203 protein-coding genes, 6 tRNA genes, 1 pseudogene and 2 riboswitches (2 of these 212 only partly in view) are annotated in these 228,823 nt (G+C 69.6%); of the genes and pseudogenes, 94 read left to right on the forward strand and 116 right to left on the reverse strand.

What is annotated here, in order from left to right:
* The 3 genes in view from LQ757_RS14215 to LQ757_RS14225 are tightly spaced (each overlapping or abutting the next) and all read left to right on the forward strand, a layout consistent with a single transcriptional unit that may run on beyond the window.
* On the forward strand, window positions 1–797 hold the 3' portion of the coding sequence (locus LQ757_RS14215) for a hydroxyacid dehydrogenase (RefSeq protein WP_231047902.1). The gene continues 196 nt to the left of window position 1, outside the view; only the last 797 of its 993 coding nucleotides appear in the window; its start codon lies beyond the left edge, outside the window; the stop codon is at window positions 795–797.
* A complete protein-coding gene (locus LQ757_RS14220) occupies window positions 797–1,522 on the forward strand; it encodes a ThuA domain-containing protein (RefSeq protein WP_231047903.1) in 726 nt (241 codons plus the stop codon). Before LQ757_RS14215 ends, LQ757_RS14220 begins: the two co-directional genes overlap by 1 nt.
* Complete coding sequence (locus LQ757_RS14225) at window positions 1,519–3,027, forward strand: hypothetical protein (protein WP_231047904.1); 1,509 nt, start codon at window positions 1,519–1,521, stop codon at window positions 3,025–3,027. The genes LQ757_RS14220 and LQ757_RS14225 overlap by 4 nt, the downstream gene beginning before the upstream one ends.
* 65 nt (window positions 3,028–3,092) lie before the next feature.
* On the opposite strand, the gene LQ757_RS14230 is transcribed toward LQ757_RS14225, so the two are convergent.
* From LQ757_RS14230 to thiE, 4 genes are all read right to left on the reverse strand, one after another.
* Window positions 3,093–5,114 (reverse strand): right-handed parallel beta-helix repeat-containing protein, encoded by a 2,022-nt coding sequence (locus LQ757_RS14230; RefSeq protein WP_231047905.1) that lies wholly within the window; start codon window positions 5,112–5,114, stop codon window positions 3,093–3,095.
* A gap of 288 nt (window positions 5,115–5,402) precedes the next feature.
* Window positions 5,403–6,605: a ThiF family adenylyltransferase gene (locus LQ757_RS14235; RefSeq protein ID WP_231047906.1), complete on the reverse strand. Its 1,203-nt coding sequence runs from the start codon at window positions 6,603–6,605 to the stop codon at window positions 5,403–5,405.
* A complete protein-coding gene (gene thiD / locus LQ757_RS14240) occupies window positions 6,602–7,522 on the reverse strand; it encodes a bifunctional hydroxymethylpyrimidine kinase/phosphomethylpyrimidine kinase (RefSeq protein WP_231047907.1) in 921 nt (306 codons plus the stop codon). Before thiD ends, LQ757_RS14235 begins: the two co-directional genes overlap by 4 nt.
* The gene (gene thiE / locus LQ757_RS14245) at window positions 7,522–8,202 is read right to left on the reverse strand and encodes a thiamine phosphate synthase (RefSeq protein WP_231047908.1); all 681 of its coding nucleotides are present in this window, start codon (window positions 8,200–8,202) and stop codon (window positions 7,522–7,524) included. The genes thiD and thiE overlap by 1 nt, the downstream gene beginning before the upstream one ends.
* Window positions 8,193–8,295, reverse strand: a riboswitch (TPP riboswitch). (Overlaps the previous gene by 10 nt.)
* Before the next feature lie 86 nt (window positions 8,296–8,381).
* A riboswitch (TPP riboswitch) is annotated at window positions 8,382–8,490 on the forward strand.
* Between thiE and thiO the strand changes: the two genes are divergently transcribed.
* The 7 genes from thiO (at window position 8,490) to LQ757_RS14280 (ending at window position 14,628) form a co-directional block, all read left to right on the forward strand.
* On the forward strand, window positions 8,490–9,566 hold the full coding sequence (gene thiO, locus LQ757_RS14250; protein ID WP_231047909.1) for a glycine oxidase ThiO: 1,077 nt from the start codon (window positions 8,490–8,492) through the stop codon (window positions 9,564–9,566). Its footprint overlaps the riboswitch before it by 1 nt.
* The gene (gene thiS / locus LQ757_RS14255) at window positions 9,563–9,754 is read left to right on the forward strand and encodes a sulfur carrier protein ThiS (protein ID WP_231047910.1); all 192 of its coding nucleotides are present in this window, start codon (window positions 9,563–9,565) and stop codon (window positions 9,752–9,754) included. Before thiO ends, thiS begins: the two co-directional genes overlap by 4 nt.
* Window positions 9,751–10,512, forward strand: coding sequence for a thiazole synthase (locus tag LQ757_RS14260; protein WP_231047911.1), 762 nt, complete (start codon window positions 9,751–9,753; stop codon window positions 10,510–10,512). Before thiS ends, LQ757_RS14260 begins: the two co-directional genes overlap by 4 nt.
* A 26-nt stretch (window positions 10,513–10,538) precedes the next feature.
* A complete protein-coding gene (locus LQ757_RS14265) occupies window positions 10,539–11,126 on the forward strand; it encodes a thiamine phosphate synthase (protein WP_231047912.1) in 588 nt (195 codons plus the stop codon).
* Between the two features lie 67 nt (window positions 11,127–11,193).
* Entirely contained in the window at window positions 11,194–12,870 is a 1,677-nt protein-coding gene (gene thiC, locus LQ757_RS14270) for a phosphomethylpyrimidine synthase ThiC (protein WP_304504439.1), read from the forward strand.
* A 37-nt stretch (window positions 12,871–12,907) separates the two neighbouring features.
* Complete coding sequence (locus LQ757_RS14275) at window positions 12,908–13,984, forward strand: helix-turn-helix domain-containing protein (RefSeq protein WP_231047914.1); 1,077 nt, start codon at window positions 12,908–12,910, stop codon at window positions 13,982–13,984.
* Window positions 13,985–14,046: 62 nt separating this feature from the next.
* A complete protein-coding gene (locus LQ757_RS14280) occupies window positions 14,047–14,628 on the forward strand; it encodes a dihydrofolate reductase family protein (RefSeq protein WP_231047915.1) in 582 nt (193 codons plus the stop codon).
* A gap of 119 nt (window positions 14,629–14,747) precedes the next feature.
* Here the strand turns inward: LQ757_RS14280 and LQ757_RS14285 are convergent.
* The 6 genes from LQ757_RS14285 to LQ757_RS14310 form a co-directional block, all read right to left on the reverse strand.
* Window positions 14,748–14,821: transfer RNA gene (locus LQ757_RS14285), tRNA-Met, on the reverse strand.
* Between the two features lie 37 nt (window positions 14,822–14,858).
* Window positions 14,859–14,930, reverse strand: a tRNA-Thr gene (locus tag LQ757_RS14290).
* Between the two features lie 80 nt (window positions 14,931–15,010).
* The gene (locus LQ757_RS14295; RefSeq protein WP_231047916.1) at window positions 15,011–16,897 is read right to left on the reverse strand and encodes a glycoside hydrolase family 13 protein; all 1,887 of its coding nucleotides are present in this window, start codon (window positions 16,895–16,897) and stop codon (window positions 15,011–15,013) included.
* Between the two features lie 119 nt (window positions 16,898–17,016).
* A complete protein-coding gene (locus tag LQ757_RS14300; RefSeq protein WP_231048192.1) occupies window positions 17,017–17,940 on the reverse strand; it encodes a sugar ABC transporter permease in 924 nt (307 codons plus the stop codon).
* Between the two features lie 65 nt (window positions 17,941–18,005).
* The gene (locus LQ757_RS14305; protein WP_231047917.1) at window positions 18,006–19,634 is read right to left on the reverse strand and encodes an ABC transporter permease subunit; all 1,629 of its coding nucleotides are present in this window, start codon (window positions 19,632–19,634) and stop codon (window positions 18,006–18,008) included.
* 78 nt (window positions 19,635–19,712) lie between these two features.
* Window positions 19,713–20,945 (reverse strand): sugar ABC transporter substrate-binding protein, encoded by a 1,233-nt coding sequence (locus LQ757_RS14310; protein WP_231047918.1) that lies wholly within the window; start codon window positions 20,943–20,945, stop codon window positions 19,713–19,715.
* Between the two features lie 226 nt (window positions 20,946–21,171).
* Between LQ757_RS14310 and LQ757_RS14315 the strand changes: the two genes are divergently transcribed.
* Complete coding sequence (locus LQ757_RS14315; protein ID WP_372459659.1) at window positions 21,172–22,932, forward strand: glycoside hydrolase family 13 protein; 1,761 nt, start codon at window positions 21,172–21,174, stop codon at window positions 22,930–22,932.
* 86 nt (window positions 22,933–23,018) lie between these two features.
* Here the strand turns inward: LQ757_RS14315 and LQ757_RS19445 are convergent, their stop codons facing one another.
* Window positions 23,019–24,038, reverse strand: a complete 1,020-nt coding sequence (locus tag LQ757_RS19445; RefSeq protein WP_231047920.1) for a DUF559 domain-containing protein — start codon at window positions 24,036–24,038, stop codon at window positions 23,019–23,021.
* 350 nt (window positions 24,039–24,388) lie between these two features.
* Between LQ757_RS19445 and LQ757_RS14325 the strand changes: the two genes are divergently transcribed.
* Window positions 24,389–24,670, forward strand: coding sequence for a hypothetical protein (locus LQ757_RS14325; protein ID WP_231047921.1), 282 nt, complete (start codon window positions 24,389–24,391; stop codon window positions 24,668–24,670).
* A 269-nt stretch (window positions 24,671–24,939) separates the two neighbouring features.
* On the opposite strand, the gene LQ757_RS14330 is transcribed toward LQ757_RS14325, so the two are convergent.
* Window positions 24,940–25,614: a M23 family metallopeptidase gene (locus LQ757_RS14330; protein WP_231047922.1), complete on the reverse strand. Its 675-nt coding sequence runs from the start codon at window positions 25,612–25,614 to the stop codon at window positions 24,940–24,942.
* Window positions 25,615–27,544: 1,930 nt separating this feature from the next.
* The gene (locus tag LQ757_RS14335) at window positions 27,545–28,375 is read right to left on the reverse strand and encodes an inositol monophosphatase family protein (RefSeq protein ID WP_231047923.1); all 831 of its coding nucleotides are present in this window, start codon (window positions 28,373–28,375) and stop codon (window positions 27,545–27,547) included.
* A gap of 324 nt (window positions 28,376–28,699) precedes the next feature.
* Between LQ757_RS14335 and LQ757_RS14340 the strand changes: the two genes are divergently transcribed.
* From LQ757_RS14340 to LQ757_RS14360, 5 genes are all read left to right on the forward strand, one after another.
* On the forward strand, window positions 28,700–29,905 hold the full coding sequence (locus LQ757_RS14340; protein ID WP_231047924.1) for a tyrosine-type recombinase/integrase: 1,206 nt from the start codon (window positions 28,700–28,702) through the stop codon (window positions 29,903–29,905).
* A gap of 227 nt (window positions 29,906–30,132) precedes the next feature.
* A complete protein-coding gene (locus tag LQ757_RS14345) occupies window positions 30,133–30,309 on the forward strand; it encodes a helix-turn-helix domain-containing protein (protein ID WP_231047925.1) in 177 nt (58 codons plus the stop codon).
* 2 nt (window positions 30,310–30,311) lie between these two features.
* A complete protein-coding gene (locus LQ757_RS14350; RefSeq protein ID WP_231047926.1) occupies window positions 30,312–31,148 on the forward strand; it encodes a helix-turn-helix domain-containing protein in 837 nt (278 codons plus the stop codon).
* Window positions 31,145–31,459 carry a hypothetical protein gene (locus LQ757_RS14355; protein ID WP_231047927.1) on the forward strand — a complete coding sequence of 105 codons (315 nt, stop codon included), beginning with the start codon at window positions 31,145–31,147 and terminating at the stop codon, window positions 31,457–31,459. The genes LQ757_RS14350 and LQ757_RS14355 overlap by 4 nt, the downstream gene beginning before the upstream one ends.
* A complete protein-coding gene (locus LQ757_RS14360; RefSeq protein WP_231047928.1) occupies window positions 31,456–32,031 on the forward strand; it encodes a hypothetical protein in 576 nt (191 codons plus the stop codon). Before LQ757_RS14355 ends, LQ757_RS14360 begins: the two co-directional genes overlap by 4 nt.
* Window positions 32,032–32,177: 146 nt before the next feature.
* Here LQ757_RS14360 and LQ757_RS14365 read toward each other — a convergent pair whose 3' ends face one another.
* From LQ757_RS14365 to LQ757_RS14385, 5 genes are all read right to left on the reverse strand, one after another.
* A complete protein-coding gene (locus LQ757_RS14365) occupies window positions 32,178–35,165 on the reverse strand; it encodes an Eco57I restriction-modification methylase domain-containing protein (RefSeq protein WP_231047929.1) in 2,988 nt (995 codons plus the stop codon).
* 301 nt (window positions 35,166–35,466) lie between these two features.
* Complete coding sequence (locus tag LQ757_RS14370; RefSeq protein WP_231047930.1) at window positions 35,467–35,964, reverse strand: hypothetical protein; 498 nt, start codon at window positions 35,962–35,964, stop codon at window positions 35,467–35,469.
* 356 nt (window positions 35,965–36,320) lie between these two features.
* A tRNA-Tyr gene (locus LQ757_RS14375) sits at window positions 36,321–36,402 on the reverse strand.
* Window positions 36,403–36,602: 200 nt separating this feature from the next.
* Window positions 36,603–37,325, reverse strand: coding sequence for a PH domain-containing protein (locus LQ757_RS14380; RefSeq protein ID WP_231047931.1), 723 nt, complete (start codon window positions 37,323–37,325; stop codon window positions 36,603–36,605).
* A gap of 21 nt (window positions 37,326–37,346) precedes the next feature.
* Window positions 37,347–37,511: a hypothetical protein gene (locus LQ757_RS14385; protein ID WP_231047932.1), complete on the reverse strand. Its 165-nt coding sequence runs from the start codon at window positions 37,509–37,511 to the stop codon at window positions 37,347–37,349.
* Between the two features lie 217 nt (window positions 37,512–37,728).
* Between LQ757_RS14385 and LQ757_RS14390 the strand changes: the two genes are divergently transcribed.
* The 4 genes from LQ757_RS14390 to LQ757_RS14405 all read left to right on the forward strand — a co-directional run bounded on the left by LQ757_RS14390 (window position 37,729) and on the right by LQ757_RS14405 (window position 40,513).
* A complete protein-coding gene (locus LQ757_RS14390; RefSeq protein ID WP_231047933.1) occupies window positions 37,729–38,748 on the forward strand; it encodes a LacI family DNA-binding transcriptional regulator in 1,020 nt (339 codons plus the stop codon).
* 63 nt (window positions 38,749–38,811) lie between these two features.
* Window positions 38,812–39,300 (forward strand): YajQ family cyclic di-GMP-binding protein, encoded by a 489-nt coding sequence (locus LQ757_RS14395; RefSeq protein WP_231047934.1) that lies wholly within the window; start codon window positions 38,812–38,814, stop codon window positions 39,298–39,300.
* A gap of 122 nt (window positions 39,301–39,422) precedes the next feature.
* Window positions 39,423–40,103, forward strand: a complete 681-nt coding sequence (locus LQ757_RS14400; protein ID WP_231047935.1) for a nucleotidyltransferase domain-containing protein — start codon at window positions 39,423–39,425, stop codon at window positions 40,101–40,103.
* Window positions 40,100–40,513, forward strand: coding sequence for a hypothetical protein (locus tag LQ757_RS14405; protein ID WP_231047936.1), 414 nt, complete (start codon window positions 40,100–40,102; stop codon window positions 40,511–40,513). The genes LQ757_RS14400 and LQ757_RS14405 overlap by 4 nt, the downstream gene beginning before the upstream one ends.
* A gap of 27 nt (window positions 40,514–40,540) precedes the next feature.
* Here the strand turns inward: LQ757_RS14405 and LQ757_RS14410 are convergent, their stop codons facing one another.
* Window positions 40,541–41,572, reverse strand: coding sequence for an alpha/beta hydrolase (locus LQ757_RS14410; RefSeq protein ID WP_231047937.1), 1,032 nt, complete (start codon window positions 41,570–41,572; stop codon window positions 40,541–40,543).
* 90 nt (window positions 41,573–41,662) lie between these two features.
* Here LQ757_RS14410 and LQ757_RS14415 point away from each other — a divergent pair, with 90 nt between their 5' ends.
* The gene (locus LQ757_RS14415; RefSeq protein WP_231047938.1) at window positions 41,663–42,049 is read left to right on the forward strand and encodes a hypothetical protein; all 387 of its coding nucleotides are present in this window, start codon (window positions 41,663–41,665) and stop codon (window positions 42,047–42,049) included.
* Window positions 42,040–42,852 carry an HTTM domain-containing protein gene (locus LQ757_RS14420; RefSeq protein ID WP_255681412.1) on the forward strand — a complete coding sequence of 271 codons (813 nt, stop codon included), beginning with the start codon at window positions 42,040–42,042 and terminating at the stop codon, window positions 42,850–42,852. Before LQ757_RS14415 ends, LQ757_RS14420 begins: the two co-directional genes overlap by 10 nt.
* Window positions 42,853–42,875: 23 nt before the next feature.
* Here the strand turns inward: LQ757_RS14420 and LQ757_RS14425 are convergent, their stop codons facing one another.
* The 12 genes from LQ757_RS14425 to LQ757_RS14480 form a co-directional block, all read right to left on the reverse strand.
* A complete protein-coding gene (locus LQ757_RS14425) occupies window positions 42,876–43,751 on the reverse strand; it encodes a type II secretion system F family protein (protein WP_231047940.1) in 876 nt (291 codons plus the stop codon).
* Window position 43,752: 1 nt separating this feature from the next.
* Window positions 43,753–44,709, reverse strand: coding sequence for a type II secretion system F family protein (locus LQ757_RS14430; RefSeq protein WP_231047941.1), 957 nt, complete (start codon window positions 44,707–44,709; stop codon window positions 43,753–43,755).
* Complete coding sequence (locus tag LQ757_RS14435; protein WP_231047942.1) at window positions 44,706–46,178, reverse strand: TadA family conjugal transfer-associated ATPase; 1,473 nt, start codon at window positions 46,176–46,178, stop codon at window positions 44,706–44,708. The genes LQ757_RS14430 and LQ757_RS14435 overlap by 4 nt, the downstream gene beginning before the upstream one ends.
* The gene (locus LQ757_RS14440; protein ID WP_231047943.1) at window positions 46,165–47,436 is read right to left on the reverse strand and encodes a CpaE/TadZ family protein; all 1,272 of its coding nucleotides are present in this window, start codon (window positions 47,434–47,436) and stop codon (window positions 46,165–46,167) included. Before LQ757_RS14440 ends, LQ757_RS14435 begins: the two co-directional genes overlap by 14 nt.
* A gap of 68 nt (window positions 47,437–47,504) precedes the next feature.
* Window positions 47,505–48,251, reverse strand: a complete 747-nt coding sequence (gene cpaB / locus LQ757_RS14445; RefSeq protein ID WP_231047944.1) for a Flp pilus assembly protein CpaB — start codon at window positions 48,249–48,251, stop codon at window positions 47,505–47,507.
* A gap of 37 nt (window positions 48,252–48,288) precedes the next feature.
* A complete protein-coding gene (locus LQ757_RS14450; RefSeq protein WP_231047945.1) occupies window positions 48,289–49,320 on the reverse strand; it encodes a pilus assembly protein TadG-related protein in 1,032 nt (343 codons plus the stop codon).
* Window positions 49,308–49,694, reverse strand: a complete 387-nt coding sequence (locus LQ757_RS14455) for a TadE/TadG family type IV pilus assembly protein (protein ID WP_231047946.1) — start codon at window positions 49,692–49,694, stop codon at window positions 49,308–49,310. The genes LQ757_RS14450 and LQ757_RS14455 overlap by 13 nt, the downstream gene beginning before the upstream one ends.
* A 72-nt stretch (window positions 49,695–49,766) precedes the next feature.
* Window positions 49,767–49,985 (reverse strand): Flp family type IVb pilin, encoded by a 219-nt coding sequence (locus tag LQ757_RS14460; RefSeq protein WP_231047947.1) that lies wholly within the window; start codon window positions 49,983–49,985, stop codon window positions 49,767–49,769.
* Between the two features lie 295 nt (window positions 49,986–50,280).
* Window positions 50,281–50,937, reverse strand: a complete 657-nt coding sequence (locus tag LQ757_RS14465; RefSeq protein WP_231047948.1) for a prepilin peptidase — start codon at window positions 50,935–50,937, stop codon at window positions 50,281–50,283.
* A gap of 163 nt (window positions 50,938–51,100) precedes the next feature.
* Complete coding sequence (locus tag LQ757_RS14470; RefSeq protein WP_231047949.1) at window positions 51,101–52,480, reverse strand: FAD-dependent oxidoreductase; 1,380 nt, start codon at window positions 52,478–52,480, stop codon at window positions 51,101–51,103.
* A gap of 22 nt (window positions 52,481–52,502) precedes the next feature.
* Window positions 52,503–53,630, reverse strand: a complete 1,128-nt coding sequence (locus LQ757_RS14475) for a polyprenyl synthetase family protein (protein WP_231047950.1) — start codon at window positions 53,628–53,630, stop codon at window positions 52,503–52,505.
* Window positions 53,631–53,731: 101 nt separating this feature from the next.
* Window positions 53,732–54,445, reverse strand: a complete 714-nt coding sequence (locus LQ757_RS14480) for a class I SAM-dependent methyltransferase (RefSeq protein ID WP_231047951.1) — start codon at window positions 54,443–54,445, stop codon at window positions 53,732–53,734.
* Between the two features lie 99 nt (window positions 54,446–54,544).
* Between LQ757_RS14480 and LQ757_RS14485 the strand changes: the two genes are divergently transcribed.
* Both LQ757_RS14485 and LQ757_RS14490 read left to right on the forward strand, forming a co-directional pair.
* The gene (locus LQ757_RS14485; RefSeq protein WP_231047952.1) at window positions 54,545–54,829 is read left to right on the forward strand and encodes a DUF427 domain-containing protein; all 285 of its coding nucleotides are present in this window, start codon (window positions 54,545–54,547) and stop codon (window positions 54,827–54,829) included.
* A gap of 227 nt (window positions 54,830–55,056) precedes the next feature.
* Window positions 55,057–56,376, forward strand: coding sequence for an isochorismate synthase (locus LQ757_RS14490; protein WP_231047953.1), 1,320 nt, complete (start codon window positions 55,057–55,059; stop codon window positions 56,374–56,376).
* A gap of 138 nt (window positions 56,377–56,514) precedes the next feature.
* Here LQ757_RS14490 and LQ757_RS14495 read toward each other — a convergent pair whose 3' ends face one another.
* The 3 genes from LQ757_RS14495 to LQ757_RS14505 form a co-directional block, all read right to left on the reverse strand.
* On the reverse strand, window positions 56,515–57,372 hold the full coding sequence (locus LQ757_RS14495) for a polyphosphate kinase 2 family protein (RefSeq protein ID WP_231047954.1): 858 nt from the start codon (window positions 57,370–57,372) through the stop codon (window positions 56,515–56,517).
* 462 nt (window positions 57,373–57,834) lie between these two features.
* Window positions 57,835–59,751 (reverse strand): 2-succinyl-5-enolpyruvyl-6-hydroxy-3-cyclohexene-1-carboxylic-acid synthase, encoded by a 1,917-nt coding sequence (gene menD, locus LQ757_RS14500; protein ID WP_231047955.1) that lies wholly within the window; start codon window positions 59,749–59,751, stop codon window positions 57,835–57,837.
* A complete protein-coding gene (locus LQ757_RS14505; RefSeq protein WP_231047956.1) occupies window positions 59,744–60,184 on the reverse strand; it encodes a PLDc N-terminal domain-containing protein in 441 nt (146 codons plus the stop codon). Before LQ757_RS14505 ends, menD begins: the two co-directional genes overlap by 8 nt.
* A gap of 73 nt (window positions 60,185–60,257) precedes the next feature.
* Here LQ757_RS14505 and LQ757_RS14510 point away from each other — a divergent pair, with 73 nt between their 5' ends.
* Window positions 60,258–60,551 carry a DUF4229 domain-containing protein gene (locus tag LQ757_RS14510; protein WP_231047957.1) on the forward strand — a complete coding sequence of 98 codons (294 nt, stop codon included), beginning with the start codon at window positions 60,258–60,260 and terminating at the stop codon, window positions 60,549–60,551.
* A 43-nt stretch (window positions 60,552–60,594) separates the two neighbouring features.
* Here the strand turns inward: LQ757_RS14510 and LQ757_RS14515 are convergent, their stop codons facing one another.
* Together LQ757_RS14515 and LQ757_RS14520 are read right to left on the reverse strand one after the other, a co-directional pair.
* The gene (locus tag LQ757_RS14515) at window positions 60,595–61,593 is read right to left on the reverse strand and encodes a 1,4-dihydroxy-2-naphthoate polyprenyltransferase (protein WP_231047958.1); all 999 of its coding nucleotides are present in this window, start codon (window positions 61,591–61,593) and stop codon (window positions 60,595–60,597) included.
* 114 nt (window positions 61,594–61,707) lie between these two features.
* Window positions 61,708–62,154 carry a MarR family winged helix-turn-helix transcriptional regulator gene (locus LQ757_RS14520; protein ID WP_231047959.1) on the reverse strand — a complete coding sequence of 149 codons (447 nt, stop codon included), beginning with the start codon at window positions 62,152–62,154 and terminating at the stop codon, window positions 61,708–61,710.
* Window positions 62,155–62,250: 96 nt separating this feature from the next.
* Between LQ757_RS14520 and LQ757_RS14525 the strand changes: the two genes are divergently transcribed.
* The gene (locus tag LQ757_RS14525) at window positions 62,251–63,744 is read left to right on the forward strand and encodes an MFS transporter (RefSeq protein WP_231047960.1); all 1,494 of its coding nucleotides are present in this window, start codon (window positions 62,251–62,253) and stop codon (window positions 63,742–63,744) included.
* A gap of 108 nt (window positions 63,745–63,852) precedes the next feature.
* Here LQ757_RS14525 and LQ757_RS14530 read toward each other — a convergent pair whose 3' ends face one another.
* Both LQ757_RS14530 and LQ757_RS14535 read right to left on the reverse strand, forming a co-directional pair.
* Window positions 63,853–65,136 (reverse strand): AMP-binding protein, encoded by a 1,284-nt coding sequence (locus LQ757_RS14530; protein WP_231047961.1) that lies wholly within the window; start codon window positions 65,134–65,136, stop codon window positions 63,853–63,855.
* A 19-nt stretch (window positions 65,137–65,155) separates the two neighbouring features.
* Complete coding sequence (locus LQ757_RS14535) at window positions 65,156–66,145, reverse strand: 1,4-dihydroxy-2-naphthoyl-CoA synthase (protein WP_231047962.1); 990 nt, start codon at window positions 66,143–66,145, stop codon at window positions 65,156–65,158.
* A gap of 110 nt (window positions 66,146–66,255) precedes the next feature.
* Here LQ757_RS14535 and LQ757_RS14540 point away from each other — a divergent pair, with 110 nt between their 5' ends.
* Together LQ757_RS14540 and LQ757_RS14545 are read left to right on the forward strand one after the other, a co-directional pair.
* A complete protein-coding gene (locus tag LQ757_RS14540; protein ID WP_231047963.1) occupies window positions 66,256–67,302 on the forward strand; it encodes an o-succinylbenzoate synthase in 1,047 nt (348 codons plus the stop codon).
* Window positions 67,303–67,495: 193 nt separating this feature from the next.
* Window positions 67,496–67,915, forward strand: a complete 420-nt coding sequence (locus LQ757_RS14545; RefSeq protein WP_231047964.1) for a hypothetical protein — start codon at window positions 67,496–67,498, stop codon at window positions 67,913–67,915.
* A 124-nt stretch (window positions 67,916–68,039) separates the two neighbouring features.
* On the opposite strand, the gene pulA is transcribed toward LQ757_RS14545, so the two are convergent.
* The 10 genes from pulA to LQ757_RS14595 form a co-directional block, all read right to left on the reverse strand.
* Window positions 68,040–74,141 (reverse strand): pullulanase-type alpha-1,6-glucosidase, encoded by a 6,102-nt coding sequence (pulA, locus tag LQ757_RS14550; RefSeq protein ID WP_231047965.1) that lies wholly within the window; start codon window positions 74,139–74,141, stop codon window positions 68,040–68,042.
* 195 nt (window positions 74,142–74,336) lie between these two features.
* Window positions 74,337–75,581, reverse strand: coding sequence for a ZIP family metal transporter (locus LQ757_RS19450; protein ID WP_231047966.1), 1,245 nt, complete (start codon window positions 75,579–75,581; stop codon window positions 74,337–74,339).
* The gene (locus LQ757_RS14560) at window positions 75,578–76,651 is read right to left on the reverse strand and encodes a multicopper oxidase domain-containing protein (protein WP_231047967.1); all 1,074 of its coding nucleotides are present in this window, start codon (window positions 76,649–76,651) and stop codon (window positions 75,578–75,580) included. Before LQ757_RS14560 ends, LQ757_RS19450 begins: the two co-directional genes overlap by 4 nt.
* A gap of 83 nt (window positions 76,652–76,734) precedes the next feature.
* Window positions 76,735–76,965 (reverse strand): hypothetical protein, encoded by a 231-nt coding sequence (locus tag LQ757_RS14565; RefSeq protein WP_231047968.1) that lies wholly within the window; start codon window positions 76,963–76,965, stop codon window positions 76,735–76,737.
* Between the two features lie 188 nt (window positions 76,966–77,153).
* Window positions 77,154–79,745: an ATP-binding protein gene (locus LQ757_RS14570; RefSeq protein ID WP_231047969.1), complete on the reverse strand. Its 2,592-nt coding sequence runs from the start codon at window positions 79,743–79,745 to the stop codon at window positions 77,154–77,156.
* A 170-nt stretch (window positions 79,746–79,915) separates the two neighbouring features.
* On the reverse strand, window positions 79,916–80,926 hold the full coding sequence (ccsB, locus tag LQ757_RS14575; RefSeq protein WP_231047970.1) for a c-type cytochrome biogenesis protein CcsB: 1,011 nt from the start codon (window positions 80,924–80,926) through the stop codon (window positions 79,916–79,918).
* A 104-nt stretch (window positions 80,927–81,030) separates the two neighbouring features.
* On the reverse strand, window positions 81,031–82,746 hold the full coding sequence (gene resB / locus LQ757_RS14580) for a cytochrome c biogenesis protein ResB (RefSeq protein WP_231047971.1): 1,716 nt from the start codon (window positions 82,744–82,746) through the stop codon (window positions 81,031–81,033).
* Window positions 82,730–83,485, reverse strand: coding sequence for a cytochrome c biogenesis CcdA family protein (locus LQ757_RS14585; RefSeq protein WP_231047972.1), 756 nt, complete (start codon window positions 83,483–83,485; stop codon window positions 82,730–82,732). Before LQ757_RS14585 ends, resB begins: the two co-directional genes overlap by 17 nt.
* A 1-nt stretch (window position 83,486) precedes the next feature.
* Window positions 83,487–84,149 (reverse strand): TlpA family protein disulfide reductase, encoded by a 663-nt coding sequence (locus LQ757_RS14590; RefSeq protein WP_255681416.1) that lies wholly within the window; start codon window positions 84,147–84,149, stop codon window positions 83,487–83,489.
* A complete protein-coding gene (locus LQ757_RS14595) occupies window positions 84,149–84,814 on the reverse strand; it encodes a histidine phosphatase family protein (protein ID WP_231047974.1) in 666 nt (221 codons plus the stop codon). Before LQ757_RS14595 ends, LQ757_RS14590 begins: the two co-directional genes overlap by 1 nt.
* 218 nt (window positions 84,815–85,032) lie before the next feature.
* On the opposite strand from LQ757_RS14595, the gene aspS reads away from it, so the two are divergent.
* Window positions 85,033–86,376 carry an aspartate--tRNA(Asn) ligase gene (gene aspS, locus LQ757_RS14600; protein WP_231047975.1) on the forward strand — a complete coding sequence of 448 codons (1,344 nt, stop codon included), beginning with the start codon at window positions 85,033–85,035 and terminating at the stop codon, window positions 86,374–86,376.
* Between the two features lie 163 nt (window positions 86,377–86,539).
* Here the strand turns inward: aspS and LQ757_RS14605 are convergent, their stop codons facing one another.
* A complete protein-coding gene (locus LQ757_RS14605; RefSeq protein ID WP_231047976.1) occupies window positions 86,540–87,457 on the reverse strand; it encodes a putative endonuclease domain-containing protein in 918 nt (305 codons plus the stop codon).
* Between the two features lie 319 nt (window positions 87,458–87,776).
* On the opposite strand from LQ757_RS14605, the gene LQ757_RS14610 reads away from it, so the two are divergent.
* Window positions 87,777–88,676: a formylglycine-generating enzyme family protein gene (locus tag LQ757_RS14610; protein WP_231048193.1), complete on the forward strand. Its 900-nt coding sequence runs from the start codon at window positions 87,777–87,779 to the stop codon at window positions 88,674–88,676.
* 15 nt (window positions 88,677–88,691) lie between these two features.
* Here the strand turns inward: LQ757_RS14610 and LQ757_RS14615 are convergent, their stop codons facing one another.
* Both LQ757_RS14615 and LQ757_RS14620 read right to left on the reverse strand, forming a co-directional pair.
* Window positions 88,692–88,958, reverse strand: a complete 267-nt coding sequence (locus LQ757_RS14615; protein WP_231047977.1) for a glutaredoxin family protein — start codon at window positions 88,956–88,958, stop codon at window positions 88,692–88,694.
* Between the two features lie 86 nt (window positions 88,959–89,044).
* Window positions 89,045–89,143: a 30S ribosomal protein bS22 gene (locus LQ757_RS14620; RefSeq protein WP_003792170.1), complete on the reverse strand. Its 99-nt coding sequence runs from the start codon at window positions 89,141–89,143 to the stop codon at window positions 89,045–89,047.
* 119 nt (window positions 89,144–89,262) lie between these two features.
* Here LQ757_RS14620 and LQ757_RS14625 point away from each other — a divergent pair, with 119 nt between their 5' ends.
* Both LQ757_RS14625 and LQ757_RS14630 read left to right on the forward strand, forming a co-directional pair.
* A complete protein-coding gene (locus LQ757_RS14625; RefSeq protein WP_231047978.1) occupies window positions 89,263–89,772 on the forward strand; it encodes a GNAT family N-acetyltransferase in 510 nt (169 codons plus the stop codon).
* A 239-nt stretch (window positions 89,773–90,011) separates the two neighbouring features.
* Window positions 90,012–90,494, forward strand: coding sequence for an anthrone oxygenase family protein (locus LQ757_RS14630; protein ID WP_231047979.1), 483 nt, complete (start codon window positions 90,012–90,014; stop codon window positions 90,492–90,494).
* Between the two features lie 53 nt (window positions 90,495–90,547).
* Here LQ757_RS14630 and LQ757_RS14635 read toward each other — a convergent pair whose 3' ends face one another.
* Window positions 90,548–90,994, reverse strand: coding sequence for an ArsR/SmtB family transcription factor (locus LQ757_RS14635; protein ID WP_231047980.1), 447 nt, complete (start codon window positions 90,992–90,994; stop codon window positions 90,548–90,550).
* A 71-nt stretch (window positions 90,995–91,065) separates the two neighbouring features.
* Here LQ757_RS14635 and LQ757_RS14640 point away from each other — a divergent pair, with 71 nt between their 5' ends.
* The gene (locus LQ757_RS14640; protein WP_231047981.1) at window positions 91,066–92,508 is read left to right on the forward strand and encodes a TrkH family potassium uptake protein; all 1,443 of its coding nucleotides are present in this window, start codon (window positions 91,066–91,068) and stop codon (window positions 92,506–92,508) included.
* The gene (locus LQ757_RS14645) at window positions 92,501–93,169 is read left to right on the forward strand and encodes a potassium channel family protein (RefSeq protein WP_231047982.1); all 669 of its coding nucleotides are present in this window, start codon (window positions 92,501–92,503) and stop codon (window positions 93,167–93,169) included. The genes LQ757_RS14640 and LQ757_RS14645 overlap by 8 nt, the downstream gene beginning before the upstream one ends.
* Before the next feature lie 8 nt (window positions 93,170–93,177).
* Here the strand turns inward: LQ757_RS14645 and LQ757_RS14650 are convergent, their stop codons facing one another.
* Window positions 93,178–93,591, reverse strand: coding sequence for a DUF1761 domain-containing protein (locus tag LQ757_RS14650; protein ID WP_231047983.1), 414 nt, complete (start codon window positions 93,589–93,591; stop codon window positions 93,178–93,180).
* 67 nt (window positions 93,592–93,658) lie between these two features.
* On the opposite strand from LQ757_RS14650, the gene LQ757_RS14655 reads away from it, so the two are divergent.
* The 4 genes from LQ757_RS14655 (at window position 93,659) to LQ757_RS14670 (ending at window position 97,638) form a co-directional block, all read left to right on the forward strand.
* Complete coding sequence (locus tag LQ757_RS14655; RefSeq protein WP_231047984.1) at window positions 93,659–94,516, forward strand: AraC family transcriptional regulator; 858 nt, start codon at window positions 93,659–93,661, stop codon at window positions 94,514–94,516.
* Window positions 94,517–94,606: 90 nt separating this feature from the next.
* A complete protein-coding gene (locus LQ757_RS14660; RefSeq protein ID WP_231047985.1) occupies window positions 94,607–95,539 on the forward strand; it encodes an ABC transporter ATP-binding protein in 933 nt (310 codons plus the stop codon).
* Window positions 95,536–97,158: an ABC transporter permease gene (locus LQ757_RS14665; protein ID WP_231047986.1), complete on the forward strand. Its 1,623-nt coding sequence runs from the start codon at window positions 95,536–95,538 to the stop codon at window positions 97,156–97,158. Before LQ757_RS14660 ends, LQ757_RS14665 begins: the two co-directional genes overlap by 4 nt.
* Window positions 97,159–97,170: 12 nt before the next feature.
* On the forward strand, window positions 97,171–97,638 hold the full coding sequence (locus LQ757_RS14670; RefSeq protein WP_231047987.1) for a GbsR/MarR family transcriptional regulator: 468 nt from the start codon (window positions 97,171–97,173) through the stop codon (window positions 97,636–97,638).
* A gap of 23 nt (window positions 97,639–97,661) precedes the next feature.
* On the opposite strand, the gene LQ757_RS14675 is transcribed toward LQ757_RS14670, so the two are convergent.
* Entirely contained in the window at window positions 97,662–98,057 is a 396-nt protein-coding gene (locus tag LQ757_RS14675) for a hypothetical protein (RefSeq protein WP_231047988.1), read from the reverse strand.
* Between the two features lie 312 nt (window positions 98,058–98,369).
* Here LQ757_RS14675 and LQ757_RS14680 point away from each other — a divergent pair, with 312 nt between their 5' ends.
* From LQ757_RS14680 to LQ757_RS14705, 6 genes are all read left to right on the forward strand, one after another.
* Window positions 98,370–98,459, forward strand: a complete 90-nt coding sequence (locus LQ757_RS14680) for a potassium-transporting ATPase subunit F (RefSeq protein WP_231047989.1) — start codon at window positions 98,370–98,372, stop codon at window positions 98,457–98,459.
* Entirely contained in the window at window positions 98,459–100,132 is a 1,674-nt protein-coding gene (kdpA, locus tag LQ757_RS14685; protein WP_231047990.1) for a potassium-transporting ATPase subunit KdpA, read from the forward strand. Before LQ757_RS14680 ends, kdpA begins: the two co-directional genes overlap by 1 nt.
* Before the next feature lie 51 nt (window positions 100,133–100,183).
* Complete coding sequence (gene kdpB / locus LQ757_RS14690; RefSeq protein ID WP_304504441.1) at window positions 100,184–102,301, forward strand: potassium-transporting ATPase subunit KdpB; 2,118 nt, start codon at window positions 100,184–100,186, stop codon at window positions 102,299–102,301.
* 115 nt (window positions 102,302–102,416) lie between these two features.
* Window positions 102,417–103,025: a potassium-transporting ATPase subunit KdpC gene (gene kdpC / locus LQ757_RS14695; protein WP_231047991.1), complete on the forward strand. Its 609-nt coding sequence runs from the start codon at window positions 102,417–102,419 to the stop codon at window positions 103,023–103,025.
* Between the two features lie 4 nt (window positions 103,026–103,029).
* A complete protein-coding gene (locus tag LQ757_RS14700; RefSeq protein WP_231047992.1) occupies window positions 103,030–105,525 on the forward strand; it encodes a DUF4118 domain-containing protein in 2,496 nt (831 codons plus the stop codon).
* Entirely contained in the window at window positions 105,522–106,208 is a 687-nt protein-coding gene (locus LQ757_RS14705) for a response regulator (RefSeq protein WP_231047993.1), read from the forward strand. Before LQ757_RS14700 ends, LQ757_RS14705 begins: the two co-directional genes overlap by 4 nt.
* An 83-nt stretch (window positions 106,209–106,291) precedes the next feature.
* Here the strand turns inward: LQ757_RS14705 and LQ757_RS14710 are convergent, their stop codons facing one another.
* Window positions 106,292–108,199 (reverse strand): NAD(P)-binding protein, encoded by a 1,908-nt coding sequence (locus LQ757_RS14710; protein ID WP_231047994.1) that lies wholly within the window; start codon window positions 108,197–108,199, stop codon window positions 106,292–106,294.
* 256 nt (window positions 108,200–108,455) lie between these two features.
* Between LQ757_RS14710 and rlmC the strand changes: the two genes are divergently transcribed.
* Complete coding sequence (rlmC, locus tag LQ757_RS14715) at window positions 108,456–109,604, forward strand: 23S rRNA (uracil(747)-C(5))-methyltransferase RlmC (protein WP_231047995.1); 1,149 nt, start codon at window positions 108,456–108,458, stop codon at window positions 109,602–109,604.
* 34 nt (window positions 109,605–109,638) lie between these two features.
* On the opposite strand, the gene LQ757_RS19235 is transcribed toward rlmC, so the two are convergent.
* Window positions 109,639–109,761: a hypothetical protein gene (locus LQ757_RS19235; RefSeq protein WP_255681419.1), complete on the reverse strand. Its 123-nt coding sequence runs from the start codon at window positions 109,759–109,761 to the stop codon at window positions 109,639–109,641.
* A 171-nt stretch (window positions 109,762–109,932) separates the two neighbouring features.
* Here LQ757_RS19235 and LQ757_RS14720 point away from each other — a divergent pair, with 171 nt between their 5' ends.
* On the forward strand, window positions 109,933–110,169 hold the full coding sequence (locus tag LQ757_RS14720; RefSeq protein ID WP_231047996.1) for a hypothetical protein: 237 nt from the start codon (window positions 109,933–109,935) through the stop codon (window positions 110,167–110,169).
* A gap of 119 nt (window positions 110,170–110,288) precedes the next feature.
* Here LQ757_RS14720 and proC read toward each other — a convergent pair whose 3' ends face one another.
* Entirely contained in the window at window positions 110,289–111,140 is an 852-nt protein-coding gene (proC, locus tag LQ757_RS14725) for a pyrroline-5-carboxylate reductase (RefSeq protein ID WP_231047997.1), read from the reverse strand.
* Window positions 111,141–111,222: 82 nt separating this feature from the next.
* On the opposite strand from proC, the gene LQ757_RS14730 reads away from it, so the two are divergent.
* Together LQ757_RS14730 and LQ757_RS14735 are read left to right on the forward strand one after the other, a co-directional pair.
* On the forward strand, window positions 111,223–112,185 hold the full coding sequence (locus LQ757_RS14730; protein WP_231047998.1) for a cation diffusion facilitator family transporter: 963 nt from the start codon (window positions 111,223–111,225) through the stop codon (window positions 112,183–112,185).
* Window positions 112,182–112,949 carry a glutamine amidotransferase-related protein gene (locus tag LQ757_RS14735; protein WP_231047999.1) on the forward strand — a complete coding sequence of 256 codons (768 nt, stop codon included), beginning with the start codon at window positions 112,182–112,184 and terminating at the stop codon, window positions 112,947–112,949. The genes LQ757_RS14730 and LQ757_RS14735 overlap by 4 nt, the downstream gene beginning before the upstream one ends.
* Before the next feature lie 86 nt (window positions 112,950–113,035).
* Here LQ757_RS14735 and LQ757_RS14740 read toward each other — a convergent pair whose 3' ends face one another.
* Entirely contained in the window at window positions 113,036–113,821 is a 786-nt protein-coding gene (locus LQ757_RS14740; protein WP_231048000.1) for an SDR family NAD(P)-dependent oxidoreductase, read from the reverse strand.
* 114 nt (window positions 113,822–113,935) lie between these two features.
* Between LQ757_RS14740 and LQ757_RS14745 the strand changes: the two genes are divergently transcribed.
* Window positions 113,936–114,607, forward strand: a complete 672-nt coding sequence (locus LQ757_RS14745) for a TetR/AcrR family transcriptional regulator (protein WP_231048001.1) — start codon at window positions 113,936–113,938, stop codon at window positions 114,605–114,607.
* Window positions 114,608–114,613: 6 nt separating this feature from the next.
* Here LQ757_RS14745 and tadA read toward each other — a convergent pair whose 3' ends face one another.
* Entirely contained in the window at window positions 114,614–115,105 is a 492-nt protein-coding gene (tadA, locus tag LQ757_RS14750; protein ID WP_231048195.1) for a tRNA adenosine(34) deaminase TadA, read from the reverse strand.
* Between the two features lie 56 nt (window positions 115,106–115,161).
* Here tadA and upp point away from each other — a divergent pair, with 56 nt between their 5' ends.
* From upp to LQ757_RS14770, 4 genes are all read left to right on the forward strand, one after another.
* Window positions 115,162–115,794 carry a uracil phosphoribosyltransferase gene (gene upp / locus LQ757_RS14755; protein WP_231048002.1) on the forward strand — a complete coding sequence of 211 codons (633 nt, stop codon included), beginning with the start codon at window positions 115,162–115,164 and terminating at the stop codon, window positions 115,792–115,794.
* Window positions 115,795–116,351: 557 nt separating this feature from the next.
* Window positions 116,352–117,152: a winged helix-turn-helix domain-containing protein gene (locus LQ757_RS14760; RefSeq protein WP_231048003.1), complete on the forward strand. Its 801-nt coding sequence runs from the start codon at window positions 116,352–116,354 to the stop codon at window positions 117,150–117,152.
* Window positions 117,153–117,411: 259 nt separating this feature from the next.
* Window positions 117,412–117,906, forward strand: a complete 495-nt coding sequence (locus LQ757_RS14765) for a MarR family winged helix-turn-helix transcriptional regulator (RefSeq protein WP_231048004.1) — start codon at window positions 117,412–117,414, stop codon at window positions 117,904–117,906.
* 127 nt (window positions 117,907–118,033) lie between these two features.
* Window positions 118,034–118,330, forward strand: a complete 297-nt coding sequence (locus tag LQ757_RS14770) for a hypothetical protein (RefSeq protein ID WP_231048005.1) — start codon at window positions 118,034–118,036, stop codon at window positions 118,328–118,330.
* Window positions 118,331–118,338: 8 nt separating this feature from the next.
* Here the strand turns inward: LQ757_RS14770 and LQ757_RS14775 are convergent, their stop codons facing one another.
* Genes LQ757_RS14775 through LQ757_RS14785 form a run of 3 tightly spaced genes read right to left on the reverse strand, consistent with a single transcriptional unit; the run spans window position 118,339 to window position 119,698 of the window.
* Window positions 118,339–118,650: a thioredoxin family protein gene (locus LQ757_RS14775; RefSeq protein WP_231048006.1), complete on the reverse strand. Its 312-nt coding sequence runs from the start codon at window positions 118,648–118,650 to the stop codon at window positions 118,339–118,341.
* Window positions 118,647–119,363 (reverse strand): cation efflux transmembrane domain-containing protein, encoded by a 717-nt coding sequence (locus LQ757_RS14780; protein ID WP_231048007.1) that lies wholly within the window; start codon window positions 119,361–119,363, stop codon window positions 118,647–118,649. Before LQ757_RS14780 ends, LQ757_RS14775 begins: the two co-directional genes overlap by 4 nt.
* Window positions 119,363–119,698 carry an ArsR/SmtB family transcription factor gene (locus tag LQ757_RS14785; protein ID WP_231048008.1) on the reverse strand — a complete coding sequence of 112 codons (336 nt, stop codon included), beginning with the start codon at window positions 119,696–119,698 and terminating at the stop codon, window positions 119,363–119,365. Before LQ757_RS14785 ends, LQ757_RS14780 begins: the two co-directional genes overlap by 1 nt.
* A gap of 155 nt (window positions 119,699–119,853) precedes the next feature.
* Between LQ757_RS14785 and LQ757_RS14790 the strand changes: the two genes are divergently transcribed.
* Complete coding sequence (locus tag LQ757_RS14790; protein WP_231048009.1) at window positions 119,854–121,347, forward strand: hypothetical protein; 1,494 nt, start codon at window positions 119,854–119,856, stop codon at window positions 121,345–121,347.
* Between the two features lie 792 nt (window positions 121,348–122,139).
* Here the strand turns inward: LQ757_RS14790 and LQ757_RS19455 are convergent.
* The 3 genes from LQ757_RS19455 to LQ757_RS14810 all read right to left on the reverse strand — a co-directional run bounded on the left by LQ757_RS19455 (window position 122,140) and on the right by LQ757_RS14810 (window position 124,270).
* Window positions 122,140–122,358: a GNAT family N-acetyltransferase gene (locus tag LQ757_RS19455; protein ID WP_308195636.1), complete on the reverse strand. Its 219-nt coding sequence runs from the start codon at window positions 122,356–122,358 to the stop codon at window positions 122,140–122,142.
* Entirely contained in the window at window positions 122,273–123,919 is a 1,647-nt protein-coding gene (locus LQ757_RS19460; RefSeq protein WP_308195637.1) for a hypothetical protein, read from the reverse strand. Before LQ757_RS19460 ends, LQ757_RS19455 begins: the two co-directional genes overlap by 86 nt.
* 278 nt (window positions 123,920–124,197) lie before the next feature.
* Window positions 124,198–124,270 (reverse strand) — tRNA-Arg (locus tag LQ757_RS14810).
* Window positions 124,271–124,611: 341 nt separating this feature from the next.
* Between LQ757_RS14810 and LQ757_RS14815 the strand changes: the two genes are divergently transcribed.
* Window positions 124,612–125,562: a hypothetical protein gene (locus tag LQ757_RS14815; RefSeq protein WP_231048013.1), complete on the forward strand. Its 951-nt coding sequence runs from the start codon at window positions 124,612–124,614 to the stop codon at window positions 125,560–125,562.
* Between the two features lie 212 nt (window positions 125,563–125,774).
* Here LQ757_RS14815 and LQ757_RS14820 read toward each other — a convergent pair whose 3' ends face one another.
* Window positions 125,775–126,173, reverse strand: a complete 399-nt coding sequence (locus LQ757_RS14820) for an MmcQ/YjbR family DNA-binding protein (RefSeq protein ID WP_231048014.1) — start codon at window positions 126,171–126,173, stop codon at window positions 125,775–125,777.
* Window positions 126,174–126,293: 120 nt separating this feature from the next.
* Here LQ757_RS14820 and LQ757_RS14825 point away from each other — a divergent pair, with 120 nt between their 5' ends.
* On the forward strand, window positions 126,294–126,617 hold the full coding sequence (locus LQ757_RS14825; protein WP_231048015.1) for a DUF7882 family protein: 324 nt from the start codon (window positions 126,294–126,296) through the stop codon (window positions 126,615–126,617).
* A 58-nt stretch (window positions 126,618–126,675) separates the two neighbouring features.
* On the opposite strand, the gene LQ757_RS14830 is transcribed toward LQ757_RS14825, so the two are convergent.
* On the reverse strand, window positions 126,676–126,882 hold the full coding sequence (locus tag LQ757_RS14830) for a hypothetical protein (protein WP_231048016.1): 207 nt from the start codon (window positions 126,880–126,882) through the stop codon (window positions 126,676–126,678).
* 29 nt (window positions 126,883–126,911) lie between these two features.
* Window positions 126,912–127,322, reverse strand: coding sequence for a DUF7882 family protein (locus LQ757_RS14835; protein ID WP_231048017.1), 411 nt, complete (start codon window positions 127,320–127,322; stop codon window positions 126,912–126,914).
* A 340-nt stretch (window positions 127,323–127,662) separates the two neighbouring features.
* On the opposite strand from LQ757_RS14835, the gene LQ757_RS14840 reads away from it, so the two are divergent.
* Genes LQ757_RS14840 through LQ757_RS14850 form a run of 3 tightly spaced genes read left to right on the forward strand, consistent with a single transcriptional unit; the run spans window position 127,663 to window position 129,835 of the window.
* Window positions 127,663–128,547 carry an SDR family oxidoreductase gene (locus LQ757_RS14840; protein ID WP_231048018.1) on the forward strand — a complete coding sequence of 295 codons (885 nt, stop codon included), beginning with the start codon at window positions 127,663–127,665 and terminating at the stop codon, window positions 128,545–128,547.
* Window positions 128,548–128,584: 37 nt separating this feature from the next.
* Window positions 128,585–128,854, forward strand: coding sequence for a DUF7218 family protein (locus LQ757_RS14845; protein WP_231048019.1), 270 nt, complete (start codon window positions 128,585–128,587; stop codon window positions 128,852–128,854).
* Window positions 128,855–128,860: 6 nt separating this feature from the next.
* The gene (locus LQ757_RS14850) at window positions 128,861–129,835 is read left to right on the forward strand and encodes a DNA topoisomerase IB (protein WP_231048020.1); all 975 of its coding nucleotides are present in this window, start codon (window positions 128,861–128,863) and stop codon (window positions 129,833–129,835) included.
* A gap of 98 nt (window positions 129,836–129,933) precedes the next feature.
* On the opposite strand, the gene LQ757_RS14855 is transcribed toward LQ757_RS14850, so the two are convergent.
* Window positions 129,934–132,420, reverse strand: a complete 2,487-nt coding sequence (locus LQ757_RS14855; protein WP_231048021.1) for an ATP-dependent DNA ligase — start codon at window positions 132,418–132,420, stop codon at window positions 129,934–129,936.
* A gap of 181 nt (window positions 132,421–132,601) precedes the next feature.
* Here LQ757_RS14855 and ku point away from each other — a divergent pair, with 181 nt between their 5' ends.
* Complete coding sequence (ku, locus tag LQ757_RS14860) at window positions 132,602–133,513, forward strand: non-homologous end joining protein Ku (protein ID WP_231048022.1); 912 nt, start codon at window positions 132,602–132,604, stop codon at window positions 133,511–133,513.
* Window positions 133,514–133,654: 141 nt separating this feature from the next.
* On the opposite strand, the gene LQ757_RS14865 is transcribed toward ku, so the two are convergent.
* The 9 genes from LQ757_RS14865 to serS all read right to left on the reverse strand — a co-directional run bounded on the left by LQ757_RS14865 (window position 133,655) and on the right by serS (window position 143,000).
* Window positions 133,655–135,865, reverse strand: a complete 2,211-nt coding sequence (locus LQ757_RS14865; RefSeq protein WP_231048023.1) for a cell wall-binding repeat-containing protein — start codon at window positions 135,863–135,865, stop codon at window positions 133,655–133,657.
* Window positions 135,866–136,147: 282 nt separating this feature from the next.
* Window positions 136,148–136,516 (reverse strand): hypothetical protein, encoded by a 369-nt coding sequence (locus LQ757_RS14870; protein WP_231048024.1) that lies wholly within the window; start codon window positions 136,514–136,516, stop codon window positions 136,148–136,150.
* Window positions 136,517–136,689: 173 nt separating this feature from the next.
* Complete coding sequence (locus tag LQ757_RS14875; protein ID WP_231048025.1) at window positions 136,690–137,271, reverse strand: polysaccharide deacetylase family protein; 582 nt, start codon at window positions 137,269–137,271, stop codon at window positions 136,690–136,692.
* Window positions 137,272–137,680: 409 nt separating this feature from the next.
* Window positions 137,681–137,769 (reverse strand) — tRNA-Ser (locus LQ757_RS14880).
* A gap of 80 nt (window positions 137,770–137,849) precedes the next feature.
* Window positions 137,850–139,145, reverse strand: a complete 1,296-nt coding sequence (locus LQ757_RS14885; protein WP_231048026.1) for an LCP family protein — start codon at window positions 139,143–139,145, stop codon at window positions 137,850–137,852.
* A 52-nt stretch (window positions 139,146–139,197) separates the two neighbouring features.
* A tRNA-Ser gene (locus LQ757_RS14890) sits at window positions 139,198–139,282 on the reverse strand.
* A gap of 146 nt (window positions 139,283–139,428) precedes the next feature.
* Window positions 139,429–140,763: an LCP family protein gene (locus LQ757_RS14895; protein WP_231048027.1), complete on the reverse strand. Its 1,335-nt coding sequence runs from the start codon at window positions 140,761–140,763 to the stop codon at window positions 139,429–139,431.
* A gap of 66 nt (window positions 140,764–140,829) precedes the next feature.
* A complete protein-coding gene (locus LQ757_RS14900) occupies window positions 140,830–141,735 on the reverse strand; it encodes an HAD family hydrolase (protein WP_231048028.1) in 906 nt (301 codons plus the stop codon).
* Window positions 141,732–143,000, reverse strand: coding sequence for a serine--tRNA ligase (serS, locus tag LQ757_RS14905; protein WP_231048029.1), 1,269 nt, complete (start codon window positions 142,998–143,000; stop codon window positions 141,732–141,734). Before serS ends, LQ757_RS14900 begins: the two co-directional genes overlap by 4 nt.
* Window positions 143,001–143,071: 71 nt before the next feature.
* Here serS and LQ757_RS14910 point away from each other — a divergent pair, with 71 nt between their 5' ends.
* The gene (locus LQ757_RS14910) at window positions 143,072–144,082 is read left to right on the forward strand and encodes a diacylglycerol/lipid kinase family protein (RefSeq protein ID WP_231048030.1); all 1,011 of its coding nucleotides are present in this window, start codon (window positions 143,072–143,074) and stop codon (window positions 144,080–144,082) included.
* 12 nt (window positions 144,083–144,094) lie between these two features.
* Here LQ757_RS14910 and LQ757_RS14915 read toward each other — a convergent pair whose 3' ends face one another.
* Together LQ757_RS14915 and pheA are read right to left on the reverse strand one after the other, a co-directional pair.
* Window positions 144,095–145,036, reverse strand: a complete 942-nt coding sequence (locus LQ757_RS14915) for a hypothetical protein (RefSeq protein ID WP_231048031.1) — start codon at window positions 145,034–145,036, stop codon at window positions 144,095–144,097.
* A gap of 38 nt (window positions 145,037–145,074) precedes the next feature.
* Complete coding sequence (gene pheA / locus LQ757_RS14920) at window positions 145,075–146,034, reverse strand: prephenate dehydratase (RefSeq protein ID WP_231048032.1); 960 nt, start codon at window positions 146,032–146,034, stop codon at window positions 145,075–145,077.
* 124 nt (window positions 146,035–146,158) lie between these two features.
* Between pheA and LQ757_RS14925 the strand changes: the two genes are divergently transcribed.
* The 6 genes from LQ757_RS14925 (at window position 146,159) to LQ757_RS14950 (ending at window position 153,863) form a co-directional block, all read left to right on the forward strand.
* Window positions 146,159–147,451, forward strand: coding sequence for a DUF445 domain-containing protein (locus LQ757_RS14925; protein ID WP_443591717.1), 1,293 nt, complete (start codon window positions 146,159–146,161; stop codon window positions 147,449–147,451).
* A gap of 14 nt (window positions 147,452–147,465) precedes the next feature.
* Window positions 147,466–149,076 carry an HD domain-containing phosphohydrolase gene (locus LQ757_RS14930; RefSeq protein ID WP_231048034.1) on the forward strand — a complete coding sequence of 537 codons (1,611 nt, stop codon included), beginning with the start codon at window positions 147,466–147,468 and terminating at the stop codon, window positions 149,074–149,076.
* Window positions 149,077–149,144: 68 nt separating this feature from the next.
* On the forward strand, window positions 149,145–150,536 hold the full coding sequence (locus tag LQ757_RS14935; RefSeq protein ID WP_231048035.1) for an FAD-binding oxidoreductase: 1,392 nt from the start codon (window positions 149,145–149,147) through the stop codon (window positions 150,534–150,536).
* Window positions 150,537–150,633: 97 nt separating this feature from the next.
* Window positions 150,634–152,262 (forward strand): phosphoglucomutase (alpha-D-glucose-1,6-bisphosphate-dependent), encoded by a 1,629-nt coding sequence (pgm, locus tag LQ757_RS14940; protein ID WP_231048036.1) that lies wholly within the window; start codon window positions 150,634–150,636, stop codon window positions 152,260–152,262.
* A gap of 231 nt (window positions 152,263–152,493) precedes the next feature.
* Window positions 152,494–152,844 carry a GntR family transcriptional regulator gene (locus LQ757_RS14945; protein WP_231048037.1) on the forward strand — a complete coding sequence of 117 codons (351 nt, stop codon included), beginning with the start codon at window positions 152,494–152,496 and terminating at the stop codon, window positions 152,842–152,844.
* Window positions 152,841–153,863, forward strand: a complete 1,023-nt coding sequence (locus LQ757_RS14950; protein ID WP_231048038.1) for a DUF1648 domain-containing protein — start codon at window positions 152,841–152,843, stop codon at window positions 153,861–153,863. Before LQ757_RS14945 ends, LQ757_RS14950 begins: the two co-directional genes overlap by 4 nt.
* 28 nt (window positions 153,864–153,891) lie before the next feature.
* Here LQ757_RS14950 and LQ757_RS14955 read toward each other — a convergent pair whose 3' ends face one another.
* The 4 genes from LQ757_RS14955 to LQ757_RS14970 form a co-directional block, all read right to left on the reverse strand.
* The gene (locus LQ757_RS14955; RefSeq protein WP_231048039.1) at window positions 153,892–154,416 is read right to left on the reverse strand and encodes a hypothetical protein; all 525 of its coding nucleotides are present in this window, start codon (window positions 154,414–154,416) and stop codon (window positions 153,892–153,894) included.
* 100 nt (window positions 154,417–154,516) lie between these two features.
* On the reverse strand, window positions 154,517–155,893 hold the full coding sequence (locus LQ757_RS14960) for an MFS transporter (RefSeq protein ID WP_231048040.1): 1,377 nt from the start codon (window positions 155,891–155,893) through the stop codon (window positions 154,517–154,519).
* Window positions 155,886–156,674: a M15 family metallopeptidase gene (locus LQ757_RS14965; RefSeq protein ID WP_231048041.1), complete on the reverse strand. Its 789-nt coding sequence runs from the start codon at window positions 156,672–156,674 to the stop codon at window positions 155,886–155,888. Before LQ757_RS14965 ends, LQ757_RS14960 begins: the two co-directional genes overlap by 8 nt.
* Window positions 156,671–157,402, reverse strand: coding sequence for an amidase domain-containing protein (locus LQ757_RS14970; protein ID WP_231048042.1), 732 nt, complete (start codon window positions 157,400–157,402; stop codon window positions 156,671–156,673). Before LQ757_RS14970 ends, LQ757_RS14965 begins: the two co-directional genes overlap by 4 nt.
* 215 nt (window positions 157,403–157,617) lie before the next feature.
* Between LQ757_RS14970 and LQ757_RS14975 the strand changes: the two genes are divergently transcribed.
* From LQ757_RS14975 to LQ757_RS14995, 5 genes are all read left to right on the forward strand, one after another.
* A complete protein-coding gene (locus tag LQ757_RS14975; RefSeq protein ID WP_231048043.1) occupies window positions 157,618–158,925 on the forward strand; it encodes an ABC transporter substrate-binding protein in 1,308 nt (435 codons plus the stop codon).
* Window positions 158,926–159,052: 127 nt separating this feature from the next.
* On the forward strand, window positions 159,053–160,093 hold the full coding sequence (locus LQ757_RS14980) for a carbohydrate ABC transporter permease (protein WP_231048044.1): 1,041 nt from the start codon (window positions 159,053–159,055) through the stop codon (window positions 160,091–160,093).
* Window positions 160,090–161,046 carry a carbohydrate ABC transporter permease gene (locus LQ757_RS14985; protein WP_231048045.1) on the forward strand — a complete coding sequence of 319 codons (957 nt, stop codon included), beginning with the start codon at window positions 160,090–160,092 and terminating at the stop codon, window positions 161,044–161,046. Before LQ757_RS14980 ends, LQ757_RS14985 begins: the two co-directional genes overlap by 4 nt.
* Window positions 161,043–162,518 (forward strand): GH1 family beta-glucosidase, encoded by a 1,476-nt coding sequence (locus LQ757_RS14990; RefSeq protein WP_231048046.1) that lies wholly within the window; start codon window positions 161,043–161,045, stop codon window positions 162,516–162,518. Before LQ757_RS14985 ends, LQ757_RS14990 begins: the two co-directional genes overlap by 4 nt.
* A gap of 40 nt (window positions 162,519–162,558) precedes the next feature.
* Window positions 162,559–163,578, forward strand: coding sequence for a LacI family DNA-binding transcriptional regulator (locus LQ757_RS14995; protein WP_231048047.1), 1,020 nt, complete (start codon window positions 162,559–162,561; stop codon window positions 163,576–163,578).
* Between the two features lie 167 nt (window positions 163,579–163,745).
* Here the strand turns inward: LQ757_RS14995 and LQ757_RS15000 are convergent, their stop codons facing one another.
* The 3 genes from LQ757_RS15000 to LQ757_RS15010 all read right to left on the reverse strand — a co-directional run bounded on the left by LQ757_RS15000 (window position 163,746) and on the right by LQ757_RS15010 (window position 167,118).
* Window positions 163,746–165,701 carry a discoidin domain-containing protein gene (locus LQ757_RS15000; protein ID WP_231048048.1) on the reverse strand — a complete coding sequence of 652 codons (1,956 nt, stop codon included), beginning with the start codon at window positions 165,699–165,701 and terminating at the stop codon, window positions 163,746–163,748.
* A gap of 98 nt (window positions 165,702–165,799) precedes the next feature.
* On the reverse strand, window positions 165,800–166,729 hold the full coding sequence (locus LQ757_RS15005) for an LLM class F420-dependent oxidoreductase (RefSeq protein ID WP_231048049.1): 930 nt from the start codon (window positions 166,727–166,729) through the stop codon (window positions 165,800–165,802).
* Between the two features lie 191 nt (window positions 166,730–166,920).
* On the reverse strand, window positions 166,921–167,118 hold the full coding sequence (locus LQ757_RS15010; protein ID WP_231048050.1) for a CsbD family protein: 198 nt from the start codon (window positions 167,116–167,118) through the stop codon (window positions 166,921–166,923).
* Window positions 167,119–167,339: 221 nt separating this feature from the next.
* Here LQ757_RS15010 and LQ757_RS15015 point away from each other — a divergent pair, with 221 nt between their 5' ends.
* Window positions 167,340–168,347, forward strand: a complete 1,008-nt coding sequence (locus LQ757_RS15015) for an acyltransferase family protein (protein ID WP_231048051.1) — start codon at window positions 167,340–167,342, stop codon at window positions 168,345–168,347.
* Here LQ757_RS15015 and LQ757_RS15020 read toward each other — a convergent pair.
* The 4 genes from LQ757_RS15020 to LQ757_RS15035 form a co-directional block, all read right to left on the reverse strand.
* A complete protein-coding gene (locus LQ757_RS15020) occupies window positions 168,334–169,239 on the reverse strand; it encodes a DNA-methyltransferase (protein ID WP_231048052.1) in 906 nt (301 codons plus the stop codon). The two genes, LQ757_RS15015 and LQ757_RS15020, sit on opposite strands and share 14 nt — an antisense overlap.
* Before the next feature lie 112 nt (window positions 169,240–169,351).
* Window positions 169,352–169,669, reverse strand: coding sequence for a hypothetical protein (locus LQ757_RS15025; protein ID WP_231048053.1), 318 nt, complete (start codon window positions 169,667–169,669; stop codon window positions 169,352–169,354).
* A gap of 77 nt (window positions 169,670–169,746) precedes the next feature.
* On the reverse strand, window positions 169,747–171,465 hold the full coding sequence (locus tag LQ757_RS15030) for an amidohydrolase (RefSeq protein WP_231048054.1): 1,719 nt from the start codon (window positions 171,463–171,465) through the stop codon (window positions 169,747–169,749).
* Window positions 171,462–172,889, reverse strand: a complete 1,428-nt coding sequence (locus LQ757_RS15035; protein WP_231048055.1) for an APC family permease — start codon at window positions 172,887–172,889, stop codon at window positions 171,462–171,464. Before LQ757_RS15035 ends, LQ757_RS15030 begins: the two co-directional genes overlap by 4 nt.
* A 108-nt stretch (window positions 172,890–172,997) precedes the next feature.
* Between LQ757_RS15035 and LQ757_RS15040 the strand changes: the two genes are divergently transcribed.
* Window positions 172,998–173,603 carry a TetR/AcrR family transcriptional regulator gene (locus tag LQ757_RS15040; protein ID WP_231048056.1) on the forward strand — a complete coding sequence of 202 codons (606 nt, stop codon included), beginning with the start codon at window positions 172,998–173,000 and terminating at the stop codon, window positions 173,601–173,603.
* Between the two features lie 20 nt (window positions 173,604–173,623).
* Here the strand turns inward: LQ757_RS15040 and LQ757_RS15045 are convergent, their stop codons facing one another.
* On the reverse strand, window positions 173,624–174,550 hold the full coding sequence (locus tag LQ757_RS15045; RefSeq protein ID WP_231048057.1) for an NAD(P)-binding domain-containing protein: 927 nt from the start codon (window positions 174,548–174,550) through the stop codon (window positions 173,624–173,626).
* Window positions 174,551–174,587: 37 nt separating this feature from the next.
* Window positions 174,588–174,749 (reverse strand): annotated as a pseudogene (locus LQ757_RS19545) (NAD(P)-binding protein); the annotation flags it as partial.
* Window positions 174,750–174,822: 73 nt separating this feature from the next.
* On the opposite strand from LQ757_RS19545, the gene LQ757_RS15050 reads away from it, so the two are divergent.
* Complete coding sequence (locus tag LQ757_RS15050; RefSeq protein ID WP_231048058.1) at window positions 174,823–175,464, forward strand: TetR/AcrR family transcriptional regulator; 642 nt, start codon at window positions 174,823–174,825, stop codon at window positions 175,462–175,464.
* Between the two features lie 88 nt (window positions 175,465–175,552).
* Here LQ757_RS15050 and lplAB read toward each other — a convergent pair whose 3' ends face one another.
* From lplAB to LQ757_RS15065, 3 genes are read right to left on the reverse strand one after another with little or no spacing between them, the layout of a single operon-like run.
* On the reverse strand, window positions 175,553–176,602 hold the full coding sequence (lplAB, locus tag LQ757_RS15055) for a lipoate-protein ligase LplAB (protein ID WP_231048059.1): 1,050 nt from the start codon (window positions 176,600–176,602) through the stop codon (window positions 175,553–175,555).
* Window positions 176,603–176,612: 10 nt separating this feature from the next.
* Window positions 176,613–177,266 (reverse strand): hypothetical protein, encoded by a 654-nt coding sequence (locus tag LQ757_RS15060; RefSeq protein ID WP_231048060.1) that lies wholly within the window; start codon window positions 177,264–177,266, stop codon window positions 176,613–176,615.
* Window positions 177,263–177,922: a TetR/AcrR family transcriptional regulator gene (locus LQ757_RS15065; protein WP_231048061.1), complete on the reverse strand. Its 660-nt coding sequence runs from the start codon at window positions 177,920–177,922 to the stop codon at window positions 177,263–177,265. The genes LQ757_RS15060 and LQ757_RS15065 overlap by 4 nt, the downstream gene beginning before the upstream one ends.
* A 119-nt stretch (window positions 177,923–178,041) precedes the next feature.
* Between LQ757_RS15065 and LQ757_RS15070 the strand changes: the two genes are divergently transcribed.
* Window positions 178,042–178,683 (forward strand): histidine phosphatase family protein, encoded by a 642-nt coding sequence (locus LQ757_RS15070; protein ID WP_231048062.1) that lies wholly within the window; start codon window positions 178,042–178,044, stop codon window positions 178,681–178,683.
* Window positions 178,684–178,685: 2 nt separating this feature from the next.
* Here the strand turns inward: LQ757_RS15070 and LQ757_RS15075 are convergent, their stop codons facing one another.
* Window positions 178,686–179,534, reverse strand: a complete 849-nt coding sequence (locus LQ757_RS15075; RefSeq protein ID WP_231048063.1) for an alpha/beta fold hydrolase — start codon at window positions 179,532–179,534, stop codon at window positions 178,686–178,688.
* 320 nt (window positions 179,535–179,854) lie between these two features.
* Here LQ757_RS15075 and LQ757_RS15080 point away from each other — a divergent pair, with 320 nt between their 5' ends.
* Complete coding sequence (locus LQ757_RS15080; protein ID WP_231048064.1) at window positions 179,855–183,580, forward strand: NPCBM/NEW2 domain-containing protein; 3,726 nt, start codon at window positions 179,855–179,857, stop codon at window positions 183,578–183,580.
* Window positions 183,581–183,656: 76 nt separating this feature from the next.
* On the opposite strand, the gene LQ757_RS15085 is transcribed toward LQ757_RS15080, so the two are convergent.
* The 4 genes from LQ757_RS15085 to LQ757_RS15095 all read right to left on the reverse strand — a co-directional run bounded on the left by LQ757_RS15085 (window position 183,657) and on the right by LQ757_RS15095 (window position 188,095).
* Entirely contained in the window at window positions 183,657–185,291 is a 1,635-nt protein-coding gene (locus LQ757_RS15085) for a fucose isomerase (RefSeq protein ID WP_231048065.1), read from the reverse strand.
* Window positions 185,288–185,416, reverse strand: coding sequence for a hypothetical protein (locus LQ757_RS19240; RefSeq protein WP_255681444.1), 129 nt, complete (start codon window positions 185,414–185,416; stop codon window positions 185,288–185,290). Before LQ757_RS19240 ends, LQ757_RS15085 begins: the two co-directional genes overlap by 4 nt.
* Window positions 185,413–186,915 carry an FGGY-family carbohydrate kinase gene (locus LQ757_RS15090; protein ID WP_308195638.1) on the reverse strand — a complete coding sequence of 501 codons (1,503 nt, stop codon included), beginning with the start codon at window positions 186,913–186,915 and terminating at the stop codon, window positions 185,413–185,415. The genes LQ757_RS19240 and LQ757_RS15090 overlap by 4 nt, the downstream gene beginning before the upstream one ends.
* A 196-nt stretch (window positions 186,916–187,111) precedes the next feature.
* The gene (locus LQ757_RS15095) at window positions 187,112–188,095 is read right to left on the reverse strand and encodes a LacI family DNA-binding transcriptional regulator (protein WP_231048066.1); all 984 of its coding nucleotides are present in this window, start codon (window positions 188,093–188,095) and stop codon (window positions 187,112–187,114) included.
* A 119-nt stretch (window positions 188,096–188,214) separates the two neighbouring features.
* On the opposite strand from LQ757_RS15095, the gene LQ757_RS15100 reads away from it, so the two are divergent.
* Window positions 188,215–189,348: a glycoside hydrolase family 172 protein gene (locus tag LQ757_RS15100; protein WP_231048067.1), complete on the forward strand. Its 1,134-nt coding sequence runs from the start codon at window positions 188,215–188,217 to the stop codon at window positions 189,346–189,348.
* A 58-nt stretch (window positions 189,349–189,406) separates the two neighbouring features.
* Here the strand turns inward: LQ757_RS15100 and LQ757_RS15105 are convergent, their stop codons facing one another.
* From LQ757_RS15105 to LQ757_RS15130, 6 genes are all read right to left on the reverse strand, one after another.
* Window positions 189,407–191,893 carry a GH116 family glycosyl-hydrolase gene (locus LQ757_RS15105; RefSeq protein WP_231048068.1) on the reverse strand — a complete coding sequence of 829 codons (2,487 nt, stop codon included), beginning with the start codon at window positions 191,891–191,893 and terminating at the stop codon, window positions 189,407–189,409.
* A complete protein-coding gene (locus LQ757_RS15110) occupies window positions 191,890–192,639 on the reverse strand; it encodes a hypothetical protein (RefSeq protein ID WP_231048069.1) in 750 nt (249 codons plus the stop codon). Before LQ757_RS15110 ends, LQ757_RS15105 begins: the two co-directional genes overlap by 4 nt.
* Window positions 192,636–193,541 carry a carbohydrate ABC transporter permease gene (locus tag LQ757_RS15115; protein ID WP_231048070.1) on the reverse strand — a complete coding sequence of 302 codons (906 nt, stop codon included), beginning with the start codon at window positions 193,539–193,541 and terminating at the stop codon, window positions 192,636–192,638. The genes LQ757_RS15110 and LQ757_RS15115 overlap by 4 nt, the downstream gene beginning before the upstream one ends.
* The gene (locus tag LQ757_RS15120) at window positions 193,538–194,458 is read right to left on the reverse strand and encodes a carbohydrate ABC transporter permease (RefSeq protein ID WP_231048071.1); all 921 of its coding nucleotides are present in this window, start codon (window positions 194,456–194,458) and stop codon (window positions 193,538–193,540) included. Before LQ757_RS15120 ends, LQ757_RS15115 begins: the two co-directional genes overlap by 4 nt.
* Entirely contained in the window at window positions 194,451–195,767 is a 1,317-nt protein-coding gene (locus LQ757_RS15125; protein WP_231048072.1) for an ABC transporter substrate-binding protein, read from the reverse strand. Before LQ757_RS15125 ends, LQ757_RS15120 begins: the two co-directional genes overlap by 8 nt.
* 188 nt (window positions 195,768–195,955) lie before the next feature.
* A complete protein-coding gene (locus LQ757_RS15130) occupies window positions 195,956–197,080 on the reverse strand; it encodes a glycoside hydrolase family 183 protein (protein ID WP_231048073.1) in 1,125 nt (374 codons plus the stop codon).
* A gap of 196 nt (window positions 197,081–197,276) precedes the next feature.
* On the opposite strand from LQ757_RS15130, the gene LQ757_RS15135 reads away from it, so the two are divergent.
* Both LQ757_RS15135 and LQ757_RS15140 read left to right on the forward strand, forming a co-directional pair.
* A complete protein-coding gene (locus tag LQ757_RS15135) occupies window positions 197,277–197,699 on the forward strand; it encodes a MarR family winged helix-turn-helix transcriptional regulator (RefSeq protein WP_231048074.1) in 423 nt (140 codons plus the stop codon).
* A 5-nt stretch (window positions 197,700–197,704) separates the two neighbouring features.
* Window positions 197,705–199,222, forward strand: coding sequence for an MFS transporter (locus LQ757_RS15140; protein WP_231048075.1), 1,518 nt, complete (start codon window positions 197,705–197,707; stop codon window positions 199,220–199,222).
* Window positions 199,223–199,320: 98 nt separating this feature from the next.
* Here the strand turns inward: LQ757_RS15140 and gdhA are convergent, their stop codons facing one another.
* The gene (gene gdhA / locus LQ757_RS15145) at window positions 199,321–200,682 is read right to left on the reverse strand and encodes an NADP-specific glutamate dehydrogenase (RefSeq protein WP_231048076.1); all 1,362 of its coding nucleotides are present in this window, start codon (window positions 200,680–200,682) and stop codon (window positions 199,321–199,323) included.
* A gap of 342 nt (window positions 200,683–201,024) precedes the next feature.
* On the opposite strand from gdhA, the gene LQ757_RS15150 reads away from it, so the two are divergent.
* A complete protein-coding gene (locus LQ757_RS15150; protein WP_231048077.1) occupies window positions 201,025–202,071 on the forward strand; it encodes a LacI family DNA-binding transcriptional regulator in 1,047 nt (348 codons plus the stop codon).
* A gap of 20 nt (window positions 202,072–202,091) precedes the next feature.
* Here LQ757_RS15150 and LQ757_RS15155 read toward each other — a convergent pair whose 3' ends face one another.
* Both LQ757_RS15155 and LQ757_RS15160 read right to left on the reverse strand, forming a co-directional pair.
* A complete protein-coding gene (locus tag LQ757_RS15155; RefSeq protein WP_231048078.1) occupies window positions 202,092–203,144 on the reverse strand; it encodes a LacI family DNA-binding transcriptional regulator in 1,053 nt (350 codons plus the stop codon).
* 223 nt (window positions 203,145–203,367) lie between these two features.
* Window positions 203,368–206,373, reverse strand: coding sequence for a glycosyl hydrolase (locus tag LQ757_RS15160; RefSeq protein WP_231048079.1), 3,006 nt, complete (start codon window positions 206,371–206,373; stop codon window positions 203,368–203,370).
* Window positions 206,374–206,592: 219 nt separating this feature from the next.
* Between LQ757_RS15160 and LQ757_RS15165 the strand changes: the two genes are divergently transcribed.
* From LQ757_RS15165 to LQ757_RS15200, 8 genes are all read left to right on the forward strand, one after another.
* On the forward strand, window positions 206,593–208,119 hold the full coding sequence (locus LQ757_RS15165) for a sugar ABC transporter ATP-binding protein (protein WP_231048080.1): 1,527 nt from the start codon (window positions 206,593–206,595) through the stop codon (window positions 208,117–208,119).
* Window positions 208,116–209,138 carry an ABC transporter permease gene (locus tag LQ757_RS15170; RefSeq protein WP_231048081.1) on the forward strand — a complete coding sequence of 341 codons (1,023 nt, stop codon included), beginning with the start codon at window positions 208,116–208,118 and terminating at the stop codon, window positions 209,136–209,138. Before LQ757_RS15165 ends, LQ757_RS15170 begins: the two co-directional genes overlap by 4 nt.
* Window positions 209,135–210,190, forward strand: a complete 1,056-nt coding sequence (locus LQ757_RS15175; RefSeq protein ID WP_231048082.1) for an ABC transporter permease — start codon at window positions 209,135–209,137, stop codon at window positions 210,188–210,190. Before LQ757_RS15170 ends, LQ757_RS15175 begins: the two co-directional genes overlap by 4 nt.
* Before the next feature lie 62 nt (window positions 210,191–210,252).
* Window positions 210,253–211,296, forward strand: coding sequence for a rhamnose ABC transporter substrate-binding protein (rhaS, locus tag LQ757_RS15180; protein WP_231048083.1), 1,044 nt, complete (start codon window positions 210,253–210,255; stop codon window positions 211,294–211,296).
* A 92-nt stretch (window positions 211,297–211,388) separates the two neighbouring features.
* Window positions 211,389–211,796: an L-rhamnose mutarotase gene (locus LQ757_RS15185; protein WP_231048084.1), complete on the forward strand. Its 408-nt coding sequence runs from the start codon at window positions 211,389–211,391 to the stop codon at window positions 211,794–211,796.
* Complete coding sequence (gene rhaI / locus LQ757_RS15190; protein WP_231048085.1) at window positions 211,793–212,959, forward strand: L-rhamnose isomerase; 1,167 nt, start codon at window positions 211,793–211,795, stop codon at window positions 212,957–212,959. The genes LQ757_RS15185 and rhaI overlap by 4 nt, the downstream gene beginning before the upstream one ends.
* Before the next feature lie 2 nt (window positions 212,960–212,961).
* Window positions 212,962–214,998 (forward strand): bifunctional aldolase/short-chain dehydrogenase, encoded by a 2,037-nt coding sequence (locus LQ757_RS15195; RefSeq protein WP_231048086.1) that lies wholly within the window; start codon window positions 212,962–212,964, stop codon window positions 214,996–214,998.
* Window positions 214,995–216,536 (forward strand): rhamnulokinase, encoded by a 1,542-nt coding sequence (locus tag LQ757_RS15200; protein WP_231048087.1) that lies wholly within the window; start codon window positions 214,995–214,997, stop codon window positions 216,534–216,536. Before LQ757_RS15195 ends, LQ757_RS15200 begins: the two co-directional genes overlap by 4 nt.
* 22 nt (window positions 216,537–216,558) lie before the next feature.
* On the opposite strand, the gene LQ757_RS15205 is transcribed toward LQ757_RS15200, so the two are convergent.
* The 5 genes from LQ757_RS15205 to LQ757_RS15225 all read right to left on the reverse strand — a co-directional run bounded on the left by LQ757_RS15205 (window position 216,559) and on the right by LQ757_RS15225 (window position 224,337).
* Window positions 216,559–217,905, reverse strand: coding sequence for an FAD-binding oxidoreductase (locus tag LQ757_RS15205; RefSeq protein ID WP_231048088.1), 1,347 nt, complete (start codon window positions 217,903–217,905; stop codon window positions 216,559–216,561).
* A 92-nt stretch (window positions 217,906–217,997) separates the two neighbouring features.
* Complete coding sequence (locus LQ757_RS19465) at window positions 217,998–218,981, reverse strand: helix-turn-helix transcriptional regulator (protein ID WP_231048089.1); 984 nt, start codon at window positions 218,979–218,981, stop codon at window positions 217,998–218,000.
* Window positions 218,918–219,529, reverse strand: coding sequence for a hypothetical protein (locus tag LQ757_RS15215; RefSeq protein ID WP_231048090.1), 612 nt, complete (start codon window positions 219,527–219,529; stop codon window positions 218,918–218,920). The genes LQ757_RS19465 and LQ757_RS15215 overlap by 64 nt, the downstream gene beginning before the upstream one ends.
* Window positions 219,530–219,603: 74 nt before the next feature.
* Window positions 219,604–223,554, reverse strand: coding sequence for a metallophosphoesterase (locus LQ757_RS15220; RefSeq protein WP_231048091.1), 3,951 nt, complete (start codon window positions 223,552–223,554; stop codon window positions 219,604–219,606).
* 267 nt (window positions 223,555–223,821) lie between these two features.
* Window positions 223,822–224,337: a pyridoxamine 5'-phosphate oxidase family protein gene (locus LQ757_RS15225; protein WP_231048092.1), complete on the reverse strand. Its 516-nt coding sequence runs from the start codon at window positions 224,335–224,337 to the stop codon at window positions 223,822–223,824.
* A 110-nt stretch (window positions 224,338–224,447) separates the two neighbouring features.
* Here LQ757_RS15225 and LQ757_RS15230 point away from each other — a divergent pair, with 110 nt between their 5' ends.
* Genes LQ757_RS15230 through LQ757_RS15240 form a run of 3 tightly spaced genes read left to right on the forward strand, consistent with a single transcriptional unit; the run spans window position 224,448 to window position 227,196 of the window.
* Entirely contained in the window at window positions 224,448–225,113 is a 666-nt protein-coding gene (locus LQ757_RS15230) for a TetR/AcrR family transcriptional regulator (RefSeq protein WP_231048093.1), read from the forward strand.
* 46 nt (window positions 225,114–225,159) lie between these two features.
* The gene (locus LQ757_RS15235; protein ID WP_231048094.1) at window positions 225,160–226,101 is read left to right on the forward strand and encodes a 2-hydroxyacid dehydrogenase; all 942 of its coding nucleotides are present in this window, start codon (window positions 225,160–225,162) and stop codon (window positions 226,099–226,101) included.
* A gap of 57 nt (window positions 226,102–226,158) precedes the next feature.
* A complete protein-coding gene (locus LQ757_RS15240; RefSeq protein ID WP_231048095.1) occupies window positions 226,159–227,196 on the forward strand; it encodes an NYN domain-containing protein in 1,038 nt (345 codons plus the stop codon).
* Between the two features lie 7 nt (window positions 227,197–227,203).
* On the opposite strand, the gene LQ757_RS15245 is transcribed toward LQ757_RS15240, so the two are convergent.
* A complete protein-coding gene (locus LQ757_RS15245) occupies window positions 227,204–227,713 on the reverse strand; it encodes a DUF1707 SHOCT-like domain-containing protein (protein ID WP_231048096.1) in 510 nt (169 codons plus the stop codon).
* Window positions 227,714–227,849: 136 nt separating this feature from the next.
* Between LQ757_RS15245 and LQ757_RS15250 the strand changes: the two genes are divergently transcribed.
* Window positions 227,850–228,823 carry the 5' portion of an NAD(P)-dependent alcohol dehydrogenase gene (locus tag LQ757_RS15250; protein WP_231048097.1) on the forward strand. It continues 61 nt past the right edge of the window, so 974 of the gene's 1,035 nt are visible here — the first part of the coding sequence; its start codon is at window positions 227,850–227,852; its stop codon lies beyond the right edge, outside the window.

Genomic DNA, 228,823 nt, shown 5'->3' on the forward strand with positions numbered 1-228,823 from the left:
CCGTCGAGGATGCTCCCGCACTGCGTGCGCTCGTCTACCTCGGCGGCGTCGCCGTCACCTGCCTCGACACCCCCGAGCGCTGGGCAGAGCGCGGCCTCCTCGCGGCGAACGCGCGCACCGTCAATGCGATCCCCGTGGCCGAGTACGCCCTCGCGATGATCCTGCTCGCAGGCAAGGACGCCTTCGCGGTGGAGCACCGGTACCGCGAGCAGCGCGCCCTGCCCGACCGGGAGCACGAACTGACCGGCATCGGCAACTACCGCCGCACGGTCGGCGTCGTCGGCCTCTCGCAGATCGCGCAGGTGCTGATCGAGCTGTTGAAGCCCTTCGACCTCGACATCGTCGCCTTCAGCCCGTCGCTGACGCCCGCCCGGGCCGAAGGACTCGGTGTGCGCATGGCCTCGCTCGACGAGGTGATGGCGACGAGCGACGTCGTCTCGCTCCACCAGGCGGTCACACCCGCGACGATCGGGCAGATCGATGCACGGCTGCTCGCCTCGATGCGCGACGGCGCGACACTGCTCAACACCGCCCGTGGTGCGGTCGTCGACCAGGACGCACTCGTCCGCGAGCTGCGGACCGGCCGGATCCGCGCCATCCTCGACGTCACCGAGCCCGAGCCGCTGCCGCGCGACCACGAGCTCTGGAGCCTGCCGAACGTGACCTTGACCCCGCACCTCGCCGGCTCGATCGGCACCGAACTGCATCGCATGGGGGCCAACGCGGTGGCCGAGGTGCGACGATTCGTCGAGGGAGCGCCGTTCGAGTACCCCGAGCAGATCGGAGGACGACGCTGATGGCGTCGCACGCGACCGAACGAGCGGGCCGAGCGAGCCGCCCACGCAGCGCCCTCGTCGTCCGCGGCGGCTGGGAGGGCCACGACCCAGTCGGCTGCACCGAGCTCTTCATCCCACATCTCGAAACGCAGGGGTTCGCGGTCGAGATCAGCCACGACCTCGCCGTCTACGACGACGACGAACGCCTCGCCGCGACGGACCTCGTCGTGCACAGTTGGTCGGGTGGCGCGCTCACCGCGGCGCAGGAGTCCAACCTCGTCTCCGCAGTTCGCGGCGGCACCGGGTTCGCGGGCTGGCACGGTGGCATCATCGGCACCAACGTCGCGAACGCCGCCTACCTCCGCATGGTCGGCGGCCGCTTCCTGTTCCACCCCGAGGGATTCCAGGACTACACGGTCCGCATCGAGGCGGAGCCCGAGCGCGACGGGGAGATCGTCGCCGGGCTCGAGGACTTCGCGGTGCACACCGAGCAGTACTGGGTGCTCTCCGACTCGCACAACACCGTACTCGCGAGCACCGTCTTCGACGTCGAACCCGGTGGGGAGTGGGGCGAGCCGGCCGCCATGCCCGTGACCTGGACCCGCCGATGGGGTGCCGGGCGGGTCTTCGTCTGCACCCTCGGACACCGCGTGGGCGATCTGACGCAGCTCCCGACGAACACCATGATCCAGCGCGGCCTGCTCTGGGCCGCGCGCGCCCGACCGATCCGAGAGGCCCGCCAGTGAACCCCGCCGAAGCCGCAGCCCCCGATGCACTTCCTGCTCACCGCACCGACGCACCGGCGCCTTCGGCGCCCCGCCGCCCCGACGTCGCGGCACTCGCCCGCTGGATGCGCACCTGGGTCGGCGAGGGCGGCGAGATCCGCGGATTCCACAACCACAGCGTGTGGGGCACGAACCCGGCGACGTTCCTCGACTTCACGAGCGGGCACCAGGCGTTCTCGGCACCCGCGACCGCGGCGTTCGGCGAGGCGCTCGGTCGCCGCTACGACGAGCGGGGACTCGAACTCTGGCGTCGGCTCATGCTCTTCCAGGCCCGAACGGTGCAGCCCGACGGCCAGTACGCGCACATCGGCTTCCAGGTCGGCGAATCCGCGACGTCCGGGCTCATCCACAACATGGTCGGAAGCCTCGGACTGCTCGAGGGGCTGCGGCATGCCGGCCGGTACCTGTCCGATGACGAGCGCGGCGAGGTGCTCGCGGCGGTTCGGGCGAACCTCGACGCCTGCGTGGTCTACGGCGGCGGGCGTCCCGGGCCGGACGGCACCTGCAACCAGGAGTACGCCCGCGTCTGGGTCAAGCTCCTCTACACCGAGCTGTCCGGCGACGAGAGCTACGCCGACGAGATTCCCGAAGACCTCGATGCGCTCATCGCCCTGCACCATGTGCGCGGGGTTCCCGACGACGACAGCGTCGGCACGTTCCGTGTCGCCGCCGACCGCCTCCGCGGGGGCATCCTCGAGCCGGCCGAGTATTACGGCCTCATGGTCGTCCCCCTCGTGCTCGCGGCACGACGCTACGGCCGCCCGGATCTCCTCGAGGAGGCCCGCGCGATCTGCCGCCACGTCGCCCGCTCGGCGTGGACGGACGATCGCGGCGAGACCCGCTACCACCGGTACTGGTATCTCATGGGCGACCGTGCCCTGCTCTCGACGACGCCGATGCTCATCGCGGGCATGGGCCTGAGCCTCCGTGGGATCGCGGAGGTGCTCGCCGAGGGCGAGGACGCAGAGCTCTCGGCCTTCGTGGATCGCTGCCTCGGCACCTACGCCGCGTACCAGACACCGGCGGGTTACTTCGCGTCTGCCACCGGCTGGCACAACGAGGCGGATGTCGCGCCGAGCACAGCGTGGCACTCTCACGACCTCATGTTCCTGATGCACTGGTCGCCGACCGATGAACAGTTCTGGGATCACGTGTTCGCGGCATCCGACCGCCAGTCGGTGCTGCTCTCGGACCGTGCCTACTGGGTCGAGGACGACGTGCACTGGTGCATCCTCAGCCCGCTGACCGCGGGCGACCTGAGCCTCTATGGCCGGAAGGACCGCGACACCTTCGCGAGGTCGTTCTTCTCGTGGACCGATCGCGAGCCCCTGCCTGCAGACCTTGCCTATCCCGATGCGCCGACCTTCTTCGCGGCGGACGACGGTCTGTACCGGGTCGACGACCCTGCTCGCGATGTCGATGTCAGCTCGATCGGCACGGTGCCGTATCGGGGACGGATCACGTAGTCACGCATGCAACGACTGCGGCCCGCCGGGATCCCGGCGGGCCGCAGCCTTTCGTGCTCTGGAGGTCAGCGCCGCGCGCCGGCCTCCGCCATCACCCGCTTGGCCTCGTCGGGCCACTCCTCGCGGGGAACCCCGTTGAGGTCGACCTCGTCGGTCCAGTAGGTGCGGTACTCGGGGAACCGCACGTACCGCTCGCGCCCGCCCGTCCACCAGTTGCTCGTGAACTGGAGGTCGAGGGTGTTGAAGATCTCGGGACCCTTCGTGTCGGCGTTCACGTAGATGTACCGACTCGAATCGAGGATCACGTTCTCGCGCACCTCGATGTACCGCGACCCCTGGTCGATCAGCATGCCGAAGGTCTCACGGCTGTCGTAGATGTAGTTGCGCTCGATCACCGTGCCGGGACCCGACGACAGGGTGTAGATGCTGCCGCCGTCGTGCATCTCGTTCTTCGTGTCGTAGATGAGGTTGTACGCCACGTGGTTGTCGCGGAACGTGGTGGGGGTGTCGTAGACGGGCTGGTACTCGAACAGTCCTGCGTCCTTGTAGTACTGGTTGCCACCCGGGTCGTTGATGCCCCAGCCCCAGCCGATGTCGATGCCGTCGTACGGCAGGTCGGTCAGCGTGTTGTGGGAGATCTCTGCGCGCGTGACGTACGTCGAGAGGATCCCGGCGCTGTCGCGGTAGCTCTGTCCGACACGGGTGATCGTGTTGTCGACGATGGTGATGTCCTTCACGGTCATGCGCTCGTCGCTCGGGTGGTGCGCGTCGGGCTGCACGCCGCCGACGACGATGCCCGAGCCGCCGAGGTCGGCGAACTCGTTGCCGAGCACGTCGATATCGGATGCCCCGTAGCCGACGCCGGTGGCGTGAGCGTTCGGGTCCATGCCGATGCCGAGGCCCACCGAGCCGAGTTGGTCGAACCGGTTGCCCTGGAAGGTGACGTGGTCGGCCGCGGACACCTGCACCGCGGCAGGGATCTGCCACCATTCGTTGCGGGTCTGCTCGAACTCGGGGCATCCGTCCTGACAGGTCGTCAGGTAGTCGGCCGGCGGGGTGTATTCGCCGACGATGTGCGCGCCGCTCTGCTGGTCGGCGTAGCCCCACTTCGAGCTCGGCCGCAGCCAGGTGGTGTGCGCGAACTCGATACCCTCGAAGGACAGCCCCGTGACCGGCCGGTCGTAGGTGCCGCCCACCTCGACGAGCGTCTCGAGCTCGGGGAGGCGCACGTCGACACCGTCCATGGTCGCGCCGTCGGCGGCCTTGTAGAAGACCTTGCCGGCGGGCGAGTCGAGGTACCACTCGTCGGCGTTCGCGAAGAACTCGTAGGCGTTCACGAGGTAGAGCGCCCCGCGGTTGTACGGCGACTTCAGCGTGTCGTAGCCGAAGTTGTTGTTCTCCCACGCGGGCTGCACCATGTTGATGTCGCTGCCGACGATCGAGTCGACCGGCGAGATGCGGTCCGTGAACGAGCCCATGCTCACGAGCTCGAGGTCGGCGTGGTTGCCGAGCGCGCCGAGGTCGCCGAAGCGGTCGTCGTTCAGCGTGATGCCGGTCTCGGTCCAGGTGAGGTGCGCGCGGTCCCGCTTGTCGGCACCAAGCAGGAGCTTCGTCTTCTCGGCGGGCTGCCCGTCGACGTAGAGCTGTCGAGACTCGGTCCCCGGTGCGACGTCGGCCACCCAGATGTTCTGGTCAGGATCGTGCAGCGTCCACCCGGTCAGGGCGTGGCCGCCCGAGAGCACGGCTTGCTCACCAGGGGCGCTCGCCCACGTGACGGTGTGGCCGTTCGCCCCGCCGTCCTTCGCGTCGAAGCGCAGGGGGGCGTCGAGCTCGTACGTGCCTCCGTCGAGGAGCACGCGCACGTCACGTGAAGCCGCCTTGTTCTTGACGACGCTCTGCGCAGCGTGGATCGAGGGAACGACGATGTCGCCCGCGGGGGCACCTGCTTTGCCATGTGGTGCGACGACCACGGTCAGCGTCGGATTCGGGCTGGCGACCGCCGGCTGCCCGATCGCGACGACTCCGGCGGCCACGAGCGTCAGGGCGGCAACCGCCCCGGTCGCGCGATGACGAGTGAGTATCTTCATTGATTTGCTCTCCATACATTAGTCGAATGACGTAACACCTTTAACGTATTGAGAGGGTTGGGGTTCGTCAACCGCGTATTCTTGGCGCGCTTCCGCAACTCTGGGAAGTTCAGCCACGTCAGAGGTTTGATGACCTTGGCTTTCTGGTGCGAACGGATCCTCGGGTGGTGGACCCACTGGGTTCACGGACGTGACCCTTGAGCGTGGACGCACTGGCTCTCTGCGCCCGGCGACGGGCGACCGGCGACGGGCGCCGGCCGACCGGCGCCGGCCGACGGGCGATTCAGCTCAGCGGTGCACGAAATCGGGGGCGACCCCCGAGAAGGCAGCGATGCCGCCGGCGAGGTACACCACGTCGGAATGCCCGAGTGCGCGAAGTGTCCGCGCGGCTCGTCGAGAGCGCGGATCCTGTTCGCAGTAGACGACGATCGGCACGTCGCCGGGCTTCGGCCCGCCGCCCGACGCGACCTCCCCGAGCGGGAAGAGTTCGCTCCCGCGAATGCGGCGGCGCTCCGCCTCGGCGGGTTCGCGCACGTCGACGAGGCGCAGCGGCGCGCCGCCGCGCAGGCGCGCCAGCAGTTCGGCGGCCGTGACCGGTCGAGCGGATGCCTCGGCAGCGATGCCGTCGGGTTCGCCCGCGCTCGACGGGTCGATGCCGCAGAAGATCTCGTAGTCGATGAGGCTCGTGATCTCAGGGGCATCCGCGATCGCCTCGTAGGAGATCTCCGGGGTGCGGCCGGTCAGCGCATCGAGGGTCAGGACACGACCGAGCAAGAGCTCGCCGACGCCGGTGATGACCTTCACGACTTCGGTCGCCATGAGTGCGCCGACGGTCGCGCACACGCTCGGCAGCACCCCGCCCAGCTCGCAGGAGGGCACCTCGCCGGGTGCGGACGGCACGGGGAACAGGTCGCGGTAGGTCGGGCCATGCGGGTGCCACGCGACCCCGACCTGGCCGTGGTAGCGGAGGATCGCGCCCCAGACGAGGGGCGTGCCGGCGAGCACCGCCGCGTCGTTCGTGAGATACCGGGTGGGGAAGTTGTCGCTCCCGTCGACGATCAGGTCGTATCCGGCGAGAATGCCCCGGATACTCGCCGCGGTGAGCCGCTCGCCGTGGCGCACCACGAGGCAGGCCGGGTCGATCGCCGCGACGGTCTCGGCGAGGGAGTCGACCTTCGACCGGCCGATGTCGGCGACGCCGTGGCTCACCTGGCGGTGCAGATTCGACAGCTCCACGGTGTCGTCGTCGGCGATGCCGATGGTGCCGACGCCCGAACCCGCGAGGTACGGCACGAGCGCGCTGCCGAGCCCGCCTGCGCCCACTACGAGCACCCTCGCCGCAGCGAGGCGGCGCTGGGCGAGCTCGCCGAAGCCGGGGAGCATGAGCTGCCGGCTGAACCGCGCGATGCGGTCGGGTGCGAGCTGCGGCCCGGGTTCGACGAGGGGGACGGGACGCCGCGATCCGCTCCGCGCGGCGTACGGCGTGTTCATGCGGACATCCTTCGCCGCGCACCACTCAGCCCGCCGCCGCCGGCGACCGGCCCCGCGACGGCGTCGTCGGCAGTCGGAGCGGTGCGAACGCCCCCGCGCGCCCACAGACCCGCGAAGTGACTGATCGGGCCGTTGCCGGCCCCGACCTCGAGCGACTCGCCGCCCGCGAGGGACTCCCGGAGCCAGGCCCGCGCCTCGGCCACCGCGGGCTCCCACTCGCCGAACTCCGCGCGCAGGGAGGCGATCGCCGACGAGAGCGAACATCCGGTGCCGTGCGTCGCGGTGGTCTGGATGCGGGCGCCGGGGAACTCGACGATGCGCGATCCGCGGGCATCGACGAGGGCATCCGGCGAGCTCGCGCCGCCGAGGTGCCCGCCCTTCGCAAGCACCAGTACGCCGTACTCCGCCGAGACCCGTTCGGCCTGCACGAGGGCGTCAGCCCAGGTGTCGGCACGAGGCTCGCGGGCGATCACGGCGATCTCGTTCAGGTTCGGCGTGATGAGGTGCACTGCCGGGATCAGCTCTCGAAGCGCCGTTTCCGCATCCGCGTCGAGCAGTCGGTCACCGCTCGTCGCGATCATCACGGGATCGAGTACGACTACGGGCGGCCGGGCACGGCCGAGCCATCTGGCGACGGTGCGGATGATCTCGGCGTCCGCGAGCATGCCGATCTTCACCGCATCGATCGCGACGTCGTCGCTCACCGCGTCGAGCTGCGCGCCGAGGAATGCGGCCGGCGGCACATGAACGCTGCGCACGCCTCGCGTGTTCTGCGCGACGAGGGCGGTGACCACCGCCATGCCGTAGCCGCCCACGGCGGCGATCGACTTCAGGTCGGCCTGGATCCCCGCACCGCCTGAGGGGTCGGTGCCGGCGATGCTGAGCACGCGAGGTGCGCGCCGGCTCGCGACATCCATCACCCGCTCCGCCACGCTGCCGCGAACCGCGCCGCCGCACCGCGCGGATCGGTCGCCCCGCAGACGGCCGACACGACCGCCACTCCTGCGGCTCTCGCCTTGCGGAGCGCAGGCACATCGGCGTGCGTGATCCCGCCGATCGCCACGCACGGCAGCTCCGCGGCGGCCGCGATTCGGGCGAACCCGGCGACGCCGATCACCGGCGCGTGGTCGGGCTTCGTCGAAGTCGCGCGGATGACACCCACGCCGAGGTAGTCGACCGTGCCGCGCGGCATCCGTCGTACCGCGGCGAGGTGGGGCTCGCTGGAGGCGGTGAGCCCGACGATCGCCTCGGGCCCGAGACGATCGCGGGCGACCGAGACCGCGGCATCACCCTGACCGAGGTGCACGCCGTCGACCGGTAGCCCATACGCCCGCGCGGCGAGCGCGATATCGAGCCGGTCGTTCACGAGCAGCGCAGCGCGGCCGTCGACCACGCTCGACAGCCGCTCCAGCTGCCTCAGGAACGCCGAGGCATCCGCGGTCTTGTCCCGAAGCTGCACGACGCTCACCCCGCCGTCGATCGCGTCGGCCACCACGGACTCCACCCCGCGCGCACCGCAGCGCACGGCATCCGTGACGAGGTAGACCGAGAGGTGGAGTGCGGTGCGGGCCGGGGCGGCAGTCAGGCGATCGCGCATTGCGACATCCCTTCGCTAGTACGAACTAGATCAGGTTCAACGGGTGTGATCTCAGCCGGGCGTCTGGTGGGCGCGGCACCCCGTGTCATTCCGAGCGAGCCTAGCGGACCTCGCAGTTCTGTCAACGCGAGCTGCCGGCCGCGGTTCGCCGGCGAGCCGCATGCGCTATGGTCGGTCTCACCAACCCACACGGGAGTCCGCGGCAGCGGGCTGAGATGGAGCTGTTCCGCTCCGACCGTCGAACCTGATCCGGATCATGCCGGCGAAGGAAGTGAGGAACGATTCCTGTGCTGTCGCGCGTCAAGATCCTCGGTGCCGGGATCATCGGGCTCGCCTGCGCCGACGAGCTCGTGCGCCGTGGCCATCGCGTGACCCTCGTGGATCCTGCGCCCGGCTCGGGCGCTTCGCACGCCGCAGCCGGGATGCTCAGCCCGGCCGGCGAGCTCTGGCATGGCGAGAGCGAGCTGTTCGTGTTCGGTGCGCGCAGCGCCGCGCTCTGGCCCGACTTCGCAGCCCGCCTCGATGTGCCGCTCCGCGAGGAGGGCACCCTGCTCGCGGCGCTCGATCACGGCGACCTCCAGCAGGTTCTGCGGCAGGCCGAACTGCTCGCCTCCCACGACGTCACGGCGGAGCAGCTCGCACGCGATGAGCTGCTCGCACTCGAACCAGGGCTCTCCGACCGGGTCGTGGGCGGCGCCCGCCTGCCCGACCGCAGCGTCGACCCGCGCGTCGTCGTCGCGGCGCTGCGCAGGCGACTGGCGTCGCGAGTCGAGGTCGTCGAGGCGGCGGGTGATCTCGACGGGCTCGACCGCCGAGCAGACCACGACGTCACGATCGTCGCGACCGGCGCCCTATTGCCGGCCCCCTTCGACCGGTTGGTGCGCCCGGTCCGCGGCGAGATCGTACGCGTTCGCAGCAGCGACCCTCCGCGGCACACCATTCGGGGGTGGGCGCACGGCGAGCAGGTGTATGCGGTGCCGCGCACCGCCCGAGCGGGAGTCGCCGAGGTCGTGGTGGGTGCGACGTCGGAGGAGCACAATGGGCCGCCGGTCGCGACGGTGGGCGGCGTGAGCCGGCTGCTCGATTCCGCGCGTCGGCTCATCCCCGGCCTCGACCGGGCCGAGTTCGCGGAGGCGATCGCCCGCGACCGGCCGGGCACGCCCGACAACCTGCCGCTCGTCGGCGCCACCGACCTCGAGGGCGTCATCCTCGCTGCCGGACATTTCCGGCACGGCGTGCTGCTCGCGCCGCTCACGGCACAGCTGGTCGCCGACCAGGTCGAATCCGGGCACGTCGAGCCCGCGCTCGATCCTCGGCGATTCGCCCGATCTGACCTGACCTCTCTTGAAAGGACCACCGCATGACCATCACGCTCAACGGCGAACCGGCCGCGATCCCGCCGGGCGGCACCGTCGCCGACTTCGTGCCGGCCGCATCGAACGGGATCGCGGTCGCGCTGAACGGCGTCGTGGTCCCGCGTCATCGACACGCCGACACTCGGCTGCGCGACGGCGACGAGGTCGAGATCGTGACGGCGGTGCAGGGCGGATGAGTCTCGTCATCGCCGGTGAGGTGCTCTCCTCCCGCCTGTTCCTCGGCACGGGAGGGCTGCCGCGCCCGGCGCTCCTCGAACCGGTCATCGATGCCGCGGAGCCGGGCCTCGTCACCGTGTCATTGCGCCGCGCCTCGGGCACGGCCCCCGGCGGCCTCCTGGACACGCTGCGTCGCCGCGAGATGCGGATCCTGCCCAACACGGCCGGATGCCTCTCCGCGCGCGAGGCCGTGCTGACTGCCGAGCTCGCCCGCGAGGCGCTCGGCACGAACTGGGTGAAACTCGAGGTCATCGGCGACGAGACGAGCCTGCTGCCCGATGCCGTCGGGCTGCTCGACGCCGCTGAAACCCTGGTGCGAGAAGGTTTCGTGGTGCTCCCGTACACGACCGACGACCCGGTGCTCGCCCGCCGCCTGATCGACGTCGGGTGCGCGGCGGTGATGCCGTTGGGCTCGCCGATCGGATCCGGCCTCGGGGTGCTCAATCCGCACGCCATCGAAGCGGTTCGTGCCGCGGTGGCCGTGCCCGTCGTGCTCGACGCCGGTGTCGGCACCGCGAGCGATGCCGCGCTGGCCATGGAGCTGGGCTGCGACGCGGTGCTCGCCGCGACCGCCATCACCCGCGCGGACGATCCTGTGGCGATGGCGACCGCGCTGCGACTCGGCGTCGAGGCCGGTCGCGCCGCTCGCGCGGCCGGGCGGATCCCGCGCAGAGCGACGGCGCGGGCCTCATCGCCGATGACCGGGCTGATCGCGTGAGCACTGCCCCTCATACGCCGCCCGCGATGCCCAGACTGCTGATCCTCACCGACCGAGTACAGTTGCCTCCCGGTCGCTCGTTGTTCGCGACGCTGCAAGCCTGCACCGAGGCGGGTGCGACGACGGTGGTGATCCGCGAGCTCGACCTTCCGTACCCCCGGCGTGCCGCGCTCGCGAGACGCCTCGCGGACCTGCCCGGACTGACGGTGATCGCTTCGCGCGCGCCGTTCCCCGGCGCGGTCGCCGTCCACCTGCCGAGCGCGGCAGCAGGCACGAGCACCGGCATCGACCGGCTCCCGCTCGGTGCCGAATCGTGGTTCGGCCGCTCATGCCATACGCCCGACGAAGTCGGCCGCGCGGCATCCGAGGGCGCCGCCTACGCCACCCTCTCGCCGTTCGCCGCGACGGCGAGCAAACCGGGCTACGGGCCGCCACTGGATCCGACCGCCTTCGCCGGACACGACGTCCCGGTGTACGCCCTCGGCGGGATCCACGCGGGCAATGCGGCCTCGGCCCGTCGAGCGGGCGCCTACGGCGTCGCGGTGATGGGAGCCCTGATGCGCGCGGAGCATCCCGGCCGCCTCGTCGGCAGCCTGCTCGAAGCGGTGCGGTGAGCACCGCGCCCGCACCTCGCCGCGCCCTCACCGATCTCACGTCCATCCAACAGCAAGGAGCATGATCATGACCGTTCACGACGCCCACACCCGCGTGCTCGTCGAAGGCCCGCGCCCGGACATCCGAGTGCCGCTCACCCGCGTCGCGCTGACCAACGGCGAAACGTTCGACCGCTACTGCACGGAAGGGCCCGGCGGCGATCCGGAAGTCGGACTCCCCCGGCTCCGCACCGACTGGATCACCGAGCGCGGCGACGTCGAGGCCTACGACGGTCGCGAGACGCAGCTGCTCGACAACGGCCGCTCGGCCCTGCGCCGCGGCGCCGCCCAGGACGAGTGGCGCGGTGACAAGGTCCGGCCGCTCCGCGGAACCGGAACGGTCACCCAGATGCACTATGCGCGTCGCGGCATCGTCACGCCCGAGATGGAGTTCGTCGCCCTTCGCGAGAACTGCGACGTCGAGTTGGTGCGCAGCGAGGTGGCCGCCGGACGCGCGATCATCCCCGTCAACGTCAACCACCCCGAGGTCGAGCCGATGATCATCGGCAAGCGATTCCTCGTGAAGATCAACGCGAATATCGGCAACAGCGCCGTCACCAGCTCCATTAGGGAGGAGGTCGACAAGCTGACCTGGGCGGTAACCTGGGGCGCCGACACCGTCATGGACCTCTCCACAGGCGACGACATCCACACCACCCGCGAGTGGATCGTTCGCAACTCGCCGGTGCCGATCGGCACCGTCCCGATCTACCAAGCGCTCGAGAAGGTCAACGGCCAAGCCGAGAAGCTCACCTGGGAGGTGTTCCGCGACACCGTCATCGAGCAATGCGAGCAGGGGGTGGACTACATGACCATCCACGCCGGCGTGCTGTTGCGGTACGTGCCGCTGACCGCGAACCGGGTCACCGGCATCGTCTCGCGCGGTGGGTCGATCATGGCCGGCTGGTGCCTGGCGCACCACGAGGAGAACTTCCTCTACACCCACTTCGATGAGCTCTGCGAGATCTTCGCCCGCTACGACGTCGCGTTCAGCCTCGGCGACGGCCTGCGGCCCGGCTCGACCGCGGACGCGAACGACGAGGCGCAGTTCGCCGAGCTGAAGACCCTCGCCGAGCTGACGAAGCGTGCATGGAAGCACGACGTGCAGGTGATGGTCGAGGGCCCTGGTCATGTGCCGCTCAACCTGGTCGAGGAGAACGTCGTACTGCAGCAGGACTGGTGCGACGGCGCACCGTTCTACACGCTCGGCCCGCTGGCGACCGACATCGCGCCCGGGTACGACCACATCACCAGCGCGATCGGCGCGGCCACGATCGCCATGCACGGCACGGCGATGCTCTGCTACGTCACGCCGAAGGAGCACCTCGGTCTGCCCAACCGTGATGACGTGAAGACCGGCGTGATCACCTACAAGCTCGCTGCCCACGCCGCCGACGTCGCCAAGGGGCACCCGGGTGCCCGCGCCTGGGACGACGCCCTCAGCAAGGCTCGCTTCGAGTTCCGCTGGCGCGACCAGTTCTCGCTGTCGCTCGACCCGCACACCGCAGAGGCGTTCCACGACGAGACCCTGCCGGCCGAGAACGCCAAGACCGCGCATTTCTGCTCGATGTGCGGCCCGAAGTTCTGTTCCATGCGGATCAGCCAGGACGTGCGCGATCGCTTCGGCGGCACACCCGAGGCGGGCATGAAGGAGAAGAGCGCCGAGTTCGTGCGACTCGGCGCCACGGTCTACATCGCCCCCTGACCCGCGGACCCCGAGCGGGCACGAGGAGCATCAGCAGATGACGCTCGTCACCGTTCGGTACGTCGCGGGCGCAGACCTGGATTCCATCTGCCGCACGTCGAGCGCGGTCGTTCCTCAGGACGCCGCTGCTTCCGCTGCCTTCTTCAGGTCGGCGGTGAACTGCTCGAAGCTCACGTCGAACGGCGGGATCATCCGGGCGAAGACGAGGAGTAGGTCGACTCCTTCAGCGACAGGTGAACACCATCGAGGGCGGGCCGTCGGCGATGATGTCAGTGTGGAGTATGTGTCCAGGGTGCCCGGTCCGCCGTTGGACGGGCTGATCGGCGACCTCTACTACCTGGAGGGCGCTCCGCCGTACTCCCGGCTGATGCTGCCGGCGGCGCCCGCGCCTCTGCTCATCGTCAACCTGGGGGCGCCGTTCCTCATCCGCGCAGGCGCCGACGTAGAAGCCGTGGAATACGCCGATGGCTGCGCGGTCACCACGCCCACCCGTGCGTGGGAGTTCGGCTACCCGACCCCGACGCGGTCCGTGGGCGTCCACTTCATGCCGTGGGGGCTGGCACCGTTCCTTCCGATGCCGGCGGCCGAGTTGTGCGACCGACCGGCGACGGTGGAGCAGATCTGGGGCCGGCCCGCTGTCGCTGAGTTGCGACGCCGACTGACCTTGGCGGACGCACCGCACGAAATGCTGATGTTGCTCGAGGAGGAACTGGTGCGACGGCTGCGCGCGATCAACGGCCTGGACATCGTCCGCCACATGAGCAGCGCCATCGCGGAGACCGGCGGAGCGGTGCCGATCAGCGACGTCGGCGGGGCAGCCCACGCCAGCAGCACGTACTTGGCGAAGCGGTTCAAGGAGATCATCGGCGTCACACCGAAGCGGCTGGCGCGCAGCTACCGATTCACCGCCACCGTGTTGGCGATCAACGTAGCCGCACCTATCGACTGGGGCGACGTTGCCGCTGCCGCAGGCTACTTCGACCAAGCTCACTTCGTCCACGAATTCCGGGAGTTCACCGGGCTCACGCCGACGCGGTATGTCGAAGTCCGGCGACGCTTTCTCCGCGAACATCCCGACCACGCGCTGGATGGCTGGCCGCTGCCGGCCGATTGATTTCTTACAAGAGCGACCACTCACGACACACGAGACTTGGGACTCCAACAGAGGAGGAACTCATGGGGAAAGTGGTCATGAATGCGTCGGTCTCGGTGGATGGCTTCATTGCGGCTGAGAACGACGATCCCGGCCCGCTGTTCGAATGGTTGGTCAGCGGTGACGTGCCGTTGGACGACAGCGGCGTACTGAACGTGTCGCAAGCGTCCTACGACCACATCCGGCCGTACTGGGACGAGATCGGGGTGACAATCGCCGGTCGCCACGTCTTCGACCTCACGGACGGCTGGGACGGGAAGCCTCCGAGCGGGATCGACCACGTGGTCGTCGTGACACACCGGCCGGCGCCCGAGGGCTGGGACTCCAACGCAGCGTTTCACTTCGTCGACGGTATCGAGGCGGCCGTGGCCAAGGCGAGGGAGCTCGCGGGTGGCCGCACTGTCGAGGTTGCTGCTGGCGACGTCGGCGGCCAGGTGCTCGCCGCAGGTTTGGTCGACGAGGTACGCATGGACGTCGCACCTGTCGTGCTCGGGTCCGGCAAGCGCTACTTCGGCTCCGTCGACTCGCAGCACGTGCTGGAAGACCCGGACGTAGTCGTTCAGGGCGACCGGGTGCTTCACCTACGGTATCGGGTGCGCCGTTGACCGATCTGAGTGGGTACGCGAAAAGTCCACCATGACGGTGACACGAGATGGGGCCCGCGACTCGTTGAACGAGAACGAGTTCATCGGCGGCAGAAATCCCTGACTAACCAAGCCTTTTGTAGCGAGGGCGGGACTCGAACCCGCGACACCACGATTATGAGCCGTGTGCTCTAACCACCTGAGCTACCCCGCCGGGAAGGTTCTTCGAGCATACGCCCCTACCGAACCAGAGCCCCGAGTCAGGATTGAACTGACGACCCCTTCCTTACCATGGAAGTGCTCTACCACTGAGCTATCGGGGCGTGTGCCGCAATTGGCAACCGTACGAGGATATCACCTCGCAAGGGGTGCTTCGAACCATGCCGAGCCACCGTCGGGTGGGTCACCAGGCGGGCGCCGCGACGCCCGGCAAGGTCCAGACCGCGAACGTCGCTCCGGTCGCCGAGAGCGTCACGAGGCCATCGGATGTCGCGAGCCCCGCATCGCCGAACATCGCGGTCGCGGCATCCGATCGCAACAGGGCACCCGGCTCCAACGACAGCGCTGCCGACTCGAACGACAGCGTCGACGCCGCGCGCGCGGCGAAGACGAGCAGGGTCTCGTCCGCCGATTCCCGCACGAAGGCGACCGCATCGTCGTCGACCGCGAGCCAGCGGATGCCACCGGTCGCGAGCACCGGATGCGCCCGCCGAAGCGCGACGAGCGCACGATAGGCGTCCAGCACCGGCGCGACATCCGCCGAGCCCTCGCTCCCCCACGGGATCGGCGTGCGCGACGCCTCGCCGTCGACGCCCGTGAGCCCGAACTCATCGCCCGCCCACACGACCGGGATGCCCGGCAGCGTCACCGCGAGCCCGAACGCGACCGGCACAGTGCCGGGCAGGGCAGAGGTCGCGAACCGCGGGGTGTCGTGCGTGTCGAGCGCGTTCATGGTCGCGATGCGGGTGCGCCAGGGGAATCCGGCGGCGAAGCGGTGGTGCGCCGCGACGAACTCGCCACCCGTGAACGTCGGCACCTGCGCGAGCGCGAATCCGATGCCGCCGCCGGCCGGGCTGCCCGGCTGCGCCAGCCAGCTCCACAGCGGCCTCGTGAACGGCGTGTACGTCATCGCGCCGTGCCACGCGTCGCCCTGGAAGTCGCTCGCCGCATCGTTCGTCGACTCGCCCAGCAGGATCGTGTCGGGATTCACCTCGAGCATCGTCGCGCGGATCGTGCGCCGCACCTGCTCGTTGAGGTCTTCGTCGCCGAGCCGCCCGGTCATGTTCGCGACGTCGATGCGCCACCCGTCGAGGTTGAACGGCGGCGCGAGGAACCGGGCCACGACCGATTCGGCGCCCTCGATGAAGCGGCGGCGCAGCTCAGGCGACTTCCAGTCGAACTTCGGCAGGCTCGGCACGCCCAACCACGACTCGTACGTGCCGTCGTCGTGCAGGTAGTAGAAGGCCCGCTCAGGCGCGGCCGGGTCGGCCTGCGCCGCACGGAACCACTCGTGCGCGTCGCCCGAGTGGTTCGACGTGAGGTCTCCGATGACGCGGATGCCCCGTGCGTGAGCCGCCTCGACGAGCCGGACCAGCGCGTCGTCGCCGCCGAGCAGGGGGTCGACGTGGTCGAAGGTCGACGCGTCGTAGCGGTGGTTCGACCGCGCCGGGAAGAACGGGGTGAGATAGAGCAGGTTCACGCCGAGCGACTCGAGATGGTCGAGGTGCTCGCGCACCCCGTCGAGGTCACCGCCGTAGAGCTGCGCCGAGCGGGCCGGCGGCACGAGGTCGACCGGGTCGCTCCACTCGGCGGGGATCGCCCAGTCGGGCGTCGGGCGCCCGTCGGCGCCGGGCCCGGTGGACGCTGCCGCCTTCGCGAACCGGTCGGGGAACACCTGGTACAGCACGCTCGACGCGGCCCACTCGGGCGCCTGCGCGTGCGCGACGAGCTTGAAGTCGTCGTGATCACGCACCTCGACGCTCGACAGCCCGGCCTGGTTCAGCCAGTGCTGGCGACCGTCGTCGCCGACGAGCAGCCAGCGGTACCCGTGCACGGGGTTCTCGACCTCGACCGCGGCCTCCCACCACTGCCAGCCGTCGGCCGATGCCACGACCGACGCCTCGTCGAACCGCGGCTCGCGGTTCGGGTTCGACCGCGTGCCGACCCACCGCAGCGGCCCGAACGCGTCGGGCACGCGCAGCCGCACCCGCACGACCTCGCCGAGCGCGGGCGCCTGAGTCGAGACGTGCAGGGGCGATCCGTCGTGGTGCGGGTTCAGTCGCTCAGGCATGGTTCGAACCTTTCAGACGCAGGTTTCGGGAAGGTTGACTCGCGCTGAGACATCCGATTCGCCCGCAATCGCAGCTGCCGGCGACGCGACGCCCGACCGACGACCGACCGACGCCCGCCCTACTTGACTGCGCCGGCCGTGAGGCCGCCGACGATGTACTTCTGCAGCCAGAGGAACAGGGCCACCACCGGCAGTGCCGCCATCACCGCGCCGGCTGAGAACGCGCTCCAGTCGGCGTATCGCGGATTCGACACGAGCTTCGTGAGGCCGACCGCGAGCGTCTGCTTGTCGGTGTCGATGAGGATCACGGATGCCACGGCGAACTCGTTCACCGTGAAGATGAACGAGATCAGGGCCACGACCGCGAGGATCGGCGCCGCGAGCCGCAGGATGATCGTGAAGAAGATGCGCGCGTGCCCGGCGCCGTCGATCTTCGCGGCCTCGTCGATCGACGCGGGGATCGTGTTGAAGAAGCCGTACATCAGGAACGTGTTCACCCCGAGCGCGCCGCCGAGGTACACCATGATCAGGCCGATGTGCGTGTTGAGGCCGATCGCCGGGAACCAGTCGCTGATCGCCGACATCAGCAGGAAGATCGCGACGACCGCGAGCATCTGCGGGAACATCTGCACCACGACGATCGTGACCAGCCCCACACGGCGGCCGGCGAAGCGCATGCGCGAGAAGGAGTACGCCGCGAGCGCGCCGAGGAACACCGTCGCGACAGCGGTCACGCTCGCGATCAGGATCGTGTTGCCGAACCACTGGGGGAACGGCACCTGCGGGTCGGTGAGGATGCGCACGTAGCTGTCGAGCCCGATCTTCGAGAACAACGCGTTCGAGCCGGTCAGGGTGCCCTGCGGGTTCAGCGACGACGAGACCACGAAGACGATCGGGAACAGCGCGAACACGACCATCACGATGCCGACGATGTGGCGCCACCCGGTGGCCCGGAACCAGCGGGCGAAGTTGAACGGTCGCTTCGAGCGGACGCCCCGAGGGTGCGCCGCACGCTCTGCCTCGGCGTCGAGCGCCGTCGCCATGATCTCGCCCGACGCACGGTCGGCCTCGACCCAGGAGTAGTGCTCCTTGGTGCCCTTCTTGGCCATCAGTTCAGCTCCTCGAGGGTCTTGGTGCGACGGAAGGCGATGATCGAGATCACCGCGATGACGATGAAGATGATGATCGAGTAAGCACTCGCGAGACCGTAGTCACGGGTCTGCCCGGTGAAGGCGACCTTGTAGACCATCGTGATCAGGATGTCGGTGAACCCGACCGGGATCGGCGCGTTCGCGTCGCGCGGGCCGCCGTCGGTGAGCATGTAGATCACGTTGAAGTTGTTGAAGTTGAACGCGAACGATGCGATGAGCAGCGGTGCGACAGTGACGAGCAGCAGCGGCAGCTTGATGAGCCGGAAGATCGCCCACGGCTTCGCACCGTCGACCGTCGCCGCCTCCTGGATGTCGTCGGGGATCGACTGCAGCGCCCCCATGCAGACGAGGAACATGTAGGGGAATCCGAGCCACAGGTTCACGATGAGCACCGAGACCTTCGCCATCCACGGGTCGGTCAGCCACGGTATGGATGCCCCGCCGAAGATGACCTGGTTGATGAACCCGAAGCTCTCGTTCATCATGCCCGCCCAGATGAGCGCTGACAGGAACGACGGGATCGCGTACGGCAGGATCATCGCGACCCGGTAGTACTTGCGGCCCCGCATGCGCATGTCGTTGAACACGATCGCGAGGAAGAGGCCGAGGAAGAACGTCGATCCGACCGAGATCAGGGCGAACGCGAAGGTCCACAGCGTCACGTACACGAGCGGCTGCAACAGCCGCGCGTCGGTGACGGCGCGCACGAAGTTGTCGAATCCGACGGTGATCTGCCAGCCGGGGAGCAGTTCCTCGCCGTCTGCCGAGGTGAAGGCCCCGGTGCCGATGTCGGTGTACACGGTGCCGGTCGTGACATCCGTCATCGTGCCCGCGGCCTCGTCGTACTCGACCGTCGAAGTGTACTGATACGCGCTCGAGCCGTCGGGCGTGCGCAGCGCGCCCTCGTTGGGGTCATCCGAGACGGGGACGGCGAGATCGGTGATCTCGTCGGTGCGAGCGAGCACCTCCCCGAACTGCAGCGTCGTCCATCCGTCGACCGCGACGGCCTTGCCGCCGTCGAACTCGGCGTCGACCTGCTGCAGCGGCTGCTCGTTCGTACCGATGAGGGCGTCGCCGTCGGGGTCGGTGACGAGCAGCCCGAGGGTGCCGAACTGGTCGACGACGGTCACCGGGTACGTCGGCGAGTCCTCGACGCGCTGCAGCGACGAGGCCATGAGCGACGACACCGCCTGCTCCTTGGTGCCGTTGTGGCCGGTGCCGTAGTTGGTGAAGGCGATGTACCCGGTGTAGACGAGCGTGAACACCTGGAACACCACGAGGAAGATGATGCCGGGCGTCAGGTACTTGGCCGGCAGCTTGCGGCGCGAGAAGTAGATCCAGTTCACCGCGACGGCGACGACGGCGACGATCGCCGCGATCAGCCACTGATCGGCGGTGACGAGGATGAAGAGCGCGAAGAGCGCGATCGCGTCGACGATGCCGAGCGCGAGCAGCTTGACGAGGAGCACCATGATGCCCCCGGATGCCGCGTCGGCGATGCCTGCGGCCTGCCGCTGCCGCTTCGTGGGTTTCGGTGCCGTGCCCGAGGTGTCGGGCGTGACCTCTTCGTCAACCGTGGTCGTCATGCTGCTTGCTCTTCCCGTCGAACGTGAGGGCTCCGGGTCGGACGCCGTTGCGACATCCGACCCGGAGCATCTCGGTCGTTACTTGCTGATCGCAGCCTGCACGTCGCTGGTCAGCTTCTGCCAGGTGGCGACGGGGTCGGCCCCGTTGATCACCCCGGCCTCGGCGATGCCCCAGTACTGCCACACCGAACCCATGGCCGGGATCGCGGGCATCGGCACGGCCTCGGCGCCGACGGCGGCGAAGCCCTCGATGATCGGGTCGCTCGACGCGGTCTCGGCAGCGGCCGAGAGCGCCGGGAGGATGTTGCCCGCCTCGAAGAGCTCGAGCTGCACGTCCTCGGTGCCGATGTAGTTCACGAGGAAGTCGTTCGCGGCGACCTTGTTCGCGGACTCCGACGAGACGAAGAAGCCCTTGACGCCGGCGAACGGCGAAGCAGCCTCACCGGTCGGGCTCGGCACGGTGTCGATCGCGACGTTGACGCCGCCGTCGATCGCGGCGCCGACGTTCCACGGGCCGGTCAGCCAGAAGGCGGCGGTGCCGTCGAGGAAGGCCTGCTTGGCGATGTCACCGTCGATGTCGGTGTTGAAGTTGCCGGTGCCGTTCTTGCCCTGCGCGCCGAGCCAGGTGGCGAACTCCTCGCCGCCGGCGTTGCCGAGCTGCAGGTCGGTGGGGTCGTAGCCCTCGTCGTTCGTGCCGAACACGGGTGCGCCGAACGCCGTCTGGAACGGGTAGAGGTGGTAGGGGTTGCCCTCGGCGCCCTGCTCGACCACGAACGGGTGGTCGAGGCCGGCGGCCTTGCCCTTGGCGATCATGTCGTCGAAGCTCGTGGCGGCCTCGGGGACGAGGTCGGCGTTGCGCAGCACGGCGATGTTCTCGACCGCGTACGGAAGCATGTAGGTGGTGCCTTCATAGGTCGACGCGTCGATCGCGACCGGGAGGTAGTCGGCGGCGGAGTCGCCGAGCTCGATCGGCGCGACGACGCCGTTCGTCGAGAGCTCGCCGAGCCAGTCGTGGGCACCCATCGTGATGTCGGGGCCCTTGCCGGTCGGCACCTGCTGGATGAAGTCGTCCTTGATGTCGGCGTTGTCCTTGCCGACGAGCTCGACCTCGACGCCCTTCTCTTCGGAGTAGGCGTCGGCCGCTGCCTGCAGCGCGTCGACGCGCTCCGCGTCGACCCAGACCGTGAGCGTGCCGCCCGCAGCCTCGGCCTGGTTGTTGTCGCCCGATCCGGTCGAGCAGCCCGCGAGGCCGAGCGTCGCGACGACCGCCGCCGCGCCCACCGCGAGCAGGCTCTTCTTGTTCACCCTCATTGGTGTGTGCCCTTCGTGTGCGTGAGTCCGGCACCTTCGCCTGGTGGAGGAGCTGTATTCCCCGTTCCGCCGGGCGGAACCACTGCACCGTGACCGAAAGGCCGCTCTTTCGTGTGGAGTGCTCGCGATCTGCAAGCGATTACAGGTATACCTTGACGACGTCGCATTACCAAACCGGGATCCCCCGATCGATACCGGTTCGTGACCATCTGTAGTCACACTCGGTATGCAAGCGTTTCCATCTCTTGTTCAGATGTCGTACAGTTTCCGCATGACTTCCGAATGGTGGCGCACCGCCGCGATCTACCAGATCTACCCCCGGTCGTTCGCCGACGCGAACGGCGACGGCATGGGCGACCTCGCCGGCATCACGTCGCGTCTGGGCGACCTGCACGACCTCGGCGTCGACGCCATCTGGCTGTCGCCGTTCTACACCTCGCCCCAGCGCGACGCGGGCTACGACGTCGCCGACTACTGCGATGTCGACCCCCGCTTCGGCACCCTGGCAGATTTCGACGCCATGGTCGCCGAGGCTCACGCGCGCGACATCCGCGTCATCGTCGACCTCGTGCCCAACCACTCGAGCGACCAGCACGTCTGGTTCCAGGCCGCCCTCGAAGCCGCGCCGGGCAGCGCCGAGCGTGCGCGCTACCTGTTCCGCGACGGGCGCGGCGCCAGCGGAGAACTGGCCCCCAACAACTGGGAATCGGTCTTCGGCGGCCCCGCCTGGACCCGCGTCACCGAGGCCGACGGCGCCCCCGGGCAGTGGTACCTGCACCTCTTCGACAGCACACAGCCCGACTTCGACTGGACGAATGAAGAGGTCCGCGAGGAGTTCCGGCGCATCCTGCGCTTCTGGCTCGACCGCGGCGTCGACGGGTTCCGCGTCGATGTCGCCCACGGCATGATCAAGGCCGACGGCCTGCCCGACTATACGCCGCCCGCCGACGGCGGCAGCATGGGCGGGGCCGGCGGCGTGACGGCCGATGGTCATGACACGGTCGGCGCCGATGCGACCGGCGTTGCGCTCGAGCCCGAGATCAGCGACGAGGCCGGCGACGGCGCCCCCTACTGGGCGCAAGACGGTGTGCACGAGATCTACCGCGACTGGCGCGCGCTGCTCGACGAGTACCCCGGCGAGCGCATCCTCGCCGCCGAGGCGTGGGTCGACCCGCTCAGCCGCGTCGCGAAGTGGGTGCGGCCCGACGAGATGCACCAGGCGTTCAACTTCGCCTACCTCGAGACCCCGTGGAACGCCGCCGCGCTGCGTACCGTCATCGACGCCTCCCTCGATGCGTTCGGAGCCGTCGGCGCCCCGTCGACGTGGGTGCTCTCGAACCACGACGTCGTACGCCACGCGACCCGCCTCTCGGTGACCGAGGCCAACCCCCAGGGCCACGGCCTCGGCCCCCGGTCGGCCGGGCTGCCGCAGTACGAACCGGGCCTGCGTCGTGCCCGCGCCGCGACGGCGCTCATGCTCGCGCTGCCCGGATCGGCCTACATCTACCAGGGTGAGGAGCTCGGGCTCCCCGAGGTCATCCACCTGCCCGACGAAGCGCGGCAGGACCCCACCTGGTTCCGCACCGCAGGCGAGCGATACGGGCGAGACGGATGTCGCGTGCCGCTGCCATGGGAGAGTACTGCTCCTTCGTACGGGTTCGGTCCCTCGGATGCCTCGTGGTTGCCGCAGCCCGCACAGTGGGCCGAGCTCGCGCGCGACCAGCAGCGCGGTGTCGCCGGCTCGACGCTCGAGCTGTACCGCGACGCGCTCGCGCAGCGGCGTGAGCACGGCCTCGCCTCGGGGTCGCTCGAATGGCTGCCCGGATACGCGGCCGAGGTCGTCGCGTTCCGCAACGGTGACGTCGTCGTCGTCGCGAACACCGGTTCCACGGCGGTCGAGTTGCCCGCCGGCGGCGTGCTGCTCACGAGCGAGACCCTCGCCGACCGCACGCTGGCGCCCGACACCACCGCCTGGCTCCGCGCGTAGCCCGTCCTTGTCGCGACATCCGCTCGCCCTTCACACAACGCAGGATGAGCGCCGCACCACCCCGCTCACCGACGGTCGGCGACCCCTCATCCTGCGTTGGGGCCGAGCAGTACTCCGAGCGGCACATCGAGCCGGTCTTCATGCTCGTATTTCGGCATCGGCACAGAGGGAGCCGGCGATGACTGGGCGCGATACCCCCAGCGATGTTCGCCGCGAGCGACGAGGGCGCGCAGACCCGCCGCCGAAGTATCCCACTCGTCCATGACCATGCGGTAGCTGAGCCTCAGCACGAGGTAACCGCGCATCGCAAGCTCGAAGTCGCGCCGCCGATCGCTCTCGAATTCGGCCCCTGTGTGGAACTTCGACCCGTCGATCTCGATCACCAACCGGTCGCCGACGAGGAGGTCGACCCGGCCGACACCATCGATCTCGACCTGTGCGCGATGCGCGATGTTGTGTCTGCGAAGGAAGAGGCGCACCCGCGACTCGATGCCCGACTCGGAGAGAGCCGAAGCCCGATCCACCAGCGCCCGCCGCGAGGGCAGCGCGAGCTCGCGCATCCGCGCGAGCCCCGGAGCCGTGAGCTGACCCGAAGCGAGTGCCGAGTCGATCGTCGCGATCGCATGCTCGGCCGGGGCGCATGACAGCATCTCGGCCAGCGCGATCGGCAGCGGGTCACGGGCGCTGTTGAGCGGAGGGTCGGAGCGATAGTGAACGCAGACTCCGTCTGCAGCTCGGTCGAGACGCGATGACACCACGGCACCCGGCGGCGTTCCGCGCTGGGGCGGCGTTACATCGGGCGAACGCAATCGCGAGGCGGTGCGGGCGACCCGCACGTGGAGCAGCGGGTCGGAATGCATCCAGAGCCCATGAAGGCGAGCTGCGGATGCCCCAGTCAGCACCCCACCCACTCGCACCGCCCGAAGGACCTCGCGGGGTGCGTCGGGCACCGCATACCAGCCCCGCCGCACCCGCGTGATCGCGTGGTCGGCGAAGGCCGCCACGACTGCAGCACGATCGATGCCCGCGGCCTCGAGCTGCCGCACCGAACGGGCGCCGCCGTTCGCGCGGACGTGGCGGGCAACCTGCAACGCTGACCAGTTCACGGCTCGATTCTGACCGCGATTCGGCTCGTGGGGCGGGGTGCAGGCTCACCTGTGGATAACCAGCCGGCCGCCGCCAGGGTGACGCGCCTCCCCGCCAGCTCTCTGGCGCGCCCGTGCGCAACGCAGGACGACAGCCCCGGCGCCGCACACTGAGCGAGTCCCCGTTCGCGCATCCTGCGCTGAGCAACGCCCCGCCGGGTCCACGACGAGATCGGCAGACACCCGACTCGGACAACGCAGGACCACAGCACAGGCGGCGCCCGCAGATCGGTTCCCCGCTTCCTCATCCTGCATTGTTGATGTCGCGACCGGGTCTGCGCTGGCCGAGCCGCCTGTACTACCGTGATCGCATGCGTCGCGAACGAGCAGCCGGAGCGCTCGCGCTCATGGCGTCGCTTGCCCTGTGCGGATGCAGCGCACCCGCGTGCGACGCCCCGTCGCCCACCTCGATCGCGGTGACCTCGACCAAGTCCGGCATCGCGTCGGTGCAGTGCTGGTCCGGTTGCGCGCCGAACGCGCGAGAACTCGAGCCGGCTGACGAGGGCGAATGGATGGCGCTGCTCGGCGAATCTCGTCCGACCTCGGTCACCCTCGCCGCACGCGACGAGTCGGGCGGGCTGCTATTCGCCTAGCGCTTCCAACTCGAGTGGACCGAATGCTCGGCCATGCCCCGCCCAGCGTCGCTCGAACTCCTCCAGCCCGAGGGCGGCGCGGCGGACTGACGCGGCAAGGAGTGCTCAGCTCACGAGTTTGGACGTATCCTCCCGTCACCGCGTTCTCGAGCGCAATTCTCCTCAGTTGCAGATGGCGGCGCCGATGAGGGCGGAACGGGCGGCTGACCACGCGCCTCAGCTGAACGTCGCGCGCGCTCGCACCCTGCGAGCCGCCGGCCCACCCCGATCTAGTTCGTGTTGGCGTACAGCCACTCGAGCGGGTCGACCTTGGTGCCGTCCATGCCGCCGACGCGGATCTCGAAGTGCAGGTGCGGGCCGGTCGACATGCCGGTCGAGCCGGTGGTGCCGAGCACGTCGGCGACCTCGACGGTGTCGCCCTCCTCGAAGCGGCGCGAGCCGTACTCCATGTGCGCGTAGACGCTCGTGATGAGTTCGCCGTCGATGACGTGGTCGATCATGACGACGACGCCGAGCGAGCCGCCCTCGTCGGTCGAGTTCACGACGGTGCCGTCGGCGATCGCCTGGATCTCGGCGCCGAGGCCCGGGTTGAAGTCCTGGCCGCCGTGGTCGCTCGAACACCCGGCGCAGTCGCGGTACCCGAACTGGTCGCCGACGTGCACGCCGACGGCGAACGGCCACTGGATGGTGCCGGCCGGGTTGTTGATGAAGTCGGTGTCGGCGCGGATGCCGGCGGCCTCGGCGTACTCCTGCACGGTCTGCGATTCGTAGCCCTCGGACTGCACGGTCTGCGTCGCGAGCACACCGCCCGAGATCACGACGCGCTGCCCGTCTTGGCCCTGCATCGTCGCCTGCTCGAGCGCCATGGCCTGCACGTCGGCAGGTGTCAGCAGCGAGAGCGAGGGCACGGATGTCGCGACCGCGAGCAGCGCCGCGAAGCTCATGGCGATCATGCTCGCGAGGGCGCGCGCGCTGCGGCGCCGACCCTGGGGAGGGCGAGTCGACGACGGGCGAACGGCCGAAAGGCGAGCGGATGTCGCGCCTCGGCCACCGGGCACGGAGTCCGTGCTACGGCTCGCCACGCCGGTCGCACGGCGCGCGGTCGTCGCAGGTGACGGTTGGAGCCGACGCGAGGAACGGCTCGATGCGTTCGAGCCGGCCCGTGACGTCGGAGCGGCCGCGTCGCTCTGCAGCGACGAAGCGAACAGATCGAGGTCGTCGACAGCGGCGGTACGGCTCGACGGAATCGGCCCCGTGGCGGCCGCAGCGATCGCGGCGGCGAAGTCGTTGGAGGCAGCTGAAGCAGGCGCGGTCGGCACGGGCGGCGCCGCGGTCGGCACAGCCGGGGCCGTGGTCGGCACGGCCTGGTTCCCGATCGGCACAGCCGGGGATGCGGTCGGCACAGCTCGAGTCGCGCCCCTCGAAGTCGCTGCACTCGATGCAGCCGCAGCCGAGGCGGAAGCCGTCGCGGCAGAAGCGGACGCGGCAGCCGAAGCAGTCGCAGCGGACGCTGCGGCACTCGAGCCGGAAGCAGCGGTGGCGGATGCCACGGCGTCGGCCGCAGCTCCTCCGGCCACAGCCGAAGTGGCCCCAGCCGCAACGGCCTTCGCCCCCCGCATCAGCGACTTCGGCGAGGCCTTGGTCGGCTTCGACTTCTTGGCCTTCTTGTCTTTCTTCGAAGCCCGATCCGCGCGCGCCGAGCGACCGCTGCGGCCGCGCCCCGTCTCGGGCTCGTCATCGTCGACGGTGAGGTCGGCGAACAGGGCGTCGAAGCCGCCGATGCCGGTGTCGGCACGGGGACGTGCCTCATCGGCGCGAGACACAGCGAAGGCCGAGTCGCGATCACGCCGTGGGGCGGTCGACTCGGCCTTGGGAAGTGCGGGGGGTGTTTCGGAGGACTGGTGGGTGAAGACGGGTGTCGCCGGTGTCGGCCTCACGGCGCGAGGCGGTTCGGAAGGCCGCCAGTCGGCGGGCTGCGCGCCGGCCGGCCTCACTTCGGCGACGGGTTCTGTCGCGCGCCTGGCGCGGCGTTCAACCGGCTCGGGCGCCGCCTGCGCGAAACCGAAGAGCTCATCGAAGCTCGGCTGCGAGTGGCCGGAGGGGGCGGTGGATGCGGGGGCAGGGACATCCGGAATCGCTGCGACCGCAGGCCCGGCGGCCGCAGGCCGGACCGCGGGCGCAACCGCCGCACTCCGGACCGCGGGCTCAAGCGTCTGCTGAACAGCGGGCGCAACCGCCGCAGGCCGGACCGCGAACTCGGCGGCAGGGGGCCCAGCCATAGGTTGCACGGCCGCCGGCCAGGCCGCAGGCTCGACCACCGGGGGCCGGGCCGCGAACTCGATCGTCGCCGGCTGGGCCGGGAACTCCACTCCCCGCGGCTGCGCCGGACGGTCGACCCCACGCGGTCGCATCGCGAGCCCACCCGCGTCGACCCCGGGCGCCGCGGGCGTGCGCGGCGCATCAGCGGCCTCACGGGCACGCAGCTCACGACGGGTCAGGGGACGCTCGGGCCGCAGATCAGCCTGAGTGCCTGGCGTGGAACCGTCGGGCACGAGGGGGGACTCGAGCACGTATTGGGGCTTTCGGCGTGGGGGACGGGATGGGACTTCGGGGAGATGCTCATCCCGGCCTACGCCGAGATAACGGATTGGTAAAGCGTAACCGGTCTCGAACGCGAATGCCACGCGCGAATGAGGTTTTCGTCGCGGTTGCCGCGACTGACCGGCGGTTTCATCTGCGACACGCCGAGCGGCCGCGCTCGCGCGACACGCCAACTCAGGAGATTCGTCGCGATGTCGCGCTCCCAGCAGGGATCGCGCCCATTTTCCTAGGTTGGACGGCCCCCGCCGGCCTGAACTGCGGGCAGGCGCTCCCTCACGCCCCGGCGGCCTCGAGCGCCGCCGCAAGTTCGTCGTACAGCCCCGGCGCGGCCGCGATGAACAGGTCGGAGCCCTCGCGCCCGCCACCCCGCCCGCCGACCTGCGCCCCGGCTTCGCGCGCGATGACGGCGCCGGCCGCGTGATCCCACGGGTTCAGCCCGCGCTCGTAGACCGCATCGAGGCGTCCGGCGGCGAGCATGCAGATGTCGAGCGCGGCCGAGCCGATGCGGCGGATGTCGCGCACCTGCGGCAGCATGTCGAGCAGCACCTGCGCCTGCTCGCGTCGCACGTCCGATGAGTAGCCGAACCCCGTGCCGACGAGCGCCCGGCCGAGTGGCACACCCGTGTTGACCTGCAGTCGCTCGTCGCCGAGCCATGCCCCGCCGCCGGCGCTCGCGGTGAACACCTCTCCCGTCGTCGGGTTGACGACCACACCGGCGAGTCCTTGCCAGCTGCCCGGGTCGGGCGCCCCGGCGACGACGGCGACGCTGACGGTCCAGGCGGGCACCCCGTAGAGGAAGTTCACCGTGCCGTCGATGGGGTCGACCACCCAGCTGACCCCGCTCGTGCCCACGCGCGAGTCGTGCTCCTCGCCCACGATGCCGTCGTCGGGGCGCGCCGCGAGGATGCGCTCGCGGATCAGCGCCTCGGTGTCGCGGTCCGTCGCGGTGACGATGTCGGTCGGCGTCGACTTGGTCGCGGCGACCTCGACACCGCTTCCGCCGGCACGTCGCGCCGCGAGCGCGAACTCCCCCGCTTCGACGGCGATGCCCCTCGCGAGGTCGAGCAAGGCTGCAGGGTCGACGGATGCCTCGTGCTGGGTCATCCCCTCACGCTACGCCCTGCCGCGGACCGCGCCGGCGAACGCTCGCCGAACGCCTCGCGAACCGCCGCTCGGAAAGCACGAATGCCCCGGCTGACCGGGGCATTCTCGTGTGGCGAGTGAGGGATTCGAACCCCCGAAGTCGTAGACAGCTGATTTACAGTCAGGATTCGAGACGGATTGCCCGTCCAACTTGTTCCCACGTCTTACCACTCATTCCCTTGATATCTCAGGGATGTCGCGAGGCTGACATCTGATTGTGTAGGGTCGTCTCCAAACGATTCTGATCTACGGATTGCCCGTAGATTGCCCGAAAGGTAGCCAGCCATGACGACCGAGACGAAACGCAAGTACAAGAGCAACCCCGAGAGCTGGGGCCGGGTCCGCCAGCGCCCGAGCGGTCGGTGGCAGGCGTCCTACAAGGGTCCGGACGGAAAGGTGCACAACGCCCCGCACACGTTCGACGCCAAAGTGGACGCCCAGGCATTCAATGCGGCGCGGCGCGTCGACATCCAGCGCGGCGTGTGGAAGAGCCCCGCCACGCTCGCGGCAGAGGCAGAGGCAGAATCGAAGCGGGCGGATGCCGAGCGATTCGGCGCATACGCCGCGACGTGGGTTGAGCAGCGGGTCAGCGGAAAGGGCCAACCGCTCCGCCCGAAGACGCGAGCCGAGTACGTGCGCCAGCTCGACAAGGGCTTGCACGTGTTCACGAATGACCGGCTGGCCGAGATTACGCCCGCCCGCGTTCGCGCGTGGCACAACGAGCGCGCCAAGACCGCGAAGACCGCTGCGGGCGCAGAGGCGCGCCTACTGCGGGCAATCCTCAATACCGCTGTCGTCGACGGCATCATTGTTCGCAACCCGGTACCGGCGAACCTGACGCGCAGCATGACGGGGAGAGGGCACCGCCCGCCTACGATGGATGAGCTTGCCGTCATTCTCGACACGATGCCCGAAAGCCTGCGGCTGGCCGTTCTGCTGGCCGCGTACGGCGGGCTGCGGTTCGGAGAGTGGCGCGCATTGCGTCGCTCCGACATCGCGGTTGCGGGCGGGCGCGTGGCCGTCAGCGTGACGCGCGCCGCGCAGCACATCAACGGGCACGGCTGGCACGTCGGCGCGCCCAAGTCCGATGAGGGCGTGCGGGTCGTGACCCTGCCGTCTGCGCTGACTGCCGATGTCGAGACGCACCTGTCCGAGCACGTCGGCCCGTTCCCCGAGTCGCTGGTGTTCGCGCCGACCGGGCGCACGCAGTTCCTGACCGACAGCGCATGGAACCGCGCATGGAACACAGCCCGCGACGCGGCGGGCATCCGTGATCAGGGGGTACGTGAGCACGACCTACGCCACTTCGCTGGGAGCATGTTCACCCAGTCCGGCGCGACCATGGCAGAAGCGATGAAGCTGCTGGGGCACTCGACGATGGTTGCCGCAATGGCGTACCAACACGCCGCAGCCGACCGCATGACCGAGCTTGCCGACCGCATGCCGTTGCCGCCCGCCGCACCTAAGCGTGTCGCCCGCATCGGCAACTGACTACCCGCGACGACGCCCCCGCCCCCGTGAAAGGGAGCGGGGGCGTCGTGCTGCGCGGCACGTTTCCTGAGAGACCGCCTAGAAGAGTTCCACGGTTTTGCACAATCTTGCACTGTCTTACACAGTCCTAAACAATCCCGGATCAGAGGGGTGATTTCGTGTCCCAACTAGTTGCTAATGTCCCCATCCAGCCCGAACAAGGGACATCAAACCAGAACGGAGACGGCATGACCCGCGACGAGAAAATTACGATCGCAACGGCGGCGGCACTTACCGACGTCAGCACCGAGACAGTCCGCAACTGGATCAGCCGGGGTTACCTTCCGGCGGTGCGGCTCGGGCCGCGCCTTATCAGAATCCGGCGCGCCGATCTCGACAATCTCGGCAAGTCCCTGACTCACTGAAGGTGAACGAGTCGACGCGTGATCTCACACGGTGGGCGCTCGCGATCGACCCGCCCGCTTCGCATGGCACGGGCCAGCATGCGATCGGGCGCGTGCTCGTGGCGCTCGTGCAGTACGCCAACGCATCCGGCGTCGCGTGGCCCTCAGTCGCCACGCTCGCGGCCGACGTGGGCGGTCTGCATCCGTGGGACGTGCAGAACGCGCTTGCCGCGCTCGAAGGGGCGGGCATCATCGAGCCGGCCGAGCCGAAGCGCCCGGGCCGCACGACCCGGTGGCGCGTCGGAGCCAGCACGCCGACAGGTACCGACCTCACGGGCAACCTCACGGGCAACCTCACGGGCAACCTCACGGGCAACCTCACGGGATATCCCAGTGCGAAGAAGAAGGAGAAGAAGAAGGAGAACCCCCCTACCCCCCGCAACGATCCGCCCGCGACGCCCCGGGCCGAGCATCGGGGGGAGGGAAACGATGAAGAAGAGACGCGCCCCGGCAACGTCGACCGTCACGGGCACGCGCAACACCGGCACGAGCCGAACGCGATATCGAAGCTCTCCCGGCTCGTCACCGAGTGGAAGGTTCCGCTCCCGGTCGAAGAACTGCTCTCGGACGCGTACCGGCTCGGAGAGGGTCACCCGTGGCCCGGCGCATGCATCATCGACCGGCGCGCGGCCCGCTCGCTCGACGGGGCGCACGATCCAGCACGAGTGCTCCGGGCGCGTCTCCGCACCTCAGCAACGCCCGATGAGCGCGGGCTCATCGACGCCGAGCGCGACGCCGAGTCCCGAGCACGACCGCGAGCAACCATGACCGCCACCACCTCGAACGGAAACACACCATGACATCGAACACCCGTACCGCACCGCCAGGGACGCCGACCGCCGCCGTCGTGTCGATCCTCGACCGGGCCGTGCACGTCGCCTGCCCGCTGTGCGGCGACCAGCACAGGCACAGCCGCGACGACAGCGGGCGCGGCGGCTCGCAGTGGCGCGCCGCAGCGTGCGACCTCCACGCGCCCGTTGCGCCGTCGATCCGAGCGCGGGGGTACAGGTTCAAGATCGACGCCCCGAACGACGCTCACAGCGGCACACAGGGCCGCATGACCACCACCACCACCACCACCACCACCACCACCACGAAAGGCACACGATGACCACCACGAACGCGCAGAACATCTACGACGACGCCGCGAACGTCGCGAACGGCATTCACGACGAGTTCGGCTATGAAGAGCGCGCGATCCTGAATGAGCCGTATCTCACCGTCGACGGCCAGCGGGTCAAGATCACCGACGCATGGGAGCGCGCGCGGGACAAGCTCACCCGCACCCGAGAAGACCGCGACGCGAAGATCGGCGCGCGCGCCGTGCAGCTCGAACGCCAGCTCTACGGACTCCCGAGAGGATCAGCCACCCTCAACCCCGGACTCGTCGCCACGAGCCGCGACGCCGACGACCGCGCCGCGAAGATCGACGACCCCCGCGAAGCGGCCCGCGTCATCGAGCACGCGGCCCGTACCGGCGATGCGATCCTCGCGCGTGCAGTCGCCCTCCACGCCGTCACTCACGGCTGGCTCGACGCCGCAGCGCTGTACTTCAACGAGCGCCCAGCCGACGCCGCAGCCGTCAACGAGCTGGCAGCGATCAACACCATGCAGAACGACCCGACGCGCTACCTCACAGAGAGCATGCTCTACACGATCCAGAAGCCCGCCGCGGTCCGGTAGCACCCGGCGCACGACACAAGACACGGCCCGCCGCACGTCTCGCCCAGAGGCGCGCGGCGGGCCGCTTCTACGTTGAGAGCCGAACCGCAAACCTCTAGTGACTCGGCCCAATCGAGTTGAAAGCCGCCGCCCAACGGGCGCGGCGATCAGTCTGACACGAGCGCTGCCACCTCGCGTTTGACATGGGCAAGTTGCCCTTCGTCAACACCGTAGTAGTCATTCACTACGCGGCCGATCCGCACATCGACCACATCACGCTTCGTCCCAATCGGGAGTGAAGACCTAGTTGCCCAGAGCTGGCCAAGCCGATCCCAAGTCTCACTCTCTGCATCCGCATGCGGGAGCTTAATCGGTGCGTGAGCAATGTAGGGCTTGGAGAACTTGTGGTAGTTGCCTTGGTAGACGGGGCTATGAGCGATGATGTAGGTCGAAATCAGGGGACTGTTGAGGACCGCGAGAAGCGCATCCGCGTTCATATCCGCAGGCAGGTCGATGCTAGTTACTCCGGCCGTCCCCGTGGGGAACAGTCGGCCATCGCCTAATGCGAAGTTGGATCGGCCGCTCAAGCTCGGGGTGAGCAGGTGTCGGCCGCCAAAGGTGGAGGGGGCGGCCAGGTACATCAGCCCCCACCACTGTCCCGTCAATTGCTCGGCCGACTTCTTGAACCAGCGCCGCGAGCGCAACGCCTTCTCGTTGGCGTGCAGGTACGCCTCAAGCCAGGGTGCCTGCGACAGGTCGGAAGCGTTGATCACTCGATAAGCGCCGTTCACCTCCTGGTACGGGAAGACGATCACCTTCTTCGAGGCGGCCATCGACCCGTCCCTGATGTCTTGCCCGCGTACGATATCGCGGATGTAGGCGGACTCGATTTTCAACTCCTCCGCCTTGGCACGATCGAGAATCATGATGGGGTCGCTCCCGGTTTGAACGCCATTCCCGAAGCCAGCCGCGACATCCTCAAGCGCCGTTCCCTGCGATCGAAGGTGTTCCCAGAGCGCATGAGCCTCCGGGGAGGAGAGATCCCATGACGCGGAACCTAGACGGTCCCGGGGAACCGCCCAGTCCTGTACCACCGCCATGCGTTCTGTTGCGCGGCTGAAGCGAATCGGTTCGGGCCTTGCTCGAGCCTGCTTAGCCAAGATCAAGATTTGCGAGTAATTCGCTGCTTCGTCGAACAGGCGGGCTGCCTGGAAGTCGACGATTTCTTCCAACAGCGGCTTGTCCGTAAGCGTCTTTCTGAGTCGGGTGGCGGCCCGCGTCGTGTACATCTTGTTCGGCACAACGAATCCGAGACGGCCGCCGTCTCGGAGCAGGTGAATGCCGCGTTCGATGAACAAGTAGTAGAGGTCCGCCTTTCCGTCGTAGGTTTCATAGTCGGACTTCAGATAGCCGAGTGCCCGCGGCTCAATCTCGTATCCGGCCATGAGCCAGGGCGGATTGCCGACAACGGCCGTGAAGTCCCCGCCAAGTTCGGTCCAGTCGAATGGATTCAAGCGAACGCGTTCGGGATTGTGGACGTCGGCCAGTTCGTCATCCGTGAGAATTTCGTTGTCGACGAGGCTATTGCCGCACATGACGTTCCGGTCCAGATCTGGCAGGATCCGAGCCTTGAACCCCGGCAATGGAGCAGCAGCGTCGGAAGCCTCATGATCCTCCATAAACGTCAAGAGCAAGCTGAGCTTGGCCACTTCGACAGCCTGTGCATCGATGTCGACTCCGAAGATGTGATCGACCAGGATGCGGCGTCGTTCTCCGGTGCTAAGCGCGAACTCGCCCAGAGAGTTCTTTTCCAAACGGGGAGGCCGACTCTGCAGCCACTTCTGGGGTTCAAGAAGATATTGGTGAAGGTGCCAGTCAAGCAAGGAGCGATAGGCGTGAACCAAGAAGCTGCCAGAGCCGCAGGCGGGGTCAACAACGCGTAGGCCAGCGTTGCGCGCGGTGGGACGGATGTCATCGGGTGTCTTGTCCACGAGGAGGGGGCGCAGGGTGCGCTCCAGCACCTCGGTGGACAACCACTCCGGGGTATAAAAGACTCCGCCTGCCTTGCGGACTTCCGGCTTCAGCTCAAGCGCAACTTTTCCGCCAGCTCGCGTGATCCTCCAAGAAAGGAAGGTCTCGTACGCCTTGCCGAGAACATCGACCGGCATAACGCCGAAAGCGTAAGGCGACTCCGGAGGATAGAAGCGCATGACTGTCCTGCGGATGACTTCGTCGTCGATCGTCAGGCTCAGCGTCAGCTCGTCAGGTCGCACGCGGCCCTTCTCGTCATCGAAGTGGAAGAGCCCCGAGTTGTACCGTGCATCTGCGTCGCGGTAGACCTGCGTGAGAGCTTTCATTGGGTCTTTGGATGCTGCCGCGTCGCGAAGGGTTCCGTAGGGCTCGATGGACCTGTCCTCACAGAAGCGCAAGAAGATGATCCGATCGAGCGTGAGCTGGATTGCATTCAGCAGCTGTGCGTCCGTCAGCGATGGGTTCTTGTCTGCCACGTGAGCCAGAAGCTCACCCCGGGTGACTTCCAGATCACGGAGGAAGACTCGATCGATGCGCTCGGCCCCACGCCTTCCTGGAGCCTCAGCGATGAACGCATCCAGAGATCCGCTGGCGACCGCATCGCGGCTGATGAGGTTGTAGAGCTCCTCCCACCGCTCTTCGTACTCGTCAATGGAGAAGTAGAGCAGTCGTGCCTTCGTGGCCTGATCGTCTTCGAAAGGGCGAACTCGGGCGTCGTAAACGGCGATCTCTCGAAAATTCGTCAGTACGACGAGCGGGAGCTGAGCTGACCATCCATACCGGCGAGCCTGATAGGCCGGTTCCTTCTGGTTCTTCAGCCAGACGGCGGGCTTCTTTGCCTCGACGAACATCTTTCGCTGTCCGGCCACTCTCAGCACGTAGTCGGGCGCGCGCTTGTGGCCCTCCACATCCTGGTTTGGCTCCACCACCACGTCTTTGAATCGCTCGGGAAGCCCCGCGCCGTTCGCCACGTCCCATCCGAGAGATCCGAGAAGGGCGTCGATGAACTCGACCCGTGCGGAGGCCTCCTTGTAGCTCACCGCCTTGAGTTCGGTCTGCCGCTCACGGTAGTTCTCGATCCGCTCAAGCAAAGCGGCAGGAATCAGGCGGGGTTCGTCGTACATCTGTGTAGTACCGCTTTCCCTTGGTGACAGTCCCCTCACGATAGCGAGGTCCGAAGCCGTCTGGGGTGCCTTGGCGAACGACTCGAAAACCCGTACGTTCTGGCAGCCGCTATACGCGTAGCGGGGCGGCTGGGAGGGGGAGGGGTGGGGCGGTGCCCCCTCCGGTGTTCAGGCGCGCCCCAGTCGCGTGCGTGCACGATGGGTGGGCGTCGAAATGCGGCAGGGTCGGGCCGAACGGGTCAACGCTGTGCGCTCGCCTGACGCGTCGTGAGTGGGCGACGACGCCCCTTCAGGGCTCGGATCATCGACCGCACTTCTCGGCGATGTAGAGCACGAACTTCTCGGGCGTGACATCGCGCGTCGTCTTGGCGGCGACCTCGCCTGCACTCAGGAGGTACGAGTCGGTCATCACGCAGTACTGGTCGGTAAGTGTCTTGTAGGACTCGTCAGCGAACAGCACGCCGAACGTGACATCGAGCGCGAGTCGAGCCGGGTCGTCGGCGGCGAGTCGCGTCGGGGCGGGTGCAGTGGTCGGCATCGGGGCGGGCGTGGGCGTCGGGGTCGCTGCGCTCAGGTACACGGCGACTTCGGGGATCTCGACATCGGTGATCGCGACCTCCTCGCCGTCCGCGAAGTGGGATTCGTAACTCGCGCGGTACTTGTCGCGCCATGTGACGCACGCGTTCGATGCGTCGAATGCGCTCGCGGTCAGGTGATCGATCGAATGTATGCAGACGTTCAGGACGTCGTCCTCGGTGAGCGGTTCGGGCGTCAGCAGGGCACGAGCAGCGGGATCCATCTCAGTGGCGGCGGTCGGCGTTGCATCGATGCTGCGGCTCGCGGCAAACGAGATGAGGATGGCAACGCCAACCAATGCGACCGCTGCGAGTGCAGACCACCAAACCCAATTCGGCGCTCGCGTGATCATCGTTCTCCGTTCGTCGTCGTCCGCCGCAGCTTAGCGTGGCTAAGAAACGCGTTTCGGGACGGGTATGCACCGGAGATCAAGGGTGGCCGGTGCCAAACAGTGCCGCGAATTTTGACTCCGGATTGCCCGTAGATTGCCCGATCAACAGGCAGGCAGTTCACCGCACGCAAGCAAAAAGGCCCGGGCATCCCCGTTTCTGGGGATTCACCGGGCCTTTTTTAGGCGTGTGGCGAGTGAGGGATTCGAACCCCCGAAGTCGTAGACAGCTGATTTACAGTCAGATCCCTTTGGCCGCTTGGGTAACTCGCCATCGCACCCGACCGAGTTCTGCACACAACCGGGGGCCTGTCAAGAATACCCGCCGGGTGGCGTGTCGAGAAATCGAGGCGGCGAGCGGATGTCCCGCGCCCGTTCACGCCCCTTCACCGCGCCCGCGCGAGGTCGGTGAACGGCCGGCGCGGCTCACGTTCGTGTCCCGGGCGGGCGTCGCGGTGCCGGCGTCGCACCCCTCAGCCGAGGGGCTGGGTGTCGCCCGACTTCGGATCCCACGCGGGGTTGTCGGTGCTCACGCTCCAGGCGCTTGTGTCGACAGGAGGGGTCTCAGCGTGGAGCGTGTTGATGGGCGCGGTGTCGGTGCGCACCGTGCCGGCGCTGCCGATGCTGAAGGGGCTCCCGTCACCGCGACCCGAGTCGGCGTTGACGTAGTCGCGCGTTGCCGAGCGCATGCCGCCCCGAAGGCCCGATCGCTGGATGACCCGCTGAATGGTGAGGCCGCGCTCGTTGGGCTTTCCGACGAACTTGATCTCACGAAGGCCCTGGTCTTGCGCGGCCGACTCGAAGATGAAATGACCGTAGCCGAAGATCCGTCCGACGAACGGGCGCTTCACCGAGATGTCGAGGATTCGGGTGATGGGCATGGTGGCGATGTGCTGCGAGAGGATGCCGTGCACGCGGAACACGCGCATGTTCGTGATGACGAAGCGGTCCATCTGCGCCTGCAGGATGCGCCAGATGCCCCGCAACGCGAGCCACAGTGCGGCGACGACCGGCAGCCAGTAGAGCTGCGACGGCATCACGAAGATGAGCAGCAGCACCGGCAACGCGAGCAGCAGCTCGAGCACGGGCGTGACGATCGCCGCCCAGTGCTTGGCGACTTCGTCGATGACGACCTCACCCTCGTCGGCGATGAGGTACCGCTCGACGTGCGGATCGAAGAAGCCGCGACGCGTCATGGTGCGAACCTGCCGAGCCGGCTATGACGCCAGCGAGGTGAAGAACTGGCCGACCGACTGCACTCCGCCCCACACGGCGCCGACGGCACCTTGCACGGCATTGGCGGCATCTTCGGGACGGGTGACCATGTAGAAGAACGCGAACACCACGACCAGCGCGATGACGATGCGTTTGACCCACTTCACGCGTGTTGCTCCCTTCTCATACAGCCGCTCGCCGGCCAACGCCCCCAGAAATGCAGACCTCGCCATGTCTACCCCACGACAGGGGGTACGGCAACGCGCCACCCCGAAGAGCTCGAGATGCGAATGCTGCGTGATCGGCCTGATTACTGGGCAGACGATAGGATGCCCCTGACTCGGCAGCGCCGGGAAGACTCGGCTGTGCCGGGAACGAGGAGTCATGGCCGGCATCGAAGAGGTGGCGAAGCTCGCGGGAGTGTCGACCGCGACGGTGTCGCGCGCGCTCAGCGGACGGGGTCACGTGTCTCCCGCGTCGAAGGCGAAGGTCGAAGAGGCGGCCGCCCGGCTCGGCTACGTGGTGTCGTCGAACGCGTCCTCCCTGGCATCCGGCCGCACGCGCAACATCGGCGTGGTGATCCCCTTCCTCAACCGCTGGTTCTTCTCATCGGTGCTCGAGGGGGCGCAGCGCGCCCTGCTGCGCCGCGGCTACGACCTCACCCTGTACAACCTGTCGGGCGACGGCAACGAGCGGTCGAGCGTGTTCGAGCACTTCCTGCTGCGACAGCGCGTCGACGCCGTGATCGCCGTGTCGCTCGAGCTCACCGAGCACGAGGTCGCACGGCTGCACGACCTCGGCAAGCCGCTCGTCGGCGTCGGCGGGCCGATCCCCGACGTGCCCACCCTCACCATCGACGACGCCGCCGTCGCGCGGCTCGCGACCGAGCACCTTATCGGCCTCGGCCACCGGCGCATCGCGCACATCGGCGGCGACCTCGAGTTCGACCTGGACTTCCACCTGCCGACGAACCGCCGCATCGGATACGAAGATGCCTTGCGCGACGCGGGCATCGAGGCCGATCCCCGACTGTTCGCCCCCGCCGACTTCACGATCCGGGGCGGGTACCAGGCGGCGAAGCAGCTGCTGGGCGCACCTCACGGTCGCCCGACGGCGATCTTCGCGGCATCCGATGAGATGGCCATCGGGTCGATCCTCGCCGCACGCGACCTCGGACTCGTCGTGCCGCGCGACGTCTCGATCGTCGGCATCGACGACCACGACCTCAGCGACTTCTTCGGCCTCACGACCGTGGCGCAGTTTCCGCGCCTGCAGGGCGAGATGGCGGTCGACGTGCTCATGGAGCGGCTCGAGCCGAGCACGCCCGACGCGCCGGCGCCCGCCGCCACTCCCCTGCCCTACGAGTTGCGCGTGCGCTCGTCGACGGCGATCCCGCCGGTCTGAGCCTCGGCAGCCCGGCATGCGAGCGACTCGGCGCCGCGACATCCGCTCGGTAAACTGGCGCGCATGGCAGATGCAACGTTCGACATCGTGAGCAAGGTCGACAAGATGGAGGCCGACAACGCGGTCAACCAGGCGCGCAAAGAGGTCGAGCAGCGCTACGACTTCAAGAACGTGGGTGCGTCGGTCGAGTGGAGCGGCGAGAAGGTGCTGCTCAAGGCGCAGACCGAGGAGCGCGTGAAGGCGGTGCTCGAGGTCGTCGAGTCGAAGTTCATCAAGCGCGGCATCACGCTGCGCGCGCTCGACACGGGTGAGCCGTATGCGTCGGGCAAGGAGTTCCGCATCGAGATCGGCCTGAAGAACGGCATCGACAGCGAGAACGCGAAGAAGATCTCGAAGATCATCCGCGACGAGGCGCCCAAGAGCGTGAAGAGCCAGATCCAGGGCGACGAGTTGCGCGTCTCGTCGAAGAGCCGCGACGACCTGCAGGCGACGATGGCGCTGCTCAAGGGCAAGGACCTCGACGTCGCGCTGCAGTTCACGAACTTCCGGTAGGCGCCGGGCGTTCCGCGTGCCCGTCCCCTCGATCGCAGGGTCACCGATCTGCTCGGGATGCAAATCCTCGCCTGAGGAGCGACGCACGAGCTTCGCCAAGCTTCGCCCTCGAATCGGCAACCTTGGTTTACGACTGTGTACGATGGTTTACGACCGTGTACACTGGTTTACGACCAAGTGTTGGAGCCTTCATGGACCTTCGGGAGCCCTTGGCATCGCTGATGTCGCCAGTCGAAGCGGCGAGCCTCCGCGTGCTCGCCCGCAGTTCCACCGAGTTCACCGGCCGGCAGGTGGCGAATCTGGCAACCACTGGAACCGCCGCAGGCATACGGAAGGCGCTCCTCCGCCTCGGCTCCACCGGCCTCGTGAACGTTCGGGCGGAACCGCACGCCACCTACTACTCGGCGAACGCCGGGCACGTGTTGTGGCCGGTGGTCGAGCAGGCACTGAGCATTCGCCAGGTCGTCGAACAGCGGATGGTCGACGCAGCGCGTGAGATTGCACGACCAGGGATGACCATCGCGGTGTTCGGATCGTACGCTCGAGACGAAGCCGGTCCCGAGTCGGATATCGACTTCGTGTTCGTGTTCCCACCCCAACTCTCCGAGCGGGAACGCGACGACCTGATAACCGAGTACACGCACCGCGTGACGCAATGGACCGGGAATGCGACATCCGTCTACGACACGACACCGGAAGACATCCAGCGGTTGGTCGACGCACAGGACCCGATCATCGACAGCTGGCTCCGCGACGCACGCACCCTTGCGGGCCCTGGCTTGAACGAACTGGTGAGCCGATGACCCCGGCCGAAGGCCGTACGCGATCGATCGACAAGGCCGGAATCAAGGTGCGCGCCGACGACGCACGGAGCCTCGTCACTGCGGCGCACATGTTCGTCGAGTCTGACGAGACGGCCGACTGGAAGACCGCCGGCGCGAATGCCGTGCACGCCGGTATCGCTGCAGCCGATGCCATCTGCGGCCATGTGCTCGGGTACCACTCACGGAGCCAAGATCACAGGACCGCCGTCGATGTGCTACGCCGAGCCACCCAGCCGGACACCGGACCGGCGAACGATCTGGGGCGACTGATCAACGAGAAGGACCAGTTCGACTACGGCTCCCAACGTGTCACGCAGGCCAGTGCCCGAGACACCATCAAGCGAGCCGAACGGTTGCTCGCGGTGATGCACGGAAAGCTCCGCAGCTGACGAAGCCCCACGACAGCGGCGACGCGATCAGCGCCCGCGCGGGGCGTAGCCGCGCAGCCAGTGGGCCACGGCTTCGTAGGCGGCTGACCGGGCGGGCTCGCGCGACAGGAACACGTCGTGCAGCGCACCGTCGATACGCGCCACGGCGACGGTTGGGCCGAGCTTCAGGGCCCGCTGCGCGATGTCGTCGACGACGAGCACGATGTCGCTCGAGAGCATCGCGTCGTCCCACCGGGGTTGCAGCGTCGACCGCGCCGAGAGCAGCGTGAGCACAGGAGCGCCGACATCGATGCCCGCGGCGACCTTCGCGTGGCCGGCGAGAATGCCCGTGAGCCACGCCGGATGCACCGCGAACCCCCGGTCGGGCCGCCACTCGTGCGAGTACTCCCACTCGCCGTCGAGTTCGCGCGCGATCGACCGCGCATAGAACCCGAGGTCGACGTTGGGCAGCGGCCCCATCGGGTTCACGCGAGCACCCCAGCTCATCACCGGCGCGAGCGCCTCACGCGCAACGCGACTGCCCTGGAACTCGAGCCAGGGACTGTTCAACACGAGCCCCGCGACGCGCCCATGATTGCGGGCGGCCCACAGGCTGAGCGTCAGCCCTCCCGTGGAGTGCCCGAGCAAGAGGAGGGGTCGGGGGCGCGAGCCCGGGACATCCGTCACCGCGTGACCCATCTGCGCGAGCGCCGCCTCGATATCGGCGTCGTACGTGGCAAGGTCGGTGACATAGCCGGGAGTCTGCCCGGGACGCAGGCTGCGCCCGTACTTGCGCAGGTCGAGCGCGAAGAAGCGGGCGCCCGCGTTCGACCAGAACTCGGCGAGCGGACGGTTGAAGAAATAGTCGTTCCATCCGTGCACGAAGAGCACGTCGACATCGGATGCCGCTCCCCGCGCCTCCCAGAACCACCGCCTGCGGCGGGGTGTGTGGCGGACGAGGGTGGCGACGACCTCGCCCTCGTCGTCGGTGCCGAGCGGGAGCGTCAGCTGCTCGAACCCGTCGCCGAGGACGTCGGGGTGCCACTGGTCGGGTTGCTCTGAACCGTCGAACTCGGCCACGGCACCTCCCCCAGGCTCGTGACGTCAGCCTAGCGATCCCCCACGAACGAGGGCGTTGGCCGACGCTGGAACTGCCCGTAACGTATCGGTGTGCAGGCGCGACCCGAAGGTGCCGGCGCGTTGGACGCGCTTCACATTACCGACGCCCGCAAAAGTCGGCGGGGCCTGATCGGCACCATCGCCGTGCTCGTGGTCATAGTCCTGCAGATCGCGATACCGCTGGTCGCCCTGCTGCAGCCGCCGCCGCAGAAGTTCGGGTTCCAGATGTACTCCGGGCTGGGCGGAGTCACCGCCACCGTCGTCGACGGCGATGGGGCGGAGCGGTCCGTGACCGACTTCGACCAACTCGTGGCCAAATATCGACCTGACACGGACTGGTTGCCACTGCTTCCCGAGGCGATCTGCGACTCGGATGCCGACGCGGCAGAAGTCCGCGTCGAGCAGTCGGGCCGGGTTCGGAGCATCGAATGCGGCTGACCGAGATTCGCACCGATCCGCGCCCGGTGGCAGTAGCTCGTATCGGCATCGGCATCGCTTCGGTCTTCAACGCCATCGAAGCCTTCGAGATCCTGCAGCGGGTGTCGACGGGGAAGCTCGCGGTGCCCGTGTTCGCCGGCATCCCGGTCCCATCTGTGCAGTGGCTCGTAGCGGGTCTGGTGCTGGCGGTCGTCGCCGGGATCGCCGTGACATTCGGTTGGATGACGGCACCGGCTGCCGCGGTATCCGTCGCACTCAGCGCGACGGTGCTGCTCATGGACCAGCAGGTGTACAGCAGCCACCGATGGCTCGCGACCCTGCTTCTCGCTTACTTGGTGTTCGCGCAGTCGGGGACGGCATGGTCGGTGCGACCGGATCGCACACGAACGTCGGTGATCTGGTGGCCGCAGCTGCTCATGATGAGCCAGCTGTCGGTGCTCTACGTGTTCTCGGCGCTCAGCAAGATGAATCTCACATTCATCTCGGGTGTGCCGCTCTCGGGCTGGGTGTGGTTGGACCTGCCGTGGCAGGTCTACTTCGTCGCCTCGGTCATAACGGTGGTGGTCGAGCTCGTGATCGGCGTCGGCCTCTGGTTCCGCGCGAGCCGCCGTGTCGCCGTCGTGTTCGGACTCGGATTGCACCTCTCCATCGTCACGCTCATGAACAACGAGACGCCCGCCCTCATCGCGTTCGCGATCACGTGCGTGTCGCTGTATCCGCTCTTCATCGCTCGGCCCGAACTGCGGACACCACGCGATGGCACGGTCGGGCCGTCTGCAGCCGGGACCGCTGCGCGCCTCTGAACGCGAAATCGTTCGGAGCCTGCTCAGCGGGCGAACTGGTCGATGATGCCGATCACCGCGGGTGTCAGGATCACGATGAACATCGCGGGGAGGAGACAGAAGATGAGCGGGAAGATGATCTTCACCGTCACCTTCTGCGCCTGTTCCTCGGCACGTTGACGGCGCTTCGTTCGCATCTCGCCCGCCTGCACGCGCAGCACCTCGCCGATCGCGACGCCATATGCATCGGCCTGCACGATCGCTCGAATGAATCGTCGGAGATCCTCGGAGCTCGTGCGTTTGTCCAGCTCTTCGAACGACTCGCGCCTCGTGCGTCCGATACTCATGTCCTGAAGTACTCGAATGAGTTCCTCTGCCAGCGGACCTTCACCGCCGCGGGCGGCCTTCGCCATCGCCGAGTCGAACCCGAGGCCGGCTTCGACCGCGATCGTCATCTGGTCGAGCGTGTCGGGCAGTGCGTACAGGATTGCCTGCTGCCGTTCGTGCGCGCGGCTGTTGATCATGATGTCGGGCGCGAAGAAGAGGAGGACCACGGCCGCGACGGCGAGCACGACCTTGAACGGCTGAGGTCCGCCGTTTAACACGAAAAGCAATCCGAACACGGTCGCGACGGTCGCGAGGACGACTTTCCACGTCACGATGCTCGTGATCGTCCAGCCCGACGGCCGGCCGGCATAGACGATCTGCTTCTCGAGCCAGCCGACGTATCCCTTCGGCGCGGCGGAGGCTAGCGACTCACCCAGCGACACGCGTTCCTGGGTGGCCCCGCGTACAAACTGCACCTCGTCCGCGGGTGACGACGCGGGCTTGCGGCTCGGAAAGAGCAGGAATACGAAGAGCCCGAGTGCGATGGCGGTCACACCAGCTGCCATGTAGCCGAACAGCGAAGAGGCCTCCATGTCAGAACTTCACTCTCACGGTGAACGCGATCCAGATGGACCCCAGTATCAGGAGCAGCAGGGCGACGATGAGCGCCACGATGCCGATGATGTTCGAGAAGAAGACCGCGATGTAGTCGGGGCGAATGACCGCGAAGAAGAGGAAAAGCGCGATCGGCAACACCACGAGAATGATGCCCGAAAGGCGGCCCTCGGCGCTGAGCGAAGCCACCTGCCGCCTGACTTGGTTCCGCTCGCGGATGGTCTTGCCAACCTGGTCGAGCACCTCCGCGAGATTGCCACCCGTCTCGGCATTGATGCCGATCGCCTGGGCGACCCAGTCGAAGTCCTTGCTCTGCATGCGATCTGCGGTGGTGGCAAGGGCCTCGGGGAGCGGACGACCGAGTCGCGACTCGTTCACCGCACGCGCGAGTTCCTCGCTCATGGGTGCCGCCGAGTCGCCGGCCACCGCTCCGAGTGCCACGCTGAGCCCGTGCCCGGCGCGCAGGGTTCCGGCCACCAGTTGCACCGTATCGTCGATCTGATCGGCGAACTTCGCTCGGCGGCGCGACGTGCGGACGATCAGCAGGATCTTGGCGACCACGGGGGTGAGGATCGCGAAGACGAGGCCCCAGACGATCGACGTTCCGTTTGCGAGACCGAGTACGACACCGAGCAGCGCGAACACGCTCGCGAAGGAGGCGACGAGCACGAGGTACTGCGACGGCGACGACTTGACGCCTGCGAGCTCGAGCTCTTCGGCGCCGAAGAGCCGGGCGCGGCGTTTGGAGGTGGCGGACTCGATGACCGCCGTGGTCTGCTCGGTCACCCGCGTCAGCAACGAGACGTGCTCCGCGCCCGGCGCGACGCGTCGCTCGCGAGCAACACGAGGCGGCGATGGTGCGACCGTGAAGAACACCAGGACCAGTGCGGCCAGCAGACAGATCGTCAGGCCGGTGACGAGCACCACCGGGTTCATCGAATCTCTCCGAGCATCTCGCGGTAGTCGGGAACGAACAGCGATGCCGGCAATCCGATGCCGTGGTCGGCGATGCGCTCGGCGAAACGTGGGCGAACGCCGGTCGGCTCGATTCGACCGAGCACCCGACCTTCGGCGTCGAAGCCGGCTTTGTGGTCGAACGTGAAGGCGTCCTGCAGGGTGACGATATCCCCTTCCATGCCGTGCACCTCAGTGATGTGGGTGACACGTCGCACGCCGTCCTTGTGACGAGTGATCTGCACGATGATGTCGATGGCTGAAGCGATCTGCTCGCGGATGGCGCGGAGCGGAAGCTCCATGCCCGCCATCAATACGAGCGTCTCCATACGCGCGACCGCGTCGCGTGGGGAGTTCGCGTGGAGCGTCGAGATCGACCCCTCGTGACCGGTGTTCATCGCCTGCAGCATGTCGAGACTCTCGGCGCCGCGAACCTCGCCGACGACGATGCGGTCGGGTCGCATGCGGAGGGAGTTGCGCACGAGGTCGCGGATCGTGATCTCACCACGGCCCTCTATGTTCGACGGCCGTGCCTCGAGTCGTACCACGTGCTGCTGCTGCAGCTGCAGCTCGACCGCGTCCTCGATCGTGATGATGCGCTCGTCGCTCGGAATGAAAGCCGACAGCACGTTGAGCAGCGTGGTCTTGCCGGTACCGGTGCCGCCGGAAACGAGGATGTTCATCTTCGCCTGGACGGCTGCGTCGAGCACTGCTGCGACTTCGGGCGTCAGCGTGCCGAACCTGATCAGGTCCTCGCTCGTGTACGGGGTACCCGCGAACTTCCGGATCGTGAGCGACGAGCCGTTCACCGCGAGGGGCGGGATGATCGCGTTGACGCGGGACCCGTCTTCGAGTCGCGCGTCGACGAGCGGCGATGACTCGTCGATGCGACGCCCGACGCGCGCGACGATCCGCTCGATCACCCGGCGCAGTTGGGCCTCCCCTGTGAACCGGTGCGGCGTCTCGGTCAGCCGACCGTTTCGCTCGACATAGAGCTGATCGAAGCGGTTGACCATGATCTCGCTCACGCTCGGGTCCTCGAGCAGCGGCTCGAGCGGCCCATAGCCGAGCACGTCCGCGCCAATGTCGTCGATGAGTCGGTTTCGCTCGGCCGTCGAGAGCGCGAGCTGCTCGCCGGCGACGATCTCCGCAAGCTCGGCGCGTGCCAGTTGATGCAGCTGGTCCTCGGTGAGCGACGAGTCGTTGAGCCGCGTGCCGATGCGGGCGAACAGTTCCTCAGCGGCCTTCTCCTTCACCGCAGCCAATGGATCGACCGTGGGAGCGGTCCTCGCCTTCGCCGCGACCGCGGGCTGGAACAGGGGCTCGTCGGCCGCCGACCCGGCAGTCGCTGCGTCGGTCGCTTCGATCAGCCGCGTGACCGGGGGCTCGACCGCTGTGAGCGTGGCGGAGTCCGGATTCCGAACCGAGTTCAGTCGATCATTGAGGTTCATCGGATCCCCGCTTTCTCTGGATCTTTCGACGCTTGGGGAAGGCGTCGGGCGCGATCCTCATCACGACCGACCGGATGGCCTTCGCCGCCGGGTCGCGCACATCGTCGTGGATGAGTGGGACACCGCGATTGCTCGCGAGCAGTACGGCGGACGATCGCGGCACATCCACGTCGATGGGCGCGCCGATGATGTTCTCGGCATCGCGAACGGTGAGCCCGCTGAGGCGGTCGGTCTGGTTGAGCACCACGTGCCGGTTTCCGGGCATCAGGCCGATCCTCGTGAGCAGATCGAACTCGGTACGCATTGCCCGCAAACTCGGCACACTCATGTTGGAGACGAACACGGCGTCGGTCACGTGCTCGAGCACCACGAGGGTGTGCTCGCCGAGGCCAGGAGTGGTGTCGACGACCACGTAGCGGAATGATCCGCGCAGCCGCTCGATCAGCTGACCGAGCGCCTGGGTCGGGATGGCGTCGCCGAGTTCGGGCGACGGTGCACCTGCCACGACGAAGAAGCCATCGGCGTGATGCGTGAGCGCCGTCTTGAGCACGATCTCATCTGAGGCCGCATCGGCGACGGCATCGACGATCGTGCGCTCGGGCTCGAGGCCGAGCGCGGTGGCGATGTCGCCGAACTGCAGGTCGGCATCGATGAGGACGACCGAGTTCGGGGCGACCTCGGCGAGGCCGGTGGCGAGGTTGATCGCCAGCGTCGTCTTGCCTTGACCGCCCTTGGGTGCCACCACCGCGATCGCTTCGGTCGGCACGCCGGCGGCGAGGGGAGGGAACTCCCAGACCTCCACCGGCGCGGCTTGCGTAAGGGGATCGAACGCTTCGCCCTCGATAGGCATCGCCTCGAGCTCGACGGGTGGCGCCTCACGCGCGACCAACGCGGCGAGCGTGGCATCGGTAACCCCGGCCGGCGGCCGGACATCGAAGTGGTGCGCCTCTGCCCGTCCGTTCTCGATGAGCCAGGTCGCAAGCCGTTCAAGCAACTCGAGGATCGTCTCGTCGGACGCGTTCGGGCTCAGCACCGCGTGCGGAGAGATCTCGTCGACCCATTCCTCGAGATCCGAGCGTTGCTCTCGAACGACGATCAGCCCGACGTCGGGGTTCAGCTCAGCCAGCGCTTCGACGAGTTCGTGCGTTTCCTCGTAGTTCAGCAGTGGCCCGAGCAATGCGATCCTCGGCGATGAGTCGAAGCGCCCGACCACCGTCTCGGCGCCGAAGGTGAGGAACTCGCCGGTCACGATGTTCACACTCGTTTCGAGCAGAGCCCGAACACGCGATTCGAACTCGACGGAACGACTGACGAGCAGGTAGGGAGTCACTGCCGCACGTTGCTCTCGTTCGTGATCACCGAACCCGAGGTGTCGGTCGCCTCGTTCTGCAGCGTGACCCACACGCCGTATGCACCGGCGTTCTTGTCGACGTGCTCGAGCGCCCAGACGAGGCGCTCGACGTCGTGCGTGCCGAGTGCCACGGTGAACATGAGCGTGTTCCCCGACTGCTGCGCGCTTTCTTCGCTGGCGCTGCTGGCCGTCGTGCCGATCGTCACGTTCGTCACCAGCACGCGATTGAACTCGAATCGGGTGTCGAGCACCTGATTGGGCGCCGGGTTTGGGGCAGTCACCACGATACCGACCGTGCTCCCGGCTTTCACGAGGCCCCCGGCCATGCGCTGCACCGGCAACGCGAAGCTGACCTGTTGCATGCCTTCAGGCACCGGAACGTCGCCGCGAGCGGCCAGCTCGAGCGGGTCGATGAATCGAGCCTCGAGCAACTGCTCGCCCGGAAGCAGGTCTGCGTCGGCGACCAGCCCAGCGAGGTCCTCGAGGTTCGTGACGGTGCCCTCGGCGACGTTTCGCGCAGGGACGCTGTCGACCTTCACGTACTCCGCGACTCCGTCTCCTGCGGTGCCCTCGGGGATCGACTCCTGCACGATGTAGACGTCGGTGAGTTCGGCACCGTCGGCAGCTCGGGCGTCGGCCCCGCGAACGTAGGTGATCAGGGCGAACGCGCCGACGACGGCCAGAACGAGAGCGGCGATAGCGCCGATGATGCGGGTCTTCATAGTTTCCAGTCCGGGTCGTAGGGTTTGCGGAAGGCGATCAGTCGATGAGGCGAACGATGCTGAGCCCGCCTTCAGGCCCCTCACCGACTTCGAAGTCCTCGCCGAGGTCGACGTACTTCACGAAGTACCCTTGGATGCCCTTCGAGTTTCCGGGCGGCCCCGGAATCGACGGCGGAAGCGCCGAACCCCCGCAGAAGTCCGCTCCGCTCGGCGCCCCACCCGAAGTCTTGAGCCCGGTGAGCTTGAAGGCGGCGAACCTCGAGATGGTGAAGGTGGCGTTGCTTCCGCCACCGGTATGTGATGTATAGAGCGGGATGAGAAGCGTCTGACACAGCTTCGTTCGCAGCACGTTTGCGTCGCAGCCGTTCTTGTTGATGTTCGGCTGGATGCCCGTTTCTCCCGGCACCGTCGCATCGATCGAGATGGTCGAGCTGCAGTTCGTGCCATCGAGCCATCCGAAACCGCCCGGCGCACCGCTCGCGCAGGATGCGCCCGTCGGCGAAGGCCCGTTATTGATGAGGAGCCAGGTCCGCGTCGGATTCGTCGCGTCAGCCTCCTGCGGCGGGAGGTCGTCGAACTCGCACTCCGCGATAGTGAGCGCGAGCTGGGTTGTCCCACCGATCGGCGTACCCCACTCCGCTGTGCCCTGCGCTCCGAGCGTTGTCGGATCGAGACCGAGCATCGACGCGAGCGGATGCTGCAGCGCCGCACCCTCTTCCGTGAGCGTCGACGACCTCACTGTCACCCTGCCGCTCATGGGATTGACGACGAACGTGTCGGACGGGATGACGGCGTCGGCGAGAGCATCGTTCGCATTGCCACCCGAATACCCCACGGCGATGTCGGCCGCATCCGCTTCGCACGAGTCTGCGTGCAGTGCGCATTCCTGCGCGACGGCGAGCGCCGCCGAATCGGCACCGTTCTGCAACTCCGCCTTCTCGTAATAGAGCAGGCCAACATCGACGACAAATGCCAAGACGGCAAGGAGCGCCGTGAGGATGAGCGCGACGGTGACGGCGATCGCTCCACGTTCGTCGCTCTCGAGTCGTCGCCGTATCAACCGCCGCATCGCATGCTCCCAGTCCCGATCAGGGTCACTCCACCCGAGACCGCGCCCAACCAGCCAGTCAGATCGGTCAGCGGAGTGCGCACGACCATCGTCAGTTCGTCATCGTCAACTGTGGAGCTACACGTTGACGGGTAGGCGAAGGTCACCGTTCCGTTGACGAGCGCAGCGGCGCGCGCTTCAGCCGCGGCCTGGGCTCCAGGCTCGGTGTTGTGGATCGCATAGTAGCGAGCGCCCTCTCTGGCTGCCGCGGTCACCGACATCTGCTGGTTGAGGACCCACCCGAAGTCGATGATCGCGAACAACATGATGAGGAGCAATGGAAACACCAAGGCGAATTCCACCGCCGCCGCGCCACGATCACGCTTGGCCTTCATACTCATCCCTCAGCAACCGACGAATCCCGGCCGACGGTTGCGCCGGCCGGGATGTCGCCATCAGTCAATGACTCAGGTGGTGGTGCCGGTGCCGGCACCGGCACCTTCGAGCGCGGGCACTACCGTCTCGTCGATGAAGGTTTTGATGGCTGGCGCAAGAAGTGCGAGCGCACCGACGATCGCGATCGAGGCGACGCCGATGATGAGCGCGTACTCGGTCGCGGTCGCGCCCTCTTCTTCGGTGCGGAGCGAGTTGATGCGCGCCTGGAGGCGCGAGTATGCCTTGAGCATGGGGGAACCCTTCGGGTCTGGGGACGGATATCGCCGGCTCCAGAGCCGACGTTGAAAGAACCTAACTTTGCGTGTGCATGGAAAGCGATGCCCCCTTTCGGGGGAGGTTCCGTGCCCTGCGGCGAAGGGTGCGGAAAGTCGCTGAAGTCGGTACGAAATGACCCCTTTAGTGGGGGTCGAGAAGGGACTCGCGTTCGGGTTTCGAGACGGCCCTGGCGGGCCTTCTCAAATCACGAAGGCGGGTTTCGAGACGGCCCTGGCGGGCCTCCTCAACCCACGATGACGGCGGGCCTCCTCAGCCCGGGGCGCCGACGAGCAGCACCGCGATGAGCGCCCCCGCGAGCATCGACGGCCCGAACGGGATCGACCCCCGCAGCGTCACCCGCCGCAAGGCGAGCGCCACGAGCGCGATCACTCCCCCGACCACGAACGCGGCCAAGAGCCCGATGAGCCACGCGCTGAGCCCGAACCAGCCGAGCAGCAGCCCGATCACGAGGGCGAGCTTCACGTCGCCCATGCCCATCGACGACGGCGAGATGAGGGCGAGGACGAAGTACACGGCGAACATGCCCGCCGCGCCGACGAGCGCCCAGACGAGCCGCATCCAGTCACCGGACGCCCAGGTCGCCGGCACGAGCAGCACCGCGACCACGGCCAGCGTGGGGAACACGACTGCGTTCGGCAGGCGTTTCTCGGCGAGGTCGACGACGGTGAGCACCGTCGCGGCGGCCGCGAACACCAGCAGTGCGGGCAGCAGCCAGGTCAGCCCGAATCGCAGCGTGATCAGCCCGAACGTCACCGCGGTGATCACCGCGGACGAGACGCGAGCGGCGTGGAGGGACATCCGATCGTGCTTCATCGAACGCGACGCCCACGCGGACAGCGGCCACCAGCCGAGGGCGAAGCCGACGGCGGCGGCGGATGTCGCGGCGAGCGCGATCGCGAGAGGCATGAGTTGGAGCGTACCGGGTGGCGATCGCGAGACCCGTCACCCTGTGGATCGGGCTCCTTGCAGGCGGTTTCGAGACGGCGCTGCGCGCCTCCTCAACCCGCGGACTCCGCAGCACAGGCGGTTTCGAGACGGCGCTGCGCGCCTCCTCAACCCGCAGAGGCGGTTACGCCTCCCCGACCGAGATGTCGACCATCTCGTCGCGGGGCACGACCTTCACGCGCACGCGACCCTCGGCCTGCCCGAGCGCCAGCTCGTGCTCGTCGAGGCGGTGCCACCCGTCGAGGTCGGTGTAGCGGATTCCGCGCGACTCGAGCATCTCGATCACCGACTCCTCGGAGGGCGACTCGGGCCGCCACCAGTTGCCGAGGTCGTTGATGACGTGCTTGATCGTCTCCATGGCGTCGCTCTTGGTGTGGCCGATGAGGCCGACGGGGCCGCGCTTGATCCACCCGGTCGCGTACACGCCGTACAGCTGCCGCGACTCGCCGGTCTCGGCGTCGTGGAAGAGCACCTGGCCCTCGTGGTTGGGGATGACCCCGTATTCGCGGTCGAACGGGATGCCGGGCAGCGGCGTACCGAAGTAGCCGACGGCGCGATACACGGCCTGCACGGGCAGTTCGCGGATCTCGCCGGTTCCGACGACTCCGCCCTCGCCGTCGGGAGCGGTGCGCTCCCAGCGGATGCGGCCGACGCGCCCGTTTCCATCCGAGACGATCTCGAGCGGCTTCGCGAAGAAGTGCAGGTGCAGACGCCGCGACGCGTGGCCGACCTCGCGCTGACGCCACTGGTTGAGCACCTTGTCGATCACGAACACCTGCTTGTTGCCCGAGACCGCGGCGCGGGCGGCATCGTCGTAGTCGAAGTCCTCGTCGTAGACGATCATGTCGACGTCGCGCAGTTCGCCGAGTTCGCGCAGTTCGAGGGGGGTGAACTTCACCGAGGTCGGTCCGCGGCGCCCGAAGACGTGCACGTCGGTGACGGGCGAGGCGGCGAGACCGGATGCCACGTTGGCGGGGATCTCGGTGGGCATGAGGTCTTCGACGTGCTTGGCGAGCATGCGCGAGATGTCGAGGGCGACGTTGCCGTTGCCGATGACCGCGATCTCCTTGGCCTCGAGCGGCCAGGTGCGCGGGAAGTCGGGGTGCCCGTCGAACCAGCTCACGAACTCGGCAGCGCCATACGAGCCCTCGAGGTCGATGCCGGGGATTCGCAGCGACGCGTCGCGCACGGCGCCGGTCGCGAAGATCACGGCGTTGTAGTGCTTCTTGAGGTCGTCGAGCGTGATGTCCTCGCCGTAGCGCACGTTGCCGAAGATGCGGATGTCGCCACGGTCGAGCACCTCGCGAAGCGCGTTGATGATGCCCTTGATGCGCGGGTGGTCGGGCGCCACGCCATAGCGCACGAGCCCGTAGGGCGCCGGCAGGTGGTCGAACAGGTCGATCGACACGTCGAAGTTGCGCTCGGCCTTCAGCAGGATGTCGGCGGCGTAGATGCCGGCCGGGCCGGCTCCGACGATCGCCAGTCGCAGCTTGTTCCTCGTCACGTGCGGTTTCTCCTAGGTATGGTCAGCTCTGCCGTTCGACGACGGTCTCGGCGAAGCGCGTGAGCGCCTTCTTCACGCCGCCTTCAGGCAGCGGCGCGAGGGCGGCGACCGCTTCGCGCGCCCAGCGGTGGGCCTCAGCGAGCGTAGCGCGCGTTGCTTCGTGTTCACGCAGTTCGGCGACGATCGCGTCGACGGTGGCCTTCGACGGCACGATGCGCGACGCCATGGTGTTCGTGTCGAGCGGGTCGCCGAGATCGGCCGCGACCGCCGTGACCGTGACCACGTCGCGCTCGATGCGACGCAGCAGGTCGGCCGACGCAGCATCGGTCTTGGCCATCTCGGCCAGCCGCAGCAGCGGGAGCGTGACCACGCCGGCGCGCAGATCGGTGCCGGGAACCTTGCCGGTCTCTTCGGGCTGCGGCGACAGGTCGATGACGTCGTCGATGAGCTGGAACGCCACGCCCACCTTCTCGCCGAATTCGATGATGGGCTTCTCGTAGGCCGGGTCGGCACCGGAGAACACGACGCCCGACTGCGCCGCGGCCGCGATGAGCGACCCGGTCTTGTCGGCGAGCACCTTGATGTAGTGCGCGATCTTGTCGTCACCCTCGCCCGGGCCCACGGTCTCGTGCAACTGGCCCAGCACGAGCCGCTCGAACGTGTCGGCCTGCATGCGGATCGCCCGCTCACCGAGCTTCGCCATGAGCTGGCTCGCCCTCGCGAACAGCAGGTCACCGGTGAGGATCGCGACCGAGTTCCCCCACACCGCATGTGCGGCCGGCACGCCGCGGCGACGGTCGGACTCGTCCATGACGTCGTCGTGGTACAGGCTGCCGAGGTGGGTGATCTCGATGGCCTCGGCGGCAGTGACGACATCGTCGTTGATGCCCGCGCCGAGCTGTGCCGTGAGCAGTGTGAGCAGGGGGCGAACGCGCTTGCCCCCCGCCTCGAGCAGGTACCGCGTCGAGACGTCGGCGATGGAGTCGGCGAACCGCACCTCGTCGAGCAGGCCGGCCTCGACGCGTTCGATGCCGTCGTCGATCGCCTTCGCCATCGCCTTGTCAGCGGGCGAAGCGAAGACTTTCTCGCTCAGGCCCAGGTTGGCTGCAAGGGCCGAGCCGCGACGGGCGACCGGGTGGGTCGGATTCACAGGGACAAGCCTACCGTTGGGCGTTGGTCGAGGAGCGCCCGACGCGGGAGGACGCGTCTCGAGACCAGCGGAGGGTTTCGAGACGGCGCCGGCGTTCCTGCTCAACCCACGGGCGCCGGCTTCGTGGCGCGGTGCAGCGCGACGACGCCCATGGTGAGGTTGCGCCAGGCGACGTCGACGTAGCCCGCGCCGCGGATCCACCCCGCGAGCGTGCGCTGGTCTGGCCACGCGTTGATCGACTCGTTGAGGTAGTCGTACGCCGTGTCGTTCGAGCTCGAGAGCCGCACGAGCGGCGGCATCACGTAGCGCTGGTAGGCGTTGTAGCCGAACCGCACGAACGGCACCGGCGGGGTCGAGAACTCGCAGATCACGAGGCGCCCGCCCGACTTCGTCACGCGGAAGAACTCGGCGAGCGCCCGCTTCGGCTCGTTCACGTTGCGCAGCCCGAATGAGATCGTCACGGCGTCGAAGCTCGCGTCATCGAACGGCAGCTTGGTGGCGTCGGCCTCGACGAACACGAGGTTGGGTACGTGCGCCTGCCGCCTGCGGCCGACGTCGATCATGCCCGGCGAGAAGTCGGCTGCGACGACGGATGCCCCGGACCGTGCCAGGCTCGCACTCGACGTGCCTGTGCCGGCCGCGACATCGAGGATGCGCTGCCCCGGCTTGGGGTCGACGGCCCTGGTGGTCGCGACCCGCCACAGCGGGGCGTTGCCGACCGACAGCACGTTGTTCGTGCGGTCGTAGCGGGCGGCCACCCGGTCGAACATCGCCGAGACCTCGTGTGGATCCTTACCGAGGTCAGCGCGTGTCATGCGTCGAGTCTACGGCGCGGGACATCCGCTCATTCTGTGAGCTTTCTTCGCGTTTCCATGCATAGGAATGCTTCTCCGTGGGCCCGCGTTGCACCGGACATGAAGGCAATCTGGAACGGAACCGTGATCGCGCAGTCCGACGAGACCGTCGTCGTCGAGGGCAACCACTACTTCCCGCGCGAGTCGATCGACGAGCAGTACTTCACCGAGAGCCAGAACCGCAGCGTGTGCCACTGGAAGGGCACCGCCGACTACTTCCACGTCGAGGTCGACGGCAGGCGCAACCCGAACGCCGCCTGGTACTACGCGACGCCGTCCGAGGCCGCGGCCGAGATCCGCGGGTACGTCGCGTTCTGGCACGGGGTCGACGTCGTCGCGGCGTAACCGCGTCGGTCGAGTAGGCGCGCCAGCGCCGCCTCGAAACCCCCACCCGTGGGTTGAGGAGGCGCGCAGCGCCGTCTCGAAACCCCGCCCCGTGGGTTGAGGAGGCGCGCCCCGCCGTCTCGAAACCCCCCACCAGGGTCTCGAGACGCTGGTCTCGAGACGGCGCTGCGCGCCTCCTCGACCCACCGCCTTCGACGCTCCTCGATCGGCGGACGTAGGCTGGTGCGGTGAACCAGAAGCTCGTCGTGCGCACCGAGCCGGTCGATGAGCTCGCGCCGCTGATCCCGCGGGCCGATCCGCGACATCCGCTGCTCTGGATGCGGCGCGGCGAGGGCATCGTCGGCCTCGGAGAGACGCTGCGCATCGAAACCAGCGGACCGACCCGCATCGAAGACGCCGCCGCCGCATGGCGTTCGCTCGCCGCGATGGCGAGCGTCGACGACCGCGTCGGACTGCCCGGCACCGGCCTGATCGCCTTCGGCGCCATCGCGTTCGCCGACGAGTCGGCCGCAACGAGCGTGCTCGTCGTGCCGTCGCTCGTACTGGGGCGACGCGAAGGGCGCGCGTGGGTGACGCGGATCGCGCTGGCCGAGGCCGATGCGGCGGGCGCTGACGGCTCGGCCGACTCTGCAGGTTCGGCGGGCGCGAGAGCGGCGAGCGAATCGGATGTCGCGGGCCACGCCTTCCCGCCACTCGAGATTCCCGAGCCCTCGCCCAAGCGGCGTGTGCCGCGCGTGGCATTCGAACCGGGCGCCGTGCCGCCGCCGGCATATGAGGCGAACGTCGCCGAGGCCGTGCGCCGCATCGACGGCGGCGAGCTCGAGAAGGTCGTGCTGGCGCGGCAGCTCGTGGGCGAGTTGCACGAGGAGGACGGGCTGCGTGCCGTCATCAACCGGCTCGCCGAGGACTACCCCGACACGTGGGTGTTCGCCGTGGACGGGCTGATCGGCGCGAGCCCCGAGACGCTCGTCCGCGTCGACCACGGCACCGTCTCGGCGCGCGTGCTCGCGGGCACGACATCGCGAGGCGCGGGCGAGGCATCCGATCGCGAACGCGCGCTCGCGCTGGCGGCCTCGCACAAGGACCTCGCCGAGCACGCCCTCGCCGTGGCAAGCGCCGTGCAGCGTCTCGAACCGCACACCGCGCGGCTCGACGCGAGCCCCGAGCCGTTCACGCTGCAGCTGCCGAACCTGTGGCACCTCGCCACCGACCTCAAGGGCACCCTCGGCGACGGGTCGAGCTCGCTCGACCTCGTGAGCGCCGTGCACCCCACGGCCGCGGTCGCGGGCACGCCGCGGCGAACCGCGCTGGCCGTGCTCGCCGAACTCGAGGGATTCGATCGCGGTCGCTACGCCGGCCCCGTCGGCTGGATCGACGGCGACGGCGACGGCGAATGGGCGATCGCGCTGCGCTGTGCGCAGGTCGAGCCCGACGGCGCGGTCGCGGCATATGCCGGTTGCGGCATAGTGCACGACTCGGTGCCGGCCGACGAGCTCGCCGAGACGCTCATGAAGTTCCGGCCGATCGTCGAGGCCTTCGGCGGGTAGCCGCTGAGTGGGTTGAGGAGCGAGCGCAGCGAGCGTGCGCAGCGGGTTGAGGAGCGAGCGCAGCGAGCGTCTCGAAACCCGGCTGCCCGCACGTCGGGTTTCGAGACGGCGCCGACGCGCCTCCTCAACCCGCAGAACTCAGCTCGCGGCGAGGCGGGCCTTCTGCTCCTCGATGTCGTAGTCGGCCTTCGGCCACTCGAGGTTCATCGCCTCGAGCGCGTCGATGAGCAGGTGCTGCACGGCGAGGCGCGCGTACCACTTGCGGTTCGCGGGGATGACGTACCACGGGGCATCCGTCGTCGTCGTGCGGTCGAATGCGACCTGGAACGCGCCCATGTAGTCGGACCAGTGCAGGCGTTCGTCGATGTCGCCGGGATTGAACTTCCAATGTTTGTCGGGGCGGTCGAGGCGCTCCTGCAGGCGATGCTTCTGCTCGTCCCCCGAGATGTGCAGCATCACCTTGACGACCGTCGTGCCAGTCTCGGCGAGTTCGCGTTCGAACTCGTTGATGGCGCCGTAACGGCGCTCGATCTCGTCGGGTGGCGCGAATCCGTGCACTCGGCCGATCAGCACGTCTTCGTAGTGCGACCGGTCGAAGACGCCGATCATGCCGGCTTCGGGCACCTGCTTGCGGATGCGCCACAGGAAGTCATGCGCGAGCTCCTCGTCAGTCGGCTTCTTGAAGGCCGCGAGCTGCACGCCCTGCGGGTCGACGGCGCCCATGACGTGCTTGACGATGCCGCCCTTGCCCGCGGTGTCCATGGCCTGCAGCACGAGCAGCACTCGGCGCTCGTCGTCACCGCCGCGACTGTTCGCGAACAGCTGCTCCTGCAACTCGGCCAGGATCGCGGCGCCCTCGGCAAGCGATTCCTGACCCGCGGCCTTGTCACCGTCGAAGCCCGGGTGCGCATCGGGGTCGACGTCGGCGAGCGTGAACCCGTCGCCGACTCGCAGCAGTTCACTCGGATCCGACGCCCAGTACGACTCGTGGCCCATCACACGCTCCCCTCGTGCGGCGCCGCGCCGCGCAGGTCTCCATCCTGCCAAGCGCGGGCGTGCTCGTCGAGGCGCGCCGCGCCGCGGGGCGCCCCTCGCCCCTCTCGTCGAGAGTGCAGTGCGCGCCCCCGGGGGGCGCGAAGTGCACCCTCGGTGGGTGGGTTCGACTCTCCTTGAGAGTGCAGTGGCCGCCCCCGCGGAGGGCGCGAAGTGCACCCTCGGCGGGTGGGTTCAACTCTCCTTTGACCTCGAGCGTGCAGTGGCCGCCCCCGCGGGGGGCGCGCAGTGCACCCTCGGCGGGTGGGTTCAACTCTCTCCTTGACCTCGAGAGCGCGGGCCGCCCCCGCGGGGGGCGCGAAGTGCACCCTCGGTGGGTGGGTTCGACTCTCCTTGACCTCGACAGTGCAGTCGCCGCCCCGCGGGGCGCGAAGTGCACTCTCGACGAATCCGTTCGCGACCCGGTCAGCGCTGGAGCGGGACCTCGAGGATCGACAGGCCGTCGATGCGGGTGCCGAGGGCCTCATCGAGCTCGCCGCGGGTCGTGGCGCGCGCGTAGTCCCAGCCGTAGGCGGCGGCGAGCGCAGCGAGGTCGACCTGTTGGGGCGTGAACTGCACGCGGTCGAACGCGTCGGCGGGCGCAGTGCCCGCGACCTCGAGCGCGTCGAAGATCGTACCGCCGCCGTCGTTGCCGACGATGAGCTGCAGACGCGGGCGGGCCTCCCCGTCGCCGATCAGCAGCGAGCCCACGTCGTGCAGCAGGGTGAGGTCGCCGATGAGCGCGCGGGTCACACCGCCGGCGCCCGAGCCCGCGGGTCTCGAGACGGTCGCTGCGCTCACTCCTCGACCAGCCTCGGGGTTTCGAGACGCGTCCGGCTGCGCCGCGCGCTCCTCAACCCGCGAATCGGCCGACTGGCTCGCGATCGCGATGCCGAGCGCGGTCGCGACCGTGCCGTCGATGCCCGCGAGACCGCGGTTCGCGTGAGCGGTGATGCGACGCCCGGGCACGGCACGGTCGGCCGAGCGGATGAGTCGCGACGCCCCGAACACGAGCCGGTCGTGCGGCCACGTCGCCGCCCACACGGCGTCGACGAGCATGCGCCGCGTGATCGGCGCCCGCACCGCGGCGAGTTGCGCCTTCATGTACTCGCGCTGCGCGACGAAGTCGGACACGTGCCCGGTCTCATCGATGCCGCTCGCGAGCGGCGCGCCCTCGGGAAGCCCCGCAGTCACGAGCGCGCGGCTCGCGTGCACCCAGCGGCCCACCCAGGCGCGCTCGTCTGCGGCCTGCGGATGTCCCGCCACCTGCACCGCCCGCTCGAACCGGCGCACGCGCCGGCCGGGGTTGAACCACTCGATGCCCGACGGCGCCACGACGATGGTCTCGACGTCGTCGCGCTGCGCGAGCGCCGGAACCTCGCGCGACAGCGTCGGATGCCCGAACACCACTGCCCGCTGCACCTGATCGCCGAACCCCGGCTCACGCAGCAGGTCGCGGTACGCGACCACGAGGTTCGGCCCGAAATGGGCGCCGCTCGTGACCTCGGCGAAGAGCGGCCAGCCGCCGGCGCGGGCGAACTCCTCGGCTGCGGCACCGGCGCCCGCACCGGCGATGACGACCGTGCGCGGGCCGGGCTCGATGAGGGCGCCGTGGGCCGCCGCGGGTTGAGGAGCGCCCGACGAAGGAGGACGCGTCTCGAAACCCGGTGCGCCATCGGGGTTTCGAGACGCTGGTTTCGAGGCGGCGCCGGCGCGCCTCCTCAACCCGCCGATGTCGAACGGGGACGACAGGGGCTCGCGCAACTGCAGGTTCACGTGCACCGGACCCGGCCCGGGGTGCGCGACGAACGCGCCCGCAGCATCGAAGCCGAGCGCCGCGGCCACGGCGTCGCGGGCGAGGCGCGCTGCGGCATCCGACTCCCCAGCCGCACCCTCGGGGGCCGTGACGTCGCGTTCGAGCCGCACCGCGCCGGCGAAGATCCCGGGCTGCATCGTCGTCTGGTTCGAACGGATGCCGCGCAGCTCGGCCGGCCGATCGGCCGTGAGGGCGATGAGCGGCACGCCCGCGTGGTGCGCCTCGAGCACCGCGGGGTGCAGGTTGGCGACCGCCGTGCCCGACGTCGTCACGACGATCGACGGATGCCGCGAATCGAGCGCGAGGCCGAGCGCGAGGAACCCCGCACCGCGCTCGTCGATGCGCACGTGCAGGCGCAGGAGGCCGGCACGCTCGAACTCGGCCGCGGCGAGGGCGAGGGCCTGCGACCGCGAACCGGGGGCGACGACGAGGTCGCGCACGCCGGCACGCACGAACTCCTCGAGCATGGCCACGACGAAGGCGGTGGCTGGCGCGGACGAACTTGCGGGCACGCCCGCGTCAGGCATTCGGGCGACCGGACGGGCCGGCCTCGCCCGGCGCCTCGGGGTTGTCAGGACGCGTCGTCCCCGGACCGGCCGGATGCTGGTCGTCGGTGGCGCCGGGGGTGTCGGCCTCGCCGTCGAGCTCGGCGAGCTCCTGCTCGAGTCGGCGGATGCGCTCGTCTTGCTCGGCGTCTTGGCCCAGTCGGCGCAGGAAGTCGGTGTCGTCGTCGGGAGCCACCGTGTGGCCGCGCCCGCCCGACACCGAACTGGTGCGACGACCCCGGCCGATGATGAACCACAGCACCGGGCCGATGATGGGCACGAAGATGATCACGACGATCCACCAGCCGCGCGAGAGCCCTCGGATGCGCATGCGATCGAAGAACGCGCAGTCGGCGACGGCGTAGATCGTGAAGATCACGGCGGCGACGCCGAGTCCGAAGAGCAGCCGGGCCATGCCCACAGTCTAGGCGCGTCTGCAGCGTAGTGGCTGGGAGCCCGCGCACAGCTGTCGCGCTTAAGATGACTGGGTGAAATCTGTGCCCGTCTGGCTTTGGTACACCGCGTTGCGCATCCTGCTGTTCGCCGTGCCGCTCGCCGTGCTGCTCGCCGTCGGCGCCAATCCGTGGATCTCCACCGTGGTGGCCGCGCTGTTCGGCCTCAGCGCGTCACTGCTGTTCCTGCGCCGCCCGCGCGAGTCGATGTCGAGCGACCTCTACGCCGCACGCCACCGCGAGACGCCCGTCGTGCGCGACGACGACGAGGTCGAGGACGCCGCCGTCGATCGTGCCTCCACCGAGCGCACCGAGCGCACCGCCGAGTAGCGGCATCCGACGGTCGTCGGGCGCTCCTCGATCGACGTAAGGGCTACAGCGCGAAGACGAGCCCCAGTCCCACGCCGTACGCGAGCGCGGTGAGGCTCGTGAGCTGCAACGCGGTGATGAGTTCGCGCGGGGTCTTGGCCGTGAGCACGATGAGGCACGCCGGCAGCGCCGCGAGCAGCGCGAACAGCACGAGCCAGGCGGGCGGGTAGAACAGCGCGAAGAACACGACGATGCCGAACGGCACGAGCGTGAAGACGACGAACAGGATGCGCCCGATCAGCGGCCCGACGAGCACCGCGAGGGTGCGTTTGCCGGCCACCTTGTCCTGCGCGACGTCGCGCAGGTTGTTGGCCATGAGCACCGCGCACGCCAGCAGACCCGCACCGACGCCGCCGAGCCACGCCTCGAGGTTGACGGTGAGCGCCTGCACGTATGCCGAACCCGCCGTCGCGACGATGCCGAAGAAGACGAACACGAACAGCTCGCCGAGCCCGTAGTAGCCGTATGGGCGCTTGCCGCCGGTGTAGAACCAGGCGGCGACGATCGCGACGGCGCCGACGGCGAGCAGCCACCACTGGCCGGTGACGACGACGAGCGCGAGTCCTGCGAGGGCGGCGAGCGCGAAGAAGCTGAGCGCGACGGCGAGCACGTGCCGCGGCTTCGCGATGCCCGAGCCGGTGAGGCGCGCGGGGCCCACCCGGTGGTCGTCGGTGCCGCGCACCCCGTCGGAGTAGTCGTTGGCATAGTTCACGCCGATCTGCAGCGCGAGCGCGACCATGAGCGCGAGCAGGGCGCGGGCCGGATGCCACGGGCCGTCGGCGATGGCCACGACGCCCGCTCCCGTGCCGAGGGCGACGGGAGCGATCGCGAGCGGGAGCGTGCGCAGGCGAGCGCCCGCGACCCAGTCGGCCGCGGTCGCCGGCTTCACGACCTTCTCAGACGGCCTGCCCGCGGCCGCTCGCGCGGGATTGCCGGACTTCCCGTGCGTCGCATTGCTCTTGACGTCGTCGGGATTGGTGGGCTGGGGTTTCGGGCGGGCCACCCCACCATGCTAATTCGCGGGTTGAGGAGGCGCGCCAGCGCCGTCTCGATACTGCGCCGCTCGTGCGAGTGGGTTTCGAGACGGTCGCTTCGCTCCCTCCCCAACCCACGGGGTTCAGCGAACGTCCTTCACCGCGTCGAGGTAGCGCGCGATGACCTCGAGCTCCTCGACGGTGAATCGCTCGTGCACCCGGCGCATGCCCGCGAGGATGTCCGCGTACGGGTCATCCGCCCCGCCCTGCCCGGCACCGGCGACCGCACCACGCCGCACCTGTACGACCACCCGCCGGCGATCGGTCGGATCGGTGGAGCGCTCGATGAGTCCCTGCTTCTCGAGCCGGTCGAGCACTCGCGTGGTGGTGCTCGTCGGCAGTTCGGTCTGCTGGCTGATCTCTCCCGCCGTCATCGGCTCGTCGCTACGGGCGATGAAGCCCAGGGCCTGGAGGTCGACGACGTTGACGCCCATCGACCTGGCGATGCGCTCGTTGGTCATGACCGATGACGCGATCACGAGCTGCAGCAGCTCGACGATGCGCCCGGTGACCTCGGCCTTGCTTGACATCCGCGTTGCGACTCCTTATTGTTCCCGTTATGGGATTATCCCACTTCGGGACAATTCCGTTCCGGAACGAATTCAGTGTACGAAAGGACGACGACCATGGCCACCACCCCACGCCGAGGCCTCGCCATCGGCATCCTCCTGTTCGCCTCGTTCATGGACCTGCTCGATGTCACGATCGTGCAGGTCGCGCTGCCGTCGATCGGCACCGACCTCGGCGCCACCGAGGCCCAGCTCGAATGGATCGTCAGCGGCTACCTGCTCGCGTTCGCGGTCGCGCTGATCACGGGCGGCCGGCTCGGGGATCTCTACGGCCGCCGACGCGTCTTCCTCATCGGCATCGCGGGGTTCACACTCTCGTCGGCTGCGGCCGCCGCCGCCTGGTCGGGCGACCTGCTCGTGGCGACCCGCATCGCACAGGGACTGTTCGCCGCCTTCATGGTGCCCCAGCTGCTCGCGTCGGTGCAGGCGTTGTTCAGCCCGCGCGAGCGGGCACCGATGTACGGCCTGATCGGCGGCGTGGCCGGCATCGCGGCGGTCGCCGGCCCCGTGCTTGGCGGGTGGCTCGTCGACGCCGACCTCTGGGGGCTCGGCTGGCGCAGCGTGTTCCTCATCAACATTCCCGTGGGCATCGTCATCTTCGCGCTCGCGGCGCGATTCGTGCCCGAGACCCGCTCGTCGCGTCCGATGCGGCTCGACCTCGTCGGCGTGGTGCTGCTCAGCGCCATCGTGCTCGCGATCATGGTGCCGCTCGTCGAGGGCCAGTCGCTCGGGTGGCCGGCCTGGCTCTGGATCCCGGTCGCGGTCGGCGTCGCACTCCTCGGAGTGTTCATCGTCTACGAGCGTCGGCGCATGCACCGCGACGGCTCGGCCCTGCTCCCGATGCCCCTCTTCGCCGACCGCGGCTTCTCGGCCGGTATCGTCACGCAGGCGGCGTTCCAGGGCTCGCTCAATGCGTTCACCCTGCCATTCATCATCTACTTGCAGGTCGGGCTCGGCTTCGACGCGCTGACGGCCGGACTCAACCTGCTCGCGTTCAGCCTCGGCGCGCTCGTCGGCACTGGTGCGGTCATCCCGCTCGTTGCGAGGGTCGGCAAGGTGCTCGTCACGATGGGTGCCGTGATCATGGCCGCCGGCGTGCTGTGGGTGTTCGCGATCGTCGCCGACACGGGCGCCGGGTTCACCGGTTGGGCCGCGGTGTGGCCCATGCTCCTGTCGGGTCTCGGGCTCGCGCTGCTCATCATCCCGCTCGTCGACGTCGCGCTCGCGACGGTGCCGGTCGCCGATGCGGGCGCGGCATCAGGCGCGTACAGCACATTCCAGCAGCTCGGTGCGGCATCCGGGGTCGCGATCTCGACGACCGTCTTCTTCTCGGTGGTCGGCGACGACTGGAGCCGCGAGCACGTGCTCACCGCACTGCAGGCGTCCGTCTGGGTCGCCGTGGCCGGCTTCGGCATCGCCGCGCTCGCGAGCCTGCTCCTCCCCCGGCGGACGGCGGTGCAGGCGCACCTCGAGGAGGCGCGCCGACTCGCCGAGGCCGATGCCGAAGCGGTCGATTCGGCCGACGTCGCCGAAGTGGCACCGATCCCCTGACCGGGGGGCCGCGGCCACGCCTGAGCACCACTCGGCGCCCTCCGCGCCACATCGGCTGGCGCGGAGGGCGTTGAAGTGGCGCGGAAGCGGAGGGTCGGTGCGCGAGAGTCAGCCGACAGAAGCCGCGGCGAGCGCCGCGATCGCGCGGCGGTCGGGCTTGCCCGAGGCGAGCATCGGCAGCCGGTCGACGACCACGAGTCGCACGGGCCGGGCGGCAGCGGCGAGGCCCGCGGCATCCGTCGCGGTTCGCAGCGTTTGCAGGGCGGATGCCTCGTCGCCAGCGTCACCCGCGACGGCGACCGCTGCGCGCTCGCCCCACTCGGCGTCGGGCACCGCGACGACGACCGCCTCGGCATAGCCACCGACCGCGCGCACCGCGCGCTCGACCTCGCCGAGCACGACCTTGACGCCGCCCGCGATCATCACGTCGTCTGCGCGTCCGCGCACGCGCAGCCGCCCGTCGGCGGTGAGCTCGCCGAGGTCCCCCGTGATATACCAGCGGGTGCCGTCGCGGTCGGTGCGGAACGCCGTCTTCGTGCGGTCCGCGTCACCGAGGTAGCCGTCGGCGAGGCTCGACGAGGAGAGCTCGATGCGCCCGTCATCGAAGCGCACGCGCGTGTCGCCGATGGGAGCGCCGTCGTAGACGCATCCGCCCGCCGTCTCGCTCGAGCCATACGTGCGGACGACGCGCACCCCTGCCGCGGCTGCACGCTCGGCGATCGCGGGCGCGAGGGCCTGCCCGCCGATGAGCACGGCGTCGAACGACGCGAGCGCGGCCGCGATGAACGGGTCGCGCTCGGCCGCGTCGAGCAGCCGCGCGAGCTGCGTCGGCACGAGCGAGGTGTAGTGCGGCACGTGCGGCATCAGGTGCGCGGATGTCGCGGCGAACGCCCTCGCATCGAACCGGTCGCCCGGCACCGTGAGGGTCGGGGTGCCCGCGACGAGGCCGCGCACGAGCACCTGGGCACCCGCGATGTAGTGACCGGGCAGCGCCAGCAGCCACTGGCCCGTGCCGCCGAGCGCGTCGTGGGTGGCGTCGGCGCTCGCGACCAGGGCGTCGGCCGACAACGCGACCCGCTTCGGGGCATCGGTCGAGCCGCTCGTCTCGACGACGAGGGCGATGCGGTCGTCGACCTCGCTCGCCTCACCTGCCGCGCCCACCTCGTGATGTCGCGCAAACGGTCGCTCGTTCGAGGGAGTGCCGACACTTTGTGCGACATCACCGTCGGGGTGCGGGTGACCGAGGCCATGGGGGGCCGGGCGGGTGGGGCGGGTGGCGGGGGCGGGACGGGCGGGGATCGGCCAGACGGCCGGGCCGCCGTCGAGCGCGGTCTCGAGCGCGCGGGTCAGGGCAGGGACATCCGACGCCGGGATTCGCAGCAGCGGCTTCATCGCGGGATCGCCGCTGCGGCTAGAAGTGCCACGGGTAGGGACCCCAGTCGGGGTCGCGCTTCTCGAGGAACGCGTCGCGACCCTCGACCGCCTCGTCGGTGCCGTAGGCCAGGCGCGTCGCCTCGCCCGCGAAGACCTGCTGCCCGACCATGCCGTCGTCGACCGCGTTGAACGCGAACTTCAGCATGCGGATCGCCGTGGGCGACTTCGTGAGGATGGTGCGCGCCATCGCGATCGCCTCGCGCTCGAGGTCGGCGTGCGGCACCACGCGGTTGACGGCGCCCATCTCATAGGCGCGCTCGGCCGAGTACTCCTCGGCGAGGAAGAACACCTCGCGCGCGAACTTCTGCCCGATCTGGCGGGCGAAGTACGCCGACCCGTACCCTGCGTCGAACGAGCCGACGTCGGCGTCGGTCTGCTTGAACCGTCCATGCTCGCGGCTCGCGATCGTGAGGTCGCACACCACGTGCAGCGAGTGACCCCCGCCTGCCGCCCAGCCCGGCACGACCGCGATGACCACCTTCGGCATGAACCGGATGAGCCGTTGCACCTCGAGGATGTGCAGCCGGCCGAGACTCGCCGATCGAGTAGCCGACGAAGGAGGCGTATCGAGATCCGTCGAGATGGTCTCGATACGCGTCGCCTCCGGCGGCGCTACTCGACCGGCCGAATCCTCGTACTGGTAGCCGTCGCGACCGCGGATGCGCTGGTCACCGCCCGAGCAGAATGCCCAGCCGCCGTCCTTCGTGCTCGGGCCGTTGCCGGTGAGCAGCACGACGCCGATGCGCGGGTTCGTGCGCGCATCCTCGAGGGCGCGATAGAGCTCGTCGACGGTGTGCGGGCGGAACGCGTTGCGCACGTCGGGCCGGTCAAACGCGATGCGCGCGATGCGTCCGTCGAGCGACTGGTGGTAGGTGATGTCGCTGAAGCCGCCGGATGACCCGGTGATCAGCGGTGCCGCATCGGTCCACTCACTCGAATCGAACAGTTCGGACACCTCGGCTGCCATGCATCAAGCCTACGGCCGGGACATCCGCACCTCTTTCGCCTCACCACCCGGGCTCCTGACCTGCGACCAGCGGCAGCGCGTCGCGGTGCACTCGGTGCCACGATGGGTGCATGACCGACGCCAGCGACGCCGCTCCCCCGCCGCACCTGCCGCCCGCCGCTCCCCTGCCGTCCCTCGACGAGCTGCTCGGCACCGCCCGGGTCGTGGCGCTGCCGCTCGTCACCCGGTTCCGCGGCATCGACGTGCGCGAGGCGATGCTGCTCGAGGGTCCCGAGGGCTGGACGGAGTTCTCGCCGTTCGAGGAGTACCCCGACGACGAGGCATCCGCCTGGCTCGCCGCGGCGATCGACTTCGGCTGGAACCCGACGCCGCCGATCCTGCGCGACCGCATCCGGGTGAACGCGACGGTCCCCGCCGTCGATCCCGACAGTGTGCCGGCGGTGCTCGCCCGTTTCCCCGGATGCCGTACGGCGAAAGTGAAGGTCGCGGCATCCGACCAGACGCTCGCACAGGACGTCGCGCGCGTGCGCGCCGTCCGTGACGCGATGGGGCCCGAGGGTCGCATCCGCGTCGACGCCAACGGCGGCTGGAACGTCGACGAAGCCGAGCACGCCATCCACGCACTCGCCCCGTTCGACCTCGAGTACGTCGAGCAGCCGTGCGCGAATGTCGCCGACCTGCTCGAGATCAGCATCCGCATCAAGTACATGGGCATTCCGATCGCGGCCGACGAGAGCGTCAGGCGAGCGGATGACCCGTTGGCGGTCGCCGAGGCGGGCGCCGCCGACCTGCTCGTGGTGAAGGCGCAGCCGCTCGGCGGCATCCGCCGGGTGCTCGAGCTCATCGACCACACAGGCCTGCCCGTCGTGGTGTCAAGCGCGCTCGACACGAGCGTCGGCCTCGCGATGGGCGCGCACCTGGCCGCGGCCGTGCCCGCGCTCGAATTCGATTGCGGCCTCGGCACAGCGTCATTGCTGGCGGCGGATGTCTCGCAGGCGCCGCTTTCTCCCGTCGACGGTGCCGTGGAGGTGCGCCGGGTGCTGCCCGACCCCGAGCTGCTCGACCGCTACGCGGCGACGCCCGAGCGCACCGACTGGTGGCTCGAGCGTCTCGGCCGCGCGTACGCCGCGCTCGCGAGCCGGCCGTCGGTCGAGTAGTCGCGCTCGCGACATCCCGCACCGGTCGAGCAGAAGTCCCGAGAAACCCCCCGTTCTGGGGCTCGGTCACGGGGCGAGCAGTCCGATATTCAGGGTGGGCACGGATACTGCGCGTCGACGAAGACGCGACCTTTGAGAACGTGCGTGCACCGACCTGGGCGCGCACATCGGTCACCCATTCGGAGGAATCCACATGTTCAAGCGAACTCTCATCAACATCGGAGCGGGCGCCGCGCTCGCCGCCGCTGCAGTGCTCGGCACCGGCGCGGCCGCGTACGCCCACGAGTGTTACAACGCCAACCGTTCGGAGAAGGGCAACGCGGGCGCCTCGAACTCGGAGTCGTGGCTCACCGTGCACTTCGCCGAGTTGACGGCGGGCCTGCCCGAGGCGGACGCAGAGTGCGTGAACGATGCGTACGCGGCAACCGGTGCTCCCACGTCATTCACCATCAAGATCAAGGGCGCGAACGGCCAGGGCGGCACGCTCGGAGCCAACAACCCGAACGTCGAGACCAAGGCCGCCGACGGCAAGGGCATCGACCAGATCTTCGCCGCGCACGGCGCGGACATCGCCGGCTCCTTCGAGGCGTGCGGGGTCGCCCTGCCCTTCTGAGCGGCCCGCGGTCGACCGCCGGTCGAGTAGCGCCGCTGAAGGCGACGCGTATCGAGACCCTGCACGAGAACTGCGGGGTCTCGATACGGTCGCTTCGCGACCTACTCGACCGACCTCTCAGCCGCTACCAGAGGATGAGCGGCACCGGCATCGAGGCGGAGTCGGCGTACCCGTCGCCGCCGTCGAACGTCGTGCGGATCAGGTGCACGCCCGCCGGCAGCTTCGGCAGCTTGACCTTGAACACGCCCGCCGCGTCGGCGGTGACCTTCGCGGTCGCCAGCACGGTGTCGCCCTCGAGCACGGTGATCGTGCCGACCGGCGTGCTGCCGTCGAGCGCGACGACCGATCCGAAGACGTGCACGCCCGAGCCGGCCTTCGCGACCAGCTTGTTCGGCGCGGCCACGGTGACGGTCGCGACCGCGGGCGGCGGCTGCTCGTCGACCAGCACGGCCGCGGTGCGCGCCGGCACGGTGAGTGTCCCGGATGCGACATCCCATGCCGTCGTCTTCACGACCTCGTCGGAGCCGTTCGCCAGCGCGTCGGCAAGTTCGAACGTGCGGCCTGCGAGGCCCTCGACCTGCTCGGTGATCGCGTCGGGCGAGGCGTTGAACACGACGAGCGCACCCTCGAGCTCGGGGTCGACGTCGTCGCCCACGAGGTCGTCGATGAGCATCGTGATGAGCCCCGGCGTCGCGTCGGCGCCGCTGTTCGGGAAGGTCACCTTCTGGTCGATGAGCTCCGCCGAGCCGAGCTGAAGCAGGTCGACCTCGCCGCGCACGCGGAGCAGGTCGAGGGCGGATGCCTCGGCCGCGGCGATGTCCGCAGCTCCGGGCTTCAGGTCGGGGTCGGCGAGGAGCGGCGCCATCTCGTCCCAGAAGTCCCCGTTGTCGGCCTGGTTCGGCAGGCCCGAGCCGAAGGTCGACTCCTGGCCGGTCCAGTCGATGCGGTTGAACCAGTCGCCCGAGTTGTAACTGTTCCGGTCGAGCGACTTCGATCGCAGCAGCTCGGTGCCGGCGTGCCAGAACGAGGGCGTCTGCGCGAACGCGGTCGTTGCGAGCGACAGCGTGTTCATGCGCACGCGGTCGGCCATCGACGTGTCGGCCGGAAGCTTGAGCACCCCGTGGTCGTACAGCGTCTCGTTGTCATGCGCGTCGACATAGGTGATGATCTCCTCGGGCTGGTCGGCGTAGCCGGCCGGCGAGCCACGGTAGTCGAGCTCGTCGCCGCGGACGACCTCGCCCGAGGCATCCGTCAACTCGTACGCGCGCAGGTTGCCCGCGAGGCCGAGCTTCACCAGATCGGTCTGGTGCGCGAGGTCGGCGAGCTGCTCTTCGGGCGTGCCGTCGGCGTAGGCGTTCGGGTCGGTGCCGAGGCCCGTGCCGAAGCCCTGATCGAACTTCGTGTCCGCGGCGACCGGGCTGCCGCCGTGCACGGCGTCGCGCAGCCGGTCGCTGAACGTGCCGATGCCGGTGCCGCCGAGCTGGCCCTGGGTGGCCTGCTCGAACAGTGCGTTGTTCGCGACCTCGCCGAAGTTCCAGCCTTCGCCGTACAGGTAGACGGATGACCCGTCGACGCCGTCGTCCTCGAGCGTGAGCTCGTCGAGCGCGGCACGCACCGCGAGCATGTTCGCCTTCGAGTGGTGCCCCATGAGGTCGAAGCGGAAGCCGTCGACCTTGTACTCCTTCGCCCACAGCACGACGGAGTCGACCATGAGCTTCTGCGCGACCTCGTGCTCGGTGGCGATGTTCTGGCAGCACGTCGAGGTCTCGACGTTACCCACAGCGTTCAGTCGCTGGTAGTAGCCGGGCACGATCCGGTCGAGCACCGACTTCGCACCCTGACCAGATGCCGCGGTGTGGTTGTAGACCTCGTCGAGCACGACTTGAAGGCCCGTCGCGTGGAGCGCGCCGACCATCTCGCGGAACTCGCCCACGCGGGCGGCTCCGTTCGGGTCCACCGCGTAGGAGCCCTCGGGCGCCTGGAAGTGGAACGGGTCGTAGCCCCAGTTGAAGCCGTCGAGGTCGCGGATCGACTCGAGGCAGGCCTGCTGCTCGGGTGACGCCGGCCCGAACGACGCGAGATCGCACTCGGGGGTCGCCTGCGCGGCCCGGTCCTCTTCGATCGTCGCGATGTCGAACGTCGGCAGCAGGTGCACGGTGTTGATGCCCGCCTCGGCGAGCTGCTCGAGCTGGGCGGTGCCGGCCGAGTCGCGCGTGAAGGCACGGTAGGTGCCGCGCTCGGCCTCGGGCACCGACTCGTCGGTGATCGAGAAGTCGCGCACGTGCAGCTCGTAGATCGCCCGGTCGACCGGGCGCTCGACGACGGGCGCGGGCGTCTGCGCCCACTGCTCGGGCGTGATCGACGGGTCGTCGAGGTCGACGACCACCGAGCGTGCCGAGTTCGTCGTGAGCGCGATCGAGTACGGGTCGGTCACCGAGTTCGTCTCGATGGCGCCGGTCGTCGGCGCGTACACGTCGAGCGACCAGCGGTATTCGTCGCCCGCGGCGAGCCCGTCGACGCTCCAGGTGCCGTCGGCGGCGTCGAATGCCGCGTCGATGACCTGGGGGTCGCCGGCCTCGCCCGGGCTCCACTTCTCGAGCGACACCGACTGCGCAGTCGGCGCCCACAGCGTGAGGGTCACGGCCTCGCCGTCCCACGCGACGCCGAGCGGTACGGATGACACCGCGTCGGCGTAGAGGTCGTCGAGCACGCCCGGGATCTGCACGCCGGTGAACGCGGTCAGGTCACCCTCGCCGGTCGAGCCAGTCGACCCTTCGGCAGGCTCAGGGACCGACCGCTGCGCGACCGCGACCTGCTCGGTGAGAAGCTTCGCCACCGCCGCGCGGTCGACATCCACGGGGTGCAGGGCGACGAAGCCCTCGAGCTGCGGGAACGTCGCGAGCTGCGCGTCGCTGAGCCCGGCGGGGTCGTAGGCGAGCTCGACGGCGTCGCCGCCGCCCGTGACGGCGCCGTCGCTCACCGCGAGCGATGCGTCCGCCGAGTGCTCGAGCGTCCAGGTCGTGTCGGCGGCGGAAGCGCCGCCGAGCAATTCGGCCGGCCAGGCGAGCGTGTCCTCGCTCACCCAGTGCGCCCGCGACTGGCCCGAGCCCGCGAGCGGCGGGTCGGTGACGATGATCTCGAGCACGTGCGTCGCGATCGTGTAGCGGAACTCGACGAGCTTGCCCGCGGTCGCGGTGAACGTGTAGTTCGCCCCGCCGGGTGCACCGCCGACGCCGTAGTTCTCGTCCCACGAGCCGCCGTGCGCGACCTTCACCTCATATGCGCCGTCGGGAATGGACGACGTCGACCAGGTGTAGACGCCGTCCTTGTCGCCGTCCTGCATGAGCGACGCGAGGCATTCGGGCTGCCAGTCGCCGGGGCATCCGACCTCTTGCTGGAAGCTGCCGGGCAGCGTCACCGTGGGACCCTCGGCGGTCGACGAGACCACCTTGGTCTTCAGGTTCCAGTAGAACGTGACCGACTTCGTGCCGTCGGTCGAGTACGTGATGTTGCCGCCGTTCTGCTCGCCGTTCGCGCCGTAGTTCACGTCCCAGCTGCCGTTGAGCGCGACCTTGTACTCGTACTCGCCGGCGGGCAGGGTGAACGTGCCCGAGTAGATGCCGTCGGCACGCAGCGTGAGCTTCGCGACCTCGCAGCCGGGAGCCCAGTCGCCCGCGCAGCCCATCTCGGAGTTGTGCGATCCGGGCACCGTCACGAGGTCGATCGGCTGCTCTGGCTCCTCCTCCTCGACGAGGTTCACGGCGTTGCCGACGCTCGCGTAGGTGCTCGCCGCCGAGCGGTTGCCGGCGGCGTCGGTCGACACCGCGCGGTACTCGACCAGGGTGCCGTTCGCGAGGCCGGCGGTGTCGTGGAACACGCGAGGGCTCGTGTCTTCGGCGGTGCCCAGCGCGTGCCAGGCGTCGTCGCCCGTCGCACCGGCGACGCGCCAGGCGAAGCTCGTCTCCTGCCACGTGTCGTCGGCGACGCCGGCGGCGACGGGCGCGACACCGGTCACGCCGGCGCCCGCGGCGGGCACCGCGACCGTGATGTCGGATGCCGCGTCGGGGGCGCTCACCGCACGGTCGGCCTTCAGCACGACCGCGCCCAGTGCCGGCACGGTGACGGATGCCACGCCCTCGGCATCGGCCGTCAGGCCGGGGCCGTCGGTGCCGTACAGCGGCGCGAACACGCCGCCCTTCGTGAGCGTCGGGACCTCGACGGTCTTCGCGGCGTTCGAGTTGTTCGCGGCGACGACGTACTCGACCTGCTCGGTGCGGTCGACACGGCTGAACGCGTAGACGCCCGCGCCGTTGTCGACGTAGCGCTCGATCTGGGCGCCCGTGGCGAGCGCGGGGTGCGCGGCGCGGAGGTCCGCGAGGGCGGCGATGTGCTCGTAGAGCGGGGCGTCGGTGCCGAAGCGGTCGACGCTGCCCGCAGTCTCGCCCGTGACGAGCTGCTGGTTCTGGTAGTCGGCGACGTCGCTCGCGAAGAGGGTCTGCCGCGCGTCCTTGTCTCCGCCGTTTCCCGCGAAGCCCTGCTCGTCGCCGTAGTACACCACGGGCTGGCCGCGCGTGAGGAAGAGCAGCTCGTGGGCGAGCTCATCACGCTGCAACGGGGCATCCGTCGATTTCAGGAAGTAGCCGACGCGACCCATGTCGTGGTTGCCGAGGAACGTGGGCAGCGCCGTGGCCGACGAGTCGGGCGTCGTGTAGTAGTCGTCGCCCGCGAACAGGGACTGCAGGTTCTTCGCCGAGTTGCCGGCTGCGAAGCTCACGGTCTGCGACTGGAACGTGAAGTCGAGCACCGAGTTCATGTCGGTCTTGCGCACGTAGGGGCTCAGCTTCACCGGGTCGGCGTCGTACACCTCGCCGAACATGAAGAAGTCGGGCTTGCCCGCCTCGTGGGCGTAGTCGAGCACCTCGGTCGACCACTGCTCCCAGAACTCGAAGTTCACGTGCTTGGCGGTGTCGATGCGGAAGCCGTCGATGCCGAGGTCGATCCACTGCTGGTACACGTCGACGAAGCCGTTCACCACGGTCGGGTGCTCGGTCATGAGGTCGTCGAGGCCGACGAAGTCGCCGAACGTGACCGACTCGCCCTCCCACGTCGAGTCCCCGCGGTTGTGGTACAGCGTCGGGTCGTTGAGCCAGGCCGGCACCTTGACGTCAGCGTCGGCGGCGGTCACCGTCGGCGTGTAGGGGAAGCTCGTCGCCGCGTCGAGCGCGGGGAAGTCGGCGCCGGCCTCGGCACTCGCGTAGTCGCCCGGCTTGAACGCCGTGCCTGCGGCATCGGTGTAGGGGCTCGTGGCCTGGTCGATGTACGAGTACTGGCCCTCCTCGTAGTCGATCACGTCGGCGGTGTGGTTGGTGATGATGTCGAAGTAGACCTTGATGCCCTTGGCGTGCGCTTCGGCGATGAGCGCCTCGAGCTCGGCGTTCGTGCCGAGGTGCGGATCGATCTGCGTGAAGTCGGTGATCCAGTACCCGTGGTACCCGGCGCTCGCGTTCGCGCCCTCGCCCTGCACGGGGCGATTCTTGAAGCTCGGGGTGAGCCAGATCGCCGTGGTGCCGAGTCCGTCGATGTAGTCGAGCTGTGCGCGCAGGCCCGCGAGGTCGCCGCCGTTGTAGAAGCCCTTGTCAGCGGGGTCGAAGCCCGTCGTGAGCCGGTCGCCTGTGAGCCCGCCCTCGTCGTTGGCGGGGTCGCCGTTCGCGAAGCGGTCGGTCATGACGAAGTAGAACACCTCGTCGCTGCCGGGCTGGCGCACCGGGTCGGCGACGATTGCGGCGTCGGATGCCTCGTCGTAGGCGCCGCGCAGCGCGCCCGGGGCCGCCTCGAGGCCGACGCGCTTGAGGTTGTCGTCGAACACGACGCGCACCGGAGTGTCGCCCGCGACCGTCAGCGGGATGTTGTCACCGCCGCCGTCCAGGCCGTACGACTCGTCCCACGTGTCGTTGACGGCGACCTTGTACTCGTAGCTGCCCGCGGGCACCGTGAACTCGGCGGCGTAGACGCCCGGCGTGCCCGTCGCGATGAGCTCGCTCTCGGCGCATTCGGGCTGCCAGTCGCCCGAGCAACCCAGCTCCTGCTGCAGGCTGCCGACGAGCGCGAACGTACGCGGCTCCTCGGCCGCGGCCGCAAGGCCCGGAATCACGATCAGGGCCGACGCGGCGAGCGCCCCCGAGACCACCAGTGCGAACCAACTGCGAGCGCGCGCGCGTGCTGTCATCCTTGACTCCCGATTCCCGGCACGACTCCGTGCCTCCGACACTGATCGCGAAGGTAGCAGCGGCGGGCGGGTTAATGCAAGCGTTTACAACTTTGGGCGTTGCTGACTCTCATGGCGGGAGAAGCCTGCATGATCACGCAGGACTCGACAACCGCCCCGCTGGAAGCGCTATCACATGACGGACACCGCTGTCCGTCAGGCGACGATGAGCAGTCCCGTGAGGAACATGAAGAGGACGCCGCCGATGATGCCCGACACCGTCAGCGGTGTCAGGACGCGGCCGGTGTCGCTGCGCAACAGCGGGAGCAGCTTCACCGCGACCTGCGCAACGGCGCCCGCGCCGACGCCGAGCAGGAAGGCGGCGAGGGTGGGCTGATTGACGGATGCCCCGACGAGCGCGCCGAGGATCGCCGGAGCGCCGGCGATGAGCCCGAGGACCGCGAGGCGGCCGAGTCGAGGGCGGGTGCGAGCGAGAGGGGTGACGATCGCGAGGCCCTCGGTGGTGTTGTGAATGGCGAACCCGATGACCAAGGACGCCCCGAGCGCGAGGGACCCGACCGCGTACGCGGAACCGATGGCCAGGCCCTCGCCGAGGTTGTGCAGGCCGATTCCGATCGCGATCAGGAGCGCGAACATCTGCGGTGAGCTGTCCCCCGCATCGCCTCGGTCGCGTCGCCGCCGCACGGCCAGCCCCTCGATCCCCTCGAGCGCGAGATACGCGATGACCGCCCCGAGCAACACGACGAGACTCCCGCCGAAGGCGGCGCTGCCGGCGACGAGCTCGAGCCCCTCGAGTGCGGCATCGACGGTCAGGTACACGAGCAGCCCCACGGTGAACGCGAGCAGCCCTCGCACCCATTCGCGCGAGGCACGACGCACGAACGGCAGCCACAGCATGCCGAGGCCGATCGGGATGACCCCGACGTAGACCCCGAGCAAGACCATCAGCCCGAAGAACTGCGCACCCCGCTCGGGGCTCGGCGCGGCGGCCACCTCGGCGGTGGCCTTGCCTCCGGCGGAGGTGAGCAGGGTGATCTCGTACGGGTCGCCCTGCACCCAGTCGTAGTCGACCGTGATCGTGTTCGGTTCGAGCGGTGCCATCTCGTCGGCGGTCTGCGTGAACTGTGCGAAGTAGTCCGACACGTTCACCTGCGCGACGGTCACCGGGTCGACGCCTTCGTTGCGGACGGCGAGGATGATGCGGCCGGGCTCGAATCGGACGTTCTCGATCGCCACGGCCTCCTCGGGCACGCGTCCGCCGCCCCCGGTGATGCCGGGCGCGTTCAGCAGGGTGAAGAGTCCGATCAGGAGGGCGATGAGCACGAGTGGGCCGACTCCGAGCAGCCACCGGGGTACTTGACGCGCGGGCGATTCACCGTGGTGCGGCTGCGCGGTGGTGCCCGGGGGGTTCGTGTCAGGTGCGTTCGTCGGGTTCGTCACTCGGTCACCTCGAAGAAGCCCATCCAGCCGAGCTCGGCGAACTCGACCTTGTGCGCGTGGAACATGTACTTGCCCGGGTAGGGGAAGCGGATGTCGAGGATGCCGCGCTGGCCCTGCATCTGCGAGACGGTGTCGGTGTACTCGCTCGGCGTGAGCATCGTGCCGGTCGGGTAGTAGTGGAAGAAGTTGCCGTGCACATGGAACGAGTTGATCGGATCGTACTCGAGTGCGTTGATGAGGTGGATGCGCACGAGCGCGTTGCGCTTCACCTGCACCGGATGGTCCATGAAGTGGAACGGCAGGCCGTTGACCGAGTAGAACTCGTTGTCGTCACCGCCATCGGTGTTGTAGCCGTTCATCACCATCACCATCTCGTCGTCGGCCGGTTCGCGCCCGCTCTTCGGCTCGATGATGAACGCTCCGTACAGGCCCTTCGCGATGTGCGGAGCCAGCGGCGACTGGTGGCAGTGGTAGAGATGCGTGCCGAACGGAGCGGCGTCGAACTCGTACGTGAACGAGGTGCCCGGCAGGATCGACCCACCGCCGATGCCCGGCATTCCGTCCATCTCGGCCGTGTGGATGCCGTGGAAGTGGATCGTGTGCGGGTGCTGGCCCGCGTTCGTGAACTCGATCCTCAGCGCGTCGCCCTCGCGGCACCACAGCGTCGGCCCCGGAATACGCCCGTTGTACGTCCAGGCCGGGAAGATCACCCCTGGCGCGATCTCGATGTCACGGTCGATCGCCGTGATCTGCCACTCGCGCAGGACCTGTCCGCTCGGCAGCGTGCTCACGGTGCCGGTGTCGAAGTCGCGCAGGATGGCCGTCGGGTCGATCCCGGCCCGCCCCGGAGGCACCGAGCCGGTCGGGAAGCCCGCGTGCCCGACATGGTTCGTCGCGGTCGCCTCCGTGGAACCGGCCGCTCCATGCCCGCCACCCCCGCTGTCGTGATCGGCACCGTGGTGATTCCCGCCGTCCTGCGACCACGGGGCCACAGCGGTGCCGAGCACGGCCGCGGGAAGAGCGGCTGCAGCGCCCAGCAGGACGTTGCGGCGACTGGGGAACTCGACCATGAAGACCTCCGTCCGAGTGGTCTCCCTCGACGTTCCCAGTATATTTAGGGATGCCTAAATATTCAACGATGGGCGGTCGGATGTCACAACAGTCGAGCGATCGTCACCGCACGGAATCGCTCCTCGCGCAGCCGCTGCGCCGTCAGCCGCCGCTCGTACCGCTCGGCCAGGTGCTCGCGGCTGTGCCGCCGCTCAGCCCCACGGCTCCATGCGACGAGCGCGAGCCCGGCGCGGCGGAAGACGCGCTGGACGAGCGTGGCGCGGCCGACCGGGCGGACGGTGACGTGCCCGGCTCCGATGAGTGCGCTGTTCATGATGGCCCCTCGATCTCGTTCGTTCGCGCTCGTTCATCGAGCACATCTCCGTTGTACGCGAGGAGGCATGATGGCTCGTCGGCGAGGGGTACCGAGATCATCCGTCCGGAATACCGAGATCACACTGTCGGTCGAGGAGCGAAGCCCGTGTCGAGACCATGCCCGCGGACCTCGATACGCGCTTCGCGCTACTCGACCGGCGGTCGGAGCACCCCGAGCTCGCGCGCGGCGCGCACCGCATCCCGACGCGACGACACCCCGAGCTTCGTGAGGATCGCGGCGACATGGCTGTCGACCGTGCGCACCGAGACCACAAGCCGGTCGGCGATCTCGGCGTTCGTGAGCCCCTCGGCCAGCAGCCGCAGCACGACGACCTGGCGGTCGGTCAGGCCCTCGGGATTCCGCCGCGTCAGGCTCGACGGGCCGCGCGGGATGTTCCGCACCCCGCGCTCGCGCAGTTCGGCGCGGACCCGGCGGGCGAGCGGTGCCGCGCCGAGGCGGTCGAGGATGCCGAGGGCGTCGAGCAGGTCTGCCGCATCGGGGCTCTCGGCGAGCGCCGCGGCCTCGTGGTAGGGACATCCGGCTGCACGCCAGAGATCTGCGGCGCCTCGCCAGTCGCCGCGCGCCTGCACCGCGAACGGATGCGTGTCGTCGGTCGCGATCTCGACCTCGTCGCCGGCGCGGCGCAACACGTAGGCCAGTTCGGCGCGCAGCGAGCGGGCGACGCGACGGTCGGCCTCGTCGAACTCCGGGCGGGCGATCGCGCGCGCCTCCGCGAGGTCGCCGCGCAGCAGGGCCGCCTCCGCGCGGGCTGCGGCGACCGGTCCGCGTCGCTGCAACTCATCGAGCGCGTCGGCGAGGCGAGCCGCCTCGTCGAGGTTTGCGCCGGCACCGTCGTCGCCGCGGCGCACTCGCACCGTTCCGGCGACGGTCAGCGCGACGCACCGGGAATGCGGCGGCTCGGGCAGCTCCTCGACCAGTGCGAGCGCGTCGTCCCAGTGCGCCCGTGCCAATTCGAGCCGGGCCTGCTCCATGCGCTGGTAGATCACGAAGCCGATGAACTCCGCCCGTTCCGTGAGCTCCAACGCGCGGTCCAGGTGGCGCTCGGCGAGGTCGAGCCGGTACTGGTCGAGGAGGGCCCAGACGAGGTTGACGTAGGCGCGCGCCGCGTCCTCCATGTCGTCGGCAGCGAGCGCCACGTCGGCGGCCTCCTCCAGTTCGGCGATGCCCGCATCGTCGGCCCGGAACATCAGCGCGGTCCCGTGGTTGTTCAGCGCATGCGAGAGCACTCGGCGATCCCCCGTCTCGCGCGCGATCGCGATCGCACGGCCGGCGAGCTCGATTGCGCGTTCCGAGTCGTGCGCGAGCAGGGCCAGTTGGGCCTCGTTGCTCAGGGCCATCGCGTGCAGGCTCCGGTCGCCCGCTTCGGCGAGCACCGCGGATGCCTCGTGCGCCGAGGCCTCGGCGTCGGCACGGCGTCCGTCGAACCACTGGAAGCGCGAGAGCCACCGCAGGCTCGCTCCGAGCCTGCGGGCGTCGCCGAGCCGCCGCCGCAACGCGATGGACTCGGATTGCACGAGCACGGCATCGTGCGGCGCGCCGATCGTGTACGACTCGATGGCGGACTCCTCGAGCAGGTCGGCCGCCTCGGCCGGCTCGTAGCGGTCGGCGAACTCGCGGGCCGCCCGGTAGTGGGCGGCGGCCTGCCGATGCGCCCCCGATGCCGCGGCATCCCGCGCCGCGCGCGGTGCCCACTCCACGACGGCGTCGACGTCGCCTGCAGCGATCGCGTGGTGCACGAGCCGCGCCGGGTCGGCGACGCCGGTCGCGAGCAGCTCGGCGAGCACGCGGCGTTCGAGTTCGATGCGGCGCGATGCGGGCAGCGCGTCCACGACCGCGCGCCGGGTCAGCTCGTGGCGGAACCGCACCCCGTCGGGGCTGACAGCGAGCAGGCCGCCCTCCTCAGCAGGGCGGAGCGCTCTCTCCGACCCGGGCACGAGCCGGGCGAGCAGGTCGCGGTCGACCGCCGAGGGCACGACGGCGAGCTGCTCGACATGATCCTGCGTCACGGCGTCGAGCCTGCGCAGGCGCCCGGTCACGGCATCGACCACGGTCGGCGGAACGCGCACTGCGTCGGCCGATGCGACGAGCTCGCTCACGAAGTACGGATTCCCGTCGGTCATGGCGTAGACCCGATCGGCGTCCAGCCCGCTCCCCGCCGTCAGCGCGCCGACCGCATCGGCCGACAGTCGACGCAGCGCGATGCGCTCGACGCGGTCGCCGTGGCCGAGGTCGCCGAGGAGACGGCCCAGCGGGTGGTCGCGGTCGAGCTCGTCGCGGTACGTGAGCACGAGCACCGCGGGCAGGTCGGCGATGCGCCGTGCCAGGAAGCGGAGGACGTCCAGGGTGGCCTCGTCGGCCCAGTGCGTGTCCTCCACGATCAGTACCGTGCCCCGCGTCGCAGCGAGTTCGTCACGGAGTGCGTCGAAGACCCCCTCGCGGTCGCCCGCGCGAAGCGCCTCGCCCAACCGGGGTCCGACCGACGAGGCGAGGTCGCGCAGCGGCCCGAGCGTTCGCGGCGTCGACATGGCGTCGCACGACCCGATGAGCACCCGGGCCCCGTCGGGCGGACTCGAACGCAACGCATTCGCGAGGCTCGTCTTGCCGATGCCCGCTTCGCCGTGCAACAGGACGACGCGCCCGTGGCCCGCCGTCGCCTCACGGGCGGCGGCGCGGAGTCCGGCGAGCTCGGGTTCGCGTTCGAGCAGGTCCCTGCTCATAGAGCGAGCATGCCCGCGCGTGGCCGGTGCTGCAACCGAGCACGCCCTGAGGGACGACTCCTCCCCCGGCGCCCAGTGTTTCCGTTTGCACCGAGTGTGGCCGTTCCCGCGGAAACACTCGGTGCAAACGGAAACACTCGACGTGGTGGGGCGCCGCGCCCCTCAGGCGCTCACAGCCCCGAGTACGCGTGCAGTCCCTTGAAGAACAGGTTGACGACCGTGAAGTTGAACAGCACCGTCGAGAAGCCGATGATCGAGAGCCAGGCCGACCGCGAGCCGCGCCAGCCGCGGGTCGCGCGCGCATGGATGTACCCGGCGTAGACCACCCAGATGATGAAGGTCCACACCTCCTTCGTATCCCAGCCCCAGTAGCGGCCCCACGCCTTCTCGGCCCAGATCGCACCGGCCATGAGCGTGAAGGTCCAGAGGATGAAGCCGATGATGTTCACGCGGTAGGCGAGGTTCTCGAGCGTCGCGGCACTCGGCAGCGTCGCGAGGAACGTCAGCTTCGCCGCCTTCGCCGAGGCCGCGAGCGACTCGCGCCGTGCCTGCAGCAGCTGCACGACCGAGAGCGCGAACCCGAGCGCGAAGAACCCGACCGACGCCGACGCCACGAACACGTGGATGACGAGCCACACCGACTGCAGCGCCGGCGGCAGCGGAATGGGGCTCACGTAGAAGTTGATCGTCGCGACCCCGAGCAGCACGAGCACGAGCCCCGTGACGAACGTGCCGAGGAACCGCAGGTCGTGCTTCGAGACGAGCAGCACCACGAGGAACACCGTCGTGATGATGAGCGTGCCCGTGAGGGCGAACTCGTACATGTTGGCCCACGGCACGCGCCCGGCGGCGAAGCCGCGCAGCACGGTCGCTGCGAGGTGCAGCGCCCACGCGAGCACCGTCATCGCGACGCCGACGCGCAGTGCGGGCGAACGCCCGTAGGAGACGGCACCATCGGATGCCTCGCCGCCGGCCTTCGCCGCAGCCGCACCGCCGCGCGCCGAGGGCCTGCCACCTGCGGTGGCGCCGACCGCGACCTTCGCCTCGGCGCGAGCCGGGACATCCGACGCCGTCACCGCAGCGCCGCGCTTCGCGAGGTCGATCGCGAAGGCGATGAAGGCGATCGCGTACACGACCATCGCCGAGTACACGCTGAGGATCGAGATCTCGTCGAGCGTCATCTGCACCTTTCTACCTTACGTCGAAGTGGTATTGTCGCCGGTCGAGTAGCGACGAAGGAGCGTATCGAGACCCGTTGCGAGGTCTCGATACGGCCCTGGCGGGCCTACTCGACCGACGATGGTTTCGGCCCCGCGTGCGCGTCGGCGAACGCCGTCACGGCGTCCTCGAGGCCGGGGTCCTCGCCGCGGGCGAGTCCGGCGTACTCGAGCACCACAGTGCCGTCGGGCCGCTTCGCGGCCTTGACCCACATGCGCCGGCGCGGCACGAACAGCGACACGAGCAGCCCTCCGAGGATGAGCGCCGCGAACACGAGCACCCAGATCTGCGTCGGGTCGTGGTGGATGTCGAAGCTCGCGAAGCGCGGCACGCTCTGCGCGTAGTCGCCCTCGCCGGCATCGGGATCCGCGTGTTCGAACGTCACCGTGCCGAGCCCGTTCGGCAGCTCGGCGCTCTCGCCCGGCTTCAGCTCGATCGAGTCGACTCCGGTGTCGCCGCCGGTCAGCTGCTCCATGCCCGAGGGGTCGAGCGTGTACACCGAGGTGGGCGTGCCGCCGTCGATGCCGAGATCGCCCTCGTACACGTTGAGCGTGAGCACCGGCAGGATCAGGTCGGGATAGCTCGACGTGTACGCGCCAGAGGTGAGCTGCGTCTGCGTCGGGTAGAAGAAGCCGACCATGCCGAGCTGCTCGGGCATGCCGTCGGGCACCTTCACAACGCCGATCGACGTGAGGTTCGCGTCCTGCGGCAGGAACGGCACCGAGTCGGTGAACACCACGTCGCCGTCGGCGTTCGTGACCGTGATCGTCGGCGCGTAGCCGTTGCCGAGCAGGTAGACATCGGTGCCGTGCGTGTAGAGCGGCTCGTTGACCTTGACCCGGGCGTCCTGCGCCTCGGCCCCCTGGCCCGCGACGGTGACATGCGCCGTGAAGTCGATCGGCTGCCCGAGCGCGTCGGCATTCTTGGTCTCGTACACCGCGTCGAGGCTCTCGAGCGACAGGCGGTAGGGCTGCAGCGACGTGTCGTTGAAGAAGCGGCCGGGATTGAACGAGTCGAACGACGCGAGCGTGTTGACGAACGTCTGCCCCTCGACGATCACGCGTTGGCCCGAGAAGCCGAATCCTCCACCGAAGCCGACCGCCACGAGCACGCCGAGCAGTGCCGTGTGGAACACCAGGTTGCCGGTCTCACGCAGGTACCCGCGTTCGGCCGAGACGGATGCCTCGCCCCGCAGCTCGTACCGTTCGACCCGGTAGCCCGCCTTGCGCAGTTGCACGGCCGCGGCGTCGATCGCCTCCTCCGCCGATCGAGGAGCGAGCGACGAAGGAGCACGCGTCTCGAGATCCGATGCCATCAGCGGCCGCTCGGTGTACCCCGCGAGCCGCGACAGTCGCGCGGGCGTGCGCGGGGGCCGCGCCCGCAGCGCCTCGAGGTGGTGCTTCGTTCGCGGGATGACGCAGCCGATGAGCGACACGAACAGCAGCAGGTACACCGCCGAGAACCACGCCGATGTGTAGACGTCGAACATCTGGAAGCCGTCGAGAATGGGCGCCAGCGTCGGGTTGTCGGTGAAGTACTGCGTGACCCCGTTGGGGTCGCTCGACCGTTGCGGCACGAGGGAGCCCGGCACCGCCGCGATCGCGAGCAGCAACAGCAGCAGCAGCGCGGTGCGCATGCTCGTGAGCTGCCGCCACCCGAACCGCATCCAGCCGACGAAGCCCAGCTTGGGCTGGGTGACGGATGCCTCGCCGCCGACCTGTTCGGTCGAGTCGATGTGGTCGGCGGGGCGCGAGGGCGCACCAGGATCAGATCGGGAGGTCAAAGCCCGTGATCACCGCCTGCAGTTCGTACATCCAGATGCTCCAGATTCCCGTCACCATGAACACGCCGATGAGGATGAGCAGCGCTCCGCCCACGAGGTTCACGATGCGGATGTGTCGGCGCAGGAACGTCAGCGACCCGGTCACCCATCCGAAGCCGGCGGCCACGAGCAGGAACGGGATGCCGAGGCCGATGCAGTAGACGAGCCCCAGCAGCACGCCGCGCCCGGCCGATGCCGAGTCGGCGCTGAGGGCGAGCACGACCGCAAGGGTCGGGCCGATGCACGGCGTCCAGCCGATGCCGAACACGACGCCGAGCAGCGGGGCGCCGGCGAGCCCGGTCGCGGGTCGCCAGCTCGGCTTGAACGTGCGCTGCAGGAAGCTGAACTGCCCGATGAAGACGAGGCCCATCACGATGAGCAGCACGCCGGCGAAGCGGATGATGATGTCGGTGTACTGCAGCAGCCACGCCCCCGCCACCCCGGCAACGAGGTTGAACGCGACGAACACGACGGTGAACCCGCCGATGAAGAGCAGCACCCCGAGCAGCAGTCGCCGACGGTTGCGGCGCTCCACCGCGGCGTCGGCCGAGGCATCCGTGAACCCGCCGAGGAACCCGAGGTAGCCGGGCACGAGCGGCAGTACGCACGGCGAGAGGAACGAGATGAGGCCCGCGGCGAGCGCGATCGGTACCGCAGCGAGCAACTGCCCGCTGAGCACGACCTCGCCGACGCCGTCCACGCTACGCCTGCTCGTCGAGCAGGTCGGAGATGATCGAGTCGAGGATCGACGCCTCTTCGAGCTGGCCGAGCACGCGTGCCGCGACCCGGCCCTCCTGGTCGAGCACGATCGTGGTCGGCACCGCCGCCGGTGGCACCGGGCCGGCGAACGCGAGCTGCACCGCACCCTCATTGACATCGAGGATCGACGGATACGTCACGCCGTAGTCCTCCTCGAACGACGCCGCGGTGCCCGCCTGATCGCGCACGTTCACCCCGACGAAGCTCACCTCGTCGCGAGCGGTGCCCTCGTAGACCTCCTCGAGGATCGGCGCCTCGACGCGGCACGGCGCGCACCCCGCGTACCAGAAGTTGACGACCTGCACCTGCCCCGCGACATCCGCCGAATCATAGGAGCCGCCCTCGACGGTCTCACCCGCGAACTCGATCGGCTCGCCGCGGTCCTCGGCCGCGTACACCGAGATCGTGCCGTCGCCCGCGATGTAGTTCTTGCCACTTCCCTCGCGGAACTGCTCGGCGAGCGGGTCGCTCGTGCAGCCCGTGAGCAGCAGGGCCACTGCGATGACGCCGGTCGAGTAGCGAGCGAAGCGAGCGTATCGAGACCCGTCGCCGTCACGAGGTCTCGATACGGCCCCGGCGAGCCTACTCGACCGACGAACGCCCATCACACCGCTCCCACATCTGTCGCCTGCGCGGCGAGTCCCGCCGCGGGATTCGCGTAGCCGACCTCGGCGAACCGCCGACCGCTCGCCGAGCCGGTCACCGACGACAGCTCGAGCGTCGTGATGCTCGACAGCGCGCACCGCCGGCGCCGAGGATCGTGCGACAGCGGCCTGTCGGCGAGGTGCCGATGCACCATCCAGATCGGCAGCTGGTGGCTGACGATCACGACATCGCCCCCGTCGATCGACGACCAGGCATCCTCGATCGCGGCCATCATGCGGTCGGCGATCGACCGGAACGGCTCGCCCCAGCTCGGTTCCCACGGGTTCACGAGCAGACCCCAGTTGCGGATGTCGCGAAGCGCACCTCCGGGGCCGCGCATACGCTTGCCCTCGAACCGGTTGGTGGGCTCGATCACCCGGTCGTCGAGGGTCGGCTCGAGCTCGAACGCCGCGGCGACCGGCTCGGCCGACTGCTGGGTGCGCTGTAACGGCGATGAGATCAGCGCAGCGACCGGGCGCCCGCGCGCCACGAGGTCGTCGGCGGCGGCCTTCGCCATCATGCGGCCGAGGTCGCTGAGGCCGTAGCCCGGCAGCCGACCGTAGAGCACGCCCTGGGGGTTGAACACCTCGCCATGGCGCACGAGATGGATCTGCTCGGCCGGCACGGGTTCCAGTCTAGAGAGCCATTCCCTTTGAATCCGCCGAGTGAGAGCGGGTTGAGGAGGGAGCGCAGCGACCGTCTCGAAACCCGCCGCACGAACGTTGAGGTTTCGAGACGCGTCCCTCCTCCGTGGGCGCTCCTCAACCCACGGGTTTCGAGACGCTCCTTCGTCGCTCCTCAACCAGCGGGTGGCGGGTGACCCCCCGAGTAGGATGGTCGATCGTGAACAACCGCACCCTCGTCAAGAACCTCGCCGCGCTTCCCGACGGCCCCGTCACCGTGTCCGGATGGGTCGAGACGGTGCGCGATCAGAAGAAGGTGCAGTTCGTCATCCTCCGTGACGAGTCGGGTGCCGTGCAGCTCGTGAACCCCGCGACCCGCGAGGTCGACGAGAACGCCGACGCCGAGGCATCCGCTCGCCTGGCGACGACCGAGGCGATCTCGGCGCTCGCGCACGGTTCGTTCATCCGCGTCACCGGCGACCTCAAGCACGACGAGCGCGTGAAGCTCGGCGGCATCGAGGTGAAGATCGGCACGCTCGACGTGGTCGCCGAGGCGCACCCCGAGACGCCGATCGCCGCCGACTCCAGCCTCGACAAGCGCATGGACTGGCGGTTCCTCGACCTGCGTCACCCGAAGCAGAACCTGATCTTCCGCATCCAGACGACGTTCCTGCACGCGCTGCGCACGTACTGGGTCGAGAACGACTTCGTCGAGATCCAGACGCCGAAGCTCATGGCTTCGGCGAGCGAGTCGCGTGCCGAGCTCTTCGAGGTCGGCTACTTCGAGGGCACCGCGTACCTCGCGCAGAGCCCGCAGTTCTTCAAGCAGATGGCGCAGCCCGCCGGCTTCGGCAAGGTGTTCGAGGTCGGCCCCGCGTTCCGTGCCGACCCCTCGTTCACGTCGCGGCACGCCACCGAGTTCACGTCGATCGACGCCGAGGTGAGCTGGGTCGAGTCGCACGAAGACGTCATGAAGATGCATGAAGAGCTGCTCGTCGCCGGGTTCACCGCGGTGAAGCAGAAGCACGGCGCCGAGATCGCCGAGCTGTTCGGCATTGAACTCGAGGTGCCCACGCTGCCGTTCCCGCGCATCCCGCTTCGCGAGGCGAAGCAGATCGTCGCCGACCGCGGCTACGTCATCCCGCGCGACGACGCCGACATCGACCCCGAGGGCGAGCGTCAGATCTCGGCGCACGTGCGCGAGGCCCTCGGCCACGACTTCGTGTTCCTCACCGACTGGGACATCAGCCTGCGGCCGTTCTACCACATGCGCCACCCTGAAGACCTGACCCTCACGAACTCGTACGACCTCATCTACAACGGGGTCGAGATCTCGACGGGCGCGCAGCGCGAGCACCGCATCGACGTGCTCGTCGAGCAGGCTCGCGAGAAGGGGCTCGACCCCGAAGAGCTCGAGTTCTACCTCGACTTCTTCCGCTACGGCGTGCCCCCGCACGGCGGATTCGGCATGGGCCTCGCCCGCGTGCTGATGCTCATGCTGAACGAGCACTCGATCCGCGAGACGACGTACCTGTTCCGCGGCCCGACGCGCCTGCTGCCGTAGGTCGCGCGCCCCCGCCCCGCGCGCCCCCGCGCCGCGCGCCCCGCCCCGCCCGTCCTCCGGCCCGCCCCGCGCGCCCCCGCCCCGCCCGTCCTCCGGCCGCGCCTCTCGCTGATGTCGCGCAAAGTGCTCGCAACGCCGGAAGATGCCGACGATTCGTGCGACATCACGACGCGGCGCCGGGCCAGCCACGCGCGATGAGCGCTTGGCGCACCCGGTCGAGGTGCAACGTGCGCGCTCGACCGCGGTGTCGCTTCGTGAAACGGATGACTCGCCACCCGAGTCGCGCCAGGTCGTCGAGCCGATCGACGTCGCGAGCGTACTGACGGTCTTCGGTGCGATGATGCTCGCCGTCGTACTCGGCGAGCACCTTGTATTCGGGGTACGCCGTGTCGCCGTAGGCGCACAGCCGACCCGACTCGTCGAAGATCGGCAGGTTGACGATCGGTTCGGGCAGACCGTACTCGACGAGATCGAGTCGCAGCCGCGTCTCCTCCGGCGAATCGGTGCCGGCGCGCACTGCCGCGAGTGCGGTGACCAGCACACGGTGCCCACGGCGACCCGCATGGCGCTCCACCGCAGCACGTAGCCGTTTCGGCGTCGACAGTGGCTCATGCCTGCGAAGCAACGAGTCACCGGCAACGACGAGATCACGGACTGTCGCCGTCGCGGCGAGCTGGCACCAGGCGTCCTCGGGCGAGACGATCGGCAACCCGCGCCAGGTTCCGACACAGGTGCCTCCCGCGCCGAGACGATGTCCCCGAACCCCGCGACCGCGAGGCATCGGTCTCGGTGCGAACGCCGCGACATCCAACTCGTCCACCTCATGACTCGAAGGCACGACGATGCCGAAGAGCCGACATGCGGTGGCGTGGCTGAATACCTGGCCGGGGCGCATCGTGAGCATCTTGGCTCGGCACCGCGCCTCGAGGTCGAGCAAGGCTGCGGCCGAGCGGACCCCATGGAACGGACGGGTGAGGTCGCGGCCGCGCAATCGTCCGGCGCCGACGCCCTCGGCGAGGGCCTCGTATGTGGTGAACGCCCGCTGCGCGAACCCGTTCGGCAGCGGCAAGTGCGGTCTCATCCGATCAGGTTCGACCGGCGGAGGCGCCTCGCGCCCGACCGCGAGTGATCTGTGGAGACATCCGCCCACCCGCACCCTGTGCACGACTCGTCTGCCCCACCCCGCCACCTCACCGCCACCCCACCGCCACCCCGTCCTGACCGCCACCCCGACGCGATGTTGCGCAAAGTGTTCGCACTCCGCAGAGTTGAGGACGATTCGGGCGACATCACTGCGCGGGGCGCGGGGCCGAGGGAGCGAGAGGCAGGGCGGGGGCAGGGTGGGGGCGGGGGCGGGGCGCTGGCCGTAGGCTCGGAGGGTGACAGTCGAGACGACGCGAATGGTCCGCATCGAGGGCGGCACGTTCCGCATGGGCTCCGACGAGTTCTACGCCGACGAGACGCCCGTGCACGAGCGCTCCGTCGACGCGTTCGAGTTCGACCTGCATCCGGTGACGAACGAGCAGTTCGCCGCGTTCGTCGAGGCCACGGGCTACGTCACGGTCGCCGAGCGCCCGCTCGATCCGGCCGACTTCCCGGGCGCCGACCCCGCCGAGCTCGTTCCGGGCGGACTCGTCTTCACCCCGACCCCGGGCCCCGTCGACCTGCGCGACTGGCGCCAGTGGTGGAGGTGGGGCGCGGACGCGAGCTGGCGGGCGCCGTTCGGGCCCGGGTCATCCGTCGACGACAAGGCGACCCACCCGGTCGTGCAGGTGAGCTTCGAGGATGCCTCGGCGTACGCCTCCTGGGCCGGCAAGCGGCTGCCCACCGAAGCCGAGTTCGAGTTCGCCGCCCGCGGCGGCCTCGAGGGTGCGCGGTTCGCGTGGGGCGACGACGAGTTCCCTGACGGGAAGCTCATGGTCAACCGATGGCAGGGGTCGTTCCCGTACCGCAACACCGGCGCCGCCGGGTGGGTGGGCACGTCACCCGTGATGACGTTCCCGGCGAACGGCTTCGGGCTCTTCGATGTCACGGGCAACGTCTGGGAGTGGACGACCGACTACTACGCCGAGCGGCATGTGCCGCCGGGCACGGTCGCGGTCGACGCCGAGGCCCGCCCCAACCTGCTCGCGGCCGCATCGGCTGAGCCGGGCTCACGCATCCCGCGCCGCGTGCTCAAGGGCGGGTCGCACCTCTGCTCGCCCGACTACTGTCTGCGCTACCGGCCGTCGGCGCGCTCGCCCCAGGCCGATGACACGGCGACGACGCACATCGGCTTCCGCTGCGCCCGCGACATATAGCACCGCAGCCAGCACTCAGGCGAGCAGCGCTGCCTTCAGCCGCACCGGGTCGATGCGCCAGTAGTTGTGCACCTCGTCGTCGATGAGCAGCACCGGGATCTCCTCGGCGTAGCGATCGCGCAGCGCCTCGTCGTCGAGGATGCTCAGCTCTTCGAGGAGCATGCGGCGCGAGGCATCCGTCGTTTCGATCTCGGCGATGACGCCCTGCACGACGTCGCGGGCATCGTCGCAGAGGTGGCAGCCGGGCTTGCCGATGAGCGTGAGGCGGATGTCGCGGGCCATAGTTCGATCGTACGTCGCGGCCGGACGCGGGCAGCAAAAAGCGCCAAGCCCGAGGGCCCGGCGCTCAGCCAGTGGTCGCGGTGCGACTACTTCTTGTTGCGACGCTGGTGGCGCGTCTTGCGAAGAAGCTTGCGGTGCTTCTTCTTCGCCATGCGCTTGCGACGCTTCTTGATGACGGAACCCATCAGAACCTCACAGAAAAAGATCGAGCCGGCCGCGCATGCCGCAGCCGAAGGCAGAAAGCCTCGGGATAGTCTAGCGGACTCGGAGGCGCGCCCCGTGCGCGATGCGTTACCGTCGAGGAATGCGCCACCGCGACGTCGTCATCCGCACCACCGAACCCGACGACTGGCAGGCGGTGCGCGCGCTGCGACTCGAGATGCTGCGCGACTTCCCGCTCGCCTACGGTGAGACCCTCGCGAACGCGCTCGACGTCGAGGAAGCCGGCTGGCGCGCACGCGCCGCACGCGGCACGACGCACGGGCAGGCGTCGATCGTCGCGATCGACGGCGACCGCTGGGTGGGGCACATGGGCGGGTACATTCCGGATGCCGCGACCGGCCCGCTGCTTGTCGGCGTGTACGTCGCACCCGACTACCGCGGCGATGCCGCGGGGGTGTCGCGGCTGCTGCTCGTGGCGGTCGAGGAATGGGCGCGGGGCTTCGGCGACACGCTGCGGCTCGAGGTGCACGAGGACAACCCGCGGGCGATCCGGTTCTACGAGAAGCTCGGCTTCACGCTCACGGGTCGCAGCCGCGAGTACGAGCTCGAACCGGGCGGCCTCGAACTCGAGATGATCAAGCCGCTGCGCTGAGCACCCGTCGCTGGCTGAGGAGCGAGCGCAGCGAGCGTCTCGAAACCCTTGACCGACGGCCCGAGGTTTCGAGACGGCGCCGGCGCGCCTCCTCAACCCAAGGGTTTCGAGACGGCGCCGGCGCGCCTCCTCAACCCAAGGGTTTCGAGACGGCGCCGGCGCGCCTCCTCAACCCACGGGTCTCGACACGTTCGCTGCGCTCGCTACTCGACCGAAGGAATCCACGCCAGACTGGGCGCATGCTCGCACTCCTCACGGCGCTCCTCATCCTGGCCATCCTCGGCACCGGCGTCATGGCCGGCGTGTTCTACGCGTTCTCGGGCTTCGTGACGCAGGGGCTCGACCGGCTGCCCGCCGCCGATGCGGCTCGTGCGATGCGCGGCATCAATGTCACGGCCGTGCGTGCACCGCTCATGCTCGCCCTGTTCGGCACAGGGCTCGTCACGCTCGTGGTGCTCGGCCTCGCGATCGCGGGAGCGCTCGGCGACGCGACGTGGTGGGCGGTGGCGGCGGGCGTCGTCTACCTGGCGGGTGCGATCGGCGTGACGGCCGGTGCGAACGTGCCGCGCAACAACCGCCTGGCGGCCGCGCCCGAGGATGCGGCGGCGCTGGGGTCGGCGTGGACGGCGTTCCGCCCGGGCTGGCAGACGTGGAACCACGTGCGCACCATCACGTGCGCGGCAGCGTGCGTGGGGTTCGCGGTCGCGCTGGTCGCGATCTGAATCCAGGGGTTTCGAGACGGCGCCGGCGCGCCTCCTCAACCCACTCGACCGACTCAGCGGCGCTTCTTGGGAGCGACCGCCGCGGTGACCTGATGCGCGGTCTCGGCGAAGGCCTTGCCGATCGCCGAGGCGAACGCCCGCTGTTCTTCGTTGAGCGGAATCTCGTTGCCCGCTGCGGCGCCCGCGCCCGCGAGCGTCGCGGCGTCGGCAGCGGCATCGGATGACGTGAACGGAATGAGCCAGTCCTCGAGCGTTTCGAGCGGCGTGCGGTCGAGCTTGTAGTAGCGGTGCTGGCCCTCTTCGCGGACGGCGACGAGGCCGGACTCGCGGAGCACCTTGAGGTGCTTCGACACCGTGGGTTGACTGGCGCCGAGCGCTGTGACGATCTCGGAGACGCTGATCTCGCCGCCCGACTGCGGCACCGCACCCTCGCGTTCGAGGAGCACCGCGAGGATGTCGCGTCGCGTTGCGTCCGCCACCACATCGAAGATGTCAGCCATGCCCCAAGGGTAGTCATTCCTCGCGGGGAGTACCATGACTCTCGCGTTGGCTGGTCAGGCAGGGGGCATCGATGCGCGCACAGCAGCTGGGCCGTCTGGGTCGAGTCGACAGACGGTCGTGGCTGGGTCGGGCGCGCGATGCGCTCGACGCGCTCGTCAAGAGCTCGCCGTCGCGATTCGCGATCCTGATCTTCGCGTCGCTGATCCTGCTGTTCACGGTCCTGTTCTCACTGCCGATCGCGAGCGCCGACCGCCAGGTCACGCCCTTGCACGACGCCGTATTCACCGCGGTCTCGGTCATCTGCGTCACGGGTCTCGCGACCGTCGACATGGCGACGCACTGGTCGCCGTTCGGCAACACGCTCGTGTTCATCGGCGTGAACATCGGCGGCGTCGGCGTGCTGACCCTCGCGTCGATCCTCGGCCTCGTGATCTCGCGTCGCCTCGGCCTGCGGGCGAAGCTCATCGCCGCGAGCGACACGAACCCGTCGCGCATCCACGTCGGCCCGGTCGCCGAGCGGCAGGCGGTGCGCCTCGGCGAGGTCGGCGGGCTGCTCGCCACGGTCGCGATCAGCGCGCTGGTCATCGAGCTCACGATCGCGATCGCGATGGTGCCCAGCATGCTCGTCGCGGGATACGACGCCTGGCACTCGGTCTGGTACAGCTTCTACTACTCGGCGATGGCATTCACGAACACGGGATTCAGCCCGAATCCAGGCGGCATGGCGCCGTTCGTGGAGGACTATTGGATGCAGTCGCTGCTCATGATCGGCGTGTTCCTCGGCAGCCTCGGGTTCCCGGTGATCTTCGCGCTCGCGCGGGCGTGGCGCAACCCGCACCGGTGGAGCGTGCACGTCAAGCTCACCCTCGCGACGACGACGATCCTCTTCGTCGCGGGCGCGGCGATGTTCCTGCTGCTCGAGTACAACAACCCGCGCACGTACGGGCAGCTCGACGCGGGCCCGACGATCTTCCAGTCGTTCTTCATGTCGATGATGACGAGGTCGGGCGGGTTCGCCACGATCGACATGCACGAGCTCAACGGGTCGAGCTTGCTCGTGTCCGACATGCTCATGTTCATCGGCGGCGGTTCCGCGTCGACCGCGGGCGGCATCAAGGTGACCACGCTCGCCGTCCTGTTCCTCGCCGCGTTCGCCGAGGCGCGCGGCGCGCCCTCGATGGAGGCGTTCGGCCGGCGCATCCCCCGCGACATGCTGCGCCTGTCGGTGAGCGTCGTGCTGTGGGGCGCGACGATCGTGGCGGTCGCCTCGATCGCGCTGCTGCAGATCACGAAGCAGCCGTTCGACTACGTGCTGTTCGACGTGATCTCGGCGTTCGCCACGTGCGGACTCTCGACGGGGCTCACGGCCGAGCTTCCACCCGAGGGGGTCTACGTCATGGCCGCCACCATGTTCATGGGGCGGGTTGGTACAGTGACACTCGCCGCGGCCCTGGCCGCGAGCCAGCGGCGGCAGTTGTTCAAGCGTCCCGAAGAGAGGCCCATCGTTGGTTGATCGCATCAGACATGACGCACCGGTGCTGGTGATCGGCCTCGGCCGGTTCGGCGCCGCGACCGCCGGTCAACTCGACCGACTCGGCCGCGAAGTGCTCGCCGTAGACACCGACGAGACCCTGGTGCAGAAGTGGTCGGAGCGCGTGACCCACGCGGTCGTCGCTGACGCGAGGAACATCGACGCACTGCACCAGATCGGTGCGCAGGACTTCTCGATCGCCGTATGTGCGGTGGGATCGTCGATCGAGGCATCCGTGCTCATCACGGCCAACCTCGTCGACCTGAGGATCCCGCAGATCTGGGCGAAGGCGATCTCGGCCTCGCACGGCAAGATCCTGCAGCGCATCGGCGCCAACCACGTCATCTACCCCGAACGCGAGGCCGGCGAGCGCACCGCACACCTCGTCAGCGGCCGCATGCTCGACTTCATCGAGTTCGACGACGACTTCGCCCTGGTGAAGATGTACCCGCCGAAGCCCATCCGCGGCAAGAACCTCACCGAGTCGGGCGTGCGCTCGAAGCATCGCGTCACCGTCGTCGGCGTGAAGAGCCCCGGAAAGCCGTTCACGTATGCCACCGAGAAGACGGTGGTCTCGAACCACGACCTCATCATCGTGACCGGAACCGAGGGCGACATCGAGAAGTTCGCGTCGCTCGAGTAGCCGGCGCGTCAGAACGCGCCGATGATCACCGCTGCCGCGACGGCGCTGACGACGTGGTACGAGCCCGTGATCGCGGCGAACGCGAGCGGATGCGGCGTCACCGGGTTGACCGCATTGGTGAAGGTGACCGCGGCCGAGTAGCCGATTCCGACGACGAGGCCGAGGACGGCGGACTCGCCCCACCCTTCGGCGCCGATGGCCGTGACGAGGATCGCCGTCGCCACGCTCACGAGCACACTGCTGACGAACGGCATGAGGTAGTAGATCGGCGGGTAGCGGGTGCCGCGCTCACGGCTGATCCCGAGTGAGCGATCCCAGGCGCGGCCGAAGAGCGGAGTGAACCAGAGCGCGCCGAGCACGTACGACGCGAGCGTCGCCAGCCCGATCGCGATCCAGTCGAGTCTGGTCAGGGCTTCGATCATGGCCCCATCCTCGACGTTCCCGCGGTCGGGGTCTTGTAGAAATCCGACCGGGCGACAGACTGGGGTGGTGAGCGCGGGCGACGATCGTGCACCCGGCCGACCGATCGGGCCGGAGGAACGCACGGGGATGCTGCATCCGGCCAATCTCGAACGCTATGGCGCACGCTGGATCGATCCCGACCCGCGCATCGCCCACGTGGTGGACCGGTACTGGCACGTGCAGTGGCGTCTCGGACCTGGCGAGGAGATCGACCAGCGCATCGTGACGCAGCCCGCCGTCACACTCTCGATCGAGGAGGGTGCCGTGCCCGCTCAGCTCGTCGTCACCGGTGCACAGAGCGGCGCGTGGCGCCGCGAGATCCGCGAGCGCGGAGCGGTGTTCGCGGTGCGCCTGCGGCCGGCCGGGCTCGCCGTGCTCGCCGACCTCGCCGCGGCCGACCTGGTGGACGGCACGTTCGCCGTGTCGGCGGCGACCGACCCCCGCCTGTACGGGGTACTCGAGGAGATCGCCGCGGCGGACGGCGTCGACGCCCGCGCCGCCACGGCCGATCGCGTGATCGCGAGCGCACTGCAGCGGCATCCGATCGGCTCCGACGGAAGGCTGGCGAACGCCGTCCTCGACGAGCTGCTGGCGCGGCTTCGCTCGCGAGCCGGCGACTCGCTCGCGATCGCGTTCGGGGTGAGCGAGCGTGCCGTGCAGCGCGCCCTGCACGACAGCATCGGGCTCGGACCGAAGCGTGTGACCCGTCTCGTGCGCTTGCAAGAGGTCGCACGCCGCCTGGCCGCGCCCGCTGGGGTCGACCTCGCGACGCTGGCCGCCGAGCTCGGGTATGTGGACCAGGCGCACCTCCAGCACGACTTCCGCGAGGTGGCGGGCGTGTCGCCCGGCGCCTACGTGCGATCGCTCCGCGAACTCGTTGGCTGACGATGGCGGCCGGCATCCGCGAATTCCCCGGGCGTTAGGGATCCATTAGGAAGATTCACAAAATTGTGAATCCGGCGTAGCATCACGCGCATGAACACCGTGATCAGCACCCGAGGCCTCCAGAAGCGGTTCGGGCGCACCACCGCCCTCGACGGGCTCGACCTCACGGTCGACGCCGGGGAGATCCACGGCTTCCTCGGGCCGAACGGCGCCGGGAAGTCCACGACCATCCGCATCCTGCTCGGGCTGGCCCGCGCGTCGGGCGGTGAGGCGACCCTCTTCGGCAGCGATCCCTGGACCGACGCCGCCGAGCTGCACCGGCGCATCGGGTACGTGCCGGGCGACGTGAGCCTGTGGCCGAACCTCACCGGCGGCGAGGCGATCGACCTCCTGAGCCGGCTGCGCGGCGGCGCCACCGACGAGGCGGCCTATGCGGCCCGCAAGCAGCGCCTCATGGAGGTGTTCCAGTTCGACCCGCGCAAGAAGGGCCGCGCGTACTCCAAGGGCAACCGGCAGAAGGTCGCGCTCATCGCCGCGTTCGCGACGCCGGCCGACCTGTACCTCCTCGATGAACCGACGAGCGGCCTCGACCCCCTCATGGAACAGGTCTTCAACCGCGAGATCGACCGCGTCGCCGCCGACGGAGCCACCGTACTGCTGTCGAGCCACATCCTGTCGGAGGTCGAGGAGCTCTGCGACCGCGTGACGATCATCAGGGAGGGCAAGGCCGTCGAGAGCGGAACGATGGCCGAGTTGCGGCACCTCACGCGCACCGAGATCGCCTTCGTGCACCAGCCCGGCCAGGAGGCGGCGATCGACGCGACCGACGGTGCCCACGATCTCGTGATCGACAGCGGGCGTGTGCGGTTCACCGTGGACAGCGACCGAGTCGCGGGCGTGCTTCCCATGCTCGCCGGCCTCGACGTGCAGGGGCTCACGGTCTCGCCGCCGTCGCTCGAGGAGCTCTTCCTCCGCCATTACGGCGACGAGCTCGCCACGCTCGGACAGGCGCCGCGATCGTGACTCGATTCGTCGTACTGCTCGGGCAGCGCATCCGCCGCGACCGCCTGCAGCTCACGCTGTGGCTGCTGGGCACGGCGCTGCTCGCCTACGCCTCGGTGTCGGCGGTCTTCGACACCTACGGGGAGGCCGAGGACCGCCGGGAGATCCTGGGCATCGCCATCGCCACACGTACGATCCTCGTCTTCCGCGGCACGCCGAACGGGATCGAGGACGGGGCGTTCGCCTTCTTCCTCCTCTTCGCCTGGCTCGCGCTCTTGGGCGGCCTGATGAGCACCTTCCTCGCAGTGCGCCACACGCGCATGGAGGAGGAGCAGGGACGCGCGGAGTACATCGCGTCGACGCCGGCGGGCCGGATCCTGCCGACGATCGCCACCCTGGCGCACGGCGTCCTCGCGAACGTCGGACTCGGGCTGCTGATCGCCCTCGCCTTCATCGGCGCGGGGCTGGATGCCGGTGGTTCGTTCGTCGCGGGCGCCGCGATCGCAGCATCCGGCATCGCGTTCCTCGCGTTCGGCCTGTTCGCCGCGCAGCTGTTCCGAACCTCTCGCGGAGCGAACGGCACATCCGTCGCCTTCGTGCTCGCCGCCTACCTGCTGCGCGGAGTCGGCGACGCGGCGGGCACGCCGTCGGAGGACCTGCTGCACCTGACGCCCGCATGGCCGAGCTGGTTGTCGCCGATCGGCTACGGGCAGCTCACCGGCGCCTTCGTCGAGAACGACCTGCGCCCGCTCCTGGTGCCGCTCGGCTTCGCCGCGGTCCTCGTCGGCGTCGTGTTCGCGCTGCAGTCGGTGCGCGACCAAGGCGCGAGCCTCTTGCCGGGCAGGGTCGGGCGCGCCGCCGCCGGGCCCGTGCTCTCGAGTTCGTTCGGGCTCGCGTGGCGTCTCAATCTCTCGATCCTGCTCTCGTGGACCGCGGGGGGAATCGCGACCGGCCTGCTCGCCACTTCGCTGTCGTCGATCGTCGGCGACGTCGCGGGCAGCAATCCCCAGGTGATCGAGATCCTGCGGCGGGCGATCGGCGCCGAGGCCTCCATCGAGCAGACGTTCGTGGCCACGTTCTACGGGGTCGTCGGAATCCTCGCCGCATGCTGTGCGGTGCAGGTCGGGATCCGCGCACGTCAGGAAGAGGTCCACGGCACCGCCGAGCTCGTGCTCGCGACGCGCGTGCCGCGCGTGCGCTGGCTGCTCGAGTACTGGATCGTCGGCGTCATCGTGATCATCGTGGTGCTCGCGGCGGCGGGCCTCGCGGGCGTGCTGGGCGCCGGTCGAGCCGAGGACCCCGAGTCCCTCATCCCGAACGTCCTCGAGGCAGCGGCGGCGCAGCTCCCGGCGTGCCTCGTCTTCCTCGGCGTGACCCTGCTCGTGTTCGCATTCCTGCCGCGTGCGACGATTCCACTCGGCTGGACGATCGTCGGAGTCGCCGCGATCCTCGGGACGTTCGGCCCCATCCTGCAGCTGCCCGAATGGCTGAACAACCTGTCGCCGTTCGCCCACTCACCCGTCCCCTCGGGCGACGGCACCGACTGGTCGGGCGGGCTCTGGATGCTCGCGATCGGCCTCGCCGCCGGGGCGGCGGCGGTGGTCGCGATGCGGCGACGAGAGGTATCCACCGGCGGATGAAAGACTGATCGGATGCCACGCGACGAGCAGGCCCTGAGAGCCACGGTCGAGCAGTCGGCCGCGGTCCTCACCGCCGCCGGATTCCCCCGGATGCCGGCGCGCGTGCTCATGGCGCTGCTCGTCGCGGAGCAGGGCGGCCTCACGGCGAGCGAGCTCGGCGAGCAATTGGGCGTCAGCGCCGCGGCGATCTCCGGCGCGGTGCGCTACCTCGAGCAGATCGGCATCCTCCATCGCGTGCCGCAGGCGGGCAGCCGCCGCGACCGGTGGGAGTTCCTCGACGACGCGTGGTACACGGCGCTCATGGCGAAGAGCCCGGTCTACGGCGTCATCGCCGAACTCGGCGACCGCGCCGCCGACGCGATCGGCGACGAGCAGGCGGCCGGCTCGCTGCGCGCCCGCGAGATGGCCCGGTTCTACCGCTTCATCGACGAGAGGATGCCCGACCTCATGCGTGAGTGGGAGGGTTTGCGGGAGCGCTGATCGACGAGCCTCGGCCCCGAGGGTCAACCCACGAACATGACCACGAGGCCGACCAGGCCCGCGAGCGCTGCGATGCCGAGCAGCACGAGGCCGACGTTGCGGATGACTCGGCGCCCCGCGGGCGGCTCGTGGAGCCGTAACCGGTCGGGGTCGCGCTGCTTGTAGTACGCCGGCTCCTCGTCGGGGCGGGTGACGTGGTCTCGTTCCTCGGAACCCAGGATGCGCGAGTGGAACGCGCCCTCGGCGAACCAGCGCACGACGCTGTGCTCTTCGAAGTCGACGACGACGGCGTCGGTACGCAGCCAGCGGCCGTCGGCCATGCGGATGAGCAGCGCGAGCAGCAGGCACGCGAGGCCGCCGCCGAGGGCGATCCATCCGATCACCTCGGAGACGACCGAGATGATCTCCGCTGCGCCCATGGGCCAACGGTATCGCGGCGAGCGCGCCGATCATCGCCGCTGGGCAGGAGGCCACGCCGCGAATGCCGTGAGCGGCGCGTGAGGATCGGCGCCGCCGTGCGTTAGGGATCCGTGAGGATCGGGCCGCGGCCTGTCCCCCGGGTGTTGCATCGCAAGTGCTGGTTGAGCTTGTCGAAAACCTGCCCGCCTGCCGCGACCCGCGGCCCGCGTCATCCGTGAATCTGGAGTCTTCGTGCTCGACGTCGTCTACATCCTCGGCATCATCGCCGTGTTCGTGGTCGTCGGCCTCATCGCCAGGGGGGTCGAGAAGCTGTGATCTTCTTCGAACTCCTCGCTGCCGCGTTGTGCGTCGCCGCCGTGGTGTACCTGGTGTACGCCCTCGTCAAACCTGAGCGGTTCTGATGGGGGTGCTGTTCGCCGTCCTGCAGGCGGCCACCCTCGTCCTCATCCTCGCGCTGATCTACCGCCCCCTCGGCGATTACATGGCGCACCTCTACTCGAGCGACCGCGACTGGAAGGTCGAACGCGGCCTCTACCGCCTCATCGGCGTCGACCCGCGCGCCGAGCAGTCGTGGCCCTCCTATCTGCGCGGCGTGCTCGCATTCTCGGTCGTCGGCCTGCTGTTCGTCTACGTGCTGCAGCGCGCCCAGGCGGTGCTCCCCTACTCGCTCGGCCTGCCGGCCGTGCCCGAGGGTCTGTCGTTCAACACGGCCGCCTCGTTCGTCGCGAATACGAACTGGCAGTCGTACTCCCCCGAACTCACGATGGGCTACACGGTGCAGCTCGCCGGCCTCGCCGTGCAGAACTTCGTTTCGGCCGCCGTCGGCATCGCGGTGGCGATCGCCCTCGTTCGCGGCTTCGCGCGCCGCGGCTCGGGAACGATCGGCAACTTCTGGGTCGACCTGTTCCGAGGTTCGTTCCGCCTGCTGCTGCCGCTCTCGGTAGTCGGCGCGGTCGTGCTCATCATCGGCGGCGTCGTGCAGAACTTCAACGGCTTCACTGAGATCACCACGCTTGCGGGCAACACCCAGAACGTGCCCGGCGGCCCCGTGGCGAGCCAAGAGGTGATCAAGCTGCTCGGCACGAACGGCGGCGGGTTCTTCAACGTGAACTCGGCGCACCCGTTCGAGAACCCGACAGCGTGGACGAGCCTGTTCCAGAACGTGCTCATGCTCGCGATCCCGTTCGCCCTCCCCCGCACCTTCGGCAGAATGGTCGGCTCGAACAAGCAGGGCTACGCGATCCTCGCGGTCATGGCGACGCTCTTCGTGATCTCGCTCACCGCGCTCAGCGCGCTCGAGGCCGCCGGCAACGGCACGGCGCCCGAGCTCGCCGGCGGCGCGATGGAGGGCAAGGAGGCACGTTTCGGCATCTTCGCGTCGACGCTGTTCGGCTCGACGTCGACGCTCACCTCGACGGGCGCCGTGAACTCGATGCACGACTCGTACACCGCGCTCGGCGGCATGATGCCGATGCTCAACATGATGCTCGGCGAGGTCGCACCCGGCGGCGTCGGCTCGGGCCTCTACGGCATGCTCGTGCTCGCGATCATCGCCGTGTTCATCGCGGGCCTGCTCGTGGGCCGCACGCCCGAGTACCTCGGCAAGAAGATCGGGCCGCGCGAGATCAAGCTCGCGAGCCTGTACATCCTCGTGACGCCGACGCTCGTGCTCGCGGGTACTGCGCTCAGCTTCGCGATCCCGGGAGTCCGAGAGGACGTCGAGACGACCTCGATCTGGAACCCCGGCATCCACGGCATGAGCGAGGTGCTCTACGCCTTCACGAGCGCGTCGAACAACAACGGCTCGGCGTTCGCGGGTCTCACCGCGAACACCCCGTGGTTCAACACGGCGCTCGGCGTCGCGATGCTGCTCGGCCGGTTCATCCCGATCGTGTTCGTGCTCGCCCTCGCCGGCTCGCTCGCCGCACAGGACAGGGTGCCGGCGACCGCCGGAACCCTGCCCACCTACCGACCGCAGTTCGTCGGCCTCCTCGTGGGCGTCACGGTCATCGTGACCGCGCTCACCTACTTCCCCGTTCTCACGCTGGGTCCCCTGGCTGAAGGGCTGAACTGATCCATGTCATCCCAGACCATCTCCGAAATGACCGGCCACACCCCACGGCCGATGGGTTCGCCGTCGAAGCGCCCGATGGGCGGCTTCGGCCCGGCCCAGCTCGTGCGGTCGCTGCCCGGTGCCCTCCGCAAGCTCGATCCACGCGAGATGTGGCGCAACCCCGTCATGTTCATCGTCGAGATCGGCGCCGTGCTCACGACCGTGCTCGCGATCGCCGAACCCTTCCTCGGCGGCGCCGAGGCCTCGGGCGGCACCGAGGTCCCCGGGTCATTCACGTGGGCCATCGCCGTCTGGCTCTGGCTCACCGTGATCTTCGCGAACCTCGCGGAGGCGGTGGCCGAGGGCCGAGGCAAGGCCCAGGCAGACACGCTGCGCCAGACGCGCACGTCGACCGTCGCGCACCGCGTCACGGCCTACGACGAGGTGTCGGATGCCCCTGCCGAGCGCACTCCCCTCGCCGAGGTCTCCTCTGCCGATCTGAAGCTCGGCGACCTCGTCGTCGTGTCGGCGGGCGAGACGATCCCCGGCGACGGCGACATCGTCTGGGGCATCGCCTCGGTGGACGAGTCGGCCATCACGGGCGAGTCCGCCCCGGTCGTGCGCGAGTCCGGCGGAGACCGCTCCGCGGTCACCGGCGGCACCCGGGTGCTCTCCGACCGCATCGTCGTCCGCATCACGTCGAAGCCCGGCGAGACCTTCGTCGACCGCATGATCGCGCTCGTCGAGGGCGCGGCGCGCCAGAAGACGCCGAACGAGATCGCGCTGAACATCCTGCTCGCGAGCCTCTCGATCATCTTCCTGGTGGTCGTGCTCACGCTGAACCCGATCGCGTCGTACGCGGCCGCGCCGGCCAGCATCCCGGTGCTCATCGCCCTGCTCGTCTGCCTCATCCCGACGACGATCGGTGCGCTCCTCTCGGCCATCGGCATCGCCGGCATGGACCGGCTCGTGCAGCGCAACGTGCTCGCGATGTCGGGCCGCGCGGTCGAGGCGGCGGGTGACGTCACGACGCTGCTCCTCGACAAGACGGGCACGATCACGCACGGCAACCGCCGCGCGAGCGACTTCGTGCCGATGCCCGGTGTCGACGTCACCGAGCTCGAACGAGCCGCGGCGCTCGCGTCGCTCGCCGACCCGACCCCCGAGGGCTCGTCGATCGTGGCGCTCGCCGCCGAACGGGGCATCCGCTTCGAGTCCGCTCCCGCCGGCGAGGTCGTGCCGTTCACGGCGCAGACGAGGATGTCGGGTCTCGACCTGACCGACGGCTCGATCGTCCGCAAGGGCGCCGGCTCCGCGGTCATCGCCTGGGTCGAGCACGACGGCCGCATCCCGTCGAGCGTGCACGAGGAGCTCGATCAGCGCATCGACGCGATCTCGAACAGCGGCGGTACGCCGCTCGTCGTCGCGCAGCGGTCGGCCGGTGGCGGCACCCGCATCCTCGGCGTCGTCCACCTGAAGGACATCGTCAAGGACGGGCTCACCGAGCGGTTCGCCGAGCTCCGCCGGATGGGCATCCGCACCGTGATGATCACGGGTGACAACCCGCTCACCGCGAAAGCCATCGCGGCGGAGGCCGGCGTCGACGACTACCTCGCCGAGGCCACGCCCGAAGACAAGATCGCGCTCATCAGGCGCGAGCAGCAGGGCGGCAACCTCGTCGCGATGACGGGCGACGGCACGAACGACGCGCCGGCGCTCGCGCAGGCCGACGTCGGCGTGGCGATGAACTCGGGCACGTCAGCCGCGAAGGAGGCCGGCAACATGGTCGACCTCGACTCCGACCCGACGAAGCTCATCGAGATCGTGGCCATCGGCAAGCAGCTGCTCATCACCCGCGGCGCGCTCACGACGTTCTCGATCGCGAACGACATCGCGAAGTACTTCGCGATCATCCCTGCGATGTTCGCGGGGATCTTCCCGGGGCTCGCAGTGCTGAACATCATGCAGCTGCACTCGCCCGCCTCGGCGATCCTCTCGGCGATCATCTTCAACGCGATCATCATCGTGCTCCTGATCCCGCTCGCGCTGCGCGGCGTGAAATACCGTCCGCTCGGGGCATCCGCGGTGCTGAACCGCAATCTGCTCATCTACGGCGTCGGGGGCATCATCGCCCCGTTCATCGGCATCTGGCTGATCGATCTCGTCGTCCGCCTCATCCCCGGGTTCTAGGCCCATGCGTCGGTCGAGTAGCGACGAAGGAGCGTATCGAGACCCACCCATGTCTCGATACGGCCCTGGCGGGCCTACTCGACCGGCGACAACTTCGAAAGGAAACCCAAGACACATGAGCTCCACTCGCACCACGGTGCGGACCCACTGGGTCGCGGTCCGCGCGATGCTCATCTTCACCGCCGTGCTCGGCATCGCCTACGCGGTCGTCGTGACCGGGATCGGCCAGCTCGTGCTGCCGGCCCAGGCCAACGGCTCGCAGGTCACGGTCGACGGCGAGGTCGTCGGCTCGAGCCTCATCGGGCAGTCCTTCACGGATGCCGATGGCAACCCGCTCCCCGAATGGTTCCAGTCCCGGCCGTCCGCGGCGGGCGACGGCTATGACGGCGGCGCCTCGAGCGGCAGCAACCACGGCCCCGAGAACGCCGACCTCATCGCCGCGATCGAGGAGCGCAAGGTCCAGGTGGCCGAGTTCAACCGCGTCTCCGAGGCGGATGTCCCGCCCGACGCCGTGACCGCGTCGGGCTCGGGTCTCGACCCCCACATCAGCCCCGACTACGCCCGGCTGCAGGTGTCTCGTGTCGCCGAGGCCCGCGGCCTGCCCGAATCCGAGGTCGCCGATCTCGTGGAGTCTAGGATTCAGGCACGGGACCTCGGGTACCTGGGCGAACCGACGGTCAACGTGCTGCAGCTGAATCTCGCCCTCGCCGGACTCGAGGGGTAGGAGCATGAAGAAGGGGCGGCTTCGGGTCCTGCTCGGCGCCGCCCCCGGCGTCGGCAAGACCTACACGATGCTCGAAGAGGGCAAGCGGCTCCTCGACGAGGGCCACGATGTCGTCGTGGGCTTCGTCGAGACCCACGGGCGCAAGGCCACTGCTTCGATGGTCGACGGCCTCGAGGTCGTGCCGCGGCGCACGTTCGAGCACCGGGGCCTCGGCCTCGAGGAGATGGATCTCGACGCGGTGCTCGCCCGCCGACCCGAGATCGCCCTCGTCGACGAGCTCGCCCATACGAACGCTCCCGGCGCCCGCCATGCGAAGCGCTGGCAGGACGTCGACGAGCTGCTCGAGGCCGGCATCGACGTCATCTCGACGGTCAACACGCAGCACATCGAGTCACTCGGCGACGTGGTGCTGCAGATCACGGGTGTGCCGCAGCGCGAGACCATCCCCGACGCCGTGCTGCGCGCCTCCGACCAGATCGAGGTCATCGACCTGGCACCGCAGGCCCTGCGCGATCGGCTCGCCGGCGGGCTCGTCTACCCGGCCGACCGCATCGACGCGGCCCTCTCGAACTACTTCCGCCTCGGCAACCTGACCGCGCTCCGCGAGATCGCACTGCTCTGGCTGGCCGACGAGGTGGAACAGGCGCTCAAGACCTACCGCGCCGAGCACGGCATCGATCGCAAGTGGGAGGCCCGGGAGCGCGTGGTCGTCGCCCTCACCGGCGGGCCCGAGGGCGAGACGCTGCTGCGCCGCGGTGCCCGCATCGCCTCACGCGCGTCGGGCGGCGAGCTGATCGCGGTGCACGTCACGAATCCCGACGGCATGCGGGCGCGGCATCCGGGTGCACTCGACACGCAGCGCACCCTCGTCGAACAGCTCGGCGGAACCTTCCACCAGGTCGTCGGGGAAGACGTGCCGCAAGCGCTCGTCGACTTCGCGAGAGCGGCGGATGCCACCCAGTTGGTCATCGGTGTGAGCCGCAGGTCGCGGCTCGCAGCGGCGTTCTCGGGTCCTGGCATCGGGGCGACCGTGATCCGCGAGTCGGGCGACATCGACGTGCACATCGTCACGCACGCCGCGGCGGGCTCGGGGTTCTCGCTGCCGAAGCTCGGCGGGGCGCTCAGCAGGCGGCGCCTCATCGCCGGGTTCGCGCTCGCCCTGGCGGCCGGGCCGCTGCTCAGCTGGCTGCTCGTGGTCTTCCGCACCGAGTCGTCGATCACGAGCGACGTCCTCGCGTACCAGTTGCTCGTCATCGTGGTCGCGCTCGTCGGCGGGCTCTGGCCGGGCCTCTTCGCGGCGGTGCTGTCGGGTCTCACGCTCAACTTCCTCTTCGTCCCCCCGCTGTACACGCTCACGATCGCCGACCCTCGGCAGTTCCTGGCGCTCGGGTTCTACGTCGCGAACGCCCTGCTCGTGAGCTACGTCGTCGACCAGGCGGCGCGACGCTCGCGCGAGGCGCGCCGCGCCACGGCCGAATCGCAGCTGCTCGCGACCTTGGCGGGCAGCGTGCTGCGCGGCGAGGATGCGCTGCAGGCGATGGTCACCCGCACGCGGGAGGCGTTCGGTCTCACCGGGGTGCGCCTCCTCGTCGACGGTGAGCCTCGCGTCGCCGACGGCGAGCCCGCTCGGGAGGGCGAGACCGCGAACGTGACGAACGTGCCGATCGGCACTCGCGGCGTGCTCGAACTGCACGGACAGGACCTCGCGGCATCCGAGCGCCGGCTGCTGCAGGTGATCGCGACGCAGATCGACCAGGCCATCGAGCACGGCGCCCTCGCCGAAGCGGCCGGGGCTGCCGACGAGCTCGCAGAGACCGACCGGGTGCGCTCGGCACTGCTCGCCGCGGTCGGCCACGACCTGCGCCGCCCGCTCACCTCGGCGTCGGCGGCGATCAGCGCCCTGCGCTCGGACGAGTTGCAGCTGCCCGCTGCCGAGCGGACGGAGCTGCTCGACACCGCCGCCGAGAGCCTCGACTCGCTCGCCGAGCTCGTCACGAACCTGCTCGACGTGAGCCGGGTGCAGGCCGGGGCCCTCGGAGTGCAGCTCGCTCCGACCGATCTCGCCGACGTCGTGTTCCCCGCGCTCGATGAACTCAACCTCGGGCCGGGCATGGTCGAACTCGATCTCGCCGAAGACCTTCGGCCGGTGCTCGCCGACGCGGTGCTGCTGCAGCGCGTCGTGGTCAACCTGCTCGCCAACGCCGTGCGGCACAGCCCGCCCGGTGAGCGGATCAGGCTCGCCGCCAGCTCGTTCCAGGACCGCTCCGAACTCCGTGTCGTCGACCGCGGCCCGGGCATCCCCGCCGAACGCCGCGACGAGGTGTTCACGCCGTTCCAGCGCCTCGGCGACACTGACAACGAGACCGGCCTCGGCCTCGGTCTCGCCCTGTCGAAGGGATTCGTCGAGGGCATGGACGGCACGCTCGAGGTCGAGGACACTCCGGGCGGCGGCCTCACGATGCTCGTCACCCTGCCGACGACCGATGAGGAGGTGCGATGAGGATCCTCCTCGCCGACGATGACGACCAGTTGCAACGGGCGCTGCGCATCACGCTGGGGGCGCGCGGCTACGAGGTGATCGCCGCGCGCGACGGCGCGGAAGCGATCGACCTCGCGGCGAACGCGCACCCCGACCTCATCCTGCTCGACCTCGGCATGCCGAAGGTCGACGGCGTCGACGTCATCAGGGCGGTGCGCGCCTGGTCGAAGGTGCCGATCCTCGTGCTCTCGGGCCGCACCGACTCGGCCGAGAAGGTCGACGCCCTCGACGCCGGGGCCGACGACTACGTGACGAAGCCGTTCGCCATGGACGAGCTGCTCGCCCGCATCCGCGCGCGGGCCAGGTCGACCACCGGCGAAGCGGATGCCGCGGCCTACGCGATCGGCCCGCTCGCCGTCGACCTCGCCGCGAAGACCATCCGGTCGACGGATGACTCGGGGCACGCGACATCCGTGCGCCTGACGCCCACGGAGTGGCGCCTGCTCGAGCTGTTCCTGAAGAATCCGGGCAAGCTGCTCACCCGGCAGATGCTGCTGAGTGAGGTGTGGGGACCGTTCCACGCGAACGACGCCGGCTACCTGCGCCTGTACGTCGCCCAGCTGCGCCGCAAGCTTGAGCCGGTGCCGGCCGAGCCGCGGTACTTCGTCACCGAGCCGGGCATGGGCTACCGCTTCGAGCCGTAGCCGGACCTGGTCCGCCGCGGCGAGTCGCACGAGTCGCGTCTCGCCGCGGCGACCGGCGTCGAATGGGCCTCTGACCGCTGCGTTCAGCCCAGCTCGGCGACCGCCCGGCTCGCCTCGTCGACCGCGGCATGCGTGTACCCGAAGGCCGCGGCGTCGGAGTTCGCGATCGTGATGCTGCCGTGCGAGCCGCGCGCGAGTTGGAACGGCTGCTGCTCGAGCGGCTCGAAGATCGCAGGGTCGGCGATGGAGTTGTACTCGTAGGCGTAGCCGTGCGACCAGCGGTTGACGGTGATGGCGGCGATGTCGCGCTTGGCGTCGAACCCGAAGTCGCCGAGCGAGCGCTGCATGAGGTCGCGGATGTCTCGTTCGAAGTCGGCGAACGTGACTTGGAGGAGTTCGCGCCGGCCGGCCTTGTGTTGCTCGCGGGTGATGCGCTCGCCCGGCAGGTTCGGCGTCTTGGAGAGGCTGACGACGATGGGTTCCTTCGGCTCGCGCGCCGAACGGTACCCGCCCTGGTCGGTTGGCGTCGCGAGGCCGAGGCTGTCCCAGAAGTGGTTGTACGGGGTGATCCGCGAGACACCGGCGTTCGCGAACGCGGTCCAGTCCTTCACGGCGACGCGGGCATAGACGAGCGGCACCTTGACCCCGTAGCGCATCGCCTCGACCTGCTCGGCCGGAAGCCCGTCGACGATGTACGACGACACGGCGTTCCAGCACGCCATCACGACGTGCTTCGCCTCGACCTGGTACGCGCGCCCGCCGTTGACGTAGGTCACGTCGACCGGGCCGGAGGCTCCCTCGCGGTGGCGGACGCTCGTGCCCATGCTGTTGAGCCGGATCCGCACGGGCGACTTCGGGTGGTCGAGCAACGCGTAGTTCGCCGAGGCCCCGATGATGCTCTCCTGGGTCTGCACGCCGCCGAAGACCTGCGGGATCAGCCGGGAGACGAGGAGGCGCGACACCGTGGCTCCGCCGTCGGGGAAGTAGTACAGCTCCTCGTCGGTCGTGGTCAGCGACATCGCCGGGGTGCGGCCGATGCCGGGGTAGGGCTCGGGGCTCAGCCCGAGACCCCGGAAGCCGGGGTATCCGACACCCCAGCAGTCGCCCGCGGGCACGGCCTCGATACCGGCGCCCCACAGCCCGTGCGGCCGCTTCTGGTAGAAGACGAGGGCCTCGTCGCCGACGCCGACGAAGTTCTGCAGGTACTCGCGGTAGGTCATGCGGGCGAGCGCCTGCTTCTTCTCGGCGTCGTTCAGACCGGGCAGCACGTCGGTCGAGAAGTTCTCGATGCGCATGATGTCGTCGCGGGCCTGCTGCGAGAGCGGCAGGCGCGAGACGAGTGAGGCGGTCGATTCGCCCGGCGCCCGCCGCAGGAAGGTGTCCGTGCCGAACGCCTCCTCGGGAAAGAAGTAGCCGTTGGTCAGACCCATTCCGCCGTAGAGTCCCGTGTCGACGCCCTCGGCGAGTTCGGCGAAGTCGATGCCGAGATCGTCCATGAGCTCGAGCGACGGCGCGTTCCACGTGTCGGGGCTGTCGAGGTTGACCATGCCGCCGTTGCTGAGCAGTGTGCGACCGCGCACCGAGAACTCGTTGCGGTGCTGGTGTCCGCCGAAGTCGGCGAGCGCCTCGATGACGAGGATCCGCGCGTCGTCGCCGAACCGCTTGCGGTAGAAGTGCGCCGCCGCCAGACCGCTCACGCCGCCGCCGACGACCACGAGGTCGTACGCCTCGCGAAGGCGCTTCGGCGTGCCGAAGTCGGCGCCCCCGAACGTCCCCCCGTGGCCGGCCGACCGAGCGGCGTCGGTCTGGCCGACGAGCCCCGTCTGGCGTGGTCGGCTCGCCGCCGCGTGCCCGCCGGCCTGCGCATGCGCGGCCCCGCCAGGCACCGCGGTGAGCGCCGCCGCGCCGGCCGCGACGGCCATGCCGTTCAGCAGGTCTCGTCGGCTGATGCCCGCCGACATCCCCAGTTCGTCATCACCGTGCTTCGCCATCTCGACTCCTTCGTCTCGTGCCTCGTCGTGCCCGCAGGCTAGCGACGCGGCGATCACACGGTCAACGATTTCGTTGCACAATCTGCGAAATCGGTCGATTTCATCGGTGTCCAGATCGATCAACGACGGAATCCGAAGCAGAAGCCCGCGCACCCGTCGTCGCCTCTCGCCGATGTCGCGTGAATCGTCGGGATCCACCCACTGAGACGACCATTCGGGCGACATCGCGCGCGAGTGCGGGTGCGAGGATTGACCCGTGGACTGCGCGTACTTCGACGCCGGGCGCTGCACGTCGTGCTCGCTCATGGGACAGCCGTATGCGCGCCAGGTGGCCGACAAGCAGCGTCACGCCGAAGACCTGCTCGCCCCGTTCGACGAGCCCGAATGGCTCCCTCCGATCGCGAGCGCCGAGTCGGGCTACCGCAACAAGGCCAAGATGGTCGTCGGCGGCACGGTCGACGCGCCCACGATCGGCATCCTCGACGCCGACGACCACGGCATCGACCTGCAGGCGTGCGGCATCTGCTCGCCCGGCCACCGGGCCGCGTTCCCCGCGCTCGCCCGGTTCATCACGCTCGCGCGCGCAACTCCGTACGATGTCCGGAGTCGCACGGGCGAGCTGAAGCACCTCATCGTCACCGAGTCGCCCGACGGCGAGCTCATGATCCGCTTCGTGCTGCGGTCGACCGAGCCGGTCGGGCGCATCCGCAAGCACCTGCCGACGCTGCTCGCCGAGCTGCCGCAGACGCGCGTCGTCACCGCGAACGTGCTTCCCGAGCACAAGGCGGTGCTCGAGGGCGAGCACGAGATCGTGCTCACCGACGCCGACACCCTGCCGATGCGCCTCAACGACGTGACGATGCACCTGCGCCCGCAGAGCTTCTTCCAGACGAACACCGAGATCGCCGCGGCGCTCTACGCCGAAGCGCGCGACTGGATCCGCGACCTCGCCCCCGACTCCGCCTGGGACCTGTACTCGGGCGTCGGCGGGTTCGCGCTGCACATCGCCGGCGCCGCCGGCGGCGGGAGCGCCGGCGGCCCTGCCGTCACCGGCATCGAGACGAGCGTCGAGGCGGTCGCGAGCGCCGAGCTCAGTCGATCGGATGCGGCGCTCTCGCGTGTGCGCTTCGCCGCCGGCGATGCCACGGCGTTCGCGATCGAGGCCGACGCGGCCCCCGATCTCGTGATCGTGAACCCGCCACGGCGCGGCATCGGCGGCGAGCTCAGCGCGTGGCTCGAGGCATCCGACGCTTCGCACGTCCTCTATTCGAGCTGCAACGTCGCCTCGCTGGCGAAGGATCTCGCGGCGATGCCGTCACTGCGCCCGATGCGGGCTCGCGTCTTCGACATGTTCCCGCAGACCACGCACTTCGAGGTCATGGTGCTGCTCGAGCGGGTTCGCTGAGCCCGAATCGTCGGGCTCGGCGGACCCGGCCGAATCAGCGCTTGCGCGTCTTGATCAGACCCTCTTCGGCCTTCTCGCGCTTCTGTGCTCGCTTCTCCTTCAACGAGAGCTGAGGCTGCTTCTTCGAGTCGTTTCCACGGGGGGACTTGCCTGACATATGAGCTCGCTTCCCTTCTTCAGCTGGCGGGCTTCCGAAGACCATAGCCCACTCCGTGAGGGAAGTCATGTCCACTCCGAGCGAACCGCATGGACCCGCGAAAAATAGATCTGAACAGGAAATTCCATCTCAGCTGGGATAGGCTGGCGGGTCACGTCGAAAAGGAGTGACATGCGGAAGATCGGACCCATCCCGGCAGCGGTCATCGTCGCGTCGTGGGTGTTCGGGCTCGGCTTCGCCTTCGGGTTCGAGGGTGAGCTCGCTTCGAATCCCGAGCTCGCACCCGCCTATGCCGAAGCCGTCGCGAGCGGCCTGGCCATCGGTGCCGTCGCCGTCGCCGGCGCCGGCATCGGAGCGCTCGGCGTCTGGCTCGCCACCCGTCGTCGACGCGCGCCGCGCCCGGCATGACGTCGGGTTCGTGAACGGCCGCGTCCGAATCCCTTCCGGGGGTGCATTCCGGCCAGATCCGGCCGCGACACGCGGTGCGGGTGGCGCGAATGCACCCCGCAGCGGAATTCGCGAGACCGTCAGGCGCCCGCAGCGAGCTCGCGGGCGCGTGCGAGCGCGGCGTCGGTGGCGCGGTCGAACGTCTGCTTGAGGTCGGATGCCTCGAGCACGGCGATCGCCCGTTCGGTCGTGCCCTTGGGGCTCGTGACCCGACGACGCAGCTCGGCGGGGTCTTCGCCGCTCGACGCGAGCAGCTCGCTCGCACCGCGGAACGTGCCCTGCACCATGGCCGCGGCCTGCTCGGGCGTGAAGCCCTTGTCGACGGCAGTCGCGGTGAGCTGCTCGATCAGGTAGAAGACGTAGGCAGGCCCCGAGCCCGAGATCGTCGAGAGCGCGTCGAGCTGCGACTCGGGCACGACGAGCACCTCGCCGACCGTCTCGAAGAGCGACACGGCGAGCGCGAGGTCGGCTTCGCTCGAGCGGGTGCCGGCCGAGACACCGGTGACGGCGCGACCGACCACCGCGGGCGTGTTCGGCATCGAGCGGATCACCGGGACGGAGTCGGGCAGCAGCGACTCGAACGTCTCGACGGTCACGCCGGCCGCAACCGACACCACGACCGTTCCCGGCTCGAGTGAATCGGCGATCTCTCGCAGCAGGTCGGGCACCATCGCGGGCTTCACGGCCACCACCACGAGCGCGGCGCCGGCGACCGCCGCGTGGTTGGCTGCGACATCCGTCTCGGTCGCGTACGCGGTGACGCCCTCGAGCCCCGCCAACTCGGCCGCCTTCTCGGCGGTGCGGTTGGTGGTGCGGATGCCGCCGTCGACCACGACGCCCGGCTGGAGCAGCCCGGCGATGATCGCCCGGGCCATCGAACCGGCGCCGAGGAACGCGATCGCGGGCAGTCTCACGGGGTCTGCAGCACTCATGCGACCATCCTAGGATTGACGCCATGAGCGCGCCGTGGGTGCGCGCGACACCGCCCGACTCGCCCCGTTTAGGATTGCTGCTATGAGCGCATCGGGCGGCACCAAAGCCATCATCGCGGCATTCCTCGCCAACTCGGGAATCGCCCTGACGAAGTTCATCGCATGGTTCTTCTCGGGGTCGGCGTCGATGCTCGCCGAGGCGGTGCACTCGGTCGCCGACGCGGGCAACCAGCTGCTGCTCATCCTCGGCGGCCGCCAGGCGAAGAAGAAGGCCGACAAGGAGCATCCGTTCGGCTACGGCCGCGAGCGGTACGTGTACGCGTTCGTCGTCTCGATCATCCTGTTCTCGATCGGCGGCATCTTCTCGATCTACGAGGGCGTCGACAAGCTGCAGCACCCGCACGAGCTCGAGAACGCGTGGCTGCCGCTGCTCGTGCTGTCGATCGCGATCGTGCTCGAGTCGTTCTCACTGCGCACCGCCGTCATCGAGTCGAACCACGTGCGCGGCAAGCAGAGCTGGGTGCAGTTCGTGCGCCGTGCGAAGGCTCCCGAGCTGCCCGTCGTGCTGCTCGAAGACATCGCCGCGCTCGTCGGCCTCATCTTCGCCTTCCTCGCCGTCGGCCTCACCGTCATCACCGGCAACCCGCTGTTCGATGCGATCGGCACGCTCATGATCGGCACCCTGCTCGTGCTCGTCGCCATCGTGCTCGGCATCGAGACCAAGTCGCTGCTCGTCGGCGAGGGCGCCAACGACGACGACGTCGAGAAGATCGAGCAGGCGATCGTCAACGGCCCCGAGGCAGAGCGCATCATCCACATGAAGACCCTCTACCTCGGCCCCGACGAGCTGCTCGTCGCCGCGAAGCTCGGCTTCACCGCCGACCAGAAGGTGCTCGAGATCGCCGCCGCGACGAACGTCATCGAGCAGCGCATCCGCACGGCCGTGCCCTCGGCGCGGGTCATCTACATCGAGCCCGACGTGTACGTCGAACCCGACCAGCCCGCGCCGCCCACCGACGCGATCGTCATCAAGGGCCTCGAGTGAGCATCGCCGGTCGAGGAGCGCCACGCGAAGCCGGACGCGTCTCGAGACCACGCACCGCGCTGGTGCTGCGCCACGACTCGACGATCGGCCTCGGCAACCTCGCGCCCACGCTCGAGGCGCACGGCTACGAGATCGTCACGGTCGACGCGCCGTCGACGGATGTCTCGGGGCTCGACGCGCTCGCACCCGACCTGGTCGTCGTGCTCGGCGGCGAAGAGGGCGCCTACGAGACCGACCTCTACCCGTACCTCGCCGACGAGATCGAGCTGCTGCGCACGCGCATCGACGCCGAGGCGCCGATCTTCGGCGTGTGCCTGGGCGCCCAGCTGCTCGCGAAGACCCTCGGCGCACGCGCCTTCAAGGGCGAGCGCAAAGAGGTCGGCTGGCTCACGGTCGAGCCCACCGAGGCGGGCGTCGACTCGCCCGTGCGGCACTTCGCGGGCGTGCCGACCGTGCAGTGGCACGGCGACACGTTCGACCTGCCCGAGGGCGTCGTGCGGCTCGCCGGGTCTGCGCAATACGAGAACCAGGCGTTCGCGCGCGGCGACTGGCTGCTGGCCGTGCAGTTCCACCCCGAGGTCGACGACGCCATCCACGAGGACTGGCTCGCCGCCTGGGGCGACGAGCTGCCCGAGTACGGGCTCACCGCCGAGCAGCTGCGCGCGCAGCGCGCCGAATACGGGCCGCCGATGCAAGCGGCATCCGCTCGCCTGCTCGGCGAGTACCTCGAGGGGCTCGCACACCGGTCGGAGTCCGCCGCGTAGCGCTGCCCGCCTTCAGCAGAACGCAAGCCGCTCAGGACGGCTCTCCAGGGAGTCGCCCTGGAGAGCCGTCGTTCGCGTGATCGGTGTCAGAAGTGGGTGCCGCCGTCGATGCGCACCTCGGTGCCGGTGATGAACGCGCCGTCGTCGCTCGCGAGCATCGCCACGACGCCGGCGACGGTCTCGGGACCGGCGAAGCCCTGCCCGAGCGCGGGCTGCAGCTTCATGAACAGCATCATGTCGGCGTCCTCGGGAAGGCCGGGGCCCTGGCTCTGCTTGGACTGGCCGGAGCCGTCGGTCATGCCCGACGAGATCGAGCCGGGCTGCACCGAGTTGAAGCGAATGCCCTTCTTGGCGTACTCGGCGGCGAGGGCGTGCGTCATCGACTGCACTCCGCCCTTGCTTGCCGCGTAGGCGGACATGTAGGGGTGGGCGAACATCGCCGAGGTCGAGCTGAAGTTCACGACGGAGGCACCGTTGCCCTCGAGGAGGGCGGGGATCGACTCGCGGATCATGAGGAAGGTACCGACGAGGTTCACGTTGACGACCTGCTGGAAGGCGTCGAGCGACGTCTCGTGGGTGTGCGAGGAGCGCAGGATGCCTGCGGCGTTCACGAGCGCGTCGAGCCCGCCGAGCCAAGCGACGGCGTCGTCGACGCCGGCCGTGACGGATGCCTCGTCTGCGATGTTCACGGTGACGGTGTGCAGTCGCTCGGCGGAGTCGCCGGCCTTCGCGACGGTGTCGGCGAGGCCCGCCTCGCTGACGTCGGCGGCGACGACGCGGCCGCCCTCGGCGAGGATGCGCAGTACGGTGGCCTGTCCGATTCCGGAGCCTCCGCCGGTGACGAGTGCGCGGCGACCTTCATAGCGGTTCATGTTTCGACCTTTCGAGAGTCTGGTACGGTTTGCTACACGTTACGCCCTTGTGGCACAACGTGCCACTATGTCAAACAGCAGCCAGGCTCGGAGTATTTCGCGTACGCTTCGACCGTGGACCGCACCGCCCCAGCTCAGGCCGCGCCGGCTCAGGCCGCCCCGGCTCAGTCGCTCACCGCACGCCGCAAGGCTGCGACCCAGCTCGAGATCGCCCGCGCCGCCGCCGTGCTCTTCACCGAGCACGGCGCAGACCAGGTGACTGCCGAGGCCATCGCCGCGAGCGCCGGGGTATCACTGCGCACCTTCTACCGCTACTTCCGCACGAAGGAGGACGCGGTCGGCCCGCTGCTCGCCGGAGGGGCAGACGCCTGGCAGCAGGCGCTCGCGGCGACCACCGGCGACCCGATCGCCGCGATCCCCGCCGTGATCGAAGCGCAGCTGACCCCGCGCGACGACCTCGCTCGAGAGGGACTGCGATGGACCCGCGGCCTGCTCCGCGCCGCCGTCGACGACCCGGCGCTGCTCACGGTGTGGCACCGGGTGAACCACGACTCCGAGTCGCGACTGCAGCGCATCATCGCCGGGCTCGCCGGCGACGCCGCCGACGACTTCGAGGTGCGCCTGGCCGCGACGGCGGCCACCGACGCCGTGCGCATCGGCCTCGAGGCCTGGGCCGCGGGAGCGGGCCCCGACACCGGACCCGGCTCACCCGCCGACCTCGCGACGCGCGCCTTCGCACAGCTGTCACGCGGCATCGCGCTCGTGCCGGAGCCGACCGGGGGTTGAGCAGCGCTACCCCGCCGGCGACGCCCCGCCCGGGCGACGCAGCGGGTCGTCGAAGAATGCGAGCAGCAGGCGAGCGGATGCCTCGGCCTCGACGCCCCCGAAGACCTCGACCCGGTGATTGAGCCGGCGATCGCGAAGCACGTCGTAGAGCGAGCCCGCGGCACCGGCCTTCTCGTCCCAGGCTCCGAACACGACCGTGGGAACACGTGCCGAGACGATGGCGCCCGCACACATCACGCACGGCTCGAGGGTGACGACGAGCGTGCAGTCGGTGAGACGCCAGTCGCCGGTGGCCTCGGCCGCAGTGCGCAACGCGAGCACCTCGGCGTGCGCGGTGGGGTCGCCCGTGAGCTCGCGTTCATTGCGCCGCGCGGCGACGACCCGACCCGACTCGTCGACGACGATCGCGCCGACCGGCACGTCGCGGGTCGCGGGCGCCTGGGCGGCCTCGGCGAGCGCGAGGCGCATCCAGTCGCGGTGCAACCCGTCGCGGTGCATCGGACGCTCCACGCGGCCCTCCCTTCGCGAGACCCCCGCAAACTAGACTCGAGCCTATGCGAGTCCACGTTGCCGATCACCCGCTCATCACCCACAAGCTGACGGTCCTGCGCGACGTGAACACTCCGTCACCGATCTTCCGTGCGCTCGTCGAAGAGCTCATGACCCTGCTCGCATACGAGGGCACTCGCGGAGTGCGTGTCGAGCCGGTCGACATCGTCACGCCGGTCTCGCCGACGACGGGCGTGCGCATCGCCGAGCCGAAGCCGCTCATCGTGCCCATCCTGCGCGCGGGCCTCGGCATGCTCGAGGGCATGGTCAAGCTGCTGCCCAGCGCCGAGGTCGGCTTCCTCGGCATGGCTCGCAACGAAGAGACCCTCGAACCCACGACCTATGCCGAGCGCCTGCCCGAAGACCTCAGCAACCGCCAGTGCTTCGTGCTCGACCCCATGCTGGCCACCGGAGGGTCGCTGACGGCAGCGATCGAGTTCCTGCTCGAGCGGGGGGCGACCGATGTCACGGCGATCTGCATCCTCGCGGCGCCCGAGGGGCTCAAGGCCGTCGAGCAGGCGCTGCAGGGTCGCGAGGTCACGATCGTGCTCGGCGCGGTCGATGAGCAGCTCAACGAGCACGGCTTCATCGTGCCCGGCCTGGGCGACGCGGGCGACCGCCTCTACGGCACGGTTTGACACGCGGCACGATTCTCGACCACCGGTATGAAGCATGCCGGTCGGTGCGGTAAGCGGGACCACCGCGACATCCGCTTCGAAGGATCTTCGGAGTTCGACACGCCGCACCGCATCCGCTACACGGGATATTTCTGAAACTCGCCTTCTGTCGCAGATTCTTTCTCACGACCGGCCGGGTCGCCCGATCCTGCGGATGTCGCGACCGGGCACGAACCGGCTGCGATGTCACACCCCGTCATCTCGTCGTCATGAATTGACATACGTCGGACTCTGAGTTTGACTCACACCCATGACTGACACCGCACGCACCCTGACCGCCCTCGAGGTGACCAGGACTGCCGACATGATGATGTCGGCGCGTGCGCCCATGTGTTGTCGAATGTGCCGCTAACAGCGAAACGACCGCCGAGTCCCCAGCCGATCAGCATCCCCGATCAGCGCCGACTCCACTGAGCCCGCCGCATCTCGAGGGTTCGCCCGGCCGAACGGCCATTCGTTCCCGACCCCGCCTCTGAGGGGTCGGCTTGCAGCACCCTTCAGCACAAGGATTCCGTCACATGTCTCTCGCACTCGCTCCCGCCCCCGTCCGCACCGTCCAGGCCCGCACCGCTCCGTCGCTGCCCAGTGCGCCCGTCGCTGCGCCGCTCCGGTCGATCGGCGCCCCCGCACCCGCTGCTTCGGCCGACGCCACGGCCGTTGCTGCGGCATCCGCGCCCGCCCGCCCCGCCGCTCCCCGCGTTCGCGCCGTGCCCGAGGGCACCGAGGCCCGTGGCTTCGTGCTCTACGTCGGCATCGACGAGGCCAAGGCCTCGGCCGACGGCACCACGCTGCACCGCATCGTCGAGGCACTGCGCGCGCTGACCGCCGAGATCGCTCCCTCGTCGGGCACCTACGCCGCCGTGGCGCTTGCGCCCGAGGGCGCCGGCGGTCGCGACGTCGACGTCGTGCGCCTCGCCCTGCAGGACCCGGCCGCGCTCGCGAAGCAGCGCGAGGGCCAGGGAACCCGCGACGACACCGACCGCCACCCCAATGGGGTCATCATCGATATCTCGCGCAAGCGCGTGCTGCTCGACGGTGAGGCCGCCGGCCTCACCTACAAGGAGTTCGAACTGCTGCAGTACCTCGTGTTGCGCGAGGGTCGCACGATCGACCGCCACGAGCTCATCGAGAACCTGTGGGACGCCGACGATGAGGCCCCGAGCGAGCGCACGATCGATGTGCACGTGCGCCGGCTGCGCTCGAAGCTCGCGCACTACCAGGACATCGTGCGCACCGTTCGCGGCGTCGGCTACCGGTTCGACCGGCACGCGGATGTCTCGATCCGCCAGGCCTCGACGCCGTCGCCCGACCTGTACTGAGCGGGTGCGGACCTCCGCGTTCACGTGTGCGGCGCGGTTCGCAAAAAATCACAGAACGATAACTAGCGCTCGTTACCGATCCGTTATATATTCGTGAGTGCACCGACTGTTTGCTGTGGCGGTCGGTGCGGAATGTGATTGCAGGACACTCTTGGTGCAAGGGAGAGGGCCGGTCGTCAGCCTCTACGACCGGCCCTCAACCGTTTTCCCCCGGCGGTTCTCTATTGTTGGATGAGCCGAAATACCGAAGGGAGCCGAGATGGCCGATCGCGCGATCACGGTCGCCGCGTGGGAGTCGCTGTTCCGCGCCCAGGTGACCATCATGCGGGCGCTGGCCGCCGAGTTCCCGAGCGAAGTGATCTCGCTGAACGAGTACGACGTGCTCTTCAACATCTCACGCGCTCCGAGTCGGCGGTTGCGGCTCAAGGACCTCAATCGCAACGTGCTCATCACCCAGCCGAGCGTCAGCCGGCTCGTCGATCGCCTCACCGCGCGCGGCCTGGTCGTGAAACTGCCCGACCCCGATGACGGGCGCGGCACCATCGTCGGCATCACCGAATCCGGATTCGAGCTCTTCCGCGAGGTCGCGATCGAGCACATGGGCGCCATCACCCGGCACGTCGGCCATGCCCTCGATGAGCGAGAGCTCAAGGACCTCATCGACCTGTGCGACCGGCTGCGGCTGGGCGTCCGCGAGTCCGCGGGTCCCGCCGCCAACGGGACAGCCGACGACGAACTCTCGTACGACGTCTGATCGGCGCCGGGCGGTCCACAGCTCGCGGCTCGCGGCTCGCCGCTCGCGGCATCGGGCCCGACTAGCCTGCGAGGCGCGAACGCGCAACCCCGTGGATCGATGACGCATGGCGTGAGAGGTTTGTTGCATGACCGGACTCACCCAGGAGGTGCAGATCCGTCTGGGCATCGAGGTCGAAGACGAAACCATCCTCGTCGGCCTTCTGCCCGAAGACGACGGCGCCTCGCACGATCTCGAACAGGCGATCGTCAACGTGCTCACGACCGCCCTCGACTCCCCTGACTTCCGAGAGCTTCTCTGCACATACGGCCTTGCGATCCGGCGTGGCGAGGTCAGGGCGTTCACCCAGCAGATCGCCATGGTGCTGCCCGGTTCAGGCCTGGTGCATCCCGTCGCCCACGTCGTCGACCAGCACGCGATGTGACGCGGGCATTACGGGGAACGCGAGAGGAGGGCGTCCTCGAGTTGGGCATGCGTCGGATGACCGGCGAAGCCGCCCGGCGTCGCGTACACGCGGCAGGCGAGCGATCGCGTTCGACCACCGGATGGAAACAGGTCTACCCCGTCGACGAGGATCGTCGGCGAACCCGCGAACTCCCGTCCCCCGGCCGAGTCCTCCGAGTCGATCAGGTGCACTCCGATCGGGACATCCTGATGCTCCGTCGAATCGAGCGCCGAGCGCAGCAGACGCCGAGCCTCCTCCCAATTCGGGCACTCGGCGATGTACAGGAGATCGACCCTCATGCCTCTCCCTTGGTCGCATCGTCGAGGTGCTCCTCGCGCGAGTGATGATGACCATCTCCGTCGGATTCGCCCGCTTCGAGGATCATGCCCACGGAGGTCGCGCAAGCGTCGCCCTTCCACGCTTCGACGCCCTCGCGAACTGCGAAGACGACGATGACCAAGCCGGCGATCGGGTCGGCCCACCACCATCCGAAGAGGCTGTTGAGCAGCAGGCCGAGCAGGACCGCGGCTGAGAGGTAGGCGCAGATGAGCGTCTGCTTCGAGTCCGCGACCGCGGTCGCGGACCCGAGCTCCCGCCCGGCGCGACGCTCGGCGAGCGACAGGAGGGGCATCACCGCGACACTCACCGCGGTGAGGATGAGGCCGACGGTGCTGTGCTCAGGCTCGGCTGCTCCGAAGAGCGCGAGCAGTGATGACCCCGTCACGTAGGCGGCGAGCGCGAAGAACGCGACGGCGATGACGCGCAACGTGCCCCGTTCCCACCGCTCGGGGTCGCGACGGGTGAACTGCCATGCGACCGCCGCCGCCGAGAGGACTTCGATCGTCGAGTCGAGCCCGAATCCGATCAGGGCCACCGAGGACGCGATCGTGCCGGCCGTGATCGCGACGATGGCCTCGATCACGTTATACCCGATGGTCGCGGCCACGATCAGGCGGATGCGCCGATGCAGCGTCGCTCGGCGGGCGTCGGCGAGGGTGGTCGAGGTCGTCATCAGCAGGTGCACCCCTCCCCCGAGCAGCAGTCGGGATCGACCACGAGCACGAGGCGAAGGAGGTCGTCGAGCGCAGGAGCCAGATGCGAGTCCGCGAGGCGATACCACATGCGCCGACCATCGGGAATCGACTCCACCAGGCCGCACCCGCGCAGGCAGGCCAGCTGGTTGGACATGACCTGCCGCGAGACGCCCAGCGCATCGGCGAGGTCGGAGGGGTACGCGGGTGCTTCGCGCAATGCGAGGAGGATGCTCGCTCGGGTCGGGTCAGCGAGGGCGTGCCCGAGCCGCGCGAGCGCGGCGGTATGCGTGAGGGTCGCAGTCGCGGTCGTCATGGAAGTAACAGTACAGCAATCTCTGAATTAAGCACCTCGTGTACCAACTGATGGATATCGCGACCGCCTCGACGAGTATCACCGGTTCTGTGAGAGGTACTGCTGGACCGCGTCCCCGGTCGCGAGTACCGTCGAACCACACGGGGGTGAGATCCATGACGTCAGCGGATGCCGCACGGTGCGTGCCGTGGCTCCGCTATGCCCTGCTGGGCATCGTCATGGCGGCGATCTGGCTCGCGATCAGCCTGTTCGCGAACAGCGTCGGCGCCGCGGCCGACGAGGCCGCGCCCGCGGTCGAGCCTGCACCGACAGCGACTGAACCGGCCGTGCCGGACGTCGAGCCTGTACCGACGGCGAGCGAACCGGCCGTGCCGGACGTCGTCGTCGAACCCGCCGAACCGGCCGTGCCGGACGTCGTCGTCGAACCCGCCGAACCGGCCGTGCCGGACGTCGCGGTGGAGGTGGAGGCCGAGGTCGAGGGGAATCAGGTGGGTGGACCGGCGCCCGCCGCCCCCGCGGTGGTGCCTCCTGCCCCCAAGAACGTCACGCCGCCAGGCCTCACCGACAAGCCGGAACAGCCCACCCGGGCTCCCGAACCCGCACTCGCGCCCGCGCCCAGGCCCAAGCCGATGCCCGGCGGCCTCGCCGACAAGCCAGACCTCCCCGCCCAACCCCCCGCGCAGAAGCCCAGCGACACGCCACCGGGGCTCGCCGAAAAGCCAGACAAGCCGGACAAGCACAACCGTCCCCCCGCGCACGAGCCCACACTGCCGGTCCCGACTGACAAGCCAGACAAGCCCGACCGCGCCATCCAAGCGCCCGCACCCAACCCCAAGCCCACGCCACCCTGGCTCGCCGAGAAGCCGAACCACCCCACCGAAGCAACCGCACCACCCGGGCTCATGGACAAGCCGGACAAGCCCGACCACTCCACCCGGACCCCCGCACCTGCACCTTCACCTGCACCCAAGCCCGCACCACCCGGGCTCTCCGACAAGCCCAAGCCCGATCACCCCTCCCAAGCGACCGATCCCCAACACACGTCCGCACCTGCGCCACCCGACCCCAAGAACGGCATGCCCCCCGGCTCCGCCGATAAGCCCGACCACCCCGCCAACGCACCGGCCACGGATCACCCTGCGAGTGACAAGCCGGCCGCTCCTGCGTCCGCGCACGACCCCGGCGACTCGGTGACGGGCGCACTGACCGAAACGGCAAGCGCACCCCCCGCCACGGCAGCGACGGCAGCGACGGCAGCCACGAGGATCGCCGCCGACGCCTCGCCGCTCGGCTGGGGGGCGAGCGGGCCGCCGAGCGGCACGCCGTTCTTCATTGACGACACGTCGGCTCCAGTGGCGGGCGGGTCGGACGGCGCGCCCGCTCCCGGATACGGAACGGGCACGATCGCGCCCGCAGACGGCACGCCGCTCGTCGGCGGCGCTCCTGCATCGCCGGGCGCCGGCGGCGGAGCGGGTTCCGGCGGAGCCGGCTCCAGTGGATCCGCGTTCGGCGCGTCCGCGGCATCCGGAACGTCCGACGCGACGTTCGCCGCACTCGGACTCGGCGCGCTCGCACCACGGGTACTGCACTCGGCTGACGACGAACTGCCGTCGTCGCCGGTGTACGACACCGACACCACCCCTGACTGATCGGGGTCCGCTCCACCTGCGCGATTACAGGTGGGAACGGTCATCGCCCCCTGCCCGGGAGCGAATACCCCAGTTCCAGTCAGGAGGACCGGACCATGCCTCGATCGGCAATGAGGACGCGATACGCCCCCTCGTCGCCGTGCGCCGCTGCGAGGCGCACATCGACGTGCGCCGGCCGGGCCGATCTCGCATCCATGACCCGTGCCGTACCGGCCGGGTCGGGATTCCTCGGCACGCGGAGGTTCCCGATGCGACGTTGACCGGGTGGGTCCGGCACCTCGCCCCCAGTGTCGGGCCTCACCCCCCACGGTCGTGCAGCGTACCCGACGCGCACGGCCGGCCGCGCTGTTCTGCGCGGCCGGCGCAGGGCGGTGGCGGAACCCACCCGCCGCCCTGCGCCACTTCATGACCCTGCTCCGGCGTCGCGAGGAGCGCGCCGCGAGGCCGCGATTCCGCGTCGAGGCGCAGGAGGGTTGCATAACGGCGGGGTGGGAACCCTACCTCCCACCCCACCGCGGCCTCACAAGAGGCCTCATCTCACCGAGCGACCCGAACTGAGCTCGGCAAGCACCACCCGAGCGGTCGGCTGGGCCGCCCGATCGCACGACCCAGCAAGGCAGGATAGGTCGTTCGGGTCGGGTTCGACTCGGGTTTGGTCGAATCGTATCCGCACGGCCGACCCGTGCGCACCGCCCCGATCAGGGGACAAAATCGAGGAATCTTCGTACGGTGTAGCTGATTCTCGCGGCGCAGCTGCGCGCACGTCGAGGCACCGACGAGCCCCGGGATCCGTCAGGCAGCGGGCCAGTCGACGGATGCCTCGTACTCGGGGTGCCGACGCAGGTAGGCGGCGATGAACGGGCATTCGGGAACGATGCGCTCACCGCGGGCGACCGCGTCGTCGAGAACGAATTTCGCGAGCCGGCTACCCAGCCCCATGCCCTCGAACTCGGGGCGAACGATCGTGTGCGTGAACACGATCGTTCCGGGCTCGAGGCGGAACTGCGACACACCCGCACGCCGGCCGCCGACGGTCAGGTCGTAACGCTGGCGTTCGTCGCTCCGGACGATGTCGACTTCGGCGGCGCCATCGTGCTCGGTCGCCCCCGGGTCGCCGGCGTGCTGCGGGTCGAAGGCGCTGGCCATCGTTCCTCCTGGTCGGTGATCGCGAGCCGGTGCAGCTCGCCCCTCTTCGAACCACAACGCTGCGGGTCGCAGAAGATTCCCCGGCGGGATGGGCCGCCCGCGAAGGGTGGGCACGAGCGAGACGGATGCCCCGGCGCCGCGCCGGGGCATCCGCCTCGCCCTGTTCCTGCCGGTGCGCTGACGTGACCGCGACGAAGACGATCAGCCATGCGAAGACGAGCGTGAACGCGATGATCTCGAAGACGGTGAGGTTGAAGACGTGCAATCCGTCGTAGGCGACCATCGCGCTCACCTCGAGGAGCAGCGTGGTGGCCGAGAACCAGACGAAGGGTCGCGGCATGCGCACCGCATACCACGGAGCGCCGATGCAGAGCAGCGCGAAGGCGGCGGCCGCGCCGAGCGCGAACGCGTTGTGCAGGTCGGGCGCCTGCGAGATCGGCACCCAGCCGACGCCCATGAGCCCGAACCCGACAAGCCCGATGAGCGTACGGATCACCGCCCGCGCACCGCGGCGGATGCCGTAGCCGCCGAACGCGATTCCCCGGGTGAGCATGGCCGACATGCCGGCGATCCCTCCGCCCGACACCGCGACCGCCACGTTGAAGCACATCGCGGCGAAATCGCCCGAGGTGCCCAGGGTGCTGAAGTTGTGCACCCACCACTCGCCCGTCGGTGTGATGCTCATGCTCGCGAGACTGCCGGCCGCGAGCAGCATGGCGACGAGGTTGAAGGTGCGATACGCCTCGTTCTCGATGGCCTGACGGTGCAAGCGCCCAGTGCTGACCCCGATCGCCACCGCGAGCGCGGCGCCCACGCTGATGTGACCGCCGGGCACGGGTTCGAACGCGTCGGAGGTGAAGTGCACGGCGAGCATCGCGAGCGCCGCCCAGGTGAGACCGTTGGCAGCCGAACGACTCGTCGGCCCGGGTGCCGGGAGGCCCAGCTGCGCGAGCTGCGACAGACCGCTGCGCGATGCCGATGTGATGATGAGCGCGGCACCGATGGCCGCGCCGCCGGCGAGAGCGGGAGCGATCCACAGGTAGTCGATGCCGTGGCCGCCGCTCGAACTCGCCAGCCGCGGGGCGAACGCACGGTAGAGGACCACCGCCACGGCGCCTGCGATGAGGAGTGCGTACGTGCGGCGCACGAGCGAACCGAGGCGATCGAGTCGCTGATCGCTCGCGCCGCCCGTATGCGCGCTCGCGCTCGTGCTCGTGCTCTGGCTCGTGCTCGTGCTCCTGCTCGTGCTCCTGCTCGTGCTCCTGCTCGTGCTCGTGCTCGTGCTCGCACGGCGGCTGCCACGCGGGAGTGCCGCCGTGCCCGCGGGCACGACGGTGAGCCGAACGTGCACTGCACGGCCGGCGAAGCCGGGAACGGTCGCGCGCTGCATCAGTTGCCCCCGGTGCTGCGTAGCTGAGATCGCCACGGCGCGCACCCCTCACAATCCGGACTCCCCGATGAAGAGAGTCAGATCGAAACCGAGCCTAATCGGCTCTTCTGTCTCGTGTCATCCATCCATCGGATGAGGCCGAGTGATCCTCAGACGATTCCCAGCACCCCGTGAGCAGACGATGTGGCGGCCATTCGAGCATTCGCGCGGGGCGGGTGCCCCGGAACGACGAAGGCGTTCGCGCAGCTCGGTCGCCCCGGAACGACGAAAGCGGCCCGCTTTCGCGGACCGCTCTCATACTGTCTCAACCAGAGTGCGCCCGGAGGGATTCGAACCCCCAACCTTCTGATCCGTAGTCAGATGCTCTATCCGTTGAGCTACGGGCGCATGGGATGTCGCCCAGCGCTTCGTTCGCGATCAGGCAACCACGCAACTCTAACCTACCGGCTCCGATCATGCCAATCGAGCCGTCGCTCTCTCAAGGTTGTGGGTACGGACGATGTCGTGGCTGCGTCGAGCCGTTGGCTGCGTCGCACGAGGCTCGCCGCCGCGCGCCTCCGTCGAGTGTTTCCGTTTCGGCTGGCGGTGTCCGATCCGGCGGAAACCGTCGGTCGAAACGGAAACAGTCGGCGACGACACTCGTCCTCGACAGGGCGTTGGGTCCGCGAGTTGCGCCGGCGGTGGCCAGGAGCATCCGGATGCCTCGGCACACACCCGATCGTGGTGGAATGGACAAGTCCGATGCCGGGTGGCTGCCGCTCATCACCGCCCGCCAACTCGCGCTCGCAGGCCGGGACTCACGCCCGCTGCACCATGACCACGTGCGCGTGCGTCGTGGTGTCTTCGTCGAGACGGCGGGTTGGCAGCACGCAGAACGTGAGCAGCGACACCTGCTGAGGATGCGTGCGGTGGCCGAGACCCGTCGCAGCACCCCGGTCTTCTCGCATGTCTCTGCGGGCATCCTCTGGGGGGTGCCGATCGTCGGTCGCCACCTCGATCATGTGCATCTCGCCGGCGCAGGTGGGTCGGTCGCTCGGTCGAAGAACGGTGTCGTCTGGCATCACGAGTCCCTCGAGCCGGACGAGCTCGATGAGCGTCTGGGATTCGTGGTCACGAGCTTTCGGCGAACGGTGCTCGACCTCGCACGCTCGCTGCCCTTCGCGTCGGCGGTCGCAGTGGTGGATCATGCGCTGCGATCGAGCCTGCGTCATCCGGACCACCCGGAGTTCGGCGGAGCGACCCGTGCGGGACTGCTCGACGCATTGGCAGCAGTCGGCTCTCGCCGGGGGGTGCGGCCTGCCCGAGCGGCCATCCAGTTCGCCGACCCGAGGTCCGCTTCGCCCGGCGAATCGATCAGCCGCGCGAACATCCACCTCCTGGGCCTTCCGGCGCCTGAATTGCAGGTGAGCTTCCCGCGCTCCGACGGCGGGCGCGACATCGTCGACTTCGATTGGCCGGAGTTCGACACGTTCGGAGAGTTCGACGGGCTCGGCAAGTACGTGAAGCCCGAGTTCCTGAAGGGGCGCACGACCCAGGAGGCGGTCATGCTCGAGAAGGCGAGGGAGAACAGGATCCGCAAGCACCGGTCGTTCGGGGCGCGGTGGGATTGGCCGATCGCGATGAGGCCCTCGCTGCTCCGCGCCGAACTCCTTCAGGCCGGCTTGCGGCCGGCTCGATGAGTTCGCCGACGTCGAGTGTTTCCGTTTCTGCCGAATGTCGCCCCGAGAACGGGAACATCGGGAGGAAACGGAAACACTCGACGGATGACTGCGGCGAGGGGCGCGCGGCGAGCGCGGAGCGTGAGGGCGCGGGAGCGCGGGAGCGCGAGGGCGCGGGGAACGCGGGGAGGGCGGGGAGCGCGAGGAGGGCGGGAGCCCTCCGACGAGATGCTTCAGCTGCCCGCGTGATCGGGCCGCAACGCATCGAGCGCCGCGAGCTGCCTGCGGTTCGCCACCTGACGGTACGAGGTCTCGATGAGTTCGGCGAGCAACTGCCAGTCGGTGTCGGGTGCGTCGAGGTCAGCCCCGATCCACCGGGCACGATCGTAGTAGGGCACCCCGTAGAACCGGCCGTCCTCGACGAGCGCGCGGTGCTCGTCGGGGTCGGTCTTCACGACGATCGAGAACGGCCGCTCCATCGTGGCGGCGACGTGCACGAAGATCGGCTTGCGAGCACGGAAGGTCGGCCTCCCCCACGCCTTCACCTCGACGGCCTCGGGAAGCGCGAGGCAGATCGCTCGCACCCGTTCGATGAGCGGGTGGCGCGGATCGACGACTTCGGGATGCTCCACGCGGTCACCTTAGCCGGGGCTCGCGACATCCGTCACGGGTGTCGACGCCGGAATCGACGACGCCACCGCCCAACGCAAACACCGCACCGTAGATCCATGCCTGACCATTAGAGTTCGAGCATGGGCAAGTTCATCTACAACTCGTCTCAGCGTGAGATCGAGATCGACGATCGTACCCTCGCCCACCTGCGCGTGGCCATCCTGAACAAGCTGCGACGCGCCGAGAGCTTCGCGATGACGTGGGAGCACGGCGTGGAAAAGGGCAGCGGCCGCACGACGTTCTGGCTGCACGAAGCGATCCCGTTGCAGTTCGTGTTCAGCGGCAATCGCCCGCCGACGCTCAACCGGCTGTGGATCGAACAGCTGCTGCTCACCGCCAACAGCACCGCAGGCCTGCACTACGTACCCGAGCCCGAGGAGTCGGAGGCGTTCGAGGGCGACTAGGGCGATGGGCGGCGAGCGACCGGACGCGGATCGCCCAGCCCTCGGCCGACCCGGCCGATCAGTCGACCGCTTCCATCTGTGTCCGGATGAAGTCTCGCTCTGCCGTGGACAGGGACGTGTCGACCGGCGCACCGACGAGCGTCTCGATCTCGGCGGCCGTCGCCGCGTCGATCTCACCGTCGAGGTCGTTGAGCAGTCGGTGCTTCGCCGCGATCGAGAGGTGGGGCCACCAACGCTCGATTTCGTGTCCTCGCGTCGTGTTCATCGTTGCCTCCCCAGAACGTCGCCCCGTGGTCAGGCGGGCTGCGTCTGCCCGCCTGGTTGGACCTGAACGTCGGGTTCGACCTCCTGCACGTCGACCCCCACCTGTACCGGCTGCTCGGCGATCGTCGGTATCGGAGCGGTGTCGAGGTGCTCGGGGACGAGCTGGATGCCGCCCGTGCTGTTCGCCGAGCGCATCAGGTCTTCGATCCACTTGCGGCTGAGCTCGGGGGCCTCGGGCTCGTCGAAGACGAAGCGAAGCGGGATGGACGGATGCAGCCAGAGGGTGCTGCGCCCACGCGGCTGATCGTCGGTGTGCTGCCATGACAGCGTGAAGCTCTCACCCCGGCGGAGTTTGGTCGTGATCGCGACCTTGACGTGCGCGAGCGCCCGATCTTCGATGCCGATCGGCGTGCCGGAGTCACCGTAGTACAGCGTTCCCACGTCACCAGCATATGCCGTGGGAGCGCTGCACGAACAGGCCTTCGCACAACGATCGGATGCGACATCCGCTCTTCTCGGGCGGCGCCCACGAAGGAACGCGGGCGACCGCATGGGCGCCGGCCGCGTTCAGGTTCGAACGGGACCGGTGCGTCAGACTGTCCGGTTGCCGCTCAGGTAGCGGACGAGGAACACGATGGCCGCGATGACGAGCAGGACGATTCCGCGTCGACCGACGACCCCGAGGCAGTCGGCAGCGGACGTCCCGAGTCGGCGAGCGTGTCAATCCCCTGTCGGCCTTCCGGGCACCGGCGTAACGTCGCGCGTGATCCGAGGAGGCACCGTGACCGACGATCGGCTCATCGATCCCACGACCAAGCACACCACCGACCCGTTCCCACGTCAGGAGCAGGAGCCGCCCGGGCTCACCGAGCGCATGGCGCCGTTGCCCGACCACGGCGAGCAGAGCTACCAGGGGAATCGCCTGCTCGAGGGTCGGCGCTCGCTCATCACCGGCGGCGACTCGGGCATCGGGCGTGCCCTCGCGATCGCGTTCGCCCGCGAGGGCGCGCGGGTCGCCATCTCCTACCTTGCGAGTGAGAGAGCCGACGCCGAGGAGACGGCCGAGTGGATCCGCGACGCGGGCAGCGAGCCGCTGCTGCTGCCCGGCGACCTGCGCGACGAGCAGCACTGTCGCGACATCGTGGAGCAGACCGCGCAGGAGTTCGGCGGGCTCGACCTGCTGGTGCTGAACGCGGCCCACCAGCGCAACCGGGGCGGGATCGACGAGATTCCCACCGATGACTTCGAGCACGTCATGCGGGTGAACCTGTTCGCTCCGGTGTTCATGGCGCGCGCCGCGGTGCCGCTCATGGATGCGGGGTCGTCGATCATCACCACGGCGTCCATCCAGGGCTTCGACCCGTCGTCGGCGCTCGTCGACTACGCCATGACGAAGGCGGCGCTCGTCGCCTTCACCAAGGCCCTTGCCGAGGAACTCGGACCACGGGGCATCCGTGTCAACGCCGTCGCGCCCGGACCGATCTGGACGCCGCTCATCCCCGCGACCGGGTGGCCCGACACGCTGCCCGAGTTCGGGCGCAACACCCCGCTCGGTCGTGCCGGTCAACCCGCGGAGCTCGCCGGAGCCTATGTGTACCTCGCGTCCGACGAGGCATCGTACGTGTCGGGCGCCGTGTTGCCCGTCACCGGCGGGCGCGGACTCTGAGACAACCCGCGAGAACGGGGCGAGACAGGAGCACACCATGCCAGGACGCAAGAGGAACCCATCGCTGAAGGACCCCGAGCTCTACGAGGAGCTGCGTGACGACGGCGCCTCGAAGGAGAAGGCCGCGCGCATCTCGAATGCCGCCGCAGCACAGGGGCGAAGCGCCATCGGCCGCAAGGGCGGCAAGCACGGCGACTATGAGGACTGGACCGTCGACGCGCTCAGGAAGCGAGCGAAGGAGCTCGGCCTGACCGGGTACAGCGGCAAGCGCAAGGCCGAACTCATCGACGCGCTGCGCAACCACTGACGGGCGATGCCGCGCCTCAGGCGGGTCGAACCGTACGTCTCGCCCGGGTACCTGCGGGTGAGGCGGGGCCGCGGTTTCGCCTACGTGCACAGCGACGGCGGCTCGGCCGGACGCGCCGAGCGGGCACGCATCGTCGATCTCGCGATCCCACCCGCATGGGAGGACGTGTGGATCTCGGATGCCCCGAACGCTCACATTCTCGCGGTCGGCAGCGACGCGGCGGGCCGGCGTCAGTACCTCTACCACCCGGTGTGGCGCCAGCAGCAGGACGCCGAGAAGTTCCTGCGCATGACCGCGCTCGCCGAGGCCCTCCCCCGGGCCCGTCGGACCGTGCGGCGCGACCTGGCGCAGGGCGATCTCAGTCGGACGCACGTGCTCGCCGCGGCCTTCCGCACGCTCGAGCTCGCCGCGCTGCGCATCGGATCCGAGGAGTCGCTCACCGGATTTCGAAGCCGCGGGCTCACGACGCTGCTCGTCCGCAACGCCGCCGTCGACGGGGACGAGACGGTGCGGTTCCGCTTCCGCGCCAAGGGAGGCATCGGCCAGGAAGTGCGGGTGGCCGACGCCGCGCTCGCCGACTTCGTGCGTCGGGAGGGCGGGCGATCGGCGGCGTCACGGCTGTACGCGTGGTCGTCGGGGCGTCGGATGCGCGCCCTCGTCCCCGCCGACGTGAACGACGACATCCGCGAACGCACCGGCGGGGCGTTCACGGCGAAGGACTTCCGCACGCTGCGCGGCACCGTGGTCGCGGCCGAGCGGCTCGCCGAGATCGGTCCCCTCGCCACCGCGCGGGACCGGAGTCGTGCCGTACGGGAGTTGATCGTGCAGGCGAGCGAAGTACTCGGCAACACCCCCGCGATCGCAAAGGGCAGCTACATCGACCCCCGCGTGATCTCGGCGTACGAACACGGGCGGGTGATCGATCGCCGTGGCGGTCGCGAGACCGCCCTACTCGCCCTGCTCATCGACGACGGGTCGTGAACCCTGCGGTGAACCCGCCCGCGTAGGGCGCCCGCGCAGTGCGCACGCGCAGTGCGCACGCGCAGTGACGCCCACCGCCTGCCGGCCGCCGGCGCCCCTCACTCCTCGCGACGCACCTCGGCGGGGTCGACGTCGGTGCGGATGCCCCGCCACCGCGGGTGCCGGGCCACGCCCGTGCCGGTCCATCCGCTGAACTCGATCTCGCCGACCAGTTCCGGCCGCACCCACACCGCGTCGGCGGCATCTGCCGCGGGAACGTCCAAGAAAGGGGCATCCACCCGCTCGGTCTCGGTGAACCTCGCCAGCAGGCGATCGAGATCCTTCTCGCGCAGACCCGACCCGACCCGGCCGACGTATTCGAGCCCGTGCTCGGGCCCACCCTCGCCCGGGATGCCGACGAGCAGCGACCGGATGCGGCCCGTGCGGGTTCCGACGCCGCGCCGATACCCGCCGATGACGACCTCCTGCGTGCGGGTGACCTTGAGCTTCACCCACTCGTCGGTGCGCGCCCCCGGGCGGTAGGCCGAGCCCGGCCGTTTCGCGACGATACCCTCGAGCCCGAGCATGCGGCTCTCGTCGAGCGCTTCGGCCGGCGTTCCCTCGGCGGCCGGCGGCACCTCGACGGGCACCCCGGGCACGCGGTGCACCAGTCCGGCGAGGCGCGCCCGGCGGGCGCGATAGGGCTCGCCCATCACCGAGGTGCCGTCGACCTCGAGCACGTCGAACAGCAGCAGGCGAACCGGCACGGATGCCGCGACCACGGCGATCTCGCGAGGCTTCGTCAGTCCCATCCGCTCCTGCAGCCGGCCGAAGTCGGGCCGCCCCTCGGCGTCGAGCGCGACGATCTCGCCGTCGACGAGGGCGTCCGCGCCGATCACCTCGGGCAGGCGCGCGAGTTCGGGGTACCGCTCGGTGATGTCGATGCCGTTGCGACTCATGAGGCGCACCCCATCGCCGTCGACGCGCGCGAGCACCCGGATGCCGTCCCACTTCCATTCGAGCGCCCAGTCGCCGCGGGCGAGCAGGCCGACCGTGCCGGGTGAGGCGAGCATCGGCCGCTCGCGGATGGCCGCCGGTCGAGTGGCACGCGCTGGTTGAGGAGCGCCCGACGCAGGAGGACGCGTCTCGAAACCCTCTTCGGCGCCCGGGGTTTCGAGACGGCGCCGGCGCGCCTCCTCAACCCACGCGTGCGGACGCTGGTCCTTCATGCGGTGCAGCAGCCAACTGCTCTTCTCGCCCGACCCGTCGGTGCGGATGAGCGCGACCCGCACGACACCGGCGAGCGGCCCGCCCGGCTGCCCGTCGAGGTCGACGATGACCTCGTCGTCGCGCCACTTCTCGGTGGCGTAGGTGCCGGTGTCCCAGATCGTCATCGACCCGGCTCCGTACTCCCCCGCGGGAATCGTGCCCTCGAAGGTCGCGTACTCCATCGGGTGATCCTCGGTCTGCACCGCGAGATGGTTGACGCCGGATGTCTCGGGCACGCCCTTCGGCACCGCCCAGCTCTTGAGCACCCCATCGCGCTCGAGTCGCAGGTCGAAGTGCAGGCGCCGGGCGTGGTGCTCCTGGATGACGAACCGCGGCGGGTCGTCGGCCGACGCGGTCGCGGCACCCCACGTCGAGGCCGGCATAGGCTCGGGCGTCTTGCCGGTCGACCGCATCGAGAGGTACTCCGACAGCGGCCCGCCATGCGACCGCTCGGTGATCGCCCGCATCGGGTCGCCTCCGTCGGCGATGCGGGCGAGCACCTCGGATGCCTCGAGGTGGCGCAGCCCCGGATCGTCGAGCTCCTCCCACGTTCGCGGGGCCGCAACCGTGGGCCGGGCACGGCCGCGCAGCGAATACGGGGCGATCGTCGTCTTGTTGGCGTTGTTCTGGCTCCAGTCGATGAGCACACGCCCGGTGCGCAGCGTCTTGCGCATGCTCGACACGATGAGCTCGGGGTGGTCGGCCTCGAGCGCACGCGCGAGCTCGTGCGCGACATCCGACACCTGCTGGGAGGTCTGCGACCCGTCGAGTGCCGCATAGAGGTGGATGCCCTTGCTGCCGCTCGTCACCGGCAACACCTCGAGACCCATGCCCGCGATGAGGTCGCGCACGAGACGCGCGACCTCGGCGCACTCGGCGAGGCCCATGCCCTCGCCCGGGTCGAGATCGAACACCATGCGGTCGGGATTCGCGGCACCGCCTTGCGCGTCGAACCGCCACTGCGGCACGTGCAGCTCGAGCGCCGCCTGCTGGGCGAGCCACACGAGGGTCGCCCGGTCACCCGCGATCGGGTAGGTCTTCGGCCCGTCGGAGTGCTCGATGACGCCGCGACGCACCCACTCGGGGGCGTGCTCGGCGAGGTTCTTCTCGAAGAACGGCTGTGCCGGGTCATCCGTCGTGCCGACGCCGTGCACCCAGCGCTTGCGCGTCACCGGGCGGCCGGCCACGAGCGGCACCATGACCGGGGCGATCTCGGCGTAGTACGAGATCACCTCGCCCTTGGTCGTGCCCGTCTCGGGATACATGACCTTCTCGAGGTTCGTCAGCCGCAGTCTGCGACCGTCGACCTCGACGAGCTGACGCGAGCCCTCGGCCATGTCCCCATCTTGTCGCATGAATGTCGCGCGTCGACCGGACGCAACTCAGGAGAATTGCGCTGAAACGCGCTGTGGCGGCCCGCCAGTGCAATGCTCCTGACCTGCGGACTTCGCTCGGGGCGACGGTCGAAGTTCGCTCGGGGCTTTCGGCCACACATCCCCGGGGTGTGTACTGGTAGTCATGCGAGCCGTCTGGAAAGGGGCGGTCACATTCGGCCTGGTCAATGTGCCCGTCAAGCTCTACAGCGCCACCGAAGACCACGACGTGTCCCTGCACCAGGTGCACGCGGCCGACGGCGGGCGCATCAGGTACCAACGCGTCTGCGAGATCGACGGCGAGGTCGTGCCGTACCAAGACATCGACAAGGCGTACGACGACGGCGAGCGCACCGTCGTCATCACCGATGCCGACCTCAAGTCGCTGCCGGCCGAGCGCAGCCGCGAGATCGAGGTCGTCGAGTTCGTGCCGAGCGCGCAGATCGACCCGATCATGCTCGACCGGAGCTACTTCCTCGAACCCGATTCGGCGTCGTCGAAGGCCTACGTTCTGCTGCGCGAGACCCTCGAGTCGACCGATCGCACCGCGATCGTGCGCATGTCGCTGCGGCAGAAGAGCCGACTCGCGGCGCTGCGGGTGCGCGGCGACGTGCTCGTCGTGCAGACCCTGCTGTGGAGTGACGAGGTGCGCGCCGCCGAGTTCCCCTCGCTCGACGAGGCCGTGAAGATCTCGCCGAAGGAGCTCGACCTGTCGAAACAGCTCGTCGACAGCCTCGTCAACGACTTCGAGCCCGACCAGTACGTCGACGAGTACCAGCAGGAGCTGCGCACCCTCATCGCGGCGAAGCTCGAGCAGGGCGAGGCCATCGACACGGCCGCGACGTTCGGCGAGCAGCCCGAGCAGGAGAAGGGCGGCGAGGTCATCGACCTCATGGAGGCGCTGCGCCAGTCGATCGCGGCGAAGCGTGAGGGCGGCGGTGTGGGCTCGGGCTCGGGCTCGTCGAAGGCTGCGGGCGCGGCGAAGAAGGACGCGGCCGGGGGCGACAAGAAGCCGGCCGCGAAGAAGGCCACCGCGAAGAAGAAGGCGGCGTCCTGACGCTCGGCGGCGCGCGACGTCCGTCGATCGGATGTCCCGCGCGTCGTGGCGGGTCGGTGTGATGTCGCCCGGGGCCGAGACCGACGGCCGGTTCAACCGCGTCGGTTCAGCGTCGCCCCGGGCTCGAGACCGGCGTGCGGTTCAGCAGGGACGCAGCGCAAAGACGTTGCTCGACAGCACCGCCGTCGAGCCGAAGAACGTGACCCGCCCGACGCCGAGGCGCAGCAGGTCGGTCGCCGCGGCAGCCGGGAGGCACGTCGGCGCGCTCAGGTAGAGCGGCGCGTCGACGCGGCCGGCGTACGCCGCGCCGGCGAGTGCGTCGGGGAAGTTGAGCCCGCTCGCCACGAACGCGCGGGTCGCGCTGCCGAACGCGTCGGTGTTGATCGCCGCGGCTGTCGCATAGCGGTCGGTGCCGGCGACGCGCCTGGTATCGGCGGCGATCGGCGTGAGCTGCGCGAGCACCGTGTTCGATACGACCAGCACACCGCCGGCGACGCGGATGCGCTGCGGCGCGAGGCGCTGCACGAGCAGTCGTGTCGCGTCGTCGAGCGCTGCCGCACGGGTGAGCACGACCGGCGAGTCGACCGATCCGGCCGCGGCACCCGCCGCGAGCGCGTCGGGATAGTTGGCCCCGGAGGCAACGTAGACCGCCTGGGTGGGCGCGGGGAACGCCGCGTTGATGAGCTTGCGGCTGGTGTCGTAGCGATCGGTACCGCCGATGCGCTGCACAGGTGCGATGGAGCGCAGGGTCGCGTCGGCGGATGCCGCGACGGCGCCGGTGCCGCCCACGATCACGATCTTCGCCGGGTTCAACCGCCGCACCTCGGCGAGGATCGCGGCCGTCGGCCCGGAGCGGGGCGTGAGCAGCAGCGGCCCGCCGCCCTTCGCCGCCGCGGGGGCTGCGCTGAGCGCGTCCGCGAAACCCTCACCCGAGGCGAGATACACGATCGGCACCGCCGCGGGCGACGGGAACGCGGCGACCGAGGTCGCGATCGCGGTCTCGTACCGGCTCGGCCCGAAGAGGCGATCGGTCGCTGGCCGTGCGACCAGCGCGACCGTTCCGGTCGTTGTCGCGGACGAGTAGACGCCCTGGGACGCGACGATGCGCCAAGCGTGCGACCCGAGGGATGCTCCGCCGAGCGGCAGGCTGAACGACCCGCCACGGCTCGTGAGCGTGGACGTCGACGTGGCGGTGGTCGCGCCGTCGAGGTACAGCGAGACGCGGGTTCCCGCGGGGGCGTTGGGCACGGTGCCTCGTACGGGAACGTCGGCATAGGAACGGCCGCCGAGGATGGACGTGATCTGCGGCTTCGAGATCGCCACCGAGAGTTCCCAGGCGCTGTTGAAGTCGAGCACGTCGGGCCCCGCGGGCGAGACGACGGGGAAGAAGGCGCTGAGGCCGCCGGTGGTGCACGTCGCACTGGCGCCCGAGGTGATGCCCGCCGCGTAGTCGCCGATGAGCGCGGCGCCGCCGCTGTCGCCGCTGCGCACGCACGTGTCGGCGATGATCGCGTTGACGAGTCGCTCGCTGACGAACACGGCCTGGTCGACCGCGCGCACCGTGCCGCACGTCCAGCCGGTCGTGCGGCCTGACTTGCAGAGCCTGGCACCGACGACCGCCGCGGTCGCACCGCGGACCGAGACCGGGGTGCCGGCTGAGGGGGAACCGGAGCCACCGCCCCAGACGGAGACCGATGGCCTGGGCGTCCAGGCGGACTCGACCGACATGCGTGCGGAATCGACTGCGGCGCCGAATCGCACCGATCCGGTGACGGGGTTGCCGAGCGTGGCGCCGATGGACTGGAACGGGTCGTTGGGCCTCGACTGCACGAGCGCGCTCGCGGATGCGTCGGGGAACGCCGTGCCGTCGAGGCAGTGCCCCGCCGTGGTGACCTGATGCGCGCCGCCCGCCTTCAGCCTGCCGTTGAAGGCGACCGAGCAGACGACATATCCGTCGTCGCGAATCCCGTTCTTGTTGAGGTCGGTGCCGGGAATCGCCCAACCGGTGCCCCCGACGAGATCGGCGGCGGCCTCGAACTGTACGTCGGAGTAGTCGGCGACCATCTCGGGGGTCGGCTCGAACACGGGCGTCGCACCGACCTCCGCGACGGCCTCGGCGGTCTCGGCAGAGTCGACGAGCACCGTGAGCGTCGTGCCGTCGAGCACCGCATCGGTCGTGTCGACGTCCTGCTCCTCGAGGTGCTCGAGTACGTCGGCAGCATCGACCGCGGCGTCGGCGGCGGCGAGGTACTCTGCGGGCGACAGGCCGAGGTCGGTCTCGATCGCCTCGACGAGCCCGGCTTCGAGCGTGCTCGCCTCAGCACGGTACTCTGCGGCGGGGTACTCGCCCATGACGGGTGCATCGCCCTCCCCCGGGGGAGCAGAGATCGACCCCGAGACCGGCAACCCCGTCGATGCGTGATTCGGCACGGCGTATGCCACCGGCGCCGCGGCAGCGGTCGCCAACAATGTTGCGGTGGCGACCGTTGCGAGCACGGCACCGGGGAACGATCGACGCATCAGGGCCGCTTTCAGTGGTGGTGAGTGGGCACCAAACTACCAACAACCGGTGACATCGCCATCACCCACCCGCGAACGGCACGACGCCCCACCCGTCCGCGCCTTCGGTATCGTTCAGGAGCGGAAGAACTCGTTCGCGCGGGCGGTGTAGAGCAGGATCAGCCCGATCAGCGCGGCGGCCCCGCTGATGACCGCGGACCACAGCTGAGCCGGTACGGCGAACATGACATACACGGCGGACGCGAGGTTCAGGACGAACACGATCGTCACGATCACCCTGGACGTGTTGCTGCCTCGGAACAGTCCGAGGCTGACGAGGATCGTGATGATGCCGATGATGATGGCGACCCAAGCTGCCGTGGTCGCCCCGGGCACTTCTGTTCCGCCGATGAGGACGATGATGCCGCCGAGGATCTGCAGTGCACCGCTGATCCAGGCGAGGACAGCGACGAGAGTGACGCCGCCGGGACGAGTTCCGGCCATGTGAGGCTCCTTCGACTCGGCAGAGTTGCGTGACCACAAACTAGCGCCGTCAATGAGGGAATGTCAGTCCCTCGAACGCGTGTCGTCACCGCGGCGCGCGTTGTTGTTCTTCCTTCTCGTGGTCGTCGCCGCGTCGTGACGTGACCAATCGGGAACGACTCGCGATGGAACGATCAGGGGTGGGCGGCGCTGATGAAGACATCGTTCAGGGTGACCGTGGTCAACGCCCGTGCCTCGAGGATCCCGGTCAACTGATCGAAGACCCGGGTCACCGGAAGATGATTCAAGTGCCCGATGATGATCCTTCCCGAAGCGAACCACTCGTTCGCCAGGTCGACGATCTGTTGATCGGGCAGCTCCCCGGAGTCCGCGAGCGACCCGTACCAGAGCGTCGGCGTCGTGTACCCGATCGCCGCAGCCGCGGCGTCGACGCGGTCGTCGTGCGCTCCGTAGGGCGGACGGAAGTACGGTCTCGCATCCACGCCGTACACCTCGGCGAGGTAGTCGTGGTTGCGCTGCAACTCCGCCTGGATCGACGCGTCGTCAAGGGTCGTGAGATCGGGATGCGACCAGGTGTGGTTCGCGAGTTGCACCTGGCCCGACGCCACGAGCGACCGCAGCGCTTCGGCGTTCTCATCCCAGCTCGCATAGATGCCGTTGACGAACATCGTGAGCCGCGTGCCGGTCGCGGCCGCGAAGGCGGCATACGCGGCGACGACCTCTGTACTGGTTCCGTCGTCGACGGTCCACGCCATCACACTGCCCGACTCCGGCGGAAGTTCCGTCAGCGTCCCCGGCGGGACCGGAAGCCGCGCGGGCATCGGCGACGACGGGGCAGGGGCCGGCGGCACCGTCGGCGTTGCAGCCGGCGCTGAAGGAGTCGGCGGAACCGACGGCGGAAGCGCCTCGTCCAGTTGCTCACAGCCCGCCAACGAAACCGCCGAAACCGAAGCAAGAGCAAGCAGGGCAGTGCGACGGGTGATGTCTGCCATCGGGCCCCCTGTGCGTCGAAGGTTGACGCAAGCATGCACCGTGATCTGACGAATGCTCGGAATCCAGGATGGCGCGCCGAAATCTCACGACCAGGGCGTGCAAGCCGACCAACGAGAATGGCCCCCGCGGAATGCGAGGGCCATTTCTTCAGTATCGGGGGCTCAAAGTGAGCGGAGACGAGGGGATTTGAACCCCTGGTCCCCTTACGGGGACTCCACCTTAGCAGGGTGGTGCACTCGGCCGGACTATGCGACGTCTCCTCGTGAACGCTGACGCGAACACGCGACAGCAATCATAACCCGAGGGTGCCCGAACTGACGATTCGAGCCGTTTCGGGCGGTCAGCCGTCGTTCGCCACCGAGCAGCGGGTCTCGGCCGCGGTCTGGCCCGTGACGTCGCTCGGCAGTGCCTCGGCGGTCGGTGCGGGCGCCGCAGGTACTTCGGTCGCCGGAGCCTCTTCGGCGGGCACCTCTTCAGCCGGCGCCTCTTCGACGGGCGCCTCTTCGACGGGCGCGTTCGGGTCGGCCGCCGAGGCGAACGACGCCTCGCCGGACGCGGGGTCGAAGATCACCGGCAGGTCTTCCTGCAGCGCGGTGTTGATGAGCAACGCCGATTCGCTCGGCACGACCTCGCCGTCGACATAACCGGTGGGGTACTGGATGAACGCGATCTTCGAGAGGTCGGTGTCCTTCAGCGCCTTCGCGATCGAGACCATACGAGTGGGGTCGACGAGCGACGACGAGAGCTCCATGTTGCTGAGCGCGACCTTGGCGATCGAATAGAGCGCAACCGGGTCGCCGAGCGTGCCGCCGGTCTGCAGTTTGCGCGTGAGCGACGAGAGGAACACCTGCTGGTTCGAGATGCGCCCGAGGTCGCTGCCGTCGCCGACGCCATGCCGCGTGCGCAGGAACTGCAGCGCGTCCATGCCCCTGAGCGAGTGGGTGCCGGCCGACAGGTTGAGGTCGGTGTGCTCGTCGACGATCGGCTCGGCGACGCACACGTCGACACCGCCGACCGCCTCGGAGAGGCCCGCGACGCCCAGGAACTGCACAGTGCCGGCGAACGGGATCGTCAGGCCGGTGAGTTGTTCGACGGTCTTCACGACGCACGGCATGCCGCCGTAGGCGAGCACCGAGTTCATCTTCACGCCGTACTGCTCGTAGAGCGGGTCGCCGGCGGGGTCGGCAGGGTCGGTACAGGCGGGCACGTCGACGAGCATGTCGCGCGGGAAGCTGACGACCGAGGCGTGCGAGTGGTCTTCGGCGATGTGCATGAGCATCGTCACGTCGTTGAGCACGGCCGTCTCTTCGTCGGGGTCGCCGAACGCGTCGCCCTGGCCCTCGCGGCTGTCGCTGCCGATGACGAGCAGGTTGACACCGCCCTCGATGGCGCCGACATCGGGCACGCCGTCGAGCACCGCCTCATTGTCGAGCGTGACCGTGGGCTTGAGCGAGCTTGCGAGATCGAAGGCGGCGTACGCGGCGACCGCGGTGCCCGACACGAGCGCGACGGCGACGGTGGAGGCCAGGACCTTCGCCGCCGTCTTCCATGCGGAGTGCCTGCCGAGGCGTCCGTGGCGCGCGACCGAAGCTGACTTCGCCGCGCGACGCGAGGTGGGTCGCACCGCTTCTCTCACGTGTTCCTCTCGTGTCGCCTGGTCTCGTGTCGCCGGTCTCGATCTGCTTGCGCGGAGGGCGTGGGATTCGAACCCACGAGGCATTGCTGCCCACTGGTTTTCAAGACCAGCTCCATCGGCCGCTCGGACAGCCCTCCAAGCCCGCGTTCACCCGCCTGAGGGCGAGATCGTGCAGGCAGGCCCCGATTCTAGCCGACGCGCATCTCGAACAGCCTTCCAGCCGCGCCTGAGAGAGCCCTGAAGCAGCGGGGATGCAGCGGCGGAGGCAGCCCGAAGGCACCGCTCAGCCGGGGTTCGCGGTCGCGCAGCGCACCTCATCGGCAGTGAGCCCGGTGACGTCGTCGGGCAGCAGGGTGGCGGGCGGCACCGTCGGCGTCGGCGTCGGCGTGGAAGTTGCGGATGCCTCGGGGCTGGGCTCGGGGCCCAACGGCACGGCCGGCTCGGGGGCGAGTGGGGGGAGCGGTCCTGGCGTCGTCGTGGGCGCCGGCGGGGTCGGATCGGGAATCGTCCCGAACGGGGCATCCGTCGTCGCATTCGGGTTGACGGCGAGCGGCAGGTCCTGCTGCAACGCGAGGTTCACGGCCGCGGCCGACGCCGAGGGCGTGACGTACCGGAGATCGGACGTGTAGACGGTCGGGTACTGCACGAATGTGATGCGACCGAGGTCGACCGCCTGCAGTGCCCGTGCGATCGCGACGAGCGTCACCGGATTCTGCATCGCGTTCGAGAGCTGCACGTTCGAGAGGATGACCTTGGCGATCGAGTAGAGCTTCACCGGGTCTCCGAGGGTGCCGCTCGCCTGCATCGTGCGGGCCAGCGAGGCGAGGAACGTCTGCTGGCTTGCGATGCGACCGAGGTCGCTGCCGTCGCCGACCCCGTGCCGGGTGCGCAGGAACGCGAGCGCAGTGTATCCCGTGATGACGTGCTTGCCCGCCGCGAGGTGCAGGCCCGATCGGATGTCGTCGACCGGATCGGCCAGGCACACCTCGATGCCCCCGACGGCCTCGGCGAGCGCGGCGACGCCCTGGAACTCGACGACCCCGCCCACCGGGATCTTCACGCCCGTGAGCTGCTCGATCGTGAGCGCGACGCAGGCGAGGCCGCCATAGCCGAGCACGCCGTTCAGGGGTGTCTCGAACAGCGCCGACAGGGTGTTCGTCGAGTCGGCCGGGTCGGGGCACTCGGGCACCGACACGAGCATGTCGCGGGGGAAGCTCACGACCTCGACGTGCGAGTGGTCCTGCGAGAGGTGCACGAGCATCGTGACGTCGTTGAGCACGGCCGAGTCGATGTCGGGGTCGCCGAACGAGCCGTCGGCGGGGCGCTTGTCGCTGCCGACGAGGAGGAAGGTGAGGCCCCCGTCGATCGCACCGATGTCGGGCGCGCCCTCGAGGATCTCCTCGTTCGCGAGCGTCACGGTCGGCTTCTGCTGCACGGTGCGGACGAGATCGACGGCCGCATAGGCCACGACGGCGGCGGCGCTCACGGCGAGCACCGCGATGACGGATGCCGCGAGCTTGAGGTAGGTCGAAACGCCCGAGCGGCGGCGCACGCGACCATGGCGCGGCGGCTCGGCCGCCTCAGCCCCCGCCCCGGTGGCGCGCGCGTCACCCTTCACGTCGTCCCCTTCGACGCCCTTGATTCTACCGGCGTGTCGCGCCGGAAACCCGGTTCGACGGCGGATTCAGGGCAGCGAGTCGAGGACCGCGGCGAGGCCGGCGTCGTCGATCGATCCGGCGACCTCGTCGGCGGCCGCGCGCACCTCGTCGGGAGCCTGGCCCATGGCGACCGAGCGCCCTGCCGCACCCGCCCACGAGAACATCTCGAGATCGTTGCGGCCGTCGCCCACGGCGATCACCCGGTCGGCGGGGAGGTCGAGCCAGCCGCGCACGCGTTCGAGCGCGGTGGCCTTGTTGACGCCGTCGGGGGCGATGTCGAGCCACGCCGTCCAGCCGATGGCGTAGCTCACGTGGTGCAGGCCCATCTGGTCGACGATCTCGAAGAACTCGTCGAGCCCGTGCTCGAGGCTCGTGACGACGACACGGGTCGCGCGCTGGTCGAGCAGTTCATCGAACTCGACCTCGCGGGCGTTGTCGAGGTTCCACTCGACCATTCCGGTGGTGTAGAGCCGGAACCCGTCGGGAAGCTCGACCATGAACTTGCCCGCGGGCAGGAAGGTGCGGATGCGCTCGAGCACCGCGGTGGGGTCGAACGTCTCGACGTGCTCGCGAACGTACCGCCCGGGAGCCGTGGTGTCACGGCGCATCGTGATGGCGCCGTTCGCGCAGACGACGTACTCGGGCTCGAGGCCGAGGTGCTCGAGCACCGGGGCCGTGGTCGACCATGACCGGCCGGTCGCGAGGGTCACGATGTGCCCGCGCTCGACGGCCGCGGCGACGGCGTCGGCGACCGAGCCGTCGATGGTCTCGTCCTGATGCATGATGGTGCCGTCGACGTCGAGGGCGACGAACCACGCGCCATCCGACTCTGCTGATCGATGAACCGACGAAGGAGGCGACCCGAGATCACCGACCTCGGGTCTCGATACGCTCGCTTCGCTCGCTACTCGACCAGCGATGTCTTTCATCATCGCGACACCGGCTCGAGCCGCTCGAGCCCGCCGAGGTACCCGCGCAGCGCCTCGGGCACGACGACCGACCCATCGGCCTGCTGGTGGGTCTCGAGGATCGCGACGATCCACCGCGTGGTCGCGAGGGTGCCGTTGAGGGTCGCGACCGGTGCCGTCTTTCCGCTCTCGGTGCGGTGGCGGATGTCGAGCCGGCGCGCCTGGAACGTCGTGCAGTTCGACGTCGACGTGAGCTCGCGATAGGCGGCCTGCGTGGGCACCCACGCCTCGACGTCGTACTTGCGCGCGGCGCTCGAGCCGAGGTCGCCGGCCGCGGTGTCGATGACGCGGTAGGCGAGGCCGAGGTCTTGCAGCATGCCCTCCTGCCAGGCGAGGAGGCGCGCGTGCTCGGCCTCGGCGTCGGCCGGGTCGACGTAGCTGAACATCTCGAGCTTGTTGAACTGGTGCACGCGGATGATGCCGCGCGTGTCTTTTCCGTGGCTGCCCGCCTCTCGGCGGTAGCAGGTCGACCAGCCGGCGTAGCGGATGGGCCCGCCCGTCATGTCGAGGATCTCGTCGGCGTGGTAGCCGGCGAGCGCGACCTCGCTCGTTCCGGTGAGGTAGAGCTCGTCGTCGGGCAGGTAGTAGATGTCTTCGGAGTGGGCGCCGAGGAAGCCCGTGCCCTGCATGATCTCGGGACGCACGAGCGTGGGCGTGATGAGGGGCGTGAAGCCCGCGGCGATCGCACGGTCGAGGCCCATGTTCATGATGGCGAGCTCGAGCCTTGCGCCGACGCCCTTGAGGTACGAGAAGCGGGCGCCCGAGACCTTCGCGCCGCGCGGCATGTCGATGGCGTCGAGCAGCTCGCCGATCTCGAGGTGGTCGCGGGGCTCGAAGTCGAACGCGGGCAGCTCGCCGACCTCGCGCAGCACGATGTAGTCGTCTTCACCGCCGGCGGGCACCCCGTCGAGGACGATGTTGCCGAGCTTCTGCACGGCGAGCGTGAACTCGGCTTCGGCATCGCTCACCGCCTGATTCGCGGCCTTCACCCGGCCCGCGAGGTCCTGCGCTTCGGCGACGAGCGCGGCCTTGGCCTCTTTGGGCGCCTGCGCGACCTGCTTGCCGAACGCGTTCTGCTCGGCGCGCAGCGCCTCGAACACCGTGATGGCGGTGCGGCGCGCCGTGTCGGCCGCGACGGCCTCGTCGACGAACTCCGCGGACTCGCCGCGGAGCTCTTGCGAACGCTTGATGAGGTCGGGGTTCTCGCGGAGCAGCACGGGGTCGATCACCCGAGCAAGTCTAGCCCGGGGCATCCGCACGTTCTCGGCCCTGAAAGCCCCGATGGAATACCGTTGGAATCGTGGCGAATGATCAGGGCGAACGGCCCGCGGATGCCGCGGGGTCGCACCCGCGCGCGGCCGTGATCTTCAACCCCTCGAAGCAGGGCGTGACGGCACTGCGCGAGGCCGTCGCACGCGCCGAGCGGCGGCAGGAGTTCGCTCCGACGATGTGGATCGAGACCACCGAGGACGACCCCGGCAAGGGCATGGCGCGCGAGGCCGTCGACGCGGGAGTCGACCTCGTGCTGGCGGCCGGCGGCGACGGCACCGTGCGGGCGGTCGCTGCGGGGCTGCGCGACACGGGTGTGCCCGTGGGCATCGTTCCGCTCGGCACCGGCAACCTGTTCGCCCGCAACCTCGGCATCCCCGTGAATGATCTGGCTGACGCCGTGGTGCTCGCGTTCTCGGGCATCGACCACGCCGTCGACGTGATCGTCGCCGACATCACCCGGCCCGACGGTTCCGACGAGTCGCACGTTTCGCTCGTGCTTGCGGGCATCGGCATCGACGCCGCGATGATCTCGAACACCAACCCCGACCTGAAGAAGCGCGTCGGGTGGCTCGCCTACGTCGACGCCGGCCTGCGCGCCATCCCCGCATCCAAGCCGTACCGGGCCACGCACCGCCTCGACAGCGGGCGCAACCACCGTTCGAAGGTCGCGAGCATCCTCGTGGCGAACTTGGGCTACCTCCCGGGAAACATCGAGCTCATCCCCGGCGCCGAGCTCGACGACGGCAAGCTCGACGTCGTCGTGCTGCAGCCGCGCAACATCTTCGGCTGGATCCTGATCTGGCGCACGGTGACGTGGGAGAACCGGGTGCTGCGCAAGTCGACCCTCGGCCGCCAGCTCATCGACCTCACGGGTGGCAACAAGAAGCAGCACATCGTCTACCTGCGCGGCCGGTCGGTCGAGATCGGCATCGAGGGGGCGCCCGAGGAGTTCGAGATCGACGGCGACGAGTTCGGCCAGGTGATCGGCGCGACGTTCACCGTGTCGCCCGCATCGCTCGTCGTGCGGGTCGCGCGCTGAGGTTGCCCTCGGTCAGCCGGCGCGTCGCGTGGGTCGCAGCGGGCGCGCCGACTGGACGCCGAGCAGCACGAGGCCGATGACCGACGCGAACGCCGCCGCGGCGATCGGCCCGATGCCCACCTCGCCGACTCGCCCGAGGGCGACCGTCGTCAATTGATCGGCCCGCGGTCCGGACTCGGTCCACATCACGCCCTGGCCGTCGGCGATGAGTCCGCCCAGCCAGAATGTCGCGATGGCCCCGACGATCGCGATGGCGATGAGCCCGTAGGCGGCCGGCACACGCGGGAACGCCGACGCCCGCCCACCTGCGTCGCGGTCGGCGGATGCGGCGAGCTGGTGCAGTCCGGCAACCGTGGTCACCACGACGATGCCGATGGCGCCGATCATGACCATGGCCGGCGGAACGCTCCACTGCAGGAACATGAACGCGTTGGAGTTCGCGCCGCCGAACCCGTTGTAGTAGCGGGGGTCGATGGCCGCCGACCACGACCACCACAGCCCGCCCGCGAGGATCGCCCCCGAGAACAACCAGCCCGCGATGAGCCAGGCCCGGGCGCGCACAGCGGACTCGGGATCATCGGGCTCGACGCCGGAGAACGCTGCGGCGAAGGGATCGGCGGTGGAGGGATCGGTCGAGGCATCGGTGGCGGGCTCAGCAGGGGCCTTGCCGTCGGACGCGCCTGCGCCCGGTGCAGGAGCGTGGGGCACGCGCGCCCTCGGCGTGCCGCGGTCGGCGACGCGCGGCTCGCGCACCGGGGAAACCTCGGGCTCGAGCCGAGCCGGGCGGGACTCGACCTGCTCGCGCGGCTCACGAGTGACCGGCACCGGCGCGACCACGGGCGACCCGGGCGGCGGCGAATCGGCGTGGGGCGGGGCATCCGCCTCACTGCCGACGTACCCGCGCTGGAACCGCGGATCGTAGCGCGGATCGATGCGCGCCTTGCTGTCGGTCATTCCCCCATTCTCGACTCGCGCGTCGAGAATGACCAGCCTCAATCGGTGTCGGGTTCGCCGCTCACGAGCCCGCGCAGCCAGTCGCGCGCCTCGATGAAGATCTCGTCGTCGAACTTCGAGTGGTACTCGATCGCGCGCTGATCGGCCCGGGGGTACGAGCCGAGGAAGATCACCTTGGGGCTCGTGCGACGCAGGCCCAGCAGCGCGTCGGCCACGCGCTCGTCGGAGACGTGCCCGTCGAGATCGACGACGAACCGGTAGCGGCCGAGGGCATCGCCGATGGGGCGGGACTCGAGCAGCGACAGGTTCACGCCACGGGTCGAGAACTGCTCGAGCATGGCGAGCAGGGCGCCGGGCTCGTCGTTGGGCAGCTCGACGATGAGGCTCGTCTTGTCGGCGCCGGTCGGCTCGGGAAGCACCCGCGAGCGGCTCACGAGCACGAACCGCGTGACCGCGTTCGGGTTGTCGCCGATGTCGCGCGCGAGCACGTCGACGTCGAGGTGGTCGGTGATGCCGGGCGGCGCGACCGCGGCATCGGCCTGGCTGCCGTCGAAGAGGGATGCCGCCGCCTGCACATTGCTCGCCGCCGGGATGTGCCCGTGGTCGGGCAGGTGCTGCTCGAGCCAGCCGCGCGACTGCGCGTAGGCGACGGGATGCGCGTTGACGAGCCGCACCTCGTCGAGCCGGGTGCCCGGGCGGGCGACGAGGACGAAGTTGACCGGCACGAGGTACTCCCCGACGATGCGGAGCCCGGGCACGGTCGCGAGGGCGTCCTGCGTGGCGCTCACGCCGCCCTCGATCGAGTTCTCGATGGCGATCATCGCGGCGGTCGAACGCCCGGTCGAGACATCCGCCAGCGCCTCGCCGACGTTGTTCACCGACCGCCAGTGCCCGCCTGCCGCCTCGGGGACCTGCTTGAGCGCCGCCTCGGTGAACGTGCCGGCCGGTCCGAGATAGGAGTAGGTCTCCTCGGGCTTCGCAGGCACGGCTTCGGTCATGCAGGCCAGCCTAGTTCGCTCCCGACCCTCAGGTTTCTGCCGCTCGGGTCTCCGCCCGCGGGGCGGGATGGCTTAGCGTCGAGAGCGGACGGACCGCGATCGGACGCGAGGGGGCCGGCTCATGATGGTGATCGACCAGACCCGGGTGCCGACCGGGCGCGCCGTTCCGAGCGATGCCGAGCGGCTGGCCGCGCTGCGGCGCATGAAGCGGGTGGCGACGAGCCTGCTCGTCATGGCGGCGGCGGTGTTCGCGGTGTCGTTCGCGCTGCAGGACGACATCGCGTGGCTCGGGTACGTGCGTGCTGCGGCCGAAGGGGCGATGGTCGGGGCGATCGCGGACTGGTTCGCGGTGACGGCACTGTTCCGGCATCCGCTGGGCATCCCGATCCCGCACACGGCGATCATCCCGAAGCGCAAGGACGAGATCGGCGCGACGCTCGGGGCGTTCGTCGAGGACGAGTTCCTGAGCGAGGAGGTCGTCGTCGGCAAGCTCGCGTCGGTCGGCATCGCGCGGCGGCTCGGGGGTTGGCTCGCGGAGCCCGCGAACGCCGAGCGGGTGACCGCCGAGGCCGCCGTCGCGGCGCGGGGCGTGCTGACGCTGCTCGGCGACGACGACGTCGAAGACGTCATCGAGCGGCTCGCGCGACGGCACCTCTTCGAACCCGAGTGGGCGCCCGCGATCGGCCGCATCGGCGACCGGCTGGTGGCCGCCGATCAGCAGCGTGCGGCGATCGACGTCGTGCTCGAGAAGGCCGAGGCGTGGCTCGCCGCGCATCCCGAGGCATTCGGCCGCATGGTCTCCGACCGGCTGCCCCGCTGGGTGCCCGGGTTCGTCGACCGGCTCGTCGACGACCGGGCTCATCACGAGGTGCTCGCGTTCGTGCGGGAGGTGCGGGCGGAGCCGGGACATCCGCTTCGCCTCGCCATCGATCGCTGGCTCGCCGAGCTCGCGGACGACCTGCAGCACGATCCGGCCGTGATCGCCCGCGTCGAACGACTGAAGGCCGACCTGTTCGACAGTCCGCGCGTGCGCGAGTTCGCGGCCGAGGCGTGGGCGAGCGTCAAGCAGACCCTCGACGAGGCGCTCGCCGAACCCGCCGGCGAACTGCGCACCGGCCTGAGATCGGCCGTGATCGAGGTGGGCACCCGGCTCGCCGCCGACGAGGCGCTCGCCGCGAAGGTCGACGCCTGGGTCGTCGACGCCGCGGCGTACGTCGTGCGCAACTACCGGCACGAGATCGCGGGGGTCATCACCGAAACCGTCGAACGATGGGACCCGCGCGAGACGACCGAGAAGCTCGAGCTGCAGGTGGGACGCGACCTGCAGTTCATCCGCATCAACGGCACGGTCGTCGGCGCGCTCGCGGGCCTCGCGATCTACACGGTCGCCACGGGGGTGCACGCCCTCGCCGTGTGAGGGAGAATTGCCCCATGGCCGCGGCCGACACCGTCGGAGAGCCGCGCGTGCATCGGCACGAGCTGCTCGCGGCGCTGTCGCGCGGCATCGACCTGTGCATGGGACAGCCCATGGGGCACACCCTCGGGCAGACCTACATCGCCCTGCTCCTCGCCGAACGTGCGGGGCTCGACGCCGACGCGCGGCGCGAGGTGTTCCACACCTCGATGCTGGCGTGGGCGGGATGCCATGTCGACTCGCTCGAGCAGGCGCGGTGGTTCGGCGACGACCATCGTGTCAAGGCGGACATCCGAACGGTCGACCTCGCCGACGACCGGGCCGCGATGGCCTTCATGGCCCACCACGTCGGGGCCGGTCAGCCATGGCCGCAACGCCGGCGCACGCTCGCCGCCTTCCGCGTCGAAGGCGTGCGCGATGCGTACGCGATGTTCGAGAACCACCGCCTGGCGGCCGCCGCGCTCGCCGAGGCGCTCGGAATACCCGCGAACCTGTGCACCGGCGCCGACCAGGTGTTCGAGCGGTGGGACGGCAACGGTGAACCCCGAGGTCTTCGCGGCACGGAGGTGGACTTCTCGGCTCGGGCGGCGAACCTCGGCGATGTCGTGATGGCGATCCGACGAGCAGGAGGGACGGATGCCGCCGTCGCCGTGGCACGCGCCCGTCGCGGCACGCAGCTCGATCCCGACCTCGTCGACCTGTTCTGCGACCAGGCCGACGCGATCTTCGCCGCCCTCACCGCCGTCGACGCGTTCGATGCGTCGATGCGGCTGGTTCCGAGCCTCGACGACGTACTCGACGACGATCGGCTCGACGAGGCGCTCGGTGTGCTCGCCGACTACGTCGATCTCAAGTCGCCGACGCTGCTCGGCCACCAGTCGGCCACGGCGGAGCTCGTCGACGCGGCGGCAGAGGTGTTCGGCCTCGGGACGAGCGAGCGCTCGGACGTGCGACGGGCCGCGCTGCTGCACGACCTGGGCAGGTTGGGCGTTCCGGCAGCCGTCTGGGAGTCGCCGGGCCCGCACACACCCGCGCAGGCCGAGCAGATGCGGCTGCACCCGTACCTCACCGAGGCGATCCTCGAGCCGTTCCCGGGGTTGCGCGCGCACGGGCGCCTCGCCTGCCAGCATCACGAGCGCCTCGACGGATCGGGCTATCCCCGCGGCATCTCAGGTGCCGAGATCACTCCGCCGGCTCGACTGCTGGCGGCCGCGGACATGTACGCCTCGAAGTCCCGATACCGACCGCATCGTCCCGCGACACCCGCGACGGAGCTCCCGGCGGTGCTGCGTCGCGAGGTGCGCGAGGGGCGTCTGGACGCGGCTGCCGTCGAAGCTGTCTTGGTCGCCGCGGGTCACCGCCGCCACCTCCGTCGCGAGTGGCCGGCGGGCCTCACCGAACGCGAGGTGGAGGTGCTCGGGCACGCCGCACGGGGCCGCTCGAATGCCGAGATCGCGGCCGACCTCCACGTCTCGCCCAAGACGGTCGGCAACCACCTCGACCACATCTACACGAAGACCGGGGCGCGCAACCGTGCGACGATCGCCGTCTTCGCGATGCGGCACGGCCTCCTGGCCGACGAGCTTCCGCCGGGCGAGCGCGTCGGAGATGGGGTGTTCGCCCCATGAACCGGCGCGCGTGCCGGTCGTAGCCTGAGCGCAGCCGCCGCACTCGCGGCGGGGAGGCGAGGGTGATCATGGCACTGCCGGAGGTCGCGCGCCGGACGCTGATCGGCGACCTGCGCGCGCGAGTGCGAGGAACCGTGATCGGCCGGGACCACCCGGAGTACGACCACGCGAGGGCGGTCTGGAACGGCCTGATCGACCGGCATCCCGAGGTCGTCGTACGTTGTGCCGACGTCGATGACGTCGTCGCATGCGTCGACGCGGCGCGGGTGCACCGACCGATCGTGTCGATCCGCGGCGGCGGGCACCAGGTCGCCGGGAGCGCCGTCTGCGACGACGGGCTGGTGATCGACCTCTCCGGGATGCGCGACGTGGTCGTCGACCCGGTGGCCCGCACGGCTCGCGTGCAGGGTGGAGCACGTTGGGCCGACGTGGATGCCGCGACCCAGGCGTTCGGGCTCGCCGCACCGGGTGGCGAGGTCTCCGAGACCGGCGTCGCCGGCCTGACGCTGGGCGGCGGCCTCGGCCTGTTGCAGCGCACGCACGGCCTCAGCTGCGACAACGTGCTCTCGATGACCGTCGTCACCGCGGACGGCGTGGTGCGCACGGCGAGCGCTGACGAGCACGCCGACCTGTACTGGGCCCTGCGCGGGGCCGGCCGCGGGCTCGGGGTCGTCACCGAGTTCACGTTCGCGTTGCATCCACTCGGTCCCGACGTCGCCGCTGCGGCGTTCGTCTATGCGCCCGAGGACGCCGGTGCGGTCTTCCGCTCCTGGCGACAGCTGGCCGCGGAGGCGCCGCCGACCATCGCACCCGAGTTCGCGCTCTGGGCGCTCCCGCCCGTCCCCGGTCTGCCTGATGAGATCATCGGCGTGCCGGTCGCACTCGCCTTCGGCACGTTCATCGGCGCGCCTGCCGATGCCGCGACGGCGCTCGAGCCGTTCTCGCGTCTCGGCGAGCCGATCCTCGATCTCAGCGGCACGACCACCTGGGTCGAGGCACAGAGCCAGTTCGATTTCGCGATCCCCGACGGCGGACGCTACTACTGGAAGTCGCATTTCATGGACGAGCCGGATGACGCGACCATCGACCTCATCGTCGGGCACGCCGCTCGCCGACCGGACCCGAACTCGGCCGTGTTCGTGCGGACCCTCGGCGGGGCGGTCGATCGGATCGGCTCCGACGAGACGGCCTTCGCGCATCGTGGTGCGCGTTTCAACGTGAGCGTGGACGCGATCTGGAGCGATCCCGCGCTCGACGACGACTCGATCGGCTGGGCGCGCGGGCTCTGGAACGCGCTCGAGCCGGTCTCCCGCGGGATGTACCTGAACTTCGCTGGGCTGGGTGAAGAGGAGGGCGCCGTCGGCGGCCTGATCCTCGGAGCGCACGAGGAGCGCGTCCGACGGATCCGGCGCACGTACGACCCAGAGGGTGTGTTCGAGTCGGCCGCGGCTCGTCCGTGAAGGTCGTCGAGGGTTTCGAGACGGCGCTGGCGCGCCTCCTCAACCCACGTTCGGGACTGCGGTGGCGCGCCTCCTCAACCCACGCAAGACTGGGGGCATGCACGAGCGCGCGGGAACCCAGGCGACCGGATCCGATCTCATCGACGTCGAGGCCCTCGTGAGGGCCTACTACGAGAAGAGGCCCGACGCCTCGATCCCCGAGCAGCGCGTCGTCTTCGGCACCTCGGGCCACCGGGGCTCGTCGCTCACCACGAGCTTCAACGAGCACCACATCCTCGCGACGACGCAGGCGATCGTCGACTACCGCACGTCGCGTGGCATCACGGGGCCGCTCTTCATCGGCGCCGACACCCACGCCCTGAGCGCCCCCGCCCAGACGACGGCCCTCGACGTGCTCGTCGGCAACAAGGTGCGCGTGCTCGTCGACGAGTTCGACGACTACGTGCCGACGCCCGCGCTGAGCCACGCGATCCTGAAGTGGAACAACGACCCCGAGACGCGCGGCGAGGGCGAGGCAGACGGCATCATCATCACGCCGTCGCACAACCCGCCCCAAGACGGGGGCTTCAAGTACAACCCGCCGCACGGCGGCCCCGCCGACTCCGAGGCGACCGCGTGGATCGCGAACCGTGCGAATGAGCTCATCGCCGGCGGGGGCGCCGAGGTGAACCAGGCCGAGCCGAGCGGCGTCGAGACCTACGACTTCCGCGGCAACTACGTCGCCGACCTCGCGAACATCATCGACTTCGAGGCCATCCGGCGCAGCGGCATCCGTATCGGCGCCCACCCGCTCGGCGGGGCATCAGTGCACTACTGGGCGGCGATCCGCGACCACTACGACCTCGACCTCACCGTCGTGAACGCGCGCGTCGACCCGACGTGGTCGTTCATGACCCTCGACTGGGACGGCAAGATCCGCATGGACCCGTCGAGCGCGTCGGCGATGGCCTCGGTGCTCGCGCACCGGGGCGACTTCGACATCCTCACCGGCAACGACGCCGACGCCGACCGCCACGGCATCGTCACGCCCGACGGCGGACTCATGAACCCGAACCATTACCTGGCCGTGGCGATCGAGTACCTGTTCGCGCATCGTCCCGAGTGGAGCGCCGACGCCGCGATCGGCAAGACCCTCGTGTCGAGCTCGATGATCGACCGGGTCGCCGGATCGCTCGGCCGACGGCTCTGGGAGGTGCCGGTCGGGTTCAAGTGGTTCGTGCCGGGGCTCATCGACGGATCAGTCGGGTTCGGCGGCGAAGAGAGCGCCGGCGCGTCGTTCCTGCGGTTCGACGGCTCGGTGTGGACGACCGACAAAGATGGCATCCTGCTCTGCCTGCTGGCGGCAGAGATCCGTGCGGTCACGGGCAAGTCGCCTTCCGAACTCTATGGGTCGCTGGTCGAGCGGTTCGGTGACCCGGCGTACGAGCGAACGGATGCCGCGGCATCCGCTGCCCAGAAGGCGGCCCTCGGCAAGCTCGACGGCGACGCGATCTCTGCCACGGAACTGGCCGGCGAGCCCATCACGGCGAAGCTCTCGCACGCCCCCGGCAACGACGCGGCGATCGGCGGCGTCAAGGTGACGACCGAGAACGCCTGGTTCGCCGCGCGTCCGAGCGGCACCGAAGACGTCTACAAGATCTACGCGGAGTCGTTCGAGGGGCCCGAGCACCTCAAGGCCGTGCAGGCTGCGGCGAAGCAGATCGTCGACGCGGCGCTCGCGGGCTGAACCCCGGCGTCGGAGCACGAGCGGGCTGAGGAGGGAGCGCAGCGACCGTCTCGAAACCCCTCTCGGCCGGGTTTCGAGACGCTGGTCTCGAGACGGCGCCAGGGCGCCTCCTCGACCCACCGCCTTCGTCGCTCCTCAACCCGCTGAGCCGGCTACTTCAGCGAGGCGGAGGGTTGCACGTCCACCGCCAACTGTTCTAGTATTTCTATAACAGTTGTGAAGGAGCCGAGCATGCTCATCCGTGTCGATCCCGCGAGCGACGTGCCGATCTTCGCGCAGGTCGCGGCGTCGGTACGCGCCGACGCCGCCGCCGGCCGACTCCGACCGGGCGACCGGCTCCCCTCGGCCCGCGAGGTCGCGAGTTCACTCGAGGTCAACCTGCACACCGTGCTGCGCGCGTACCAAGAGCTGCGCGACGAGGGTCTCGTCGACATGCGGCGTGGCCGCGGTGCGGTCGTCACCGACGCCGTCGAGCCGCTCGCCCAACTGCACGACGACGTGATCGCCCTCGCCCAGCGCGCCCGCGCGCTCGGCCTCTCACCCGACACCCTCGCCTCACTCGTGAAGGAGACGTTCCGATGACCGCCACCCCCGACGTGCACACCGCCCGACGCCGCTATCTCGTGGTCGGCGTGATCGCCCCGATCGTGATCACGGCGATCGCCGTCGTGCTCATGCTCGTCTGGCTGCCCGAGGTTCCGGCGACGGTCGCCACGCACTGGTCGGGCGACGGCGGACCCGACGGATTCGCGCCCGCATGGACGGTACCGCTCTTCACGGCCGTCCTCGGCGCCGGACTCGCGGCGATCTTCGCAGCGATGGTGCTCGTGCCGTCGCGCGACGGCGAGTGGGGGCCGACCCATCGACTGCTCGGCGCCGTGGCGCTCGGCGCCACGACGCTGCTCGCGGTGGCCCTGACCTGGTCGTTCGGCATGCAGCGCGGGCTCGACGACGCGCACGATGCGCCGGGCGTCCTCCTGCCGCTCGCCGTGGGCGTCGCCGCCGGGCTCCTCGCCAGCGTCGCCGGGTGGTTCGCTCAGCCGAACGTCGTGACGAGCGGCGGGTCAGGGGCGACCATTCAGGCCGTCGAGGCCCTCACGCTCACGCCCGGTGAGCGCGTGGTCTGGGTTCGCACGACGACGATGTCGGCGGCGGCGATGCTCGCCATCACGGCCGCGATCGTCGCGCTCGCGGTCGGCACCATCGCACTGGCCGTGACGGGTTCGCCGGCGTGGTGGGCCATGCTCGCGACCGCACTCGTGCTGCTCGTCCTCGCGTGCGCGACGTTCGTGTTCCGAGTGCGCGTCGACCGTGCCGGGCTCACCGTGCGATCCGCGATCGGGGTGCCCCGATTCCACATCCCGCTCGGCGATATCGCCGACGCGGGCGTCACGACCGTGCGGCCGACGGCGGAGTTCGGCGGGTGGGGCGTCCGAGTCGGCCTCGACGGCCGCTTCGGCATCGTGCTGCACTCGGGCGAGGCGCTGCAGGTGGCGCGACACGACGGGCGCGTCTTCGTCGTGACGGTCGACGACGCCGCGACCGCTGCAGCGCTGCTCGAGGCGCTGACCGCGCGCAGGGTGGCTCCCTCGGCGGGCTGACGCCCTCGCGGGCGGTGGCGGCTGGGCCTCAGAACGCCGACAGCACGACGCGGAAGGAACTGCCGCCCGACGCCCGCCGGTTCCCCGTGCGATCGGCGCGGTGCCGCGCACGGTGCTGCGACGGCGTAGCGACGGGTGCGTCGGGTTCGGGGGCATCGGGTTCGGCGACCTCGGGTTCGGGGGCCTCGGGTTCGGGGGCATCGGGTTCGGCGGCCTCGGGTTCGGCGGGCTCAGCGATCTGCGCGAGCTCAGCGACCACGACCGGCTCGGCGACCTCGACCGGCTCAGGCTCGTCGGCGACCGCCGACAGTTCGACCTCCTCGACCCGCTCGTCTGCTTCGGCCTCGGCAGCGACATCCGACGCCTCCGCGATCGCCGACGGCCCGACGACCTCGGGAGTCACCGCGGTCTCGCGATCGCCCACGCCGAGTCCGAAGAGCCCGAGGTCGACGTCAGCGGCCGGCGCGCGGAACGTCGAGCGACGGCGTTCGGGAAGGGGCGCGAGGTCGGTGTTCGGTTGGGACTTCGTCTTGGACTTCTTGATCTTGGGCACGGGCGGTTTCCGATGTCGGCATTAAGGAGGACAGGCGATTCCACCACGCGATTTTGTGAGGAACCCTCTCACTGACTGGGAACCGGGTGTGAACGCGCTCTCACGCCTGCGATGCCGACGCAGCCGCCTCCGTCGCCCGGCCCGCCCTCCGCGCCCGCAGCCCCGCGATCACGAGCGGCACGAGCACGAGCACCGCCACCATGTTGACGCCCGCGAACCCACCGAGGCCGAGCACGACACCCGACAGGGCTGCGGATGCCGCGGCCGCGAGATTCATCGCCGCGTCGGTCGCACCCTGCAACGGCACCCGGATACTCGCATCGACCGAGTGGTTGAGCATCGTCGATCCGCCGATGAGGCCGCACGACCAGCCGAGCCCGAGCAGGCCGAGCGCGAGCGGGATCAGGAGCACGTCATCGGCGGGCATAAGGATTCCGATCAGCGCTGCGGTGAGCAGGAAGCCGATGCCGAGCACGATCACGCGCGCCGAGCCGACGCGGTCGGCGAGCCAGCCGACGATGGGACTCGCCCCGTACATACCGAGGATGTGGATGCTGATGACGACGCCGACGAGTGACAGCGACAGCCCGTGCGCGGTCATGTGCACCGGCGTCATGACCATGACCCCGACCATGACGGTGTGCGCGCAGACGATCGCGAGCACCGCGAACAGCGCCCGGGGCTCGCGCACGGCGATGCGCAGGGCCGCCCAGGCGCCGACGCTGCGACGTGATGCGGGCGGGGCTGGTCTCGATACCCGTCCTCCTTCGTCGGACGCCACTCGACCGACGGGTTCCGGGTCGGCAGCGTCAGCCCCGGCGACGCGTTCCGGGTCGGCAGGGTCGGCCTCGGCGACGGGTGCGGTGTCGGACTCGAGCACGCCGGCTTTCGGCAGCCGCAGCAGCGCGGCGACGAGCAGCGACGAGAGGGCGAACACCGCCCCCGACAGCAGGAACGGCCCGACGAGCGGCGGCAACCCGAGCGCCGCCCCGAACTCGGCGCCGGCCTCGGACAGCAGCGGGCCCGCGACCGAGCCGAGCGTCGTCGCCCAGAGCACGAGCGACATGTACCGCGCCTCGAACCCCGGCGCCGCGACCTCGGTCGCCGCGAACCGCGCCTGCAGGCCGGCCGCCGCACCCGCCCCGAAGGCGGCGAGGCCGAGGAAGACGAGCACGACCCAGCCGCTCGCGGCCGCGACGACGATGAGCACCGCACCCGCGAACGCGCACGCGTATCCCGTGGCGAGCGAGACGTGACGCCCGGCGCGCACGGCGAGCCGAGCGAGCGGGATCGCCGCGAGCGCTGCGCCGAGCACGCTCGCAGACTGCGCCAGCCCGGCGAGGGCGACGACACCGGTGAGCTCGTCGACGAGCAACGCGGCGACCGCGATGCCCGACGCGACGCCGATGCCGGCCAGGAGCTGGTTGACGATGAGAATCGTCAGCGAAAGCCCGCGCCGGGGAATCCGCTCATTCATACGACGGTGCCGCCGGCAGGCCGAAGAACTCTTCCATGGTCGAGATGCCCTTCTCGCGCATCTCGGTCGCGAGCGGCACGCCGACGTAGCGGAAGTGCCACGGCTCGTACTCGTAGCCGGTGATCGCGGTCTTGTCGGCCGGGTAGCGCAGGATGAACCCGAACCGGTAGGCGTTGTCGCGCAGCCAGATGCCCTCAGGGAGCTCGCCGAAGCACGTCTCGATGGCGCACTCCCCCGTCGACGGGCCGATGTCCATCGTGAGCCCGGTCTGGTGCTCGCTGAAGCCCGGCCGGGCGGTCAGCAGGTCGTCGCCGTCGTAGATGTTCTCTTGCGCACCGTACGACCGGAACGCGCTGTTGGATGCGAGGTAGAGGTCGGCCTCGTTCGCCGCAGCTTCGAACATCGCGACGACCGCGTCGGATGCCTCTTGACGCATATACGGCTCGAAGGTGTAGTCGACCGGTACGAACACGAGGTCTTCGGGCTCGAAGTCCTGCGGGTTCATCGGCCGGAGCTTGTTGACGACGACCCAGATGCTCATCGGGTCGTCGAGCGAGTGCGCCGTGCGATCGAACGTGTCGACGGTCGCGGGCGGGGCAGCCTGGGCAGGCGCGGGGCGCGGTGTCTCGGTGGGCGCCTGAGTGGCGGATGCACCCGCGCCCCCGTTCGCCCCGGCCGAGACGGCGCCGACCACGACGACGGCGACGGCGAGGAGCACGGCGATGAGCGCGAGCGCCACCGTCATGCGTCTGCGCTGGACGGCGGGGCTTGGCTGCGTCACTGCTCGAGACTCCAGTAGTAGGCGGTGCCACCCGGGTGATCGACCGTGATCGCCGTGTCGACGTCGCGGTAGTCGGAGTCGAGCGTGTGGCCGGCGAAATAGATCTTAGTGCCGGCGGCGGTCCGCTCGATCTTGGTCACGATGCCGGTGTGGTCGCGGTCGCCCGAGTTGTCCCAGTCGAACTGGGCGATGTCGCCGACCTCGACCTCGTCGCGCTGCGTGTCGTCGAGCGGCGTGGCGAGGTCGGGCCGCGTCGCGAGCCAGTCGCGCATCGCGGTCGAGCTCCGCCAGGTGTCGCTCGCCTTGTAGACGTCGACGGGGTCGTTGTACCACTCGTCGTCCTGCTCCCAGCCGCGGGCGATGAGGGTCTGGCTGGCGAAGTTGACGCAGTCGGTGATGCCGAGCACGCCGTACTCGGGGTTGTAGTCCTTCCAGTACTTCAGGGCGTAGTCGATCTGGGCCTGCACCTGCGGAGTGAGCGCCGGCTCGACGGCGACGGCCGTCGGCTCGGGCGCCGCCGTCGGCATCGGCCGCTCGATCACGTCGGCGGTTTCGGTCACGGCAGCAGGATCGGCGCCGTCGGCGTCGGGACCGCTGGTGTCGGCAGACGTGACCGCGCCGATCACGACGACCGCGATCGCGATGAGGGCCGCACTGATCGCGAGTGCGATCGTCATGCGGCGTCGACGCGACCCCTCGGACGGCTGGGGCGGTGGAGCATCTGACACGCAGGGCAGTGTAGGGCGGATGCCTCGGCGCGGGCTGGGAGGGACATCCGAAGGCCGTCGCGATCACGTAATCCACGCATCGTGAGAGCGCTCTCTTGACAGGAGACGTGTCCAGTGCATAGTGTCTCCTCTCGAATCGTGAGAGCGCTCTCACGCACTAAGAGAGCGCTCTCGCAAAGCGACGCATTCCCGTCCACGCACACAAAGGAGTGACCGTGAAGCTCTCACGCCACACACGGATCGCCGCGGCCGTCGCCGGCGCGGCATCGATCGCCCTGCTCGCGTCCGCCTGTTCCACAGGCGGCGGCGACGAGGGCTCGACCGGCGACGAACCCGTCACGCTGACCGTCACCACGTTCGGCACCTTCGGCTACGAGGACCTGTACGAGGAGTACATGGAGGAGAACCCGAACGTCACCATCGAGGCGACGAACATCGACACCGGCGGCAACGCCCGCACCGACGCCTTCACGAAGATCGCCGCAGGCTCGGGCCTCAGCGACATCGTCGCGATCGAAGAGGGCTGGCTCGGCGCCATCATGGACGTCAGCGACACCTTCGTCGATCTCCGCGACTACGGCATCGAGGACCGCAAGGGCGACTGGGTCGACTGGAAGTACGAGCAGGCGACTGACGCCGACGGCCGCGTCATCGGCTACGGCACCGACATCGGCCCGACCGGCATCTGCTACAACGGTCCCGCGTTCGCGGCGGCCGGCCTGCCGACCGACCGCGAAGAGGTCGCCGCGCTCCTCGAGGGCGACTGGGAGCACTATTTCGAGGTCGGCAAGCAGTACGTCGACACGACCGGCAAGGCCTGGTTCGACCAGCCCGGCTTCGTCTGGAACTCGATCGTGAACCAGATGCCCGAGGGCTACTACACGGCCGACGGCGAGCTGAACGTCGAGGACAACGCCGAGCTCAAGGCGAACTTCGACCTGCTCGCGAGCGCCATCGGCAACGGCCTCTCGGCGCAGCAGGCGCAGTGGGACTGGAACGGCGGCAAATCGTTCGTCGACGGCACCTTCGCAACCGCGGTCTGCCCGGGCTGGATGCTCGGCGTCGTGCAGGGCAGCGCCGAGGCCGGCGGCGCCGACCCCTCGACCGGCTGGGACTTCGCCGACGTCTTCCCCGGTGGCCCGGGCAACTGGGGCGGCGCATGGCTCTCGATTCCCGAGACCTCTGAGCACAAGGAGGAGGCAGCCAAGCTCGCCGACTGGCTCACCCAGCCCGAGCAGCAGGTGAAGCAGTCCGCCGCCGCAGGCAACTTCCCCTCGACCGTCGAGGCTCAGGAGACCCTCGCCTCCGAGGCGAAGCCGAACGAGTTCTTCAACGACGCTCCGACCGGCGCGATCCTCGCGGCCCGCGCCGAGGGCGTCGTCGCCCAGTTCAAGGGCGCCGACGACTCGGTGATCCAGGAGAACGTCTTCGGCCCGCCGCTGCAGGCCCTCGACCGCGGTGAGGTCGACGCCACCATCGCCTGGGACCAGGCGATCGAGCTGCTGCACGAGCTCGTCGGCTGAGCCGAGCGTGCCTTCGCCGGTCGAGTAGCGAGCGCCAGCGAGCGTATCGAGACCCGGTGACCCGGTCTCGGGTCTCGATACGTCGCTCCGCTCCTACTCGACCGGCGGTTCCAGAGAGGACTTCCACATGACCACCACGCTCCGCCCCCCGCGGACCGACGAGGCGCAGGCGCTCCCGGCTCCGCGCGCCGACCCCGATCGTCCGAGCCTGCGGCAGCGGCTCTCGCGCTTCGATCTCAAGGCCTCGCCGTACCTCTACGTCGCGCCATTCTTCGTACTCTTCGCCCTCGTCGGGCTCTTCCCCCTCGGCTACACGCTCGTCGTGTCGATGCACGAGTGGGACCTGCTGAAGGGCCAGGGCCCCTTCGTCGGATTCGACAACTTCGTCGAGATCCTCGGCGACGCGATGTTCTGGAACTCGATCTTCAACACGGTCAGCATCTTCCTGCTGTCGTCGATTCCGCAGCTCACCGTCGCGATCATCTGCGCCTACCTGCTCGACCAGGGCCTGCGGGCACCGACGCTTTGGCGCATGGGCGTGCTGCTGCCGTTCGTCGTGACGCCCGTCGCCGTCGCCCTCATCTTCTCGAGCATCTTCAACGAAGCCGACGGACTCGCGAACAACCTGCTGAACCTCATCGGCATCCCCGACCAGGAGTGGAAGCACGATACCTTCCTGTCCCACTTCGCGATCGCGACGATGGTGAACTTCCGCTGGACCGGCTACAACGCCCTCATCCTGCTCGCCGCGATGCAGGCCGTGCCGCGCGACCTCTACGAGTCCGCCGCGATCGACGGCGCCGGCAGCGTGCGCCGATTCTTCTCGATCACGATCCCCTCGATCCGGCCGACGCTCATCTTCGTCATCATCACCGCCACGATCGGCGGCCTGCAGATCTTCGCCGAGCCGCGCCTCTTCGATGTGTCGACCGCGGGCGGCATCGGCGGCAGCGACCGCCAATTCCAGACGACCGTGCTGTTCATGTGGGAGCTCGCGTTCTTCCGCCGCGATTTCGGAGAGGCCGCAGCGGTCGCATGGCTGCTCTTCCTCCTGATCGTCGGCTTCGGCATCGTCAACTTCCTCCTCTCGCGCCGCATCGCGACATCCGACCGCCCCGTGACGCGCCGACAGCGCCGCGCCCTCGCGAAGCAGGGAGAGAGCCGATGAGCACCGCCATTCCCGAACCGCTGCCCGCCGTGCAGGTCGACGTCGCACCCGAGCAGCCCCGCCGCCCCGAGGGCGCCTCCCCATCGGGACGCGGCGCCCGACGCGACCGTCGCCGCGGCCGCTCGGGCACCGCCGGCATCGGCAGCCGCCCCGGCTTCCTCACCTACGGGCTGCTCGCCGCGTTCATCATCGGCAGCGCCTACCCGCTGTGGTGGTCGTTCGTGGTCGGCTCGGGCACCAATGCGACGCGTGGCGAGACCCTGCCGCTGCTGCCCGGCGGCAACTTCCTCTCGAATGCGGCGAAGGTGCTCGACGCGATCCCGTTCTGGCTCGCGCTCGGCAACTCGATCCTCGTCTCGACGATCATCACCGTGTCGGTCGTGACGTTCTCGACGCTCGCCGGCTACGCGTTCGCCAAGCTCCGCTTCCGCGGGCGCGAGGGCCTCATGGTCTTCGTCGTCGCCACGATGGCGATCCCGACCCAGCTCGGCATCATCCCACTGTTCATGGTGATGAAGGAGCTCGGCTGGACGGGCACGATCGGGGCGGTCATCGTGCCGACGCTCGTCACCGCGTTCGGCGTGTTCTTCATGCGCCAGTACCTCGTCGACGTCATCCCCGACGAGCTCATCGAGGCGGCGCGCATGGACGGCGCGAACCAGTTCCGCACGTTCCTCACCGTGGGGCTTCCCGCCGCGCGGCCGGCCATGGCGATCCTCGGCCTGTTCACCTTCATGAGCGCGTGGACCGATTACCTCTGGCCACTCATCGTGCTCTCCCCCACCAACCCGACGCTGCAGACCGCCCTCAGCCAGCTGCAGTCGGGCTACTACGTCGACTACTCGATCGTGCTCACCGGCGCGGTCCTCGCGACCATCCCGCTGCTCGTGCTCTTCGTGATCGCGGGCAAGCAGCTCATCTCGGGAATCATGCAAGGAGCAGTGAAGGGTTGAACACGAACCACGCCACGCCCGACCGGCACTGGCCCGCGGACTTCATCTGGGGGTCGGCCACCGCCGCCGCCCAGATCGAGGGCGCCGCCCACGAGGGCGGCAAGGAGGACTCGATCTGGGACGCGTTCGCCCGGCTCCCCGGCGCCGTCGCAGGCGGTGACACCCCTGAACGCGCGGTCGACCACTACCACCGCATGCCCGAGGACGTCGCCCTCATGAAGCGCCTGGGGCTCGACTCGTACCGGTTCTCGACGAGCTGGGCGCGCGTCGTGCCGGGCGGGCGCTCCGTGAACCGCGAGGGCCTCGACTTCTACTCGCGACTCGTCGACGAACTGCTCGGCGCCGGAATCCTGCCATGGCTCACGCTCTACCACTGGGACCTGCCGCAGGCGCTCCAGGAACGCGGCGGATGGACCAACCGCGACACCGCGCACCGCTTCGCGGACTACGCCGAAGTCGTCTACGGTGCGCTCGGCGACCGCGTCAGCCACTGGACGACGTTCAACGAGCCGCTCTGCTCGTCGCTCATCGGCTACGTCGGCGGCGAGCACGCGCCCGGCCTCACCGACCCCGACGCAGGACTCGCGGCTGTGCACCACCAGCACCTCGCACACGGTCTGGCCGTGCAGCGACTGCGTGGGCTCGCGACAGCGTCGTCCGGATCTGGCTCGGGGCGGGACATCCGGCTCGGAATCACGCTGAATCTCACCAACACGGTCCCGAACGATCCCTCGGACCCCGCCGACCTCGAGGCGGCCCGCCGCATCGACGCGATGTGGAACCGCATGTTCCTCGAGCCGCTGCTGCTCGGCGCGTACCCCGCCGACCTGCTCGACGACGTTCGCGACTACGGACTCGCCGCGCGCATCCAGGACGGCGATCTCGAGCAGATCGCCCAGCCCATCGACTTCCTCGGCGTGAACCACTATCACGACGACAACGTGTCGGGACATCCGCTTCCCGAGGGGTCGCGTCCATCGCTGAAGCCGACGGCGAAGCCCGGACGCTCCCCCTTCGCCGGAAGCGAGTACGTCACGATGCCGTCGCGCGGGCTGCCGCGCACCGCGATGGACTGGGAGGTGCATCCCGAGGGGCTGCGCACCCTGCTCGTGCGACTCGGTCGCGAGTATCCCGACCTGCCGCCCCTCTACGTGACCGAGAACGGCGCCGCCTACGACGGCGACGTGGTCGCCGACGACGGCGCCGTGCCCGACCCGGAGCGCACGCAGTACATCCTCGACCACGTCGACGCGGTCGGGCGGGCCATCGACGACGGTGCCGACGTGCGCGGCTACTTCGTCTGGTCGCTGCTCGACAACTTCGAATGGGCCTGGGGATACGAGAAGCGGTTCGGCATCGTGCACGTCGATTACGAGACGCTGGCACGCACCCCGAAGGACAGCGCGCTCGCATACGCCGAACTCATCGCCGAGGCGAAGACGCGGGTCGCCGCGGCGACTATCGTGGGGTGAGAAGACGACGAACGTGTCGGCGGCCGACGGGGGGTGCACGATGACGGCGAAGACCGACCCCGATGCCGCACCGACACTCGAGATGGTCGCCGCGAAGGCCGGGGTCTCGCGGGCGACCGTGTCGCGCGTCGTCAACGGGTCGCCGAAGGTGAGCCCCGAGATCACGACGGCCGTGCGCGAGGCCATCGAGGCGCTCAACTACGTGCCGAACCGGGCCGCGCGCTCGCTCGCGAGCAGGCGCACCCAGGCGATCGCCCTCGTCGTGCCCGAGTCGACCGCGCGCGTGTTCAACGACCCGTTCTTCGCGACCCTCGTGCAGGGCGTGGGTCTCGCCCTCGCCGACACCGAGTACACGATGTCGATGCTCATCGAGAGCGAGGCGGCGTTCGGCAAGACCCGGCGGTACCTGCTCGGCGGCAACGTCGACGGGGCACTCGTCGTCTCGCACCACACCGGCGACCACTCCTACGCCAACGTCAGCCGGGCGCTGCCCGTGGTGTTCGGCGGGCGCCCCCTCGACCCGGGCGAGCAGGTCAACCACACGGTCGACGTCGACAACGCGCACGGCGCGTCGCTCGCGGCGCAGCACCTCATCGATCGCGGGCGAACGCGCATCGCGACGATCGCCGGCCCGCAGGACATGCCTCCGGGCGTCGACCGCCTGCGCGGCTTCGTCGACACGCTCGTCGCCGCGGGGCTGCCCGCCGACGCCATCGAGTACGGCGACTTCACCCCCGCGTCGGGCGCCATCGCCATGCGGCGACTGCTCGAGCGCGACCCGACGATCGACGCCGTGTTCGCCGCGAACGACCAGATGGCGATGGGAGCGTACTCGGCGATCGCCGAGTCGGGCCGCACGATTCCCGGCGATGTCGCCGTCGTCGGGTTCGACGACGACCGCTACGCCGCGACGGCCGTGCCCCCGCTGACGACGGTGCACCAGCCGTCGCTCGAGATGGGCGCCGAGATGGCGCGTGTGCTGGTGCGGCTCATCGACGGCGAGACCGTGCAGCCCGCGACGATCCTGCCGACGAGCCTCGTGGTGCGCGAGTCGGCGTAGGGCGCCGAGCGTTTCCGTTTACGCCGAGCGTTCCTGCGCGGATGGCGACGGTCGGCATGAACGGAAACACTCGGTGCCACCGCGAGCTCACGGCCGCGGCGGTCGACGCCCGCACTCCCGTGAGGCCATGGCCGGTGGGAGTGCGGGCGTCGCGGAGCGGGATTCCGTCAGCGGACACCCTCGACGTCGAGCTCGGCGACCGACGCGAACCGCGAACCGTCGAGCGCGTCGAGCGCCACAAGCCGGACGTAGCGGATCTCGGTGGCGTCGAACGCGACGCGCTGCGGAGCCGTGCCGGCCGCGAACCGACCCGACGCGAGCGGCTCGCCCCAGGTCACGCCGTCGGTGCTGCCGTACACCTCATACGAACCGATCCGGCCGTTCGTGCCGTTCTGCCGCGGCGTGTAGTGCAGCGCACGCACCTCGTGCACGCCACCGAGGTCGACCGTGAGGTCGTGCGGGTGCGCCGGCTGCGGCTGGGTGGACCAGGCCGAGTGCCAGTGCGTTCGGAGGTTGCCGTCGATCGCCTGCGCTGCGCCCTCGCCCGAGGTCGGGTTCTGGCTCGACGCGGTCGCCGTCATCGCGGCCTTGTCGAGCAGGTCGACCGTCACGGTGAACGACTCCTCGGTCGCAGTGCCGATCGAGGTGAGGCGCGCGGTCACGTCGTAGGTTCCGGCGGTCGTGCCCGCCGGCACCGTGATCCGCGCGAGGGCGTGAACCGTCACGCCGGAGCGGAGTTCGGGGAGCGTGACGCCTTCGAGCACCCAGCCCTCGGGCAGGTCGAGCGTGAGCTCGGCCTTCGGGTGCGCGCGACCCGACTGGTTGGTGATCGTGACCGGCACCTCGACCGTGGAGCCGCTGCCGGTGGCGACATCCGCGATCTCCATCGGCGCCGCCAGGCCCTCGAGCCAGGCGAGGTTGAACTCGGCGAACCGGATGCCGCCATTGCCGCTCTCGGGCTCGTACAGCAGGCCGATGTTGCCGTTCGGCAGCGTCGCGAGCGTCGAGTAGGCCATGCCGCCCGGCTGGAACACCTTGGCCACGGGCCAGGTCTCGCCGTCGTCGAAGCTCATCCGTACCACGCCGTTGGCGCGCTGCGTCGAGGAGCCGGCGTTCGAGAACAACAGCACCTTCGCCCGGTCGGAGCCCTGCTCCGCGTTCGGGAAGGCGCGCAGGATCGCCGCGTTGTTCGTCGGGTCGGGCAGCTCCCGGTCGATGACCACCTCGCCGTAGGTCACCCCGCCGTCCTCTGAGATGGCGACCTTGCGGAAGCCCGAGCGCTGGGAGTCGCGCGAGTTGAGCATGACACGGCCGTCGGAGAGCTCGACGGTCTTGTTCTCGTCCATGCCGATGCCGACGGGCTCGCCCACCTGCCAGGTCTCGCCGTGGTCGTCGGAGTAGACCGAGACGGCTTGGAAGGCGCCGCCGAGGTCGTTGTTGATGATGGTGAACTGCTGGATGAGCCGGCCGGCGTGCTCGCCGTACTTGAGCTGGATGCCCTGTCCGGAGGCGGCGAAGCGCGAGCGCCAGTCGAGGTCGGCGGTGACGTCGGCGGTGATGACCTCGTGTTCCCACGTGCGGCCGTCGTCCTCGGAGACGCTGACCTCGGCGTGGATGACGTTGCGGGCCTCGGGATCCACGCCGGGCTGCGAGTTGCCGAAGCCGCGGTCGAAGGACTTCACGTGGAAGTTGAAGATGTCGCCGGTGTGCCGGTCGACGATGTAGCTCGGGTCGGAGTAGCCCTCGATGGGCGCCGCGACCTTGCCCTCGTGGATGAACGTCTGCTCCTCCCAGGTGGCACCGTTGTCGGTCGAGCGCCGCTGGAGGATCGAGTTCGGCCCGGGCGAGTCCGCCGCTGTGGGCCGGCCGTCGTAGGAGGCGAGGATGTCGCCGTCGTTCGTCACGGTCAGCGCGGGGATGCGGTAGTTCGGGAGGCCCTCGCCGTTGGTCGCGAGTTGCTGCTCGGCGTAGAAGGGCGTGCCCGCCTGCGGGGGCTTGGCGTCGAAGTCCGGCGCCGGCGCGGTATCGGCGTGCGCGGCCATCGGCACGGCTCCGACCAGGCCCACGGCCACCACCAGGGAGGCAGCGCCGACTCGGCGTTGCGGGGAACGGATGAAAGACATGCATGTCCTTTCGCTCATGGCGGCAACCTTGCCGCACCCCCCGAGCGTAGGACGTCCGATGTCCGATGTGCAACCGGACAGCGATCCGTCATGCTCCGCTACCGGACGTGCGGGACGACCTCGCTCGCGACGAACTCGAGCAGGTCGAGGTCGTCGAAGTCGAGCACCTGCAGGTAGACCGCCTCGACCCCGAGCTCGGCGAGGCCGGCGATGCGGTCGACGACCTCCTGCGCGGTGCCGCCGACGCCGGTGCGGCGCAGCTCGTTCGGATCGTGCCCGATGTGCTCGGCACGTCGTCGGTACTCGGCCTCCGTCGCGCCGGCGGCCGTCGTGAGTGCGGCCGAATAGACGAGCGAACCCGGGTCGCGGCCCACCGACTCGGCCGCCGCACGCACTCGCCCGAACCCCTCCGCGATCACCTCGTTCGAGCGGAACGGCACGTTGTACTCGTGCGCGTAGCGGGCCGCCAAGGCCGGGGTTCGCGCCGGGCCCGCGCCGCCGACGATCACCGGGATCGGCCGCTGAACGGGCTTGGGCAGCGCCGGCGCCTCCTCGAGCGTGTAGTGCGACCCCGCGAACGAGAAGCGCTCGCCGGCGGGCGTGGCCCAGAGCCCGGTGACGATCTCGAACTGCTCCTCGAGCAGGCCGAACCGCTTCTCGGGGAACGGGATGCCGTACGCCGAGTGCTCGGCGGCGAACCACCCGGTTCCGAGTCCGAACTCGATTCGGCCGCCGCTCATCGCGTCGACCTGCGCGACCTGGATCGCGAGCAGTCCCGGGTGCCGGAACGTGACGCTCGTCACGAGCGTGCCGAGACGGATCGTCGAGGTCTCGCGCGCGATCGCGCCGAGCGTGACCCACGCATCGGTCGGGCCGGGCAGCCCGTCGCCGCCCATGCCGCGCATCGCGAGGAAGTGGTCGCTGCGGAACCAGCCGTCGAACCCGAGCCGCTCGGCGGCCTGCGCCATCGCGAGCTGCTGCTCGAAGCCCGCACCCTGCTGCGGCTCGGTGAAGATGCGGAATCTCAATCGTGGCTCCTTGGGGACGGGGTGCGGGGTCTCGATACGCTCGCTGCGCTCGCTACTCGACCGACGGGTGACGTCACTCGAAGTCAACGCCCGCGACATCCGTGAATCTTCCCCCTCCACCGGATCGCCTGCCCGCGCACGAACGAGGGGCGAGCATGTCGCGCCCACCCCTCGATTCCGCCCTGCTCGACTCAGTTGTCGCTGAAGGCGTCCTTCACCTTCTTGCCGACGTCCTTCGCCTCGTCGCCGGCCTGCTTGAGGTCGGCCTTCGTCTCTTCGGCGTGGCCCTCGGCCTCGAGCCGTTCGTCACCGGTCGCCTTGCCGACGCCCTGCTTGACCTTGCCCACCGCCTCTTCAGCCTGGTGCTTCGCCTTGTCTCCCACGCCCATCGCGCTCATCCTCCAACGTCGCGTTCGGCGCCGGTTCGACGCCGTCAATCAACGCTCGCACCCCGCCGGCCTTGCCTCAAGGGATTGACACAGCACGGATGAGCATGCCCGCCGACATCGTGAATGCGCCGTCCCGACGTGGACGCAGCGGGATCATAACGCCGCAGGTTCACCCGCGGTACCCCGTGCGGCATCAGGGCACGACGCCTATTCTGTGACCCGTGGTCAAGCACGTCCTGCACCGCGACGCATCGATCGACGCGCTCCGGATCGTCGCGATCGTGGCGATCGTCGTCGGCCACGTCTGGTTCGAACCGCCCGTGCGGCTCGCCACGTACACCTGGCATGTGCCGATCTTCTTCGTGCTGAGCGGCTACCTCGCGTCGAGCCTCGCGTTCGGCGAACTCGCGTGGCGCCGCGGGCAGTCCCTGCTGCTGCCCTACCTCGCATGGCTCGTGATCATCGCCGCGATCCTCGTCGGATTCGACGACCCGCTCCGGCTCCTCGCCGGCGGTGCGCAGCTGCCACGGGAGCTCAACGCCTTCTGGTTCGTGACCGCGTTCTTCGTCGCGATCGTCGCTGCGGCCGCGATCGAACGGCTCCGGCTCGGATGGCAGTGGCTGATCGCCGCGGGGTTGCTCACCGCGGGATACCTCACCAGCGAGGTCATCGCGTTGGTACCGCTCGACGCCGGCGTCGGACTCGCGTGCGTGGTGTTCGTCGTCGCCGGTCGCACGCTGCGTGACATGCAATCCCGCATCGGTCACCCGACGACGACGGGCGCAGCCATGCTGGCAGTCTCGGCAGCGCTCATCTTGTCCGGGGCATCCGGCCCTCTCGACCTGAAGCACGGCGACTTCGGCACCCCCGTCGTGAGCGTCGTCACCGCGATGCTCATCTCAGGCGGGCTCATCCTCGTGGTCGGGGAACTGCTGGCGGGCATCGATGGGCGAGCGGGCGAGTTCATCTCGCGGCTCTCGCTCTGCGGCTTCATGGTCGTGCTCACCCACTCGGCGGTGCTGTTCGTCATGCGCGAGGCGGGCGTGAACGAATGGGCGTCGTTCGGCGTCGCCCTCGTCGGCCCGTGGCTCGTCGCCATGCTGCTGCTGTTCACGCCGCTCTCGCTCGTCCTGTGCGGGGTGCCGCGCCGAGCGGTCAAACCGCGTGCCGCTGAGAAACCGGTACCCCACCACGTCGGCCCCCCTCGGCACTCGTTCAGCTCTGACTGACACCGTCGTCGAACACGACGCCCGCGACATCCGTGAACCGGCCCTTCATGACCGCGATCGCCTCGGGATTCTCATCGACGAGCACGAACCGCCGGCCGAGTGTCGCGGCGACCGCGCCGGTCGTGCCGCTGCCGGCGAAGAAGTCGAGCACCCAGTCGCCCTCGCGGGTCGAGGCCTGCACGATGCGCCGCAGGATGCCCTCGGGCTTCTGCGTCGGGTAGCCGGTCTTCTCACGGCCCGTCGGCGAGACGATCGTGTGCCACCACACGTCGGTGGGCAGCTTGCCGAGCTCGGCCTTCTCGGGTGTCACGAGCCCGGGCGCCATGTAGGGCTCGCGGTCGACGGCGGTCGAGTCGAACCAGTACGTCGACGGGTTCTTCACGTACACGAGGATCGTGTCGTGCTTCGTCGGCCACTTGCGCTTGGCCTTGGCACCGTAGTCGTACGCCCAGATCAGCTCGTTGAGGAAGCACTCGCGGCCGAACAACGCGTCGAGCAGCACTTTCGCGTAGTGCGCTTCGCGGTAGTCGAGGTGCAGGTAGAGCGTGCCATCGTCGGCGAGCAACCGCCACGCCTCGGCGAGCCGCGGCTCCAGGAACGCCCAGTAGTCGTCGAACCGGTCGTCATAGCGCAGCAGATCGCCGCGGATGCGTTCGTACCGCTTGCCGGCGAACCCCGTGATGGCGGATGACCCGGGCCGCGAGTCATCCGCAACGGGTCGGTCGCTCGCCGCCTCGGGCAGCCGCACGTGCCTCATCGACTGGCGCGCCTGCGACCTGCCCGTGTTGAACGGCGGGTCGAGGTAGACGAGGGTGAAGCGCCCGTCGGGCAGGGTGGGCAGCACCGCGAGGTTGTCCGCGTGGATGATGCGGTTCGGCTCGTCGGACGACATCGCCCCATTCTTCCCCACCCGGCGGTCGAGTAGGCGCGCCAGCGCCGTATCGAGACCCTCGACGGATCTTGGTCTCGATACGCTCCTTCGTCGCTACTCGACCGGCGGGTGGTCAGACGTCGAGCCGGATCGAGCCCTTGAAACGATCAGCGCGCGCCGGGGCATCGGCCGTCTCGTCGTCGGCGAAGGCGATGCCCTTGTCGCCGTCGCCCGGCACCGGCGCCGGGGTCGGAAGCCGGCTCTGTCGGTCGAGCTCGACCTGCGCCTCGTGCTTGCGGGGCGCGAAGACCTCGTCGCCGATCATCAGGACGCCGCCACCGCCGCCGCCGCGCTTGGTCTTGTCGGAGAGGTCGATCCAGCCCCGCCGCACCGCGACCCACCCGAAGGCGAGCACGGCGGCGGCGATCAGGAGCCACATCCACCAGTCCACCCGGCGATTGTACAGAGAATCGCTGAGCATTCCGCGCGTTCCGATCCTGGCTGGGCCACCGCGACACGCGCCTGAGTTCAATGCACGTGCACGTGCGCGTCGGCGGCACCGCCGGCGACGGCGACCGGGTCGTCGATCGCGCGGGCCCCCAGCGGATCGGCGACCCCGCCCGCCGAGTGCACGATGCGTCCGCCGACAACGGTGAGCTCGGCGTGGGCGTCGAGCAGCGCGGCGGGCTCGTGCTCGTGCGCGTAGAGGTCGCTCGACCACACCGCGAGATCGGCCAGCATGCCGGGCGCGATGCGACCGCGATCGCCCTCGGCGTGCCAGGCTCGCGCGCCGTGCACGGTGTACGCCTCCAGTGAGCGATCGAGGCCGACGCGCTCGCCCGCGGTCCACCCCTGCGATCCGTCGAGTCCGGCCCGGGTGGCAGCCGAGTAGAGCCCGACGAGCGGGTCCATCTCGCCGACCTGCCAGTCGCTCGAGAACGCGACCGTCGCGCCCGACTCGAGCAGGCTTCGGTACCGCCACGCACGATCCCAGCGCTCCTCGCCCACGTTCTCCATCCAGGTCCCGGCGACGAGGTCGGGTGAGCAATGCCTCGGCTGCATGGCCGCGGTCACCCCGAGTTCTCGGAATCGCGGCAGGTCGTCGGGGTGCAGGCACTCGACGTGCACGATGCCGTGCCGCCGGTCATGCGTGCCGTTCGCCCGCGCCGCCTGCTCGATCGCGTCGAGCGCGAGCCGGATGCCCCCGTCACCCGTGGCATGCGTGTGGGTCTGGAACCCCATGCGATCGAGTTCGCCGATCACGCCGACGAGCTCACCACCCGGGTAGCTCGGCCGGCCGCGGACGCCGGGGCGGTTCGCATAGTCCTCGAGCATGAGGGCGGTGTGCGGTTCGATCACGTCGTCGGCATAGAGCTTGACCGGACCGAGCCGAAGAAGCCCGGCGGTGTCGGCCCGGGCCGTCGCCTCATCGACCGCCTGACGCAGCTGCGAACGGAACGCCGCGTCGGCCCCCACCGGATGGAACAGCGCGGCGATGACCCGCGAGGTGAGCACGCCCTCGGCGAGCGCACGATCGAAGAGCGGCACCTCCGCGAGCGGGACCTGCGGTTCGACGACGGTCGTGATGCCGAGCGAGCTCGCCATCCGCATGCTCGACACGAGCTTGCGATAGCGCCGATCGGGCGAGTACATCGGGATGTCCCGCTGCAGCGCCGCGAGTCCGGCCTGCGTCATCGCGCTCGTGTAGAAGTCGGTGACCCAGCCGGTCGGCTCGCCGGTCGCCGGGTCGCGCTCGGGTCGGCCCCACGCGATGTCCCCTCCCCCGGCGATGCCGAGCACCCTGAGCGCCGCCCGGTTCAGCCACACCGAGTGCTGGTCGTACGTCGTGACGAAGACGGGCCGGTCGGTGAGCCCGTCGAGGTCGGCGGCGTTCGGCCGGCGGCCCTCGACGACCGAGTAGACCGCGTTCTCGGCGCACACCCATTCGAGTTCGGGACGACGGGCCGCGAAGTCGCCGATCCGGCGACGCACCTCGGCGAGCGTGTGCGCCCCCTCGAGGCTGACCGCGTCCTCGTCGAAGCCGAGCAGCAAGTGGTTGTGGCTGTCGATGATCCCGGGCGTCACGAGCCGGCCGCCCGCCTCGATGCGGGAGCGCGCGGTCGGGGCATCCGCCGCCGCGCCGACGAACGCGATGCGGTCGCCGACGACGCCGACCGCCTCGGCCCACGGCTGGGCGGGGTCGAAGGTGCGGACGCGGGCACCCGTGATGAGCGTGTCGAGCATCATGCGGTGAACTCCTCGTCGTCATCGCCGTCGATGAGATGCAATGCACCAGGCCTGCGGCGCAGGAGGAGCGCGTAGTAGACGAACCCGGCCGCGACGATGCCGAACGCGATGCCGAGGCTCAGCCACTGCGCGGGGTCGAGGATCCCGATCACGAAGATCGTGATGATCGCGATGAGCGCGACCGCCGGGGGTGCAGGCCAGAGCGGCATGCGGTAGCCGGCCACGGACGACCGGTCGGTCGTGCGACGGACCACGAGGGCGGCGAGCGCGATGAACCCGTAGCTGAATGCGAGCGTCGACCCGGTGGCGTTCAGCAGCACATCGAACGGGATGAAGCATGCGGCGAGCGCGACGACGCCCATCACGATCGTCGCGACGACCGGCATCCTCGTCGTCGGCGACACGCGCGCGAGCGGCCTCGCGACCGCCGCGGGAAGGGCCTCGTCGCGAGCGGCCGCGAACAGCAGCCGTCCCGACTGCAGGGCGATCGCGATGATGGCGTTGATGATCGCGAGGGCGATGGCGACGAGCACGAAGGTCGTGACCGTGTCGCCCGCCAGTTCGCCCAGGAACGTCTCGACGGGCAATGCCGCGGCGAAGAGGCCCTCGAGCGAGGTGGTGCCGAGCAGCACGGCGGTCAGCGGCACGAGTTCGGCGATGACAGTGATGATCGCGCTCCAGAGCACAGCGCGGGCGATGGCGCGCCTGGCGTTCTTCGTCTCCTCGGCGAAGTAGACTGCGCCGCCGTAGCCGTTGTACGAGAAGATGCCCTGGGTCACGGCGAGCACGAGCCCGGCGATGCCGAGCGGTGCGAGCTCGCCGGTGGCGAAGTCGAGGGCCTGCGGGTCGAGCAGGTCGGTGAGGGGACGCTCGACGTGCACGAAGCCGAGCACGGCGAGCAGGGCGAGCGCAGCCATCTCGACGAACAGGAACGCCCCCGTCACCCAGGCGTTGGTGCGGATGTTGAAGCACGCGGTCACCGTGGCGAGCACGATCACGATGAGGGCGGTGGCGAGCGGATCGAGGCCGGCGATCGCGACTCCGAGGTAGTCGGCGACGCCGAGGGCGAAGATCGCGATGATCAGGGGCAGGCTCACGAGGCCGATGAAGAACACGGCGGCACCAGCGGCAGGGCCGAGCACGCGGCTCACGAGCGAGTAGTCGCCGCCGGCGATCGGATGCCGCGACGCGAGCTCGGCGTAACAGAAGGCGATGAGGATGCTGATCACGCCCGCGAGCAGGAAGCCCCAGAACACGCCCGTGCCGTAGCCGGCGAGCGCGGCGCCGCCCAGGATGAAGACGCTCGAGGCGGGCGAGATGCCCGAGAGCGTGATGAGCACGTTGCCGCCGACGCCGAGCGAGCGCGAGAGCTGCCCGCCGTGCGTCGTGGTCGCCGCGGTGTCGAGTGCAGGGGGTTGGGACATCGTCGTTCTCTCTTCGTCGGGGATGCGATGCGAGCTTCCGGGCATTCTTTGACAGCAGTGTCGAAGAATTCAAGCAGTGTGCCACGCGGGTCGACTAGTGTCAACCGCATGGCACGACCGAAACGACAGGAGGCACGGCGCGCTGCGCTCATCGAAGCGACATATGCCGCGGGGCGCACACACGGTCTCCGGTCGCTGTCGCTGACGGATGTCGCGGCACAGGCCGGACTCAGTCGCGGGGCGATCCTCTACTACTACGAGGATCTCGACGCCCTCCTGGTCGAAGCGCACGGCGCCGGCGTGGAGCGGTTCTGCGACGCGCGCGACGCGACGATCGCCGGCATCGCCGACCCTCGCGATCGCCTCGGCGCCGCCATCGACGCCGGACTGCCGAGCGGTCCCGACGACGCGCTCATGAGCCTGCTCTACGAGTTCGACGTGCTCGCGGGCAATTCCGCGCTGCACGACGAGCTCGTGCAGACGCTCTACCTGCGACAGCGCCAGACCTATACCGGCATCTTCGCCGCCGGCCGCGAGGCGCAGGTCTTCACCGCGGGGCTGCCTGACGAGCAGCTCGCCATGACCTTCGTCGCCCTCGAGGACGCCTATGGCCTGCACATCGTGGGCGGCAACGCACTCATGACCGTGCCGACGGCGGCCGCGGCCATGCGCGCGGTGGCGCAGCAGCTCGGCTGTCCGACGAGCTCGACCTGACGCCTCGGACCTCCGACGGCCTACGCGGCGAGGCGCTCCTGTGCGATCGCCCTGGCCGCCCGCTTGCCTTCCTTCGCCATGTACCCGAGAGCGCCGGGCCGGGCGACGAATCCGACGAATCGCAGGCCCGAGGCGGCCGGTTCGGCCCCGCGCCGGCGAGGCGCACCGTCGTCGTCGAGAACGCCGAGGTGGCCCACGAGGGATTCGAGGCCGCTGCGGTAGCCGGTGGCGCAGATGATCGCGTCGGACTCCGCCCGGGTGCCGTCGGCGAGCACTGCCCCGTGGGCGTCGAGCGACTCGACTGCGGCCGAGATCTCGATCCGCCCGGCCTTGATCGCCTCGACGACCTCCGGGTCGACGATCGTCGGCACGGTGCCGCGCCTGCGCATTCTCGCGAACGGACCCTCTTCTGGCATCGGCAGGCCGTATGCCGTGAGGTCACCGGTATCGGATCGCTGGCCGAATCGGCTGATCGTATCGGCGATCCGAACGGGGAGGTGCATCAGCGGGACGCCGATCCAGTCGTTCGCGACCGGGCCGGGGCTCGACCGGAGCATCAGGTTCGGCGGTGTTCGCACAGCGATCCTCACCGACGCAGCCCCACCCTCGACGAGGTCGTAGGCGATCTCCATACCCGAGCAGCCCGCGCCGACCACGAGTACCGAAAGGCCGCGGTACGTCTCGGCGTTCGTGTACTGCGACGCGTGGACGAGCCGCCCGGAGAACTCATGTCGGCCGGGCCACGTCGGAACGACGGGCCGATTCTCGTAGCCGGTCGCAATGACGACCTCGTCGGCGCCCATCGATCCGGCACTGGTGTGCAGCTCCCAGCCGCCGGCAGCCGCGCGCTCGATCCGTCGGACGCTCGTGCCGAGAACCACATCGACACCGTCTTCGGCGGCATGCGTCTCGAGATGCCTGATCACCTCGTCGCGGGTCGGGAACATGGGCGTTCCGCGTGGATAGCGTCGCCCAGGGAGATGACGTATTCAAGCGCAGACGGTCGTACCGGTGTGCCCACGCCGAACCGACGCGATCACCCTGCTCCAAGACGAGTGCGCGAAACCCGAAGGCCAGGCCCGCGACGGCGACGGCCATGCCGGCCATCCCTGCACCGACCACGACGACTGGTCGATCGCTCTTCATGATCGCCCTCCTTGAGATAGTACGACCGTGCCATCTTCAGATTAAGATGGCACGACCGTGCTATCTTGTCAAGATGAGCGAGCCGATCGACCTGGACCGACCCCGTCGCTCCGACGGCGAGCAGACGTACGCTGCGATCCTCGACACCGCCGTGCGCCTCGCTTCGGTCGAAGGTCTCGGCGGACTCTCGATCGGGCGCCTCGCGCAACAGGTCGGCGTGAGCAAGAGCGGGCTCTACGCGCACTTCCGGTCGAAACGGCGGCTCCAGCTCGACATCATCCGCCAGGCTCGCGCGATCTTCGAACGCGAGGTGATCGCGCCGGCGTTCGAGGCACCGGAAGGGATCCGCCGACTGGAGTCGCTCTGCGAGGCGTACCTGTCATACGTCGAGCGCCGAGTGTTCCCCGGTGGTTGCTTCTTCGCGGGGATGATGGCGGAGTTCGACGCCCAGTCCGGTTCCGCCCACGACGAGGCGGCCGCCGATCAGCGGGAATGGATCGGCCTGATCGATGGAGCCGCCCGGCGGGCGCAAGCCCTCGGGGAGCTTGCGACCGACGCCGACATCGCTCAGCTGGCCTTCGACCTCACGGCAGCGGTCGAGCATGCCAACTACTACTCGGTGCTGTTCGGCGACACGGCGGTCGTCGGTCGCGCGCGCGTCGCCATCGCCGCCGCGATCGCGCGGGCGCGTCCCGCCGAGGGTCGGGAACCGTAGCGCCGATTCCGCTCGACTCCGCGGCGGGGCGGACGCTCGGTGCGCACGGCACGGCAGCGCACGGCACGGCAGCGCCGCGTGGTGCCGCTCACGGCACGCGCTGCAGCCACTCGCTCGTCGCGAACTTCGTCTCGGCGAGCGCCTCGGCCTCGGCGAGCTCGTCGGCCGAGACCGTGCCGGGGGTGGCCCCATACAACGAGGTGAACGTCTGCTTCAGGCTCTCGATGATCGCCGCACGGCTGAGCCCCGTCTGCGACCGCAGGGGGTCGACGCGCTTGGCCGCCGAGGCGATGCCCTTGTCGCTGATCTTCTCGCGGCCGATGCGCAGCACCTCGAGCATCTTCTCGTTGTCGAGGTCGTACGCCATCGTGACGTGGTGCAGCACGGCGCCCGAGCCGAGCCGCTTCTGCGCGGCGCCGCCGATCTTGCCCGTCGGGCTCGCGATGTCGTTGAGGGGCTGGTAGGTCGCCGCGATGCCGATGGCGCGAAGGCCCTGCAGCACCCAGTCGTCGAGGTACGCGTAGGAGTCGGCGAAGCTCATGCCCTGCACGAGCTCGGCGGGCACGTAGAGCGAGTAGGTGACGACGTTGCCGCGCTCCATCATCATGGCGCCGCCGCCCGAGATGCGCCGCACGACGTCGAAGCCGTACTTCTCGGCCCCCTCGGGGTCGACCTCGTTCTTCACCGACTGGAAGCTGCCGATGACCACGGCCGACTCGTCCCACTCCCAGAATCGCAGCGTGGGCTTGCGCCGCCCCTCGCCCACACGAGTGGCGAGCACCTCGTCGAGCGCGAGGTGCAGGCGGGGCGGCACGGCGGGGTCGTGCACGATCTCCCAGTCGTAATCGGCCCAGCTCGTGGCATCCGTCATCGCACGTCGCACCGCGACCGCGACCGCCTCGGCCGAGAACCCGAGCATCACGGCGTCGGGGCGAAGGCCCGCCGTGATCGCCGCGGCGATCTGCTTCGCATCGGATGCCGCTGCGAGGCCGTCGAGCGCGGCGTTGATGTCGCCCAACGCCTCGTCGGGCTCGAGGAAGAAGTCACCCGCGACGCGCGGCTCGCGGATGACGTTGTCGACGACGTCGAAGTCGACCACCACGAGCTTGCCGCCGGGAACCTTGTACTCACCGTGCATGGGGTACAGCCTACGGATCGCGTCGTTCGAGCGGGTTGAGGAGCGACGAAGGCGGTGGGTCGAGGAGGCGCCCCGGCGCCGTCTCGAGACCAGCGTCTCGAAGACTCGCCTGCTCGTTGAAGAGGGCGTCGTCCTTCAGCGCGCGCCTGGCTGTGCGATGCCAGCCGTAGGCGACGCTCACCGCGGTCACCACTGCGCCGATCACGGCATACGGGATGCCGGCGCCCGTCGACATCGTGCTGCTCGCAAGCCATGCCGTGAGTCCGCCGACCCCGAGCCCGAGAATCGCGAACAGCACGAGATGCACGCCGATCGACCGCACCCGGCGCAGCGTAAGGCCCAGCACCCAGGCCGCAGGACCGCCGAGGAGCACGAGGGCGCCGAGCGACCACGGCAGAGCGAAGACGAAGCTCCACAGGATGCCCAGGATTCCCCACATCAGCGCCTGTGCCCACGCCGACGAGATCGCCGTTGCGGGGTCGGACGACATGAGTGCCGCGACGACGATGATCAACGGGTAGCTCAGCGGGAAGACGAGCTGGAACACCAGCCATGCGATCCCGGCTCCGCGAGCGAACTCGCCGAAGGTGAACGCCATCGGCAGCTCAGGCGTGCGAACCCGCATCCCATACCGCCCGGCGACCCCCGGTGCGGGCACGGTCATGCTCGCACCTCGCCGACGAGTTCGAGCAGCTCGCGCATGGGCGCACGCACGAGCGGCACCCGGAGGAGCGGCAGCGCCAGGCCGAGGAGCTTGAGCCCGCGGTCGAGGAGCCGCAGGGTGCGCTCGTGGCCGGGTGATGCGTCGTAGACCCAGAACAGGGCGAGCAGCAGGTAGCCGAGCCAGAACGCGTCGGGAAGCGTTCTCGCCATATCGGGCGGGATCGAGTGCTTCGCGCCCGTGACGGCTTCGTCGAACAGCCCGACCGCGAGTTCGCGCGCCTCGACCGAGTCGGCGGCGAGCGGGTTGATCGGCGACTTCGGCGAGACGGCCGCGCTCAGGAAGCCCGGCGCGAAGCGGTGGAACGGCTCGAGCGTCGCGAGGCCGGTGCGGTAGACGATGCCGAGACGGTCGACGAGGTCGTCGGCCTGGGCGAGCAGCGGCTCGGCGGCCGCGCGGTGCTCTTGCTGCACCTCGATGTACAGCTCCTGCACCAGGTGGTTCTTCGTCGGGAAGTAGTAGTACGCGTTGCCGAGCGAGACGCCCGCCTCTTGGGCGATCAGCCGTACCGTCGTGTCGTCGAAGCCGCGCTCGCGGAACGAGGCGAGCGCGGTGTCGCGGATGAGCGCCCGCGTGCGCTCGGCCTTGCTCCGGGGCATCCTCGATTCATTTTCGAACATGTTCAAAAACTACCGCACTCTGCACCGTTCGTCATGCGGTTTCGAGACGGTCGCTTCGCTCCCTCCTCATCCCGCGGCTGCCTGCGTACGCTTGCGGCATGACGACGTTCTTCCTGGCGCGCCACGGCGAGACGATCTGGCACGCCGAGCACCGCTACGCGGGCAACTCCGACGTCGCACTCACGCGCCACGGGCTCGGGCAGGCCGCCGCGCTCGGCGCCTGGGCGGTCGATGCGCACCTCGACGCGATCGTCGCATCACCCCTCAGCCGCGCACGACGGTCGGCGGCACCGGCGATCGAGACGACCGGCCTCGAACTGCGCCTCGACGACCGTCTCGTCGAGATCGACTTCGGCGAAGCCGAGGGACTCACGCCCGACGAGATCGTCGATCGCTTCCCCGCGGAGTGGGCGGCGTTCTGCGAGGCGCCCGCGTCGAAGCCGTTGCCGGGCGGCGAGGCCGGGCGTGCCGGCATCGCTCGCGCACTTCCCGTGCTCGACGAGCTGGTCGCCGAGTTTCCCGACGGCAGGGTGCTGATCGTCGCGCACGCGACCCTCATCAGGCTGATGTTCTGCGAGCTGGCGGGCATGGATCCCGACGGCTACCGCGACCTGCTGCCCGTGCTCGGCAACTGCAACCTGACGACGATCGTGTATCCGTGGGCGACCGAGTCGCGCGCCGCGCACCACCCGCGCATCCGGTTGCTGGGGTTCGACGTGCCGCCGTCGCGGGCCGACTGACCTCAGTCGACCGCGAAGCGTTCGTCGAGCCAGCGGATCAGGTCGCCGCGCACCTCTTCGCGGTTCGTCTCGTTGAACAGCTCGTGTCTGGCGCCCTCGTAGACGACGAGTGTCGCGTCGACGAGGTGCGCGCGCCGGATGTAATCGTTGAGGAGTGCCTTCGAGCCGCGCACACCCCCGACCACGTCCTCTGAGCCGACCATGATGAGCAGGGGAAGTTCGCTCGGGATGCGCTTCGACGGCCGCCGGATGAGCGTGAACGACTGCGGCCAGCCGAACAGCTGCTGGAGCGTGCGACTCGTCGTGTACGGATCGGCCATGAACGCTTCGGGAACGGCCGTGTCGCGGCTGATCCACTCCATCGGCGTGCCCCCTGGTCGTGCGAAGCGCTTGTTGAGATCGCCGATGTTGGTGTACCCGAGTTGCAGCCACGAGGTACCGGTGAGTACGACCGCGTCGTAGCGATCGGGGTGTCGGTTGACGACGTGCTGCGCCATGAACGACCCCCATGAATGCGCGAGCATCACGAGCGGGACGTCGTCGCCCTCGGCGTCGCGGATGACTTCGCCGAACTGCTCGAGGCCTGCGAGCGCCGCGCGCATGCCGCCGGGGCCGGGTCGCCCCATGCGGGTGAGGTCACCGCCGTGCTGCTCGAAGCCGGTCTGCCCGTGACCGCGGTGGTCATCGGCCCACACCGAGTAGCCGGCCGTGTTGAGCGCCTCGATGAGCTCGCCGTAGCGACCGATGTGGTCGCCGATGCCATGTGCGAGCTGCACCACGGCGGTCGGGTCGGGCACGCGCCACGACTGGTAGTGGATCCGGACTCCGTACTCGTCGGTGAACGTGGGCATGCGGACATTGTGGCAGTCGCGACATCCGCTCGCGCTCACCCGACGCGCACCGGATGGCGCGCCGAGGCCCGCCGGGGCGCGCCGGAGGCCGTGACGCCGGAATTTCCCGACCGTCGGCGGCCGGCCCGGATTCGTCATCGAATTCCTTGATTCCCCTTGACGGGGATGATTCTCGAATGATCTTATTTGAACGTTTCGCAGTGTTTCAACCATATTCACTCACACCCCTACGAATGCGAGCAATGATGCTTCCACCTGGAACACGCGTCGCCGGGCGACCCCGACGCGCCACCGCTCTCGGTCTTGCGGCGATCGTCGCTGTGACCGGCCTGAGTTCCTTCGCCCTCGCGGTCGGGTCGATGCCCGAACCGGCGGCCGCGGCGACCGAACCCACGCCCATCACCCCGAAGAAGGTGATCCCAGAGGTTCCCGTCGACGACACGGGTGAGGCGCTCGGGGCCATCGTCGACGTCGAACAGGACGGCGCGACCGTCACGCTCGACGCGGAGCACGGGGCGCTCCGTGCGACATTCCTCGATGAGCGCACGCTGCGCCTCGAGGGAACGCCGACCGGCGAGTTCACCGATCCCGCCAACACCCCGCAGGGCGACCCCGCCCGCACCGCGAACATCGTCGTGGGCAGCGGCGACTTCGACGGGGCATCCGTCGACGTGAACGACGGCGACACGATCGCCATCGCGACCTCGGCGGTCACGCTCGAGATCGACCGCGCCTCGGGCGCCGCCACCCTGAAGCGCAGCGACGGATCGGTGGTCTGGTCGGAATCCGCGCCGCTCTCCTTCGGCGACCGCTCGACCACCCAGCACCTCGACGCGGTCGACGGCGAGCAGTTCCTCGGCGGCGGCATGCAGAACGGCCGCTCGGTGCACACCGGGGCGACCATCAACGTCGCGCGCAACTTCGACTGGGACGACGAGGGCTACCCGAACGCGGTGCCGTACTACATGTCGTCCAACGGCTACGGCGTGCTGCGCAACACCTTCGCCGCGGGCAGCTACGACTTCGCGGCGCACACCACCACGCACGCCGAGCAGCGCTTCGACGCCTACTACTTCGTCGGGTCGTACACGAAGGCGCTCGACGGCTACACGAAGCTCACCGGCCGGCCGATGATGCCGCCGGTGTACGCCCTCGAGTACGGCGACGCCGACTGCTACAACCGCTCCAGCCCGACGTACTCGGGCTCCAAGGACCCGGCGAAACTGCGCACTCCGCAGGCGCTCGAGGTCGCGAAGGACTTCGTCGAGCACGACATGCCGGGCGGCTGGATGCTCGTGAACGACGGGTACGGCTGCGAGTACCAAGAGCTGCCCGAGACGGTCGACGCGATCGAGGCCGAGACCGGCCTGAAGACCGGCCTCTGGACGCAGCGCTCGCTCACCGAGCAGGAGTACGAGGTCGGTGAAGCCGGCGTCCGCCTGCGCAAGCTCGACGTCGCTTGGGTCGGCTCGGGCTACCGCCTCGCGCTCACGGGTTGCGAGGCCGCCCACGACGGCATCGAGCAGTACTCGGACGCTCGCGGCACCTCGCTCATGGTCGAGGGCTGGGCGGGGTCGCAGCGCTGCGGCATGCAGTGGACCGGCGACCACTCGGGCAACCTCGACGCCGTGCGCTGGCAGGTCTCGGCGCTCACCGGCGCCGGCAACTCGGGCCTGCCGTTCACCACGGGTGATGTCGACGGCATCTTCGGCGGTTCGGCCGAGAGCTACGTGCGCGACCTGCAGTGGAAGGCCTTCGCGCCCGCGCTCTACTCGATGAGCGGCTGGGCGAACACCGACAAGCGCCCGTGGCTGTACGGCGAGCAGGCGACCGCGATCAACCGCGACTACCTGCAACTGCGTCAGCAGCTCATGCCGTACATCTACTCGCTCGCGGCCGAATCGCACCGCAGCGGCCTGCCGATGATGCGGTCGATCGCACTCGAGTACCCGAAGGACCCGGGCGCGTACAGCGTCGAGGCCAACAACGAGTTCCTGCTCGGCAGCGACTACCTCGTCGCCCCGGTGTTCACGAAGACCACCGTGCGCAACGGCATCTACCTGCCGGCCGGCGACCAGTGGGTCGACTACTGGACGGGCAAGGTGCACGAGGGCGGGCAGGTGCTGAACGGCCACCCCGCACCCCTCGAGCGTCTGCCGATCTTCGTGCGCGCGGGCGCCCTGGTGCCGCAGGGCATCATCGCCCGCAACGCCTCGCTCGTTCCCGAGGACTCGCCCATCACGCTGTCGGTGTACCCGCAGGGCGACAGCGAATTCGCACTCTACGAGGATGACAAGGTCACCCGCGCCTACGCCGACGGCGCCTCGAGCACGCAGGACTTCTCGGTCACGGCACCCGCCGCAGGCAAGAAGGGCACCGTGACCATCGGGATCGGGGCACGCGACGGCGACTATGCGGGCAAGGCCGACGCCCGCCCGTACGTCATCGAGGCGCACACCGGCTCGGCTCCGGCAAACGTGACGATCGACGACGCCAGGCTGAGCAAGCACGGGTCGATGGCGGAACTCGAGGCCGCGGCATCCGGCTGGTTCTACGACGCCGACGACGCCGGCGGTGTCGTCACGGTCAAGCTCGAGCCGATCGCCTCCGGCGAGCGCGCCGAGGTCGTGCTCGCCGCCACGAGCAGCGTCGGCGGCGAAGACGCCGATGCCTCCGCGGCATCCGTCGCCGTCGACCTTGCCGATCGCATCTTCCAGGGTGAGCAGACCACGGTGGCCGCCACGTTCCGGAACACCGGCACGAAGGCGAAGGACGATGTCGTGCTGACGCCCGTCGCGCCCGAGGGCTGGACCCTCGTGTCATCGGCCGGCGACCGCGTCGGCACGGTGAAGGCGGGCGGCTCGGCGAGCGCAGAGTTCGTATTCGAGGTGACGGATGCCGCTGCCGCGGACCTGCAGACCGTCACGGTCGAGGCGGCCTACACCTCGCAGCGCGACCCGAACACGGTGTCGGGGGCGAACCAGCTCTACGTCGCCTACGGGTCGCTGGCCGGCGCGTTCAACGCCGACTCGGTGACCGAGATCGCGACGGCGAAGGCCGGCAACTTCGACGGCGGCGGCGCCACGTTCTCGGCCGAGGCGCTCGCCCGCGCGGGCGTCGTCCCCGGTTCGACCGTCACCGTCGGCACCGGCGATGCAGCGATCGAGTACACCTGGCCTGCCCCCTCGGACGCGGCCGACTCGGTCGCGCCCGCGGGCCAGACCATCGCACTCTCGGGGCAGGGAACCCACCTCGCCCTGCTCGCCTCGGCGGCCTCGGGCGGCGGGGTCAACCCCGAGCTCGAGCTGCACTACACCGACGGCACCGTCTCGAAGCAGAGCGTGTACTTCCCGAACTGGCTGCTGCAGGCGTCGGGGCTGGGCGGCTCGAGCGTCGCGATCACCTCGCTCGGGCGCAACAGCGCAACGAACCCCGCGGTGTACGAGTACCCGACGGGCAGGTACCAGGTGTACTCGAACCTGCTGCGCCTGAACCCGGCGAAGGAGCTCGCGTACGTCGTGCTGCCGACGGAGTCGCGGCTCAAGATCTTCGACTGGCAGGTCGTCGATCAGCCGCTGCCGACGCCGCCGAGCGGCACGGTGTTCGCCTCGGAGCTGTCGTGGCTGAGCGCCACGAACGGCTGGGGGGTCATCGGCAAGAACGTGGCGAACAAGGACGCCGCGAACTCGCCCGACCTGCCGCTCGCGATCAACTACACCGATCCTGAGACGGGTGAGCGGCCGACGTACGCGAAGGGCCTCGGCGTGCACGCGCTTTCGAAGATCACGTACTACGTGGGCGGGGCGTGCAGCGCCTTCACCGCGGAGGTGGGGCTCGAGGCGGGCTTCGCCGGCAACGTGATCTTCAAGGTCGACGCCGACGGGGTCAACCGCTACCAGTCGCGAACGTTCACGCCCGGGTTCGCGCCCGAGTCGGTGAACGTCGACCTCGAGGGGGCGCAGTACGTCGACCTGATCGTCGAGGCACCGGGCAGCATCAACGGCGCCCACGGCGTGTGGGGCGACGCGAAGTTCGTCTGCGACTGAGGCTCGTCTGCGACTGAGGCATCCCGCCTCCGAGGGGCCCGCGCGAATCGCGCGGGCCCCTCGTGCGTGCGCGGGGTCAGAGCGAGACGGCTCCCACGAGGTTGACCTTCACGCCGAGGCGATCGAGCATCGCGGCCTTCGCGACGAGCGCCTTGTCGGCGGTGTCGGCGTCGGGTGCGTAGACGAGCTGGGCGTGGTTCGCCTTGTGCCGTGCCATGAACTGGTCGCGGCTGACCTCGTGCAGCACGACGTGCGCGATCGGCCACTCGGGGTTCGTGGCGTCCTTGCGTCGCTGCGTCTCCTCGGCCGGCAACTCGACGACGGTGCCGCGGAAGAGGTCGGCCTGCAGCACGCCGTCGGCGATGAACACCCGGGAGAGCACGACCTCGCCCGGCTTCGACACCCCGTTGACGGTCGAACCGCCTGCGGGGAAGAACACCGGGTCCTGCCGCCAGCCCTCGGCGTGCTGCCACCCGCCGAGGTGCGAGCCGGGCACCGAGCCCGAGATCTCGTACACCCAGACGAACTCGCCGCCGAACTCCTCGCCCCAGCGCACGTCGTGCAGGGTGTTGTCGGGCACGAGACCCATCGCCCGCCAGATGCGGTCGGTGACGAGCGCGTCGACCGCGACACCCTCGTCGGCCTCGTTGAAGTGCGGGAAGGCGCGGCCCTCGTGCAGCACACGCGAGCCGTCGCGCGACGCTACCGGCGGGCGCTCGGTCGTGTTGAGCAGGCCCTCGGCCAGGTCGGACGCCGGCACGAGGTCCTTCAGCCCCTGCTGGTACTGGATGCCGACCGCGTCGAGCCCGAAGTCGTCGGAGATGCGCAGCGCCGCGATGTACATCTTGTACTGCCAGCGCAGCTGTGCCTCGGTGAGCTCGGTCGCCTCGTCGGTGCCGAGCTTGAAGCTCATGCCGCGCTCGGCGAGCCAGTCGCCCACCGCATCGGCCTCGTCATCGCCCACCCTCAGCATCTCGGCGTACAGAGCCGACTGCGAGAGCCGCTCCTTGTAGATGCCGAGCCCGTTCAGCAGTTCGTCGTCGAAGATCGCGTTGTACATACCCATGCAACCCTCGTCGAAGATGCCGATGATCGCCTTGTCGGCGAGCAGTTCGTCGGCGAGCGCCCGGCCGAGTTCGACCTCGGGGGTGTCGGGAAGCTCGGGCAGCGGGCGCACGTGCGAGGCGTCGTGCTCGATGCGGCCGGTCTCGATCCATTCGCGCAGGCCTTGCGTGAACCACTCGTCGGTGAAGTCGACCGACCAGATCGTCGAGTAGTCCTTGCCCATCTTGGTGAGGCCGGCGTTGAGGCCGAGGAGGCCGACGAGGCCGGGCCAGTCGCCCGCGAAGTTCGCGACGGTGAGGATCGGGCCCCGGTGGGTGCGCAGCCCCGCGAGCACGTGGTGCGAGTACTGCCACACCGCCTCTGCGACGATGAGGGGCGCGTCGACCGGGATGCCCTTGAAGACCTCGAGCCCCATGCGCTGGCTCGAGATGAAGCCGTGCCCCGTCGCGGGATCGACGCCGTTGGCGCGCACCACGCTCCAGCCGAGCTCGCCGAGCGCGGCGGTGACATCGGCCTCCATCGCGGCCTGCGTCGGCCACCCGGCCGTGTTCGCCGACTCGCGGAGGTCGCCCGACGCGATCAGGTAGGCGGTGTTCGGCTCGGCCGCCGGGCGGGCCGCCGGCTTCGGGAGCGTGTACTGGGTCATATTGCCTCCTGGCTGGGGGTTGCACGTCGGTTCGGGAAGAGGTTCACGGTGGCGGACTCACCGGTCGCGAGTCGGATGCCTCGGGCGCGACGGGTGGCGTTCGGGCGGGCCTGCAGCGGGGTCATGCGCGGCTCCGTTGCTCGGCGGCGAGTTCGTGCACGACGGACTTGCTCGCCTCGTAGAGCCGCAGGTAGCGGTCGAAGAGCGCGTCGTACCGCTCGCGGGTCGCGGAATCGGGGGTGATCGTTCGGATCACGGGGTTCCATTCGGTGATCAGCGGCAGCGCGGCACCCGCTCGCTCGGCCACGGCCGCGGCGGCGAGGAAGGCCGCTCCGTAGCTCGCCCCGATCGTGATCGCGGGCACCTCCTGCACGAGCCCCGTGACATCCGACACGATCTGCAGCCAGAGTTCGCCCTGCGTGCCGCCGCCGACCGCGACGATGCGGCGCAGGTCCGCACCCGCGGCGCGCATCGTCTCGACGTTGTGCCGCACACCGAGCGCGGTCGCCTCGAGCGCCGAGCGGTACAGGTCGCCTCTGCCGTGCTCGAGGGTGAGCCCGGCGATGACGCCGCGCGCGTCGGGGTCTTGGATCGGCGTGCGTTCCCCCGCGAAGTACGGCAGCGTGACGAGCCCGCGCGCACCCGGACCCGATTCGGCGGCCTCGGCGAGCAGCTGCGGATAGTCGGCGTCGGTGAGCCCCGCGATCCACGCGGTGAGGGCTCCCGAGGTCGAGAGCCCGCCTGCGAGGTTGCGCGTGCCGGGGAACGCGCCGGCCGTCGTCCACATCGACGGCGTGCGCAGTGTCTCGTCGCCCGTCGCGACGAGGAACATCGTGGTGCCGTACATCAGCATGAGGTCGCCGACCTCATGCGCGCCGACGCTCACGGCCTCGGTCCACGCGTCGATCGTGCCGACGATGACGGGCGTGCCCTCGGCGAGCCCGGTGGTCGCGGCGGCCTCGGCGGTCACGCCCCCCGCGATGTCGCCGGCCCAGGCGAGCGGGGGCGCCTCGACCGGTGCCGCATAGCGTTGCCACCAGGACTCGTGCCATGCCTCGGCCTCGACGTCGTAGAGCGGCGAGGTCTGGCTGGCCGACTGGTGGTCGAGCACGTAGGCGCCGGTCAGCTTGCGGGCGAGCCACGACGCCGGCATGTAGAGACGACGGGCACGCGCCCAGGCTTCGGGTTCCTCATCGGCGACCCAGGCGATCTTCGCCCCGGCGGCCTGCGAGCTGAGCTGCGATCCGCCGACGCGTGCGATCTCGTCGACGCCGAGGTCGGTGTTCATGCGGTCGATCTGCTCGCCGGCACGGGTGTCGACGCCGTAGAGGATCGCGGGTCGCACGGGGACGTCGTCGTCGTCGCAGAGCAGCACGCACGGGCCCATGCCGCTGATGCCGACACCAGCGACCGAGGCATCCGGGACCGTCTCGAGCAGTTCGCGGGCGAGCGAGACGAACTCGCTCCACCAGACCGTCGCGTCCATCTCGACCCAGCCGCTGCGCGGGCGGTCGACCTCGTGCTGACGGGTCGCGGAGGCGAGCAGGGTGCCGTCGGCGGCGACGAGCACACCCTTGCTGCTGGATGTGCCGATGTCGACCCCGAGGGTGCATCGCATCGACATGGCGTTCCTCCTCGATCACCGTCGCCCAAGTCTGCGGTCACTCTATGCGAAATCGATTTCATGATCAACCGCGATCGGATGTCCCGCCACGGCCGTCGGCGCACCGAGGCGCCGCTCCGTGGAGGACCCGATCGGCTCAAAGGTGCCGCTGGGAACACGAGCGACGGGAACTCCCCCGCCGAATGGGCACTCCGGCTCAGTCGGCCGATCGTGCCGGCTGCAGCTCGCCGCGCAACACCACCGTGCGAGCCGGCTGGTCGTCACCCGCGATGCGCTCGAGCAGCATCTTGGCCGCGGTCACTCCCATGTGGCGTGCCGGAAGCCTGACGAGCGTGACCGCACTCGGCGACAGGGTCGTGAAGGGCAGCGATCCGACGACGGCGACGCCGAGCTTCGGCGGCGTGAGCCCGCGCTCGGTGAGCACCTGGATCGCGCCGACGCCGAGCAGGTTGTTGCCGGCGACGACCGCATCGGGCGGCTCGGGCAGGGCCAGCAGCTCCTCCATCGCCTCACGCCCGCCGTCGACACGGAAGGTCGAGTACCGGAGCAGCTCGTCGGGGTCGGCGTCGGGGGACTGCCGCGCGATGACAGCGCGCCAGCCCTGAGCCCGCTCGTACGCGGTCTCGATCAGCTGCGGGCCGGTGATGCAGGCGATACGCCGGTAGCCGGCCCGCACCAGGTGCTCGGTCGCCGCCTGCCCCGCCGTGCGATTGGCCATGATGACGCCGTCGATGTCGTAGCCCGTGCCCCGGTCGACCGCGACGACCGGGCGGCCGGCGGCCTGGATGTCATCGAGGTTCGTTTGATCGGAGGCTGCGGCGAGGATGACCCCGGCCATGTGCTCGGAGATCGCGATCTGGAGGTAGGTGGCCTCCTTCTCGAGCTGCGCATCGGTGTTGCAGAGCACGACGGAGAAGCCCGCCTCCTGCGCGATGTCTTCGACGCCGCGAGCGAGTTCGGTGAAGTAGGGGTTCTCGATATCGGGGATCACGAGCGCGATCACCTCGGACTCCTGCTTGCGCAAGGTGCGGGCCGTACGGTTCGGCGTGAACTTCAGCTGTCGCGCCGCCTCGCGCACCGCGGCGACCTTCTCGTCGGAGACGGCCACCCCGTTGAACACCCGTGAAACCGTCGCCGGCGAAACTCCCGCGAGCTTCGCCACTTCGTAGATCGTCGCCATGCGCCCTGCCCCTGCGCCGGCCCGCGTTGACATGCCGGTGAGGCCACTTTACAGTGTTGAAATCGATTCCAGCGCGCGGGCGCCCCACGTGCTGCGCCGACACGAGGAAGTGGCTGAACGTGAACTCCCTGCAACCGCCGAATCCCGACCTCTCGTCGATCGCCGCGATCGGGCCGCTGCAGACGCGGTCGATCTCGCCCGAGAACTTCGACGGCGCGAAGGGCGGCGGCGGCCGGGCAACCGAGGGCACCGGGGCATCCTGCGCCCGCGATCTCGGACCGGGCTGGAAGATCTCGCCGAGCGTCGACGTCAAGGCCGGCGAGACCTTCGACCTCGCCACCATCGACGGCGCAGGCAAGATCACGCACATCTGGATCACGACGCACACCGACAACTGGCGCACGCTCATCCTGCGCGCCTACTGGGACGGCGCCGACGAGCCTGCGGTCGAAGTGCCCTACGGCGACTTCTTCTGCAACGGCTGGGGCGTGTTCGCACAGGTCAACTCGCAGGTCATCGCGGCGAACCCGCACGGCGGCTTCAACTCGTACTGGCCCATGCCGTTCAAGGAGGGCGCCCGGCTCACGATCGAGAACACCTCGGTCGTCGACGTGCGCGTGTACTACCAGGTGACGTACGAGATCGGCGGCGACTACACGAACGACGGCTATTTCCACGCGCAGTGGCGTCGCTCCAACCCCCTCGAGGAACTCGTGCCCCACACGATCCTCGAGGGCGTCGAGGGCCGGGGCCAGTACGTCGGCACCTACCTCGCCTGGGGCGTGAACTCCAACGGCTGGTGGGGCGAGGGCGAGATCAAGTTCTACCTCGACGACGACACCGACTACCCGACGATCTGCGGCACCGGCACCGAGGACTACTTCGGCGGAGCATGGAACTTCGACATCCCGGGCCAGGGCTACACCGCGTTCTCGACGCCGTACCTCGGCATGCCGCAGGTGATCCGGCCCGATGGTCTCTACGTCTCGCAGCAGCGCTTCGGCATGTACCGCTGGCACCTGCTCGACCCCATCCACTTCACCACCGGCCTGCCGAAGGTCGACATCCAGGCGCTCGGCTGGCGCAGCGGATGGCGCTACCTGCCCTTGCGCGACGACATCGCCTCGACCGCGATGTTCTACCTCGACCGGCCCACGGCTCGGCGTCCGAAGACCCCGACGGCCGACGACCTGGAGGTGCACCTCGGGACGGCGCCGGTCCCCGACCTCGGAGCGACGCCGCCGCGGGCCTGACGGCCCGCTCGAGTGCGGGCGACGCGCTCAGCGCGCCGCCCGCTCTCCGTTGGGTCTCCTAGCGGCGAACGATCTCGAGGGCGAACTCCCCCTCGGCGACGTCGACGTCGACGTCGGCATCGGTCACAACGACCGTGCCGTAGCCGGTCGACGCGATCCACGGCCAGCGCCCGGCGGGCCCGACGTGCATGGTCCCCGTCGCCTCGTCGACGCGCACGCCCGACCGCGCCTGCAGCACCGTCCACCCGGCCATCGCCCTCGCGTAGTGGTCACCGCACTCGATCTCGTTGTACGGGTTGCGCCGCGAGCCGTCGTGGCGGTTCCACAGGCCGTCGAGCACGGCCTGCCCCTCGGCGTCGAGGCCCTCGAACAGGCAGTGCGCGGCGACCTGCGCCTCGATGCCCGTCCAGACCTCGTCGGCGTACCGCGTCGGCACCTCCGGCCGGCCGCCGTCGGGCCACGAGCACATGAGGAGCCCGACGTCGTCGGCGGTGTCGGCGTAGACCCGGTACGGGTGGCTGAAGTCGGCGAAGCCGTGCCTGAGGTTCGAGCCGACGACGTGGCGCAGCGCGCTCCGCACGTGCTCGGCGGGCAGGATGTGCCCGAGCCCGAGCTGGTGCGCCCACCACTGCCCGATGACCTGGTCGCTGAGGATGCCCGTCATCCACTGGAAGTCGGTCGGGTCGCCCTCGTCGAGACGCTGGATGTAGTGGGTGCCGTCGAAGAGCGCCTCGTCGTAACCGCGCGAGCCGGCCTCGAAGCGCTCCCGCGCCTCGGCGGCCGCATCGTCGTCGCCCGCGAGCAGCGCCAGCTCCTCGTACGCGCGCAGCGCCGCGAGCCACAGCGAGCCCATGAACGGGTTGACCCCGGCCAGGTCGATGTCGTGCGTCGACGGCTGGATGCCGTGCATCACACCGTCGCCGTCGGCATCCCATTTCTCGGTGATGTGACGGTACAGGCGCTCGAGCGACGGCCAGCGCCGGTCGAGCCATTCGGCGCCTGCGCCGCGCTGCACGTCGCGCAGCGACTTGAGGATCGTCGCGAGCATGCCGTCGAGCGCCGGTTCCTCGGGCCCGCCGATCATCTCGCCGATCATCTGCGGGATGTAGGTCGGCACCCGCAGCCGGTGCGGGATGGCGCCGTTCGGCGCCTGCATGACGTCGAACTCGGTGTCGCGCATGTCGCGCTCGAGCTCGGGCCAGAGCCCCGCGAGCGCGGCCTCGTACTGCCAGACGTGCGTGCAGTTGAGCGGGCACGAGCCGCCGAACACGCCCGACCACATCCAGGTCGATGCACCGAGCGAGCCCTCGTAGCCGTAGAACCGGCCGTCGGCGCCGATGAAGCACGTTGGGCTGCGCACGTAGGCGGCCTGCGCGGCGAGGTAGTCGGCCTCGCGCGGCGCGAGGCTCGATGAGGTGAGGGTCTCCGTCCAGCGCGAGGTGCGTTCGACGAGTTCCTCCCAGCGATGCTCGACCTCGGCCTGCACGTCGAGCGCGTCGCGGAAGCGCAGTCCGTAGGCGTTGCCGAGGTGGAAGCGCGACGCCCCGGTCTCGGGGTGCGGCCGCCCGAACTGCTCGATGTCGACGAAGCGGTTCGGGAAGTGCCAGGACATCGAGAACCGGATCGTGCGCGACTGCCCCGGCTCGAGCCAGAAGGGCACACCGACGACCCCGAGCCAAGAGCGGCCGGGCGCGCTCGCGCCGGACCCGCCGCGCGGCGCGTTGAGCTGGGGGTCGCCGACCGTGGGCGCGACCTCGAGGCGCGAGCGGCCGTCGTTGAGCGCCCGCGAGTCGAGGAAGGCGCGCAGGTGCTCGACGCCCGTGCACCTGGCGAGGACGGCGGCCGTCGGGTCGTCGGCCGCGAGCACGAGCTGCCCGGCGAGCTGGTCGGACTCGTCGAGCGAGGGGTTGTCCATCACGACGCGCGACCACCCGCGCCCGCGCAGCAGCCGGTTGACGTTGCCGCCGAGTCCCGGGGTGTGCTCGCCGATCGGGGTGATGCCGTCCCAGCCGGCCGCGTTCAGCAGCGAGCCGGCGAGCGTGCCGTGCACCGGGTACTCCCCCGTGTTCGTGAGCGTGAACGAGAACAGCCCGGTCGGGATGCCGCTCGTCTCGACGTCACCCGGCACCATCGGGTTCAGCGCGCGCATCGTCACCGCGACGGGATGCCTCGGATCGCTCAGCTCGATCTCGGCGATCGGGTACGTGCCGCTGAACCGGGCCGACCCGAAGGCGGCGAACCGCCCGGCCGCCGCCGACATCCATTCCGGCACCGCCGCATCCGTCGTCAGCGACGCACGCGGATCGTCGACGGGGTGCCCCTGCACCATCGTCACGACGTCGAGCGGCGGCTCGATCTGCGTGACGCGCATCCAGAAGCCCGTGCCCGGCAGGGCGCCGACGTGGTTCGGCATGCCCTGCAACTGCCACTGGCGCAGCGACCCGTCGGCGTTGACGGCGAAGCCGCCGGTGCCGATACCGCCGATGGGCATCGCGAGCGCGGGCGCCTCGGTGTGCGGAAGATCCTGTCGGAGGATGTCGGTCATGCCTCTCCTTGCGTGGCGGGGGTGACAGGGACGACGGTCGAGCGGCGCTGCGGGGTGAGCGACGGAAGCGCGACGCCGAAGGCGGTGACGGTCGGCCAGGCGGCGGCGACCGCGAGTACGGCAAAGACGGGCGCCGCGAGGGCGAGCAGCCCGGTGAACCAGGTGAGCCCGAGCCAGACCACGGCGACCGTGACGACGATCGCGGCGAGCGGGCCGAGGGGGCGCCGGATCGTCGCGAGGAACGACATCACGACGATGGTGCGGACGCGGACGTCGCCGCGCATGGTGCCGACCGGGATGGCGACGACAGCGACGAGCGCGACCACCACCACCAGCACCGTGCCCGCCACGGCGAGCACCTGGAAGTACGGCGAACCCGACGAATCGGCGATGGCCGCGACGAAGCTGCTCCACGCCGCGAGCAGGCACGGGGCGAGCGTGCACGTCCAGACGACCACGAGCCGGCGCCCGACGCCCGGTCGGCGGTCGTCGAGCTCGAAGAGCTCGCCCTGCATCCGGTCGACCGCCCACGCGACCGCCGGAGCGGCGACGATGCCGACGGCGACCCAGGCGAGCGGCGAACTCGGCCCGAGCAGCCACCCGGCGCCGACGTACGCGGCGACGACGGCGACACCGAGCACCGCGAGCGCCGGCAGCGACCGCCACGCCGCACCGGGCAGGCGGCGCAGCACCGGGTCGACGACCGGGCTCTCGTCGGCGGCGCGCCCGGCGGCCACGCGGGTCATCCCTTCAGCCCCGTCGACGCTACCGACTCGACGATCTGCCGCTGGAAGGCGAGGAAGACGACGAGGAGCGGCAGGACGACCATCGTGATCGCCGCGAACACGACGACGGCCGGTGCAGCGCCGAAGCCATTCTGCAGCGTGACGAGTCCGAGCGGCAGGGTCATGTTCTCGGGGCTCGACAGGAAGATGAGCGGACCGAAGTAGCCGTTCCACGACGCCTCGAAGCCGAGGATCGCGAGCGCCGCGATCGCCGGCGCCGAGAGCGGTACGAGCATGCGGAAGAGGATCCACAGGTGGCCCGCCCCGTCGATGCGCGCGGCCTCGTCGAGTTCGCGCGGGATCGTCTTGAAGTACTGCGAGAGGAAGAAGATCTGGAAGACGTTGATGAGGGCCGGCAACCAGAGCGAGGCCAGGGTGTCGACGAGCCCCACCTGCCGCATCATGATGAAGATCGGGATGATCACGAGCTGGGCAGGCACCATGAGCGCCGACAGCATGAGCACCAGCAGGAACCGGCTGCCGCGGAAATCGATCCGCGCGAAGGCGTACGCCGCGAGCACCGAGAAGATCAGCGATCCGGCCGTCGAGATGGCCGCAAGCAGCAGCGAGTTGGCGAACTGCTGGAAGAACGGCATGTAGTCGAACACGTCGGCGAAGTTCTCGAGCGTGAACGGGAGCGGCAGCCAGCTCGGCGGACTCGCGAAGGCGAACTCCGGCACGGTGAGGCTCTGCACGATGAGCCACACGAGCGGCGAGATCATGAGGACGCCGAACACGACGAGGACGACGTCGACGACCACGCCGCCCGGGGTGCGCCGCCGCGCCTTGCGGCGCCCGGCCTTCTCGAGGGCCACGAGCACGTCGTCGCCCGGCACGGGTCGTGCCTGCGAAATGGTCGTCATGATTCGTGCACCCATCTTCTGCGGCCGATGAACTGCAACAGCGTCACACCCATGATGATCACGAAGACGAGCAGGGCGACCGCGGCGGCGTAGCCCATGTCGAACGCCTGGAACCCCTTCTCGTACAGGTACATGATGATCGTCGTGGTCGAGCCCTGCGGCCCGCCCTTCGTGATGATCTGGATCGGGTCGAAGATCTGGAACGCCCCGATGAACGTGATGATCGTCGCGAAGAACAAGGTCGGCGACATGAGCGGCAGGGTCACGTTCCAGAAGATCTGCCAGGCGGTCGCCCCGTCGGTGCGCGCGGCCTCGAGCAGCTCCGACGGCACGGTCTGCAGGCCCGCCAGCATGATGATGAACGTGAACCCGAGCGTGTGCCAGAGGTCGATGAAGATGATCGCCGGGAGCGCCCACGCGGGGTCGGCGAGGAAGTTCGGCAGCTCGATGCCGAACATCGCGGCATACTGGCCGACGTAGCCGAACGTCGGGTCGAGCACGTACTTCCACAGCAGCGAGACCGCCGCCCATGAGATCAGGAACGGGAAGAAGATCGCCACTCGCGCGAAGTAGCCGATCGATCGGCTGATGAGATTGTTCACCCCGAGCGCGAGCAGCAGCCCGAACACGAGGTGCGTGACGATCGAGGCGAACGCGAACACGAAGGTGTTCCAGAGCACCTGCGGCAGCTCGGGGTCGGAGAACAGCTGCTCGAAGTTCGCCAGCCCCACGAACTCGGGCTGCGTGAGCAGATCCCACTTCAGGAAGGCGAGCACGATCGCGAAGACGAACGGCCCGGCAACGAAGATCAGGAAGAGGAGGACGGCGGGGCTGACGAACAGCCAGCCCGCCGCCTCGGCGCGGCGCCGCTGAAGCAGGGCTTCAGGGCGCCGCGCCACGATCGTGTCGTCACTCACCGACCAGCGACTCCAGCTCGGCCTGCGCCGCGTCCAGGGTCTTCTGCGCTTCGCCCTGGCCGGCCACGATGGTGGCCCACGCCTCCTCGATGGCCTTCTGCGCCTCGGCGCCCTGGTCGATCGACGGAATCGGCGTCGCGAACGACATCGCCTCGCTCAGCCTGACCGTGCCCTCCGGTGCGTTGTCCGTGAAGGCTGCGGAGTTCGCGACCGATTCGCGGGCAGGCACGATCGTTCCGCCGATCTGCGCAAAGTACTCGCCGGCCTCCTGCGACATGAGGAACTTGATGAACGTCCAGGCAGCCTGCTTGTTCTCGCTGTTCTTCGTGATGTTCCACGCGTCCCACCCGACGGGCGATCCGTTCTCGGTCTGCGTGGGCCAGTTCACGACGACGGTCTGGTCGACCATCTCCATGTCGCGGATGCCGAGCACCGGCCAGCGACCGCCGTTGAGGGTGGCGAGCTTGCCCTGTTTGAACGCGGTGTTGCCGTCGAACTGCCCGCCGGGCTTCGGAGCCAGGCCCATCTCGACGAGGCTCCGCGCGAACTCGGCCGACTCGACTGCGGCGTCCGAGTTGTACGTCGGCTCGCTCCAGTCCGCGTTGAACGTGCTGGCACCGTTCGTCGTCAGCCAGGGCATGACGTCGACGAAGTAGCCCGAGCCTGCACCGGTGAGGTACGCGCCCGTCTTCTCCTTGATCTGCTTGCCCGCCGCGACGAACTCGTCCCAGGTCCAGTTGCCGTCCTCGGGAATCGCGACGCCGGCCTTCTCGAACACCGGCTTGTTGAGGTACATCGCCATCGTGTTGAATCCACCGGGGATGAAGACGGTTTCACCGTCGGGACCCGACGCGAACTCCTCATTGAACTTCTGCAGGTTCGGGTTGATGTCGGCCCAGTAGTCGTCGACGACGTCCTGGTCCTGCTCGATATAAGGCGCGAGGTCCTCGAGGATCCCCTTCGACGCGAACAGGCGCTGCCCCTCGGTCGCCACCTGGATGATGTCGATCTTCTGTCCGCCGGCCAACCGTGTCGCCACGGTCGTGGAGAAAGTGGCCCAGTTGCCGCTCGGGATGCCGACGGCCTTGAGCTTGATGTCGGGGTACTCCTTGTTGAACTCCGCGAACAGCGCGTTGAACGCCTTCTGCTGGTCGGCGTCGCCCATATAGACGAAGCTGAGCTCGCCGCTGTCGGGGCTGCCCGTCGCGCCCCCGCCTCCATCGCCTCCGGGGGTGCACCCCGTCATGAGCAGTGCCGCGGCCGCAACACCGGCGGCGGCCTTGGCGAGGCCCTTCATTCTCTTGTGCATTCGTCCCTCCTCAGGAACTCGACTCGTCGATGAGTCGATGCTGTGGCCGGGTCAGGAATCCCGGTTCGATTGAGCTTCGGCCGTGGTGCCCGGCAGGTTCTCGGTTCGCCGTTGACCTCAACTTGTCGGCCAGAGTATGCGAAATCGATTTCAAGCGCAATGGCCGGATGCCGCGCGCCGACGCCGACTCACTCGCCCCGCTCGAGTTCGGCCGCGAACCAGTAGACGTTGTACGGACCCCACAGCGACAGCGTGAAGTAGATCGTGCGACCGTCGTCGGAGACGTAGCGCGGATTCAGGTACGGCGAATAGAGCCCCGGGTAGTCGGCGGCGGACACCATCTCGATCGCTTCACCCCACGGCCCCCACGGCGTGATCCCCTCTCGCACGTAGGCGTTGCCGGCGTCCGAGTAGCTCATGATCCAGCGGTCGAGGTGATCCGACCACATCACCGAGAGCTCGCCGATCGTGCCGTCGAGCACCGTGATCGCATCGCCGATCTCGGAGCTCCACGAGGGCGCATCGCCATCGGAGCCCGCGAAGTACTCGTACGCCGAGTCATCCTCGACGGCCTCGACCGCCGCAGGCACCCGCATCAACTGAACGCCGCCGAAGCGACCGGCCGGGATACCCCAGAAATACACGTACTCGGTGCCCTCGTCGACGACATGGGCGGTCGCCACCTGGATGAAGTTCGAGTCACCCGCCCACCTCGGCGACTCGAGCGCGGCCCAGGTCTCGCCCTCATCGGTCGACTTGGCAAGGCCCGCGTAGTTCGCGTCCCAGGCGCCGGGCTCGCCCCAGAACTTCACCGACATATATGAGAAGTAGAGGGTGTCGTCGATCGCGAAGCCGTAGGTCGGGATCTTCGTCACCTCGCCCGAGCCATCGTTCGCGTCGTGCTCGCCCTCGACGAGGGCGGCCGCGAGGCCGATGTCGTCGACGGGCGTCCAGCCGTCGAAGGCGATGCCGTCGCTCGGGTCGTCGTCGACCGTCCAGGCCGAGACGTTCGAGCGCCACATGCCGCCCTGCCCGCCGTACGAATCGGGGTCGCGATCCCCGAACGTGTCGCCGAACAGGAAGAACGTCCTGTCGCCCAGATTGACCATCGAGCCGAGGTCGGTGCCGGCGACGCCGACCGCCTCGGTGTCGTTGATCGCGTCGGGTCCGGTGAGCTTCGCGATCTCGGTGACGTTCCCGACGCCCTCGAGCACGAACGGCTTGTCGGGGTCAGGATCGAGCATCACCGGTGCAGCCCCGCCCGCGTTCGGGCCGGCGCATGCGCTGAGCGTGAGGGCCGTTGTGACCGCCATGGCGGCGCAGACACCTCGTCGAATTCCGCTCCGGGTGCTTGGGTTGCTGATGCTACGGACATGGCGCATGATCCTCCTCGATCGTCTCGGCCACGATACGGCGGATCGGGAAAATCCGAAATCGATTTCATCATCGGACCTGAACCTCGAGACCTCAATTTTACTTAGCAATGCTAATGAGCTACACTAATTAGCCATGGCAACCATCGCAGAGCAGAGCACCGAGCTGCGCTTGGCGACGTTCCGACTGGCCCGCCGAATGCGCGCGCAGAAGGCCGACGAGGCACTCAGTGACGCGCAGTTCGCCGTCCTCGGCGCCCTCTACCGCGGCGGCACGCAGACCCTCACCCAACTCGCCGAGCGCGAGAAGGTGTCGGCGCCGTCGATGAACCGCACGGTCAACTGCCTCGAAGAGACGGGCTACATCGAGCGCACCGCCGACGAGATCGACCGCCGCAAGACCAACATCGCCCTGAACGACGCGGGCATCGCCCTCGTCAAGGCCACCATCTCGCAGCGAGACGCGTGGCTCACCACCCGCCTGCGCGACCTCTCGAAAGAAGACCGCGCCGTGCTCGCCCGCGCCGCAGAACTGATGGGAGGGCTCGCCACCCAGTGAGTGCAATGTTCCGTTCCCTCGCCCACCGCAACTACCGCATCTGGTTCATCGGCGCCCTCGTCTCGAACGTGGGCGCCTGGATGCAGGCCACCGCCCAGAACTGGGTCGTCCTCACCGAACTCACCGACAACGACGCCTTCGCCGTCGGCATCACCATGGCACTGCAGTTCGCCCCGCAACTGCTGCTCGTGCCCATCACCGGCCTCCTCGCCGACCGCTTCGAGCGCCGCAAGATCCTGTTCTTCACGCAGTCGGCGCTCATGCTGCTCGGCCTCGGCCTCGGCCTGCTGCTCATCCTCGGCCACGCCGAGCTCTGGCACCTCTACGCGTTCGCCCTCGCGCTCGGCGTCGTCAATGCCGTCGACATGCCCGCGCGCCAGACCTTCGTCTCCGACCTCGTCTCGAGCTCGAACATGTCGAACGCGGTCGCGCTGAACTCGGCGTCGTTCAACTCCGCCCGCCTCATCGGCCCCGCCGTCGCCGGCGTGCTCATCGTGCTGGTCGGCTCGGGCTGGGTGTTCGTCATCAACGCCATCTCGTTCATCGCGGTGCTCGGCGCGCTCGCCATGCTGCGCGGCGGGCGGCTGAGGCCGGTGTCGCGAGCGCCACGGGAGTCGGGGCAGTTCATCGCGGGCTTCCGCTACGTGCTGACGCGGCCCGATCTCATGATCGTGTTCGTCATCGTGTTCCTCATCGGTGCGTTCGGCATGAACTTCCCGATCTTCTCGTCGACGATGGCGGTCGAGTTCGGGCGCGGTGCCGGCGAATACGGCCTGCTCTCGTCGATCCTCGCGATCGGCTCACTCACGGGTGCGCTGCTCGCCGCCCGCCGCGAGCGCGCGCGCATCCGCGTCGTCATCCTGGCAACCGCGTTCTTCGGCCTCGCGACGCTGATCGCGGCGCTCATGCCCAGCTTCTGGACGTTCGCGGCCTCGACGATCCTCATCGGCCTCGGCGCCGTCACGATCCTGACGACGGCCAACGGCTACGTGCAGACGACGACCGATCCCGCGCTGCGCGGTCGCGTCATGGCGCTGTACATGGCGATCCTCGTCGGCGGCACCCCGGTCGGCGCACCCATCGTCGGCGCGGTCGCCGACGGCCTGGGGCCGCGCTGGGCGCTGGGCGTCGCGGCGGTCGCGGCCGCGGTCGCCGCCCTCATCGGGCTGGGCTGGCTCGTGTTCTCACGGGGAATGCGGTTGGCGCGGCATCCGGATTCCGCGTGGCGACCCGTCGTTCGATTCGCGGATGCCCCGACCGCGGCGCTCTCCGCGATCGAGACGCAGTCCGTTCCGGTGGCGCCGGCCGCCTCTTCGGTCGCGAACGATCGCCTCGTGCCCGCCGACTTCTCGGAGGAGGTGGCGCTCACGTCGCCGATCCCGCTGCCGAAGCGGCCGCCGCGCGGGCCCGAACATCGCGGGCCCGAGCATCGCCGGCCCGAGCATCGAACGCCCGAGCATCGAACGCCCGGGCACCGCACACCCGACCTTCGGGCGCCCGATCGCGCCGGCACCGCGGGCTGAGCTCCGCCCGCCCGCTCGCGAGATGACGCAAACCGTTGGAACGCGCCGCGCTTACCGACGATTTGCGTCACTTCGCGGGGTGCGCGGAGGCCTGAGGCTCAGATCACGCCGAGCGCGAGCATCGCGTCGGCGACGCGGATGAACCCCGCGATGTTCGCGCCGACCACGTAGTCGCCGGGCGCGCCGTACTCTTCGGCGGTCGTGGCGGTGCGTTCGTGGATGCCGGCCATGATCTCGGCGAGCCGCGCCTCGGTGTGCTCGAAGCTCCACGAGTCGCGTGAGGCGTTCTGCTGCATCTCGAGCGCCGATGTCGCGACGCCGCCCGCGTTCGCGGCCTTGCCCGGCCCGAACAGCACCCCGGCCTCCTTGAGCACGCGGATCGCACCGGGAGTCGTGGGCATGTTGGCGCCCTCGGCGAGCGCGATGAGCCCTCCGGCGACGAGCTTCGCGGCCTGCGCCTCGCTGATCTCGTTCTGCGTGGCGCACGGCAGGGCGACCTGGATCGGCTCGTCGCTGTCGATGTCCCAGACGGATGCCCCGGGCAGGAACTTCGCCCGGCCGCCGCGCTCGTCGGCGTACACGCTGATGCGCTCGCGCCGGCGTTCCTTGATGTCGCGCAGCAGGTCGAGGTCGATCCCGTCGGGGTCGTGCACGGCGCCCGCCGAGTCGGACGCGCCGACGACGATGCCGCCGAGGGCGTGCACCTTCTCGATCGCGTACGTCGCGACGTTGCCCGACCCCGATACGAGCACGCGGGCGCCGTCGAACGCGCGCCCCTTCGTCGCGAGCATGTGCTCGGTGAAGAACACGGCGCCGTAGCCGGTCGCCTCGGTGCGCACGAGCGAACCGCCCCACGTGAGGCCCTTGCCGGTGAGCACGCCCGACTCGTACTGGTTGGTCATGCGCTTGTACTGGCCGAAGAGGTAGCCGATCTCGCGGCCGCCGACCCCGATGTCGCCGGCGGGAACGTCGCGGTACTCGCCGACGTGCCGCGAGAGCTCGGTCATGAACGACTGGCAGAACCGCATGACCTCGGCGTCGGAGCGGCCCTTCGGGTCGAAGTCGCTGCCGCCCTTGCCGCCGCCGATGGGCATGCCGGTGAGGGCGTTCTTGAAGATCTGCTCGAAGCCGAGGAACTTGACGGTGCCGAGTGTCACGGTCGGGTGGAACCGCAGGCCGCCCTTGTACGGGCCGAGCGCCGAGTTGTACTGCACGCGGAAACCGCGGTTGATCTGCACGCGACCGGCGTCGTCGACCCACGGCACGCGGAAGATGATCTGCCGCTCGGGTTCGCAGATGCGCTCGAGGATCGATGCCTGCACGTACCCGGGGTGCTTCTCGAGCACCCGGTCGAGCGAGTCGAAGACCTCGTGCACGGCCTGGTGGAACTCGGCTTCGCCGGGGTTGCGCGCCAGCACCTGGGCGTAGACGTCTTCGATGGCAGAGCGATGTGAACTCACGCGCGGACCTTCCTGTCGAGCGGGGCTGCCACGTGGTGCAAGCTCGCGCGCGGCGCTTCCACCATACCCAGCCCTCCCGAGCGGGCCTCCCATGTGACGTGGGCTCAGCCGGCCGGAGCAGGCGAACTCGGCTCCGGCGCGCGCGAGCCGGCGCACGGGCTCGGTCATCGCGACGACGCGACGACGCGACGGGTCACGGTGGCTCCACCTGTGGGAAAGCGCTGCCTGAGTTGTATCATTCCTACCAGTACCACCGACACGACGCCCAACGGCCCGCTCGCGACATCCGACTCGCGCCGCCTAGGCGAGTCGCGGCGCCCGCGCCGAAGCGCAGGAGGACTGATGACCGACAGCGGCATCGACACTCGCCCGAACCGACCCGCGACCCTGCATGACGTCGCCCGCGAGGCGGGCGTCTCGCTGGCCACCGCGTCGCGCTCGATCAACGGCAGCACCCGCAAGGTGAACGACGAGTTCCGCCAGCGCGTGCTGGAGGCGGCGGCGCGGCTCGACTACTCCCCCAACGTCTCCGCCCAGGCCATGGTCCGCGGAACGACGACCACGGTCGCGCTGCTCGTCGCCGACATCTCCGACCCCTATTTCTCGTCGGTCGCGGCAGGCGTCATCGCCGAGGCGGAGAGTGCTGCGCTCATCGTCACGATGGCGGTGACCGATCGCGACGCCGAGCGCGAGCTCGACCTGGTTCGCGCCCTCCGAGGGCAACGTCCGCGCGTCATGATCCTGGCCGGATCGCGGCCCACGGCCGACACCGCCGAGAGCGCGCTCGGCGAGGAGCTCCGAGCGTACGAAGGCGGGGGCGGCGTGGTCGTGCTCATCGGCCGCAACGAACTCGACCTGCGCACGGTGCTCGTCGACAACGCCGGCGGCGCCGTGGCACTCGCGCGCGCGCTGACCGGCATCGGCTACCGCAGGTTCGGCGTCCTCACCGGCAGCGAGGGGCTGCTCGCCGAGATCGATCGCCTCGAGGGCTTCCGCGCCGGGCTCGAAGCGAGCGGCGGCGAGCTGCGCGACGACGACATCGTGCGCACGGCGTTCACGCGCGACGGCGGCTACGACGGCATGCGGCGGTTGCTCGCGCGCGGCCTCGCCGGGGTCGAGCTCGTCTTCGCCGCCAGCGACATCATGGCCGTCGGTGCGCTCTCGGCGATCCGCGACGCAGGGCTCACCCCCGGCACCGACGTCGCCGTCGCCGGCTTCGACGACATCCCGACCACGCGCGACGTCACCCCGCCGCTCACGACGGTGCGCGTACCGCTCGAAGCGCTCGGCCGCCGCGCGCTTCGGCTCGCGCTGGGCGATACGGATGCCGCTGCCCGCGCCGTGGCGACCGAGGTCGTGCTGCGCGAGTCGACGCCGGCGCGCGGGTAGTTCACCGTCGGCCGCGCCGGTCACGGGGCCGACGGATGCGACGCGGCGTCGGGGACGGTCGACCCGCGCACGACGAGCTCGGGCTGGAAGATCACGCGCTCGCGCTCCCGCTCCTGCTCGCCTTCGTCGCCGTCGGCCTCGCCGGCCTCCTTCAGGAGCAGGTCGACCGCCGTGTACCCGATGAGTGCCGCCGGCTGCCGGATCGACGACAGGGGCACGACCGCCGCCGCCGCGAAGTCGATGTCGTCGTACCCGATGAGCGCGATGTCATCGGGCACCAGCACCGTGCCCTGCATCATGAGCGCCTGGAGCACGCCCATGGCGAGCAGGTCGTTGGCGGCGAAGACGGCGTCGGGCCGATCGGATGCCGCGCGCTCGCGGATGGCGGCACCGGCCGCCCGCCCCGCGAGCACGGTGAGGGACTCGGTCTCGACGACCTCCATCGTCATGCCCGGTGTCGCCTCGACCGCGCGCCGGGCACCCTCGAGGCGATCGGTCACCTGACGGATCGCCATCGGGCCGCCGACGAAGGCGATGCGGCGCCGGCCGATCTCAGCGAGATGGCGCACGGCGAGCTCGCCGCCCACGACGTCGTCGACCGCGACCGACGAGAAGCGGCGGTCGGCCGCCTCACGGTCGACGAGGACGACGGGCGTGCCGCGGCCCTGCAGCCGCTCGAGACGCGGAAGGTCGTCGGTGAGCGGCGTGATGAGCACGCCGTGCACGCGCTGCTCCTCGAACAGGTCGAGGTAAGAACCCTCGCGGTCGGCGTTCTCGTCGCTGTTGCCGAGCAGGATCGTCATGCCGTCTTCGGCGGCACGATCTTCGGCACCCCGCGCGACGTCGGTGAAGAACGGGTTGCGCACGTCGAGCACGACGAGTCCGATCGAGCGGCTGCGACCGGCGCGCAGCTGCCGAGCGGCGTCGTTGCGAACGAAGCCGAGCTCCCGGATGGCGGCGTGCACCCGCTCCACCGTGGCCGGCGACACCTTGTCGGGCCGATTGAGCACGTTCGAGACCGTGCCCACCGACACGGCCGCCCGTGCGGCGACTTCGCGCACACTCACTGCCATTCGAGCTTCCCCCTTCGCGCCGGTGGTCGCACCGACATCTCTACATGACGACAGGCGCCGGCACCAGCGGCGCACTCCAATTGTGAATCGATTCAGCGTTGGTGGCGACAACGCCACGCCCCTGCGGACCCCGAATGAGGCCGGTCGGCCGGCGCTCCCAGACCTCGGCGGAGGCGACGGATGCCCCGTCCCGGGGTCGCCGGCCGGGACATCCGTCGCAGGATCAGCGCACCTCGACCACGCCGTACGGGCGGATGACGACGGGCCCGAGCAGGCCGTAGTCCGCGCGTTTCACGCCGCCGTAGACGACGGGATTCACCACCCGCATGCGGTTGATGAGCGTCGAGGCGACCTCGATCTGGATCTCGTTCTCGCCGGGGTGGAGCAACCCGCTCACATCGACCACGGGCGAGGTCAGGTCGCGAGCCTCGACGTCCTTCCCATTCACCCGCACGCGGAACGTGTCGACGACCCGGCCCAGTTCGAGGCGGATACCCGCGCGACTCGTCACCCACTCGGGGCCGAGCTTCACGCGGGTGGTGTACCGGCCGACGCCTGAGGTGTCGGCGAGGCCGGGGATGGCGCTCCAGGGCACCAGCTCCGACAGCCGAACGTCGACCACGGGCTTCGCGGTATCGGTCACGGACGACCCGGGCTGCCAGTCCTCGACCGCGAGCGCCCACTCGGTGAGCCCGACCGCCGCGGGCAGCTCCGGGACGGTCGCCCGAACGGTACGGCCGTCGGCGAGTCGTGCGTGCACCGGACCCGCCGCGTCGGTCACCAGTTCGACGGTCTTGTGCCCGGCCCGCACGGCGGAGGCGCTCGTCTCCACGACCTGCACCTCCGGGAACCCCTTCCCCGCCCAGATGCGCGGCGCGAGCACGATGACCGTCGACTGCGCCGGTTGCAACCGAACCCGTACGGTCACCCGGTCGCCGTCACGACGGTGGTCGGCGATGGGGCGCACCTCTCCGCTCCAGGCGTCGAGCTGCCACGGCACCGCATCGTCGGCTGCCGCGGTGAGCACGACCTCCTGGTCGATCGGCACGAGCTTGTCCTTCGCCGGATTGTGCTTCGCGTTCACGAGGTAGTAGTAGTCGACGCCGTCCTCGACTCGGCGGATGTGCTTGAGGTTCGATGCCGCGTGATCGACGTCGGGCGCCACGCGGAGGGCTCCGAGCGCGACGGGGATGTCGTTGTTGCCGGCCGCGAGCGCCACCGACGGCGAGTCCACGAGCCGACCGACCAGCTCGGCGACCCTCGCGTTCTCGTCGGCCGGGCGGAGGCCCACGGCGGCCGGCTTCGACCAGTCGCCGAAGAGCACGATCGGCAGCCCGGCGTCCGCGAACTCCACGAGCCGCTCCGCCGTCGCGACCGTCAGGGTCGCCTCACTGCCGCGGAAGCGGTCGATGTCGACGATGATCGCCTTGTAGGCGCCGCCGTCGGGCGCGAGTCGGCCGCCCTCGAGCACGGCACCGTCGCGCTCGAGACTGGAGCCCGTGAGGAAACCATGCGTCCAGCCGACCGGAATGCCCGACGCCGTGGCCCACGGCGCCCCGATGCCGGTCTGCGCCCAGCCCTTCTGCCGCAGGAATGCGATGTCGTAGCGCGGCCGACCCGCGCGCAGCACCCACTGGGTGCGGGCGAGGTACGCGGCGACATCGGGCATGTGCGTCCACACCGGCATCCGCGGCCCCCACGCCTCGGAATAGCCCACGGAGTTGTTGTAGTACGGCGTGAACGCCGCGAAGCCCGGCCAGCCTGCACCGGGCGCCGTCGCGTACGGGAACCCGTGGAGCACCGACTGGTTGACGCCGCCCGCGAACATCTCGGCGTGCGTCGTCAGGACGTCGAGCATCGTGGCCGAGTAGGACTTGCCGAGGTACGCGGCGGATTCGCACGAGAGGATCGTGCGCCCGGCGATGTCGCGCCCGCTCGCGAGGACGCGGTAGTCGTCGACGTTCTTCGCACCGAGGGACTCCGTCTCGGGGATGTCGACGACACCGGCCTGATCGATCGAGTCCTGCTCGAGTCCATAGGCCTGCACACGGTACTGCAGCCCGTGCGAGTGCGCCCAGTCCCGGAACGGGATGAGGTGGTGCTCGGTATAGAGGTCGCTCAGCACCTGGTTCACGTCATCGCGGACGCGAGTGGTCACGATGTCGTCGAAGTCGTAGAGGTACTTCTCCTTGAGCTCGACGACGACCGGCAGGTACGGGATGAGGTCGTACCCGTGGCGCGCCCGGAACGCTTCGGGCAGCAGCCTCGTCCAGATCGTGGCCTCGGTCTCGATCTCGAGCGAGTCCTCGAAGAACGCACCGCCCGCCTCCGCGAGCAGGCTCGACATCCGCGGGGAGATGATCTCGTTCTCCCAGAAGTCGATGACCGCCTGCGCTCCAGCGGCGCTGAAGTGGTCGACGACGTACGCCGTCGGGTTCGTGTGGGCTCCGCCTTCGGCCAGCTGGCCCGAGCCGCGCCGCCAGAACGCGAAGAGCGCCCACGTTCCGCCGCCCGAGGGCGCGGTCCACTCGACGGCCCCGTCGACGACGTCGGCGGTGAGGTCGATGCGACTCGAGCGCTTGAGGACGATGTTGCCCTTCGCGGGCTTCGTGACGATCTCGAACGCCTGCACCGACAGCAGCAGGGTCTCGGTGACCCCGTGCTCCGCCGCGATCGCGGGCTCGGGCACCTGCCCGGCGTGCGTGGTTCCGGGAGCGAGCTCGACGACGCCGTGCACGAGTTCGGTGAGCGCGGCCTCGGACTGCGGGGTGATCGTCGGCACTGCGGCAGGCCACGACGGACCGAGCGTCAGGTCGAGTCGGATGTCTCGTTCATTCGCTCGGGCGAGCGCCGCTTCGACCGCCTCGCACCAGCGCTCCCCTCCCCAGGGGAAGCGATCGACGTCGAGGAGCCCCGAGGGCACGCTGTGATGGACGTCCGCGATCTCGAGCCCGCCGAAGCCGGCGTCGGCCACCTGATCGACCTCGCGCACGATCTCCGCGATGTCCACCTGTCCATTCGGCCACCACCACCGGAACTTCGGTGCGAATTGCGATCCTGGCGCGGTGAACCCGGCGATGCCGAACGCGTCGGGCCGCGTTGCCACAGCCCCCGCGGCGTGTGCGACACCCGACGGCACCGCCTGCGCGGCGACCATGCCCGCGGCAGCCGCAGCCGAGAATCCGATGAGTTGTCGCCGGGTGAGTGAGAATTCACTGATCGAGCCCATGCCCGCCCTCCATTCGACACGGCGGGCAGATGCACTACGCCGTACATTCGTTGGTTGAATCGTTTCATCGAAACGACAGCCATCACTGTAGCCCGCCTGGGACGATCGGGTCAAAGCGACTTGACGCGGGTGCCCTCGTCGTGCCATAGTTTGGGCGCGGCGGTTTGAAACGATTCATTCCACGCGTGAAAAGCCATTTGAAGCAAGTAGGCAGGATCAATGACGACCACCCCAGCCCGCGGCGACGCCGTCGCTGCGCTCGAGCTTCGCGACGTCGAGAAATCCTTCGGATCCGTCGTGGCGCTCCGCAGCGGCTCCATCGAGGTACACGCCGGTTCGATCCACGCCCTCATCGGCGAGAACGGTGCCGGCAAGTCGACCCTCGTGAAGATCGTCGCCGGACTCTATCAGCGCGATGCCGGCGTGTTCCGCCTCGGCGGCGTCGAGGTCGACTTCAAGTCGACCGCCGAATCGAAGGCGGCCGGCGTGGCCGTCATCTACCAGGAGCCGACACTGTTCCCCGACCTCTCGGTCACCGAGAACGTGTTCATGGGGCGCCAGCCCGTCGGCCGGTTCGGTCGCATCGACCGCAAGGCGATGCGTGCCGAGGTCGGCTCCCTGTTCGGCCGCCTCGGCGTCGCCATCGATCCCGATCGCCCCGCCGAGGGACTCTCGATCGCCGATCAGCAGGTGATCGAGATCGCGAAGGCCGTCTCGCTCGACGCGAAGGTGCTCATCATGGACGAGCCGACCGCCGCGCTCTCGGGCGTCGAGGTCGACCGGCTCTTCCAGATCGCTCGCTCGCTCCGCGACGAAGGACGCGCGCTCGTCTTCATCTCGCACCGCTTCGACGAGGTGTTCGACCTGTGCGACACCGTCACGGTCATGCGCGACGGCGCGTACATCGCCACCACCGCGATCGCCGACACCTCCGTCGACGAACTCGTCACGCAGATGGTCGGCCGCGAGGTCACCGACCTCTTCCCGAAGCAGGAGACCGTGATCGGGGCGCCGCTGCTCGAAGTCGACGGCCTGAACTCGGCAGGCGTGTTCCACGACATCACCTTCACCGTGCGTTCCGGAGAGATCGTCGGGCTCGCCGGGCTCGTCGGAGCAGGACGCAGTGAGGTGGCGCGGGCGATCTTCGGCGTCGACGCCTACGACTCGGGCAGCGTCCGGCTGCAGGGTGACGCCGTGCCGGCGAAGAACCCGAGCGAAGCCATGCGCCGTGGACTCGCCCTCGTGCCGGAGGACCGGCGCAAGCAGGGGCTCGTGCTCGAGGCATCCGTCGCAGGCAATGTCACGCTCACCATCCGCAACCAGCTCGCGAAGGCGGGGCTCATCACCTCCGGCTTCGAGAACCGGGCGGCGCAGGTGTGGGCCAGCCGACTCGAGGTCAAGGCCAACGCGCTCTCGACCCTCGCCGGCACCCTCTCGGGTGGCAACCAGCAGAAGGTGGTGCTGGGCAAGTGGCTCGCGACCGAGCCGACCGTGCTCATCATCGATGAGCCCACGCGCGGCATCGACGTCGGCACCAAGGCCGAGGTCCATCGCCTGCTCTCCGAGCTCGCGGGTCGCGGAATGGGCATCCTCATGATCTCCTCCGAACTGCCCGAAGTGCTCGGCATGGCCGACCGCGTGCTCGTCATGCGCGAGGGCCGCATCACCGCCGAGATCGATCGTGCCGACGCCACCAGCGAGAACGTCATGTTCGCCGCCACCCACGCCGAGGGAGCCCACTCGTGACCGCCACCATCGAGACGTCCGCCGTCACGAAGCGACTCCGTGCCGTCGGTGCAGCTCGCGAATTCGGCATCCTCGTCGCGCTGCTGCTCGTGATCGTCGCCGCGACGGTCGCGAATCCGAACTTCCTGTTCAGCGCCGACGGATGGCGCGACCTGTTGTTGACCCCGTCGATCCTCGTGCTGCTCGCGGTCGGCCAGGCCGTCGTGATCATCACGCGCAACGTCGATCTGTCGGTCGGCTCGGTGCTCGGCCTCTCGGCCTACCTCACCGGCCGGCTGTTCATCGACCTGCAGGGCATCCCGGTCCTCGCGGTGTTCCTGATCGTCATCGCATTCGGCGCGGTGCTCGGCCTCGTCAACGGCGCCCTCGTCGCGTTCGCGAAGGTCCCGTCGCTCGTCATCACCCTGGGCACCCTCTACGCGTACCGCGGCATCAACGTGATGTGGGCGGGCAGCGATCGCGTGAACGCATCCGACCTGCCGCGCGAGTTCCTCGGGCTCGGCACGGGGCAGATCCTCTTCATCCCGATCCTCACCATCATCGCGCTCGTCGTGCTCGTCGTCGCCGGATGGGTGATGAAGAACACGCGTGCCGGCCGAGAGTTCTATGCGATCGGATCCGACCCCGCGGCCGCCGAGCTCTACGGCCTCAAGGTGACGCGCAGGCTGCTCACGGCGTTCGTGCTCTCGGGCGCCCTCGCGGGTCTCGCCGGCGTGCTCTACGCGGCCCGGTACGGCACCGTCAGCTCGCAGGCCGGATCGGGCTGGGAGCTCGACGCGGTCGGCGCGGCGGTCATCGGCGGCGTCGCGATCTTCGGCGGCAGCGGCACCGTGTGGGGCGCCGCGATCGGTGCCGTGCTGCTGCTCACCATCAACCGCGCCCTGCCGATCCTCGGGATCCCCGACTTCTGGCAGCGCGCGGTCGTGGGCGCCCTCATCATCGGCGCCATCGTGCTCGACCGCGTCCTCGCGATCCGGCAGAAACGGAAGCTCCTCGAAGCAAGGGAGAGCGGCGAATGACCGCGACCACCACCACCGTCGCGGCAACCCGCACCTACCGCGATTACGACCGCCCGCTCTGGCAGCGCCTCTTCCTGACGCGCGAGATGGCCATCATCGGGCTGCTCGTGATCGTCTCGGTCATCGCGGCGCTGTCCGTGCGCGGCTTCAGCCAGCCGATCACGCTGACCTTCCTGCTCCTCGACGTCATGCCGATCCTGCTCATCGCCCTCCCGATGACGCTCATCATCATCACGGGCGAGATCGACCTCTCGGTGGCGAGCATCGTGGGACTGGCGAGCGTGCTCACCGGCGTGCTCATCCAGGCCGGCGTGCCGTTCGAGGTCGCCGCGCTGCTCGCGATCGTCGCGGGGGCCATCGGCGGAGCGATCAACGGCTTCCTCGTCACCGTCGTCGGCCTCCCGTCGCTTGCGGTCACGATCGGTACGCTGGCGCTGTACCGCGGGCTCGCGATCGGCCTGCTCGGCACCACCGCGGTCACCGACTTCCCCGACTTCTGGACCGACCTCGCCAAGGCGCGCATGGGGAACACGAACATCCCCCTCGTGCTCTTCCTCTTCCTCGCGCTCCTCGTGGTGTTCGTGGTGCTGCTGCACTTCACGCCGTTCGGCCGCGGCATCTACGCCATCGGCCGCTCGAGCGAGGCCGCACGGTTCTCGGGCGTGCGGGTGGAGCGCACGAAGTTGATCCTGTTCGTGCTCGCGGGCACCGTGTCGGCACTCGCCGGGGTCTACTACACGCTCCGATACGGCAGCGCCCGCGGCGACAACGCCACCGGCCTCGAGCTGCAGGTGATCGCCGCGGTGCTGCTCGGCGGCGTCTCGATCTTCGGCGGCCGCGGCGCGATCCACGGGGTGATCGCCGGCGTGCTGCTCATCGGAGTGCTCGCGAGCGCCCTGCGCCTCGCCAACGTGACCTCCGACGTCATCAACATCATCACCGGCGTGCTGCTCGTGCTGTCGGTGGTGTCATCCAGCTTCCTGGCCTGGCTGCGCAAGCGGCGGCGAGCACCAGGGGGAACACCGCGCGTCGAGGCCTCCACAGCAGGGTGACCCGGGCTGCGCAACCAACCGAGGCGATCACTCGTCGACCTCATCCGATGAAGGGAAGAACAATGATGTTTCGCAACAAGCGGCGTGCGGGCGCGCTGACGGCGCTCGCCGCGGCGGCGGCGCTGGTGCTGTCGGGCTGCGCGGTCGACTCCGGCACCGGTGGTGGCGACGGCGGCAGCGAGGGCGGCAGCGACAACCTGTCGATCACGTTCCTGCCGAAGAACCTCGGCAACCCGTACTTCGACACCTCGTCGGGCGGCGCCGAGGAGGCGATCGGCGAGTTCGACGGCACGTTCGCCGAGGTCGGCCCCGCCGAGGCGACGCCCGACTCGCAGGTGAGCTACATCAACACGCTCACGCAGCAGGGCGTCGGCGCGATCGCCGTGTCGGCGAACGACCCCGAGGCGATCTGCGACGCGCTGAACGAGGCGCGCGACGCGGGTGTCAAGGTGGTCACCTTCGACTCCGACACGAACCCCGAGTGCCGCGACGTGTTCATCAACCAGGCCACCGCCGAGGGCATCGCGAAGGTGCAGGTCGACCTCATCGCCGAGCAGATCGGCGGCGCGGGCGAGATCGCGATCCTGTCGGCATCGGCCAACGCGACGAACCAGAACGCGTGGATCGAGATGATGGAGGAGTACCTCGCGAGCGACTTCCCCGACATCACGCTCGTCGAGACGGTCTACGGCGACGACGACGACCAGACGTCGTTCGACAAGACCGCGGCGCTGCTGCAGACCCACCCGAACCTGAAGGGCATCATCTCGCCCACCACGGTCGGCATCGCCGCCGCGGCCCGCTACCTCTCGACTTCGGAGTACAAGGGCACGGTCGCGCTGACCGGCCTCGGCACCCCGAACCAGATGCGCGAGTACGTCGAGGACGGCACCGTCACCTCGTTCGCGCTGTGGAACCCGGCCGACCTCGGATACCTGGCGGCGTTCGCGTCGAAGGCGCTCATCGAGGGTGACATCACCGGCGCCGAGGGCGACACCTTCGACGCAGGCAAGCTCGGCGAGTACACCGTCGAAGCCGACGGCGTCGTGCTCCTGGGCGACCCCTTCGTCTTCGACGCGGAGAACATCGGCGACTTCGACTTCTAGTCGATCGCACCCGAGTGCCCGGCCGCGTTCTCACGGCCCGGCCGGGCACTCGGAAGCACGAAGAACACCACGAAGAACCCCGAGGAACGAACATGACGAAGACCGATTCGCACGGCGGTGAGCGCGTCTGCTTCCGACTGCAGGTCGACCCCGCCCGACTCGACGAGTACCGCGAGCGCCACGCCGCGGTCTGGCCCGACATGCTCCGTGCCATCGAGGCCTCAGGTCGGCGCAACTACTCCCTCTTCCTCGGCGACGACGGCCTGCTCATCGGCTACTACGAGACCGACGACGACGCGGCATCCCGAATCGCGCTCGAGGCCGACGCGCGCACCGCAGCGTGGGAGGCCGACATGGGCGACTTCTTCGTCACCCTCGACGGGCGACCCGATCAGGGCGCCCCCAGACTTCCCGAGGTGTTCAACCTCGAAGACCAGCTCGCCGCGCTCGACGACGGCCCCGCGGCATCCGTCACCGAAACAGAAAGCAGCCACTCGTGAGCACCATTCCGCAGACCGTCCTCGACCAGCTCGAGTTGCAGGCCATCGAACTGCCGAGCTGGGCGTTCGGAAACTCGGGCACCCGCTTCAAGGTCTTCGCCACGGCGGGTACGCCGCGCGACCCCTATGAGAAGATCGCGGATGCCGCGCAGGTGCACCGGTACACCGCGCTCGCGCCGACGGTAGCGCTGCACATCCCGTGGGACCGGGTCGACGACTACGACGACCTGCGCCGACACGCCGAAGACCAGGGCGTCGCGCTCGGCACGATCAACTCGAACACCTTCCAGGACGACGACTACAAGTTCGGCGCCCTCACCCACGAGGACGCCGCCATTCGACAGAAGGCGATCGACCATCACTTCGAGTGCATCGACGTCATGCACGCGACCGGCAGCCGCGACCTCAAGATCTGGCTCGCCGAGGGCTCGAACTACCCGGGCCAGGCCGACCTGCGGGGCCGTCAGGACCGCCTGCACGAGTCGCTCGCCACGATCTACGAACGCCTCGGCGACGACCAGCGACTCGTGCTCGAGTACAAGTTCTTCGAACCGGCGTTCTACCACACGGATGTCCCGGACTGGGGCACGTCGTACGCCCAGGTCGCCGCGCTCGGCGACAAGGCCATGGTCTGCCTCGACACCGGCCACCACGCGCCCGGCACCAACATCGAGTTCATCGTCATGCAGCTGCTGCGGCTCGGCAGGCTCGGCTCGTTCGACTTCAACTCGCGCTTCTATGCCGACGACGACCTCATCGTGGGCGCGGCCGACCCGTTCCAGCTGTTCCGCATCATCTTCGAGGTGATCCGTGGCGGCGGCTTCAACCACCCCGACGTCGCCTTCATGCTCGACCAGTGCCACAACGTGGAGGACAAGGTTCCCGGCCAGATCCGTAGCGTGCTGAACGTGCAGGAGATGACGGCGCGCGCCCTGCTCGTCGACACCGAGGCGCTTCGCGCCGCACAGGTGTCGGGCGACGTGCTCGAGGCCAACCGCATCTTCATGGACGCGTTCTACACCGACGTGCGGCCGGCCCTCGCCGAGTGGCGCGAGGCGCGCGGCCTGCCCGCCGACCCGATGGCCGCGTTCGCGGCATCCGGCTACCTCTCGCAGATCGCGGCAGACCGCGTCGGCGGCGTGCAGGCGAGCTGGGGGGCGTGATCATGACGAACCAGGCAGCTGCCGACCTCATCGCGCGGTCGAACCGCCTCGGCGCAGACCCGAAGAACACGAACTACGCCGGCGGCAACACGTCGGCGAAGGGCACCGAGACCGACCCGGTCACCGGCGAGCCCGTGGAGCTCATGTGGGTGAAGGGCTCGGGCGGCGACCTCGGCACGCTCGCCGAGCAGGGCCTCGCGGTGCTGCGCCTCGACCGGCTGCGCGCGATGGTCGACACGTACCCGGGCGTCGAGCGCGAGGACGAGATGGTCGCCGCGTTCGACTACACGCTGCACGGCAAGGGCGGCGCGGCTCCGTCGATCGACACGGCCATGCACGGCCTCGTCGATGCGGCGCATGTCGACCACCTGCACCCCGACAGCGGGATCGCGATCGCGACGGCCGCCGATGGCGAGGAGCTCACGAGTAAGATTTTCGGCAACAGGGTGGTGTGGGTGCCGTGGCGCCGCCCGGGCTTCCAGCTCGGGCTCGACATCGCCGGGATCAAGGCGCAGAACCCGCAAGCGATCGGCTGCGTCCTCGGCGGCCACGGCATCACCGCCTGGGGCGACACGTCGGAGGAGTCCGAGCAGAACTCGCTCTGGATCATCGACACCGCCGCTGCCTACATCGCCGAGCACGGGAAGGCCGACCCGTTCGGCGCGGTCGTGCCGGGCTACGAGGCGCTGCCCGAGGCCGAGCGTCGTGCGAAGGCGGCCGCACTCGCGCCGACGATCCGCGGGCTCGCGTCGTACGACAAGCCGCAGGTGGGCCACTTCACCGACGTCGACGTGGTGCTCGAGTTCCTCTCGCGCGAGAGGCTCGCCCCGCTCGCCGCGCTGGGCACGAGCTGCCCCGACCACTTCCTGCGCACGAAGGTGAAGCCGCTCGTGCTCGACCTGCCGGCCTCCGCGAGCGTCGAGGAGAGCATCGCCCGCCTGAAGGAGCTGCACGAGCAGTACCGCGCCGACTACCAGGCGTACTACGACGCCCACGCGACGCCCGAGTCCCCCGCGATCCGCGGCGCCGACCCGGCGATCGTGCTCGTGCCCGGCGTCGGCATGTTCTCGTTCGGCCAGAACAAGCAGACCGCGCGCGTGGCCGGCGAGTTCTACGTGAACGCGATCAACGTGATGCGCGGCGCCGAGTCGCTCTCGACCTACGCGCCGATCAGCGATGAAGAGAAGTTCCGCATCGAGTACTGGGCGCTCGAAGAAGCCAAGCTCGCGCGCATGCCGAAGCCCAAGACGCACGCGACCCGCGTCGCGCTCGTCACCGGCGCGGCATCCGGCATCGGCAAGGCCATCGCGACCCGCCTCGCCGCCGAGGGCGCGTGCGTCGTCATCGCCGACCTCGACCTCGAGAAGGCGCAGGCCGCCGCGGCCGAGCTCGGCAGCACCGATGTCGCGATCGGCGTGCAGGCGAACGTGACGGATGCCGCCGCGATCCAGGCGGCGATCGACGAGGCGGTACTCGCCTTCGGCGGTCTCGACCTCGTCGTGAACAACGCCGGCCTCTCGCTGTCGAAGCCGCTCCTCGAGACGACCGAGGCCGACTGGGACCTGCAGCACGACGTCATGGCCAAGGGTTCGTTCCTCGTATCGAAGGCCGCGGCTCGCGTCTTGATCGACCAGGGCCTCGGCGGCGACATCATCTACATCTCGTCGAAGAACTCGGTGTTCGCCGGCCCCAACAACATCGCGTACTCGGCGACGAAGGCCGACCAGGCGCACCAGGTGCGACTGCTGGCCGTCGAGCTCGGCGAATACGGCATCAAGGTCAACGGCATCAACCCCGACGGCGTCGTCCGCGGCTCGGGCATCTTCGCCTCGGGCTGGGGCGCGAACCGCGCCAAGACCTACGGCATCGAGGAGGAGGACCTCGGCAAGTTCTACGCCCAGCGCACGATCCTCAAGCGCGAGGTGCTCCCCGAGCACGTCGCCAACGCGGTGTTCGTGCTCACCGGACCCGAGCTCAGCCACACCACCGGCCTGCACATCCCGGTCGACGCGGGCGTCGCGGCGGCGTTCCTGCGATGACCGAGGTGCCGAGGGTTGAGGAGCGCCCGACGAAGGAGGGCGCGTCTCGAAACACGACGCAACCGGGTTTCGAGTCGCTCCTTCGTCGGTCCTCAACCCACGGCACGGTCGCCGCCGTCGACCTCGGGGCGACGAGCGGACGCGTCATCCTCGGACGCGTCGACGGGCGGGGTGCGGGCGCACTCGAGATCCGGCAGGTCGCCCGGTTCGCGAACGACCCGGTGCGACTCGCGTCGGGGATGCATTGGAACCTCACGGGACTGTACGGCAGCGTGCTCGCGGGGCTCGGCGAAGCGCTCCGCTCCGCGCCCGATGTCGCGAGCATCGGCATCGACTCGTGGGCCGTCGACTACGCGCTCCTTCGCGGCGACCGCATGCTCGGCGAACCGTTCCACTACCGCGACGACCGCACCGCGGGCGGTGTCGAGGCGGTGCACGCGATCGTGCCGTTCGCGGAGCTGTACCGGCGCAACGGGCTGCAGTTCCTTCCGTTCAACACGCTCTACCAGCTGGCCGCAGAACGCGACGGCGGATGTCTCGACCTCGCCGATTCGCTGCTGCTCGTGCCCGACGTCATCGCCTACCAGCTCACCGGCGCGAAGCTCTCCGAGCGCACGAACGCGTCGACGACGGGACTCGTCGGCGTCGAGTCGGGTGAATGGGACGATGAGCTCATCACGCGGCTCGGGCTGCCGGCATCCGTCTTCGCGCCGCTCATCAGCCCGGGCGAGCCGATCGGCGGCCTGAGGGCGAACGTCGCCGCCGACCTCGGTGCGCCGTCCGGTATCGAGGTCGTCGCCGTGGGATCCCACGACACCGCGTCGGCTGTCGTCGCCGTGCCCATGCGAGCCGAGTCGGCCGCGTACATCTCGTGCGGCACCTGGGGACTCGTGGGCGTCGAGCTCGAGCATCCCGTGACGACCGATGCCGCCCGCGAGGCCAACTTCACGAACGAGGGCGGCGTCGACGGTCGGGTGCGATTCCTGCACAACGTCATGGGCCTCTGGCTGCTCAGCGAGTCTGTGCGGCAGTGGGAACGCGACGGTGAGACCGTCGAGCTCTCCGAGCTGCTCGCGGCCGCGGCATCCGTCGCCTCGCCCGTCGCCGTGTTCGACGCGAACGATCCGCGATTCATGGCGCCCGGCGACCTGCCCGGTCGCATCGCCGAGTGGTGTGCCGAGCACGGTGTCGCCGCGCCGGCGAGCCGGGCGGAGTTCGCGCGGTCGATCATCGAGAGCCTCGCCGAGGCGTTCGCCGCGGCGGTTCGGACCGCGTCGATCCTGTCGGGCGTCGACGTCGACACGATCCACATCGTCGGCGGCGGCGCGCTCAACGAGCTGCTGTGCCGACGCACCGCCGACCGCGCCGGGCTGCCGGTGCTCGCCGGACCGGTCGAGGCGACCGCGATCGGCAACGTTCTCGTGCAGGCGCGCGCTCAGGGCTTCGCGGGTCGCGATCTCGAGGCGCTGCGGGCGCTCGTCGCGGCCGCCTTCACGCCCGTTCGCTACGAACCGCAGACGGGCGCTGCCCGGGGGTAGGGCACCCGACCCGCTCGCCCTGCTACGGCGTGATGTTGTGGTTGAGCCGGAAGACGTTGTCGGGGTCGAACGCGCGCTTCACCGCCACGAGGCGGTCCCAGCCGGCGCCGAAGCCGGCGCGGACGCGGTCGTGGCCCTCGTCGCCGATGAAGTTGAGGTAGACGTTTCCGGTCGCCCACGGCTTCATGGCCGCCCTGACCTCGCGCGTCCAGTCGCGGGCGCGGGCGTCGTCGGCCGGGTCCGTCCAGAGCGCGAACGGATGCGCCACCCAAGGCGCGGTGCGCCACGGCACGGGGTAGTCCGTCTCAGCGCGGCCGACCGCACCACCCGCGGGGAAGAGCGCATTCTGCGACGCCGACGGCACGATCATGCCGGCCGAGGCGGCCTGGAACGCCGCGACGGCCGCGTCGGGCATGCTGCCCAGATGCTCGGCCGACCAGTAGTTCCGGTGGCCGGGCGGGTCGTCCAGCGCGCTGTTCAGGTCGGCGTACGGGAGCTCCATGATCGCCTCACCGGCGGGGCCGTGTGCCAGGATCGGCGCGAGGTGAGGCCGAGCCTGTTCCTCGATGCCGATGAAGGTCACCACGATGAGCACGATGAGACTGCCCTGGAGGTGCTCGGGCACGAACTCCTCCTCGGGACCGGTGGCGTACAGCACCCCGCCGCCGAGCTCGTCGGGCCCGTGTGCGATGGCATCCCGGAACGAGCGGATCGCCTGCTCGCCCTGCTCGGGCTCGAAAACGAGCAGCGCGGCCGTCATCGTCGGCACATCGTGCAGCCGGAACGTCAACGACGTTGCGACGCCGAAGTTGCCGCCGCCGCCGTGCAGGGCCCAGAACAGCTCGGGGTGCTCGTCGGCGCTCGCCGTCACGAGGTCGCCGTCCGCGGTGACCAGGTCGACCGACAGCAGGTTGTCGCACGCGAGTCCGAACTTTCGGTCCAGCCATCCGGTACCGCCGCCCAGCGTGAACCCGCCGACACCCGTGGTCGAGACCCTGCCTCCCGTCGTCGCGAGGCCGAACGGCTCGGTCGCCCGGTCGAGATGGCTCATGGTCGCGCCGCCGCCCACGCGGGCGGTCTTCATGTCCGGATCGACGGTGACGGAGTTCATCCGGCGCAGGTCGACGACCATACCGCCCTCGGTCAGCGAATTTCCTGCGACGGAATGGCCGCCTCCCCGGACGGCGATGTCGAGGTCGCGTTCGCGAGCGTGCCGGATCGCTGCCGCCACGTCGATCGGGGTTTCGCACTGCGCGATCACCGAGGGCCGCTTGTCGATCATGCCGTTGAAGACGGCCCGGGCTTCGTCGTACTCGGAATGGGCGGGGGTGATGAACCGCCCCGTCAGCTCGGTGGTGTGGAGTGTCATGCCTGCAACGCTAGGAATCGCGAGGAGCTCGCCACTTCGCACGAACCGGCCATCTTCTCGGGCCGGTCATGGCCCGATCAGGCCAGTCACCCTCAGAGCAGGTCCAGCTCGGCAGCCTTCGCGACCGCAGCAGCGCGAGTGGAGACCTCGAGCTTGGTCATGATGTTGGCGATGTGCCGGTGCACCGTGTGCTCGCTCAGGTGCAGGCGCGCGGCGACCTGGGCGTTGCCCATTCCCTCGGCGACGAGTCGCAGGACGTCGGACTCGCGGGGCGTGATGGCCCGCCCACGAGCGGCGTCCGTGTCCTCGGGCCCGCGCACGATCCGATCGAGCAGCACCCGGGCCTCTGCGGCGCCGTACGCCGCACCGGCCCGCTCGTACTTCACGACGGCGTCCTCAGCAGCCTGACGAGCGGCCTCGACATCCCCGTCGGCGAGCCGCACTGCGGCTTCCGCGTGGAGCACCGCGGCGACGAGGGTGCCCTCCCGCAGGGTCGCCACGGTCTCCCGCATCTCCCGCAGCGGCCCTTCGGCCTCATCGGTGCGGGCGGCCTGCACCAGTGCGCGCACGAGCAGTTCGAGGCCGCGGAAACGTCCGATCCGGTCGTCGGGGTCGTGCTGCCGGAGGTAGCGGTCGGCGGCGCGCCGTGCTTCCTCCGCGTCGCCCTGGTCGAGCGCGATCTCCCCGAGCCCGACGATCGCGAATGCGTCTCCTTCGCCCTTTCCGAACAGCTCGATGGCCTCGGAGACCCGACCCTGGCGACGGCGCAGGTCCCCCAGCCTCACCAGGGGTCCCGCGACGAGGCCCGGTCGCCGAGCGGCGAGGATCTCCGCGGCGGCCAGCAGCTCGTGGTCGGCACGCTCCCAGTCGCCCTGCTCGACCAGCACTCCCGCATACTCGGTGCGGCAGACCTGCTGCAGCGCGTAGTAGCCGACGCTGCCGCAGTGCTCGTCGAGTTTGGCGCACCACTCGCCGGCTCGCGCGACATCCCTCACCTCGTGGCAGGCGGTGATCAGGTAACAGCACGCGTAGCCCGCGTAGGCCGGGTCGGTGATCTCGCCGGTGACCGCGGCCACAGCGGCCGCCTCGAGAAGCCCCATGCCATCCCGCACGTCGCCCCGCATGAGCCGCACCAGTCCCTGCTGGGCGGCGCCATCAGTTCGATGTCTGAGTCGTCGAGCAGGCACCCGATCTCCAGCGCCTCGGCGGGCTTGGCCTGGGCGGTGGCGAGGTCCGCGGCGCTCAGGGCGAAGTCCGCCTCCCAGAGCGCCAGGTGCCCGTGCTCGGCGGCCACCTGGCGGCCCTCGAGGGCACGGCCGGCGAGCTGCAGCCAGCCCCGGGCCACCGACCCCTCGCTCCGGAAGTTGACATGGTCCCATGCCAAGGCGATCGCCACCCGCGCGGTTCCGTAGGGATCCCGGGCGGCGCGGTACTCGCGATAGGCCCGCTCGCGAATCTCGATCGTCGCCACGTGGTCGGTCCAGAAGTATGCCGTCCCGAGCGCCTCGAGCACGGCTGCCGACGGTTCATCGGCAGCGGCCTCCTCGAGCAGCATGGCTGCCCGCTGCCACTCGCGTGCCGCAAGGGCGGCCAGGCCCGCGTCGTACGCGCTCCCGTCGGTCACAGGATCAGGCTAGACGAGAGCCGCCCCGGCCTCGATGAGGCCGGGGCGGCATTCGTGCCAGGCGAACGCGGGTGTCACTCCCCCGACGGCGCCGCCGGCGGCTCGGGCGTGCCCGGCGCATCGGCGGCGGGAGACGTCGGCTCCGGCGCCTCGCTCGGCGCAGGCGTCGGCGACGGGATCTCCGTCGCCTCCGGTTCGTTCCTCGGCGCGACGGTTCCGGTCTTGCCCTGGCCGCCGTTCGTCACGAAGACGCTCGGCAGCGACGGCGTCACGCCGCCGCCGGCCGAGCGTGCGACGACGAACCACGCGTACGTGCTGCCGCGCTTGAGCCCGGTCCAGTCGACCGAGGCGACCTCGCCCGACGCGACCGTCGTCTCGCCGATGACCGCGATCGGGTTGTAGAGCGCGAGCGAGTCGGTCCGGAAGGTCGTCGTGCGCGACGTGATGTCGACCGGCAGCACCATGTTGTCGGCCGCGGGGCCGTAGCGCAGTGCCGGGTCGTACTCGTCCGCCCCGAAGTCATCGAGGAACGGCGAGTAGGTGTCGACGATCATCTCGGCACGGTCCACGTCGAACTGCAGCAGGCGCAGGTAGCTGGCCCCGAATCGCAGGCGATCCATCGGCTGGTACCCGCCGATCTCGCTGAGCCCCAGCTGCTCGGCCGTGATCGTGTACGCCTGGTAGTCCGCGAGGAGCTCGACGACGCCGTGGCCGACCTGGCCGACCTCGGGCTTGACGTTCGTCCCCACGCCATGCACGTGCCCGGCGAGGATGAGGAACACGTTGGGGTTGTCCTCCACGATCGTCTTGTAGAGCATCGAGCCGTCGGGAGCCGCGAAGCCGGCGTTCCGGCCGTCGGTCTGCGTGCTCGCCGCGAGGTAGTCGTGCGAGAGCAGGATGCCGTTGCGATCGGGGAAGCGCTTGTAGATCGCGTCGGCCCACTCGGCCTCTTCTCGGGTGATGCCGTAGGACAGTCCGACCGAGACGAAGTCGAGGCCGCCCGCCGAGAACAGCGTGTAGCTGTTCTGGTTGTCGCCCTCGCGCCACGGCCCGCCGTACTCGGCGTCGGTCCACTGGTCGTCGGCCGCCGCGTAGCGGTCGGGGCCGTAGTACTGGTTGTACAGCGCCTCCGGACCGTCCTCGGTGCCCGAGCGGTTGTCGTGGTTGCCCGCGATGACCTGGTTGGTCACGCCCGCCTCGTCGAGGATCCGCTGCTGGCGCGAGGAGACCTCGAACTCGCCGATGACCTGTTGCATCATCGCCTCGTCGCCGGGCGTGCGGATGTTGTTCTCGATGATGTCGCCGGTGTGCGCGACGTAGGCGATCTTGCGCTCGTCGGCGTTGGCGGCGATCCAGCGGGTGGTGTCGCCGTAGGCCTGCTCCCAGATCGCGCGCTCCGCCGCGGTCTCCTGCTCGACCGCACCCTCGGAGAGGTACTGCGTGTCGGTGAAGTGCGCGATCGAGAAGTCGTACGAGGAGGGATCTGCGAAGCCCTCGGCGCCGGCGTCGAGCTCGTCGGCGAAGGGGTCCTCGCCGGTGATCATCACGTGGACCTGCTGCCCGTCGATGTAGCGCGAGTCGACGATGGCGCTGAGCTCCGTGTCGCCCTCGAGCGTTCCTCGCGAGCTTGCGAGCACCTCCCACACGGACGTCTCGAGGTTCCACGCGCGCAGCGACACGACGCGGGTGGGGTCGATGACGCCCTCCCAGCGCAGCACCGGCTCGGCGACCGCGCCCTTCACCTGCACGTCGAAGCGCTGGTAGGCGACCTCGCGACTCGCAGGAACGTCGAGCGTCGCACCGTCGCCGGGCGCGAGCGCCCGGGTGTCACCGGCGTTGCGCTCGCCCGGTACGCGAAGCGTCGTCAGCACGCCGGTCGACGACCCCTGCCAGCCCTGGTTGGGCGTGAGGATCTCGGCCTGCGTGAACGTCGCCTCCACGTCGCCGCCGTCGGGCTCGCCGACCGTCGCCTCGAGCGTGACCGTGCCCGACACGTCGGTCGTCCCCGAAGCGGGAGCGAGGTCGGCCGGCACGTCGGGGATGCCCGCCGAGGCGAACACGACCTCGCGGGTCGCCCGGTTGCCGAGCGCGTCGGTCGCGGTGACCGCGATCGTGTGCTCGCCAGCGGCGAATCCCGGCCCGACCAGCGCGCCCGGGGCGACCACCTCACCGTCGAGCGCGAATTCGGGTGCGCCCATGAGTCCCGACGCGTCGTCGAGCTCGACGTCGAGTGCGACCGACGACGTGATCGTCGCTCCCGCGACCGGCGTGCTCGAGGTGATCGCGGGGCCCGTGTTGTCGGTGAGCAGCTGCCGGGTCGCGGTCTCGCCCGTGGTCGACGTCGCGGCGACGACGTGCGTGCCGTCGGCGATCGCCGTGGTGTCGAGTTCGGTCCGGAGGCCCTGCGCGGTGGCGCCCTCGACGACGAAGTGCAGGTCGATCTCGGTGAACGAGTTGATGTTCGAGCCGCAGGTGCCGTCGCACATCGCGTACGAGGTCTTGAGTCGCTGACCCGTCGCCGTGCCCGATGCGGGCGTGAGCGCGACGTTCGAGATCGCGAAGTCATCGCGGTTGCATCCGGTCGCGGTGGTGCCGGTGACGACCTCGACCGTGTTCCAGCCGGGCAGCAGCCACTCGTTCGGGATCACGACGTTCGCGCGCTCGCTGACGTAGACGCCGCCCAGGACGTGACGGATGCCGTTCACGACGAGTTCGTTCTCGAAGGCCGGATCGATCGAGTTCGAGCCGACGTCGAAGCTGAAGGTCGCCTCGCCCGCGCCGAGCGTCTGCAGCACGGAGACCGCCGGTGCATCGATCGTCCACTGCGTCTCGGCCGTCGGGAGCGCCGTCGTCGCCGAGCCGCACGAGCCGTCGCCCATCGAGTACGCGGCCGCGACGTCCTGGCCTGCCGCGGTGCCCTCGTCGATGGCGAGGCCGAGGTTCGAGATCGTGAAGTCGTCGAGGTTCGCACCGCAGCTCGAGCTGATGTCGCCCGCGACGACCACGATCTCGTTGTCGCCGGCCACCAGGTAGCGGTTCGGGATCGGAACCTCGACACGGGTGCTCACGAAGTCGCCGAGGATGTCGACCTTGTGGCCGTTGACGAGCAGGTGGTTCTGGTAGCGGTGCTCGATCGAGTTCGATCCCACATCGAAGCTGAACACCGACGAGCCCGTGCCGAGACTCGCGGCGGCGGGCGGAGCGGCGCCGTCGACGGTGAGGGCGGCGACGCCGCCGGCCTCACCGGCGGGCTGCGATGCCGAGACGTACTGGATTCCGCGAACGAGGGTGCCGTCGACAGGTGCGACGAGCGGGGCCCCGACGGGCGCATTGTTCACGGCGACGGCGTGGGTGACGTTGCCGCCGGCCACGGTGGTCGCGACGATCTCGTGCGGGCCGTTCGCGAGCGTCGTCGTGTCGACCTCGGCCGCGAGGCCGGCCGAGGCGAGGGGGTCGCCGAGCACGAAGAACGAGAGGGCGGCCTCCGTGATGTCGTTCGGCTGCGTGCCGCAGTCGCCGTCGCCGAAGTTGTAGCTGAACGGGTTGTCTTCACCGTCGGCGACCTCGCCGAGCAGTTCGAGGCTCACGTCGGTGAGCACGAAGTCGTCGTAGTTCACGCCGCACGCCGCGTCCGCGGTGCCCGCGAAGATCTCGACGATGTTCTCGCCCGTGACGAGCCATTCGTTCGGAACCTCGAGGTCGACCCGCTCGGAGACCCAGGTGCGATCCTGGTCGATTCGATGTCCGTTGACGACGATCCAGTTATGGAACGAGACCGCGGCTGAGTTGCTGCCGATGTCGAAGCGCAGGTGCGAAACGCCGGGTGTCGTCGTCGCGCCGATCGACTCGCCGTCGATCTCGAGGCTCGCGACCGGGTCGCCCGCCGTCGTCGCGTCGGCGGCGACCGTCACGCTGCCTTCGAGCCAGGCGCCGTCCTCGGGAGTCAGCGTGGGAGCGCTCGCCGGCGTGGTCGGCGTCGGCTTCGCCATCGGAAGCGGTGCAGCGGATGCCGCGGGCGCGGCCATCCCCGCTGCGAGCAGCGCTCCCGCGACCGACGCAACGACGGCACCGACCCATCCTCTCCGTCGCGTCGCCCCGCCGGAAACGGGGATCCTCGTGCTCGGCCGCATCTGCGCCGTCCTTCCTCGTCGTCGATGAGCGCGCCGTTCGCCGGCCGGAGCCGGGGCGTGCCACGCGCCCACTGTGGTCGGGCCGGGTGAACAGTGAGCAAGGACGGAGCGAAGGACTGGCGACGGATTGGGATCGCACGGCACGCGACCGGCGGATGCCGCTCAGGCAGGCAAGGCTGCAGGCATCGGCTCGAGAACGGCCGCCGGCACCCGACCGCGCGCCAGCTCGGTGTCGCGCATGCCGAGCAGCGAGACCCCGATGCCGTAGGTCACGAAGTCGCCGACCGGGCGCACGCCGATGGCGATGAGCGCGCCGCGCTCGCCGCCGTCGGTCACCTCGAGCCCGTGCAACAGGGCATGCTTGGCGTCGTCGGGCAGGTCGGCTGCCGGCATGACCTCTGCCTCGCCCCTGAACGTGATCGTGGCTGCGGGTACCTTGACCCACGGCACGAACGGCACGCGCTTCGCGATCGGCACGGTCACCGACACGGCCGGGTTGGCCGCGATGTGGCGCGCCTTCCATTCGCGGTCGTTGGTCGTGAACCAGAGGCGCCCGCCGTCGACATGGTGCATGACGCCCGCGGTGCGCGCCTCCCCCTTCGCCGACACCATGCCGACGACCATGAAGTTCGCGCTGCGGATCGCGTTCCAGACTGTTTCGCTCGTGAGATCGACCATGTTGCACCTCCGGGAGACTACGGCTTTACAATGTAAAGGCTTTACGATGTAAAGCAGGATACGAAGACGGACTTGACGTTGTCAAGTGCCCAGGACGGATCGGGGCCGAAATGACCGAGCGCATGACCGCGGCTGCGTCCGCGACGACGGCATCGGCCGCATCGGCAGCCGCCTCAACCGACCCAGCGGCCCCGACCGGCGCCCCCGGCCGCGCCGCCCTGCTGCGCGCCATCGAGGAGCTCGCGCGCGAGCAGGGCGTTGCGAACGTTGGGTTGCGCGAGGTCGCCCGTCGCGCCGGCCTCTCGCACGCCGCACCGACGCACTTCTTCGGCTCGCGCGAGGGCATGATCCGCGCACTCGCGCTCGAGGGGCTCGCGATGCTCGACGACGAGCTCTGCACGGCGCAGGAGCGCGCGGCCCATCTCCCCGGTCGTGAGCGGCTCGTCGCCGACTCGCTCGAGTTCGTCGGCTACGCGCTGCGGCATCCCGCGCACTACGACGCGATGTTCCGAACGCCGTCATCGGCGCAGGGCGACCCCGCCCTCGACGCGGCGAGGCTGGCGGCGCTCGACGGCCTTCGGGCGCTGGTCATCGACGTGCACGACCGGGGCGAGATCACCGGTGACGTCGAGACGACGTTCCTGCAGCTCTGCGCGATGAGCCACGGCATCGCCTCGCTCGCCGTCGACGGCCTGCTCCACGACTTCGGCGGCCTCGCCCGGGTCGACGACGTCGCCGAGCGCATCATCCGCGCCCAGGTCGAGCAACTGCCGTGACGCGCGCGGGCGACGCGCGCAGCATCCGCTCTGCGAGGATCGAGGGATGACCGACCCGCTCATCGTGTCCCTGCCCGGCGCCGCCCTGCGCGACGCGTTGCTCGCGACAGGGCCGCTGCCCGAGAACGTCGAACTCATCGAGTGGAAGCTCGACGGCCCACCGCCGACCGCGTCCGGTCAGCGCATCGACATCGTCGTGCCGCCCTACATGGGCGCGTCCGACCGCCTCGGCGTGCTCGCCGGGGTGCCGGTGCGGCTCGTGCAGTCGCAGTCGATCGGCTACGACGACGTGCCCGCCGCGCTGCCGGCGGGGCACGCGTACGCGAACGCCGCGAGCGTGCACGAGACCTCGACCGCCGAACTCGCCCTGGCACTGGTGCTCGCCGCGCAGCGCGGTATCCCCGATTTCGTCCGCGCGGCGAGCGAGGGCCGGTGGGCTCCCGCGCGTCACGCGAGCCTCGCCGACCGGCGCGTGCTGCTGCTCGGTTACGGCGGAGTCGGCCGCGCGATCGAGGACCGGCTCGCGCCGTTCGAAGTCGACCTGGTGCGCGTCGCGACCCGTGCCCGCGACGACGAAACCGGGCGCATCCACGGCATCGACGAGCTCGACGACCTGCTGCCCACCGCCGAGATCGTCATCGTCGGCGTACCGCTCACCCCCGAGACGACAGGCCTCGTCGACGACAAGTTCCTCTCCGCGCTGCCCGACGGCGCGCTCGTCGTGAACATCGCCCGCGGCAAGGTGGCCGACACCGCGGCGGTGCTCGACCACGCGACGCGCGGCCGGCTGCGGTACGCGACCGATGTCACCGATCCTGAACCCCTGCCCACGGGGCATCCGCTCTTCGCCCTGCCCAACGTGCTCATCTCACCGCACGTCGGCGGCGCCTCGACGGCGATGATGCCGCGGATGGCGCGGCTGCTCCGCGACCAGATCGAGCGGATGTCGCGTGGCGAGGAACCCCGCAACGTGGTGCTGCGCACCTGAGGGCCGTTCGGATCGCAGCGATAGCATCGAGGGGACGCCAACCAACGGAAGGTCGACATGCCCGCTACGGCAGAACCCCGGGTCGCGCTCTACTTCGACTTCGACAACATCGTGATCTCGCGCTACGACCAGTTGCACGGCGACAGCTCGTACCGCAAGGACACCTCGCGCACAAAGGCGCCCGCCGCCGGCACGAAGACCGCCGAGCGGCTCGCGGAGGCCACGGTCGACATCGATGCGGTGCTCGACTTCGCCGCGACGTTCGGCACCATCGCGATCGCACGTGCCTACGCCGACTGGTCGACACCGGTCAACGCGAGCTACCGCGGCCAGCTCATCGACCGAGCGGTCGACCTGGTGCAGCTGTTCCCCCTCTCGGCGACCAAGAACGGTGCCGACATCCGGCTCTCCGTCGACGCGGTGGAAGACATGTTCCGCATCGACGACCTCTCGCACATCGTGATCGTCGCCGGCGACTCCGACTACGTCGCGCTCGCGCAGAAGGCCAGGCGCCTCGGCCGGTACGTCGTCGGCATCGGCGTCGCAGGCGGAACGAGCCGGGCGCTCACGGCGGCCTGCGACGAGTACGCCGACTACGACGCCCTGCTCTCGACCGATGCGGCTGTCGCGGCCGACGAAGCCGCGAACGAGCCCGCTGCGGCACCGGCACCCGAGGCGGCGAGGGGCCGCAGAAGCGCACGCGGTGCGAAGGCGAAGGCCACGGATGTCGCTGCCGACGCCGTGGCTGAAGGCACAGCCGGGTCGACCGAGCCCGACGCCGCCCCCGCGAAGGCGGCGAAACGCACTCCCGCGCCGGTCGTGTTCTCCGACGGTTCGGATGTCGCGCCCGTCTCGGGCAACCGCAACCCGAGTCGCCTGCTGCTCAAGGCCCTCGAACTGCTGCGCGCGAAGAACGACGAGGAGTGGCAGCCGAGCGGCGCAGTGAAGAACCAGATGCTGCGCATGGATCCGTCGTTCCAGGAACGTCGGTTGGGCTTCGGATCCTTCACAGACTTCGTGAAGTCGCGCGGCGGCGTCGTCGAGCTCGACGAGTCGGGCATGAATCGCATCCGCGTTCGCCCGAGCAAGGGCTGACGACGATTCAGCGTCGCGAGCGCCCCTCGGATCCGGGCCCGTAGATCACGATGCCGACGATCGGGACCAGGAGGAACCAGAGCCACGACCACGCGAAGCTGCCGAGGAACCCGAACAGGAAGAACAACCCGACCGCGATGAAGGGCGTCAGCGCCATGATCGTGGCGCCGACACGACCGCCGAGGGCTCGAGAGCCGCGTGAACGCTCGTCACCTCGAGGCAATGTGCCGGTGTAGCCGAGCGGTGGCACGTCGTCGGCACGCCACGCACCGGGAGCCGGTGGGGCGGGCGGGCGCGGCGGCTGTCGCCCCTCCGTCACCGGATCGGGCAGGTCGGCGAACAACGGGACGAGGTCGCCCCGGGTCACCGCGGCTCGAGCCGCCGCGGCTCGATCCGCGTACTCGGCCGGCGTGATCCGGCCGTCGGTCTGCGCGGCGGCGAGGTGGCCGACGGCCTCATCGCGTTCCGCGTCGCTCAGTCGCTGCCCGGGACGATCGGGGTTCGTGTATCCACTCACGCCCCCAGAGTGCCCGACATGCGACGGTTCCGATACCCCAGGGTCGGTGGTGACATCCGGATGGCCGCGGGTGGAGACTGGCAGCGGCGGGGATTCGCTCCGGGCACGACAGCGCAGGATCGAGGAGGATCGGACGATGAAGGCACTGCAATATCGGCAGATCGGGGCCGAGCCCGAGGTCGTCGAGATCGAGAAGCCGGAACCTGGTCCGGGGCAGGTGCGGCTCAAGGTGACCGCCGCGGGCGCGTGCCACTCCGACAGCTTCATCATGGGCCTCACCGAGGAGCAGTACATCTACGGCCTGCCGCTCACGCTCGGGCATGAGGGCGTCGGCGTCGTCGACAAGCTCGGCGACGGCGTGACCGGCCTCGAGGTGGGCGAATCCGTCGCCGTCTACGGCCCTCAGGGCTGCGGACGCTGCTACGCCTGCGCCCAGGGCAAGGAGAACTACTGCGAGCGGGCCGCCGAGCTCGGCATCGCCCCGCCCGGGCTCGGAGCCCCCGGCTCGATGGCCGAGTACATGCTCGTACCGAACGCACGTCACCTGCTGCCGATCGGCGATCTCGACCCGGTCGCCAACGTGGCCCTGACCGATGCCGGCCTCACTCCCTACCACGCCATCAAGCTGTCGCTGCCGAAGCTCGTGCCCGGCTCGACCGCCGTGGTCATCGGCGCGGGCGGGCTCGGGCACGTCGCCATCCAGATCCTGCGGGCGCTCACGCCCGCAACGGTCGTCGCGCTCGACGTGAGCGTCGACAAGCTGAAGCTCGCGACCGAGGTCGGAGCACACCACGTGTTCCCGTCGGACGCCGAGGCCGCCGACCGCGTGAGGGAACTCACCGGCGGCAAGGGTGCGACGGCCGTCTTCGACTTCGTCGGCATCCAGCCGACACTCGACTCCGGCCACGCGATGATCGCCGTCGAAGGGGACCAGGTGCTCATCGGAGTCGGAGCGGGCATCCTGCCGAGCGGCGTGCTCGCCGGGCCCTACGACTCGGCGGTGCGAGCGCCGTACTGGGGCTCCCGTTCCGAGCTGTTCGAGGTCTTCGACCTGGCGCGCGCCGGCCTCGTGAACGTGGAGACCGAGGTCTTCTCGCTCGACGACGCACC

It is taken from the genome of Agromyces cavernae (assembly GCF_021044935.1).
GTDB lineage: Bacteria > Actinomycetota > Actinomycetes > Actinomycetales > Microbacteriaceae > Agromyces > Agromyces cavernae.

Bases quoted from the DNA above. Each gene is read 5' to 3' on its own strand.
- LQ757_RS14220 (WP_231047903.1), top strand. From the start codon at position 797: ATGGCGTCGCACGCGACCGAACGAGCGGGCCGAGCGAGCCGCCCACGC.
- LQ757_RS14230 (WP_231047905.1), bottom strand. From the start codon at position 5,114: ATGAAGATACTCACTCGTCATCGCGCGACCGGGGCGGTTGCCGCCCTG.
- LQ757_RS14235 (WP_231047906.1), bottom strand. From the start codon at position 6,605: ATGAACACGCCGTACGCCGCGCGGAGCGGATCGCGGCGTCCCGTCCCC.
- thiD (WP_231047907.1), bottom strand. From the start codon at position 7,522: ATGGATGTCGCGAGCCGGCGCGCACCTCGCGTGCTCAGCATCGCCGGC.
- thiE (WP_231047908.1), bottom strand. From the start codon at position 8,202: ATGCGCGATCGCCTGACTGCCGCCCCGGCCCGCACCGCACTCCACCTC.
- thiS (WP_231047910.1), top strand. From the start codon at position 9,563: ATGACCATCACGCTCAACGGCGAACCGGCCGCGATCCCGCCGGGCGGC.
- LQ757_RS14260 (WP_231047911.1), top strand. From the start codon at position 9,751: ATGAGTCTCGTCATCGCCGGTGAGGTGCTCTCCTCCCGCCTGTTCCTC.
- LQ757_RS14265 (WP_231047912.1), top strand. From the start codon at position 10,539: ATGCCCAGACTGCTGATCCTCACCGACCGAGTACAGTTGCCTCCCGGT.
- thiC (WP_304504439.1), top strand. From the start codon at position 11,194: ATGACCGTTCACGACGCCCACACCCGCGTGCTCGTCGAAGGCCCGCGC.
- LQ757_RS14275 (WP_231047914.1), top strand. From the start codon at position 12,908: ATGACGCTCGTCACCGTTCGGTACGTCGCGGGCGCAGACCTGGATTCC.
- LQ757_RS14280 (WP_231047915.1), top strand. From the start codon at position 14,047: ATGGGGAAAGTGGTCATGAATGCGTCGGTCTCGGTGGATGGCTTCATT.
- LQ757_RS14295 (WP_231047916.1), bottom strand. From the start codon at position 16,897: ATGCCTGAGCGACTGAACCCGCACCACGACGGATCGCCCCTGCACGTC.
- LQ757_RS14300 (WP_231048192.1), bottom strand. From the start codon at position 17,940: ATGGCGACGGCGCTCGACGCCGAGGCAGAGCGTGCGGCGCACCCTCGG.
- LQ757_RS14305 (WP_231047917.1), bottom strand. From the start codon at position 19,634: ATGACGACCACGGTTGACGAAGAGGTCACGCCCGACACCTCGGGCACG.
- LQ757_RS14310 (WP_231047918.1), bottom strand. From the start codon at position 20,945: ATGAGGGTGAACAAGAAGAGCCTGCTCGCGGTGGGCGCGGCGGCGGTC.
- LQ757_RS14315 (WP_372459659.1), top strand. From the start codon at position 21,172: ATGCAAGCGTTTCCATCTCTTGTTCAGATGTCGTACAGTTTCCGCATG.
- LQ757_RS14325 (WP_231047921.1), top strand. From the start codon at position 24,389: ATGCGTCGCGAACGAGCAGCCGGAGCGCTCGCGCTCATGGCGTCGCTT.
- LQ757_RS14330 (WP_231047922.1), bottom strand. From the start codon at position 25,614: ATGAGCTTCGCGGCGCTGCTCGCGGTCGCGACATCCGTGCCCTCGCTC.
- LQ757_RS14335 (WP_231047923.1), bottom strand. From the start codon at position 28,375: ATGACCCAGCACGAGGCATCCGTCGACCCTGCAGCCTTGCTCGACCTC.
- LQ757_RS14340 (WP_231047924.1), top strand. From the start codon at position 28,700: ATGACGACCGAGACGAAACGCAAGTACAAGAGCAACCCCGAGAGCTGG.
- LQ757_RS14345 (WP_231047925.1), top strand. From the start codon at position 30,133: ATGACCCGCGACGAGAAAATTACGATCGCAACGGCGGCGGCACTTACC.
- LQ757_RS14355 (WP_231047927.1), top strand. From the start codon at position 31,145: ATGACATCGAACACCCGTACCGCACCGCCAGGGACGCCGACCGCCGCC.
- LQ757_RS14360 (WP_231047928.1), top strand. From the start codon at position 31,456: ATGACCACCACGAACGCGCAGAACATCTACGACGACGCCGCGAACGTC.
- LQ757_RS14365 (WP_231047929.1), bottom strand. From the start codon at position 35,165: ATGTACGACGAACCCCGCCTGATTCCTGCCGCTTTGCTTGAGCGGATC.
- LQ757_RS14370 (WP_231047930.1), bottom strand. From the start codon at position 35,964: ATGGATCCCGCTGCTCGTGCCCTGCTGACGCCCGAACCGCTCACCGAG.
- LQ757_RS14380 (WP_231047931.1), bottom strand. From the start codon at position 37,325: ATGACGCGTCGCGGCTTCTTCGATCCGCACGTCGAGCGGTACCTCATC.
- LQ757_RS14390 (WP_231047933.1), top strand. From the start codon at position 37,729: ATGGCCGGCATCGAAGAGGTGGCGAAGCTCGCGGGAGTGTCGACCGCG.
- LQ757_RS14395 (WP_231047934.1), top strand. From the start codon at position 38,812: ATGGCAGATGCAACGTTCGACATCGTGAGCAAGGTCGACAAGATGGAG.
- LQ757_RS14405 (WP_231047936.1), top strand. From the start codon at position 40,100: ATGACCCCGGCCGAAGGCCGTACGCGATCGATCGACAAGGCCGGAATC.
- LQ757_RS14420 (WP_255681412.1), top strand. From the start codon at position 42,040: ATGCGGCTGACCGAGATTCGCACCGATCCGCGCCCGGTGGCAGTAGCT.
- LQ757_RS14425 (WP_231047940.1), bottom strand. From the start codon at position 43,751: ATGGAGGCCTCTTCGCTGTTCGGCTACATGGCAGCTGGTGTGACCGCC.
- LQ757_RS14430 (WP_231047941.1), bottom strand. From the start codon at position 44,709: ATGAACCCGGTGGTGCTCGTCACCGGCCTGACGATCTGTCTGCTGGCC.
- LQ757_RS14435 (WP_231047942.1), bottom strand. From the start codon at position 46,178: ATGAACCTCAATGATCGACTGAACTCGGTTCGGAATCCGGACTCCGCC.
- cpaB (WP_231047944.1), bottom strand. From the start codon at position 48,251: ATGAAGACCCGCATCATCGGCGCTATCGCCGCTCTCGTTCTGGCCGTC.
- LQ757_RS14450 (WP_231047945.1), bottom strand. From the start codon at position 49,320: ATGCGGCGGTTGATACGGCGACGACTCGAGAGCGACGAACGTGGAGCG.
- LQ757_RS14455 (WP_231047946.1), bottom strand. From the start codon at position 49,694: ATGAAGGCCAAGCGTGATCGTGGCGCGGCGGCGGTGGAATTCGCCTTG.
- LQ757_RS14460 (WP_231047947.1), bottom strand. From the start codon at position 49,985: ATGCTCAAGGCATACTCGCGCCTCCAGGCGCGCATCAACTCGCTCCGC.
- LQ757_RS14465 (WP_231047948.1), bottom strand. From the start codon at position 50,937: ATGCCTCTCGCGATCGCGCTCGCCGCGACATCCGCCGCCGCCGTCGGC.
- LQ757_RS14480 (WP_231047951.1), bottom strand. From the start codon at position 54,445: ATGACACGCGCTGACCTCGGTAAGGATCCACACGAGGTCTCGGCGATG.
- LQ757_RS14485 (WP_231047952.1), top strand. From the start codon at position 54,545: ATGAAGGCAATCTGGAACGGAACCGTGATCGCGCAGTCCGACGAGACC.
- LQ757_RS14495 (WP_231047954.1), bottom strand. From the start codon at position 57,372: ATGGGCCACGAGTCGTACTGGGCGTCGGATCCGAGTGAACTGCTGCGA.
- menD (WP_231047955.1), bottom strand. From the start codon at position 59,751: ATGCCTGACGCGGGCGTGCCCGCAAGTTCGTCCGCGCCAGCCACCGCC.
- LQ757_RS14505 (WP_231047956.1), bottom strand. From the start codon at position 60,184: ATGGCCCGGCTGCTCTTCGGACTCGGCGTCGCCGCCGTGATCTTCACG.
- LQ757_RS14520 (WP_231047959.1), bottom strand. From the start codon at position 62,154: ATGTCAAGCAAGGCCGAGGTCACCGGGCGCATCGTCGAGCTGCTGCAG.
- LQ757_RS14525 (WP_231047960.1), top strand. From the start codon at position 62,251: ATGGCCACCACCCCACGCCGAGGCCTCGCCATCGGCATCCTCCTGTTC.
- LQ757_RS14530 (WP_231047961.1), bottom strand. From the start codon at position 65,136: ATGAAGCCGCTGCTGCGAATCCCGGCGTCGGATGTCCCTGCCCTGACC.
- LQ757_RS14535 (WP_231047962.1), bottom strand. From the start codon at position 66,145: ATGGCAGCCGAGGTGTCCGAACTGTTCGATTCGAGTGAGTGGACCGAT.
- LQ757_RS14540 (WP_231047963.1), top strand. From the start codon at position 66,256: ATGACCGACGCCAGCGACGCCGCTCCCCCGCCGCACCTGCCGCCCGCC.
- LQ757_RS14545 (WP_231047964.1), top strand. From the start codon at position 67,496: ATGTTCAAGCGAACTCTCATCAACATCGGAGCGGGCGCCGCGCTCGCC.
- pulA (WP_231047965.1), bottom strand. From the start codon at position 74,141: ATGACAGCACGCGCGCGCGCTCGCAGTTGGTTCGCACTGGTGGTCTCG.
- LQ757_RS14560 (WP_231047967.1), bottom strand. From the start codon at position 76,651: ATGGTCGAGTTCCCCAGTCGCCGCAACGTCCTGCTGGGCGCTGCAGCC.
- LQ757_RS14565 (WP_231047968.1), bottom strand. From the start codon at position 76,965: ATGAACAGCGCACTCATCGGAGCCGGGCACGTCACCGTCCGCCCGGTC.
- LQ757_RS14570 (WP_231047969.1), bottom strand. From the start codon at position 79,745: ATGAGCAGGGACCTGCTCGAACGCGAACCCGAGCTCGCCGGACTCCGC.
- ccsB (WP_231047970.1), bottom strand. From the start codon at position 80,926: ATGACGCTCGACGAGATCTCGATCCTCAGCGTGTACTCGGCGATGGTC.
- LQ757_RS14590 (WP_255681416.1), bottom strand. From the start codon at position 84,149: ATGGGCGTTCGTCGGTCGAGTAGGCTCGCCGGGGCCGTATCGAGACCT.
- LQ757_RS14605 (WP_231047976.1), bottom strand. From the start codon at position 87,457: ATGAGACCGCACTTGCCGCTGCCGAACGGGTTCGCGCAGCGGGCGTTC.
- LQ757_RS14610 (WP_231048193.1), top strand. From the start codon at position 87,777: ATGGTCCGCATCGAGGGCGGCACGTTCCGCATGGGCTCCGACGAGTTC.
- LQ757_RS14615 (WP_231047977.1), bottom strand. From the start codon at position 88,958: ATGGCCCGCGACATCCGCCTCACGCTCATCGGCAAGCCCGGCTGCCAC.
- LQ757_RS14620 (WP_003792170.1), bottom strand. From the start codon at position 89,143: ATGGGTTCCGTCATCAAGAAGCGTCGCAAGCGCATGGCGAAGAAGAAG.
- LQ757_RS14625 (WP_231047978.1), top strand. From the start codon at position 89,263: ATGCGCCACCGCGACGTCGTCATCCGCACCACCGAACCCGACGACTGG.
- LQ757_RS14630 (WP_231047979.1), top strand. From the start codon at position 90,012: ATGCTCGCACTCCTCACGGCGCTCCTCATCCTGGCCATCCTCGGCACC.
- LQ757_RS14635 (WP_231047980.1), bottom strand. From the start codon at position 90,994: ATGGCTGACATCTTCGATGTGGTGGCGGACGCAACGCGACGCGACATC.
- LQ757_RS14640 (WP_231047981.1), top strand. From the start codon at position 91,066: ATGCGCGCACAGCAGCTGGGCCGTCTGGGTCGAGTCGACAGACGGTCG.
- LQ757_RS14650 (WP_231047983.1), bottom strand. From the start codon at position 93,591: ATGATCGAAGCCCTGACCAGACTCGACTGGATCGCGATCGGGCTGGCG.
- LQ757_RS14660 (WP_231047985.1), top strand. From the start codon at position 94,607: ATGAACACCGTGATCAGCACCCGAGGCCTCCAGAAGCGGTTCGGGCGC.
- LQ757_RS14670 (WP_231047987.1), top strand. From the start codon at position 97,171: ATGCCACGCGACGAGCAGGCCCTGAGAGCCACGGTCGAGCAGTCGGCC.
- LQ757_RS14675 (WP_231047988.1), bottom strand. From the start codon at position 98,057: ATGGGCGCAGCGGAGATCATCTCGGTCGTCTCCGAGGTGATCGGATGG.
- kdpA (WP_231047990.1), top strand. From the start codon at position 98,459: ATGGGGGTGCTGTTCGCCGTCCTGCAGGCGGCCACCCTCGTCCTCATC.
- kdpB (WP_304504441.1), top strand. From the start codon at position 100,184: ATGGGTTCGCCGTCGAAGCGCCCGATGGGCGGCTTCGGCCCGGCCCAG.
- kdpC (WP_231047991.1), top strand. From the start codon at position 102,417: ATGAGCTCCACTCGCACCACGGTGCGGACCCACTGGGTCGCGGTCCGC.
- LQ757_RS14700 (WP_231047992.1), top strand. From the start codon at position 103,030: ATGAAGAAGGGGCGGCTTCGGGTCCTGCTCGGCGCCGCCCCCGGCGTC.
- LQ757_RS14705 (WP_231047993.1), top strand. From the start codon at position 105,522: ATGAGGATCCTCCTCGCCGACGATGACGACCAGTTGCAACGGGCGCTG.
- LQ757_RS14710 (WP_231047994.1), bottom strand. From the start codon at position 108,199: ATGGCGAAGCACGGTGATGACGAACTGGGGATGTCGGCGGGCATCAGC.
- LQ757_RS19235 (WP_255681419.1), bottom strand. From the start codon at position 109,761: ATGTCAGGCAAGTCCCCCCGTGGAAACGACTCGAAGAAGCAGCCTCAG.
- LQ757_RS14720 (WP_231047996.1), top strand. From the start codon at position 109,933: ATGCGGAAGATCGGACCCATCCCGGCAGCGGTCATCGTCGCGTCGTGG.
- proC (WP_231047997.1), bottom strand. From the start codon at position 111,140: ATGAGTGCTGCAGACCCCGTGAGACTGCCCGCGATCGCGTTCCTCGGC.
- LQ757_RS14730 (WP_231047998.1), top strand. From the start codon at position 111,223: ATGAGCGCATCGGGCGGCACCAAAGCCATCATCGCGGCATTCCTCGCC.
- LQ757_RS14740 (WP_231048000.1), bottom strand. From the start codon at position 113,821: ATGAACCGCTATGAAGGTCGCCGCGCACTCGTCACCGGCGGAGGCTCC.
- tadA (WP_231048195.1), bottom strand. From the start codon at position 115,105: ATGCACCGCGACGGGTTGCACCGCGACTGGATGCGCCTCGCGCTCGCC.
- upp (WP_231048002.1), top strand. From the start codon at position 115,162: ATGCGAGTCCACGTTGCCGATCACCCGCTCATCACCCACAAGCTGACG.
- LQ757_RS14760 (WP_231048003.1), top strand. From the start codon at position 116,352: ATGTCTCTCGCACTCGCTCCCGCCCCCGTCCGCACCGTCCAGGCCCGC.
- LQ757_RS14765 (WP_231048004.1), top strand. From the start codon at position 117,412: ATGGCCGATCGCGCGATCACGGTCGCCGCGTGGGAGTCGCTGTTCCGC.
- LQ757_RS14770 (WP_231048005.1), top strand. From the start codon at position 118,034: ATGACCGGACTCACCCAGGAGGTGCAGATCCGTCTGGGCATCGAGGTC.
- LQ757_RS14775 (WP_231048006.1), bottom strand. From the start codon at position 118,650: ATGAGGGTCGATCTCCTGTACATCGCCGAGTGCCCGAATTGGGAGGAG.
- LQ757_RS14780 (WP_231048007.1), bottom strand. From the start codon at position 119,363: ATGACGACCTCGACCACCCTCGCCGACGCCCGCCGAGCGACGCTGCAT.
- LQ757_RS14785 (WP_231048008.1), bottom strand. From the start codon at position 119,698: ATGACGACCGCGACTGCGACCCTCACGCATACCGCCGCGCTCGCGCGG.
- LQ757_RS14790 (WP_231048009.1), top strand. From the start codon at position 119,854: ATGACGTCAGCGGATGCCGCACGGTGCGTGCCGTGGCTCCGCTATGCC.
- LQ757_RS14815 (WP_231048013.1), top strand. From the start codon at position 124,612: ATGGACAAGTCCGATGCCGGGTGGCTGCCGCTCATCACCGCCCGCCAA.
- LQ757_RS14825 (WP_231048015.1), top strand. From the start codon at position 126,294: ATGGGCAAGTTCATCTACAACTCGTCTCAGCGTGAGATCGAGATCGAC.
- LQ757_RS14830 (WP_231048016.1), bottom strand. From the start codon at position 126,882: ATGAACACGACGCGAGGACACGAAATCGAGCGTTGGTGGCCCCACCTC.
- LQ757_RS14845 (WP_231048019.1), top strand. From the start codon at position 128,585: ATGCCAGGACGCAAGAGGAACCCATCGCTGAAGGACCCCGAGCTCTAC.
- LQ757_RS14850 (WP_231048020.1), top strand. From the start codon at position 128,861: ATGCCGCGCCTCAGGCGGGTCGAACCGTACGTCTCGCCCGGGTACCTG.
- LQ757_RS14855 (WP_231048021.1), bottom strand. From the start codon at position 132,420: ATGGCCGAGGGCTCGCGTCAGCTCGTCGAGGTCGACGGTCGCAGACTG.
- ku (WP_231048022.1), top strand. From the start codon at position 132,602: ATGCGAGCCGTCTGGAAAGGGGCGGTCACATTCGGCCTGGTCAATGTG.
- LQ757_RS14865 (WP_231048023.1), bottom strand. From the start codon at position 135,865: ATGGGCGAGTACCCCGCCGCAGAGTACCGTGCTGAGGCGAGCACGCTC.
- LQ757_RS14870 (WP_231048024.1), bottom strand. From the start codon at position 136,516: ATGGCCGGAACTCGTCCCGGCGGCGTCACTCTCGTCGCTGTCCTCGCC.
- LQ757_RS14875 (WP_231048025.1), bottom strand. From the start codon at position 137,271: ATGGCGTGGACCGTCGACGACGGAACCAGTACAGAGGTCGTCGCCGCG.
- LQ757_RS14900 (WP_231048028.1), bottom strand. From the start codon at position 141,735: ATGATGAAAGACATCGCTGGTCGAGTAGCGAGCGAAGCGAGCGTATCG.
- LQ757_RS14915 (WP_231048031.1), bottom strand. From the start codon at position 145,036: ATGACCGACAGCAAGGCGCGCATCGATCCGCGCTACGATCCGCGGTTC.
- pheA (WP_231048032.1), bottom strand. From the start codon at position 146,034: ATGACCGAAGCCGTGCCTGCGAAGCCCGAGGAGACCTACTCCTATCTC.
- LQ757_RS14925 (WP_443591717.1), top strand. From the start codon at position 146,159: ATGGTGATCGACCAGACCCGGGTGCCGACCGGGCGCGCCGTTCCGAGC.
- LQ757_RS14930 (WP_231048034.1), top strand. From the start codon at position 147,466: ATGGCCGCGGCCGACACCGTCGGAGAGCCGCGCGTGCATCGGCACGAG.
- LQ757_RS14935 (WP_231048035.1), top strand. From the start codon at position 149,145: ATGGCACTGCCGGAGGTCGCGCGCCGGACGCTGATCGGCGACCTGCGC.
- pgm (WP_231048036.1), top strand. From the start codon at position 150,634: ATGCACGAGCGCGCGGGAACCCAGGCGACCGGATCCGATCTCATCGAC.
- LQ757_RS14945 (WP_231048037.1), top strand. From the start codon at position 152,494: ATGCTCATCCGTGTCGATCCCGCGAGCGACGTGCCGATCTTCGCGCAG.
- LQ757_RS14950 (WP_231048038.1), top strand. From the start codon at position 152,841: ATGACCGCCACCCCCGACGTGCACACCGCCCGACGCCGCTATCTCGTG.
- LQ757_RS14960 (WP_231048040.1), bottom strand. From the start codon at position 155,893: ATGAATGAGCGGATTCCCCGGCGCGGGCTTTCGCTGACGATTCTCATC.
- LQ757_RS14980 (WP_231048044.1), top strand. From the start codon at position 159,053: ATGACCACCACGCTCCGCCCCCCGCGGACCGACGAGGCGCAGGCGCTC.
- LQ757_RS14985 (WP_231048045.1), top strand. From the start codon at position 160,090: ATGAGCACCGCCATTCCCGAACCGCTGCCCGCCGTGCAGGTCGACGTC.
- LQ757_RS14995 (WP_231048047.1), top strand. From the start codon at position 162,559: ATGACGGCGAAGACCGACCCCGATGCCGCACCGACACTCGAGATGGTC.
- LQ757_RS15000 (WP_231048048.1), bottom strand. From the start codon at position 165,701: ATGTCTTTCATCCGTTCCCCGCAACGCCGAGTCGGCGCTGCCTCCCTG.
- LQ757_RS15010 (WP_231048050.1), bottom strand. From the start codon at position 167,118: ATGGGCGTGGGAGACAAGGCGAAGCACCAGGCTGAAGAGGCGGTGGGC.
- LQ757_RS15020 (WP_231048052.1), bottom strand. From the start codon at position 169,239: ATGTCGTCCGACGAGCCGAACCGCATCATCCACGCGGACAACCTCGCG.
- LQ757_RS15030 (WP_231048054.1), bottom strand. From the start codon at position 171,465: ATGATGCTCGACACGCTCATCACGGGTGCCCGCGTCCGCACCTTCGAC.
- LQ757_RS15035 (WP_231048055.1), bottom strand. From the start codon at position 172,889: ATGTCCCAACCCCCTGCACTCGACACCGCGGCGACCACGACGCACGGC.
- LQ757_RS15040 (WP_231048056.1), top strand. From the start codon at position 172,998: ATGGCACGACCGAAACGACAGGAGGCACGGCGCGCTGCGCTCATCGAA.
- LQ757_RS15045 (WP_231048057.1), bottom strand. From the start codon at position 174,550: ATGTTCCCGACCCGCGACGAGGTGATCAGGCATCTCGAGACGCATGCC.
- LQ757_RS15050 (WP_231048058.1), top strand. From the start codon at position 174,823: ATGAGCGAGCCGATCGACCTGGACCGACCCCGTCGCTCCGACGGCGAG.
- lplAB (WP_231048059.1), bottom strand. From the start codon at position 176,602: ATGCACGGTGAGTACAAGGTTCCCGGCGGCAAGCTCGTGGTGGTCGAC.
- LQ757_RS15060 (WP_231048060.1), bottom strand. From the start codon at position 177,266: ATGACCGTGCCCGCACCGGGGGTCGCCGGGCGGTATGGGATGCGGGTT.
- LQ757_RS15065 (WP_231048061.1), bottom strand. From the start codon at position 177,922: ATGCCCCGGAGCAAGGCCGAGCGCACGCGGGCGCTCATCCGCGACACC.
- LQ757_RS15070 (WP_231048062.1), top strand. From the start codon at position 178,042: ATGACGACGTTCTTCCTGGCGCGCCACGGCGAGACGATCTGGCACGCC.
- LQ757_RS15075 (WP_231048063.1), bottom strand. From the start codon at position 179,534: ATGCCCACGTTCACCGACGAGTACGGAGTCCGGATCCACTACCAGTCG.
- LQ757_RS15085 (WP_231048065.1), bottom strand. From the start codon at position 185,291: ATGACCCAGTACACGCTCCCGAAGCCGGCGGCCCGCCCGGCGGCCGAG.
- LQ757_RS19240 (WP_255681444.1), bottom strand. From the start codon at position 185,416: ATGACCCCGCTGCAGGCCCGCCCGAACGCCACCCGTCGCGCCCGAGGC.
- LQ757_RS15090 (WP_308195638.1), bottom strand. From the start codon at position 186,915: ATGTCGATGCGATGCACCCTCGGGGTCGACATCGGCACATCCAGCAGC.
- LQ757_RS15095 (WP_231048066.1), bottom strand. From the start codon at position 188,095: ATGGCGACGATCTACGAAGTGGCGAAGCTCGCGGGAGTTTCGCCGGCG.
- LQ757_RS15105 (WP_231048068.1), bottom strand. From the start codon at position 191,893: ATGACCGACATCCTCCGACAGGATCTTCCGCACACCGAGGCGCCCGCG.
- LQ757_RS15110 (WP_231048069.1), bottom strand. From the start codon at position 192,639: ATGACCCGCGTGGCCGCCGGGCGCGCCGCCGACGAGAGCCCGGTCGTC.
- LQ757_RS15115 (WP_231048070.1), bottom strand. From the start codon at position 193,541: ATGACGACCATTTCGCAGGCACGACCCGTGCCGGGCGACGACGTGCTC.
- LQ757_RS15125 (WP_231048072.1), bottom strand. From the start codon at position 195,767: ATGCACAAGAGAATGAAGGGCCTCGCCAAGGCCGCCGCCGGTGTTGCG.
- LQ757_RS15130 (WP_231048073.1), bottom strand. From the start codon at position 197,080: ATGGCGGTCACAACGGCCCTCACGCTCAGCGCATGCGCCGGCCCGAAC.
- LQ757_RS15135 (WP_231048074.1), top strand. From the start codon at position 197,277: ATGGCAACCATCGCAGAGCAGAGCACCGAGCTGCGCTTGGCGACGTTC.
- LQ757_RS15140 (WP_231048075.1), top strand. From the start codon at position 197,705: ATGTTCCGTTCCCTCGCCCACCGCAACTACCGCATCTGGTTCATCGGC.
- LQ757_RS15150 (WP_231048077.1), top strand. From the start codon at position 201,025: ATGACCGACAGCGGCATCGACACTCGCCCGAACCGACCCGCGACCCTG.
- LQ757_RS15155 (WP_231048078.1), bottom strand. From the start codon at position 203,144: ATGGCAGTGAGTGTGCGCGAAGTCGCCGCACGGGCGGCCGTGTCGGTG.
- LQ757_RS15160 (WP_231048079.1), bottom strand. From the start codon at position 206,373: ATGGGCTCGATCAGTGAATTCTCACTCACCCGGCGACAACTCATCGGA.
- LQ757_RS15165 (WP_231048080.1), top strand. From the start codon at position 206,593: ATGACGACCACCCCAGCCCGCGGCGACGCCGTCGCTGCGCTCGAGCTT.
- LQ757_RS15175 (WP_231048082.1), top strand. From the start codon at position 209,135: ATGACCGCGACCACCACCACCGTCGCGGCAACCCGCACCTACCGCGAT.
- rhaS (WP_231048083.1), top strand. From the start codon at position 210,253: ATGATGTTTCGCAACAAGCGGCGTGCGGGCGCGCTGACGGCGCTCGCC.
- LQ757_RS15185 (WP_231048084.1), top strand. From the start codon at position 211,389: ATGACGAAGACCGATTCGCACGGCGGTGAGCGCGTCTGCTTCCGACTG.
- LQ757_RS15195 (WP_231048086.1), top strand. From the start codon at position 212,962: ATGACGAACCAGGCAGCTGCCGACCTCATCGCGCGGTCGAACCGCCTC.
- LQ757_RS15200 (WP_231048087.1), top strand. From the start codon at position 214,995: ATGACCGAGGTGCCGAGGGTTGAGGAGCGCCCGACGAAGGAGGGCGCG.
- LQ757_RS15205 (WP_231048088.1), bottom strand. From the start codon at position 217,905: ATGACACTCCACACCACCGAGCTGACGGGGCGGTTCATCACCCCCGCC.
- LQ757_RS15220 (WP_231048091.1), bottom strand. From the start codon at position 223,554: ATGGCCGCGCCCGCGGCATCCGCTGCACCGCTTCCGATGGCGAAGCCG.
- LQ757_RS15225 (WP_231048092.1), bottom strand. From the start codon at position 224,337: ATGGTCGATCTCACGAGCGAAACAGTCTGGAACGCGATCCGCAGCGCG.
- LQ757_RS15230 (WP_231048093.1), top strand. From the start codon at position 224,448: ATGACCGAGCGCATGACCGCGGCTGCGTCCGCGACGACGGCATCGGCC.
- LQ757_RS15235 (WP_231048094.1), top strand. From the start codon at position 225,160: ATGACCGACCCGCTCATCGTGTCCCTGCCCGGCGCCGCCCTGCGCGAC.
- LQ757_RS15240 (WP_231048095.1), top strand. From the start codon at position 226,159: ATGCCCGCTACGGCAGAACCCCGGGTCGCGCTCTACTTCGACTTCGAC.